A 230,686-nucleotide genomic window follows, 5' to 3' on the forward strand; every position below is an offset into this window, starting at 1 on the left:
AAATTCAGAAAAATGAAATTGAATAAAAAAGAGATTATAAAAACATCAACGAAACTGGTTTTTAAACCGAAGAAAGAATAAAGTTTTTTTTGTTTCAGGTTCTTGCCTGTGTGGTTTTTACCGCAAAGACACAAAGTTTTTTACACAAGTTCGTAACGAGCTCTTGCTTCAATGATCTTTGTCAAAGTTTTAAACTTTGACAAAGATGTAAAAACTCAGAAACTCAGAAACTCAGAAACTCAGAAACTCAGAAACTCAGAAACTCAGAAACTCAGAAACTCAGAAACTCAGAAACTCAGAACTTTACTTAGATATATACTTCCCACGAACAATATCATTTGCAAATATTTCCAGGTTGTAGGTAAGTGGATCATTGGCTGTCATTGCATTTTTTGTTTGATAAGCCGGATCGTTTTGATAGGTTTTTAATAACGCTTCCAATTCTATTTCGTTATAAAATGCAAACATATTGTAAACGGCATCTCTGAAGTTTTTGTAATTAATGCTTTCTGTAATTTCCAGTGTTTTTTGGTCGTTCCATTTTTCTGCAGTAGCGGCTTCATTTATTGTTGTTAAGCAAAAATCGATAACGAAATTCTTGTAATGAGCAGCTTCGACAATTTTGTCAACAATAATTTTATTTTGCTGTGTTGGCATCGCAACCTTTGGAGCAGCGGCTGTTTGAGAAATACAAAATGTTGGAATAAACACAAATAGGAGTAAAGCCAAAAAGGATTGCTTTTTTGAATTTTTCATAGGTTATAAGATTGTTTTTGGGCAGTGCTAAAATAGTATTTTTTATTGTAAATAGTCAAGCCAAAAACATTCTCTGGATAAAAAAAAATCCGATAATCCAGATTTTTAAAAACTGAATTACCGGAGATTATTTTTAAACGATATTTGTCGTTAATTTTTTACTTCCGAGTGATTATTTTTTGGAAATTTCTGCCAATACTTTCTTGCCATTTTCATTTGACGGATCAAGTTCTACAGCTTTTTTATAGTTTGCAATTGCCTGCGTTTTATCGCCATCTGCCAAATATGCTTCGCCTAAACTATCGTATGCATTTCCTGATTTGGGAAAACTCTCCACATTAATTTTGAAGACTTCGATGGCTTCTTTGTTTTTACCGGCTTTTAACAATTGATATCCGGCACTATTCATATCACTTTCTTTGATGCCATAAGTTGGATCATTCTTTAATTTGGCATATGTTTCAGTTCCGGTTTTAACACCATTTGCTGAGAATATGTCAAACAATTCATATGCCATCGATTTTTTGGGCTGGTTAAAGGACTGATTGTATAAAATGTTTCTAATATTTTCAGTCATTTCACCTAAAATAGCTTTACCTGTATTATTTAATAAAACGATAAGCATTTTGTCTGATGGAATACGTGATATATTGGTGTTAAAACCATTTATTCCACCGCCATGTTCAACGACTTTTACTTTTTTTGTTCCGATAGTTACTTCGCTAAGAAACCATCCATATCCATAACTTTCATCTCCAAAGGTTATATAAGGTTTAAACAAAGATTCCATTGATTTTTCTGAAAGTAATTTGTTCGCTAAAAGTGCCTGATCCCAGATATATAAATCTTCTGCAGTCGAATATAGAGACCCTGCTGCATACGGAATACTCATATCCAGGTACGGGGCATTTATGATTTTTTCACCTTGTTTTTCATAACCCGAAGCTCTGTTTTTTATTATTACATCGCTGTGATCATAACCGGAATTGACCATTTTTAATGGCGTAAAAATAGTTTCCTGTAAATATTGCTCATAAGTTTTACCCGTAATTTTCTCAATAATATAACCCAGTAAAAAATATCCCGAGTTGCTATAAGCGAATTTTTCACCAGGCTTAAATTCAAGTGGCAGATTCGAAAATGTTTTTACTAAATCTGCGGGAGAATATGGATTTCGGGCTTTTTCCTGCAGGAAGTTGGGTACGCTGGTATAATTTGGAATTCCCGAAGTATGTGTCAATAAATTATGAATTGTAATTTTATCTCCATTCTCTTTTGGATAATCCGGTAAATAAGTCGTGATAGGAACGTCTAGTTTTATTTTGCCTTCTTCGGCCAGTTTTACGATTAAAAATGCTGTGAATTGTTTGGAAATAGAACCTAATCTGAATTTTGTATCCGGCTGATTCGGAATATTCCATTCCATATTAGCAGAACCATATCCTTTTTTTAGAATAACTTTTCCGTTTTCAGCAATTAAGGCAGATCCGTTAAATTGTCCGTATTCATTGTATTTGGATAATAGTTCGTCAATTTGCTTTGCTTTGTCCTGGGCGGAAACAGTAAAAACAGATAGTTGCACAAAAAGACAAACCGCAATTAGTTTGATTGATTTTTTCATGGTGATGATGATTAGTAATTAGGTTATTAAAACGTTGTTTGATTTTGATTTGATGAAAGAAACTCTTCTTATTTGTTAGACGACTGTTTTTTCATTTGGTTTCAATATCAAACGATTATTTTCATAATAAGTTATAAATACGATAATTTTTTAAGATTATTTCTTAATAGGTCTGTGTTCGTAACTCACAATTCGTTTTAATTTCCATTCCTTATCTATTCGTTCCCAGATGTGAATAAATTTTCCGGTTCCTTCCGGTTTATCATCAACATAAAAAGTATGTTCGCCCGTTTGTACAGCGCCAAAATCGCCTAATTTGTCAATTGTACAGGAATTTAATTTCCGTGTAAGTTTGTCAGGACTAGCACATTTTTCGATTAAAGATTTTATTTCATTTCCTTTAGAAGTATTTAATCCAAAACGATCATCGTAAAACTCGATATCGTCGGCTATTATTTTTTTAAAAAGACTGGCATCACATTGATTAAATGCCACGTCAAAAAGTAAACTGTCCATTTTGATGATTTCAGTTTTTAGAAGATCCATTTTTAAAACTTCACTATTCGTTTGAGCCTTTGCTTCTCTGTTTAAAAACAATATAAAAAAGGCCAATGTGTTTATTATGCGCATAGTAGCTCTGGTTTATAAGGTTTTTATTTTGTTTTGATGGTTGGTTTTGTTCCGGTAGTATTCTTGTTTTGATGATCGTAACTAAAAGCTCTTTTCAGTTTCCAAACCCCATTTTCCAAAATCCAAACGTGAGTGAATTTTGCTGTGCTGCCAAAATTTTCTTTTGCATTAGCAAGAGTTTCATTTTTGCCGGCTGATTTTTCATAAAATTGATGAATACCCATTTGCATCGCGCCATACAAAACACCTTTTTTATATAACGGATAAATTTCCGTGCTGTTTGGTACCAAATATCTTCTGGATTGATATGTTCCGATTGAAGCGCACAAACCTTTTTTTAGATTTTTTAGAAACAAAGCTTTATCAGAAATACTGTCTTTATCGTGATAAAATTCAAAATTGTCGCTAATTAAATTTTCAAACTGTGAAATGTCGCAAGTATTAAAGCCAACATTAAACAGAAGGCTGTCTTTTGACATGATGGTTTTGTACAATTCAGATTTTTTTTCTTCCTGAGAATATCCAATATGGAATTGAAGAAGCAGTATTCCAATTAAAATTCCTTTTAACTGGAAAAATGATGTGATGATTTTCATTTTGTGATTGATTGATAATTTGCAAAATTAAACCAATCATAGCTCACAAAATTGTACAAATGCGAATATTATCTTTTTTCCGAAAGAAAATATAAACTCGAATTGAACATTTTTGGAGTTGTTTTCGTCACATCTTTAAATTTTCGTATAAAATGCGATTGGTCGAAGTATTTGTTATAAAGCGCAACATCGGTAAGTTTAAGTTTTTCTAAATCTGAATTTACCATTTGATCAACCGCTTTTCTAAATTTCAGAATCTGAATGTACTTTTTGATCGTAAGTCCGGTTGCAATTTTAAACTTAATTTGAAGTAATCGCTGCGAAGAATTTAAATTTTTTCCAATTTCCGAAACCGTAATTTCTTCGTGAAGTTTAATGAGTTCGCAGATTTTTTCGACAATATTTTTGTTTGGATGTGTACTATTTAAATCTTCAAAATAAAGATTAATCGTATGTAATACTACTGAAATTTCGCTGTTTAAACCAGAATCAATCTCAGTTTCAAAAGGCAAATCAGTTGAGTTAATTTTCAGGATAGAATCTGTAAAATTACTCAAATCATAATGGGGAAACATCGAAAGCGTCCAGGCATGAAATTGAATGATCGTAACTTTAGTTTTAGGCTGAATATTAACCAAAACTTTATTGGTCATTTGCGAACAAAAGTAAAATCCTTCGTTCATGACATATTTGTTTTTGCTTGTATGAACTTCAATTGAATTTCCGCTTACAATTGCCAGATTAAAACAGCCATTTGGCAAAACGAGTTTATTCTTGATTGGGCTTTCGCCGAAGCTGTTGTCGAGACACCAGATTTTATTCACGAACCGTTCGCAAATTTTGCTTACATAATGTTCTGAATATAGGTTCATTTGGAATTATTTTAGAAACTTTAGTTAGAAAAAAAAATCTAAGCTAAAATAACGCTTTACCTTATAATAACTCATTTAAACTTTAGATAAATTCCCCAAAATAATCTCGTTTAGTATGCTGCCATTCCTCTAAAATAATACTATAATATACATCATCTTTGCTGTTTCCTTCAGAATCGACATAATTATTTCGGAACAAACCTTCTTTTAAAGCGCCTAAATTTTCAATAGCCCTTTGCGATCTTATGTTCTCAAGATCGGCACTGAATTGAATTCTCTTGAATTGTATTTTTTCGAAACCAAAATTTAATAACTCATATTTACAGGCCTTGTTTAAACCCGTTCCCTGAAATTCCTTTCCGTACCAAGTCCAGCCAATTTCACATTTTTGGCTTGTATGATTTAAGTAACCGTAACGTGTGCTTCCGGCAACTTTATTAATGGCTTTGTCAATAATCAAAAACGGATAACAAATTCCGTCTGACTTTTGTTTTAAGGTGTTTTTGATATAGTTTTCGAAGTCATTCTCATTTCGGATGTACATTCCCATATATTTCCAGATTTCATCATCGAAAATGATTTCTTTGAGTTCGGTGTTTCTTTTGTCTTCGAAAGGAATTAAAAGTACTTTTTCATTTTCCAGAATGATATCAGATTGTAATAGTTCGCTGTTCATAATTAATTACTTTAGGTTTGGCCACAAAGCCACAAGGGCACAAAGTTTTTTTTCACGCAGATTTTGCAGATTGAGCAGATTTTTTTTCAATTGGTTACTTATAAAATTTTGCGTCTTTGCGACTCTGCGAGAAATTGACTTTAAAATTATTTATTATCAGACGAAAGTAGTCCTTTTCGGATTTCTAATAAATCTATAAAAACGCAAATTTTGTTATGAAAACGTAACTCGCATGAGGATAGAGGAGGTATCTCCCGATTAACAAAAACAAGGCTTTTTAGCCATAGTTTTTGTTAATCGGGAATAAAGCTAAAAGGCCGACCGCTCCTGAGGCTTCGGGATTAGCGGGTCATGCCCATATAAATAAAGGTATTGATGGTAAATATTTGGTTTATTTTAAAGCTTATGTATAATTATTACTTATTTTTACGATCTTATATTTAGATTTTTCTTGATGCAAACTTCACTAAAAATTGCTGTTGTTGGTTCTGGATTAGTAGGATCACTGTTGGCAATTTACCTCAAAAAAGCAGGTCACACCGTTCATGTTTATGATCGTAGCCCTGATATTCGCAAAATTAATTTTTCGGGTCGTTCTATAAATCTGGCGATGTCAAACCGTGGCTGGAAAGCACTTGATGGCGTTGGCGTTGGCGATTCGGTTCGTGAAATCGCGATTCCGATGGACAAACGTGCGATTCATCTGGTTGATAAACTCAATTTTCAGAATTACGGGCAGGAAGGCGAGTCGATTTATTCGATTTCAAGAGGAGCTTTAAACCGAAAAATGATTGATCTTGCTGAAAATGCCGGAGCTGAATTTTTGTTCGAACAAAAAATCTGGGATGTTACGCTAAGCGATGCCACTTTGCATATTGGCGAAACCGAAAGAGGCGAGTGGGAAGAGAAAAAATACGATATGGTTTTTGGTGCCGATGGGGCTTTTTCGAGAATCCGTCATAGAATGCAGCGCCAAAGCATGTTTAATTATTCGCAGGAATTTTTAAATATGGGTTATAAGGAATTGAATATTCCGGCTAATGCCGATGCTACTCATAAACTGGATAAAAACTCTTTTCATATCTGGCCACGCGGTAAATATATGTTGATTGCACTGCCTAATCTTGACGGAAGTTTTACTTGTACGCTGTTTATGCCGTTTGAGGGAGAAAATTCGTTTGCGACGTTAACAGATCGTAAAATGGTCGAAGATTTTTTTACGAAAAACTTCCCGGATTCGATAGAAGTAATTCCGAAGCTGGCAGAAGATTTCTTTAAAAATCCAACCAGTACTTTGGTGACGATGAAATGTTTTCCGTGGACTTATGAAGATAAAATTGCCTTGATTGGAGATGCTTGTCACGCCATTGTTCCGTTCTACGGACAAGGAATGAATGCGGGTTTTGAAGATATTACGGTTTTATATGAAATGATCGAAAAATACGGAGACGACTGGAAGAAGATTTTCTCTGAATATCAAATTTCACGTAAACCCAATGCGGATGCAATTGCAGAACTTTCGTATAGAAATTTCATGGAAATGAGCACGAAAACTGCCGATGAGAAGTTTTTATTGCAAAAGAAAATAGAAAAAGCATTCTCTGATAAACACCCTGATAAATGGATTCCGCTTTACAGCCGCGTAACTTTTAGTGACCGTCCGTATACGGAAGCTTTGGCAATTGGAGATTTCCAAAACGGAATTATGGAAGAAATCCTAAAACTCAACAATATCGAAACGATCTGGAATACACCCGAAATCGAAAATAAGATTCTCGAGTTGTTGCAAAAATAATTTCAATATCAAAAATCAATATCAATGTCAAAATCAATAATAGTTGCAATTTAAAATTGTAATTGATTTTTGACATTGATATTGTAATTTTTTACTTTTTGAAGATTTTAGTCAAAACTCCAAAAACACCTCTTATAAAGGTAGCACTCGTTACAACTTTCAAAACCGATTTTCCAACAACACTGGCTGTACTTGGTTCTGCTTTAGATGATTTTGTTGGTACTTGTTCTTCCTGCTCTGCGGCTGCTTGTATGGCATCTGCAATTTTTTTGTTTAATATTTCGTAAGCGCTTTCGCGGTCAATTTCTTCAATATATTTTTTAACCAGTTTCGATTTGCTGTTTATGGTTTCGATTTCATCTGCAGTCAAAATATCCATTCGGCTTTGCGGTGCACGCATCATTGTGGCTACAAGTGGCGTTGGAACCCCTTTTTCGTTCAGAGCTGTAACTAAGGCTTCACCAATTCCTAAGCTTGTCAATAATTCATCTGTTTTATAATAAGGAGAAGTGGGGTAATTGTCGGCAGTTTTTTTAATTGCCTGACGATCATTTGCCGTAAAAGCGCGTAGAGCATGCTGGATTTTTAAACCTAATTGCGCCAAAACGCCACTCGGAACATCCATTGGGTTTTGCGTTACAAAATAAATACCAACACCTTTCGAACGGATTAATTTTACAATCGTTTCAATTTGTTCCAATAAAGCTTTGCTGGCTTCGTTAAAAATCAAATGCGCTTCATCAATAAAAATGACTAATTCTGGTTGTTCAGCATCTCCTTTTTCAGGCATTTTCTGATAGATTTCAGCCAGTAAACTCAGCATAAAAGTCGAGAATAATTTTGGTTTATCCTGAATATCCGTCAAGCGGATGATGTTTACGTAACCTTTACCGTTTTCGTCGATACGCATCAAATCATCAGTTTCAAAAGAAGTTTCGCCAAAAAACAAATCTCCGCCTTGCTGTTCTAATTCGATTATTTTTCTAAGGATAGTTCCCGTTGTAGAAGTTGAGATCTTACCATAACTTGCTGCAATTTCGTCCTTTCCTTCTTCAGTAATATAATTAATGACTTTTTTAATGTCTTTTAAATCCAGCAAAGGCATTTGATTATCATCGCAATACTTGAAAATCACCGAAACAACTCCGGCCTGAGTATCATTTAGATCTAAAATCCTTGAAAATAATACAGGACCAAATTCAGAAACCGTGGCGCGCAGACGAACTCCGTTTTGTTTGGATAAAGACATTAATTCAACAGGAAATGAAGCTACATTATAAGGTATGTTTATTTTTGCATGTCGCTCAGTAATAAAACCTTCCTCTTTTCCTTCTTTTGCAATTCCGCTAAAGTCACCTTTAATATCCATCATTAAAACAGGTATTCCGGCATTCGATAATTGCTCCGAAAACACCTGAATTGTTTTTGTTTTTCCGGTACCCGTTGCGCCGGCAATAAGGCCGTGACGGTTTAAGGTTTTTAAAGGAATCTTAACGTGAGCCTCAGCAATAGGCTCTCCATCCAAAATGGCACCACCTAAAATAATACTGTCTCCTTTTGAGAGATATCCATTATTTATATCCTGAATGAAATTATCTTTTTTATCCATGTTTTTATTTGTAATTTAGATGATTATAAGAGTATTGCTTGGTTTTTTAACATTTTTACGTTGTTTTTTTTAGTAGGAAAAAGCTTTTTTTGTTTCAAAAATATACAAAAAATTAATTCGCAACTTTTTAAGAAGATATCAAAAGAATGTTTGAATATTTACTAAAACGTTGTAATTTTCCCATTAAACGTCCTTATTTTTGTTTTATCTAAAAAATGATGTGAGCAATTTAATGAGATATTTTTTAAATTGACGTTAAATTTCCTTCAATAAAATTAAAAAAAGTTTTTTTATTTAAACTAAACGTATAAATTTGCTCCTCTACAAGTTAAATATAACTAAAAATAAAAATTATTTAAAACTATTAAAATTAAAAAAAATGGCAAACGTTAAAGTTAAAAAAGAAAGCACTTCAAATGGAGGAGGAATGATTACTGGAATCATTATTGTAGCGTGTATTTTAGTTGGGGTGTTTATTTGGAAAGTAATTATGGGAGATGCTTCTAACTTCGAAGGAGGTAACCCAGAAACAGGTCACCCAATCAATACATTAGGTCAAGTATATAAAGGAGGTTTTATTGTACCAGTATTATTAGGTATGTTTTTAATGGTTGTTGTTTTTTCTATTGAAAGATTTATCGTTATTGGTAAAGCTGCTGGAAAATCTAACCTTGATGCATTTATGAAAAATGTTCAATCAAGTATTAAAGAAGGAAACATCGAGGCTGCTATCGCTTCATGTGACAAACAACAAGGTTCAGTTGCAAATGCAATTAAATCTGCTTTGGTAAAATACCAGGATGTTAAAAAAGAAGGATTCAACAGTGAAGAAGCTGCAGAAGTAATCCACAAAGAAATCGAAGAGGCAACTTCATTAGAAATGCCAATGTTAGAAAAAAATATGACTATTATCTCTACTTTAGTATCATTAGGAACTTTAGGAGGATTATTAGGAACTGTATCTGGTATGATTAAAGCGTTTGGTGCGTTAGCTTCTGCTGGAACTCCAGACCAGGCTGCTCTTGCAACAGGTATCTCTGAAGCACTTATCAACACTGCAACAGGTATCTCTACTTCTATTTTAGCTATCGTTTCTTACAACTTCTTTACAGCTAAAATTGATGATTTAACTTACTCTATCGATGAGGCTGGTACTACAATTGTAAATACTTACAGAAGATTCAGAGGAAGTTTGAAACAATAATTAATTTTTGATTATAATAATTACAATTAATTATATCAAAATAAAAATAAAAGAGAATGGCTAAAATAAAAATGAAAAAAAAGTCAACATCGACAGATATGACTGCCATGTGTGATGTTGCGTTCCTTTTGCTTACGTTCTTTATTTTGACCGCTACTGCTAAGGTGCCTGAAGCACTTCCTGTAGATATGCCTTCTTCTACTGTACAAAGTAAATTACCGGATTCTGATTTGGCAATTATTACTATTGGTAAAGGAGCAGACGGGAAAAGCAAAGTGTTTTTTGACATTAAAGGAAGAGAAATTCGTAAAAGAACTCTTGAAGGAATGGGTGCAAAATTTGGTGTGACTTTTTCAGAAGATGATAAAACTAAATTTGCTTTAATGGATGACTTCGGTGTTCCAGTATCAGAGTTGAAAGGCATTATTGCTTTGAAAGCAGCTGATAGACCTAAAGCAAATCAAGGTGGAATTCCAATCGACTCTACTGATAATCAATTAAAAGAATGGTTGTTAGTTGCAAGAAGAGCTTCTATTGACCTTGATGATAAAGAATTACAGATAGCAATAAAAGGTGATTCTAAAGAACAGTATCCACAAATCAAAAAGATTATGGATATTCTACAGGACCAAAAAATCAATTCCTTTAACTTAGTTACTGGTATGAGAGGAAAAGACTTTTAATTAAAAAAGATACACTAAAATGGCTGAATTAAATACCGGCGACGGTGGTGGCGGAAAAGGTGGTAAAGTAAGAAGTAAAAAGCAAAACTCAAAAGTCGATTTAACGGCGATGGTAGATTTGGCTTTCTTATTGATCACATTCTTTATGTTAACCACATCGTTGTCAAAACCTCAATCGATGGATTTGTCGTTGCCTAATAAAGACGATGATTCGACGAAGACAGTAGATACTAAAGTAGATGAAAATCGTACCATGACAGTAATGTTAGGCGCAAATAATAAAATAATTTATTATATGGGATTGCTTGCAACTCCTATTGCTGGGCCTAAAGATATTGCATACGGTAAAGATGGGATTCGTAGAGAAGTTCTTAAAAGAAAAAAATCAGTTTTGGAATATTCTACAGCTTTAGGGAAACCTAAGAATGGAATTATTGTCATTATTAAACCAACTAAAAAATCAACTTATCGTAATTTAGTTGATATTTTGGATGAGATGGCTATTTCCGGCGTTGAAACTTATGCTATTGTTCCTGAGTTCACACCTGAAGAAACTAAATTGATAGATCCAAAATAAGAGATATCTTGTTTTTAACATCCTAATAATCAAGAAAAATGAAGTTAGATATAATTAAAAATCAGTGGCTTGATATCGTATTCGAAGGACGTAATAAGATATATGGTGCATATGAGCTAAGAAAATCAAACAGTAAAACAACGATAAAAGCACTTATTATTGGTTCTCTTATTTTTGCTTTTGCTGTAGCTGCGCCTCTTATTGCAAGTTTTTTACCAGATTCTGGTGATGACGATGTGAATAAAGATATTAAGATTGCCACAGTAAAATTACCTCCTAAAAAAGAGGAAATTAAGCCTAATGAACCGCCGCCACCGCCGCCGCCGCCAAAAGTGGATCAGGTGAAGTTTGTGAAACCGGTCGTTGCTAAGGCAAATGAAGTTACAGAAGATCCACCAAAAATTGAGGATCTTAAAGACAAAAAAGTTGGTGCTGAAACTATTAAAGGAGATCCGGATGCAGTTTTAACTGTTGATGAGCCAGTAGGTACAGGAACTGCTGCAGTAGTAGAAGAAGATAACCAAGTATATAACACAGCTGGTATCGAAGTAAAACCAGACTTCCCTGGAGGAATTGAAAAATTCTACAAATTCGTAGGAAACAATTACAAGACTCCGGAAGAAGAAGGTTTAAAAGGTAAAGTTTACGTTACGTTTGTAGTTGAAAAAGACGGTTCATTAACCGACATTAAAGTTTTAAGGGATATCGGTTACGGTACAGGAGCAGAAGCAATTCGTGTTCTTAAAAAATGTCCAAAATGGACTCCTGGCGAGCAAAATGGTAAAAAAGTTAGAGTTCTTTACTCTCTGCCTATTACTATTCAATCTGCAGAATAATGTTAAAAGATATGCTTAATAATATTCAGAAGAAATCGCTCAAAGAGCGATTTCTTCTTGTTTTAGGAATACTGTTTTTTTTAATATATCTTGTGCTGGGTTTACTGATTATGTTTTGGGAAAAGCTTCCACTTGATTGGGAACCTAAATACAGATATGCTTTTGGCGGTTTGCTGATCGTTTATTCAGCTATTCGCTTCTTGAGATTAATTAATTCAAACCCAGAGTAATTATGTTAAAATATAGTAGAGTTTTCGCATTAGTGGCTTTTGTTTTTTTGTTTGCCATGTGCAACCAAAAAAGCAAAAACGATTCTAATAACGAAACAATTTTAAAAGGTGCTATTGATATTACAGTTGATGAAACTGTAAAGCCAATTGTAGACGACCAGGTTGCTGTTTTTGAAGGAACTTACTATGGAGCTAAAATTTCGGTAAAACCTAAATCAGAAGCAGAAGTAATAAATGATTTATTAAATCAAAAAGCAAAAGTTGCTGTAACAACAAGAGATTTAACCAAAGAAGAAAAAAGCAGATTTGAAAAAAGCAAGATAAATCCTAGAGTTACACCTTTTGCTGCAGATGCGATTGCATTTATTTCAAACAAAAGCAATAATGATACATTAATTGCGTTGAAAACGGTAATTGATTTTATGCAGGGCAAATCAGATCCAAGAATAAAAGGTCTTGTATTCGATAATCCGAATTCAAGTACTCTGCGCTACATGAAAGAGTTAGCGAAAGTAAAAGATATTCCTGCAACAGGTGTTTTTTCTTTTAAAACTAACGATGAAGTTATTAAATTTGTTTCTAAAAATGATGGTATGATTGGAGTAGTGGGAGTAAATTGGCTTTCGCAACCATCACCAAACATGGTAGATATTATAAAAGAAATAAATGTTTTGAGTGTAAAAGGCCTGAATGATGATAAATATTACAGCCCGACTCAAAATGATCTTGCCGAGGCAAAATATCCTTTGGCACGTGATTTGTATATTATCAATTGTCAGGGTTATTCAGGATTAGGAATGGGGTTTGCTTCATTCATCGCTGGAGATATCGGTCAACGAATTGTTTTAAAATCTGGATTACTGCCTGTTAGAACTCCGGGAAGAAAACTTAAGATTAGAAGTCAAATTATAAATGATAAAGAATAAATTAATTACAATAAAGATGAATAAATTTAAAATTTTTAGTCTTGCCTTAGTTGCTACAGCTTCTGTTGCAAAAGCGCAAGATATCAACCAGGCTAAAAAAGCAATTGACGCAGAGCAATTTGATAAAGCGAAGTCATTGCTGAAATCAATTATTAAAGCTAAACCATCAGACGGTGAAGCTAATTTTGTTTTAGGTAATGTATACTTAAATCAATCTATTGTTGATTCTGCTAAAATTTATTACTTAAATGGATTAGAAGCAGCAGATCATAAAAATTTAAATTACATTGGACTTGGTCAAATAGATCTGGACAATAAAAATGCAGCTGGTGCTAAAGCAAATTTTGATTTGGCGGCAAAAGATATGAAGCGTAAAGATGTAGATGAATTTATTTACATGGGTAGAGCATATATCAATTCAGTAAATCCTGATTATACAAATGCAATTGCAATCTTGAAACGTGCATTATTAATTGAGCCTCAAAATGCAACGGCACTTTTGACAATTGGAGACGCTTATCACGGAGCAAATAATCAAAACGACGCTTACAAAGCATACCGTGACGCGTTTACAGCAGATCCAAAACTTTTAAGAGCAAAAATGCAATTGGGAGTTTTGTTAAAAGGCGCTAAATCTTATGAAGAAGCTATTAAATCTTTTAATGAAGTTATCGCTTTAGATGCAAATTATGGTCCTGTTTACAGAGAATTAGCTGAAACATATTACAAATGGGCAAGAAATAAACCTTCTACTCAACAAGTAAACTACCAAAAAGCAATCTCTAACTACGAGAAATACTTAAGTCTTACAGATTATTCTATGGATTCAAGAATGCGTCATGCAGATTTCCTGATCTTAGTAAAAGACTATAAAGCTCTTGAAGTAGAAGCGAACAAAATGATCGAGTTGGATAAAGTTAATCCTAGAATCTTTAGATATTTAGGATATTCAGCTTACGAAAACGGAAATATTGATGTAGCTATTAAATCTTTAGAAGATTACGTTAAAGTTCCAACAAACAAAGCTATTGCAAAAGATTTCTTGTATTTGGGTTTTGCTAAAATCAAAAAAGGAACAAACGCTGAAGGTGTTGTAGATCCTGCAGCTTTTGAAGCTGGTTTAGCCGAAATTAAAAAAGCAGTTGCAATGGAGCCATTAGCAGTTGAAGATCTTGGAGATTTTGGAAAAGAATTGTTTACTAAAAAACAATACAGCCAGGCTGCTGCTATTTATGAGTTAAGCGCTACTAACACAGATTCTAAAAATTATTTGAATGACAATGTGTATTACGGTATCTCACTTTACTATGCAAATGCAAATAAAGAAAAAACAGCTATTGATGCCGCTGGTTTAGCTAAAGCTGATGCTGCTTTTGATAGAGTTTTAGTTGCTTCTCCAACTTATGATGAGGCTTACTTATACAAAGGAAGAATCAACAACTTGTTAGAAAAAGATGATTTGATTATTAAAAATTACGGAGAGTATGTTACGAGAACTTCTGCTAAAGGTGCAGAAGAATTGGCGAAACCTGCTACAGTTAAAAAAATAGTTGAGTCTTACAACAGTATTGGAGCTAGTTATGCTAATACAGATAAAGCTAAAGCAATTGAATATTTCAATAAAACTCTAGTTTTAGATCCGGCAAACGCTTATGCTACACAATCTGTGAAAGCTTTAAAATAATTTAAGAACTCTTATAAAATATTAAACCGATAGTTCAAAGCTATCGGTTTTTTTTGTTCCGTATTTAATTGACTATCTTTGCACTTTAAAATAAAATAATGTTATCAAAAGAAATACAATTAGAAGTAAATAAAGGAGCGATGTTGCCTTTGATGGAAGAGTTTTATACGATTCAGGGAGAAGGATTTCATACTGGGACGGCTGCTTACTTTATACGAATTGGAGGTTGCGACGTAGGTTGCCACTGGTGTGATGTGAAGGAAAGTTGGAATGCAGAATTGCATCCGCCAACAAGTGTTGATTTAATTGTAAATAATGCTTCAAGATATGCAGATACTGTTGTAATTACAGGAGGAGAACCCTTAACCTGGGATATGACTTTTTTAACGAAACAATTAAAAGACAGAAATTTAAAAGTGCATATCGAAACTTCAGGCGCATATCCGTTAACAGGGACCTGGGATTGGATTTGTCTTTCGCCCAAAAAAAATAAATTGCCAACTCAAACTGTGTATGATAATGCACATGAGTTAAAAGTGATTATCTATAATAAGCACGATTTTATTTTTGCAGAAGAACAAGCTGAATTGGTAAATGACAATGCAATTTTGTTTCTTCAGCCGGAATGGAGCAAAAAAGAAGAGATGACACCGCTTATTGTGGACTATGTTATGAATAATCCAAAATGGAGAGTTTCATTGCAAACACATAAATATTTAAACATTCCATAAAGAATAAAAAAGCTCTTCAATTGAAGAGCTTTTTTGTTTTTGCATAATTAATACACAACGTGTAAAAAGGAAACAAGTTCTTTATTTCCAGTTTTTATATTTTTTTAAACTTGTAATATGTGCTAAATGATGATTTCCGTGCCAGGCATAAGTTCCAATTAACTGTTTAATTCTATATTCAGAATTATTTTCCGGATGAATAAAGGATTTTTCTAAATCGGCTTCAGATAAATTTCTCATTAAATAAACCAACCGTGAGTGTAATCCTTCTAATAAAGTAAGTGTTGGCTGAATCGGCATCGTTAAATTATCTGGTAATTCAGACCATAAAACTTCATCATAAGGTTTTATTACAGGATTATTTTCTGTCAAAGCCCATTTAATTCTGATAAAACAGTGCAAATGACTTTCGGCACAATGATGAATTACTTGTCGGATAGTCCAGCCGCCCGGACGATATGGGGTATTCAATTGTTCATCTGTTAAACGAATCGTTTCTTTTTTCAATCTTTCTGGAAAAGATTCAATTTCGTTAATTTTGTTTAAAATATATTCTGGACTATATTCTGTTAGGGCTTTAAATTTTCCAATAGGATATTTTAATTTTTCTAAATCAATTTCTTCCATAAACTAAATATTAAATCGAAAGTCGGGCTAAATAATCATAATGTTCACCTTCTAAAATAAGTTCGCATTTCAGTCCATTGGCTATAGCCGCATTTTGAAGCGTATTATAATCCAGATATAGCCAGTCAAAAGTATCTTCTTTTTCTCCTTTGTATGAAATAGTAAAAGTAAGTTCACCGTAATAATCATTATTAGACGGAATCCATTTTCCGCCATCTTCATCTTCGTCAAACATATAAATGATGTCGGAACTATCTAAAAGAATTTGTCCTCCCGGATTTAAGAGCGATTTTAATTTAGATAAATAGGTATTGCAACCCTCCAGTTTCCCAAAAATCCCCACTCCATTCATTAATAAAATAATGGTATCGAATTTTTCTCCTTCAAAATCCAATATATTTTGTACCAGAGCATTTTTTACACCACGCAGTTTACAGGTTTCAATTGCTTTTTCTGAAATATCAATTGAAGTAACCTCTAAATTCCTGTCATTTTGCAAAGATAAACTATGGCTTCCGGCGCCACATCCAACATCTAATGTTTTTCCCGAAGCTAATTGTAATGCTTTTTGTTCAAGTTTTGGCATTTCGTTATAAGAACGAAACAAATACTCTATGCTCATTTCATCTTCTTCAGAAATTGAGGTCTCTGTAATGATATCTTCAGGCGAATTATTGGTTTGGAAATCGAACATCGCTTTCCCAAAAAGATCTTTCATCGTATTTTAGTTCAAAGTTTAAGGTTTCAAGTTCAAAGTTGTTTAATTTTGCAAGTCAACTTTAAATTTTAAACTTGAAACAAATTTTAAATAACTTAAATAAGTTAGCCAAAGATAAGCATATCGAAAACAAAAAGTATTTTGATAAGCTCAAAAAAAAACAACCTAAGAATTTAGATTACGTTATGCAGGATTTGCATGATGCCGAATTTAAAAAAACAGATTGTTTGCAATGCGCCAATTGTTGTAAAACAACCGGGCCTTTGTTTACTTTAGCTGATATCGAACGAATTTCAAAATCTTTCAGACAAAAACCACAGCAGTTTATTGAGCAATATCTCCGAATCGACGAAGACAAAGATTATGTTTTAAAAAGCGTTCCTTGTACTTTTTTGGACAGTGAAAATTATTGTATGATTTATGACGTACGCCCAAAAGCTTGCAGAGAATTTCCGCATACAGATCGCAAAAAGTTTAATCAAATCACAGATCTAACCTTAAAAAATGTTGCAATTTGTCCGGCCGCTTATAATATAGTCGAAGAAATGAAAAAGAAACTTCCCTTATAAGTCACTTAAATATTTTGTAATTGTTTTTCCGAACAATTTTTTTTCGCTTTTTTAAATGTATTTTTGACTTAGGTTAAATACCAAACAATAAAAGATATAAATTGAATTTAGAATACTTCATAGCTAAAAGACTTGTTACTGCCAGAGATTACAAAAGCAGTATTTCGGCACCTATTATAAAAATTGCCATATCGGCCATTGCGATTGGTATTATTATGATGTTGATTTCGGTAGCAACCGGAATTGGACTTCAACAAAAAATACGCGAAAAAGTTTCGGCTTTCAACGGTCAGATCATTATTTCGAATTATGATAATAACAATTCAGAGGTAACTTTAATTCCTATTTCTAAAAAACAAGATTTTTACCCCAATTTCAAGTCCATTCCAGAGGTACGTCACATTCAGGCTGTCGCAAGTAAAGCCGGAATTATCAGAACCGAAAATGCTTTTGAAGGAATCGTCTTCAAAGGAGTTGGCGCCGATTATGACTGGAATAATATTAAAGAGTATTTAGTAGAAGGTAAATTACCCGATTTTTCAAAAACATTAAATGAAGATGTTTTAATTTCGAAATTCCTGGCTGACCGACTAGGGTTAAAAGTTGGAGACAACTTCAATACTTTTTTTATTAAAGAAGAACAAGGTAAAATGCCAAATAGCCGCCGATTCAAAATCGCCGGAATTTTCAATTCAGGTTTTCAGGATTTTGATGCGACGTATATAATAGGAGATATTCGTCATATTCAGCGAATCAATAAATGGAAGCCGGATCAAATTGGCGCTTTTGAAGTTTTTGTAAAAGACTTTAATAATATCAAGACAACAGGCAATCAAATTTACGAACAAACAGCATCAGGTTTAGATACAAAAACCATAATCGAAAAATACAGTTATATTTTCGATTGGCTGCAGCTTTTCGATTTCAACATTATAGTTATACTTGCTGTCATGATATTGGTTGCGACCATAAACATGGTAGTAGCTTTATTAGTTCTTATTTTAGAACGCACACAAATGATCGGAATTCTAAAAGCAATGGGAGCAAATAACTGGACAGTACGCAAAATATTTTTATACAATGCCTTTTACCTTATTATAAGAGGTCTTTTTTGGGGTAACTTGATAGGGATTTCGTTATTGCTTATTCAGCAGCAATTCGGAGTCATTCCTTTAAATCCCGAAAACTATTATGTAAACCAGGCACCAGTGTATATAAATTGGGGTTATGTTATTTTGTTAAACTTACTAACCGTTACAGTTTGCTTTGTAGTGTTGCTGATCCCTTCCTATTTAATAACCAAAATTTCACCGGTAAAAGCCATTCGCTTCGATTAATATACAGAATTATTCATTCTCTCAACCCGACAGTTTTTCTAAAAGCTGTCGGGTTTATTTTTGCACCTATATATAATGAGAACTATTTTGTCCTGCTGAGCGAAGTCGAAGCATTCAAAGGTTGTAATTTGGACTCGAGCGCTAGCGAAGAGGCCAAGCAATTTTAAAAGATTGTAATTTGAATTAGGAGCTATTTCCCGCTATCCGTTCCAATCTTTTGCTTTTTAAAGAAAAAAGCAAAAGGATTTCCTCCCGAGGCTTCGGGACTATCGGGGCTAGGGCATAGGTTTCCAAAAGAAAATCCTGGGCAGGAGAATAAAACTTGGCGTCTTTGCGCCTTTGCGCGATTAAAAAAAAAAGGGCAAAGAAACTTTGAGCCTTGGTATTTCGTGGCAAAGCCCGAAAAATCCACCTCAAACAGTCCAAACCCCAAAAGGGATAAAAAAACTTTGCCCTGTAAAAAACGCCAAACCAGTGAGTTATAAAAAAGATGGAAATTATATTAAAAAAAGGCTTGGAAATGTAAATAAAGGTGGTACTTTTGCACCCGCAACAACGACAGACGTTCACTGAAATACTGACAGGCAAACGAATTTAGGATGAAAATTTTTTTTCAAAAAAGATTCAAAAAAGCTTGTGAGATTTAAAAACAGAAGTTACATTTGCACCCCGCAAAACAGGGAAAGTTCATTGAGAGATTGGTAAGGTTTAGGAGGAAAAAGGAAAGTAAAATTTCTTTAAAAAAACTTCAAAAAACATTTGCCGGATTAAAATAAGTTTTCTACTTTTGCACCCGCTTTGAAACACAAGCGAAACAAGATTGAAAGACACGTTCGTAGACATATTGAATTGACAGCCGCTTTAACAGAGATGTTAGAGCAAAAGAATAAGAGTAAAGGAATCGCGAGATTCGAGAAGAACCGATAGAGAAGCATCGATAATAATTAGCTTTAATTAATTAGAGCACACAATATACGATGAAGAGTTTGATCCTGGCTCAGGATGAACGCTAGCGGCAGGCTTAACACATGCAAGTCGAGGGGTATGTTTCTTCGGAAGCAGAGACCGGCGCACGGGTGCGTAACGCGTATGCAATCTACCTTTTACAGAGGGATAGCCCAGAGAAATTTGGATTAATACCTCATAGTATATAGACTCGGCATCGGGATTATATTAAAGTCACAACGGTAAAAGATGAGCATGCGTCCCATTAGCTAGTTGGTAAGGTAACGGCTTACCAAGGCTACGATGGGTAGGGGTCCTGAGAGGGAGATCCCCCACACTGGTACTGAGACACGGACCAGACTCCTACGGGAGGCAGCAGTGAGGAATATTGGACAATGGGCGCAAGCCTGATCCAGCCATGCCGCGTGCAGGATGACGGTCCTATGGATTGTAAACTGCTTTTATACGAGAAGAAACACTGCTTCGTGAAGCAGCTTGACGGTATCGTAAGAATAAGGATCGGCTAACTCCGTGCCAGCAGCCGCGGTAATACGGAGGATCCAAGCGTTATCCGGAATCATTGGGTTTAAAGGGTCCGTAGGCGGTTTAATAAGTCAGTGGTGAAAGCCCATCGCTCAACGGTGGAACGGCCATTGATACTGTTAAACTTGAATTATTAGGAAGTAACTAGAATATGTAGTGTAGCGGTGAAATGCTTAGAGATTACATGGAATACCAATTGCGAAGGCAGGTTACTACTAATGGATTGACGCTGATGGACGAAAGCGTGGGTAGCGAACAGGATTAGATACCCTGGTAGTCCACGCCGTAAACGATGGATACTAGCTGTTGGGTGCAAACTCAGTGGCTAAGCGAAAGTGATAAGTATCCCACCTGGGGAGTACGTTCGCAAGAATGAAACTCAAAGGAATTGACGGGGGCCCGCACAAGCGGTGGAGCATGTGGTTTAATTCGATGATACGCGAGGAACCTTACCAAGGCTTAAATGTAGATTGACCGTTTTGGAAACAGAACTTTCGCAAGACAATTTACAAGGTGCTGCATGGTTGTCGTCAGCTCGTGCCGTGAGGTGTCAGGTTAAGTCCTATAACGAGCGCAACCCCTGTTGTTAGTTGCCAGCGAGTCATGTCGGGAACTCTAACAAGACTGCCAGTGCAAACTGTGAGGAAGGTGGGGATGACGTCAAATCATCACGGCCCTTACGCCTTGGGCTACACACGTGCTACAATGGCCGGTACAGAGAGCAGCCACTGGGCGACCAGGAGCGAATCTATAAAACCGGTCACAGTTCGGATCGGAGTCTGCAACTCGACTCCGTGAAGCTGGAATCGCTAGTAATCGGATATCAGCCATGATCCGGTGAATACGTTCCCGGGCCTTGTACACACCGCCCGTCAAGCCATGGAAGCTGGGGGTGCCTGAAGTCGGTGACCGCAAGGAGCTGCCTAGGGTAAAACTGGTAACTAGGGCTAAGTCGTAACAAGGTAGCCGTACCGGAAGGTGCGGCTGGAACACCTCCTTTCTAGAGCCCCAATTGTTAGCAGTAATGCACGATGGGGAAAAAAGATGTTAATCTTGAAGGTTCTGAATCACAAAATTTCATTACTCTTGCTGTTAGTTCAAATACTAAATTTTAAGTAAAACAGAGTCTCGTAGCTCAGCTGGTTAGAGTACTACACTGATAATGTAGGGGTCGGCAGTTCGAGTCTGCCCGGGACTACTTTTTAAATTGTTGATTATAAATTATGAATTGTAAGTTATAAGAAAAAACAACAAACTAAAAAGACTGCAAACTTAAAAAAAAGGAAATTTTAGAAGTTGAAAGATTAAGAATCAAAAAGTTCATAATTTTTAATTCACGATTTTTAATTTTTAATTAAAAAGGGGGATTAGCTCAGCTGGCTAGAGCGCCTGCCTTGCACGCAGGAGGTCAACGGTTCGACTCCGTTATTCTCCACAAAAAGCTATAAGCCATAGGCTGTAAGCTTAAAGCCTAGTGCGTAAAGCGCGAAGCCCGTAAAGTTCATTGACATATTGAGATAAGAAAATAATAAAAAGTAGAAAGCGTTTTTTGTTATGAGTAGCGATACGAGTAATAAAAGACAAAAAAAAACGGTCATATTAATTTATGATTGGTACAATAAGCAAAATAAGGGCGTATGGGGGATGCCTTGGCTCTCAGAGGCGATGAAAGGCGTGATAAGCTGCGAAAAGCTACGGGGACGGGCACACACCGATTGATCCGTAGATACCTGAATGGGGCAACCCACTATGTTGAAGACATAGTACACCGATAGGTGGGCAAACCCGCTGAACTGAAACATCTAAGTAGGCGGAGGAGAAGAAAACAAAAGTGATTCCGTAAGTAGTGGCGAGCGAACGCGGATTAGCCCAAACCAGTGTTGTTACGGCAATTCTGGGGTTGTAGGACCACGATATTTTATGTACAAGGAACCGGAAGTTGCTGGAAAGCGACACCAAAGAGGGTGATAGTCCCGTATGGGTAACGAGTATAATAGATAGTGGTATCCTGAGTAGGGCGGGGCACGTGAAACCCTGTCTGAATTTGGCGGGACCATCCGCTAAGGCTAAATACTCCTGAGAGACCGATAGTGAACCAGTACCGTGAGGGAAAGGTGAAAAGAACCGTGAATAACGGAGTGAAATAGATCCTGAAACCATACGCTTACAAGCGGTCGGAGCCCTTTCGTGGGGTGACGGCGTGCCTTTTGCATAATGAGCCTACGAGTTAACGTTGCTGGCAAGGTTAAGTGGTTAAGCCACGGATCCGTAGCGAAAGCGAGTCTGAATAGGGCGCTTTAGTCAGTAGTGTTAGACGCGAAACCGTGTGATCTACCCATGGGCAGGATGAAGCGCTGGTAACACAGTGTGGAGGTCCGAACCGGTTGACGTTGAAAAGTCTTCGGATGACCTGTGGGTAGGGGTGAAAGGCCAATCAAACTCGGAAATAGCTCGTACTCCCCGAAATGCATTTAGGTGCAGCGTTATGCGTAAAGTTATATAGAGGTAGAGCTACTGATTGGATGCGGGGGCTTCACCGCCTACCAATTCCTGACAAACTCCGAATGCTATATAATGTTTCATAACAGTGAGGGCTTGGGTGCTAAGGTCCAAGTCCGAGAGGGAAAGAACCCAGACCATCAGCTAAGGTCCCCAAATATACGCTAAGTTGAAAGAACGAGGTTTGTCTGCCCAGACAGCTAGGATGTTGGCTTGGAAGCAGCCATTCATTTAAAGAGTGCGTAACAGCTCACTAGTCGAGCGGACGAGCATGGATAATAATCGGGCATAAGCGTATTACCGAAGCTATGGATTTAGAGTTTACTCTAAGTGGTAGGGGAGCATTCCAGCAGGGTTGAAGGTGTATCGTCAGGTATGCTGGACCGGCTGGAAAAGAAAATGTAGGCATAAGTAACGATAATGCGGGCGAGAAACCCGCACACCGAAAAACTAAGGTTTCCACAGCTATGCTAATCAGCTGTGGGTTAGTCTGGTCCTAAGGCGAACCCGAAAGGGACAGTCGATGGCCAACGGGTTAATATTCCCGTACTACTAATTACTGTGATGGGGTGACGGAGTGATGAAAGCGCCGCGAACTGACGGAATAGTTCGTTGAAGTACCTACCTATAAGATGCGCAGGCAAATCCACGCGTCTTGGGGAAATACGATAGTACTCGGCGTCTTCGGACAAAGAGATAGTGCGCCTAAGGGCTTCCAAGAAAAACCTCTAAACTTCAGGTAATTAGTACCAGTACCGTAAACCGACACAGGTAGTTGAGGAGAGAATCCTAAGGTGCTCGAGAGATTCATGGCTAAGGAATTAGGCAAAATAGACCCGTAACTTCGGGAGAAGGGTCGCCCTGTAGCAATACAGGGCCGCAGTGAAGAGGTCCAGGCGACTGTTTATCAAAAACACAGGGCTCTGCAAAATCGTAAGATGAAGTATAGGGCCTGACACCTGCCCGGTGCTGGAAGGTTAAGAGGAGATGTTATCTTCGGAGAAGCATTGAATTGAAGCCCCAGTAAACGGCGGCCGTAACTATAACGGTCCTAAGGTAGCGAAATTCCTTGTCGGGTAAGTTCCGACCTGCACGAATGGTGTAACGATCTGGACACTGTCTCAGCCATGAGCTCGGTGAAATTGTAGTAACGGTGAAGATGCCGTTTACCCGCAGTGGGACGAAAAGACCCTGTGCACCTTTACTATAGCTTAGTATTGACCTTGGATAAATGATGTGTAGGATAGGTTGGAGACTATGAAGCGGCGTCGCCAGGCGTTGTGGAGTCATTGTTGAAATACAACCCTTTGTTTATCTGAGGCCTAACCCCGTTTTGCGGGGGACATTGCTTGGTGGGTAGTTTGACTGGGGTGGTCGCCTCCAAAAGAGTAACGGAGGCTTCTAAAGGTTCCCTCAGTACGCTTGGTAACCGTGCGTAGAGTGCAATGGCATAAGGGAGCTTGACTGAGAGACATACAGGTCGATCAGGTACGAAAGTAGAGCATAGTGATCCGGTGGTTCCGCATGGAAGGGCCATCGCTCAAAGGATAAAAGGTACGCCGGGGATAACAGGCTGATCTCCCCCAAGAGCTCATATCGACGGGGGGGTTTGGCACCTCGATGTCGGCTCGTCACATCCTGGGGCTGGAGAAGGTCCCAAGGGTTGGGCTGTTCGCCCATTAAAGTGGCACGCGAGCTGGGTTCAGAACGTCGTGAGACAGTTCGGTCTCTATCTACTGTGGGCGTTAGAAATTTGAGTGGATCTGATTCTAGTACGAGAGGACCGAATTGGACAAACCTCTAGTGTATCTGTTGTCCCGCCAGGGGCACCGCAGAGTAGCTACGTTTGGAAGGGATAAGCGCTGAAAGCATATAAGCGCGAAACCCACCACAAGATGAGATTTCTTTTAAGGATCGTGGAAGATGACCACGTTGATAGGCTATAGATGTAAAGGCAGTAATGTCATAGTCGAGTAGTACTAATAATCCGTAAGCTTATGTACACCCTTTTCCTCCCGTCCAAAAGACGGGAGGAAGAAACTTTCTAAAAATAATAAATAAAAATACTTTTCTTTATCTCAGTATGTTAAGATATTTGCTCGACGCGAGCAGTCTTTAAGTCGAAAGATTAAAGTCATAAAGTCAAAAGACTTTTATACTTTAAGACTTGTGACTTTAGACTAACAACCTTAAGGTGGTTATTGCGGCGGGGCTCACCTCTTCCCATCCCGAACAGAGTAGTTAAGCCCGCCTGCGCAGATGGTACTGCAGTTATGTGGGAGAGTATGTCGTCGCCTTTATTTGAAAAACCCTATTCTAACGAATGGGGTTTTTTGTTTTATAAAATATTGCAATTATGCGGGAGCCCCGATAGCTATCGGGGGTCGTCGCCTTTCTTTTGGAAAATCCTCGTCATGTATTTGATGGGGATTTTTAGTTTACAATACTTTTTGAATTTATTCGGTTTTGAAATTTTTCTATTCTTTAATATTTATAGATTAGAATATTCTTTTTAAGCTTTTGTAAACTTCAAAATAATATTATGACACCAAAATTTTCTAAAAATATCTTAAATCTGCTATTTTAATTCAATTAGCAAGCAATACGTATTATTGTCAGGATAATTTTAGAGTTCATCTTAAATTGTATCAATAAATTTGTTTGAATAAGAATTTAGATAATGACTGAGTTAATTAACGTAATCAATAGTTTTCAAGAATTAGATTTTGAAACTGAACAAGCAATAAAGAATTATTTTGTTGAAGAAAAATTTCAAAAGAATGAAGTTATTATTCAGGAAGGTAAAATATGTAACAAAGTTTATTTATTAAATCGGGAATAATTCGTCGATTTAGTTTGCAAGATGGCATAGAAGTTACGAAATGGATTTATACAAATCATCAGTTTGCTACCTCGTTAAGTAGTTTTTTTGAGCAAAGTCCTTCGTTTGAAATCTTTCAGGCCTGCGAAGAAACAATTGTTTATTCTATATCTTATGATGAGGAACAGCTTTTGTTACTGTATCCGTTATTTTCTAATTTTTATATAAAACTACTCAGAGTCTATCTTTCTAAAATAAATGAGTTTCATTATTTATACAGTGCAATGAATGCTCAGGAGAAATATAACTATTTACTTAATTCCTTTCCGGAAATTATTATCAAATCAAAACTAAAATATGTTGCATCAATGATTGGTGTAAGTCAGGAAACTTTGAGCAGAATAAGGGCATCAATTAATTGACTTTAGATCAATAAAACACATTTTATTTTATACCACATTTGCTGCCAATTTAAAATTAATGGGATTTGAAAAATTCAATAATTGGCAAGAATGCTATAATTGGTAAAAATGTACATATTGGCAATTTTACAACAATTGAAAATAATGTGGTAATTGGTGATAATACCTGGATTGGCAATAATGTAAATATCTTAACGGGCTGTAGAATTGGTGATAGCTGCGAGATACATGCCGGAGCAGTTATAGCTGGTGTACCTCAGGATTTGAAATACAAGGGAGAGTATACTTTGCTTGAAATTGGGAACCATAATATTATTCGGGAATATGTTACAATTAATCGGGGAACAGCATCTAAGAAAAAAACAGTAATAGGAAATTATAATTTATTTATGTCTAATGCACATATTGGTCATGATTGTATAATTGGTAATAATTGTGTTATAGGATTTAATGTTGGCATGGCGGGAGAAGTAATAGTTGGCGATTGGGTTACTATAAGCGGTTTGTCAGCCATACATCAATTTTCGAATATTGGAGATCATAGTATGATTGCCGGAATGAGTCGGGTTGTGAAAGATGTTCCGCCTTATATTGTGGCTGCACATGAACCTTTGAGTTATGTTGGTTTAAATATTGTAGGTCTAAAAAGAAGAGGATTTGAAATAGATAAGCTAAAGGAACTTAAAGAATTTTATCGTATTATTTTTCAAGAAAAAAGAAATACAACTTTGGCTTTAGCATTAATTGAAACTCAATTTGAACGAAGTACAGAACGAGATTTGATTTTAGATTTTATTAAACAATCTAAAAGAGGAATTGTAAAAGGATTATTAGAATAAATGTTTTAGATAAATTTTATTTAAAAATTATTTGTAACTAAAAACTCCTTAAGAAATTAAGGAGTTTTTCGTGAAATAACGAGATTCTGTTATTCGTATTTTAAATGATTCAAAATATCGATTTTTGTTACAGCATAAGCTCTGGATAATGCAATGTCATAGAACTACAAAACCCGAAACGAATAGAAATGTAATTCTTTTTTTCATTCCTGTGATTCCTATTGATAATCCTAAAACATTTAAAGCCGAAAAGAACTTGTTGTTCTTGAGATAATAAATAAATATGTTAATCAATTTCTTAGTATTTTATTCGTATTTTAAATATTTCAAAACATCAATTTTGGTTACCTGATACGCTTTTGCCAAAACAATAGTTAAGGTAAAAACATTAATGCAATTTGAGCGACAAAAAAGGGAAGCACAGGAATGTCAATTCTAAAAGCAAAATCTTCAAGCCATTTTGGTAATAAAATATAAGCTGGAATGATTCCGATTGCGAAACCAATTAAACAGAAAATGACATATTGTTTTGATAATTCTTTGAGTAAAATATTGGTTTCTGCGCCTAATGTTTTTCTGATAGCGATTTCTCGCAATCTTCTTTCCATAGAAAAAGAGGCCAAGGCAAATAATCCGAAAACGGCGATTAGAATCACAATTCCGTTTAGGAGAGAAAATAATTGACTCTGGTTTTGGTATTGTTTATACGTTCGGGCGAAATTTCTGTCTACAAAATTGTATTCAAAAGGATATTTAGTATCCGCTTTTGTTTCCCAGAATTTATCCAAAGCAGCAATTGTTTTGCCACGGGTTTCATTTAGTAAAACGTTCGTAAGAGTATCTGAGGCAAATTTCTCTGATAAATTCTTCTTTTAACTAATGGTATTTCTAAAACATCCAGCATTCCAAAATCAATAGCCATTTGTTGGGTTATTATCTTTTGAAAATTTGATTTTAACCGAGATCGTGTTAATTGTTTAGTATTATTAATATTATTTTGGGGAATAAATTTATTCTATATTAGCCATTATAAAACTAAGTTAGCGTTGCAAAAACGAAATGATAACTATTAGTAACGAAAAAAACGACCTAAATCTTTTCAAACTTAAATATAAAATGAGCACATCAAATATTGAAAATAAAATTTCTAAAGACAGAAATATTCTTATTGTTCTACAAGAAAATATAGAACTAAATTCGGAACTTCATTATTTGACTGAAAATTTTTGTGGTTCTGTAGTAAAGAATCTATCAGAAATTCAGACTTCTTTAAGCGATAAAAGAATATATGTTTGTGGGGATATAGACCAGCTTAAGAATGAAAGCCAGATTTTTTTTGTAATAAAAGAACTTTCTATAAATTACGAAAATCATATTGGAGATAATATTCAATTAATTACACTTGGCAAAGTTCCAATTCTTGTTAGTAATGCCGGTATTTATTTTAGAGATATGTTCGATAACGGTGATTATTTTAATACGATCAAATCAGAACATACGTTTCAGCATTTAACGGAGTCGAACAAAGACTCGATGGCTTTAAGAACGGGAATTTATTTGACGGAAGTTTCAAAAGAAAAAGTCGAAGTTGAAGAAATATTGCATTATCGACTTTTAAGATGTTCGAGTAATTTTACCGGACCAACAGATAATTTTCGCGATACGGATCATGTTATAATCAACTCATTAAACGATGCTATTGAATTTACTTTTGAAGGAGAAACAAAATTAAATCATGTTTTGGTTCAGATTTATGAGAATAAAATGAAAACCGAAGTGAATGCAAAAGAGGTAAAATCAAAAATAAAAGCGCATTCTGATAAAACTAAGGATATGCCAAAAAACGGAATTATTGCCTTTTGTACCTTTTATGATAAATCGATTTTTGACAAATTATCGCCATCAAAAAATGACAGTTATGATTGGTGTTATAAACAAACCAGCGGATTAACAAGGCTTCAGTTTAAATTGAAAAATACGGTAAATAATCCCACTTTAGAAAAAGAATTCAGCGTTACATTATATCCAAATTCAGCATTTTTAATTCCGCTTTCTATCAACAGATTGTATACACATGAAATTAAACCCTCGGTATTAAATGTAGATCAAATCCCAATAAGAATGGGTTATGTTGCACGTTGTTCAAACTTGGAAGCTTTGCACAAAAACGGTCAGACTTATATTAAGGAAAATGGCGAATTAGTAAAATTGGAACAAATGACTACGGAAACAATGACCAATTTGCGAAACTCCTATTACGAAGAGAATATGAGCGAAAAAAATGTCGAATACGGAAAAATTCATTTCAGTATGAATTCAGGCGATTATGAAAAACCACTCTATTAATCTGAATTTATACAATGAACAACTCAGGCTTTTATAAAATTACGCTTCCTTTAGAGAAAGATTTATTTAATGAATTATTAGAATCTGCAGATTTTGAAAATGTAGCCAAAGGCAGAATCGGAAATCATTTGGTTAAAGTAGGAGAGAAAGGAATTCCCATAGTTCGAACTACGACAATGTATGATATACCGGCAAATAATTTTTCGGATATTCATAATCAAATCATAGAATCACTGAATATTGAAAATCAAAATATCAATAAGAATTTGCCGTTTCTGGATTTTGATAATGCCTTGATAGAAATATACGATTGTAATTATACGACAATGAAATACCATTCAGATCAATCTATGGATCTGGAAGCGGATTCTTATATTGGGCTTTTTACTTGTTATGAAAATCCAAATGAACTCACGGAAAAAAATATTCGAAAACTAAAACTTAAAGACCGAATAACGGATGAAGAATTTGAGATTTCGTTGACGCATAATTCGGTTGTTTTATTTTCTCTGGAAACCAATGCAAAGTTTCTTCATAAGATTATATTAGAATCGGTTCCAAGTCCAAAACGATCAGAAAAAGACAATAAATGGTTGGGAATTACCTTCAGGAAATCAAAGACATTTATCCAATTTAAAGATCATCTTCCTCATTTTTCAGATGGAGAATTATTGACGTTGGCTGTTGAAGACCAAAAAAAAGAATTTTTTAAATTAAGAGGACAAGAAAATAGTGTTCTGAATTTTACTTATCCCAAATTATCGTACACACTAAGTGTTGGCGATACTATTTTACCAAAAATATGATACTAGCATTCGATACTTATTACTTCGACGGAAAAGCAAAAACCGTTTGTCTTGAATTCACAGAATGGAACCAAAGTGTAGACTTTAAAGTTCACACTGAAATAATTGATAATGTTGAAGAATATATTCCCGGAGAGTTTTACAAAAGAGAGCTTCCGTGTATTCTTAGTCTGCTAAATAAAATAGACTTAAAAAATATTGAAGCCATTATTGTAGATGGATTTGTTTATCTGGATGATGAAAAAAAATACGGTTTAGGGGGTCATTTGTATGAAAAACTAAACAAAGAAATTCCAATAATTGGAGTTGCCAAAACAAATTTTGCTTCGATCGAAAAAGACAAAAAAAGTTTGGTCAGAGGGGAAAGTGCAAAACCATTATATGTTACCGCAATTGGTATTGATTTGGAAGTTGCTTTCAAAAAAGTAGAAAGTATGGCGGGAGAATATAGAATGCCAACTTTGCTGAAAGAAATGGATCGATTGACTAAAGAAGTTTAGGTACTTTTAAAATCTAATAAATACTCATTTCTCTTTCATATAGATTTTCTAATTTAGCCTAACGTATGAATTTTAATACATAACATCAACTTAAAATAGAAATACTATGAATCCCAAAGTCGATTTTTATTTTGATAAAGCCGAAAAGTGGCAAAAAGAATTGGAACAATTAAGAACAATTGCTCTTGATTGTCAGCTCACCGAAGAATTAAAATGGGGAACTCCTTGTTATACTTTAGGAGAAAAAAACATCGTTTTGATTCATAGCTTTAAAGAATATTGTGCATTTTTGTTTTTTAAAGGTGCTTTACTAAAAGATACTGACAATATTCTAATCCAGCAATCAGATAATGTACAGGCGGCACGCCAAATCAGATTTATCAATCTTAAGGAAATAACCGATCAGAGAGATATTCTGAAAACCTATATTTATCAGGCAATTGAAATAGAAAAAGCAGGCTTAAAAGTTGAACTTAAAAAGACAACTGAATTTGGAGTTTCAGACGAATTTCAAAAGAAATTAGACGAAATGCCTGATTTAAAAAAAGCATTTCATGCGTTAACTCCTGGAAGACAAAGAGCCTATTTACTTCATTTTTCTCAACCTAAACAATCAAAAACCCGAGAATCTAGAGTAGAGAAAAACATACCAAATATTCTGAACGGAAAAGGATTAAATGATTAATTAAAACCGATTTTTATGGAGGAATTCAACAATAATATAACAGATAGAGCACTTCAAAGCAAGACAATTATTCATGCGCCGGCTGATTTAGTCTGGGAAGTATGGACAAATCCCGAACATATTGCAAATTGGTGGGGACCAAATGGTTTCACGAATACCATTCACAAAATGGATTTTGAAAATGAAGGTGAATGGAACCTGACCATGCATGGACCAGACGGAACAAATTATCCGAACAGAAGTATTTTTAAAGAAATTATTCCACAGGAAAAAATCGTTTTTGAACATTTCAATCCGCATTTTATTACAACAGTTCTCTTTGAATCCAGAGGGAAAGAAACGCTGATCGATTGGACTATGTTATTTGATTCTGTAGAAATGCATGACATTATCGTAAAAACGCATAAAGCAGATGAAGGTCAGAAACAGAATCTAGAAAAGCTTGAAAAATATGTATTAGATATGCTTAATAAGTAATATGGGGATAAAAAACAAAACAACATGAACAATCATAAAAATAAATTGTCAGCAGAACAGCAAGATGAATTACTGAATGTATTAGAAGCTCGTTTTGAAAAAAATATGCAACGTCATAAAGGTCTTGAATGGTTAAAAGTACAGGCAAAACTCGAAGCTAATCCAGAAAAAATTTGGTCACTTGATGAAATGGAAAGAACCGAAGGAGAACCGGACGTTGTAGGTTTTGATGAAAAAACAGGCGAATATATTTTCTACGATTGTTCTGCCGAAAGCCCAAAAGGACGTAGAAGTATTTGTTACGATCATGAAGCTTTGGAAAAAAGAAAAGAACATAAACCCTTAAATAGTGCTATTAATATGGCCGAAGAAATGGGGATTAAAGTCCTGACAGAAGAAGAATATCGGGAGCTGCAAAAACTGGGTAAATTTGATACCAAAACATCAAGCTGGATTATTACGACTCCTGAAATCAGGAAACTTGGCGGCGCATTATTTGCCGATTTTCGATATAATACCGTTTTTGTGTATCATAACGGAGCAGATTCTTATTATGCTGCGAGAGGATTTCGCGGTTCATTAAGAGTTTAAATAATAAATAAAAACTTCATCAGCCACGGCTGATGAAGTTAGTTTTAATCTTTTTCACCTTTTATAAATTTTCCGTCTTTGGTAAACTCCAAATCAATTTTGTTAGTTAAGTCAACGTCGAGATCTTTATGACCGTAATCAATATGTGTGATTTTTTCGTTTGGATAATTCTTTGCCACATAATCTTTTATTGATGCAGGAATAAATCCTGTCGGAATTGGTTTGTCATCGCCATCAACTTCTCGGTACGAACCGTCTTTCCAGAATTCTACTTCGGTGCCATCTTTAAGTTTGACTTCGTATCCTTTTTCGCCATGTTCCGCATCTTTTTTAGCGATGTCTACAGTTGTATGACTGAAATATTTTTTAAGAAATTCCTGTGCTGGCTTTGGCAATTCAGTAGTTTCAATTTTCTTTTGTGCGTGTGCCGATATTACAAAACCTAGTAACAATGCGGCAAAAGTGATTTTCGTTTTCATAGTTTGCGTATATTAAGGTTGTCGTAAAGCTAATTTACGACAAGCAAAAATGCATTCAAATCTATTTAAGAAACTTTTAGTTTATTTACGAGTTGAATTTTGTAATTGCTTCTGCAGTAACCGGTGTAAAAAAGTTAATCAAATTACCATCAGGATCGCGAAAAAGTAAGGAACGATTTCCCCATGGCATTGTCGTAGGTTCCTGAACAATATCGTGTACAAAATTCTTGATTCTTTCAAATTCAAGATCAACATTTTCAACACGAAATTCTATAATCACACTTTTATTACTGGCGGGTTGTGCAATTCCTTCTCCAAAAAAGCTTAATGTTTTCGTGCTTCCTATTGCTAAAGTAGACGAACCTGTCGTTATTTCTGCAAAATCTTCTGTATACCAAATTGCCCGAAAATTAGTTGTGTCTTCTAAAAATTGAACCAAACGTTTAATGTCGGCCGTGATAATTCTTAATGATGTTAAATTCATAATTTTGTTTTTAATTGTTATTAATGCATCAAAAGTAAAATGGCGATGTGACAAGAGTATGTCAGCAGTGTTTAATTTTTTTTTGCCAAATGACAAATCCTTCCAAAATAACTTTGACTAACTTGCAGTTATGAAAGAATTTATAGAATACATATTACAATTTGGAGATTTAAATCAACAACAGCTTGATTTAATTTCGAAAAAAGCGGTTGAATTAGAACTTCCAAAAGATGAATATTTTTCAGAAGCAGGAAAAATTGCGCAACAAGTTGGTTTTATTTTAGACGGAATCATAAGAGTTTGCTATTACAACAATAAAGGCGAAGAAATAACCAAATATTTTATTGACGAAAATAATCTGGTGGTCGATTTAGAAAGTTTCGAAAATGAAATTGCTTCAAATGCTTATGTTCAGGCGATCACAGATTGCAAAATGCTGGTTTTTTCTAAAAAAGACTGGAGAGAGCTGTTAGATACCATTATTCCGTGGGAAGCCATTGTACATAAGATCATTTCAAAAGCATTGCGACAAAAAGTAGAAAGAAGAAGTCCGCTAGTTTCAGAAGATGCGACAACGCGTTATTTGAAATTCCTCGAAATTTATCCTAATGCAGTTAACCGAATTCCGCTTTCGTTCGTTGCTTCTTATTTAGGAATTACACAATCTTCTTTAAGCCGAATTAGAAAAAACATCCGTTAAATCATTTTTTGTCAATTGGCAAATGATTTTGTTTTTAAACGAATGACCTTTGCTTCAATAATTTAAAAAAAAATATAAAAGATGAAATCAGTATTAATTACAGGCGCAAATAGAAGCATAGGTTTAGAAATTACAAAACAGCTTTCTAAAAAAGGATTGTTTGTGTATCTAGGATCCCGCGATCTTGAAAAAGGAAATGCAGTAGTAAAAGAATTAAACGAAAATGGATTCGGGAATATCAAAGCCATTCAAATTGATGTTACAAATCCGGATTCGATTTTAGCAGCTAAAAATATTGTAGAAAACGAACAAGGCAAATTGGATATCCTGATTAATAACGCCGGAATAAGCGGAGAATTTCCTCAAAGTGCTTTAGATGCACCAATAAATGACATTCAAAATGTATTTGATACCAATTTTTTTGGCGTTATTAGTGTAACACAAGCATTTGTAGAATTGCTTAAAAAATCAGAAAGTCCAAGAATTAGTAATATCACTTCAGGTCTGGGATCTTTAACTTTACACAGTGATCCAAATTGGAAATATTATAATTTTAAAGCAACAAGTTATGTTACTTCAAAGGCAGCTTTAAATGCCTATAGTATTGTATTGGCTTACGAATTGAAAGATTTAGGATTTAAAGTAAATGTTATTGATCCGGGTTATACTGCCACAGATTTTAATCATCATTCTGGTCCCGGAACGGTAGAAAGCGCAGCAGCTTTTATCATCAAACATACCGATACGGATGAAAATGGACCAACGGGAAAATTTTTCAGTAATGATATAGAAGATGAAAGCGGAATTAGTCCTTGGTAAAATTTTAAATAAATAAATTATGAAACCTCCAAAATCTAATGATTTTTGGAGGTTTTGAATTATATACTTATTTGTAAAATAGCAGGCTTTACTAAAATTTGGCTACTTTAGCCTTTAGAGCAAATTGGTAAACGAAAGATTTTGTAGGCCAGAGCTGCATCATCCATCTAATTTTATCAAATGAAGTATTTATTTACAGTAATTTCCTTAATTGTTTTTAATGTTTGTTTTTCTCAAAATAAAACTGAAATTTATATTATAGGCAATATTCACGACAGCGTTCAAAATTTTCATCCCAAAATATTATATGATATTCTAGATAAAATTAAACCTGATTTGATTTTGCATGAAGTCGACAGCAAATCACTGCAAGAATATATTTCGGCAACTAATCTTAAAGGAAATGAAGTTATGGCGAGTAATCAATATGCTAAAAAATATTCGCAAACACTGAGATTTTCATTTGATTTTGAAGGAAGAAATCAATATAGAAAAGATAAAGGGATGGTTCCGACCGATAATCTAACGGTGAACTTAATTGATAGTTTGTATAAAACAAAAAAATTAAATCCATCTGAAATAAAAATTTATGAAAGCTTTGACGGCTTAACGAAACAATTGATGAAATTAGCCGAATTATCGCCTGGAAATTTCAACAATTCAAAAACGGATATAATTTGCCAAAACAGACAAAATTATCAATATCATGAACTATTAAAGATCGTAGAAAAACGACCTGAATTTGCCAATAGATTTGTAGTTAAACCAAATGGAGAAAAGATTAGTTATAAAGATGGTTTTAAATTAATGTCGGATTTTTGGGATTTAAGAAACCAGACTATGGCTTCAAATATTTATAAAATATCCGAAAAATATCCAAATAAAAAAATAGTCGTTTTAACAGGCTTTTTGCATCGTTATTATTTAATCAAAGAATTGAAGAAATTAAATAAGGGAGATTATATTATAAAAGAATTTTACGAATAAAGCGAAAAATTATGGCAGAATTCTGGGAAGATAATTTTGTAGATAAACAGGAAATGTGGGGTCTTGAACCATCAAAATCAGCAATATTAGTAAAAGATTTTTTTGTAGAAAATGGCGTAAAAAATATTTTGATTCCCGGAATTGGCTACGGAAGAAATGCGCAGATTTTTAGAGAAAACGGAATTACTGTAACCGGAATTGAAATCTCAAAAACTGCAATTGACCTGGCTATAAAACATTACGGAAGCGATTTTAAAATTCATCACGGTTCTGTAACGGATATGCCTTTTGATCATCATCAGTATGATGGAATATTCTGTTATGCCTTAATTCATTTATTAGATAATAACGAAAGAGAAAAGCTTATTCAGGATTGTTACAGTCAATTATCTGACAATGGTTATATGATTTTTACAGCAATTACAAAAGAAGCCCAAACTTATGGTAAAGGAAAGTTTATCAGCCAAGATCGCTATGAGATACACGATGGGGTTAACATGTTCTTTTATGGCAAAGAATCAGTTCACAATGAATTTGATCAATTTGGATTATTTGAAATCATAGAACTGGATGAAAGTTTTCCGTTCTTTTTGATTAAATGTAAAAAGATAAAATAGGTGTCAAACCTTATTTTCAGAATTGTTACGAATCTGGCCGTCGAACCCTGCTTAAGGTTTCTATATTAATGCCCAAAAAAGAAGCAATGTACTTTAACGGAATTCGGGTAGAAAGGTGTTTATAGGTTTTTAGGAAATATTCGTATTTAATTTCGGCTTTACTCAGTCGTCCCATTAAAGCCCTGATTTCTGCATCAGAATAATATTTTTCGTAAATGCGTCGCGCCGTTATATTAAAATCAGGTTCAATATTATATAAATGCTGGAGGTCAGCGTGCTTCATTCCCAACAGTTCCGAATCTTCGATGGCTTCCATATTTTCATAACTCGGAATTTGCAATATAAAACTATGAATCGAGGCCACCAACTCATTTTCAACCGTAATCCAGGTAGTAATTTCCTTTTTTGAATCTTCTACATAACCCCGAACAGCTCCTTTATTGACAAAATAAATCATATGGCAAATCTCTCCTGCTTTATGTAATTTTTTGCCTTTTTTAACCTTCATAGGATAGGTGTTTTCGATAAGGAATTTTTGAGCACCCTGACTAATCGGATATACATTATTAAATACATATAATAGTATAGCAGCTTCTTCAGGTGTGCTGTGCGGTAATTGAGGTTTTAATTGATTCATAAATTGGTTTAAAAATCTATTGGTTTATGGGTGTTTGGTGTAGCAAAAGTACAATTGTTATAGCTATCAAAAAGCGGATTCCTTTCCCAGAATGAGTTTTTAGCATCAAATGATAGTATAGGAAGATATTCTTAGAATAATTCTCACGAAAGTTATTCAAACAGTAATAATTTATCTAAAAAAAACTATAGTTTATGGGATGTTAAAAACAATTTATATTATAAGAAAACATCCTATTTAAAAAAATATATATAACAGAGGAAATTATAATTAAATAACGGACAAATACTTTCTTTTCTAATTTGAAAAGTTTCATTTATTATGGTATTGTATTTGTAATATTGGCTTGAAGCAAAACTAAAAACTAAATAATAATTTGAAATTAAATGGAAAATAAAATAAATATTCCTAAGCCTTGCAATCAAAATTGGAATTCAATGACACCAGATAACAATGGTAGATTTTGTGGTTCTTGTAATAAAACAGTAGTTGATTTTACAAAAATGGAGAACCTTGAAATTAAAAATTATTTGATCGAAAATTCAGGTAAAGAAAATATTTGTGGACATTTTAAATTTAATCAGATTGATCCCAAAAACAATATCAAATATGATAATTTGAGAAATAGAATTAGCCGAATCAGGATTAAACCAATTAAAACAGCGGCATTATTTTCATTGAGTCTTCTTTTTGCTTTATCAAGCTGTATGGGAAAAGCAACAATAGATGGAGAACCAGCCATTGATAATGATACAATTAATGATAATGAAATAATCAAGAAAGAACAAGATACTGTAAAACAGAATGATTCTATAAAAAGCTAAATTATTCAGGTAAAAAAATAAAATAGAAGATAAATAATTTATAAAGCAGACAGATTGGAAATATTGAATAATAAAAAACAAACGTATCGCAAATTAAAAGAGAAATTGCAAAAAACTTTTATAATATTGGCAGTATCAAGTTTTTTTTCACTCACTGTAAATAGTATGCCTAAATCGATATCGACAAATAATTTAGATTCTATTAAAAACAAATGTTCGGTAAGTGCTGTAATATTAAAAACTGAAAGAATTGAGAAGGACAGAAAATTTCTTTTTTGGAAATTATCTCATAAAAAGATAATAGTTATTGATCGGGTAATTAGTCCTAACGGGAATTTAATTTTAAAGAAAACTTCAATTTATATTTGTTCAAGAGATGCCTGTGATACTAGAAAATGTCGACGATTAAAAATTGTTGGTAACGAATTATGGATGTTTTGTTATAATAGAAACCCGGAAGGAGCAATAATAAAACGTTATGATTTTTGTAAAAAATATCTAGGCAAAAAGATTTGGGATCAAGAAATTATTAATGAATAGTAATGGATTGACACGATTTCCTCAAAAAATATAAAGCATAAAAAGCTCCTTAATTTTTTAAGGAGCTTTTGTCTTTTTAAAGGTTATTTCCTTTTATTATTTTTTCCAGATATTCGACTTTCTCTTTTTCAGCCTGAACTAAACGTTCGTAAAGTTCTACAACTTTATCAAGCGGGTTAAAAGTAGGTTGAATGTTTATTGCGTTAATTGTTGAGTTGTCATGACTATTAAATGTATTATTGATAACACTTAATATAGTTTCATCGCTATAATTTTTAATTGCTTCTACAGTCACACCCAATGCTTTTGCAATTTCTGCAAGTTTTTCATCATCTATGGTTTCACTATTTTCAATAGCAGAAACAGTTTGTTGACTTGTTCCTAAAGCTTGTGCCAAAGCTTCCTGCTTCATATCACGAAGTTCACGAATACGACTTATGTTTCTTCCGATATGTTTCGGTCTTGTTAATGTGCTCATAGTTCAAAGATATTTAAAATTTCTCAGAAATTTCCTGTTTGGTAAAAAACAAGCTTGAATTTGTATGATACAATTGTATAAAAAGACTATTTAATTTCTCAAGGAATTTTTAAGTGTAGTTTCATTCACTTTAATCAAACAATTTAATGAGTCTTAAATAAAATAAATAGACAATTATTCCAAATAAAAATTGTCTGGCTTATAAAAACGGTTCCGTTAGTCGATGTTTAAAAGAAAACAACACAAGCCCAACTTTTGATTTGATATTGTATTTTTCAAATAAAGCGGCTCTGTAAACTTCGATTGATTTTATTGACAGATTCATACTTTCGGCCATTTGTTCATAGGTTAATTCCCTCTCATCACAAACCAATTTTAGGAAATCGAATTCGCGCTGAGTTAAAATGATATTTTCTTTTTTCTCATCATTGTTTTCGTAATTACGTACGCGTTTGAGAATTTCAGAAACGTTATTATACCCAATTTTAATAATGTTATCAATAGCAAATTTCAAATCGTGAGCTGTACAATTTTTGTGTAAAAAACCTCTGGCACCATGATGATAAGCTGCATCGATTATTTGCTCGTCAAGATGCTGTGTCAACAATAATACCTTGAACTCTTCCTCCTTTTCTTCCAGTACCTGCAGTACTTCAATGCCGTTCATATTAGGCATGGAATAATCCAAAATATAGATCTGCGGAGATGGATTTACGGGTAATGCCTGTAGAAAATCCTCACCATTATCAAACTCGTGAATTACTTTGTAGTTGCCCATTTTATGCAGCAATTCTTTTAAACCTTGTCTTACAATAGAATGATCATCAATTATGCAAATAGTAGTTTGTTCCATAATTTAGGTAGTTTTATTTTCTGAAAGCGTAATTTCAGTACCCGATCCCACTTGGGTTTTTATATCCAAATGATAGGCAATACTATTGGCTCTGTTACTCATGTTTAGCAATCCTAAGGATAATTTATTTTTTTTATCGGTAGCATCAAATCCCTTACCGTTATCAGCAATTATCATTTTAAAATGAGGATCGGTTGTTATAGAAATGCTAATTTTAGTGGCTTTAGCATGTTTAAAAACATTACTGATACATTCTTGAAAAATGCGGTAAATGATTATTTTTTCATTAGCATCAAATTTCTTTATTGCGATTTCTTCAAAAGAGTATGCAATGTCAATTTTATTATTTTTTTTCAATCGTTTTATTTCTGTGGCGATAGCTTTTATAACATCTTGTTGCAATAACAATTGACCGTTCAGGGCATGACTAATACTTCTTATTGATTGTGATAAATTAGCTGCTGATTGTGATAATGGTTCTAATATTTTTTGCAGCTCAGGAGAATCCAGCTTCATATTTTCTATCTGAAAATTGATGTATGTTAATTGCTGTCCCGCATCATCATGAAGGTCTTGAGAAATGTTATTCAGTATCTGTTCCTGAGTTTCAATTACAGTCTGAGTAATTGCTTTTTGAAAATCAAGATCTTTCTGATGTAAAAGTTCGGTGTATTTTTTTATCTTATTAAAATAAAGACGAATCAGAATAACACAAAAAAATAGTATTAAACCAATAAAAATAAAGGCTATTATTATTCCTAGTACGACTTGATTCATTTGTAGTTATTTTTTTCTCTGTAGATGTAAATATTAATTAAAGTATAATAGGCGATACAAACTATATTAACAATGAAAACATATAGTGTAACTTGACCAAATAAAATTATTCCTGTAACCTGTAATGATTTAAACCCCAACATTAATCCCATTCCAAAAAAGAAATATACCGGTGCAAACAACAATAAATAATTATTGGATAAGAAATACATTAAGTTCTCTTCTCTTAACTGCCTGTAACTTTCGTAAATAAAAAGTATGACGTAAAGGAGTGCACCAAAAACGAAAGTGTAATAATTATTAGCATTAACTATTTCTATAATTAGAAAATTAGTAATAGAAAAGAGAAGAAAGAGACATAGAATAATATTGGACATTTTTTTATTGTTTATGCTTTCTTTAAATGCTAGCAGCCACAAAATATCGTGAAAAACAATACTGATATTAAATGGTATTCGAATTGATCTATTATTATATACCAAAATAGAATTTATCAATTCTGTTAAAAAAACAACAAAAAGAATATAAAAGAGATAACGGTGCATTTTAATTTTCCAGCGAAGATTCCATAAAGCAAAAAGCAGCGTTATTAAAACGCATGCTTTTATGGGATTTATAATATCTAGTATATTCAATTTTATCTCTTTACAATGGCATATTTTCAGTAGAAATAAATGGAGGTTCGGTAGAATAATCGTAGTAATACGGGGCTCCATTTACCTGAATAACAATAACAGTTTCCATTGATCTTTTTGATTTATTATTTACCATGGCCAAACTGAATTCAAATTTAGCATTATCATCTTTTTTTGCATATTTTTTTGCAAGACTTCTTATTAAAGCAGTTGAAAAGCAATATGTTTTCGTTGTGTATTCTTCCACCATATACAGCGAATCAATTTTTTGTTTTTTACTATCAACTGCCGCGCTAAGATAGGCATCATATCCATGATGTTTAATAGTACCTTTAAGTTCCTTCCAGCTAATAACGTACGTTCCTTTTTTATCACTGACTTGACCTTTTACTTCATGAACTATCAAGACAGTCGAATCTAATATCTTACGACAAACACTATCACCATGTTTTTTTAACCATTCGGTTTTTTTTGTAATATCAGATATTTTATTATAATCATCTAAAGTTAAAGAATCACATTTTGTAACTATTTTATTTTCATCGTTTTTAGTTGATGGATTGTCTGCTTTTTCTTTTTTACACGCTACAATGGTTAAAATAAACATTAAAATTAGAGTACATTTTTTCATGGTTAAAGTTATTTAAGGATTAATAATTTATTCTTCAAATTTTACAATTACCCAAGCTTGTCTAATAGGGTAAAACCCTATTTCATGGGATTTTTCCCCTATTTATCAATTTGTCAGCTAAAATAGCGATTTTCCTTCAAAAACAAACACACCCATCTAACATTCAAATAATTAGGCATAAAACTATACTTGCCTTACGTATTTACCCTAGTAATGAAGTTGCTGACTGAAGTAGTTTTGGAATACGTAAACAATGCAACTAATTAGCCGAAAATGGATTTACAGTGTAGGTATCAAATAAGAACATCAATTTTAAGTATTAACACTCCAGCATAATAAAAAACAACTTACTAAATACACTTTATCATTGCCTCTTTATTATATCATTTCTAATTGAATTTAGCTTTTAATCCTGTAACCAATTAAACCAACTACATTATGAAAAATTTTTTAATACTCACATCATTACTCTTTCTACAAACTGTTTGTTCTCAAAATTTCATGTATTTAAATGCTATCGATTTTGATTTTACAACAAATAAGGCTGGCTATACAGGTCATTTTAATATTTATTCTCCTCCAATAGATTCGTCAAAGTGGGGATATAATGCTGGTGTTATGAAGATAAATTATTCAACTTCGGACAGCATAATGTTATATAGAGAAGATTTTGTCAAATTGAAACCACTTGATCAACTTACAATTGGAACTAAATATGAATCTAAGTTTAACGAGTATAAAAATAAAAATAAAATATCATCTTATAGTATTTACATACAACCTATGTATGCCTTAAAAAATCCAGTTGGAAATTCTACTAAGATATTTGCGCATGCACACGGCGAATTACTAATTTCGAGTATCGAGACCAATACAGGAATTAATACAATACAACGAGATACTTTGACAATAACATCATTAGACTCAATACCTCAAAGGATGTTGCCCACTCAAGGTAATAAATATAACAGAAAAAGCAAAAGTATCAATGGGTATTTTGGCTTAGGTATAACCTTCGATCTTAAATGTACAGATAAATCTCGTTTATTCTTTCAGCCAACGATTGGGTATACTACAAATTTCCCGCAGGCCTCTTCCGTTAACACAGATGGAATTGTAAATAGCTACTATCAAATTAACGAAATAAAAGATTGGAATTCCTTTTATCTTATACGAAGTTATTTTCGATACATCTTCGCACAAAGCAAAACAGGAGCGGATAAGGAGAGTGCTAAAGTTGCCTCATCAGAGCTCATTCTTGGAACTGATATAAGAGGATTATTTCCTAGATTTGCACCTTTTTATTCGGTGTATATAGGCATAAATTTAGATTTAGCTAAATTAACTGATTTGTTTAGTAAGTGAAGAAATGTACAATTTTTCCTTTTTAGGCTAATAATGTTTATACTTAATTTTGTCTCTAAATAGGTTGTCGGATTGATTTGCTTTTGTTTTTCTTCAAGTTTTGAATTGATTCATTTTTAAAGATAAATATTAAAATAAAGCCATAAAAAAAAACTCCTTAATTTCTTAAGGAGTTTTTTCGTGGGCGATGAGGGGTTCGAACCCCCGACCCCCTCGGTGTAAACGAGGTGCTCTGAACCAGCTGAGCTAATCGCCCTATTTTACTAGGTTGCTATCGTTTCGTGATTGCGAGTGCAAATATACGCTAGTTTTCGAGTTCTGCAAAGAAAATGAATTAAAAATTTAAAGTTTTTTTAATATATTTTCTATGTCGTTGTATTTGAATTTATTATAAAGTCGGTTTTTTAAAACTTTTTAAAATAATTCGAATCAGGTTTAGTTTAAAGGCAATTCGGCTACTACAAAAGTGCTTCCGCCAACATAAATAAAATCATTTTGGGTCGCATTTTTCTTTGCTTCCGCGAAAGCATCTTCAACCGAATCATATTTTTCTCCAATCAAATCATATTTTTTAGCCGCTTCTTTCAGGATTTCGGTATCTAAACCTCTTGAAGAATCAGGTCGGCAGAAATAATATTGTGCTTTTTTAGGAAACAATGGTAAAATAGAATCCAGGTCTTTATCATTAACCACACCCAGAACAATGTGCAAATTCTCAAAATTTTCTTTTTGGATCTGATTCATCACCACCGCTAATCCGTGTTTATTGTGTGCCGTGTCACAAATAATTTTCGGATTTTCTCCAAGTTGCTGCCATCTTCCTTGAAGGCCGGTATTTTTTACAACTTTCAGTAATCCGTTTTTTAGATTTTCATCCGAAACTTTAAATTCATTTTGAGCATTCAGAACCGCAATAGTTTCCTGAACCGTTTTCTTATTCTGAAATTGATAATCTCCAATTAAATCCGACGGAAAAACTTCCGAAATTAAATCAGATGTAAAATAAATAGGCGAGTGGTTGGCTTCGGCTTTAGCCAAAAATACAGGCTGCGTTTCCGGAGTATATTCTCCAATCACAACAGGAACATTTGGTTTTATAATTCCGGCTTTTTCCCCGGCAATTAATGCAGGCGTATTTCCTAAAAACTGAGTATGATCTAAGTCGATGTTTGTAATTACCGAAACCAAAGGCGTAATGATATTTGTGGCATCCAATCTTCCGCCAAGACCAACTTCTATAATTGCAATATCTGTTTTTTCGGAAGCAAAATAATCAAAGGCCAAACCAACCGACATTTCGAAAAAACTCATATCATTTGCCTCAAAAAAATCTTTGTGTTTGGCGACAAATTCACAAACAAAATCCTCTGAAATTTCGGCTCCGTTTATTTTAATTCTTTCTCTGAAATCTTTTAAATGCGGCGAAGTATACAATCCCACTTTATATCCCGCTTCTTGCAGTATAGAAGCCAACATATGCGAAGTAGACCCTTTGCCGTTTGTTCCCGCAACATGAATGCATTTTAACTGTTTTTCAGGATGATCAAGATGTGCCGCCAGCAAGTTAATATTGGTCAAATCTTCTTTATAAGCCGAAGCGCCCTGAAGCTGATACATTGGCAGTTGATTAAACATCCAATTCGTGGTTTCCTGATAGTTCATAATTTGCATAAAATGGTTGGTAATTGAAATAATTTTCCTTTTTTTTAGTTTAGTATTACAATGAAAATTATCTTTATTGCAAATTTCAAATATTTTTTAGAATTAATTATTAAAAACCAGAATTAATATATGTTTACTTTCATTCAATTACAAACAGATACCATTACAAACGCCGCATCTAACGTAGTTATCGAAAAAATCGCTCCAAATACCGAAATTTCTGTTTTAGGATTTATCTTAAAAGGAGGTTTTTTCCTAATCCCGATTGCCATTCTGTTATTCTATACTTTTTACGTAATTATTGAACGTTATTTATACATCAGTAAAGCGTCAAAAATTGATAGCCGATTAATGCAGGATGTGGGTGATAAATTGAATTCAGGTAATATTGAACTGGCCAGAACAATTGTTGAAAGAAGCGAAACAGCTGCAGCAAATATTTTGAAAGAAGGTGTTTTGGTTATTGGACGACCAATTGCTGAAATCGAATCAAATATGGATCGTGCTGCTGATATTGAAATTGGAGAAATGGAAAGACGTTTAGGTCACCTGGGACTTATTGCCGGTATTGCACCAACATTAGGTTTTATTGGGACAATTTCCGGAGTTATCAAGATTTTCTATAGCATTTCGGTTACAGAGAATATTAGTATTGGTAATATCTCAGGAGGTTTATACGAAAAAATGATTAGTTCCGGTTCCGGATTAATTGTGGGTATTATTGCCTATAGTGCTTACCACTTATTGAACGGAAAAATTGATGATTTTGCTTTAAAAATTCAGAAACAAATATTAGAATTTGTAAACATAATTCAAAGAGCATAGGTATGTCTATTAAAAGAAAGAGAAGATTTCATGCCGAAGTGGCGACTTCATCATTGAGCGATATTATGTTTTTCCTGCTGTTGTTTTTCTTAATTATCTCAACACTTGCAAATCCTAATGTTATCAAAATGACTTTGCCAAAAGCGAAATCAAATGAAAAAACAAACAAGCAACTGATCAGTTTATCAGTTACCGAAGATAAAAAGTTCTACATTGACAAACAGCCAGTTGAATTTGAAAATCTTGAAACCAGTTTAATGTCAAAAATAGGAGCCGACAAAGATCAAACCGTTGTCGTTCGTATTCCGTTTAATTTGCAGGTTCAGGACTTAGTGGATGTCTTGCAAATAGGAGTGAAGAACAACTTGAAGTTTGTGATTGCTACAAGTCCTAAGTAGATTAAAAAATGAATAACTTAGATCGATTACAGTTTTTATTAGATAAGAAAAAGTTTGCTGATTCAGAATGGGAAAATAGAGGATTGAATCCTTCAGGTTCTGATTTATGTGAATATATGGAAACGAGGTTTAACTCATGCTTAAGTTCTTTAATTGTTTTGGTAGAGAATAATTCGTCTCTTAAAATATTAAAAAAAGAGTTGAATAAAGGTTTAAAAAGTTTTAAACGATTCAATTTTGATACTGAAGAAAGAGAATTTATTTGCGATATCTTTGATGAGATTTCAAAAGAAATTGAAGTTGATTTTAAGAATGAATTGAACAGTTGGCTTTACGGAAGTTTTCTGGCTTACATTTTTAGAATTTCAAGGTTCTTAAAAGGAAAAGAGAAAATTTTAGAAATGTTATCTCAAAATTGTACCAAATGTAATTCTAAGTTAAAAACTACTATTTTAGCAAAAGATGATACGATTTTAGAATCTGATTTTTTAATTGTGAGATGTAAGTCTTGTAGAGGGTTTAATTTAATTGACAACGAACCAAATGTTAGTCAGTTAAGATTTGGAAATTATGAATTAGTAGAACAATTGCCAAAAAGTAATTACGACTTAAACGGAGCAAAAATAAGATTAAAACAATTGCAGTTTTTTCGAAAATAATATATTAAAAAAGGCTTTCTGAAAATTTTCAGAAAGCCTTTTTTAATTCGTGTAAATCTGTGAAATTCGTGTTTTTTAATTCAAACTAAAATTATAAATAATCTTTCCGGTTTGTTTTGCGGGTGCGTCGCTGTCAGCATCCCACTTGGTATTCATGGCAGCAATTTTAGCCTGATCCAGCAAGCATCTTGCTGTATTTGTAGTTCCTTTTATTCCGGGAGTTGCACTTATAGTTTTTCCAGTCTGGTCAACCGTAACTTCAACTACAACTTTTCCTTCTTCGTTACAAGTGTATTTTGGGGCAGGTTTCGATAATGCTTTTCGGTTTCCTAAGGAATATCCTGATCCGCCGCCAGAACCGCCGCCGCTTCCGGCTCCGTAACCGCTTCCGGTACCAATACCATTTCCGGTGCCGTTACCTCCGCCTGTTCCGCCACCAGAACCTCCGGTACCGTAATATCCGTTAGAACCTAAACTTCCGTTTGCTTTTCCTTTATTTCCGGCTACTTTATCGTTTCCGTCACCACCTTTGTTCGATCCTTTTAAAATGCTTGACAAAGCATCGTTTGTCGAATTAGAAACTTTTGGTTTCTCAGGAACGGGTTTTGTTTCCGGTTTTACAACGGGTGTAGGTTTTTTAGGTTTTTCTTTTGCAGGAATAATTACGTCTTCTGCAGTAGTAGCCGTATTTTCTTGTGTTATAATCGCTTCGTCAGGAGTTGCTTTTGCAGGAGCTTGTTTCGTTTCGTTTTTAACTTCTAAAACTTCGCTTTTGTAATTTGCCCCAGATCCTAAATCGCTGTCTCCAAAATTCACGGTTACGCCACCACCGCCACCACCTTCAGCAAGTGCCGAATTGTTCTCCGGATTATAAGGAGGCCAAAAACGGATGAAAAATAAAAGTAATAATAGTGCAGCATATATAGCTGTAGATATTAATAGTGATTTCTTTTTATCTGAAGAATCGGTCGAAGTCATTGTAGATTCTGAATTTTGTAATAGTATTTAATAAAAACGTTTAAAAGTAGTAAAAATTGTTTAGAATCAAAGGGAGAATTTAACCGCAAGGTTCGCAAAGGTTTACGCAAAGTTCACAAAGCTTGTTGAGTTGTTTTTAGCACGCAGATTTGGCAGATTGAGCAGATCTATTTTTAAAATTAAACTATTTTATTAATTCTTCAAAAGAAAAAATCTGCTCAATCTGCCAAATCTGCGTGAAAATTTTATTGCAAAGTTTTTTTATCTGTTTAAATCCGTGTAAATCTGTGGGCAAAATTTCACCACAAAGATTTGGAAATCTTTTTAATCCTTTTAATCTGCGGTAAAAAAAAACGGACCAAATAAAAGTATTTGATCCGTTTAGATTAAAAGTATAAAAGAAATTATACTAATTGTTTCAATGCAATCTCGAAAGCAGTTGCACTAATATTTGTTTTTGATGGATTTAGAGCATGAGCTTTTACAATCGCATTTTTTATAATTTCAGAAGTATCATTAAAAATAGCCTCATCAGTCATTTGTACTTTTTTCTCCATAAAATAAGCAAAAACCCTTGCCATTCCGCAGTTCGAAATAAAATCAGGAATCAAACTTACTTTATGATCTACTTCTTCCATAATCGAACCAAAGAAAATTTCTTTGTCAGCAAAAGGAACATTCGCACCACAAGAAATAACTTCTAATCCGTTCGCAATCAAACTATCGATTTGAGATTGAGCAACCAATCTTGAAGCAGCACAAGGCGTGAAAATTTCAGCACCAATTGTCCATATTTTAGAATTGATTTCCTCAAACGGAATCATATTTTCGGCAACTAATTTATTTCCGTCTTTATTAAGGAATAAAGTTCTGATTTCTTCAAATGAAAAACCTTCTTCTTTAATTAATCCGCCATCGCGATCAATAATCCCAATCACTTTTGCACCCATTTCAGCAAGATAAAAAGCCGCTGCAGAACCTACGTTTCCGAATCCCTGAACAATTGCTTTTTTTCCTTTAATATCACCGCCATAAGTAGCATAAAAATGGCGAACAGCTTCAGCAACGCCGTAACCTGTAATCATATCGGCAACAGTATATTTGCGGGTAACATCAGGAGAAAATTTAGGATTTTCAATAACCTTAATTACACCTTGACGTAATTGACCGATTCTGTTGATTTTATCAGCTTCAGTTGGTTTAAAATGTCCGTTGAAAACACCTTCCTGCGGATGCCAAACGCCACATTCTTCTGTCATTGGGATAACTTCGTGAATTTCATCCACATTTAAATCTCCCCCAGTTCCGTAATAACTTTTTAATAAAGGCGAAACCGCTTTATACCAACGTTGCAAAACACCTTTTTTACGAGGATCATTCGGGTCAAAATTAATTCCGGATTTAGCGCCTCCAATTGCAGGGCCAGAAACTGAAAATTTTACTTCCATTGTTTTAGCCAAAGACAGAACTTCGTTCATGTCTAAGCCTTTTCTCATTCTTGTTCCTCCACCGGCAGCTCCACCGCGTAATGAATTAATGACTGTCCATCCTTCAGCTTCAGTTTCAGAATCTTTCCAGTTAAAAACAATTTCAGGTTCTTTATTTTCAAATTGCTGTAATAAATCTTTCATTTTGTTGAGATATGTTTAGTTTGCGTAAAAGTATAAAATAGAATAATGCGAATAATGTATTTTATGCCAATTTTAATAAACAAAAAAAAGAAAGCCGAAAACACATTGTTTTCGGCTCTTTTTCTATAGAAAATCTTAGGAGATTATATTCCTAATAAATGTTTTTTCAAAGTATCGTCTACCGGTTTATCAGAAAGCCAGATGCCAAATAATGCTTTTTTGAAATCAAATCCGGGAATTTTTCCTTTTAAAGCTTCATTTTTATAAACATTGATCGTTTGATCAAGCGGATTATAGGCTAGTACAAACACATCTTTTTCTGTAATAGGATCACTTAAAAGTGTTTTAAACTGCTCGATTCTTGGTCGTAATTCTTCAAGATTGCTTCCTGCAGATTTTTCGAAACCAGTATTCATGGCTTTTGTTAATTTATTTGAAGAAACCATAGATGAAGTGATTTCAATTCTTATAGCCATTTCAGTATCACTATCAATGATAAAGTTTGGATCCTGACTTAATTGAGATAAATAAAGAGCTTGTACATAAACTTCTAACCACATTTTTGATCTTCCGCCTGCACCATTAAGCTGTAAAGTTTTATTTTGAAATTCAATTTTTCTCGGAACAGTTACACCATTTACCTCTAATTGAGTTTGGGCAGAAACTGTCGAAAATTGTAAACTTAAAAGGAGGGTAAGTAATAGTAAAATCTTTTTCATGTTCTAACGATATTATAATTTTTGGGCAAAAATAATGTTAATTTCTTAATAATTGGTTGTTATTCAGGATGTTTTTTTTATTGATATTTTTATTTTTTTAATCGTATTAGATTAATAATCAAATTAGTAGTACTTACTTTACGTAGTTTTACGCGTTTTAAGTATTGTTTAATCTTTTTGAGTTGAAAATTGTCTAATATTTTTTAAATTTCACTGTTTTTATATGTTTTTATATTCTTAAATTTTAAAGAAAACGTTGCAATATTAATGCTCCAGACTCCAAAATTCAATATTATTACGAAAACGTTATCGTAATCATTGCTGATCTATTAAATTTATATGCACGCATTGTTAATTTCACATTTAAAAATTATCTTTGGATGCCATTCAAAAAAATGCAAGAACAATTAAAAAACTCAAAACCAATCTTTTTATATAAACGATTTTTTTTCGATTTTGGTTTTATAAAAACAATAAACTACAAAAACTATGGATTTTAATCTGACCGAAGAACATTTAATGATTCAGCAAGCTGCAAGAGATTTTGCTCAAAACGAATTATTGCCTGGTGTAATCGAACGTGACGAAAAGCAAATTTTTCCAACAGAACAAGTGAAAAAAATGGGTCAATTGGGATTCATGGGAATGATGGTTGATCCTAAATACGGCGGAAGCGGTTTAGATGCTATTTCATACGTAATTGCTATGGAAGAAATTTCTAAAGTAGATGCATCAGCATCTGTAGTAATGTCTGTAAATAATTCATTAGTTTGTTGGGGTTTACAAGAGTATGGAACCGAAGAACAAAAACAAAAATATTTACCGGGTTTAGCATCAGGAGAAATTCACGGCGCATTTTGCTTAAGTGAGCCGGAAGCGGGCAGTGATGCAACTTCGCAAAAAACTACTGCGATCGATATGGGAGATCATTATATCGTAAACGGAACAAAAAACTGGATTACAAACGGAAACACAGCTTCGGTTTATTTGGTAATTGCGCAAACGCATCCGGAGAAAAAACATAAAGGAATCAATGCTTTGATTATGACCAAAGATATGCCTGGTTTTTCGGTTGGACCAAAAGAACAAAAAATGGGAATTCGTGGTTCTGATACACATTCATTAATGTTTAATGATGTAAAAGTTCCAAAAGAAAATAGAATTGGAGAAGATGGTTTCGGGTTTAAATTTGCGATGAAAACCCTTGCGGGAGGAAGAATCGGAATTGCATCTCAGGCTTTAGGAATCGCTTCAGGAGCTTATGAATTAGCTTTAAAATATTCGAAAGAACGAAAAGCTTTTGGAACTGAAATCTGTAACCATCAGGCAATTGCTTTTAAATTGGCAGATATGGCGGTGAATATCGAAGCAGCCCGTCATTTATGTATGAAAGCAGCCTGGGATAAAGACCAGCATAAAAATTATGACGTAAGTGGTGCCATGGCAAAATTATTTGCGTCGCAAGTTGCAATGGACACTGCGGTCGAAGCCGTACAGATTCACGGTGGAAACGGTTATGTAAAAGAATATCATGTAGAGCGATTTATGCGTGATGCAAAAATTACTCAGATTTACGAAGGAACTTCAGAAATTCAGAAAATCGTAATTTCAAGATCGGTTATTGCCGGATAAATTTCCTTACAAAAATATATTTTTAGACCCTTTCAGGCATTTGGCTTCGAAAGGGTTTTTTGTTTGCTTCTTAAAATTGTTACATTTACACAAAGCAAATTTATATGTACGAGGATTTAAAATATTGGTATTTACGCGACCATAAGTTATTTAGAACTTTAAGTTTTTCGCAAATCAAGCAGTTGTGCATTATTACAGGTTTTAAAAAAGCCTCAAAAGGAGAGATAATTTATTTTTCTTCTTCAGATGTGCCACGTATATTTTTACTTAAAAAAGGAAATATCAAAATTGTTGCAATTGATGAAGATGGCAATGAAACCATAAAAGATATTATCCAGAAAGGCGATTTGTTTGGCGAACTAACTTTGGAAACTGATGACAAAGTCGAAGAATATGCTAAAGTACTTTCTGACGATGTTGCGATTTGCAGTTTTTTAATGTCTGATTTTGAAGATTTATTGCTTAAAAATCCAACATTGGCACTTTCATACACCAAATTTGTTGGTTTAAAAATGAAACGCATCAAAAATAGTTATGCCAATTTAATTTCTAAAGATGCAAAAACCAGATTGTATCAGTTTATAAAAGATTGGGCAGAACAAGAAGGCGTTAGAAATGGTAATATGGTGGCAATCGAAAACTATTTGACCCAAAACGACATTGCCCAGATTATTTGCACTTCAAGACAAACTGCCACTCAATTATTAAATGAAATGGAAAATAATCAGCTTTTGCATTACAGCAGAAGCGAGATTATCATTCAGGATATTACCAAATTATAATTATTTTAGGCTAAGTGTAAATTAGCCGACATTTTGCTTTTTCATAGTACAGTAGTTTTACATCATCAAAAATGATAAAATTTAAAACTATGAAAAAAATACTCTTTATGCTTTTGGCAACCATAAGCTTTGTCGCTAATGCCCAAAACGCAATCGCTAAATCTGCGACTGATATTTCTCCTTTATTAATAGGCGAAAAAATTCCGGATGTTACCTTAAAGTCATCTGCAAATGCTGATGTTAAACTTTCTGATTTATTTAAAAACAAAAAGACAGTTTTAGTTTTTTATCGTGGCGGCTGGTGTCCGTATTGTAATGCACACTTGCAGGCTTTGGCTGAAGCCGAAAAACAAATTCTGGATTTAGGATATCAAATTATCGCTGTAAGTCCGGATTCTCCTGAGAATTTAAAAAGCACCGGAGAAAAAGACAAAGTAAAATACACCTTGCTTTCTGACTCAAAAGGAGAACTTATCAAACAAATCGGAATTGCTTATGAAGCTCCGGAAAACTATAAAGCAGTAATTAACGTACATTCTAATGGAATCAATACGAGTTTATTACCTGTTCCGTCAGTTTTTGTTGTCAATCCTGAAAGCGATATTTTATTCGAATATATTTCACCGGATTTTAAACAGCGCATAACGACTGAATTACTTGTGTCAGTATTAAAAACTTTAAAATAAAACAAAATGAAAAAGGTAATAGTATTGTTATTGATTTTGGTTTCGGGTATTTCATTTGCCCAAAATGATGCCAAAAGAATTAGCCAGTATAATTTAGAAAACAAAGTTGCAATTCAGGGTTACGATCCCGTGGCCTATTTTAGCAAAGGAAAAGCAATTAAAGGAAAAAATGAATTATCGACATCGTATCAGGGTGTGACTTATAAATTTTCGTCAAGCGAAAACAAAGATGCTTTCGTAAAAAATCCTGTCAAGTATGAGCCGCAATATGGCGGATGGTGCGCATATGCAATGGGAAGTGCCGGTGAAAAAGTTGAAATAAATCCGGAAACTTTTAAAATCGTTGATGGCAAACTTTATTTATTTTACAATGCTTATTTTAATAATACACTAAAAAGCTGGAATAAAGACGAGAACAATTTAAAGTCGAAAGCAGATACAAACTGGAAGAAAATTTACAAATAGTCGCGTCATGAAAAAAGAAATTACAGTATGGATTTTACGAATAGTAGCTGCAGTTATTTTACTGCAGACACTATATTTTAAATTCAGTGGGGCAGAAGAAAGCATTTATATTTTTTCGACTTTAGGAATAGAACCTTATGGAAGAATTGGTTCCGGAATTGCTGAATTAATTACTGCAATTTTAATTTTAATTCCCAGAACAACCTGGATTGGTGCTTTTACCGGATCCGGAGTTATGATTGGTGCTATCTTATCGCATTTGTTTGTTTTAGGAATCGAAGTTAAAAACGACGGAGGAACTCTTTTTACCCTGGCAGTTATAACGTTGGTTTGTTGTTTAGGATTGCTTTATTTTGACAGAAAAAAAATCTCTAATCTTCTAAATATAAAATGACTATGTTACTAAAATCAATACGTTATAGTTTAGATGAATTAATCTATCTATTAGACCAGTTGTCTGATCATGATTATGCGCAACCTTGCGAAACATTAAGCGGATCCAGTATTGGCGAACATACGAGACATATTCTTGAAATGTTTCAATGCCTTGAAAATAGCTATAGTTTTGGAGTTTTGAATTATGATAACAGAGAAAGGAACAAACGAATTCAGACCGAAACCGAGTTTGCCAAACAATGTATTATGGCAATAAAAATGGGTTTGAAAAGTGAGAACAAAACAATCTACTTAGAACAGGAAATTGAAGGAATTGCTATAAGAATCCAAAGCAATTATTACAGAGAATTGCTGTATAATCTCGAACATTGTATTCATCATCAGGCTTTAATGAAAGTTGCTGTTATGCAATATAAAAATGTTATACTTAACGAGAGCTTTGGCGTAGCGCGCTCTACAATTGAATATAGAAAACAATGTGCACAGTAAGTTTTATAAATAATAATGGAGTTGTTGTTATTACGTCTAACCGCGATGAAAATGTAATTCGCCCAAGTGCAATTGCTCCAAGAAATTATTGTTTAAACGGAAAAAACATTCTTTATCCCAAAGATCCTAAAGCTGGAGGAACCTGGTTTGCAGTTGATGCAAAAGGAACCGTTTTGGTACTTTTGAACGGAGGATTGGTCAAACACGAAGTAAAACCATCTTATAGAAAAAGCCGCGGATTGATTGCTTTGGATGTTATTTATGCCAATTCGCCAAAGGATTTCTGGGTCGAAATTAATCTTGAAAATATCGAACCCTTTACGCTGGTTTTGTATCAGGAGAATAAATTATACGAACTGATCTGGAATGGTTCTGAGAAAAACATGACAGAATTAGATATCAATAAAAGCCATATCTGGTCATCGGTTACTTTGTATTCCGGCGAAATCAGGAAAGAGAGATCAGATTGGTTTACTCGTTTTTTAAAGTATAAAACCGAAATTTCTGCTCAGGATATGTTTGATTTTCATCAAAATACCGAGGAAGGCGATACTGAAAACGGTTTAGTAATTAACAGGCAAAATACTTTAAAAACATTAAGTATTACACAAGTTGCAATAGAACAAAATAAAGGCATTTTGAGACATTGTGATTTGCTTAACAAACAGGATTTTTCAACAACATTTATTAGTATTTAAGACTCAGGTATGAAACTATTTTTTCATAAAATCGCAAATTGGGAGTATTGGCCGTTTCAGGTTTTGTACATACCTATTTATTTTCTTTGGGCATATTATGCCATCAGGGCAAGATCTGTTTTTTTCTTTAATGCAGCCAATCCAAAAATTAAAAATGGAGGATTTATTATGGAAAGTAAAAAACAGATTTATGATTTGCTTCCCAAAAAATATTATCCCAAAACAATCCTGATTCAGGAAAATACCGATTTTAAAAAGATAGTAGATAAGATTGTCGAAAAAGAAATTTACTTTCCGTTAATCGCAAAACCCGATATTGGCTTGAGAGGTTCCGGCGTAAAGAAAATTAAAACCGTTTCTGAATTGAAAGAATATGCCGAAAAAGCAAATTTTGACTTTTTATTGCAGGATTTAATTCCGTTTAAAAATGAAGTTGGTATTTTTTATGTACGTCATCCGCTTCAGAAAAATGGAGAAATCACCGGAATTGTTTCAAAAGAATTTTTGATTGTAACAGGCGACGGAAGATTAACTATTGAAGAATTAATCAAACAAACACCTAGATTTGAACTACAGTTTGATGTTTTAAAAGAAGAATATGGAACTCAATTGCACCGAATTTTACATAAAGGTGAAACGGTGAATTTAGTTCCGTTTGGAAATCACGCCCGAGGCGCAAAATTTCTGGACGGCAGCGATTGGATTACGCCAAAATTAACCGCAATGATAAATGATGTTGCGACACAAATTCCCGAATTCTATTTTGGACGTTTTGATATCATGTATAATACTTTTGAAGAATTAGAATGCGGAGAAAATTTTCAAATTGTAGAACTTAACGGAGCTGCGAGTGAACCCACACACATTTATGATCCCAAACATTCTGTTTGGTTTGCCTGGAAAGAACTGGCGCGACACATTACATACATGTACGAAATAAGTGTTGAAAACCATAAAATGGGTGTTCCGTATTTAGATTATAAAGTAGGAATGCGCGAATACAGATTGCATCTTGCTCAGAATAATAAAATCATGAATTTTTAAAAATGAAAAAGATAAAAAATATTTCAATCGGTTTTCTGGTCAGTTTTATTGGCTCAATTCCGCTTGGATATTTAAATTTAGTTGGATTAGAAATTTATTCAAAATCAGGACTTCATAACTTAGTTTTCTTTTTGTTTGGAGTTGTTTTTGTAGAAACGTTTGTTATTTATTTTACATTACTTTTTGCAAAACAACTCGTAAACAATAAAAAATTGATGAGAATAATTGATTTTTTTGCTGTTGTATTTATGTTTGTTTTGGCTTATTTGTTTTATTCAAAAGCCAATCAAGCGATGACTTCAAATAACAATATGAATCAGTTTATGATGTATTCGCCATTTGTAATAGGCGTAATTTTAAATTGTTTCAACTTTTTGCAGCTGCCATTCTGGACCAGTTGGAATTTATATTTAATTAACGGAAAGTATATTACCACTGAAAAACAGTTAAAATATTATTATATTGCAGGAACTTTGATAGGTATTTTTTTAGGAATGCTGAGTTTGATTGTCATTTTGCAATCTGTATTTCAAAAAACGAATCAATTTTCAAAGTACATAATGCCTGTTTTTATTCCGTTGTTTTTTATTTTTTTAGGAAGTATTCAGGTGTTTAAAGTGTATAAAAAATATTTTAAATCATCTGCTTTAGAGATTTAGCTTCTAGGGCAAAAATCTCTTTTCTATATGAAAAAATTATACTTTCTTCTTCCTTTTATTTTTTTAGCCTGTAAATCAAATCCTTCAGCAGTTGGAGAAAAAACTTCGGCAACAGCCTCTAAATCTTTAGAAATTACTTATAAAGCAGAACAAAATGAAGTTTCAGATTTTATAAAATACCTTTCTTCAGATGAGTTAGAAGGCCGTGAAACCGGAACAAGAGGAATCGAAAAAGCGGCAGTATTTTTAGAAAATTTCTTTAAGAAAAATAACATCAAACCTTATTTTGAGACGTATCGTGATACGCTTACCAATTTTAAATCACCGGCTTATAATATTGTTGGTGTTTTGGAAGGAACAGATCCTGTGCTGAAAAAAGAATACGTGGTTTTGAGTGCGCATTACGATCATATTGGTTTGGAGAAAAATAAACCGGGAGACGTAATTAATAATGGTGCAAATGATGATGCGTCCGGAGTAACCGTTGTTGCGCAGCTGGCAAAATATTTTAGCCAAACAAAGGCAAATAAACGCAGTATACTTTTTGTGTTTTTTGCCGGAGAAGAAAAAGGTTTGTTAGGATCTAAAAGTTTGGTTCAGAAACTGAAAAAGCAAGATTTTAATTTATACACACAATTGAATATCGAAATGGTTGGTGTGCCCATGAAACGCGATTATCTTGCCTATATTACAGGTTTTGATAAATCGAATATGGCCGAAAAAATAAACGAATATACAGGCAAAAAGACAATTGGTTTTTTACCAAAAGAAGCCGAATATAAATTGTTTTACAGATCTGATAATTATTCGTTTTTTGAAGTTTTCGGCAAACCCTGCCAATCCATAAGTACATTCGATTTTGAGAATTTTGATTTTTACCATCATGTTTCCGATGAATTTAAAGTAATGGATATTCCGCATATGACAGCTTTCATTCAGGAATTATTACCCGCTGTAACTCAAATAAGTATTTCGCCAACTCAGGAAATTACAATGAATAAATAACAGCTCTTTTTGTTGATTTGCTTATTTTTGTCTCATGAAAAATATTATAGTTACCGGAACCAGTAGAGGAATTGGTTACGAATTGGCATTGCAATTTGCTAATGCAGGAAATCAGGTTTTGGCCATTTCCAGAAAAATACCTCAGGCACTTTTAGAGCATCAAAATGTTACGTGTCTTTCAGTTGATTTGTCAAAGGAAGATACTTTACAGGAAGTAGAAAACTTTCTTTCTTCGACCTGGAAAAAAGTAGATGCTGTTGTTCATAATGCCGGTGCTTTGTTATTGAAACCTTTTGCAGAAACAACTCAGGCCGATTTTGAAAACATTTATAAAGTGAATGTTTTTGCAGTTGCAAATCTTACCAGAATTTGTTTGCCTTATCTTCAAAAAGGAAGTCATGTGGTTACCATAAGTTCAATTGGCGGCGTAAGAGGAAGCTTGAAATTTGCCGGATTAGCCGCTTATAGTTCAAGTAAAGGAGCTGTGATTACCTTAAGTGAATTGTTGGCAGAAGAATATAAAGAACAAGGAATTTCGTTTAATGTTCTGGCTTTAGGATCAGTTCAGACCGAAATGCTAAACGAGGCTTTCCCAGGTTATCAGGCACCAATTTCTGCTGAAGGAATGGCAACGTATATTTATGATTTTACCCTTAACGGAAATAAATATTTTAACGGAAAAGTTTTGGAGGTTTCCTCTACGAATCCTTAATTTAATTATAAATTATTAATTGTCTGGCTGAGCGGAGTCGAAGCCTTTAACTCATACTTTATAACTTATAATTATTGTGAACGAAACTCTAGCAAGATACATACCGGAACACGCTGTAAAGCCTGTATTTGATTTGATTGTTGCCAATCAGGTTCATCTGAAAATCGTCAATGAGCGCCAAACGCGTCATGGCGATTACAGACGCGGACTTAGTGGCAAACATGAAATTACGGTAAATGCTAGCTTGAACAAATACAGGTTTTTGATTACCTTAATTCATGAGATTTCGCATTTGGTTGCATTTGAAAAGTTTGGACGAAATATAAAACCTCACGGAAATGAGTGGAAATATACCTTTCAAAGAATGATGGTTCCTTTTATACGTCCGGAGATTTTCCCGGGAAATTTATTGCCGTTGTTAGCAAGACATTTTAAAAATCCTTCTGCGAGTAGTGATACTGATACGACTTTGTCTTTGGCTTTAAAGCAATACGATGCCGGTAATGATAAAAATTATGTTTTTGAAATTCCGTACGGAAGTGTTTTCAGAATTAAAAACGGCAAAATATTCAAGAAAATAGCAGTAAGAACCAAACGTTTTGAATGCATAGAAATCAGCTCCGGAAAAACCTATCTTTTTAATCCAAATGCTGAGGTAGAGTTGATACATTAGAAGGATTTAAAATTCCAATAAAAAAATTCCAAATTCCAATTATAACAAAATTGGAATTTGGAATTTTTTTATTGGAACTTCTTCCTTATGATTGGAATTTGGGATTTTATATTTTGCGATTTAAAAAGGTTTTTATCCTTTCAAATACGCTTCTCTTACTTTTTTAAACAGATTTGAAGAGTAAACAAATTTCACAATGTCTTTATTATCCGTTCTAAAGATTTCTTCTTTAGTTCCCTGCCACGCTTTTAATCCTTTTTTTAGGAATACGATATTCTCGCCAATTTCCATAACCGAGTTCATATCGTGCGTATTGATTACAGTTGTAATATTGTATTCTTCGGTAATTTCCTTAATCAGATTATCAATCAACGTTGAAGTATTTGGATCTAAACCAGAGTTTGGTTCATCACAAAATAAATACTTAGGATTGTTCACAATCGCGCGCGCAATCGCCACACGTTTTTGCATTCCTCCTGAAATTTCAGAAGGTAATTTTTTATGAGCTTCGACAAGATTTACTCTTTCTAAAACAAAGTCAACGCGTTCTTTTATTTTAGCCTTATTATCATTGGTAAACATCTTTAAAGGGAAAGCTACATTTTCTTCAACAGTCATCGAATCAAATAAAGCACTTCCTTGAAAAACCATTCCAATTTCAGTTCTTAATTCCCTCTTTTCATCCGGATTTAAGTCCGAATAAATACGTCCGTCAAACTCGATCGTACCTGAATCCGGTGTATGAATTCCTAACAAAGTTTTTAGTAAAACAGTTTTTCCGGATCCACTTTGTCCAATAATTAAGTTGGTTTTTCCAGTTTCAAAAACAGTTGAAACGCCTTTTAAAACCCTACTGTCACCAAATGATTTCTCTATGTTTTTTACTTCTATCATTATCCTAATAATAATTGAGTTAATATATAATTAAAAAGAATAATACAAACAGATGTCCATACAAATGATACTGTACTTGCTTTACCAACTTCAAGTGCGCCGCCTTTCATGTAATATCCGTGAAAAGATGGGATTGTAGCCAATAACATTGCGAAAATTAAAGTTTTAATAAAAGCATATGTAATATGAAAAGGAATAAACTCCATTTGGGCACCCTGAATAAAATCCTGACTGGTCGAAAACCCACCATATGCACAAGCAAGCCATCCGCCAAAAATACCCAAAAACATACTAATCCCAATTACGAAAGGATACATTAATAAGGCTACTATTTTTGGAAAAACAAGATAGTTCAGGGAATTAACACCCATAACTTCTAAAGCATCAATTTGCTCCGTAACACGCATTGTACCAATACTTGACGTAATATAAGAACCCATTTTTCCGGCCATAATAACCGAAATAAAAGTTGGTGCAAACTCCAAAATCACAGATTGACGTGTAGCAAAACCAATTAAATATTTTGGAATTAAAGGATTAGTTAAATTTAGTGCGGTTTGAATGGCAACAACTCCTCCTATGAAAAAAGAGATAAAGCAAACGATGCCAAGAGAGTCGATAATTAAATCATCGATCTCTTTGAAAATCAATTTTTTCATAACAGGCCATTTGGTCTGTTTATTGAAAATTTCCTTCAGCATTAAAAAATATCTTCCTATTTGAGATAAATAACGAATTAGCATCATAGTTTTACAAATATTGGCTAAGGTAAAAAGAAGTTATGAGTTTTGGGTTATGAGTTAAGCATTTTCGGTACTTTTCCGAATCAAATTAACTTTTGTTTCATTTTTTGCAAACGATAATTTCTAATAAATTTAGCTTGTTCAGGTGTAACTAACAAAGGTGTTTTTGCTTTTTTTGCTTTCAAAAACCCTTTGATATAATCAAAAAATAAGAACGGTTTTTTCTTCATCATCGCCAATTTTGCCGATGCAATTGCCGTAATCAAGAAACCATATCCTAACGTATAAAAAGCCTCACCTTGTTTATAACGTGCTGTTTTGTTGTAGTTTGCACCTGTTGGTTTTAGGTGTTTTACATGTAAAGATTCGTCTGTAACTATTTTCCAGTTATAAAATTTACAAAGCAATTCGTCTACCGTATCCCAACCCATAGCAGGTTTTAAACCTCCAATTTGTTTAAAAGTTGCTGCACGATATGCTTTTAATGCGCCGCGAATATGATCTTTATCGGTAAGGTTTTCTAAAACCCAGTCTCCATTTTTTTCGATATAGCAAAATCCTCCAGCCATTCCAATTTTTGGATCAGATTGAAAGTGATTGATAATAGTTTCAAAATAGTTGGGAGGAAAAATTAAATCGCCGTCTATTTTTACGATAATATCGTAGTCAGAATCCAATGTTTCAAAACCTTTCTGAAAAGCCTGAATTACTTTACTCCCAGGCATATGAATCGCATCAGAAGTTTTATTTACAACAGAAATATACGGATTTTCCTTAGCAAAACCTAATACAACTTCCTCTGTTTTATCAGTCGAATTGTCATTTACAACAACAATTTTTGAAGGCAAAATAGTTTGAGAAACCAAAGATTGTAAGGTCAGGCCAATTAAATCCTGTTCGTTATGCGCGGGAATGACGATGTAATACTTCATTAAAAAAAGTTTAGATTTTAGATTTTAGATTTTAGATTTTTTCACTTTATCTATAATCAGAAATCTAAAATCGTTAATCTAAAATCTACAATCTGAAATCTAAATTTTCTCTGCCACAACAATATAATATCTGGGAGTGAAATATCTTAATAATGGCCTGAATCCAAACTTTTTTACCGGATGCGTAAATTTTTGGCGATCGGTTATTTTCCAGCCTGTTTTTTCTAAAAGCCAGTCCAGTTGCCAGTCTTCAAATTCGTGATAATGTCTGTCCCACATATCTGTTTTTGAGCGATATGCCGGTGAAAACCATAAACGTAACGGGATTGAAATTAATAATTTATCGCATTTTACGTTTTCTAAAATAGTGTACGGATTTAATAAATGTTCGAAAATTTCAAATGCCGTAAAAACAGTATATTCTTCTGTTTGTAGCGCCGTTTGATCATTGTCTAAATCTTCACCTTTTGTGTTTTTTACTGTATAACCATTCTCTTCCATTATTTTAGAGAATGGATTTGGTACACCAAAATCAAAAATGGTTTCTGATGTTTTAACGTGTTTTTGTAAAAACTCTAAGGTAAGTTTGAATCTTTTATTCGGAAACGTTTTTTCGTACATAGTCGTTGCGAGGAACGAAATAATCTCTCGTTCTTGATTTTATTATTAGGTCGCAAATATACAAAGTTATCTGCTTTTTTTATGTTTTTTAATTTAATGAAAATGAAAAGTCCACATGTTTAAATGTGGACTTAAATAATTTATATATGATTTATTATAACTCCATAGGAGTGTAATATTTATAGCTAATTTATGTGGCTAGTTTAAAAGCTCCATTGGAGCGATATCTTTTTAACTGTCATATGTGACCCCGATGGGTTTGATCTGACATGAATTTATATATTCTATACACATATAACGTCCTATGGGACTTACTGTGATAAAACTTTTCTAAAAAGAATTTAATATCTATATACAAATGCATTAACATTCATTCCTGCTCCAACCGAAGCAAAAATTACAACATCTCCTTTGTTGATTTCGTGATTTTCTAATTTACCCTGAATTAAAAGATCATATAAAGTAGGCACAGTTGCAACGCTTGAGTTTCCTAAATCATGAATGCTCATTGGCATAATGTTTTCAGGGGCAATTTTGTCGTATAGTTTATAGAAACGAGCAATAATTGCTTCGTCCATTTTTTCGTTTGCCTGATGAATCAGGATTTTTTTTACTTCATCAATTCCAATTCCGCTTTTGTCCAGGCAACTTTTCATTGCCAACGGGACCTGGCTTAATGCAAATTCGTAAATTTTACGACCGTACATTTTAATGTATTTAATATCCGGATCTAAATCAGGATTATATGATTTTCCGAAATATAAAAAGTTAGCTTCATCATTTGCAAAAGTGGCACTTTCGTAAGATAATAATCCAGTTTCATCATCAGAAGCTTCTAAAATTGAAGCACCGGCACCATCAGAATAAATCATAGAATCGCGATCGTGATCGTCAACAACTCTTGATAAAGTTTCGGCACCAATTACCAAAACGCGTTTTGCCATTCCGGATTTGATAAAGGCATTGGCTTGCAAAACACCTTCGATCCAGCCCGGACACCCAAAAAGAATATCGTAAGCCACACATTTTGGGTTTTTGATATCCAGTTTGTTCTTAACACGTGTTGCTAAACTTGGTAAAATATCAGTTTGATTTGTACCTTTTTTTACGTCGCCAAAATTATGGGCAAAAATGATATAATCTAAAGTTTCACGATCGATATTAGCATTTTCTAATGCTCTTTCGGCAGCAAAAAAAGCTAAATCAGATGAAGTGTGATGATCTTCGGCATAACGGCGGTTTTCGATTCCGGTGATACCTTTGAATTTTTTAATTACAACTTCGTTAGGGTAAGCAAAAGGAGTTCCGTCTTCATTCAGAAAAACATGATCACCAAAATCAGTATTGCTTACTTCTTTATTGGGAATATAACTTCCTATACCTATTATTTTTATTTTCATTATTCCTTTATTATCCGATAAATTTATTGCTAAATTATAAATAATTTTATGATAACTATCATAAAAAATACTATGCATGCATATAATTATGAAATAATAATTTTTTGTGGAATATATTGTTTATTTTTTAATGAAATTTGACTTTAACCGAGATTTCAAACGTTTGAAATAGGAGCTCACTGAAAAATTTTTTTTAACTTTTTGAGGATATGGTCAAAAATGCCTCGATTTTAATTTTAAAGAAAGTTTCAGGTTTCAGGTTTCAAGTTGTGTTTGAATTTGAATTTGAAATCTGAACAATCTGATTTATTGAGTGTCAGTTGCGTGAGGGATAGGAGGAAGCTACCGAAGTAGCGCGGATAGCCCGACAGCATCCCGATAAAAGGGCGAATAACCGCAATGTAAGTTTGCCCTTTTATTGGGATGGTGGCACGCCCAATTAATTTTAGAGTATAGATTTCTGATTTTAGATTTTTAAAAAGTTCAGGTTTCAAGTTGTGTTGGAACCTGAAACCTAAAACCTAAAACAAAAAGAACTAAAATAAAAAACCCGACAAGTTTAAGACCTGTCGGGTTTGAGAAATGTATTATTTAAAAGAAAACTTATTTCTTAGTTTTCCATATAAGCTTCAATAGGAGCACAGCTGCAGATTAAGTTTCTGTCACCGTATGCATCATCTACACGACGAACAGATGGCCAGAATTTGTTATCAGCAATATATTCTAATGGATAAGCTGCTTTTTCTCTGGTGTATGGGAAATCCCAATTATCAGTAGTTAACATTGCCAATGTGTGCGGTGCATTTTTCAATACATTGTTTTTATCATCGGCAGTTGCAGCTTCAATTTCTTTTCTAATAGAAATAAGAGCATCACAAAAACGATCTAATTCTGCTAAATCTTCAGATTCAGTTGGTTCGATCATTAAGGTTCCAGCAACCGGGAAAGAAACCGTAGGAGCGTGGAAACCGTAATCCATCAAACGTTTTGCGATATCACCCACTTCAATTCCGTTTTCTTTAAACGAACGACAATCTAAAATCATTTCGTGAGCCGCTCTTCCGCATTCTCCTGTATAAAGAATTGGGTAGTGCCCTTCGAAACGGGCTTTCATGTAATTGGCATTCAATATAGCGTGTTCTGTAGCACTTTTTAATCCTTCGGCACCCATCATTGTGATATAACCGTAAGATATTAAACATACTAAAGCTGATCCGTAAGGTGCAGATGAAATCGCTGTAATAGCTTGTTCACCGCCCACTTTTAGGATTGGGTTTGTTGGTAAAAATGGTACTAATTTTTCGTTTACACAAATTGGTCCAACTCCGGGTCCACCACCACCGTGAGGAATAGCGAATGTTTTGTGTAAGTTTAAGTGACAAACGTCAGCACCAATTGTAGCAGGATTTGTTAATCCAACTTGCGCGTTCATGTTTGCACCATCCATATATACTAATCCGCCATTGTCGTGGATTAATTTTGTGATTTCAATAATTGAAGATTCGAAAACTCCGTGAGTCGAAGGGTACGTTACCATTAAACAAGATAAATCATCTTTATGTTCAATCGCTTTTTCTCTTAAATCTTCTACATCAATATTTCCTTCCGGAGTCGTTTTCGTAACGATGATTTTCATTCCGGCCATCGCTGCAGAAGCAGGATTTGTTCCGTGCGCTGATGAAGGAATCAAACACACATTACGGTGTCCTTCATTTCTTGATAAATGATACGCGCGAATTGCCATTAAACCGGCATATTCTCCCTGAGCTCCTGAATTTGGCTGTAATGTTGTTCCGGCAAATCCGGTAATTACATTTAATTGCTCCTCAAGTTTTTTAAGCATTGTGATATAACCTTCGGCTTGCTCAACCGGTGCAAATGGGTGAATGCTGTTCCAGTTTGGCATTGATAAAGGCAGCATTTCTGAAGCTGCATTTAATTTCATTGTACAAGAACCTAAAGAAATCATCGAATGATTCAACGATAAATCTTTACGCTCTAACTTTTTGATGTAACGCATGATCTGACTTTCTGAATGATGATTGTTGAATACATCATGCGTTAAGAAAGAAGATGTTCTTTCTAATGAAGCCGGTAATTGACTTGCAGTTGCTAGTTCAGAAACCGTAAAAGTTTCTTTTCCTAAAGCTTCAGCAAAAATCGCTATAATTTGATTAATGTCGGCAATTGAAGTTGTCTCGTTGAATGAGATCGAAATCGTATCAGTATCAACATAGTAGAAGTTTACTTCATTTTTCTCTGCAATCGCTTTTACTTTTTGAGCATCTGCTTTTACCAAAATAGTATCAAAGTAAGCCGTATTAGTTTGAAAAACGCCTAATTTATTTAAAGCTTCAGCAGCAGTAACTGCCGATGCGTGAACTTTACCCGCAATATATTGTAAACCTTTTGGTCCGTGGTAAACCGCGTACATTCCGGCCATAACCGCTAATAAAACCTGAGCGGTACAAATATTTGAAGTTGCTTTTTCACGTTTAATGTGCTGCTCACGAGTTCCTAATGCCATACGTAAAGCGCGGTTTCCGTTTACGTCAATAGAAACTCCAATAATACGACCTGGCATAGATCGTTTGTATTCATCTTTAGTTGCAAAAAAAGCAGCGTGAGGACCACCATAACCCATTGGTACACCAAAACGTTGTGAAGTTCCAATAACTACTGCAGCTCCCATTTCTCCCGGAGAAGTTAAGGCAGCTAATGATAAAATATCGGCAGCAAAAGCTACTTTAATTTCGTTTTCTTTTGCTTTAGCAACAAAGGCACTGTAATCGTTTACCTGACCATATTTTCCCGGATATTGTAAAATGGCTCCGAAAAACTCATTTGAAAAATCAAAGTTTTCGTGGTTTCCAACAACTAATTCAATCCCGATAGGAGTTGAACGTGTTTGAAGTATGGATAAAGTTTGAGGTAAAATTTCTTCAGAAACGAAGAATTTGTTTGTATTGTTTTTCTTTTGGTCACGGGTACGAACGTCAAATAACAAAGCCATAGCTTCGGCAGCAGCAGTTCCTTCATCAAGTAAAGATGCATTTGCAATTTCCATTCCTGTTAACTCAATAACAGTAGTCTGGAAGTTTAAAATAGCTTCAAGACGACCTTGAGCAATTTCTGCCTGATAAGGTGTGTAAGCTGTATACCATCCCGGATTTTCGAAGATATTTCTTTGAATTGGAGCCGGAACAATGGTTGGATGATAACCCAAACCAATATAAGATTTGAATACTTTATTTTTCTTTCCTAATTCCTGAATATGATTTGCAAATTCGTACTCTGTCATTGCAGGATCTAAGTTTAAAGGTGCTTTTAAACGAATGTCATCCGGAAGGGTTTCGTAAACAAGTTGTTCGATCGATTCAACTCCAATAGTTTGTAACATGTGTTGAAGATCTGTTTCTCTTGGGCCAATGTGTCTTAAAGCAAAAGCATCTGTTCTCATTTGTAGCTATCTATTTTTTAAAAGCAATGTAATTCGCAAAGTGATTCCCTGATCTAATCAGGTCAAACACAACGTTTATTACATTTTATAGTAAATGTGTTGTTTTTTTGTGGCGCAAAATTAAGTATTATTAATAATTTAATAGGTATTTTTAACTTCAATTTTTATGAAATTTACAACTAAAGAGTTGATTTGTTAATAATTGATTAGATTTAAGAAATGAAACTATTAAAACAGATATTCGATTTTTACCTCAACAGCAGTATTCATGTGGCTTTATCCTGTTACGCTTTGGTTCGGGTTACGTTTCATGTGTTTCATATTCAATATGATGAACCCATGGCTTTGTTTGTTTTTTTTGGAACAATTGTGGGGTATAATTTTGTTAAATATGACGCGTTGGTTCGCGTCAAGAAAAAACCTATCGGAAATCAGCTTAAAATTATTGCTGTTTTGAGTTTTGTTTCTGTGATTTTGGTGGGCTATTATTTTTTTCAGTTAAACCGAATTACCCAAATTGTTTCTTTTGTAATTTTTGCTATAACCGCACTTTATACACTTCCGTTTTTTCCAAACCGAAAAAATGCCAGAAACTGGGCCGGAGTAAAAATTTATATTGTTTCGCTTTGTTGGGTTGGAGCTACTTTGGTTTTACCTTTAATAAATGCTGAAGTTCCGTTTACGGCCAATTTTTTCATCAAATGCATTCAGCGATTTGTCTTGGTTTTTGTGCTGATTTTGGTTTTCGAAATTTTAGATTTGGCAAATGATGACCCGCATCTCAAAACCGTTCCGCAAACAATAGGCGTCAAGCGTACTAAGATTTTGGGCTTTTCACTTTTAGTTCCATTTTGGATTGTTGGGATCCTGACATTCACATTTCACGATCTTATTATAAATCTTATTATGGTTGTTATGCTGATGTTATTTATTTTATTCGCAAACTCAAACCGATCTAAATATTATACTTCCTTTTGGGTCGAAAGCGTTCCAATATTTTGGTGGCTGATGATGGTTTTTCTTTAAAAATAAATTTAATTATTTGGGCGTGTTTCGCCGCGGCGAACCGGGCTGTCCGCTGCAAGTCCTCGCACTTCCTTCGTCAGGCTGTGGGCTTTTCACTTCTATCCCTCACGCAAACCGTAAAATAAGAAAATTCATTTTCATTCGATTTATTTCATTTTAGCTTTTCAAATAATATCTTTTATTCAGAAAAATAATTAAAAGTATATTTGGAGAACAAAATGATCACATGGAAAAACAAATTTCTTTTTTTGGATTCAAATTTACGAACCTGCAGTTCACTCTCTTCTTTTTTGGCTGGATAGCTTTTCTGGGTTTTGGTTGGCCTCTACTTATTGGTTCTTACCTTTTTATGTCCATTTTTGTGTGTGGTTTTTCCGTTATTTTCGTTGGTCTTTTCAATAGATTGATAGCATTGCTTATTCTGGCACTGTCTTTTATAAGTGAATCACTTATCCGGGTTTATCAGAACTTTATGTTGGTCATTACGGCTATTTTTGACACATTAATTTATAGTATTTGGATACCAATGAATTTCTGGATTTATATGGCACATCTTGCCATTAATATTTTTTCTATCTTTTTAATGTACACGATGTTTTATAAAAAAGATAGTCAGAATGTATTAGACGAAGTTATTATCTTAGATATTGATATTGATAATGATTGAGTATTTAAAACTAAAATAAATCTGTTTCTGAAATATCTTTTAAGATCGTCTTTTTTTCTCAAAACTTTTCACAACATGTTTTCTTTGGCTTATGACATGAAATTTGTTATTTGTATCATTTTTTTTAAGAACCTTTTATGTTTAATCTAGTTTTGAGATATAAAAATACATATATCATGAATGAAAATTTAAAATATAGTCCTGAAACTATCGATGTTCTTTTTGTAATAAATGCTGAATATATTAAGAAAAATTATCCTCGAAATACAGATCTTAATAAAGCTCAAAAAATAGATCACAATAGCAATCATTTGATTGTTTATAATCCAAGAGGAATTGTTTCGGTGCAGGGAACAGCAGATGTAAGTCTAAAAACAAAAATAGCAGATGATTTTTATTTTAGGGCTACCACAATTCAACAAAATTGTGAGGAATCCAAAGTGCTAATGTACAAAGTTGAGCATGGAGGTGGAAACATAATCTTTACACCATTTGGACAGTATTTTACCAAAATTAAAGCTGCACATCCTAATCCAGGTTCATATAATTATTTGCCTTCAGTTTTTAAAGAAGAGTATTCAGCTTGCTATAGTAATAAAATAAGGTACGAAGGAACAGAAGACGTTTTTGTGTATTTTGCACTTTATATTCTTAATGATAGATTCGATTCTCATGAGTTATATGGTTATTATTATTGGGATCCACAATTCACAGTTGAGTTTATTAAGTAGAGAACCCAAATCAGGAAATTGCGATAGTGATTGATACTTCTTTCAAAACTTTATTTCGTTCCAGAAGAAAGTTGGTAAGATGTGTTTCCAAAAATAAAACATCAAAAAGTTCTCCGAATATTCCAAAAGGCGTTTCATATTGCAATTTATCTTTCATAGTTGTAACGCCGTTTTCTTCTTCAAAAAAATGTTCGTGTTTGAACGATTTAAATTTGCCGCGTTCCATTTCATCCACAAAATAATCGTAGAAATTCATAGCGGTGATTCGGCTTTTGTGTGTGAGATAAAACCCGAAATGTTTACCGCGCCAAGTTACCGTTTCGTTCAAATTAATTAATCCTGAAGTAACGCCCGCAATTGCTTTTTCTTTTGAAGGACTTGCAGATTGCTGATGAATATCAATATTTCTTGAAGCATCAAAAACGATTTGTTTTGATGCTTTTATTTTTGTGGTGAGGTTTATTGTTGTCATTTGAGTTACATTATGTTTTGCGTAATCTTGTCATTTCGACGAAGGAGAAATCTTCACAAGAAGCTCGACAAAGATTGCTGGTTGCGGAGTTACTTGCGGAGATTTCTCCTTCGTCGAAATTGTAAAAGTCACTTATTTCGGTAACGCATATATCATTTCGATTGGTTTTTTTTAGCCACGAATTGCGCGAATTTGCACTAATTTTGCATGATTGTCAAATATTAATTCGTGAATATTCGTGAAATTCGTGGCAAATTTTTTAATGATAATTATGCTTTAAAAACCAATCTTTCTTCTCGTTGCGTTTCTTTGGCTTTTCTTTTTCCTCTAAAGAAGAAATACAAATTGAAGAATAACATTACGCCAAGATAAATAGAAAACCCTCCAATTTTATAACTTAAATTCTCAATTAATTCCTGATAACTGTCTCCGGCTTAATTGCAATTCCAGAATCATTAAGGCAAAGCCAATGTTTAAAAGATAAAATCCGGTTTCGAAAAGTTTATTGGTTGCTTCAGCAATATCTTCGCGACCTTTAAAAATATCAAGCATGAATATTTTACCGTTTTTAAAAAGTGTTTTAGAAACATAATAAGTTAGTAATAAAGCAACTGGTAAATAAATGCTGTAACCGATTAAGATTTTTGTAGTTTCCATGATATTTAGTTTTTATTGTTATTAATTAGTTTTTGAATGTATTTAGTTATAATTAAAATGTTGAGGTAATGCAGAATTGAAATAAGAAAAATTATGACAGCCGTTTTTATACAGATAGTTTCAATTAATTGTGTTGATGAAATAATTTTTTGCCAGGAAATTAATGTCATCGCACAATAACCAATGTTTAAAAGATAATAGGCTAAAAGCAAAACCTGATTGATTTTCTGGCATACATCAGCGTGATTGGGGATTAGTTCTGCGACATAAATATTTCCGTTTTTATAGCAGATTTTTCCAACTTTAAGGATGATGAAAATCGTAATGCCGAGGTAAATAAAATACCCAATGATGTTGAGATTCATGGTTATTCTGTTTTATATATAATTATAGAAAGATAAACTGCTAGTATTAACGGAACTGGTAATAGGGAATATGTTATGATATTATTGTAGCCTACAAAATGGTTAAATCCCCAAAGAGCAAAGAATAAAATAACACCAATTATATAACCAAAAAGACTTTTGCTTTTTGGATTATCCACTAACATTTTTACTCCGATGCAAAATTGTATAAACCCTGTAAGCATAGTTGATAATAGACTTAACATTATTGCACTTTCTTTGAAAGAAGGATACGTTATAAGTATTACAAAAGGAAGGCCAATAGCAAATGTGTTGATATTTTTTATAGTTTTCATAGTTATGGTTTGTTTTAAACTTTCAGAAAAAAATGAAAGTTTTGATTAAATTTTTTTATGTTGATGTTTATTTCATGATTTTTAGAACCAAACGGCCTAACCAGTTTTCGTTGAATTCAGTTATTTTATCTAACATATTATCGGCTTTTAAAACAAAATCATACAATTTAGAAGTTTGATCTACAAAGTGTTTTTCTTCTGTAGAATCTTTCGCTTCAATTGTCGAAACTTCTTTTAAAATTTTAAGAGCAGGTTTAATTTCTCTTTTACTTCTTTCCCTTGCAATTTTAGAGGCAAGTTCGTCAAGATCTTTTTCGGCAGTAAAAAATTCTCTTCTTTCTCCAGCTTTGTATTCTTTATAGACAATTCCCCAATCCATCAAGGCTCTTAGGTTCATGCTGGCATTTCCGCGCGAAATTTGCAATTCATCCATAATATCTTCCATTGAAACAGCGTTGTTCGAAACCATCAATAAAGCATGAATTTGCGCCATGGTTTTATTAATTCCCCATTGAGAACCTAATGCTCCCCAGGTTTGTACGAACTTATTTTTTGCTTCCTTGAATTCCATAGATCAAATGTAGACAAAAGTTTTTAAACTTTCAAAAATAAATGAAACTTTATTTGAAATAATTTATTGACTTCCCTGAAATAGCTAAAATCAGGTATTTATACGTGTCCTATTTTTCTGTGCCATCTTTTGTCTTATTCATGGCTTATAATTTCCATTTCGTAGCATTTTATTAAAAACACCTAAATCATTGATATAATTTTGGGATAGAAAACAATTAAAAATCAAATTATTATGAAAGATTCTTCCTCTTCTTCAGCATGTTTTGACCCTATCTCAGATTCACAATATCCAACTTTGACACCTTTTGCAGGTGCTCAGCCAGCGCTCCCACAATATTGGGAATGTACTTGTTTGCTTCACCCTTTTAGCCCCCTTCAAAGTAATAGCAGTGCCGCGGATAAAGCGAGCCCGTTTTTTGAAATTTGCATTGCTACGGTTTATTATGCCGAAGGAATTGGATTAAATGCTTTACTGGTAGGAAGTTCTGGCAGAAAATGGTGGTACAATGTTACTCCAACACAAACAACAGTATCTACGGACGGAGTTAATTATACACCCGTAAATTTGGGTTGGACAGTTCCCGGTACAAACTGGTTTGGAAACGAAAGCGGGAACGCTTCCTGTGCAGGAACAAGCTACTTAAACTGGATGGAAGCACAGCAGGTAAACTGGTGGAAAATTCCGGTTGGTTCAAGCAATCCGGCACCCGCTACATGGATGTGGTTTGATAGTGTATCTAATTTACCAGTACGTCTTATGTTTGGTCAGGGCCCTACAGCTCCTACAATGGGAGATGTCAATCAACTGGCTCTTTTTCAAATGTTTTCTTTTAGTTATTTTTCTTCTTTTCAGGCATTAACAAGCAATCCTTTAAGCTCGCCTTTAATACCTCCGTTTATAAATGGTTTTTCATTTGGAAATCCTAACAATTACGGACTATTTGAATGGAATACCAATTTTGGAATGACTGTTTTTATGACGCCAGTTAACGAACAATTTAACCCGTTGCCTACAAGGGTTTTATATAACTGGGCAGCAGATAGTCAATACAAAGTTTCTTCAGATAGAAGTCAAAGTACGCTGATGGAAAACACATATAATCCCGTAGGTCCAAATGATCCGTTTACTTCGCAAGTTGCACTTCTTACCGGACCAGCTCCTGTAGGTGTAACTCCTCCGGCTAATAGCCGCGCTGGTTTCTTAATAAATTACCAGGGAGATGAAATAACGGAATGTATTGGTTTTGCAAACTTTCCTTTTCCTCAGGAAGCACCAAATTGGGTTCAAATTCCGGCAGTAGGTGGTAGTATTCAGGCAACCGTTGAAAATAATTCGGTGCTTTGCCCAGGTAATACGGTTACTATTTTAGGCGTGCTTTTTCCGCCTTCAGGAAATAATTATCCGGATTCTACTTATTTATGGACTTGGTACAGCCCTCTTAATTCAAGCGGAAGCAGCAGCAGACCAGTAACCTTTATGCAGTCACAATCTGGTGTTGGTTTAGGAACAAGCCTTGCTTTGGCCGATTATTTTTATTATGAAGAATTTACATCTCCAATTCCGCCTTGCAATTTTGCAGTTCCTCCTGCTGATTTTACAGTTGATGCCAAGCCTGCGCCAAACACACCAACAGATCCTAATCCGTCTTATCCTTGGTTAGATACTGGAATTCGAATGAATGAAACTACTGTTGCAACTATTTCTTATGTAAGCGGTTTATGGACAGCAAACCCAAATGATAACGGTGGTCAGTTATACAATGCAAATGGAAATCCAGTATATATAAATGCCAAACCTGGTTATACAATGCCTGGTCAAAATGAAGGCGCTCTTATAGGCAGAATTGGACAAACTGTTTTTCTTGTAGGAATGGGCGTTACCACTCCTGCAGGACTTAGCGGAAAACTGGAATTATGCATTAATGACGATTTAACCGGAGAATATGGTGCTGGTTTAACAGATAATATAGGTTCTATTAATGTGCAAATATCCGTTGCATAATAAAATTCTATTTTTTGGAATACATTTTCTTGAAAATTCAAAATAAAGTGGAGCAGAAACCACTAGAAAAAACGAGGCGTCACCGAAAAGCCTTACGAGTAGGAAACCAAAATCAAGAAATTATGTCAGATTTATTAGCAGGTGCTTATTTAGCAAAAGGCACAATAGGCAATGTAGGAACACCAGGTGCTCCAATCGCTTCATTTAGTTTAGTAGTTGTACCATCACAACATACAGTGTCAGGTACAGTTGTAATTACTCAGGCTATACAAGGTCCAGATAGTCATATAGTTGTTCCGGTAACTGGAAGAATATATGCAACAGGAATAGGAAAAGTTACACAAGTAGTTAGTCTTCAAGGACAATATGTTCACTCTGTTCCTCCTCCGGCAATAGGTTCTTTTTTAGCGAATTTTGATGCTCACTTAGCTATCGATAACGCATGGAACGGAACTGGAGGTTTTTCATATTATCAACATAATATCGAAAATGTACCGGTAACAGCAGCAAAAAATTTACATCAGGAATTAGTTTAGAAATAAACGTCCCCAGACAAATTCAACAGGATAAAAAACTTCCTGACTCGATTCGAGTTTTGATTTAAAAAGATCGCTTGGTTTAGGCGGTCTTTTTTGCTCAGGAAATCCTGATTTGAATAATTATCAAATCTAGAAAAATGAAAAAAAAATACATTGTTATTAGTCTGCTGCTTATCGTTGTTATAGCAGTTGTTTTGTGGATATTTCTTTTTAATAGAAATAACGGATTATACAAAGATAGATTTGCACCTTCATACGCAAGTACATCATCCGAAGCCTGTAATTGCGAAGAGAGCTGGTTTCCTCATGATCAGACTCCACCACCGGCAGAAGGAGACGGAAGCCCGTTTGATACCAAAAGCACTACAAATTGTATCTTTCATCAATGGTCATGGCAAAAGTTTTTGTGGCTGACCAAACCTTTACCAAGTGGAAATCCGCTATTTTTAGATTCCTTGACTGTAGTGAGTCCTGAAATGGAACGTGTAAATCCGCAATTGGGTTTAAAACTGGTTTTAAGTGCCTTTAATCAAGCAGGTCCGGCAGGAGTTTTGGTATCTAACCCTAAAGTAAATCCAGGCCAGAGTGTTGGGGATACCGTGTTTTATTCCATCCATATTAATAATAAATTTATGGATAAAGCCATTGCGGCGGCTTCTTTGATTAATAGCGGAAAATTGCCTTATTCTAATTTGGACACATTTCCGGTTGGTGCATTTGAATTAAAGGTTTCATGGATCAATGTAAATTCAATTGCCAAAGACAAACGTGCCGATTATTTTATGACGAAAGCCGCTGTACAGAAAAAAAATGGACAATATGAAATTAAAACAATGGCATTATTAGGTATGCACGTTGTAGGAGTTGTGAAAAATCATCCTGAATTTATCTGGGCAACTTTTGAACATAAAGATATGGCTCCTGTTTATAACTGGAAAAATAATGCGGTAACTTCTGATACCGAAATGTTGTTTTATGAAAAAGGAAAAACTTCCGGACTACAGCCAATTACATGGAACAGTGCAACCGGTCAACCGGCAGTTTCTAATAAGGCATTTGTTCTTTATGAATATGGAGTTCCAAAGGTTTTGGGTTCTAATGCATTTATGGTTACCAGCCAATCAGAGCCTGTAAATTTTAACAACATCGATAATATTAATAAGTGTGTAGCAGGAAAATTAAAAGACGTTTTTAAAAATTATTTTTATAACGGTTCTATTTGGTTGGATACAGACGGATTATCTCCAGAACAACAGGCAAAAACAATAGTAAAAAGTAAAATTTCCAGTGTTTTAAAAGATTCATTAGCAAGAGGTTCTTCTAATTTGGCCAATATTACAATGGAAACTTACACGCAGACATTTCAGGATAGTGTACATAAAATCACTGTCGGCAATCTGGTGAATTGTTTTACATGTCATCAATCCAAAAATTTTGATACGGCCCGTGGTAATGGAAAATCACCTTTGTATTTAAGCCATGTTTTCGAATCTTATTTAGTAGTTACAAAACCTAAATTACTAACTAAAACTAACGTGGAAAATTCGAAAATAAATCGTATTGAAGAAACAAAAACACTAAAACTGAAACAGTTTGAAGAATTTGTTAGGGCTAACAAATAAAAAGTGAACGATCTTATTGACGATAAGTGTTTGCTGATAATAAACGAAGTATAATTTAAATAAAATAAAATCATGCATGATATATTAATTAAAAATGAAGCAGGAACTATACCTGTAGCAACAGGTAGAACCACAGATCCTATGAACAGTGTAAACTTAAGGGTAACAAACCTTAATCCGGCAGTCCTGATTGTATTAGGATATGATTATGTGGTAGGATTAGATGACAATACAGGAATGACAGGACGTACTTGTACTGCAGTAGCAGGAGCTACTGCAACATTTTCATTATAAGCAGACTAAGTTTTGCAGTATAATTGATTTAAAATTATTTGAATTGCTCTTTATTAAAGCTAATAAAGAGCAATTCTTTTTGTTTTACAGATAAAAAATAAGATTTAAAATTTTTTATCGTTTGTCATCTTTAGAATAATTGCAAGGTCCATTGATATCAATTGGATTTCCTAAAAAATGAGGTTCGCGATTTCTAAAAACATCAAAAAAGGATTTGAAAACAGAACCATATTCTCTAAAAGTGACATATTTATAACCTCGATATTCGCCTGAATTTGCAGAATACCCAACTGATTTTATCCCTAGTTTTTGTCCAATATAAATCGCCCGGTTTAAATGATATTCCTGAGATATTAAAGTCGCCCTTTTGATTTTAAAAATATGCTTGGCGCGGTACATAGTAGAATACGTATCGAATCCGGCATAATCAATAAATATTTTGGTAGTGTCAACTCCGTGACTGAAACAGTACTTTTTCATTACCGTTAATTCATCATATTCCTGACTGCCATTATCTCCCGAAAGTAAAATTTTATTAATTCGTTTTGACTTGTACAATAAAATTCCGGCATCAAGTCTGTCTTTTAAATATTTACTGGGTTTATCTCCATTAATTCCTGCGCCAAAAATAATTCCAACATCATTTTTTGGAAATTTCTTAAGTGAATTATAAATATGTGTTTTCGTCATAGATTTTACATATAAATTCACAGAAATAACAGCAATCAATCCAATAATAAAAAGATAAAAAGCGATTTTAAAATATTTTTTCATTTGTAAAATTTGGATTTAAAGTGGTGAAGATAAGTAAATTTGTCTTTAGTGATTAAATCAAAAAACCGAAGTAAGAATACTTCGGTTTAATCTAAATCTGATATCTAAAATCTAAAATTTTTACAAAAGCCCTGCTCTCTTCAACAAAGCTTCAGGTTTTGGTTCCTGGCCTCTAAAACGTTTGTACAAAATCATAGGATGTTCTGTTCCCCCTTTAGAAAGTACATTATCTTTGAATTTTGTAGCAATTTCGTGATTGAAAATGCCGTTTTCCTGAAAATATTCAAAAGCATCAGCATCCAGAACTTCTGCCCATTTATAACTATAATATCCAGACGAATATCCGCCGTGAAAAATATGCGAAAAAGCCGTACTCATCGCATTTTCTTTTACATCAGGATACAATTGCGTGTTGGCAAATTGTTCGGTTTCAAAAGCTTTTAAATCCGTAATATGCGTTGGATCTTGTCCGTGCCAGGCCATATCTAAAAGCCCAAAACTCAACTGACGCAAAGTGGCCAAACCTTCCTGAAAACTGGCACTTTCCTTAATTTTCTGCACATATTCAATCGGAATAATTTCTCCCGTTTCGTAATGATTCGCAAACAAAGCCAACGCTTCCGGTTCGTAACACCAGTTTTCCATAATCTGACTTGGTAATTCTACAAAATCCCAAAAAACAGAAGTTCCGGATAAACTCGGGTAAACCGTATTGGCCAACATTCCGTGTAATCCGTGACCAAATTCATGGAATAAAGTCGTTACTTCATTAAAAGTCAATAATGAAGGTTTTGTTTCCGTTGGTTTTGTAAAATTACAAACGTTCGAAATATGCGGTCTTTCGTTTACGCCGTCTTTTATAGATTGATGTTTAAATGAAGTCATCCATGCACCGTTTCTTTTTCCTTTTCTTGGGAAGAAATCAGCATAGAAAACCGAAACTAAATTCCCATCAGCATCCGTTACTTCATAAGTGGTAACTTCTTCATGGTATTTATCAATATCAAAAACTTCGGTAAACGTTAATCCGTATAGTTTTTTGGCAACCGTAAAAGCGCCGTTTAATACTTTTTCTAATTGAAAATAAGGTTTCAGTTTTTCATCATCTAAATTAAAAAGCTGTTGTTTTAATTTTTCAGAATAATAAGCACCGTCCCATTTTTCGAGTTGGTCAATTCCGTCAAGTTCTTTGGCGAAAGCCGTTAATTCTGCAAATTCTTTTTGGGCTGCAGGTTTTGCTTTAGCCAATAAATCATTCAGGAAAGAGAAAACTTTCTCCGGACTTTCTGCCATTCTTTCTTCCAGAACAAAATGTGCATGTGTTTTATAACCTAATAAATTCGCTCTTTCAAAACGTAATTTGGCAATTTTCAACACATTTTGCTGATTGTCAAATTCGTTATTCTGAAATGCTTTTGCTCCAAAAGCAATTGCCATTTTTTTACGCAATTCGCGATTATCCGCATAAGTCAAAAACGGAATATAACTTGGATGATCTAATGTGAAAATCCAGCCTTCTTTTTCCTGGCTTTTTGCCAAAAGTCTCGCTGCTTCAATTGTTCCTTCCGGTAAACCAGCCAAATCTTTTTCGTCAGTCAAATGCAATTCGAAAGCATTGGTTTCAGCCAAAACATTTTCGCCAAATTGCAAACCTAATTTCGATAATTCTTTATCGATTTCTCTAAGTTTATCTTTTTTGTCTTCCGGAAGATTTGCTCCGTTTCTGGAGAAACTTTTGTATTTTTTATCTAAAAGCGTAGTTTGCTCCGGATTTAAATTAAGGCTTTCTTTTTGATCGTAAACGGCTTTGATTCTAGCAAATAAAGCGGCGTTTAAAGTGATGTCATTTCCAAATTCAGACAATAAAGGCGAAACTTCCTGAGCGATTTTCTGCATTTCGTCATTGGTTTCAGCCGAATTCAAATTGAAGAAAACACTCGAAAGACGATCCAGAATATCACCTGAAAAATCCATAGCAACAACCGTATTTTCAAAAGTTGGAGCTTCGGGATTGTTTACGATTGCATCGATTTCGGCTTTAGCCAAAATAATTCCCTCTTGAAAAGCCGGAATATAATCTTCGATTTTAATTTGCGAAAAAGGAGCAGTATTATGTTTGGTAGTAAATTTTGAAAGTAAAACGTTCATTATGATGTAATTATTTTATTAATTGAAATCAGGATTTTTGAATTCCAAAGATAACAATTTATAAAATCTAACCATTTAAATAAGATTTATTATGGGAATAAAAACCTTACTAAATTGTGTTATAGATATGTTATTTATTCTTGTAGGCGGTTTAAAAATCTTAAATTGTAAAAAAAGTATTAGAATTATAAATGCTATCATAAATAATTATAAAATAAAAAATATAATGAACTACCAAATTGTAATAAAAAGAATTGATACTGTTAACGAAGTAGAAGGATATTGGTCAGATGAAGATTTTATTGAATTATTGCAAAAATTCAATTATCCGGACGGTGCAACTGCAGATAAAGCCAGTTTGCCTGAATTATTAGAGATGGCGATCTCTGATTATGAGCCAAATGAAGCCGCCGAAATAGTATTGACATATAAATTTCCTGACCGATTAACCGATGGACAAATCGAGCAAATAGCACACAATATGTTAATTGACAAGGTGTGTGAGGAATATCCTGAAATAGATATGCAAGGCACTTTGTTTCACATCAATCAATTACTTTTTAAAGCATACAACGGAAAATTTCCAAATGCAAAAGCTTCTGTTGTGCATTTTTCAATGTCACCAACGGACGGCGAAGCACAAAAATTGACACCCGAAAATGTGTTGAAATTATTGAATAACGGTTTATCTGATAGAAATCTTATTAAAAGATTATTTGAAAATCAAATATCTCAAAATATTCCGTTTCCTGAAGCCGAAAATATTGTTTGGGAATTGACGACACAAGATAATATCAATTATAATCTGGTTACGTCAGAAAACTGGATAAATAAAGAGGATATAAATGAATATGAATTTGAGTCTGTTCTGGAGGAAATTGAAGACGAAGCATAATTGAAAAGGCTCTAAAAAACAGAAAGGCTTCACGTAATGTGAAGCCTTTGGGTTAAAATGCTCATTTTGTACTTTTTTATCCTGCAAGGTTTTCAAAACCTTGTAGGTATTTTGAGGTATTAATTTAGCTTTATAATCTATACCTACAAGGTTTTGAAAACCTTGCAGGAATTGAGAAGTGCCTTATTTCTTTAATCCTTCAGCCGCTTTATTAACTGCAGCTTTCAATTCTTCTTTATAAGCAATAATTGTATCAAGTACTTTTTTATCGTGACTACCAATGATTTGTGCGGCTAAAATCCCAGCGTTTTTTGCTCCGTTCAAAGCTACAGTTGCCACAGGAACTCCGCCCGGCATTTGAAGAATCGATAAAACCGAATCCCAGCCATCAATAGAATTACTTGATTTTACAGGAACTCCAATCACAGGAAGCGGCGACATTGAAGCAACCATTCCAGGTAAATGCGCAGCGCCACCAGCTCCGGCAATAATTACCGAAATGCCGCGAGTGTGTGCGTTTTTACTGAAATCGAATAATTTTTCCGGCGTTCTGTGTGCCGAAACGATATCTACTTCGGTTTCAATATTAAATTGTTTTAGTATGTCGATGGCATCCTGCATGACTGGCATGTCTGAGATACTTCCCATTATTATGGCTACTTTGCTCATAGATTTTTTTTTTTGTTTTAGGTTTCAGGTTTTTGTTGAAATTGAAAACAGTTATTTATTTAGTTCTAATAACTAAGCACTAATTACCTTAATAGTATTCTTAACTTCCTCGGCAATTCGTCTTGCTTCCTGCATGTTTTCATTTACAATCGTAACGTGCCCCATTTTTCTAAAAGGTCTTGTTTCTTTTTTACCGTAAATATGTGGCGTAACACCGTCCCATCCTAAAATGGTTTCGATGTTTTCATAAACTACATCTCCGGAGAAACCTTCTGCACCGACTAAATTTACCATAACTCCGGCAACTTTACTATCTGTGTTTCCTAACGGAAGATCAAGAATAGCGCGTAAATGATTTTCGAATTGTGAGGTGTAACTTGCTTCAATAGAATAATGACCTGAATTGTGTGGGCGAGGAGCAACTTCGTTTACCAAGATTTCATCTTCGTTGGTTTGAAACATTTCAACTGCAAGAAGTCCAACGTGATTGAATTTTTCCGAAACATTCAAAGCAATGGCTCTCGCTTTTTCGGCTACTTTTTCGTCGATTCTGGCAGGACAAATTACATATTCTACCTGATTGGCTTCCGGATGAAATTCCATTTCGACAACTGGGTAGGTTTTTATTTCTCCAGATGGATTTCTTACTACAATAACGGCCAATTCATTTTTGAACGGAACCATAGTTTCTGCAATGCATTCTACGTTTGGCAAATCATCCATGTCTGAAATCTGGCGAATGACTTTTACGCCATTTCCGTCATAACCAAACTCGGTACATTTCCATACAAATGGAATTGTGATTTCGTTATTTCCAACTGATTTTTGCAAATGTTCCGGAGAATCAAATCGCAAATAAGCTGCAGTTGGAATATTACTTTCGGTATAAAAAGCTTTTTGAATGCCTTTATTCTGAATTCCTTTTAAGGTTTTTGGAGACGGATATACTTTGAGGCCTTCGTTTTCTAATTGCGTTAAAGCTTCAAGATTTACAAGTTCAATTTCGAAAGTCAAAACATCGACTTGTTTTCCAAAATTATAAACGGTTTCATAATCCATCAAATCGCCCTGAAAGAATTTATTGCAGGCAATTTTACTCGGAGCTTCGTCACTCGGATCTAAAACATAAGTTTGGATGTCAAATTTTCGAGTGTCAAACAATAGCATTTTGCCCAATTGTCCGCCACCTAATATTCCTAATTTAAAATCAGAAGAAAAATAATTCATTGTAGTTGTGTTTTTGCAAAGATACTTTTTAATCTTTTTTTTGACACGATTTTCATGATTTTCATGATTTTTTTCCAATTCTAATTTTAACCACGATAAGATTAGTGAAAATTTGTAGAATTCGTGGCTAATTTTTTTAATATAATAGCTAGAAATTTAACCGCAAAGTCCACAAAGATTTACGCAAAGTTCGCAAAGTTTTAATTATTAAAAGGATGCAAAGATCACAAAGCTATATGTTAAGGTTTTGCAGATAAAAATTCGTTCTAATTTGTGAAATTTGTGGTGACTAAAAAAAATTACTTCTCTATTTTCTTCAAAACTTCACGTGCAACGGCTTTATAAGCAGCAGAATGATCGCCATAATCTTTGTCCAGAATAATTTTCAGTTCAGGATGAATCCAATCGTAATGATTTCCTAAAAGATATAAAGTTCGTATCGAATAGGCTTTTGTGGCAACTTTTACATCATTAATTAACCAGTCAAACGAAATTTCGATGCAATCCTGAAGATTTTTTTCAGAAAGTAAAATGCTGTTTTCGTCTTTGCTATAGTGTGATTTTACTAAAAGCTGAATCACTTTTGCAATTGGCCGAATGGAACTTTCATCTTTTAAAACTTTCAAATTCGAACAAAAAAAGTCAAGATGAGGTTGCAGCCAAATCAATTCTTCATAAGATACAAATTCTAAAATCCAGCAAGCCCTGTGATTATTTTTGTCAGATGGAGAAAAGCAAATCTGTATTAAGTCATCAAACAAAGAAGGATTTTCTAGAATTTCCTGTGCAGTTTTCAACCTGCTTTCTCTGCAAGCGCTGACATAATCAAGTTTTATTTGAAGTTCAGAAAGCATTGTTTTTTGATTTACAATTCAACATCTAAAATAAATAATTTAACGATATAGTTCCGTAATAATTTACCGGAAGTCCCGGATAATAATATCTGGGAGACGAAGTTCCAACCGGCAGCGCGTTTGGTAAAATCAGGGAAGCATATTTTTCATTGGTTACATTATTTACTCCGGCAGCAATTTGAGAAGTTAAATTAGGAATTATTTCAAATCGATAACCTGTTTTAAAATTGATAATATTGTAAGCATCTGAGTATTCAGAATTAGCATCATTTAAAGGAATTTTGTCTACAAATTGAAAATCGGCAGAAAAATAAATTCCCAAAGCAGTGTTTAGGATCAATCCCGCATTTGCTTTATTGGCAGGAACTCCGGTTAATTTGTTTCCCGAAAAATCATTACCACTATCAACAAAATCTTTAAATTCATATTTCCCTAAAGAAGCGGCGATATAAGAGTTTAATAAAAAGAATCCATTGATTTGCCAATTGTGTTTCAAGGTAATTTCGATTCCTTCGTGGGAAGTTTTTCCAGCATTTACACCTTCATATTGATCGTCGCCAATTCTTTTTGCGACTAATAAATCTTTTATTTCCATTCGATATAAAGCGATTTCAGTATAAAGGTTTTTATTGAAGAAATAGAATTTTCCGCCAAGTTCAAAATTATAACCATTTTCGGGTTTTATATCCGTATTGATATTGCCCGTACTTGTAAGTGTTTCTTCTGTTGCTGGTAATGAAAATCCCCGACTTGCCGAAAAATATAGAGTTTGTTCCGTATTTGGTTTAAATAATAAAGAAAGCTGTGGAGAGAAAATGCCATCATAACTGTATTTTTCTGTAGCAGTTTTTGTTGGAAGAAAATTTGTCAGTTCAAAATGAGTTTCATTATAATTAAGTCCGGCCTGAATTTCAAATTGTTTAGAAATTGAAGTTCTCAATTGAGAAAATATATTGTAAAAATGTCTTTTCTGATCCGTTTCCGTAAGTTGATTTCCTTGTAAACTGCCTTGGCCGTTATTGTTTTTGTATAGGTTTTCAAACGTATTTCCGTTATAATTATCGGTAAAATATTCAATTCCGGCAATAAATTGATTTTCTATTTTTCCAGTTTTAAAGTTCCCTGAAAATTGCGTTCTGGCTCCGGTTGCAAAAGTATATTGGCGTAAAATATCAAAAGGCCTCGGTTCGTTGCTGTCTTTATAATTGATAAAAACCGAAGTTGAATTGCTCAGATTATCATTAATTTTAAAATCATAAGCTAATCCGGCCAAAGTCGATTTATATTCCTTATATCCTTTTGAAGCCACCCAGGTTGGAGCGCCCAATTCCGGATTTGAATCAAATACTTCTTTACTGATCGAACTCGGAATGTAAGCTTTCAAATAAGTATAATTCGAAAAATAAGTAAGTTTGCTGTTTTTCTTTTTAAATAATTCTCCGGCAAGCGTAACTCCTTCGCGATTGTAAGCACTGTTTTCTCTCCAGCCATCATTTTTTAGGTTGTGATAACTAATATTTAAGCTTGAGGTTTTTTCATTTAAGCTATAATTCAAACTGTTTTTCAGTAATCCAAACGAGCCAAAAACACTGCTAATGCTGGCGGTTTCTCCGTTTGTTTTTGAAAGTTGAGGTGTAACTAAAATAGCGCCGCCCAAACCCGCGCCATAAATACTAGAAAGCGGACCTTTTATGACTTCGAGCTGACCAATGTTTTCCAGATCGATATCATCGATTACCGTTTCGCTGTTTCCGGAAGTCAGCGGAATACTTCCGTAAAAAGCCCTGATTTTATTAGTTCCATAAGGCGTTCTTGCACCAATACCACGAATCGAAATTCGGGTTGTAGTAAAATTCGAAGACTGCATAAAAACACCAGAAAGCGTATTAATCACTGTACTAATATCTGTCGCATTATTTTGCGTAAGATCTTTTTTTGATAAAATACCAATCGAAGCCGGAGCATTTTGCAAACTGTCGTTAATGTGTAAGGAACTAATAACAACTTCCTCTAGTTTTTCTGTCTGGACAGAATCAATAGATTTGGTTTCTCTATTTTGTGCCTGTATGTTTTGGAAACAAAATAGTACAAGAAAAAGAAAACAATATTTTTTTAAAATCATAAAAGAATTTGTTGAAAACATGAAAAAATTAACTGCAGAGAATGCAAAGTTTTTTAGCTGCTATGTAGTTTGCTCGCAAAGTCGCGAAGCCGCAAAGTTTTATTTTCTTTGCGACTCTGCGACTTTGCGAGTTAAAAAATAAAGCTTTGCGAACTTTGTATTTTATAAAAAACTATAGAAGAAACTTAGTGTTTTCTGTGATAAAATTATTCTCGCAAGGTTTGAATTTGGAATTTAAAAAAAATTGGAGTTTACTTATTTGCAGTAACTTTCCAAATCGTATTTCCGCTATCGTCATTTACAAGAAGCGATCCGTCTTTCATAACAGTTACGGCAACTGGGCGTCCGTATACTTCAGCCGTATCTGGATTTGCAACAAAACCGGTTAAAAAATCTTCAGGTTTTCCAGAAGGTTTTCCGTTAGCAAACGAAACGAACAGCACTTTATAACCTGATATTATTGAACGATTCCACGAACCGTGTTGTCCTACGAAAGCACCGTTTTTATATTTTGCCGGAAAAGCATCTTTATCATAAAAAGCCAATCCTAAAGAGGCAGTATGCGAACCAACCGGAACATCAGGAACAATTGCTTTTGCGGCTAAATCTTTGCGTTCACCTTTCATTCTCGGGTCAAGATTATTCCCGAAATAAGAATATGGCCATCCGTAAAAACCATCTCTTTTTACGCTGGTAATATAATCAGGAACCAAATCGTCGCCGAGCTCATCACGCTCGTTAACCGCCGTCCATAATTCTTTATTTGCAGGATTCCAGTCCATTCCCATCGGATTTCTAAGTCCTGATGCATAGATTTTTTCGCCCGTTCCGTCAGGATTAATTTCTAATATATCAGCACGGCGGACTTCTTTATCCATTCCGTTTTCTCCAACATTACTTCCAGAACCAACAGCGATATAGATTTTTGTTTCTTCAGGATTCGAAATAATATTTCTCGTCCAGTGATTGTTGTAACCTCCGGCAGGAAGTTCAACAATTTTGACACCTTTTGTTTCTAATTTCAACGGTGCATTTTTATACGGGTATCGGTATAAACCATCTGTATTTGCAACATAAAAAAAGTCTTTTAGAATTAGCATTCCAAAAGGTTTGTTAAGGTCTTTCAGGAAAACTTCACGAGTTTCAAATTTCCCGTCTTTATCTTTGTCACGAAGAATTATAATTTGATTTTTACTGGTTCTTGTTCCGCTTTCTACAACAAAAACATCATTGTTTGGGCCAATATAAGTCGAACGCGGATTTTCGAAACCATCAGCAAATTTGGTCACCGTAAAACCTTCAGGTGCTTTTGGAGTTTTGCCTTCCGGCCAGCCCAGAACTTTGCTGTTTTTAGTTTTAGATTCTGTAGCATATGGAGGCGGCAAAGTCAGATCGCCAATAGCTGTTTTTACAACAACTGACGGTTTTTTGGATAAAGCTTCTTTTTCTTCTTTTTTCACCTGTCCGTTGCAGGCTGTCATTGTGACTAAAAATGATATATATAATATTTGTGAAACATTTTTCATAGCGGTTTGGGTTAAAAGTTTAAAAGACAACAATTTAATAAAATATGGACTATTTCAAAGAAAAAAAATGTAAATATTAAGTGATATTTAACATTCTTAAAAAAATATGTTCACACTATATTTTGATACTTACAGTTTGGTTGTAATTCTGTATCTTTGCGCATTATTTTAAACATAAAAATAATGATACAACTTCACGATAAACAATTTGTTCCGTTTATTTCGGCTAAAGAAATTGATTTTGCTTTGACCAAAATAGCAGCACAAGTACAAGATGATTTTGGAGATGATACGCCGGTTTTTATCGGAGTTTTGAATGGCGCATTTATGGTTGTTGCAGATTTTCTTAAAAAATATAAAAGCCCTTGCGAGGTTTCATTTATCAAAATGGCTTCTTATGAAGGAATTGAATCCACCAATACTATTAAAGAATTAATTGGTATAAATCAGGATTTAACAGGGCGAACCGTGATTATTATCGAAGATATAATCGATACAGGAAATACAATCGAAGAATTGAAACACATGTTTAAACAACGAAATGTAAAGCATTTAAAAATTGCAACTTTGTTTTTTAAACCTGAAGCCTATAAAAAAGACATTAAAATAGATTACATCGGAATCAGGATTCCAAATAAATTTATCGTTGGTTACGGTTTAGACTACGACGGATTAGGGCGAAATTTAACCGAAGTATATAAATTAGCAGAATAATTAAACACACACACAACTATATATTCATTTAAAACTTCTTATAAAAAACAGAAGTAACAACACTCACTCATATTATGATTAACATTGTTTTATTTGGAAAGCCGGGAGCAGGAAAAGGAACTCAGGCAGAATTTTTAAAAGAGAAATACAAATTAACACATCTTTCAACAGGAGATATTTTTCGTTTTAATTTAAAAAATGATACAGATTTAGGCAAAAAAGCAAGAGTTTTTATGGACAACGGAGAGCTTGTTCCTTGCGAAGTTACCACAGCAATGTTAATAGATGAAGTAAACAAACATCCAAATGCAAATGGTTTTTTGTTCGATGGTTACCCAAGAACTTTAGATCAGGCAAAGGCATTAGATACGTTTTTACCAACAATTGGATCAAGTGTTACAGCAACAATCGCACTAGAAGCTGATGATGAAATATTAGTGGCACGTTTGTTAGAAAGAGGAAAAACAAGTGGAAGAGTTGATGATCAGGACGAAGAAAAAATTCGTGTAAGATATCAGGAATACAACGAAAAAACAGCTCCATTAATTGGATATTATAAAGAACAAAATAAGTTTCATGCCGTAAACGGTATCGGAACCATTGAAGAAATTACAGAGCGATTAACGTCAGTTATTGATAATTTGTAATAAAATCTGTTTGGGGTTAAAGGTTAAATGTTTAGAAGGAAATTGAAATAAATTCTGAAAACATTTAACTTTTGACTTTTAACTTTAAACTAAAAAATGGAAATACTAATAATATTTTTTCTAATACTATTAAACGGAGTTTTCTCTATGTCTGAAATTGCGCTGATTTCGGCTCGAAAAACAGACTGGAAACAGCAGCAAAAAAAGGAAATAAAAGTGCCAAAATTGCGCTCGACTTGGCTAATTCTCCAAATAAGTTTTTATCAACCGTACAAATCGGAATTACCTTAATCGGAATTTTGACCGGTATTTATAGTGGAGATAAAATCACAATAGATGTAGAAGCATTCGTAAATGGATTTGCCGTTTTAAAACCTTACGCACACTCAGTCGCAGTTGGAATCGTAGTGGTAGTTTTGACATTTTTCTCTTTGGTTTTAGGAGAATTACTGCCAAAACGAATCGGTTTAAATTACCCGGAAGCTATTGCGAAAATGGTAGCATTACCAATGAAAATCGTTTCGATTATTACAGCGCCTTTTATTTGGTTGCTAACAACTTCAACAGATTTTTTATTGAAAGTTTTGCAAATAAAACCTTCAGCTGACGGAAAAGTTACCGAAGAAGAAATCAAAGCCATCATTAAAGAAGGAACGGAAGTTGGAGAAGTGCAGGAAATCGAACAAGATATCGTAGAACGTGTTTTTCATATTGGTGACAGAAAAGTAAATTCGTTAATGACGCATAGAAAATCGGTAGATATGCTGCCTTTAAATGCTGATAAAGCCAAAATAAAAGAATTGGTTTTAACGGATTTGCATACCGTTTATCCCGTGTATAGCGACAATTACGATGACATTGTTGGAATTGTAACCTTGAAAAATATATTTGCCAACATCGAAAGTGATCATTTCGATTTATCGGCAATCATGACAGATCCTCCATTTTTGATGGAGCAGACAACAGCTTATAAAGCATTAGAAAATTTCAAGATAACAGGCGTTCATTATGCTTTGGTTTCAGATGAATATGGTGTTTTTCAGGGAATCATTACCTTAAATGATATTCTGGAAGCATTAGTTGGTGATGCATCAGATTTTTATAAAGATGAATTCCAATTAATCGAAAGAGAAGATGGTTCATGGCTGGTTGACGGACATTATTCATTACACGATTTCCTGACTTATTTTGAGTTAGACGAATTGACGAACGATTACGAAGTAAATACTGTAAGCGGAATGATTATGACCGAGCTTTCTCATATTCCAAAAGAAGGAGAAAAATTAGTATGGCAAAAATTTGTCTTAGAAGTCATCGACATGGATGGTGTAAAGATTGATAAAGTGTTGGTAAAAGCACTTAAAGAGTAAAGAAAATTTGTTTCAGGTTTCAGGTTTCAAGTTGTTGACGTTTTGTTGCGCAACTTGAAGCCTGAAACTTTAAACTTTATATAAACAAGGAAAAATGACAGAAGGAAATTTTGTAGATTATGTTAAGATATATGTTTCTTCCGGAAAGGGAGGAAAAGGATCTACACATTTACATAGGGAGAAATTTATTGAAAAAGGAGGCCCGGACGGAGGTGATGGTGGTCGCGGTGGACACGTATATTTAGTTGGTAATAAAGGTTTATGGACATTATTTCACTTAAAATTTGCTCGTCACATTAAAGCCGGTCATGGTGGAGACGGAGGAGGAGATCGTAGTACTGGAGCTGATGGTGAAGATAAATATATTGAAGTGCCATTAGGAACTGTTGTAAAAGACAAAGAAACTGGCGAAACACTTTTTGAAATTACTGAAGACGGAGAAAAAAGAATCCTTTCTAAAGGAGGAAAAGGTGGTTTAGGAAACTGGCATTTTAGAAGTTCAACAAATCAAACTCCACGATATGCACAACCTGGTTTACCGGGAGTAGAAATGGATGTTATTCTGGAACTTAAAGTTTTGGCAGATGTTGGATTAGTAGGTTTTCCAAATGCTGGAAAATCGACTTTATTATCTGTTTTAACTTCTGCAAAACCAAAAATTGCCGATTACCCTTTTACAACCCTGAAACCAAACTTAGGAATTGTGGCTTACAGGGATTTTCAATCTTTTGTAATTGCTGATATTCCGGGTATTATCGAAGGTGCTGCCGAAGGAAAAGGTTTAGGACATTACTTTTTGCGTCACATCGAGCGTAATTCAACTTTATTATTTTTAGTTCCGGTTGATACGCCGGATATTAAAGGTGAATATGATATTCTGGTTAACGAATTGACAAAATACAATCCTGAAATGCTGGATAAAGAACGTTTATTGGTAATCTCAAAATGTGATATGCTGGATGACGAACTTAAAGCTGAATTGAAAACAGAATTAGATGTTGCTTTCAAAGATATTCCATATATGTTTATTTCATCTGTAGCACAACAAGGACTAACAGATTTAAAAGATAAACTTTGGAAAATGTTAAACGAATAATATAGTATATTAAAACCCAACAAGTAAAATTACCTGTTGGGTTTAGTACTAACCAAAATAAAATATTTTGTAAAGAAGAGACTTATTTATGAGTCTCTTTTTTTATAGTTTGAAGTTTTTAGAAATTCCAACGCTGAATGTTTTTGCAAAATCAAATCCAAAACGTTCTTGTCTCAAATCATTGTGACCGTCGATATTGTCGTAATTAATTCCTCCAATTGAGAAGTTTAATGCAATACCGTTTTTAACATTAATTGATAAATTAGGCGTAAAACTTGCATACATACCTTTTGCGTCATTAATAGAGTTTGTCTGGTAACCACCTGCTAAATCTGCATAAAATGAAAATGTTTCAGTAAGTGCAGTAGTGTAACGAAAGTAAGCACCTGCTTTATATCTTTCGCTTTTTTGCAATCCGTCAGTATCAATATTTTTAATTGAACCCTCAACTCCTGCTGCCCAGTTGTCTGCAAACTGATAACCTACTCTTGGAGCAAATTCGAAATTATTTGATTTAGATTCTCCAATTTTTTCCGAAGAAAAACCTACGTTTCCTCCTAATAAAATTGCCCCTTTTTGTGCATTTGAAACTGTTGCAATAAATAAAGCAACCAGTACTAATAATTTTTTCATTTTTCTATTGATTAAGTAATTTTTTACAAAACTATAGAATTTATATTTGTAAGAAATATTTTATAAGTTAATTTTATTTAAGAAAGTTAATTATTACAAAATAAACAATTATTTAAATCATTTGTTTCAATTTTGTTTTAAGTTTATACTATAAATTGATTATTCTTATTATAATCCAATCTAATTTTTCTTTTAATGATATTATGAAATTCGTAAAACAAGGGCAAAATGCATTTGATCTGTTTCGATTTTGATGATAGAGGTTATTTTTTGTTGCGAAAATGAGTTATATTCGCAGGACTTAAACAAAATAACATGAAAAAAATAGTTTTATTCTTAACCATGTGCTTAATGGCTTTTCCTGTAAGAGCTGATGAAGGAATGTGGTTTTTGATGTTTATCGAAAGATTGAACCATAGAGATATGGAGAAAATGGGGTTGCAATTAACAGCCGAAGAAATTTATAGTATTAACCACCATAGTTTAAAAGATGCGATTGTACAATTCAACGGAGGCTGTACGGCAGAAATTGTTTCTAAAGAAGGGTTAGTTTTGACAAACCATCACTGTGGATACAATGCAATTGCGGAACTTTCTACTGCAGAACAAAACTATTTGAAAGATGGTTTTTGGGCTAAAGAAAAAAGTGCCGAAATGAAACCAAAATCTTTATATGTTCGCTTCTTTGTTCGTATGGATGATGTTTCTAAAAGAATTTTATCAAAAGTAAATGATAAAATGACAGAAACTGAAAGAAACAAAGTAATTCAGCAAGAAATTGCTTTGATCGAAAAAGAAAACAATGAAGGCGGAAAATATACCGTTTCTGTTCGTCCTTTCTTTCAGGGAAATGAATATTACTATTTTGTTTATCAGGATTACACAGATGTTCGTTTAGTAGGAACACCACCTGAAAGTGTTGGTAAATTTGGAGGAGATACTGATAACTGGGAATGGCCGCGTCAAACCGGAGATTTCTCAATGTTTAGAGTTTATGCTGATAAAGACGGAAATCCTGCAGCGTATTCTAAAGACAATGTGCCTTTGCAGCCTAAACATTATTTACCTGTAAGTATTAAAGGTGTTAAAGAAAATGATTTTGCTATGATTTTGGGTTATCCAGGAAGAACAAATCGTTGGATGCCAGCTGGCGGAATCGAGCAAAATATAAAATATGCATATCCTGCATGGGTTGAAGGGGCTAAAACCTCAATGGACCAAATGAAAAAGTATATGGACAAAGATGCAACAGTTCGTTTGCAATATGCGTCTAAATATGCGCAAACAGCAAATTACTGGAAAAACCGTCAGGGAATGATCGATGCCTTAACAAAAGCCGGAACGGTAGATGTTAAAACTGCACAAGAAGATAAATTCTATGAATGGGCAACTAAACCTGCTAATAAGGAAAAGTATGAAAATGTAATTCCAACTATTAATGATTATTACAGAGAAACGAATTTAAAAGCGACTCACGATAATTATTTATCTCAGGTTTTACGTACTTCAGGTTATGCAGTTGGACCGGCAAATTTAGGGAATGCATTGATCGCTTACTATAATGAAAACGATGCTAAAAAAGCGGAGTTGCTGCCTAAAATCAACGCCATGATCGATAACATTTATGGTGAATTTTATGCGCCTCTTGAAAAAGATGTGTTAACTGCGCAATTAAACCTTTATGCTGCTAAAGCTGCTGAATATGGTTTAGCTCCGCAAATAGCTAAAATGAAATCAGAGAATAATGGTGATTTTACTGCAGACGTTGCAAAAGCGACTGAAATAAGTTATTTTTCGACTAAAGAAAAAGTATTGGCATTTATGGCTGATCCAAAACCATTGGCGATTGTACACGACCCGTTATATATTATCTCTAATGATTTGTTGACAAAATACCGTTCTAAAACAGATGATCAGGCAAAAGCTGATGATGGTTTTGCAATTGCTTACCGCGAATTGGTTGAAGGTTTAAGAGAATCTAAATTAAATGCGATTCAATATCCGGATGCAAACTCTACTTTGAGGCTAACTTACGGAAAGGTTCGTGCTTTGCCTGCAGATCCGCGTAACGATGCTAAAATCAATAACTATACTACTATGGAAAGTATGGTGAAAAAGTACAAAGCAGGAGATCAGGAATTTGATTTGCCAAAACGTTTGTTAGAATTAAACAAAGCAAAAGATTTCGGTCAATATGCTGATAAAGCGGGATATATGCCTGTAAACTTCTTAACAGATAATGATATTACAGGAGGGAACTCTGGTTCGCCGGTTCTTAACGGAAAAGGAGAATTAATTGGAATCGCTTTTGACGGAAATATCGAAGCTATGGCGGGAGATGTTATTTTTGATCCTAAATTACAAAGAACGATTAACGTAGATATTCGTTATGTACTTTGGATTATTGACAAATATGCCGGAGCTAAAAATATTATTGATGAATTGACGATTATAAAATAATCTCAATTTATTTATAAAAGTAAACCCGACAAGTTTTTGAAGCTTGTCGGGTTTTTTTGTGGCAATTTTTCAGCCACGAATTCACGAATTGATTAGAAAAATTCGTGAATTCGTGGCTGATCTATTAGGAATCATTAATTCACTTTTACACGAATTCCTTTTGTGTGGCTCGCAAATTCCGGAGCATACATACTTTCGATTGTAGTTATTCCGTTTGAGAATTCGCCACTGTTATTGACTCTTATATCGTATTCAATTACATACGTTCCTTTATTAATTTTATCAAAAAAGAAATGCGTTGCTGCATCTTTTGTACTCATATAATATCCTAAGCCATCTTTGTATTGATATTCTGAAAGTACATTTACAGGTTCAAAACACGAAGCTCTCATATCTTTTAGGTGAACAAATTCCATGTCTTCTTTTGATGTAATTACTAATCTTACGGTAACTAAATCTCCTGTTTTTAAAGGATTTTTATTGGTTATTTTTTTCAATTGATCTCCTTTTATTGAATTCTTCTTTAGATATAATTCTTTCGAAACTGATAAAACTGCTCCTGAATTGGTTTTTATTTTATCCAAATCTTCAAAATACTGCCAATACACGCCGCCAAAACCTGGCACTTTAGATTTGTTTTCGATTTTTATTGAAGCCATTTCTTTTTTAACTTCATCGGCTTTCCAGTTCAGTTTGATGTAACCGGTTTCAGCTTCTTTTTCGTTTTCGGATAGTTTTTTGGTTAGGATTTTTTCATCTCCAATTTTTATGGTGGTATTGTCTTTTACGCTTAGCCAATCGTTGCCTTGCATCAATAAGGCATAAATAGCTTCTGTTGTAGATTTTGTCGTTGGCCAGTTTTTAGTTTGCTTGTTTTTTAATAACCAAACTTTCATTGCATCTACAGATTTGGTGTCGTGGCCCACTTCGGCGAAAGCCTCAATCAATAAAGCCTGAGTTTCTATAGGTGCCTGATACCAATAGTAACCCGCTTTGTTGGCAATCCAATACATTCCCCAGTCTTCATTGTTTGATGAAGTTTCTTTTAAACTTTCTATAATTTTCTTGGCAAATTCACTTTCTCCAAAACGATTTAAAGTCAAAGCCACTAATCCTTTTTCGTAAATAGAATACGTTAACCAATCTTTTTTAGCCGTTTCCAAATACAATTTAGTTGCTTTTTTCAAAGTATCAGAAAGTGGATATTTGTCTAAATAAAAACTTCTGGAATACAAATAATGCAAATCAGAATACGGATTAATCCAAATTAGGTTTTCTGCTTTTTTTAAGTTTTTAGTCTTGTTTTTATAATATTCTAAGAATTTGTTGTCCAGAAACGAAATTCCTGTTTTGGCGATTTCATCGATTTTTTTATCAGTATCTGGAGTTTTATTTAGTTTAGATAAATGACCTAAACCTGCCAGAATATGACGTGTAATATATTCGCTTTCGTCACTTCCGTCAAACCATGAAAATCCTCCTGATGGTTTTTGTTTTTGCTTTAATTTATCGAAAGTAGCTTCTTGCGAAGTTTTCATTTTTTCTAAATCAAATAAAAGAGTCAGATTTTTTTTCTTTTCATCTTCGCTTTGAGCGTCATTTAGCCAAGGCGTTTCTGCCAGAATAATTGATTTTAATTCTTCGTTTTCTTCTAATTTCGAATTCAGTTTTCCGTTTTTTCTCCAATTCTCAAAAACAGTTGCAATCTTCGGATTACTGGAAATAATTTCAGAAGCTAAAGCATTGGCATAAAAACGGGCAAAAGTCTGTTCAGCACATTCGTGTTCATATTCCATTAAATAAGGCAAGGACTGAATCGCAATCCACGAAGGATTTGAAGTATATTCTAACGTAAGCTGATGATTTTTTAAAGTCGTTGAATTGTTATTTTTTAAATTCTCAAACGTATATTCTTTAGTCGAATTTTCACGAACCCAAATCGGAATGCTTTCTGTAACCAACATATTGTTTGTTAGAACTGGAAGTATGTTTTCTTCTCCATCAGAGAAATCTCCTGATTTCGCCAGAATTTTATATTGAACACCTTGCAATCCTTCCGGAATTGAAATCGTCCATGTTGCCGTTGTGTTTCCGAAAGCGCCAACCGTAAAGTTTCTCACGTTTTTTGCATTCAGCATTTTGGCATCAATGGGCTGCATGGTTACAGCATCAAAAAACTGTAAAATCGCGATTCCTGTTTTGGCTTTATCAGTAACATTCGAAATTTTAGCAGAAATTACAATCGTATCTTTTTCTCTAAAGAAACGCGGGAAATTCGGCAAAACCATTAACTCTTTCTGAGTGATAACGCTTTTCTCCAAATAACCGGAAACGGCATCTTTGTTATGTGCCAACAAACGAAGTTTCCAAGAAGTTAAAGCTTCGGGAGATGTAAAGTTGAAACTTACTTTTCCGTTTGCATCGGTTTTCAAATTTGGTAAAAAGAAAGCCGTTTCAGAAAGATTTTTTCTCGCTTTTACTTGTGTTAGTTCTTCTAAGGCTTTTTTTGTTGTGATTATTATTACTCCGTTTGCGCCTTTGCTTCCGTAAATTGCTTTTGCCTTTTGTTCATTTAAAAAGTCTATGGAAAGAAGATCATCAGGGTTTATTTTTTTGAAATTATTTTCTGAAGAAACTTCTCCATCAATCATGTATAAGGTAGATGCATCAACAACCATTGAAGTTAAACCGCTTATTATTTTTTTTCCAGGAATAAACTTAATTTTACTAGTTTGAAAATAATATTCGGGATCATTCGATGTATTTATTGTAAATCTAGCTTCTTTTAAAAAATATACTTGATCTTCTTCTTCAGCTTGTACGTTTTGTGAACTAACTCTTGTGACAGCATAACTAAGTGATTTTTTCTCTCTTTTAATACCATAAGCTGTAACAACAACTCCTTCTAGTTGACTAGATTCTGCATTTATAACAAGATCGACTTTTTTACTATTTTTTACAATAATAGATTGGGTTTTATAACCAATATAGCTAAATATAAGTTCTTCGTTTTCGGTTGCTTCAATTTCATAATAACCATCAAAATCACTTTGAGTGCGTCGTTTAGTACCTTTGATAAGTACAGAAATGCCAGGGATAGGAAGTCCTGAATTATCGGTAACAATTCCTGAAATCATTTTAGCATTTAAAGGTTTTTTTATTTTTTTATTGAGTTGTCTTTGATATTCTTTTTGCAAATGAAACGTATTTTCACTGCCGTTAAAATCGAAGCCAAACCAAATTAATTGAGTAGTTTCATTTTTTAAATCGATACGATTAGATGTTTTATTTAGGTTGAGAATTGAAGTATAAGTTTTATCAAAACCTAAGAGTGACTTCTTATTGGTTCCGGAACTATAATATTCATTAATGCCTAAAGTGTTCCACTCTTTTGTGGTAAACTGATCTAAAGAACTATCATACATGGATGCCAGGACTTCAGCTTCATTTTTAGTACCAATTCCGTTTAATTCAAAAGACCAGTTTTCATTACTTCCGGGCTGTATTTTGTTTCTGAATGTTTCTACATTAAATTTTAGTTGGGGATTCTCTGTTTTTAGAAATACATAAAGGTTATTGTTGAATTTTTCATTTTCAAATATGCTTTCAGAACTAATTGATACTGCGCCTTGAAACTCTTTTTTTAATGGAATTTTAATTACAGTTTCATTATTTTGAAGATGATAAATATCTTCTGAAAAAACGCGGTTGTCGTAATTTCCCGTTGCTGTAATATAAAGTTCTGGTATAACAGAAGTGATCTTTATCAAAGCAAATCCATCTTTTTTTGCATCCGGATTCATTTGTTGTACCGTGAATAATCTGCTTGTGTCAAATTTATCTTTGCTTTGTGTAAGTTGAAAATTTGAAATGGCTTCAATCAAATTATTAAAACTATCTTTTGCTGAAAAAACAATTTTATAATTTCCGGATTTATAATTTGAAATAAAGTCTAAAGCGAGTGTTTTGTCTTTTTGCGTATCAATGTTTTTAGAGAAAACCAGTATTTCAGCTGGTTTTTCTTTAGAATTTTGATTGTTTTCATAAGGAAACAATTTCTCAAAATCCTGCTCAGAAATGTTTATAATTTCGGGCTGAGGAAATACTCTTCCTTTAAATTTAGTTGAAAACGGACTTACATAATAAATTTTTAATTCGCCTTTTGCAGCTAAAAATTCATCATTTAGATTCGTACTTATCAGTTTTATTTCGTTTTTATTTTTAGTTTCAATTTCATTAGCAATTAAAACCTTAAGTTCTAAATCATGATAACCGACTTTTACGGTCGTTTCAGAATCATGTGTTTCCCCATTTATATCGGTTACTGAGGCTTTAATTAAATAGTTAAAAATAGGCAATTGTTCTTTTTTACTGTTTTTTGAAGGTAAAGCAACAAAATCAACTGTGAATTTTCCCGAAGCATCGGTTTTTGTTTCTCCCGTTGCTACGACTTCATTTTGTTCTTCGGAATAATAATCTCTATAATAACTTGTATATCTTGTTACGGTATATGTTACGTCTGCATCAGAAATGTTGCTTCCTGCAAAAGCTTTTGCATTTCCTTTTACTTTGATGCTTTGATTCACCTGAAAACTTTCTTTTTTGGGATCAAAAGTCATTTCAAATTTTGGGCGTTTGTATTCTTCAACCCTAAATTCAATTTCAGAATCTTCTAAATCAACATTGTCCCAAAATGGATGTTCAGCTTCTTCTTTATTATAAACGATATCATTTTCATAATCATCCGGTTCATCGGCTTTAATTCTGAAATCTCCTGTAAGTCCTGTTTTTGGCAATACAAATTCACCTGAAAAAGAGCCAAATTCGTTTGTAGTGACATCAAATTGTTTAATTTCAGTATCGTTAGGATCTTGAATAAGTATGTTAAACGTTGTTTTAGCAACAACAGAAGTTTTATTCTTCAATTTTTGAATGGCAATACCTTTGTAATATACCGTTTGTCCCGGACGATAAATCGCGCGGTCTAAATAAAATTCCACTTTTCCTTTAAAACTTTTTTCATCAGCATCCGAATACTGATTGTTATAATATAAGTAGTTTTTTTGAATAGAAAGTGTATCGTTTGCAGTAGCTACACTAACAGTTTCATAAGGAGTTTCTTTTATTCTGTTAAAAGTAGCAACTCCATTTTTATTTGTTATAATGGTAAAAGTTGGAGATTTTAAAGTAACGTTTTCTAATGGTTTTCCTGTTTTTCGGTCTAAAACCTGATAGTTTTCAGACTTATCATTCTGTGAAGCTAAAACGATAAAGTTTGAAATTGTAATCGTTTCAAAAGCAGAAGCTTTTTTGTCTTTTATGTCAGATTCACTTTCAAAATACACTAAATAAGAACCTGTTTTAAGTTGCGGAAGAAGTACTTCTGTCGAATATTCCAGATAATCTTTTTTAATGGTTACTGAATAAGATTTAGCAACAAGAGGTTGTGTTTTTTCGATAATAAAATCCTTTACACTGTCTTTTGTTGAGTTGTATTTTTCTAATTCCAAAAGTTGTTTTTGCGTTACTTTGAAAAAGGAAATTTTTAAATTTTCTACATTTTTGTATTGAATAAATGCTCTAATGTTTTCCTCATTATAATTATATTTTTGAAGTTGGATGTTTAAACTTTTAGACAGAATATTTTCTTTTTTCTTAATGGCCAGTTTATAAGCATTCGATCTATTGTTCACATTAAGGATACTGTCCAAAATGGCAACAGCTTTAATATTATAGTCTGGATGAGTTTGTTTTGATACATTGTTGTTTAAATAAGATGCTTTTTCTAGTTGAATTTTTTGGATTAAAAATGCATCATTTGTGTTTTTTTGAAGGGAAATTAATGCCTCGAAATAATCTTCATCAGAATCAATCATATACGTTTTGCAAAATTGAATTCTGTCCCATAGATTATCTGTAGTCGGGTTATTTTCTTCTTGTTTTTGGTATAATTTTAAAGTCAGTTTGAGATTTTCATTAGTTACAAAGTCAAAATTCAGTTTTAAAAAGACATTTGAGTTTTGCAGTAATTCTTTTTTATAGGGTAAAAAATCACTTTTTTGAATTTCCCATTGACGGATTTTTTTTGTGTAAAGCGCAATATTTTCTGAGATTACATACTCTAATAAATGCTGAGTTTTGAATTTTTCTACGGTCGGGTAATCAAAAATGGGTTCATATTTTAATAATGAAGTATTCTTTAAAATGGGTTCGTTTTCTAACGAATTTTTTAATGCCAGATTAATTTCAGTTGTAAAATTACTTTGAGTCCATGTCAGGAAATCTTCGTTTAAAACGGCAGTATTAGTTCGGTTTCGAATTTTATAATCGCTTTGGGTATAATAATCGCTCAAACACTTTGCATAAACCAAATTCAAAATTGCTTTTGATGGAATTGAAACCCGATTAATATCGCTTTTTAGATTATTTAAAATTTTGGTTTGTGCCTTTTCGTCGACAACTTGCAAATATTTAGACTGATAAAAAAAGCTTTTGATCATTTGTACTTCATCTTTGTCTGAAACAGCTTTTTTATATATTTTCTCGACTATTTCATTTGCTGATTTGATTTTGCCTTCGTTTTCGTAAGCAATAACTTTATCCCATTTTTTATCATTTTGCTGTGCAAATAAAGCCGTTGAAATCAATAAAAAAACAAATAGTAAATTTCTCATAAGTTAGTTTTAGAATATAGAGGGCAGTTTTTTGATAAAGGTTGGGAAGTGAATAAAATAATTTCGTACAAATTACTAATTTATCTCTAAAAGCAAATGATACATTTTATATTTCCTTATTTTTGAAACATGAAAAAGCTGCTATTCTTTTTTTTATTGACGCCCATTTTAATATGGTCACAATCTAATTTTGAAAAAGGAGAGAAACTATTTCAATCCAAAAAATATGATGAAGCACAAATTCTTTTTGAAGGGGTTTTAAAAAGTAAACCTTCTGATATAAAAACACTTGAATATTTAGGAGAAATTGCAGCCGTTCATAAATCGTGGGTTAAAGGAGCTGAATATTTCAAGAAATTGAAAGAATTAAAACCTTCAGAAGCTGATTATTATTATAAATATGGAGGTTGTATTGCCATGAGAGCAATGGAAGTAAATAGATTAAAAGCCTTAGGAATGGTTGATGATATGAAAGAGGCATTTGAAAAAGCAATTGTTTTAAATCCTAAACATGTTCCGGCGAGATGGGCTTTGATAGAAATCTATTTGCAATTGCCGGGTATTTTTGGCGGAAGCGAATCAAGAGCAATTTCATATTCGAATCAATTATTACAAATATCACAAGTAGACGGTTATTTGTCCAGAGGCAGAATCGACGAATATTTTAAAAGATATACATCGGCAGAAAAAAATTATATCAAAGCAAATGAAATTGGTAAATCAAAAGTCACATTTCAAAAATTATATAATTTATATTTGAATAAATTAAAAGACCCTAAAAAAGCACAAGAATTGAAAAGAAAATTTGAAACTTAATAATGGTTTCAAATCAGATTCCAACGTAAATTGGAATTTTGGAATTTAAAAAAATTGGAATTTAAATGAGAACACATTTCATCGCAATAGGCGGGAGCGCTATGCACAATTTAGCATTGGCATTGCATAACAAAGGATATCAGGTTACAGGTAGCGATGATGCTATTTTTGAACCATCAAAATCAAGATTAGAGAAAAAAGGAATTTTACCGGCTGAATTGGGTTGGTTTCCTGAAAAAATAAACACTGATATTGACGCCATAATTTTAGGAATGCATGCAAAAGCGGATAATCCCGAATTGCTAAAAGCGCAGGAATTAGGTTTGAAAATATATTCGTATCCTGAATTTTTATACGAACAATCTAAAAATAAAACGCGTGTTGTAATTGGAGGTTCTCATGGAAAAACGACTATTACTTCGATGATTTTGCACGTGATGCATTATCATAATATCGAAGTTGATTATATGGTTGGTGCACAATTAGAAGGTTTTGATACAATGGTACATCTTACCGAAGAAAATGACTTTATGGTTCTGGAAGGTGACGAATATTTATCATCTCCGATAGACAGACGTCCAAAATTTCATTTGTATCAGCCTAATATTGCTTTAATTTCCGGAATTGCGTGGGATCATATTAATGTTTTTCCAACGTATGAAAATTACGTAGAGCAATTCGAGATTTTCATTGGAAAAATTACAAATGGCGGGATTTTGGTTTATAATGAAAATGATCCAGAAGTAAAACGCGTTGCAGAAGCGGCTACAAACCCAATTCGTAAACTGGCTTATTCTACTCCAAAATATAGCGTAAATGATGGTGTAACTTTGTTAGAAACTCCCGAAGGCGATATGCCAATTGAAGTTTTTGGTGCACATAATTTGAATAATTTGGCCGGAGCCAAATGGATCTGTCAAAATATGGGCGTTGACGAAGCTGATTTTTACGAAGCAATTGCCAGTTTTAAAGGTGCCTCTAAACGTTTAGAAAAAATAGCCGAAGGAAAAGGAAAAGTGGCTTATAAAGATTTTGCACATTCGCCAAGTAAAGTTGCTGCAACTACAAAAGCGGTTAAGGAACAATACCCGAACAGAACTTTAATAGCCTGTTTAGAATTGCATACCTATAGTAGTTTAAATGCCGAATTCCTGAAAGAATACGAAGGCGCACTTGAATATGCTGATGTTGCTGTAGTTTTCTATTCGCCTGACGCAGTAAAAATTAAACAATTAGAAGAAGTAACTTATGAGCAAATTGCCACTTCTTTTAATAGAAAAGATTTAATTATTTATACCAATCCTGCTGAATTTAAAGAGTATCTTTTTAATTTAAATTTAGATAATTCAGCTTTATTATTAATGAGTTCCGGCAATTATGGCGGACTGAATTTTGATGAAGTAAAAGGATTGATAAATTAGTCAATGAGATAATTTGATAATGTGCCAATTGCAGTTTTGTAGTTGGCATTTTTATTTGAATAAGTAATTTATTATTTATGACAGATTTTTCTTATTTTTAAATATATTCGCATTTTAAGATTTTATAATAATGAATCCAAATATAGAGGTTGTAAAAACAACAAGCGAAAATCCCGATTTTATATCTTTAATCAAAACATTTGATACTTTTTTGTGGGATCGTTATCCTGAATTAAAAAAGGATTATTGGGGCAATAATTTAATTGAATTTAATGCGAATGTATTTCTTATCTACTTAGATTCAAAACCTGTTGCAAGTGGCTGTTTTAAAAAGTATAATGCTACAACAGTCGAATTAAAACGCATGTTTGTTTTGCCGGAAGCAAGAGGTTTAGGCCTGGCACAAATGATAATTAAAGAATTAGAAAATGAAGCAAAAAATCAGGGTTTTCAAACTATGATTTTAGAAACTTTATACAAACAAATTGAGGCGATTGGTTTATATCAAAAAGTTGGTTTTGAAATTGTTGAAAACTATGAGCCATATATAGGTTTGACAAATAGTGTTTGCATGAGCAAATTTATTAAAGTTTTTCAATAAATGGATATAACTTATTTGCCAATTTCGGATTGGTCGGAAGAAGATCGTCCACGTGAAAAATTAATGCTGAAAGGTAAAGAAGCTTTAAGCAATGCAGAATTACTTGCTATTTTAATTGGTTCTGGCAGTCGTAATGAATCTGCTGTCGATTTAAGCAGGCGTATTTTGGCTAGCGTAGGCAGTTTGAATTCTTTAGCAAAATTATCAATTGCTCAGTTAATGAAATTTAAAGGCATAGGAGAGGCAAAGGCAATTACTATTGTTGCTGCTTTAGAGTTATGTCGTCGCAGAAAGGAGGAAGTTGTATCGATATTAGAGAAAGTTACTTCGAGTAAAATGGTTTTCGATATTATGCAGCCAATTATAGGAGAACTTTCTCATGAAGAATTTTGGGTGCTTTTTCTTAATAATTCTAATAAGATAATTTCTAAAGTACAATTAAGCAAAGGAGGAATAACAGGAACTATTGTTGATACGCGTATGGTTTTTAGATATGCATTTGAAACTAAAGCTACGGGCTTGATTTTGTGTCATAATCATCCTTCGGGTACGTTAATTCCAAGTGAAGCTGACAAGCAAATTACGCAGAAATTAAAACTGGCAGGTGATAGTTTAGATGTTAAAGTTTTAGATCATTTGATTATTACTGAAACAAAATATTATAGTTTTGTAGATGAAGGAATTTTTTAAATTATGAATACCACTATTACAGACATTTTTTTCGATTTAGATCATACACTTTGGGATTTTGATAAAAACTCAGAAATGGCTTTTGATCGTATTTTTAAAAGCAGGTTTCCCGAAGTTAAAATCGAGGATTTTATTGCCAAATATGCTCCTATAAATCAGGCTTGCTGGAAACAATATCAGAACGACGAAATAACGCATGTAGAATTACGCTACAATAGATTAAAGTTTTCTTTTGATGCTTTGAATCATGAAATTTCTGATGAAGATATCAATGAAATTGCAAATGATTATATCGAATTCTTAACCGATAATAATCATCTTTTTGAAGGTGCAATTGAAGTCCTTGAATATTTAAAGCCAAAATATAAATTACACATTATTACCAATGGTTTTGCAAATGTTCAGGACAAAAAAATAAATAATGCTGCGCTTGCGGGTTACTTTAGCACCATAACAAATTCAGAACTTGCAGGTGTTAAAAAGCCGAATAGTATTATCTTTGACTACGCTGTCAATTTGGCCCGGGCTTCTAAAGAAAACAGTATTATGATTGGTGATTGTCTTGACGCAGACGTTAATGGTGCATTAAATGCCGGTCTTGATGCTATTTTTTTTAATGAGAAAAAAATTGAGGCACCTCAAAATATCAAGCAAATAAACCATTTATTAGAACTTAAAAAATATTTATAATTATGAAAATTAAATTTTTGTTGGTTGCACTTATATGTTCCGTTATCGGATTTTCGCAATCTGTAAATGACTACAAAGCGGTGATCGTACCGTTAAAATATGATTTTATTAAAACCGAAAATCAATATAGATTGTCTACAATGACGAAATCAAATTTGCTTAAAGCAGGTTTTCAGGCTTTTTATACTAACGAAGCACTTCCTGCCGGTTACGGTGAACGTTGCGAATTGTTGTATATAGATGTAAAAAAAGACAACGGATTTTTAGTTACAAAACTTTTTGTTGAGCTTAAAGATTGCTACGGAAAAATCATTTACACATCAGAAGTAGGTAGAAGCAAAGAAAAAGATTATGAGGTAGCGTATAGAGAAAGCCTTGATAATGCTTTTAAATCAATAAATGAATTGCATTATAAATACGATGGTAAAGCAGTTGTTTCAACAACAAAAGCTACTTCGGTTGCCGTTGCAACTCCCGTAGTTACTGCGGCTACATTAGTTGCTGTTGCTCCGTCACCAGATCTTAAAGATCCTAATTTATTATATGCACAGCCAACAGAGTCTGGTTATCAATTAATTGATAAAACGCCAAAAGTGGTTATGAAGCTGCTTAAAACTTCTCAGACTAATGTATTTATTGCCATAAAAGATAATGTACAAGGTTCTTTAATTTTAAAAGAAGATGGAAATTGGTATTTTGAATCGTATCAAAATGACAAACTGGTTTCAGAGAAAATTGTAGTTAAATTCTAAATATAAAATGTGGTGTTAATAACCATATTTATCTTTCCAACGGTTCTTTAAAAATTCGCGGTTGCTGTTCTCTCGAGAATTGCTTCCCGGATTGTAAAGAACCGTTTCTTTTATAGCATCAGGTAAAAATTCCTGCTCGGCAAAATTATTGGCATAATCGTGCGAATATTTATAATCATCGCCATAACCCAATTCTTTCATAAGTTTGGTTGGCGCGTTTCTTAAATGAATAGGAACTGGTAAATCGCTAGTTTGTTTTACCAATTGCTGCGCATTTCCAATTGCCAAATACGACGCATTACTTTTTGGAGAAGTCGCTAAATAAATTGCGCATTGGCTTAATATAATTCTGCTTTCAGGATAACCTATTGTTGTTACGGCCTGAAACGTATTATTTGCCATAATAAATGCAGTTGGGTTTGCATTTCCAATATCTTCGCTTGACAGAATTAGCATTCTTCGTGCAATAAACTTTACATCTTCGCCTCCTTCGATCATCCTGGCAAGCCAATAAACGGCTCCGTTAGGATCACTTCCCCGAATTGATTTTATAAATGCCGAAACGATATCATAATGCTGTTCACCACTTTTGTCATACAAAACAGTATTTTGCTGTACCAATTCAAAAACGCGATCGTTGGTAATAATTATTTCTTCTTCTGCAGAAGCGTTCACAACAAGTTCAAAAATATTCAGGAGTTTTCGTCCATCTCCGCCAGAAAGTCTTAGCAAAGCTTCTGTTTCCTTTAGGATTATATTTTTTGAAGCCATCAAAGGATCTGTTTTCATGGCACGATGTAATAAAGCTTCCAGATCAGATTTAGTGAAAGCATTTAAAATATAAACTTGACAACGTGACAGTAAAGCGGGAATAACTTCAAAGCTGGGATTCTCTGTCGTTGCACCAATTAATGTAATCCAGCCTTTTTCAACCGCTGCCAAAAGCGAATCCTGCTGCGATTTGCTGAATCGGTGAATCTCATCAATAAATAAAATAGGATTTTTAGCCGTAAATAATCCGCCGCTTTGTTTGGCTTTTTCGATTACATCGCGAATATCTTTTACACCTGAATTTATGGCGCTCAATATATAAAACGGACGCTTTGATTCCTGAGCTATAATTTGTGCCAGCGTTGTTTTTCCGGTTCCCGGAGGTCCCCAAAAAATCAATGACGGAATTATTCCTTTCGAAATTTGCTGCGTTAACGAGCCGTTTGGTCCAACCAAATGGCTTTGACTAATATAGTCTTCTAGTTTCTGTGGGCGAATGCGCTCGGCTAATGGTGCTTCCATTTTGTAAAATTACTATTTTCAATTTTAATTTTATAGTATCAAAGCGTTATAAATCATAACAAAGCATAAGGAGGTTTAGCTGACAAATTATCAGTAAATTGTATTTGGATAGTTTTTTGCTGGTTACTTATTCAATAGATTCAAAAATCATGAACGATAATCATTTTAAATTTACAACTGCTGTAATTGGTCTTCCGGTACTTTTTGTCCTTTTTTTGTGGATAGTCTATTGGGTTCAAATTCGATTTGATTTTGATTTTTATGATAACGGAATTTATCCTCGTGACTTTTCTGGTTTGCAAGGTGTTTTATTTAGTCCTTTTATTCATGAAAATTTAAGTCATTTATATAATAACTCTATTCCGCTTTTGGTTTTGCTTGCAGCATTGCAATTTTTTTATCCAAAACAATCTTTTGCCGTAATTGGGTATGGAATTTTATTTTCAGGACTCATAACCTGGATTATTGGTCGTTCAAATTATCATATTGGAGCAAGTGGTTTAATATATGTTTTAGTGAGTTTTATTTTTTTTAAAGGAATCCAGACGCGGTATTATCGATTAGTTGCGCTTTCGTTTGCGGTAACTTTGCTTTACGGAGGAATGATTTGGTACGTTTTCCCGGACGTTGATGTAACTATATCATGGGAAGGGCATTTGGCAGGTTTTATTACCGGATTTGCGCTAACATTATTCTATAAAACACCAGAATATGCAAGACCAATTGTTTATGATTGGCAAAAGCCCGATTTTAATCCTGAGGAAGATGCTTTCATGAAACATTTTGACGAGAGCGGAAACTTCGTTAATACTGAAATTCCCGAAGAGGAGGAAGAGTTTTTCTCCTCCTATTATAATTCGGATGTATCGATTAATTATACCATAACTAAAACAGAATCAGAAGATAAAATTTAAGATAAATATTTGTTTTGCTTTATATTGATTATTTTTGTTAGAAACATTCTCATTTTATCTGACATAGTTATGAAAAAAATAAGCTTTACAGTTTTGGTTTTCTTAGTATTAATCAGTTCAAAAATGATTGCGCAATGCGATATAAAAAATAGAATTCTGGCTGATGGTACAATGGTGTATTATTTTGATCCTGCAGTTTTTTATACAACAAAATCAAAATCATTAAAGATCAATATTGTAACAGATAAAGAACATTACTTTGTTTCTTTACAGCCAACACCATTTCCATCAAAAAAAGAAGGTAAAAAAATCAAAGATGATTTAGTAATACATCTTACAGATAATAAGGTGTATAAATTAGCGCACTACGACACACAATACAGACACAATGACTCTATTATGCAGGTTCTGTATTTAATCGATGATAAGGATATTGAGTCGTTTTCTAAATTTGAGGCAACTGTAGCAGAAATTAAAATGGAAGGAACAGATTTTATCCGCGATTATAATTTTAAACTGCACAAAGATGCTATTATGAAACAATTAAATTGCTTTTTAAAGAAAGAAGAGTAAAAGTATTAATCTTCGTTTAATTCTTCATTTTTATGTGATAATTTTTTGCTGAGATTTTTGAAAAGATTATTGAAACTAACGGTTAAAGATGCTGCATTAACAATTTGATTTTCTTTATCTCTCGGGAGATATTCGTTGGCATATGTTAATTCTACCTGTATGTCGTCTGTAAATAAATAACCTGCTCCGATGTTGAGCCTGTTTCGATCAAAAAAACTTAATCCTGTTACTTTTGTGCCCGATTTAAAAAATAATTCGTCTGATGCTATTGCGTAAACAACCCCTTCACGAAGAACTTTACTGTTGATTGGCTGTATGTATTTTATTTGTTGACGATATCGTAAAACATTTTCATAAGTTCCATCTTCGCTTCGCATATGTCTGAGTTCCATTCTCATTCTGGTACTTAAAGTATAACCAGTTTTATGAAAATAGTAAATGCCCTGGAGTGCGAATCGTACTTCAGGCGATTTAAATTGCCCTATTTCGGGTACATCTTTATTGTAATTATAGGCTATAAAAGAGGAGAATTTCCAGCGTGGCGAAAAATAGTAATGTCCCCATAGTCTGGCAGATCTTTGAATGTTTTGTTCAAAAATGTTTGGTGAAGATTCAGTGCTGCTGTAAGCGGCTCCGAGGTCTAGTTCAGTTGACCATTTTTCATTTATGGTTCGGTTGAATTGAATTTCATTCCAAAATTGATTGTAGGCAGTGGTTTGTCCATAGTTTATACTTGTAATTAATATTACAAGTATAATACTGATTTTTTTAAGTGATATGTTATGAGTAAATTTTGAAGACATTCATGATTATATTTAATTGACGTCTTTATTCTCAATACTTTTTAACTTCTTTGGCGGACAGCTTCGTATAGAAATGCTCCACAAGCTACAGAAACATTTAGTGATCCTATAGTTCCAAACATAGGTAGTTTTGCTTTTTCATCTACAATTTTAAGTACAGACGGGTTTATTCCTCTGTCTTCTGATCCCATTATAATGGCAACTGGTTCGTTCAGTTCTAAATCATAAATGTTCTGATCTGTTTTTTCAGTTGCAGCAACCGTTTTAATTCCGGATCCCTGAAGATAAAAAATGGCATCTTTAATATGTTCCACTTTACAAATCGGAACATTGAATACTGCTCCGGCTGATGTTTTAACAGTATCTCCGTTTACTGGCGCCGAACCTGCTTTTTGAACGATAATTCCATTTACACCCGTGCATTCTGCAGTTCTGATAATAGCGCCAAAATTTCTTGCATCAGAAATCTGATCTAATATTAAAAATAAAGGTTTCGAACCAGATTCAATTGTTGATTCAACTAAATGTTCTAAATCAATAAAACCAATAGGAGAAATTGTAGCAACAACTCCCTGATGATTATTTGGTGTAAGTCGGTTTAGTTTTTCGACAGGAACATAGGAGAAATTGATGTTAGCGCGTTTCATCACTTTCATTAAATCCTTCATCAATTCTCCAGAAATTTCTTTTTGGACGAATACTTTATCTACTTCTTTTCCTGCTTGAATTGCTTCTATAACGGCTCTAATTCCAAATATTTGATGTTCTTTTTCCATACGGCAAATATAGGTATAATGTTTATAAAAAAAACCATCCCAAATGAATGGGATGGTTTAGTTGTAATATATTTAGAATCTAAGTTCTAGTATTCATCTTCGTAGAAACCAGTTCTTCTGCTTCCTTCGTAAGAGTAGATTACTCCAGGCTCATCACTGAACTCAGCTTTAAAAGAGATTTTGTCAACTTTGTGACCTCCTTTAGAAGTTGCAGCATCTTTTTCAACTTTACCAGCTGTAATGCTTACAGTTCTTGCATTGTATGCATTAGCAGCAGAAGTTGCTGTAAATGAACCATCTTTGTTAGTAGTAACTTTAACTTTAAATTCTGCAACACTTTCGTGATCATCTAACCACAATGTACCGTCATTTGCAGCAGTATTGTAAGTAGAAAACAAATCATGTTCTGAGATTGCAGTTCCAGTTGCATCAGATACAGTTATGAACCAGTCACCTGCAAATGCTTCAACAGACGTTCCTCCTGGTTCAGTATCTCCAACTTCATCACAAGATGCAAATGAAGTAAGTACAAGTACTGCTACAAGAATACGTGTTATATTTAATTTTAATTTTTTCATCTTAATAATTTTAAAGTTGTAATTGAGTTAATGTTGAAACAAAATTATAACTAGTAACTGGTGGAACAGTTAACCAGTTAGTTGAAAGAACAACTGTTTTGGTAGCAGCATTAACAGATAATCCAGTTATGTTAGCAGTTCCTCCAAAATATGCATTCCCTAATGGGTTTCCTGGGAAAGTGAAAGTGTTAGTTGGAATGTTACCAGCAATTGTTCCGCCTTGAGTAGCAGAAGTAATACCGATATTTCTTCCTATACTATACCATCCACCAAAAGCATCAGATACTCCGTAAGTTCCGTCAGTATTTTTCCAGATATAGATATATTTCTGGTCTACTGAACTTCCTTGAGATGCAGCTAATAATGAACCGTTTCTTCTTGTTGTAGAAAGATAAACACCTTCGATACTGTTTACTAGATCACCAGTTTTGTAAACAATTACTTTTCTGGTTGCAGTTGCTTTAAAACCATCTCTGTTTGTTGCAGTGTAGGTTTGAGTATACTCGTCAGCTTGATTAAGATCAAGAGTTTTAGCTCCTCTGAAGTTTCCGTTAAAAGTTGAAACAGTTGGTATAACAGTTCCACCTTCTTCTGCGACAACTCCTGGATCATTATAAGTTCCACCCACTGGTACAAATACTGTACTAGCGCCATTCACTTCAATTGTAGGGTAAATTGTAACTTTAGACACCCCATCTGTTGAGTCAGTATCACAAGAGGTAAGAAGCAATCCGCTAATTACTACTGTCATCAGTTGTATAAATATTTTTTTCATCTTTTAGATTTAATTAGTTAACATCCCACCATACAACATCCGTGATTGCTTTTAAAGCCGGTGCATTAGGGTTTCTTGATTTTACTGTATTTGGTAAAATAATTCTTTTTGGGAATTTATCGCCTGTTACATTCTCTACAGATATAGACAATTGTCCAGGAACATATGCATCGCTTGTTTGAGCAACAGCAGACACTCTAGGGAATCCAGTTCTGTTTTGCTCTAAGAAAGATTCGTAACCATTTCCAGGGAAACTTGCAATCCATTTTTGAGTAATAATAGCTTCAATTTGAGCAGCAGTTCCAGTTGCAGGGAATTCGTATTTTCCACCAGCAGCTAAAAGAGCAGTTGCAGATCCAGCATATCTTGTGATATTAGCTGTTACACCTGCATCATATTTAGCTTTAGCTCCAGCTCCGCCATAATATCTTGTAAGCGCTTCTGCTTGTAAAAAGTAACTTTCTTCTTTACTCATGAAAAATACAGGAGTTGTAGGGCTTAAAGTAACTAATGAAAGATTAGTTGCAGTGTTTTCGAAATCACCTTGTGTATTTGGATTTCCAGCTCCATAATATTTACCTAAACGTGGGTCAGCATTTGTTTGTAAGTAAGAGTATAAAGTTTTACTAGCTCTTAAGTTCAAAGTAGTATTCAACTGTCTTCTGTCAGTTTCGTACAATGGGTTACTTCTGTCTGCAGCATCTTCAAATTGAGTCATTGCAGCATCAACATCTAAAAATTGAGCACCTGAATCGATTAATGCTTTAATTCCTGATTGAGCAAGAGCAGGATCTACTTCAGTTAATCTCATGTGTAATTTTAATAACAAAGTGTTACCAAATTTAGTCCAGTTTGCCATGTTTCCAGCAAAAATGAAATCATCAGCTTTAGGAGCAGCACCTACAGAAGTACTTAAGTCTTTTGATAAAGCTAATTTTAAATCAGCAATCATTAAGTCATAAGTTTCTTTTCCAGTGTTGAATTTCGGCTGTAAGATGTTTACATTATTTGCCTCAGCATAAGGAATAGCATCGTATAAATCTGTCATTATTTGAGAAGCTTCTACTTCAAGAGTAGTTGCGATTAAATAATAATTCCAGTTTTGTTCAGCCAATGCTTGTGCTTTTACAACTCTAATGTCATTTAAAGCATCGTACATAGCTGTCCATCCAACTTGGTAATCATTTGTTCCAATACTGTATGCATCAATATCTTTGTATTGATTTGAAGTATTGTTTTGTGTCCAGAATTGAGACCAAAACCCACCAATAAGTGCGTAGTATGATCCTTGAGCTCCTGCAAGTCCTGCTATACCAGCAGGAAGAATGGTGCTGTTTGCTTGCCCCGGAGACAATGAATCCGGATCTCTATTAATGTCAAATGTTTCATCACATGACACTAACAAGAAAAGTGCTGCTATTATTGTTGTTATTTTTTTCATTTTTCTATATTTATTTTTAGAATGATAATTTTAAAACTCCACCTACTGATCTTTGTGAAGGGTTAGCTCCAAATTCTCCAAAATCAGAAGATACACCAGTTCCGTAAGTTCCAGTTTCAGGATCTGTAAATGGGTTTTCTCCAGGAGTCCACATGAAAAGGTTTCTTGCGTAAACACCAAGCGTGATTTTGTTTAATCCCATGTTTTTACTAACGGCAGAAGGGAAATCATAGTTAAAATTAACCTCTCTTAATCTTACAAAAGTTTTATCGATAACGTGAGTAGACTCGATACCAGGATTGTTTGAAGTATTGTAGAAAGAAGTTACTTTATCCCAAGCAATTGGAGTTGTATTTTCTGTATAAGTTACTGCTTTTGTTACAGGATCTACGTGCTCATTAACAGAGTTAGGAACGATAAATGGATTTCTGTCGTTGTAAGTAGTTTCAATACCATTTCCTACGAAAGCAGAAAGTCTTTTTGTGTAAGAATAAAATTCTCCACCTTGTTTCCAGTCTAATGAGAATCCTAAGTTAAAGTTTTTGTATTTGAAAGTATTTTGTAATCCCATTACGAAATCACGTTGTGAGTTTCCAATACGTTGAATATCATCACTTACTTCATACATACCAGTACTAGCATTTACTACATATTGTCCTGCAGCGTTTACTTTAGGTGTTTGAGAGTAAAATGTACCAATTGGCTGTCCTTTAGTTGCAGAGAATGTTACTCCATAAGCACTAGCTAAGTCAATTCTGTCAAAACCATCAGCTAACTTAGTAACTTCATTCTCGTTTTTAGTGAATGTATAAGTAATGTTCCAAGAGAAATCTTTGTTTTTAATTGGGCTACCAGTAATAGATACCTCAATACCTCTATTTTGAATAGTAGCAGCATTAATAGATTTACTTGTAAAACCTGTTGATGGGTCTAATGGTAAAGAAACGATCAGGTCAGAAGTTGTTTTTTGATATAAAGCAATATCATAACTAAGTCTGTTTTTGAAGAATGATCCCTCAGCACCTACTTCATATTCAACAGTAGTTTCTGGTTTCAAACCTGCATTTCCAAGTGTAGAAGCAGCTTCGTAGTAGCTTATTCCTCCGATAGGAGATGCAATTATACCAAAGTTTGCAGCAGCTGATCCAGGTACATAAGAATTTTCTGTTTGGTAAGGCTGTGTATCATTTGCAATTTTAGAAGCAGCAGCTCTTAATTTAAGGAAAGTGTCTCCACTATCAATTACAATTGCACCAAGTGATGCAGATGGGTAGAAATATGCATTGTTACCAATTGGCAAAGTAGAGGTAACATCTTCTCTAGCTGTTAAGGTTGCAAAATATTTGTTTTTGAAAGCAAACTCAGCAGATCCGTAAACAGCTCCTGTTTTTCTAACAGAGTTAGCTTGTGAAATAACTGGTCTAACAGAAGAGTTAGAAAGCTCGTAATAACCAGGTATTCCTAAGTTTGTGATTGAGTTGAATAATTGATCAGCCTCTCTTTTGTTGTAAGTAACACCACCTAAAAGATTGAATGTCCAGTCTTCACTTAAGTTTGTATTGTAGTTTACGTTGAAGAATGTATCGAACTCGCTGAATTCTGATCTTCCTTCTGTAACTCCACCCACAACTTTGTTCGCTCCGGCAACTGCCTGAGGAGTTCCTGGTAAATAATCTACGATTGCACCGTAACTTTTGAATCTTTCTTCTCTTAAGTTACCACCAATTTGCCATGTAGCAGTTATTTTGTCTGTTAACTTGTAGCTCAAATTCACGTTTCCAAAAATATTGTTTCCAATAATTTTTGTACTGTTCTCGTTAATTGAGAAATATGGATTAGAAGCGTAAGGAGTGAAATAATAATCAGGTGTATTGAAGATATTGTTTTTGTAATCTCTTAAATCTACAACACTTACATCTCTAGGGATTTGTAATAAGTCTTGTTGTAAAGTTGAACCTTGACCAGCATCATCACCTTGTCCTGCATTAACAGCACTTTGATCTTTGTATACATAGTTCAAAGAAGTTCTTAATGTAAATCTATTTGATTTCAAACCACCATTGAATCCTAAAGATTGTTTTTTGTATAAATCAACATCAGTAGGTACAACTCCGTCACTGTTTACGTTTGAGAAAACCAAAGAGAAATCTGAAGTATCTCCACCACCACTAAGAGTTGCAGATTGAGTTGATAAAACACCAGTGTTATAGAAATCTCTAACGTTGTCTTTTAAACCTACATAAGGTTTAATTTGTTGAGTTCCGTTTGAAATTGTTCCCCAAGGTCTAACTTCTCCATTGAAAGCAGGTCCCCAAGAACCATTTTCATTACTGTATGTATTAGTTCCTGAATATCCAGCAGCATTCCATCCTTCACCAAATTGGTTTTGTAAGTGAGGAACTCTTGCAACTTCACTGAATTCTGTTGAAGCTAATAAGTCAACTTTAATTCCTGAGTTTGCTTTTCCTTTTTTAGTTGTAATGATGATTACGCCACCACCAGCTCTTGAACCGTATAAAGCAGATGCAGCAGCTCCTTTAAGAACCGTCATGCTCTCAATATTATTTGGGTCAATATCACTAATACCATTTCCAGCATCGTAAGATCTTGTAGTAGTAGTAGTTCCTGTTGCACTGTTGTTGATAGGTGTTCCATCAACTACATAAAGAGGACCATTGTTTCCGGTAATAGTGTTCAAACCACGGATAACTACTTTAGTAGAAGCTCCAGGTTGAGAAGGAGAAGTAATGTCTACCCCTGCAATTTTTCCAGAAAGTGTTTCAAATGGGTTTGTGTTTACTACAGCAGTAAGTTGGTCAGCTTTTAAAGTTGTTGTTGCATAACCAAGAGATTTTTTTTCTCTTTTAATACCGAAAGCAGTTACAACAACACCTTCTAGTTCTTGTGCACCAGCGTCAGCTAATTTTACATTAACAACTGAAGAAGCTGCTACTACTTCTTGAGATTTCATCCCAATGTAGCTAAATACCAAAACTTGGCTTGAAGATGCCTTGATAGAAAATTTACCATCAAAGTCTGTTTGCGTTCCCGTCTTAGTTCCTTTAACTAATACACTAACACCTGGTAAAGGCATTCCTGCATTGTCAGAAACTGTTCCAGTAACAGCTCTTTCTTGCGCAAAAGTAAGTTGCGCAACTAGTACTAACAATAGTACTAAGAATCCATTGAACTTTAGTTTCATTTTTAAATATTTTGAATTAGTTCGACAAAAATCTTAATAATTTGTTAATCTACCTAATATAAAAAGCTTTTTTTTTAGTTAAATTATGATTTTGGGGTAGTAATTTGCTCTTTTATCGATAAAAATGGGTGTAAAATTACAAATCCGTAATTTTTAGTGTTAAATTTGATAATAATTAAAAATTTTGACACAGCTATAAATGTTAAATTTATTGATGACCGCTATTTAATTGTTTTTTTTATAACTTTTATCCTAAAAAAATGTTCTCAACGAAGTCTTGTAATTTGTTAAAATGGTTATGATTATGCAATGGACTATTTATTCTATAAAAGACAATAGAGTGAAACAGCGTTTAGGTTTGAAGAAAAGGTAATATATCAAGTAGAAAAAGCAGTGTTAAAAACAGCCTTTTTTGTAACGTAATTTTATGATTTATTTGCCTGTTTTACTATTATAATAGAGTTGTATTTTGAATTTTAAAAAAATGCAATGTAAAGTTAAAATTAAGAATGTTTTAAAATAAAAAAACAGTTGCAATATAATTTTGCAACTGTTTTGTTTATTAGAAGTTATGTATTGAAATTTAAAATTTATCCCAGAATAATTTCGTTTCTACAGCATCTCCACCAATCGCTGAACTAGCTTCTGTGTAACTAGCTTTGTTTAATGATTGTTCAATGATAGGATATGTATAACGTAAAGGCACATCTGAAACAGCATCAGCAGGCGGGACTAAAACTGGGAAATCCAATCTTCTGTAAGATGACCAGCCTTCAAATGAATTGTTATAATAAGCAATCCAGCTTTGAGTTCCAATTTTTTGTTTCCAGGTTCCGGTTGCAGTTGTGTATGCTACAGCTGGATTAGCCAAATAAGTTGTAGCTTCTGCCGCAGTTCCTCCCCAATCTAATATAGAAGCTGTAATTGCAGCATTATAATGTGCTTCGGCATCTGCAGGAGTTCCAAATAAAGATCTTTCAGCAGCTTCTGCTAATAAAAATTCAGTCTCGGCATAATCTAAGATTGTTCCTGGATAGTCAGGAGCCTGAATTGTTGGTGTAATATGAGTTTTATTAGCAAATGAATTACTTGCTCCGTTTTCTCCGCCAATATATTCAATTTCAGGAGTAGTAGGATCATCCACATTATCGTCGAAATATTTTGCACGTCTTGGATCTTGTAAAGCATTCATCGCATCTACTAATGTATTAGCAGGTACAAAATCTGAACGACCGCTGGCAACAAGATCTACATATAGTGGATTTGTATTTGGCGTTGCTGTTAAATATTTTAAATCAGCATTATCAAGATTTGATGTAAATACAAATGGTGCAGCACTAGAAACAGTTGCTTGCGCTAATGCACTTTCGGCAGGAATATCAGAAATCGTAATACCCAATCTTAATTTTAAGGTATTTGCAAATTTGATCCATTTTGCTACATCTCCACCATAAATTCTATCATTACCTCCAAAACTTTTACCTCCGGTATTAAGTTTTCCGATAGCATTGTTTAACCTGGATATAAGATCTTTATAAATAGTTAAACCATCATCGTATTTAGGAGTTTTGTAATTTAGATTTAATGCTTGAGAATAAGGTACATTACCAAAAGTCTCTACTAAAATTGCATAAGTATAAACGTTTAAAACCTCTATGATAGCAAGTTTGTTTTGTTTGTCTAAAGGATTCTCTGTTAAGCCAAGTGGAGTAGCGGTGATGTTTTTGGCGCTTTGGTCTAGATCTTTTAGGACATCTTTATATAAAAACTGCCAATGCTGCTCTGGAATTGTTCGGGTAACTAAGTCGTAATTACTTTCATCAGTATATACAGTTTCTGTAAAATATTGATCAATTAATCGGATTACATTGTTGTTTACATTTGTATTCGTCATTTGATCTACTAAACTTTTTTGAGCACTTGTAAATAACGCTTCGCCAGGTACGTTTGAGGGATCCTTAACGTTTACGTTTAACTTTTCTATATCATCAGAGCAGGACGAGAATGTTGCTGCGGTGAGTAGAATTATAAATATTTTTTTCATGATTTCTTGATTTAAAATTGGATTTTAACGTTGAAGCTAATATCTCTTGTTGAAGGCAAAGATCCTGTTGAGTATCCTTGTAGATTTCCTGCTCCTAAACCTGATTCTGGATCTGCATCTGGTAAGTTTTTATGTATAATCCAAAGATTTGTTCCTACAACACTTAAAGTCATTCCGTTTATAAAAGTATTTCTCAATGTTTTTTCTGATAAAGAATAAGAAATTGAAGTTTGTCTTAATTTGATGTAACTCGCGTCATATACAAATGCTTCGTCCGGTAATCCTCTTCTATATCCTTGTGCTCCAAACTGGCTCGCGTTAATTCTGGTTGTATTAACAGCTCCATTTGGGTTAACTCCCGGATTGATAAATCCTCCGCTGTCAGCACCTGAAGTAATTGGATTTCTCACGGGGTTTCCAAGGTCATTTAAGAAAGCCGTGTCATCAGGTAAACCTGTTGCAAGCCCATAATAACGGTCTAATGAGAATATTTGTCCTCCTTTTTGCATGTCAATCAAGAACTCAAGAGAGAAGTTTTTATAAGTGAATTTGTTGTTTAAGCCTCCTGTGTAATCCGGATTTGCATTTCCAATTGCATTGTCTGAAGTTGAAGTTTTAATATATTGACCATTTGCAGGATCAACAACTCTTTGTCCGTTTAAGTAAGTATATTGAGTACCATAAATTACACCATATGGTTGCCCAACTGCTGCATTTATAGTTACACCACCTTGAAAAGATCCTAATTGTAAGTTGTCAATACCATCTAAAAGATCTACAACTTTGTTTCTGTTTCTGGCAAAGTTCAGGTTGATGTCCCATGAAAAACTGTCTGTTTTTATAGGAGTGCCATTTAAGGAAATTTCAATCCCTTTGTTTTCGATTTCACCGGCATTAATTAATTCATTCAAATATCCTGTAGAAGAAGTTAATCTTAATGGGATGATTTGGTCAATTGAATTTGATTTGTAATAAGAGAAGTCAAGTCCCAATCTCTTTTTGAAAAAAGAAAGCTCTAAACCAGCCTCGTAACTTTTTGTGCGTTCTGGTTTTAAATCAGGATTGTTTTTAGTGTCTTTTACGGATGCTGATGCTGCTCCAAATGCTGTGTTTACTGCATAAGTATCTAATATTCTATCAAAACCAGGACTATTTCCAACTTCGGCATAATTAAGTCTGACTTTTCCAAATGATAACCAGTCGGCTTTTACAAATTTAGAAAATACAAAACTTGATGAAACGGAAGGGTAGTAGTAAGAACTGTTTGCTTCTGGTAAAGTTGAAGAATGGTCTCTTCTTATTGTTCCTTCCAGATATAGAAAGTCATCATATCCAAAAGAAGCGCTTCCGTAAATACCATCAACCCCAATAGATTCATCTCTTTCTATCGGAGCTAAAAGTGGGCTTACTGTATTTTGTAAAGCATAAAGTTTAGGTATTGCAAGTCCACCGTTTGTTGCGGCAAATATAGAACTGTAATAACTTCTTCTGATGTTTGTACCAACAACTCCTTTAAGGTTTAATTTCTGCGTAATATTTGTGTTGTAATTTAACATGAAATCATAGTTGTACTCGCTGAAACCTATGTTTTTTCTTGAGTATCCAGATGATGCAGGGCTTCTGTTAAGAGAACCATCGCCTCCGCCAACTCCAATACCAAAATTAGCCGGTACACTACCAATTGCTCTTCTTTCTTCTTGTAGTTCGTCATAAGTATCAACAGAAACTCTTCCATAAGCATCTAGCCAGCTTGTAACTTTATAGTTTAAGGAGGCATTACCAATAAATCTGTTTCTGCTATCTGATTCGTAGTTTTCGTAACGTTGAAAATAAGGGTTGTCCCAGAATATTGGAGTAGGATTTGTATAAGAATTAGGGTTCCATGATACATTTCTTCCTGTAAGCTCGTAAGCTTGTTTTAAACCTTGCAAGTCTACGTTAGTTTGCCACCATTGTCTAAAGTTACCGGCAATGTTGTCATTGTATCCTGTGCTATTTCTTCCAATAGTACTAGTTCTTGTGAAATTTCCATATCCAGCTACAGTTAGCCTATCGTTGATAAGTGTTGAAGCGTTTAATGTTAAAGTGTTTCTTTTTAATGAGCTATTAGGTAAAAGTCCAGTTTGATCAAGGTTGTTAAAACCTAATCTTAAATAACCATTTTCTAAACCTTTATCGATAGATATCGAATTTGTAACAGCAACTGGTTTTTCGAAAAATGTTATCGGACCATTTTTAGCACTTTGCCACGGTGTAGCTTTCATGTAGTTTGGTGATTCCGGATAAAAAGCATCCCATTGATATACTAATAAATTAGGATTAAAAGCTTGTCCGTAAGAAGCATCTTCTGTTAATGGAGTTACATTGTCTAAAACTCCGTCGCCATTGATATCAATATGATCTAAATAAGAGTCTTCATCCGGACCATAATAAGGACCATAACCTCCACCGTATTGATTTTGATATTTTATAAAAGTACTTTTATCTACAGAACCAACAGTTACTCCTGAATTTACTGTAATAGAATATCCTTTTCCTTTTTTATTTCCTTTTTTTGTAGTAATTACTACAACTCCATTAGCGGCTCTGGATCCGTAAAGTGCACTTGCTGCAGATCCTTTAAGTACGTTTATAGATTCGATGTCTTCGGGGTTGATGTCTGATGCGGCACTACCGTAGTCGTAACCAGCTCCAGATTGTTCTTGATCTCTTGAGTTTGAATTGTTATTGCTTACAGGAACTCCGTCAATAACAAATAGGGCTTGATTGTTTCCGGTTAAAGATGAATTTCCTCTAATAACGATATTGGTAGAACCACCAAAATTTGTAGTTCTTTTAACTTGTACACCAGAAACCTTACCTGATATAGCATTGACAAAGTTGTCGCTTTTAACTGCCGATAAATTTTCTCCTTTAACTTCTTGGGTGGCATATCCCAGAGATTTTTTCTCTCTTGAAAGTCCTAATGCGGTAACAACAACTCCTTCTAGTTGTTGAGCGTCTCCTGATAATTTAGCGTTAACTTGTGATGAGCTTGCTGCAAATTCTTGCGATTTCATCCCAATGTAGCTAAATACTAAGACTTGGCTTGATGTTGCTTTGATGGAATATTTTCCATCAAAATCTGTTTGTGTTCCAGTTTTTGTTCCTTTTACTAACACACTTACGCCTGGTAAAGGCATTCCTGCGTCATCAGTAACAATACCTGAAACAGTTCTTTCTTGTGCAAAGGTTAGTTGCACGATTAGTGCTAATAATAGCACGAGAAATCTGTTTAACTTTGGTTTCATATTATCAAATATTTTGGAATTAGTGATGTAATATTCGTAATTACTTACTAAAATTCCTAATATTTTGTTAACATATTTTTACAAACTGTCAAAATTTAACATTATAACATAAATTAACGATACTGTTATAAAATTTTATTTCTGCCTTATTTGTGCTTCCATTAGCAATTATTAATTTTAATAGCCCGTTTTTTGTTAATAATCCAAATCCTACACCTATGGTTATTAAATTGTTAATTTTTTTACTATTTACTAAAGAAGTCTGATCTTGATAAATTCCATAATCAAGTATACTATGGATGTATAAATTTTGAGTTGTCAGATATCTATATTCGGTCATTATCAAATTAGCATTATTTCCTTGTAAGCTATTTTCTGAAAAACCCCTTATTGAATTTATTCCTCCAAATCTAAAAAGTTCGTTTGTAATGTAATTTTTGCTTTGCAGGTAGTAATTTTGTGAATTTATGTAAATGAAGTTTTTCTTGTTGAGTTCAAAATTGTAAGACATATTTAAATTGCCATAAAATTGTTTGCTGGATTCTGCTGTTTCCGGATCGTTATTAGTATCTCTTTTTCCATATCCAATTAAAAAATTTACATATGCCTTCCTGAAAAAAAGTAGGTTAGTGTGATCCATTTTTTTGTAATCAAAAGAAGAAGTAAGATAAGAGTTTTTGAAATCACTTATCGTTGCGCTGTTTGTGTTTTGAATATCACTTGATTCAGTGGACTGATATCCCAGATAAATTTTCGAATTGTAGTTTAAATAATATCCTAAATCAATTGCGGTTTTGGTATTTTGAAAAGTACTGTCTTGTTTGAATATATTTAATTGAGCTTTCAGTCCTAGTGAAGTTTGAAAAATATACGGAATTTCTACTTTGGTGTTAAAAGTTGTTTGTTGATTTCCGTCGCTTTTCCAATAAAGTGAAAATTGTTCGCCTGCGTGAAGTGTATTTATTAATGTAATGTCTAAATATCCGTTAAGTGTTATTTTTTTGGTTTCATTATTCGAAAATCCAATATAGCCATCAAATGTGTTTGCTTTTCTTTTTTCTAGATAAGTGTAAATTTTTGTCGAATCATTTGTAAATAATATTTGGGGATATTTTGTTTGAGTAATAAAATCAAAGCTATTTATATCATTATATAATTCTTTTACGATTTCCTGATTAAAAGTTTTGTTGAGATATTTTTTGTTTAGTTGTTTTAAATGTCCTTTCGGGAAATAGTTCTTACTATTATTGTTTGCCTGATTTATGATAATCGCATTAATGGCTCTTTTCTTTTCAGACTTAAAATTTAAATCGGCATAAATAATCTCATTCTTTCTATGGATATTTCCGAGTTTTATTTTGCTTAATGCAAAGCCAAGTTTTTCAGCATCAATTATTTTTTGATTCAAGTAATTTTCTACTTCTTCATAAGGTAAAATAATGGTGTCTTTTTTTGTTTCGAACGATTTAAAATATTGATTTTCTTTACCTATATATATATGTATACTTTTTGTTCTCTTTTTAAGATCGATTATTGCTGTATAAGTGCTGTCATTTGTTTTTTTTGTTTCCAGAATTTTATTGTCCAAAAAACCTTTTTTAGTTAGTTTTTCAGAAATGTTTTTTGTTTCGTCAAAAAGAGATTTTATGTTAGGATGTTTTGTTTGGTAATATAAGGAATCAATTATTTGGTTTTCAGAATTGTTAGACCCGTGTATTTTTAAATAAAAATTCTGGGCATAAGCAGAAAAGTTTATGCAAATAATGAATATGTATAAGAGTTGTTTCAAAAGGAATTATTTGGTTTGTTAAAAGTATTGAAAATATATGTCGTTTGTTTCTAAAAAGATAAGCTTAAATAATGTTATTGAAAATTAATGGATTAACGTTTGTATAGTGAAAAATATTTTATACATTTGCAACCCCGTAAAAAGCGGGAATTTAATATACATAATAAATTTTTAGTATTAATTATGCCAACAATTCAACAATTAGTAAGAACAGGAAGAACTCAGATCACTAAGAAGAGTAAATCGGTTGCTTTAGATTCTTGTCCTCAAAGAAGAGGGGTTTGTACGCGTGTTTACACTACTACACCAAAAAAACCAAACTCTGCAATGCGTAAAGTTGCGCGTGTACGTTTGACAAATGGTAATGAAGTGAATGCTTACATCCCTGGAGAAGGACACAATCTACAAGAGCACTCGATAGTATTAGTGCGAGGTGGAAGGGTAAAAGATTTACCAGGTGTTAGATATCATATCGTTCGTGGAGCGCTTGACACGTCAGGAGTTGCAGGAAGAACGCAAAGAAGATCTAAGTACGGTGCTAAACGCCCAAAAGAAGCAAAAAAGTAATTTAAAACGTTAAGAGTTGGAGGTTAGGAGTTGAGGGTTGGAGATTGAAAATGAAAGTTTTAAATTTTTGACACATAACATTTAACGGATAACCTATAACTTTTTATTAAAAAAAAGACATGAGAAAAAGAGCGGCAAAGAAAAGACCACTTTTACCAGATCCAAGGTTTAACGACCAATTGGTAACACGTTTTGTGAACAACTTAATGTGGGACGGTAAGAAATCTACAGCTTTCAAAGTATTTTATGATGCAATTGACATCATTGAGTCTAAAAAGCAAGATTCAGAAAAATCTTCATTAGAAATTTGGAAAGATGCTTTAACAAACGTTATGCCTCACGTAGAAGTGCGTAGTCGTAGAGTTGGTGGAGCTACATTTCAAATTCCAATGCAAATTAGACCAGACAGAAAAATTTCTATGGCAATGAAGTGGTTAATACTTTATTCTAGAAGAAGAAATGAAAAATCTATGGCACAACGTTTAGCATCAGAATGTTTAGCTGCTGCTAAAGAAGAAGGTGCTGCGGTTAAGAAAAGAATGGATACTCACAAGATGGCAGAGGCTAACAAAGCTTTCTCTCACTTTAGATTTTAATTCGTAAGAAATGGCTAGAGATTTAAAATATACAAGAAATATCGGAATTGCTGCTCACATTGATGCTGGTAAAACAACAACAACTGAGCGTATCCTTTTTTATACTGGAAAGTCACACAAAATTGGTGAAGTACACGATGGTGCTGCAACAATGGACTGGATGGCTCAAGAGCAAGAAAGAGGTATTACAATTACTTCAGCTGCAACAACTTGTGAGTGGAATTTTCCAACTGAGCAAGGTAAAATTTTGCCTGAATCTTTGCCATATCACTTTAATATTATTGATACTCCTGGACACGTTGACTTTACTGTAGAGGTAAACCGTTCTTTACGTGTACTTGATGGATTGGTTTTCTTGTTTAGTGCTGTTGATGGTGTTGAGCCACAATCAGAAACTAACTGGAGACTTGCTGATCAATATAGAGTTCCACGTATGGGATTCGTTAATAAAATGGACCGTCAAGGATCTAACTTTTTGGCAGTTTGTCAACAAGTTCGTGATATGTTAAAATCAAATGCTGTTGCGATCACTTTGCCAATCGGTGAAGAAAATGATTTCAAAGGTGTTGTAGATTTAGTAAAAAACCAAGCTATCATTTGGCATGATGCTACTCAAGGGGCGACTTTTGATATTGTGCCAATTCCTGAGGATATGATTGCAGAGGTTAAAGAATACAGATCTATTCTTATTGAAGCAGTTGCTGACTACGATGAAAATCTTTTAGAGAAATTCATGGAAGATGAAAACTCTATTACGGAGGAAGAAATCAACAACGCTTTAAGAGCTGCTACTATGGATATGGCTATCATCCCGATGATTGCTGGTTCTTCTTTCAAAAACAAAGGAGTTCAGTTCATGTTAGATGCAGTTTGTAAATATTTACCTTCTCCAATGGATAAGGAAGGTATCGAAGGAATTCACCCTGATGATGCTGAATTATTAGAAGAAGATCAAACTAAAATCTTGCGTAAGCCAGATGTAAAAGAGCCGTTCGCTGCTCTAGCATTTAAAATTGCTACTGACCCATTCGTAGGTCGTTTAGCTTTCTTCCGTGCTTACTCTGGTCGTTTAGATGCTGGTTCTTATGTTTTGAACACTCGTTCAGGAAATAAAGAAAGAATTTCTCGTATTTACCAAATGCACGCTAACAAACAAAATCCAATCGAATTTATTGAGGCTGGAGATATTGGAGCTGCTGTTGGATTTAAAGATATCAAAACTGGAGATACATTGTGTGATGAAAAACACCCAATCATTCTTGAGTCTATGAAATTCCCTGCGCCGGTAATTGGTATTGCAATTGAACCTAAAACTAAAGCTGACGTTGATAAAATGGGTATGGCTTTGGCTAAATTAGCTGAAGAAGATCCAACATTTACTGTTAGAACAGATGAGGCTTCAGGGCAAACTATTATCTCAGGTATGGGTGAGCTTCACTTAGATATCTTAGTAGATCGTATGAAACGTGAATTTAAAGTTGAAGTTAACCAAGGTGAGCCTCAAGTAGAATATAAAGAAGCGTTTACAAGAACTGCAACACACAGAGAAACTTACAAAAAACAATCAGGAGGTCGTGGTAAATTCGGTGATATCGTATTTACACTTGAGCCAGCTGACGAAGTTGATGGTAAAGTTCCTGTAGGATTACAGTTTATTAATGCAGTAAAAGGTGGTAACGTTCCTAAAGAATATATCCCTTCTGTAGAAAAAGGTTTCCGTGAAGCTATGAAAACTGGTCCATTGGCAGGTTATCAAGTGGATAGTTTAAAAGTAACTTTGACGGACGGATCTTTCCACCCTGTCGATTCTGATGCTCTTTCTTTTGAATTAGCTGCAAGAATGGGTTATAGAGAAGTAGCTAAAGCTGCTGGTGCGATTATTTTGGAGCCAATCATGAAAATGGAAGTTATTACTCCTGAAGAAAACATGGGGGATATCGTAGGTGATATCAATCGTCGTAGAGGTCAGGTTAATGACATGGGTGACAGAAACGGTGCTAAAACTATTAAAGCTGATGTGCCTTTATCAGAAATGTTTGGATATGTAACAACATTAAGAACATTGTCTTCTGGTAGAGCAACTTCAACAATGGAGTTTTCTCACTATGCAGAAACACCTTCTAATATTTCAGAAGCTGTAATTAAAAAAGCAAAAGGTAACGCTTAATTCTTAAGAAAATGAGTCAAAAAATCAGAATAAAACTAAAATCTTACGATCACATGTTGGTAGACAAGTCTGCTGAAAAGATCGTAAAAACAGTAAAAACTACTGGGGCAGTTGTAACAGGTCCAATTCCGTTACCAACTCACAAAAAACTTTTCACTGTGTTACGTTCTCCGCACGTTAACAAAAAAGCGAGAGAACAATTTGAAGTAATGTCATACAAGAGATTGATTGATATTTATTCATCTTCATCTAAAACTATTGATGCATTAATGAAACTTGAATTGCCAAGTGGAGTTGAAGTAGAAATAAAAGTATAATTTTTTATTATATTTTGCATATAAAAAGCGAGACAGAAATGTCTCGCTTTTTTTTGTGGACAAAAGTTTTCATGGGTATTTTTTTTTGAAATATTTACTTTATGAATTATTCTGTTTTTGTTGAAATGTCTTGAGTTTAGGGTGTTGCGGATGTTTTTTCTTTCCGTCATTAAGTAATTGTTAAGCTAAATGTTGTTGTGAGTTAAAAAGTCAAAATTTATTTTTTTAAAGAAATAAAATATGGATGACCGTCAGATTGATGCTTTGATTTTGATTATGAGCTATTTAATTTTTATAACCGTTTGGTATATTCAATTTTAATGTATACTTTTGCACTCCCTGTTTGGAAATTTCTGTTATTTTCAAATTGAAGGGAATTTTAGTAATTAATAATTAATATTTATGTCTGGGTTAATTGGTAAAAAAATCGGCATGACTAGTATTTTCGACGAAAACGGGAAAAACATTCCTTGTACAGTAATCGAGGCTGGGCCGTGTGTTGTTACCCAAGTCAGAACCAAAGGTGTTGACGGGTACGAAGCGTTGCAACTTGGTTTCGATGACAAAAACGAGAAACATTCCACTAAAGCGGCTTTAGGTCACTTTAAAAAGGCTGGAACTGTTGCTAAGAAAAAAGTCGTTGAATTTCAAGATTTTGCAACTGAACAAAAATTAGGAGATCTTATTGATGTTTCTATTTTTGCTGAAGGAGAATTTGTAGATGTACAAGGTGTATCTAAAGGTAAAGGTTTTCAAGGGGTTGTTAAACGTCACGGATTTGGTGGTGTTGGACAAGCAACTCACGGTCAACACAACCGTTTAAGAGCGCCAGGTTCTGTGGGGGCTTCTTCATATCCATCTAGAGTATTCAAAGGAATGCGTATGGCTGGAAGAATGGGAGGAGACAATGTAAAAGTTCAAAACCTTAGAGTTTTAAAAGTAGTTGCTGAAAAGAATCTGCTTGTTATTAAAGGATGTGTTCCTGGACATAAAAACTCTTATGTAATCATTCAGAAGTAATGGAAGTAAAAGTATTAGATTTCAACGGAAAAGATACTGGAAGAAAAGTTCAACTTTCTGATTCAGTATTCGCAATTGAACCAAATAATCACGCTGTATACCTTGATGTTAAGCAATATCTTGCTAATCAAAGACAAGGAACTCATAAGGCTAAAGAAAGAGCTGAAGTGACAGGAAGTACGCGTAAGATTAAAAAACAAAAAGGAACTGGTACAGCTCGTGCGGGAAGTATCAAAAATCCATTGTTTAAAGGTGGTGGAACAGTTTTCGGACCAAGACCAAGAAGTTATTCATTTAAATTGAATAAGAGCTTGAAAAGATTGGCAAGAAAATCAGCTTTCTCAATCAAAGCAAAAGAGTCAAATATTATCGTTCTTGAGGACTTTAATTTTGAAACTCCAAACACTAAAAATTTCATTAACGTTTTGAAAGCTTTAGGGTTAGATAATAAAAAATCTCTATTTGTGTTGGGAGAGTCAAATAAAAATGTATATTTGTCGTCACGCAATTTAAAGGCTTCAAATGTCGTAACTAGCTCAGAGTTAAGCACTTACGCTATTTTGAACACTAATAATTTAGTGCTTTTAGAAGGTTCTTTGGAGTTAATTGAAGAAAATTTAAGTAAATAATAGGAATATGAGCATCATAATTAGACCTATAGTAACGGAAAAAGTAACCAAAGAAAGTGAAGTTTTAAACCGCTTCGGATTTGTTGTTGACAAAAAAGCAAACAAAGTTCAAATTAAGAAAGCTATTGAAGCTGCTTATGGAGTAACTATCGTTTCAGTTAACACGATGAACGTAAGACCGGATAGAACTACAAAATACACTAAAAGTGGTTTGATCAGTGGAAAGACAAATGCAATTAAGAAAGCGATTGTTCAAGTACAAGAAGGAGAAACAATTGATTTTTACAACAATATCTAAGATAGAAAAATGTCAGTAAGAAAATTAAAACCTATTACCCCAGGTCAGCGATTTAGAGTTGTGAATGGTTATGACGCCATTACAACTGATAAGCCGGAACGCTCTTTGATAGCGCCGATAAAAAACTCTGGAGGTAGAAATAGTCAAGGAAAGATGACCATGCGTTATACGGGTGGTGGTCACAAGCAGAGATATCGTATTATTGATTTCAAAAGAACTAAAGACGGAATTCCGGCTACAGTGAAATCAATTGAATATGATCCAAATCGTACTGCATTTATCGCTTTATTAGCTTATGCTGATGGAGAGAAAACTTATGTAATTGCTCAAAACGGATTGAAAGTTGGTCAGAAATTAGTTTCTGGTCCAGAATCTCAACCTGAAATTGGTAATACATTGCCTTTAAGCAAAATTCCTTTAGGAACTGTTATCTCTTGTATTGAGTTACGTCCAGGTCAAGGAGCAGTAATCGCTCGTTCAGCTGGTACATTTGCTCAATTAATGGCAAGAGATGGAAAATATGCTACAATTAAAATGCCATCTGGTGAAACAAGATTGATCTTGTTAACTTGTTCGGCTACAATTGGAGCTGTTTCTAATTCAGACCACCAATTAGTTGTATCAGGAAAAGCTGGTAGAACAAGATGGTTAGGAAGAAGGCCTAGAACAAGACCTGTTGCAATGAACCCTGTTGATCACCCAATGGGTGGTGGAGAAGGACGTTCTTCTGGTGGACATCCACGTTCAAGAAATGGAATACCAGCAAAAGGTTATAGAACTCGTTCTAAGAAAAACCCGAGTAACAAGTATATCGTAGAACGTAGAAAGAAATAATAAGATATGGCACGTTCATTAAAAAAAGGACCTTTCGTTCATTATAAGTTAGACAAGAAAGTTCAGGAAAACGTAGAAAGTGGTAAAAATAGTGTAGTAAAGACTTGGTCTAGAGCTTCTATGATTACTCCAGATTTCGTTGGACAAACTATCGCAGTTCATAACGGTCGTCAATTTGTACCAGTTTACGTAACAGAAAACATGGTAGGTCACAAATTAGGAGAATTTTCACCAACTAGATCTTTTAGAGGTCATGCTGGAGCAAAAAATAAAGGTAAAAAATAAGAAGCAATGGGAGTTCGTAAAAGAGAAACAGCAGATGCGAGAAAAGAGGCTAATAAGTCTATTGCTTTCGCAAAATTGAATAACTGCCCTACTTCACCTAGAAAAATGCGCTTAGTAGCGGACTTGGTAAGAGGTCAGAAAGTAGAAAGAGCACTTAACATCTTAAGATTCAGTTCTAAAGAGGCTTCAAGAAAATTAGAAAAACTATTATTATCAGCAATCAACAACTGGGAGCAAAAAAATAGTGAAGGTAATTTAGAAGAAGCTGGATTATTTGTTAAAGAGATCAGAGTAGATGGTGGAATGATGTTGAAAAGACTTCGTCCAGCTCCACAAGGTCGTGCACACAGAATAAGAAAACGTTCTAATCACGTAACAATCGTGCTTGGAGCTATCAATAACACACAAAGCAATTCTTAAGCAGCATGGGACAAAAGACAAATCCAATTGGAAATAGACTTGGTATCATCAGAGGGTGGGACTCAAACTGGTATGGTGGAAATGATTACGGTGATAAACTTGCCGAAGATCACAAAATCAGAAAGTATATCCACGCTCGTTTATCAAAAGCTAGTGTATCAAAAGTAATCATCGAGAGAACTTTGAAACTTGTAACCGTTACTATCACTACTGCTAGACCTGGTATCATTATCGGAAAAGGCGGACAAGAGGTAGACAAGTTAAAAGAAGAACTTAAGAAAGTTACTGACAAAGAGGTTCAAATTAACATCTTTGAAATCAAAAGACCTGAATTAGATGCTTATCTTGTGGCGACAAGCATCGCTCGTCAAATCGAAAGCCGTATTTCTTACAGACGTGCAATCAAAATGGCTATTGCTGCTTCTATGCGTATGAACGCTGAAGGTATTAAAGTTTTGATTTCTGGTCGTTTGAATGGTGCTGAGATGGCACGTTCAGAAGGTTTCAAAGAAGGTAGAATTCCTCTATCAACTTTCAGAGCTGATATTGATTATGCTTTGGCTGAAGCTCACACTACTTATGGTAGAATGGGTATCAAAGTATGGATCATGAAAGGTGAAGTTTATGGAAAGAGAGATCTTTCTCCACTTGCAGGAATGGATAAAAAACAATCTGGAACTGGTGGTGGTAAAGGTGGAGATTCTCCGAGAGGAGACAGAAAACCTTTTAATAAAGGTGGTAAACCAGACGCTCGTAAAAGAAAGTAAATTTTTAAACTAAAGAAAAATGTTACAGCCTAAAAGAACAAAATACCGTAAGGTACAAAAGGGTAAAATGAAAGGTAACTCTCAAAGAGGGCATGAACTTTCTAATGGAATGTTTGGTATTAAATCTGTACATGAAGATGGAATGTTCTTAACTTCTCGTCAAATCGAAGCTGCACGTATTGCTGCAACTCGTTTCATGAAGAGAGAAGGACAATTATGGATTAAAATATTTCCAGACAAACCAATTACTAAGAAGCCTCTTGAGGTACGTATGGGTAAAGGTAAAGGTGCCGTTGAATATTGGGCTGCCGTTGTTAAACCCGGAAGAATTATGTTTGAAGTTGGAGGAGTTCCTTTATCAGTTGCAAAAGAGGCTTTACGTCTTGCAGCTCAAAAGCTTCCAGTAAAAACTAAATTCGTCGTTGCTAGAGATTTCGAAGCATAATTAAATTTATATTATGAAACAATCAGAAATAAAAGATCTTTCTGCAGCGGAGTTGCAAGAAAAACTTAGTCAAACTAAGAAAATATATGCTGACCTAAAAATGGCTCACGCTATTTCTCCAATTGAGAACCCGCTTCAAATTAGAAGCGTAAGAAGAACAGTTGCAAGATTAGCTACAGAGTTAACTAAAAGAGAGTTACAATAATTGTATTCTGCTGAAAGATGGAAGAAAAAAGAAATTTAAGAAAAGAAAGAATAGGTGTTGTTACTTCAAATAAAATGGATAAGTCTATTGTTATTGCTGAAGTAAGAAAAGTAAAACACCCATTATACGGTAAGTTCGTGTTGAAAACAAAGAAATACGTTGCACACGACGAAACAAACGACTGTAACATTGGAGATACTGTAAGAATTAGCGAAACGCGTCCTTTAAGTAAAACAAAATGTTGGAGATTAGTTGAAATCTTAGAAAGAGCTAAATAATTATGGTACAACAGGAATCAAGACTAAAAGTAGCAGATAACACGGGAGCAAAAGAAGTTTTAACTATCCGTGTTTTAGGAGGTACCAAAAGAAGGTATGCCTCTGTTGGTGACAAGATTGTAGTATCTATTAAAGATGCAACTCCTAACGGTAACGTTAAAAAAGGAGCTGTTTCAACTGCAGTTGTTGTACGTACCAAAAAAGAAGTGAGAAGAGCTGATGGTTCTTACATCCGTTTCGATGATAATGCATGTGTTCTTTTGAACGCAGCAGGGGAAATGAGAGGAACACGTGTTTTTGGTCCGGTAGCAAGAGAACTTCGTGAAAAACAATTCATGAAAATTGTATCATTAGCACCAGAAGTGCTTTAATTCGTTTTAAGATGATAAAGCTAAAAATAAAATCAGGAGATATCGTAAGAGTTATTGCTGGAGACCATAAAGGTGCTGAAGGTAAAGTTTTACGTGTTTACCGTGAGAAAAATAAAGCGATAGTTGAAGGTGTAAACATGGTTTCGAAACATACAAAACCAAGTGCTAAAAACCCTCAAGGTGGTATCGTTAAGAAAGAAGCTTCTATACAAATATCTAACATTTCACTAATTGATCCTAAAACTAAGGAAACAACTAGAGTTGGTATTAGAGTAGAAGGAGATAAGAAAGTAAGATTTTCAAAAAAATCTAATCAAGTACTATAGTAATGGCATATACACCTAGACTAAAAGAAGAATATAAGAGTAGAGTAATCTCTGCTCTTAAAGAGGAATTCGGATATACAAACGTAATGCAAGTTCCAAAACTTGAAAAAATCGTTTTGAGCCGTGGAGTTGGTGCAGCTGTATCTGATAAAAAACTTATTGACTATGCAGTTGATGAGTTAACAAAGATCACTGGACAAAAAGCAGTATCTACAATTTCAAAGAAAGACGTTGCGTCATTCAAATTGAGAAAAGGGATGCCTATTGGAGCAAAAGTTACTTTACGTGGTGAAAGAATGTATGAGTTTTTAGATAGACTTGTAACTTCTGCTTTACCACGCGTTAGAGATTTTAGTGGTATCAAAGCTACTGGTTTCGACGGAAGAGGTAACTACAATCTTGGAGTTTTAGAGCAAATCATTTTCCCGGAAATTGATATTGACAAAGTAAATAAAATTTCAGGAATGGATATTACATTTGTTACTACTGCAAAAACAGACAAGGAAGCAAAGTCATTATTGGCTGAATTAGGATTACCTTTTAAAAAGAATTAAGACATGGCTAAAGAATCAATGAAAGCCCGCGAGGTTAAGAGAGAAAAAACGGTAGCAAAGTATGCTGAGAAAAGAAAAGCTTTGAAAGAAGCTGGAGATTTTGAAGGTTTACAAAAATTACCTAAAAATGCTTCACCAGTTCGTTTGCACAATCGTTGCAAATTAACAGGTAGACCAAGAGGGTATATCCGTCAATTCGGTATTTCACGTGTAACTTTTCGTGAAATGGCTAACAATGGGTTAATTCCAGGTGTTAAAAAAGCATCTTGGTAATCTCGCAATAAGTTACTACTTTTGCAAACCAAAAAATAATTTTAATTGATTAAAGGTTCGGGAGGCGAGTGCCTCCCGAAAACCATAGTCGCAATCAAATACATATGTATACAGATCCTATTGCAGATTATTTGACTAGAGTTCGTAACGCTGTGGCTGCAAACCACAAAGTTGTTGAAATTCCAGCTTCTAATCTAAAAAAAGAAATAACTAAGATCTTATTTGATCAAGGTTATATCTTGAGTTACAAATTTGAAGACAACTCTGTACAGGGTTCAATCAAAATCGCTTTAAAGTATGATAAAGATACTAAAGAGCCTGTAATTAAAGATATCCAAAGAATTAGTAAACCTGGTTTACGTAAATATGCAGGTGCTGCCAAATTACCAAGAATCCTTAACGGATTAGGAATTGCAATTGTTTCAACTTCAAAGGGTCTTATGACTGGAAAACAAGCGAAACAATTAAATGTAGGTGGTGAAGTAATTTGTTACGTATACTAATTTTAAAGACTAAATAAGATGTCAAGAATAGGTAAAAGCCCAATTGTAATTGCTGCTGGAGTAACTGTAGAAGTTAAAGACGGTATCGTTACGGTAAAAGGAAAAAAAGGTCAACTAACTCAGGAGTTTTCGGACATTACTGTAAAAGTTGAAGGCGATCAGGTTCTATTAGAAAGATCGTCTGATCATAAAGACCAAAGAGCAAAACACGGATTATACAGATCATTAATCAATAATATGATAATTGGTGTATCTGAAGGTTTTACAAAAGAACTTGAATTAGTTGGAGTTGGTTATAGAGCTTCAAACCAAGGTCAAAAGTTAGATTTAGCTCTTGGATATTCTCACAATATTGTTTTAGAAATTGCTCCTGAAGTAGTTTTAGAAACAATATCTGAAAAAGGTAAAAACCCTATCGTAAAATTAACATCATTTGATAAACAACTTTTAGGCCAGGTTGCTGCGAAAATCAGAGGTTTCCGTAAGCCAGAGCCGTACAAAGGAAAAGGTGTTAAATTTGTGGGTGAAGTATTAAGAAGAAAAGCAGGTAAATCAGCTTAAAAAATAAGATTATGTCATTAACAAAATCTGATAGAAGACAGAGAATTAGATTCAGAATTAGAAAATCGATTAGTGGTACTGCTACTAACCCAAGACTATCTGTATTTAGAAGTAACAAAGAAATTTACGCTCAACTTATTGATGACGTAAATGGAGTTACTTTATTAGCTGCATCTTCAAGAGAAAAAGAAATAGGAAAAGGTACTAACGTTGAAATCGCTGCTGCTGTTGGAAAATTAGTTGCTGAGAAAGCGTTAAAAGCTGGGATTGATACAATCACTTTTGATAGAGGTGGTTATTTATATCACGGTCGTATTAAATCATTAGCAGAAGGCGCAAGAGCGGCTGGACTTAAATTCTAATATATTATGTCTAAATACAAAAATGTAGAATTGGTAAAACCAAGTGGTCTTGAACTTAAAGATCGTCTGGTAAGTGTTAATCGTGTTACTAAAGTTACAAAGGGTGGTAGAGCTTTTGGTTTTTCTGCTATTGTAGTTGTAGGTGATGAAAACGGAGTAGTTGGTCACGGATTAGGAAAATCTAAAGACGTTTCTGAAGCAATTGCGAAAGCAGTAGAAGATGCTAAGAAAAATTTAGTAAAAATTCCTTTGAACGGACAATCTGTTCCTCACGAACAAAAAGGTAAATTTGGTGGTGCACGTGTATTCTTAATTCCTGCTTCTCATGGTACAGGAGTTATTGCTGGTGGAGCTGTTCGTTCAGTTCTTGAATCAGTAGGTATTCACGATGTATTATCTAAATCTCAAGGATCATCAAATCCTCATAACGTAGTGAAAGCAACTTTTGATGCTTTATTACAAATGAGAAGCGCTCATACTGTTGCAAAACAAAGAGGTGTTTCTTTAGAAAAAGTTTTTAAAGGTTAATTCAAGGAAATTATGGCTAAATTATTAGTAAAACAAGTAAGAAGCAAAATCAACTGCCCTCTTTCTCAAAAAAGAGGTTTGGAAGCTTTAGGTCTACGTAAAATGGGACAAGTTGTAGAGCATGATTCAAATCCTGCAATCCTTGGGATGATAAACAAAGTTAAACACTTAGTTTCTGTCGAAGAAGCTAAATAACAAATACTGTTATGAATTTAAGTAACTTACAACCAGCTGAAGGGTCAACACACAATCAAAATAAAAGATTAGGTAGAGGAGAAGGTTCTGGAAAAGGTGGTACTTCTGCAAGAGGTCACAAAGGAGCAAAATCTCGTTCTGGTTATTCTAAAAAGATTGGTTTTGAAGGAGGGCAAATGCCACTTCAAAGACGTGTGCCTAAGTTTGGTTTCACAAACATCAATCGTAAAGAATACGAAGGTGTTAATTTAGATACGCTTCAATTATTAGTAGACAATGGTGTGATTACTGATTCTGTTTCAATGACAGATTTCGTAGCAAATCGTCTAGCTACCAAAAATGAAATCGTTAAGATTTTAGGTAGAGGAGAATTGAAAGCAAAATTAAAAGTAACTGCCCACAAATTTACTGCTACTGCAAAAGCTGCTATTGAAGCTGCTGGTGGAGAAGCTGTAACTATATAACTTATCTATTAAGATGAAGAAATTTATTGAATCAATAAGTAATGTTTGGAAAATCGAAGAACTGAAAAACAGAATCTTAATTACATTAGGATTGCTTTTAGTATATCGTTTTGGTGCACATGTAACGCTGCCTGGAATTGACGCAACTCAATTAACAGGTTTAGCGGGACAAACTAAAAATGGTTTAGGATCTATCCTAGACATGTTTACAGGAGGTGCTTTCTCTAAAGCTTCAGTTTTTGCTTTAGGTATTATGCCTTATATTTCTGCATCTATTGTTGTTCAGTTAATGGGAATTGCTATTCCTTATTTACAAAAACTTCAAAACGATGGAGAGAGTGGTAGAAAAAAGATTAATCAAATCACTCGTTGGTTGACTATAGCTATTACACTGGTTCAAGGTCCAACTTATATTTATAATTTATACAGAACGTTACCTGGAAGTGCATTCTTACTAGGCTTTAATTCACCTGAATTTTTGTTTTCGTCTGTTATCATCTTAGTTACTGGTACTATTTTTGCTATGTGGCTTGGAGAAAAAATTACAGATAAAGGTATTGGAAATGGAATTTCATTATTGATTATGGTTGGTATTTTGGCTAGATTACCTCAAGCATTCATGCAAGAGTTTTCTTCTAGAGTTACCAATAACAATGGTGGTCCAATGTTATTAGTTATTGAAATTATTGTGTGGTTATTAGTTATCATTTCTTGTGTATTGCTTACAATGGCAGTACGTAGAATCCCGGTTCAATACGCTCGTCGTACTACAACTGGAGATTACGAACAAGATTTGGCAGGTGGTAATAGACAATGGATTCCTCTTAAGCTTAATGCTTCAGGAGTAATGCCAATCATTTTTGCTCAGGCAATTATGTTTATTCCTGCTGCTGTTGCAGGGTTGTCTAAATCAGATACATCACAATCTATTGTTGGTGCGTTTAGTAATATGTTTGGATTTTGGTATAATTTTGTTTTTGCAACTTTAATTATTGTATTTACATTTTTCTATACTGCAATCACAGTACCTACTAACAAGATGGCCGATGATTTAAAAAGAAGCGGTGGTTTTATTCCTGGCGTTCGTCCAGGAGCTGAAACTTCAGACTTTCTTGATAAAGTGATGTCTTTAATAACTTTCCCAGGATCTTTATTCCTTGCTTTGATTGCTGTGTTCCCAGCCATTGTTGTAAGTATTATGGATGTACAACAATCTTGGGCAATGTTTTTTGGAGGTACCTCATTAATAATTATGGTTGGAGTTGCGATAGATACTATTCAGCAAATCAATTCATACTTGTTAAACAAACATTATGATGGTTTAATGAAGACTGGTAAAAATAGAAAAGCGGTAGCTTAATATATTTATGGCAAAACAATCAGCAATAGAACAAGACGGATCAATCATTGAAGCATTATCAAATGCGATGTTCCGTGTAGAGTTAGAAAATGGACATATTGTAATTGCTCATATTTCTGGTAAGATGCGTATGCATTACATCAAGTTATTACCTGGTGATAAAGTGAAACTAGAAATGAGTCCTTATGATTTGTCAAAAGCAAGAATTACTTATCGATATTAAAGGATATTCACTATGAAAGTTAGAGCATCAGTAAAAAAGAGAAGTCCCGAGTGCATCATTGTGCGTAGAAAAGGGAGATTGTACGTAATAAACAAAAAGAATCCTAGATTTAAACAAAGACAAGGATAATTATGGCAAGAATAGCAGGGGTAGATATCCCAAAAAATAAAAGAGGTGTTATAGCACTTACCTATATCTTTGGATTAGGAAGAAGTAGAGCTATTGAGATTTTAGAAAAAGCTCAAGTTAGCCAAGATAAAAAAGTTCAAGATTGGAATGATGATGAGATCGGAGCAATTCGTGATGCTGTTTCATTTTACAAAATTGAAGGAGAATTGCGTTCTGAAGTTTCTTTGAACATCAAACGTTTAATGGATATTGGTTGTTACAGAGGTATCCGTCATAGATCTGGTCTTCCGTTAAGAGGGCAAAGAACTAAAAACAACTCTAGAACAAGAAAAGGTAAAAGAAAAACTGTTGCTAACAAGAAAAAAGCAACTAAATAATAAGTAATATGGCTAAAGCAACTGCAAAAAAACGTAAAGTTATCGTTGAATCAACGGGTGAAGCTCATATTTCTGCCACTTTCAACAACATTATCATTTCTTTGACTAATAAGAAAGGTGAAGTTATTTCTTGGTCTTCAGCTGGTAAGATGGGTTTCAGAGGTTCTAAAAAGAATACTCCGTACGCAGCTCAAATGGCAGCAGAAGATTGTAGTAAAGTAGCTCTTGAGGCAGGACTTAAAAAAGTAAAAGTTTATGTAAAAGGACCAGGAAACGGACGTGAGTCTGCTATTCGTTCTATTCATAACGGTGGAATTGAAGTTACAGAGATTATCGATGTTACTCCAATGCCTCACAACGGATGTCGTCCTCCTAAAAGACGTAGAGTTTAATACTCAAAAATTATAGTATAACCTAGATTGAAAATAGATTATCGAAGGATAAGACCTGAATTCATAATCTCAATCTTAAACAATTTAAAATGGCAAGATATACTGGTCCAAAAACTAGAATTGCTCGTAAATTTGGCGAAGCAATCTTCGGAGATGATAAATCTTTCGAAAAAAGAAATTACCCACCTGGACAACACGGGATGGCTAAAAAAAGAGGTAAAAAATCTGAGTACGCTGTTCAGTTAATGGAAAAGCAAAAAGCTAAATATTCTTACGGAATTTTAGAAAAACAATTCAGAAATTTATTCAAAAAAGCATCAGCTACTAAAGGTGTTACTGGTGAAGTTCTTTTACAATTATGTGAAGCAAGATTAGATAACGTTGTTTTTAGAATGGGTATCGCTCCTTCTAGAAGAGGGGCTAGACAATTAGTTTCTCACAGACACGTTACTGTAAATGGTGAAGTTGTAAATATTGCTTCCTACCACCTTAAACCTGGTGATAAAGTTGCAGTTCGTGAAAAATCTAAATCTTTAGAAGCTATCGAACGTTCTTTATCAAATTCAAGTCATGTTTATGAATGGATTACCTGGAACAATGATCTTAAAGAAGGAACTTTCGTTTCTGTACCTGCAAGACTTCAAATTCCAGAAAACATTAAAGAACAATTAATCGTAGAGTTGTACAACAAATAATAATTGACTTAGTCGAAATTTATGGCAATATTTAATTTTCAAAAGCCCGATAAAGTTATCATGATCGATTCAACCGATTTTGAAGGTAAATTCGAATTTAGACCTTTAGAACCTGGTTATGGATTGACAGTTGGTAATGCACTTAGAAGAGTTTTGCTTTCAGCATTAGAAGGTTATGCAATTACATCTGTTCGTATCGAAGGTGTAGATCATGAGTTTTCTACTATTTCAGGTGTTGTTGAAGATGTTACCGAAATTATCCTTAATCTAAAACAAGTGCGTTTCAAACGTCAAATTGAAGATATAGATAATGAAGCAGTTACAATTTCTGTTTCTGGTAAAGATCAATTAACAGCAGGTGATTTTCAAAAATTTATCTCAGGTTTTCAAGTTCTGAACCCAGACCTTGTTATCTGTAATTTAGATTCTAAAATCAAATTGAACTTCGATTTAACAATCGAAAAAGGTAGAGGATATGTTCCTGCTGAGGAGAACAAAAAACAGAACGCTGCAATTGGTACCATTTTTACAGACTCTATTTTTACTCCGGTAAAAAATGTAAAATATGCAATTGAAAACTTCCGTGTTGAGCAAAAAACAGATTACGAAAAATTAGTTTTTGAAATTAAAACTGATGGATCTATTAATCCTAAAGATGCTCTTACTGAAGCTGCTAAAGTTTTAATTCACCACTTCATGTTATTTTCTGACGAAAGAATTACACTCGAGGCTGACGAAATTGCACAAACAGAATCGTATGATGAAGAGTCATTGCATATGAGACAATTGCTTAAAACTAAGCTTGTTGATATGGATTTATCTGTGAGAGCATTAAATTGCTTGAAAGCGGCTGAAGTTGATACACTTGGTGATTTAGTATCGTTCAATAAAAATGACCTAATGAAATTCCGTAATTTTGGTAAAAAATCTTTAACTGAGCTAGATGAACTTGTAGCTGTTAAAAATTTAACTTTCGGAATGGACTTAGCTAAATACAAATTAGATAAAGAATAATTCAATCCGCCATGGCGGATTAAATTTAAAATAGCAATGAGACACGGAAAAAAATTCAATCACTTAAGCAGACAGACTGGACATAGAAAAGCTATGTTAGCTAATATGGCTTGTTCTCTTATTGAGCACAAACGTATTAACACTACTGTTGCTAAGGCTAAAGCGCTTAAACAATTCGTTGAGCCTTTAATCACAAAATCAAAAGAAGATACGACTCACAACCGTCGTATTGTTTTTGCTTACTTACGTAGTAAATATGCCGTAACTGACTTGTTCAGAGACGTAGCTGCTAAAGTTGGTGACCGTCCAGGTGGATACACTCGTATCATTAAAGTTGGAAATCGTTTGGGAGATAATGCTGATATGGCAATGATCGAACTTGTAGATTTCAATGAACTTTACAATGGAGGTAAAAAAGAAGTTAAAAAAGCAAAAAGCCGTCGTGGTGGTAAAGCTAAAAAAGCTGAGGAGACTACTCCAGAAGCTCCTGCTGCTGAATCAGAAACGACTACTGAAGCTTCTGAATAATTATGAAAGTAATGATTCTATAGAAATCAAGGATAAACTAATTTTTAGTTTATCCTTTTTTTTTGATTTTTTTTAAAACAGAATAAAATTTAACTTATTTCAATCAACAGGTTTTATTTTTATGAATGAAATTTTTAAAAAATCTTGGAAGCACTCTTTTAAAGAAGTAAATTTGCAAAATATCTAATTACAAATGAAACACGCTTTGCTGGTTTTATAAGACGATTAAAAACAATACAAATTAAAGAATGAAATACACAACACGACAAAGCGCCATTTTATTACTAAGTGATGGAACTATTTTTCATGGAAAATCTATCGGAATTAGCGGTAAGACTTTTGGTGAAGTTTGTTTTAATACTGGAATGACTGGATATCAGGAGATTTTTACAGATCCTTCTTATTTTGGTCAAATATTAGTGGCTACTAATGCACATATTGGAAATTATGGTGTTAATGATCTGGAAATAGAATCTGACAGTGTTAAAATTGCCGGTTTGGTTTGTAAAAACTTCAGTTTTAATTATTCCCGTGAAGATGCTTCAGGAAGTTTAGAGGATTATTTTACGAAACAAAATTTAATCTGTATTTCTGATGTTGATACTCGTGCATTAGTGAGTTATATCCGTGACAACGGAGCTATGAACGCTGTTATCTGTACTGATGGAACTTCAGTTGAAGATTTGAAAAAAGAATTAGCAAATGTTCCGAACATGGAAGGCTTAGAGTTGGCTTCAAAAGTATCAACTACTGAACCTTATTTTTTTGGAGATGAAAATGCTACTTATAAAATCTCTGCATTAGATCTTGGAATCAAAAAGAATATCTTACGTAATCTTGCAAAAAGGGATTGTTATATTAAAGTTTTTCCATATAATTCAACTTATAAAGATTTGACTGAATTTAATCCTGATGGATATTTCTTGTCAAATGGTCCTGGAGATCCGGATCCGTTATTTGGTGCCATACAAGTTGCTAAGGAAATTATTGCAGATGATAAGCCATTATTCGGAATTTGTTTAGGGCATCAGATTATAGCTTTGGCTAATGGCGTTAAAACTTATAAAATGTTCGGAGGTCATCGCGGAATCAATCATCCTGTAAAAAATATCATTACTGGTAAAGGCGAAATTACTTCTCAAAATCATGGTTTTGCTGTAAAAAGAGAAGCTTTAGATGGCCATCCGGAATTGGAAATCACACACGTACATCTAAATGATGACACAGTTGCCGGTATGAGAATGAAAAATAAGAATTGTTTTTCAGTACAATACCACCCGGAAGCAAGTCCTGGACCACATGATTCATCTTATTTGTTCGATCAGTTTGTTGAGAATATAAAACTAGCTGCTGCTAAAACGATATAGTTAATAAATAAAGGTGTTTAATAGTAAGAATGCATTTTTTCTATTAAATATTTTTATAATTTCGAAAAAAAATATAATTTATTAATAAAAAACAAAAATAATGAGTATTATAATTAAAGTTCACGCAAGACAAATTTTTGATTCTAGAGGTAATCCTACTATTGAAGTTGATGTAGTAACTGAAAATGGAGTTTTAGGAAGAGCTGCTGTTCCATCTGGAGCTTCAACTGGAGAACACGAGGCTGTTGAATTACGTGACGGAGGAAAAGCGTTCTTAGGAAAAGGAGTTTTGAATGCAGTGAATAATGTAAATACTGTTATTGCTGAAGAATTAGTTGGAACTTCTGTTTTTGAACAAAATACAATTGATCAATTAATGATTGATTTAGACGGAACACCAAACAAATCTAAATTAGGAGCAAATGCTATTTTAGGAGTTTCTTTGGCTGCGGCAAAAGCTGCTGCAAACGAACTTGGATTGCCATTATACAGATATGTAGGTGGAGTTTCGGCTAATACATTGCCAGTTCCAATGATGAATATCATCAATGGTGGTTCTCACTCTGATGCGCCGATTGCATTTCAGGAATTTATGATTTTCCCTGTAAAGGCAACTTCATTTACACATGCTATGCAAATGGGAACTGAAATTTTTCACAGTTTGAAAAAAGTATTACATGACAGAGGTTTAAGTACTGCTGTAGGTGACGAAGGTGGTTTTGCACCAAACTTAGCTGGTGGTACTGAAGATGCTTTGGATACTATTAAACTTGCGGTTGAAAAAGCAGGATATACTTTTGGTGACGAAATTATGATAGCTCTTGACTGTGCAGCTTCTGAATTTTATGTAAACGGTAAATACGATTATACTAAATTTGAAGGTGAAACCGGTAAAATCAGAACTTCTGAAGAACAAGCTGATTATTTAGCTGAACTTGCTGCTAAATATCCAATTATTTCTATCGAAGATGGTATGTACGAAGATGACTGGGATGGATGGAAATACTTAACTGAAAAAATTGGACACAAAGTTCAATTAGTTGGTGATGATTTATTTGTTACTAATGTTGAGCGTTTGTCAACTGGAATCGAAAAAGGAATTGCAAATTCAATTTTAGTAAAAGTAAACCAAATTGGTACCTTAACTGAAACTATTGCAGCTGTAAATATGGCTAAAAATGCAGGTTATACTTCAGTAATGTCTCACCGTTCAGGAGAAACAGAAGATAATACTATTGCTGATTTAGCTGTTGCTTTAAACTGTGGTCAAATTAAAACAGGTTCTGCTTCTCGTTCTGACCGTATGACAAAATACAATCAATTATTAAGAATTGAAGAAGAGTTAGGAAGTACTGCATATTTTCCTGGATTAAACGCTTTCAAGATCAAATAACGGTAACGTTATATATAGATTTAAACCATCCATTTCTTAATGGATGGTTTTTTTTTGGAGTTTTAACAAATTCATAGCAGTATTCTTTTTTTAATTAGTCTTAAATTCCTTAGATTTGATAAATTATTATTTTAAAGATTTATTTCCGATATATTATGTCAAAAATAGCTACATTAGAAGTAGATGGTCAAAAAATTGAACTTCCGGTAATCACAGGAAGCGAAAATGAATCAGCTATCGATATTAACAAATTACGTGATTTAACTGGTATTATTACAATTGACCCGGGATATAAGAATTCTGGATCTTGTAAAAGTGAAATCACTTTCTTAGACGGAGAATTAGGAATTTTACGTTACAGAGGATACTCAATCGAAGATTTAGCTGAAAAAGCTAGTTTTCTTGAAGTATCTTATCTTTTGATTTTTGGAGAATTGCCTACCTCTCAACAGTTAGAGCAATTCGAAACTGATATTAAAAAACATACTTTGGTAAACGAAGAAATGAAAAATATCATCGACGGTTTTCCAAAAACAGCTCACCCAATGGGCGTTTTATCTGCTTTGACAAGTGCTTTAACGGCATTTAACCCTAAAGCAGTAAACGTTGAAAATGAAAAAGAAATGTATGAAGCTATTTGTAAAACAATGGCTAAATTTCTGGTTATTGCTACTTGGACATACAGAAAAACAATGGGTTATCCATTAAATTATTACGATAATACAAAAGGATATGTAGAGAACTTTATGCAATTAATGTTTCAATTGCCTACAGGACCTTACAAAGCAAATCCAATTGTTATCGATGCATTAGATAAATTATTTATTCTTCATGCAGATCACGAACAAAACTGTTCTACTTCGACAGTAAGAATGGTTGGTTCATCTCATGCTGGTTTATTTGCTTCAATCTCTGCAGGAGTTTCTGCACTTTGGGGACCTCTTCATGGTGGTGCAAATCAAGCAGTTCTTGAAATGCTGGAAGAAATTAATAAAGACGGTGGAGATACAGATAAATTTTTGGCAAAAGCTAAAGATAAAAATGATCCTTTCCGTTTAATGGGATTTGGTCACAGAGTTTATAAAAACTTTGATCCAAGAGCAAAAATTATTAAAAAAGCAGCTAAAGAAGTTTTAGACACTTTAGGAGTAGATGATCCGATTTTAGAAATTGCTAAAAAATTAGAATCAGCAGCTTTAGAAGATGATTATTTCAAATCAAGAAACTTATACCCAAATGTTGATTTCTACTCTGGAATTATTTACAGAGCATTAGGAATTCCAACAGATATGTTTACAGTAATGTTTGCTATTGGCAGATTACCAGGTTGGATTGCGCAATGGAAAGAAATGCGTGAAAACAAAGAACCAATTGGAAGACCAAGACAAATTTATACAGGGCATCCCTTGAGAGACTTTAAGTCTAACAAATAAATAACTTTAAAAGCTTCACTTAACTGTGAAGCTTTTTTTATATTTGCCCAAAATCTAATACTATTATGTTGCAATTAAATATAAAGAACGAAACGTCAAGATTACGTGCAGTAGTTTTGGGTTCTGCTGTTCATAATGGGCCAACTCCATCCTTAGAGGAAGCTTATGATCCTAAATCTTTGGAACATATTAAAGCAGGAACATATCCTCTCGAAAAAGATATGATTGTTGAAATGGATGCTTTTAATGCTGTTTTTCAAAAATATCATGTAAAGGTTTATCGTCCTGAAATGATCGAAAATTACAATCAGATTTTTGCCCGAGATATAGGTTTTATAATTGATGATACTTTTGTGAAATCTAATATTCTGCCGGACAGAGAACGTGAATTGGATGCCATTCAATACGTAATCGATCAGATCAATCCGCTTAAAGTAGTGCGTCCTCCGGAAGAAGTTCATATTGAAGGCGGAGATGTTATGCTTTGGAATGACCATATATTTATCGGAACATATAAAGGAAGTGATTATAAGGATTATATCACTGCGCGTACAAATATGCACGGTGTAAATTATATCAAAGAATTGTTTCCGAATAAAATTGTCAAAGAATTTGATTTGGTAAAATCGAAATTGGAAGCCCGTGATAATGCCTTGCATTTGGATTGCTGTTTTCAGCCTGTTGGAAAAGATAAGGGAATAATTTATAAAAGAGGTTTTCGTGAAGAAGCAGATTATTTGTATCTGGTAAATCTTTTTGGGAAAGAAAATCTATTTCATATCGAAAGAAATGAAATGTATAACATGTTTTCAAATGTATTTTCAATAGATGAAAATGTAGTAGTTTCAGAAAAAAACTTTACCCGACTTAATAATTGGCTTCGTGCAAATGGTTTTACAGTAGAAGAAATTCCGTATGCTGAAATTGCGAAACAAGAAGGTTTGTTGAGATGTTCAACTTTACCATTAATTAGAGACTAAAAATAAGTTTCAGGTTTTAGGTTTCAGTTCATGCAACTTTAAACCTGAAAAAAAAACATAGATTATGAAACAAACGACAAATGCAATCGTAATGATTCGGCCAGTTGCTTTCAGAATGAATGAGCAGACTGCTGTAAATAATTATTATCAAAAAGTTTTAGACGGACTTTTGCCAAGTACTGTTAATGCTAAAGCACAGCAAGAATTTGATACTTTCGTTGAAAAGTTAAGAGCAGTTGGAGTTGATGTTACAGTTATTGATGATACTTTAGAGACAGATACTCCGGATAGTATTTTCCCGAACAACTGGGTATCTTTTCATGAAAATGGAGATGTAGCTCTTTATCCAATGTTTGCAGAGAACCGTCGTCAGGAACGTCGCGAAGATATTTTGGATACTCTTGAGGAAAAAGGTTTTGAGATTGCCAATATAATGGATTATACATCTGCTGAAGAAGATGGCTTTTTTCTGGAAGGAACAGGAAGTCTGCTTTTAGACCGGGCAAATGCCAAAGCGTATTGTGCTTTATCGCCTCGTGCAGATGAAGAATTGTTTATCGAATTCTGTGAGGATTTTGATTATGCTCCGGTTATTTTTGAAGCTTTCCAAACTGTTGATAGAGAACGTAAACTGATTTATCACACCAATGTAATGATGTGTCTGGGTGAAACTTTCGCCGTTATTTGTGCGGATTGTATCGATGATAAGAAAGAACGCAAAATGGTTTTGGACAATTTAAAAGCCGATAAAAAAGAAATTATTCTAATAACAGAAGCTCAGGTTAATAATTTTGCGGGTAATATGTTAGAAGTTCGAGGTGCAAATGATAAGAAATATATCGTTATGAGTGCATCTGCACATCAGAGTTTAACTCCGAAACAAATTGCACAATTAGAAAATCATGCAGAAATTTTAAGTTCAAGCCTTGATACAATTGAAGCTTGTGGCGGCGGAAGTGCAAGATGCATGATGGCTGAAGTATTTTTGCCAAGAAACTAAAAAACATTTTTAAACATAAAAAAGGGATAAAGCATTTAAGTTTTATCCCTTTTTATTTCAAGAAAAATAATTTACATCAAATTTCCTTTTACAATATTGATGATTGAACTTACAATATATTGTATTCCAATAGAGATAACAATAAAGCCAACAATTCTGGAAATCGCTACAATTCCCGAAGCGCCTAATATTCGGGCTAAATAATGAGCACTTTTTAAAATTGCAAAAATTGCAACTGCAATAGCTAAAATGGCCAAAGAAGAAATTATAACCTCTTCCATTCTGTGATGTTCTTGATAAAAAGCAATTAGTAAGGAAATTGATCCAGGTCCTGCCAACATCGGAATCGCTAAAGGAGTCAGAGCAATATCATTTCTTTGCTGTGCTTCGTTTTCAATCTTTTTATTGATTCCGCGTTTTTTATTGAATTTCCCTGAAAGTAATGAAAATCCAGAATTTACGATTACAATTCCGCCCGCAATTCGGAGCGCATCAATACTAATTCCGAAAAAACTTAGTACATATTGTCCAATAAAGAAGGAAACAATCAAAATTATAAAAACATTTATGGCAGTCCATAAAGAAATTCTGGAACGTTCTTTTTGAGAGTCATCTTGTGTTAGTCCTACGAAAATAGGAACAGTCCCAATTGGGTTTAATACTGAAAAAAGAGCAGCAAATAAGTAAATGAATAAATCCATATTGTTTGGTTTGTAAAGTAAAAATAGTCAATTTTTAATATTACATGGCATATTCGTGTTAGGATATTGTTTTTTATTGCTGTTAATTCTAAATGAATAACCTAAACTAACTTCGTTCTTTTTTGATTACTTTTGTAGAATATTTTAAAATAATGAAAAATAAAAAAACATTAGTTCTTGGTGCTACTACAAAACCAGAACGTTACGCTTTTAGAGCCATTAATATGTTAGTTCAAAAAGGGCATACAGTTTTAGCAATAGGTCAAAATACGGGTGAAGTTGCAGGTGTAAAAATACAGACAAAAGCTATTCCTGTAAAAAATATAGATACAATTACTTTATACCTGAATCCTGCTCGTCAGCGCGATTATTATAATTATATTATTGAAGCGCAGCCCAAAAGAGTAGTTTTTAATCCCGGAACCGAAAATCCTGAGTTGTATCAGTTATTAGAACTTAATAATATTAAGGCAGAAGTTGCTTGTACATTAGTTTTATTAGCGACTAATCAATATTAATTTTTTTTAGAAGCTATTTCCAGCTGTCCGTTATATCTTTTGTGGCGAACCCCGCCACAAAAGGATATCACTCCAATCTGGGCTAGAAAATCACATATAATTATATTTCAAGTAAATATTGATTTTAGTTGGTTCAAAGCCTGCTAAATCATTAAAAATGTTACTTTTGTCGTCATGGAATTTTCATCAAAATTAATAGAGAAAGCCGTCAACGAAATGTCTCAATTACCAGGAATAGGTAAGCGTACGGCATTGCGATTGGTACTGCATCTATTAAAACAACCCAAAGAACAAACTGGTTTTTTATCAGATGCATTATTGAAAATGCGTGCAGATATAAAGTTTTGCGAGAGTTGCCATAATATTTCAGATACAAAAGTTTGCCAAATCTGTGCTAATTCGGTAAGAAACCATCAGGTAATATGTGTAGTAGAAGATATTCGGGATGTAATGGCTATTGAAAATACAGGTCAGTACAAAGGAATTTATCATGTTTTAGGTGGGAAAATTTCTCCAATTGAAGGTGTTGGCCCAAGCCAGTTAAATATTTCAAGTTTAGTAGAAAAAGTGAAATCAGGAAAAGTAATTGAAATTATTTTTGCCTTAAGTTCTACTATGGAAGGCGATACGACGAATTTTTATATCTACAAACAAATTGCCGAATCAGAAATTGTAATTTCTACAATAGCAAGAGGAATATCTGTTGGTGACGAATTGGAATATGCAGATGAAATTACACTTGGAAGAAGCATTTTGCATCGGGTTCCATTCGAAAAAACATTCAAAAATAATTAAATCAACCCCAAATAAAACATAGATTTCCTGAAGATTAAAGGAAAACCTATATTTGCGATAAAATTTTAATAATGACAAAAAGAAGCTTTTATATACTACTATTAATTAGTACGTTATTTACATCTTGTATTCCTGTAAAAGATTTATGGTATTTGCAGGATAAAAACACTTCGACAGAACAAAATACTGTTTCTGCAGTAGAATCTAAGCCTTACAGATTGCAATCAAAAGATGTTTTAAGTATTAGTATAAAAGCAATAGATCCTAAATTAGTTTCGATTTTTAATACAACTGAAAGCGGTGTAACGGGAAAATCTGAATCGGCTTTGTATTTTGATGGGTTTACGGTTGATGATCATGGAAATATCAGAATGCCAATTTTAGGCGAAATAAACGTTATAGGATACACTCTTGAAGAAGTCCGAATTAAAATTGAAAAAAAATTACTCGAAGAATATTTTAAAAGCGAAGCCAATATTTTTGTTACCGTAAAATTAGCCGGTTTTAGATATACTATAAATGGCGAAGTAGGAAGTACAGGAACAAAAACATTATTTCAAGAACATGTAAATGTAATGGAAGCAATTGCAAATTCTGGTGATATTACAACTGTTGGAGACAGAAAAACTGTTACAATAATTCGTCAGACTCCTACAGGAGTGCAAATGAACAATATTGATCTTACAGACATTAATGTAATGAAATCTCCGTATTACTATTTACAACCCAATGACTATATTTATGTAAAGCCATTGAGGCAAAAAACTTGGGGAACAGGTACAACAGGTATTCAGTCCATAGGTACTATTATTACGCTATTGTCATTGGCAACGACAGTTTATTTGATTATCAAAAATTAAAACTAAACTCAAAAGATGTTAGATATTAAAGATTTTTCCATTTTTGAAAATCATTCAAGTTTTGATTTTAAAGGATTTTTGTTGAAAATTGCCAGTTATTGGAAATGGTTTTTAGCTAGTTTGATAATTGCATTTACAATTGCATATCAGGTAAATATTCGTAAGGAGAAAATTTACGCAATGCAAACAATGATTTCTATTAAAGAAGAAAGCAATCCGTTTTTTACTTCTAATACGAGTCTTGTTTTTAATTGGGGAGGAATTTCTGATCAGGTAAATGGCATTTCTACTATATTACAATCCCGATCACATAATGAATTAGTTGTAGGTAAACTACAGTATTATATTGATTATCTTGAACAAGGCAAATACAATTTGGTTGATGCATATGGTGCAGTTCCTTTTTATGTGAATATTGACAAGACAAAAGGGCAACTTGCAAATACTTTAATCAGCATCAAATTTTTAAGTGAAAACGAATATCAAATCCAAATTCCATTTGAAAACAATTCTGTTTCATTAATCACTTATTATGATAATTCATATAGTAATACTTCAGTTAAGCCAGTAGAATTTGCACAGAAATACAAAGTTGGCGAGCAAGTGTCACTCCCTTTTTTAAACTGGAAATTACAAATAAATGACAATCCTGGTTTTTATAAAGGAAAAGAGTATTTTGTAAAATTCAATGATTTTGACGGAACAGTTTCTCGCTATAAAGGAATTAATGTAGACAGTGATAAAGGAGGGGGATCTTTATTAACATTAAGTATGCAGGGTACAAACAAAGCCAGAATGGTAGAGTATTTAAATGCGACGGTTAGAATGTTGATTAAAATTCAGCTTGACGGAAAAAATCAATTTGCAACAAATACGATAAGATTTATTGATAGTACTTTAGTTGCAATGGAAGGTCAATTGAAGCAAACCGGAAATGAATTAAAATCTTTTAGAAAAGATAAAAATATTTATGAAATAGAAGGAGGAGGAGCGAAAGTTTCAGATAAAATAATGGATTTTGATGTTCAGAAAGATCAGGTCACCAGAAAAATTACATATTATAATTCTCTAAAAGCATATTTAAATAATAGTGTTGATTATTCGAGATTGCCAGCGCCATCTGTTGCAGGAATTGATGATCCAAATATCGTTGCAAACGTATCAAAATTGATTGCACTTTCTACTCAAAGATCTGAAATGGCATATGCTGTCAAAAGCGATAAAATATTTAAGGATTTTGATAACCAAATGCGAGCGGTCAAAAATGTCTTACTTGAGAATATAGCATCTACAAAAGAATCGCTGCTTTATGACTTATCATTGGTTAATGCTAAAATTGGTCAGGCCGAAAGTACTGTTAAAAGATTACCGGAACAACAACAAGAGCTTTTAAAAATTCAAAGAAAATATGATTTAAACGATAATATTTATACTGAATTCCTTCAAAAAAGGAATGAAGCAGAGATTGTAAAAGCATCAAATTTATCAGATATTCATTTTATTGATCCTGCAAAAGATATTGGTGGAGGATTAATTGGACCTAAAACTTCGGTAAATTATGTGCTGGCATTGTTTCTGGGGATATTGATTCCGTTGTTATTTGTTTTTGGAATTTTCTTTATTAATAATTCCATTCAAAATGCAGATGATATTAATAAATTAACTCAAATACCTTTAATTGGTGTAATTGGAGTTAATAAAGATTCTTTAAATTTAGCAGTTTTTGATAAACCAAAATCAGCACTTTCAGAAGCTTTTAGGGGAATTCGTTCTTCGTTGCAGTTTTTATATAAGAAGCAACAAGTAAGTGGTTCAAAAACTTTAATGATTACTTCTTCTATAAGTGGGGAAGGAAAAACATTTTGTTCAATAAATATAGCAACTGTTTTTGCTTTAAGCGAAAAGAAAACAGTCATTGTTGGTTTAGATTTAAGAAAACCAAGATTAGCAGCCGAGTTTAATATACCAAATCAATTAGGTGTAGTGAATTATCTGATTAAACAAAATAGCTTATCTGAAATTATTAATGCAACACAGATTCCAAATCTTGATGTAATCCTTTCAGGACCAATACCTCCAAATCCGTCTGAGTTGATCTTAAGTGAAGCAATGAAGGAATTAATAGATGAATTGAAACAAAAATATGATTATGTTATTCTCGATACTCCACCAGTTGGGTTGGTTTCTGATGCACTAGAATTGGCTCAATATGCAGATGTTACTTTATATATCGTAAGACAGAATTATACTAAAAAAGATATGATAACGTTGTTGAATACGAGAATAAAAAGAGGTGAGCTAAATAATGCAAGTGTTGTTCTTAATGGTTTTGAAAATAAAGCTAAATATGGTTCGGCATATGGTTATGGTTACGGTTATGGAGCTTATTCGAATGGATATCATGATGAAGAGGAACAAGCAGGTTTTTGGAAGTCTTTTTTAGATAAATGGAGAAAAAAATAATTTAGCATAATGAATATATCAACTCAAAATACAATTTTAATTACAGGTGGAGCTGGCTTTATTGGCTCAAATTTGTCTGAATATTTTTTGAGTTCAGGCTATAAAGTGATTTGTTTGGATAATTTTTCTACAGGACATCGTCATAATTTGAAAGATTTTATAGATAATCCTAATTTCAGATTAATTGAAGGTGATATTAGAAATCTTGCTGATTGTATTTTAGCAGTTGAAGGAGTTGATTATGTTTTGCATCAGGCAGCTTTGGGTTCTGTTCCAAGATCTATAAATGACCCAATCACTACAAATGATGTAAATGTTTCCGGGTTTTTAAATATGTTAGTTGCTGCACGCGATGCAAAAGTTAAGCGTTTTATATATGCAGCAAGTTCTTCGACATACGGAGATTCTGAAGGATTGCCAAAAGTTGAAGATGTAATAGGAAAACCACTTTCACCATATGCAATAACAAAGTATGTAAATGAATTATATGCAGAAATTTTTAGTAAAACTTATGGGCTGGAAACCATCGGATTGCGATATTTTAATGTTTTTGGAAGGAAACAAGATCCTAATGGAGCTTATGCCGCTGTAATTCCAAAATTTGTTATGCAATTAATGAATTATGAAAGTCCGATAATTAATGGTGACGGTAATTATTCGAGAGATTTTACTTACATTTGCAATGTAGTCCAAATGAATGAACTTGCAATTAAAACTCAAAATCCAGACGCAATTAATACAGTATATAATACCGCATTCGGTGATCGCAATACATTAAATGATCTAGTGGGATATTTAAAACAATATTTATCTGAATTTGATCCAAAAATTGCAAATGTAAATGTTGTTTATGGTCAAAATCGAGCTGGAGATATTCCGCATTCACTTGCAAGCATTGATAAAGCAAAAACAAAATTAGGATATGATCCTAAATATTCACTACAAGAAGGATTAAAAGAAGCGGTAAGTTGGTATTGGAATAATTTGAAATAAAGAAAAGGATTAAGATAATAGTAAATTAAATGGAAATTACAAAAATTTGTTGTATCGGAGCAGGTTATGTTGGTGGACCAACAATGGCTGTTATAGCTCAAAAGTGCCCACATATTCAAGTAACTGTTGTTGATTTGAACGAACAAAGAATTAAGGACTGGAATGATCCAAATACAGATAATATTCCAATTTATGAACCAGGACTTTCAGAAATAGTTGCAGAGGCTAGAGGAAGAAATCTTTTCTTTTCAACAGAAGTGGATAAAGCCATTGATGAAGCTCAAATAATTTTTATATCAGTTAATACACCAACTAAAACTTACGGTAAAGGTAAAGGTATGGCAGCTGATTTAAAATATATTGAATTATGTGCCAGACAAATTGCGAAAGTTGCTAAACAAAATAAAATTGTAGTTGAAAAATCAACCTTACCAGTTCGAACTGCTGAAGCTATAAAAAGCATTTTAGATAATACAGGGAACGGAGTTCAATTTCAGATATTATCAAATCCAGAATTTCTGGCTGAAGGAACTGCTGTTACAGATTTATTAAATCCGGATAGAATTTTAATTGGTGGAGATACAACACCAGAAGGACAAGATGCTATAAATGCTCTAGTAGATGTTTATGCTAATTGGGTAAGTAAAGAGAAAATTTTGACTACAAATGTTTGGTCGTCAGAATTATCTAAACTTACTGCAAATGCATTCTTGGCACAAAGAATCTCATCTATTAATGCTATGTCTGAATTGTGTGAAAAAACCGGTGCAGATGTAAATGAAGTTGCAAAAGCAATAGGGATGGATAGTAGAATTGGGCCTAAATTTCTAAAAGCATCTGTTGGTTTTGGAGGTTCTTGCTTTCAAAAAGATATTTTAAATTTAGTATATATTGCTAAATCATACGGATTAAATGAAGTTGCCGATTATTGGGAACAGGTTATTATTATGAATGATCATCAGAAAAGAAGATTTTCTAATAAAATTGTTCAAACCTTATACAATACTGTAGCAGATAAAAAAATCACTTTTTTAGGTTGGGCTTTCAAAAAAGATACAAACGATACACGTGAGTCTGCAGCTATTTATGTGGCAGATGATTTGATTAATGAACAGGCAAAAATTTCTGTTTTTGATCCGAAAGTTTCAAGAAATAAAATGTTAAGTGATTTAGATTATTTAGAGACCAGAACGGTTGACGAAAATAGCAATGCATTAGGCATATTTGATAATCCTTACGAAGCATGTAAAGGAGCGCATGCAATTGCAATTCTTACTGAGTGGGATGAATTCACTACTTATGACTGGCAGAAAATTTATGATTCGATGCATAAACCTGCTTTTCTTTTCGATGGAAGAAATATATTGAAAGCAAAAGAATTAGAATCAATTGGATTTATTTATAAAGGAATAGGTTCTTAATAAAAAAATATATTGGATAGGATTTAATGTGAAATGAATGTTGGAGCGGTTGGTTTGGAAATTTTATTTCAATATAAAAGAAAATTATGAATTGGTATGTAGTATATACGAAACCCAAATGGGAGAAAAAAGTTGCAGAAAAACTTAATCAGACAGGTATTGAATGTTATTGTCCATTAATTACACAGGTCAAACAATGGTCAGACAGAAAGAAAAAGATTGAAGTTCCGCTTTTTAATTCTTATGTGTTTGTTCAATTACAAGATGGTGATAGAAGTTCGGTTTTTCAAGTAGCCGGAGTGGTTCGATATTTGTTTTGGTTAGGAAAGCCTGCTATTGTTCGTGATGAAGAAATTGATATTATAAAGAAAAGTTTAAAAGCCACAAATGTAAGCGAGATTTCAGTTTCATCAATTCAGGTTGGAGATCGAATAAAATTAGATTCAGGAGCTTTTAGCAATCAAAATGCAATTGTTCAGGAGGTATCAAAAACACATTATATTTTGGTTTTAGAATCTTTAGGATGTGTGTTGAAAATAAAATACAAATAATTACGTTTCCATGTAATTATATGAAATTTAAAAAGAGCAGAAGATAAATTTCTCAACTTTGGGAAGTTTTATTTTCTGTTTTTTTTATAAAGTAAATTTTTACATACTGACTAATAGGAGATTGATGTTTTTTAAGATTTTTAATTGGTTTGTTTTTAAAGTAATACGGAAAACCGTATTGAATAAATTGACTGAATGTGTTATATTTGCCGAGAATATACTTTTTATACCCGAGTAAATAATGGGACTTGGAATGGCGAAGCCATGTGTTGTTATGATTAAAGTTAATATTTATTAAATGACTGAAAAAATAAAAATAGCAATTATAGGTTTGGGTTATGTTGGTCTTCCTTTGGCCAGATTATTTGCTACAAAATACCCAGTTATAGGATTTGATATCAATGAATCCAGAGTTGAAAGTTTAAATGCAGGAACTGATACAACACTTGAGATCGATGAAGATACTTTGAAAAAAGTACTTGTTGATAATTTGAATATTGAAACAGGATTGTATTGTACCACTTCCTTAAACGATCTTGCAGATTGTAATTACTTCGTAATAACTGTTCCTACGCCGGTTGATAAAAACAATCGCCCTGATTTAACTCCCTTATATAAATCGAGTGAATCTGTTGGTAAAGTTTTAAAAAAAGGTGATGTTGTTATTTATGAATCAACGGTATATCCCGGAGTTACAGAAGAAGAATGTGTACCGGTTTTAGAAAAGATTTCAGGACTAAAGTTTAATGTTGACTTCTTTGCCGGATATTCTCCGGAAAGAATAAATCCTGGTGATAAAGAACATACTGTAGAAAAAATTTTAAAAGTAACTTCAGGATCAACTCCTGAAATTGGTTTAAAAGTCGACGCGCTATATAAATCGGTTATTACTGCAGGAACACATTTAGCTCCTTCAATAAAAGTTGCAGAAGCAGCTAAAGTTATTGAAAATTCACAGCGGGATATTAATATTGCTTTTGTAAATGAGCTGGCTAAAATATTTAATTTAATGAATATTGATACTCAGGAAGTATTAGCAGCAGCGGCAACAAAATGGAATTTTTTACCATTCAAACCAGGTCTTGTTGGTGGACATTGTATTGGTGTAGATCCTTATTATCTAGCGCAAAGGGCTCAGGAATTTGGATATCATCCCGAAATAATTTTAGCGGGACGTCGTTTAAATGATAGCATGGGTGAATATGTTGCCTCACAAATTGTGAAGTTGATGATTAAGAAAGGTATATCTGTTAATGGAGCTAATCTTTTAATGCTTGGAATTACTTTTAAAGAAAATTGTCCTGATGTCAGAAATACTAAAATTGTTGATGTCATAAGAGCCTTAAAAGAATACGGAATATCAGTAACAACATACGATCCCCTTGCAAATATTGAGGAAGTAAAAAAAGAATACAAATTATCAACGATAAATTCTGTTCCTAATGAAAAATTTGATGCGATTGTTTTAGGAGTCGCTCATGCTGAATTTTTGAAACTGAATTTTTCAGAATTGCAAAAAACAAATAGTTTATTATATGACGTAAAAGGAGTTTTAGGTACAATAGCTGATTACAGGTTATAGGGCTAAACTCTTTTTTTATTAAAGAAGAAACATGGATACAAATAAATCAATTACACATGTAATTTTAACAGGAGGAGTAGGTAGTAGATTATGGCCACTTTCTCGTAAGAGTCAACCAAAACAATATCTTGAAATATTTGAAGGCAAATCTTTATTTGAGATGACAGTCGATCGTAACAGTCATTTAGCGAATAAAGTTATGGTTGTTGGAAATGTTGACAATCATCATTTAAGTGGAAAGGTGATGGATAAGTCTAAAACAGCATATATTAATGTTGTCGAAGCTACGCCAAGAAATACTGCAGCGGCCATTGCTTTTGCGGCTTTTGCATCAGAACCTGATGATATATTAATAGTTACTCCTTCTGATCATATCATTGACTTAATGGACAACTATAACAATGCTATCAATGAAGCAGTTTCAAAAGCTAAAGACGGTTTTATTGTTACCTTCGGAATTATACCAACAAAACCGGAAACAGGTTATGGTTATATTGAATCAAAAGGTGATAAAGTGATTTCATTCCGTGAAAAACCTAATGAAACTACTGCTAAAGAGTTTATTGCAAAGGGTAATTTTTTATGGAATAGTGGAATGTTTTGTTTTAAAGCAAGTGTTCTTTTAGATGAATTAAAACAATTTCAACCAGATGTTTACGAGAAATCAAAAGCTGTTTGGGAATCAAGTAAAGATGGTTTTTTAGATCTGGCTTTATCGATGGAAATTCCTTCTATTAGTATTGATTATGCTGTAATGGAACGAAGCAAAAAAATAAAAGTAGTTCCAGCCTCGTTTTCATGGTCAGACTTAGGATCTTTTGAGTCTGTTTATGATTATTTAGTTTCAAAAGGACATCCTACCGATAAAAATGGAAATATGGTTATTGGTTCTGGAAAACATACAACTTTTCTAGGATTGAAAAATACTATTTTTGTATATACAGATTCAGCTAATTTGATTTTGCAAAAAGAAAACTCACAAGATGTAAAAGATATTTATAGTGAGTTGGAAAAGATAAATTCAGATTTATTAAATTAATTAAAATTTAAAATGAAAAAAATTCTTATAACTGGAGGTGCTGGTTTTATTGGATCTCATGTCGTGAGACGTTTTGTAAATAAATATCCTGAATATCAAATTTTTAATTTAGACGCATTGACTTATGCGGGAAATCTTGAGAATATTAAAGATATTGAAAATCAACCTAATTATACTTTTGTAAAGGGGGATATTGTTGATGAAACTTTTATAAATGAACTTTTTTCAATACATAATTTTGATGGAATTTTGCATTTAGCTGCTGAATCACATGTCGACCGTTCAATTGAAGATCCTTTAGCATTTGTCAAAACAAATGTTATAGGAACAATGAATTTGTTAAATGCGGCGAAAAATCAATGGAAAGGAAATTTTGAAGGTAAACGTTTTTATCACATTAGTACGGATGAAGTTTATGGTTCATTGGGAGCAGAAGGATTATTTACAGAAACAACTCCTTACGATCCTAATTCACCTTATTCCGCTTCAAAAGCAAGCTCAGATCATTTTGTAAGAGCGTATGGAGAAACCTATGGCTTGCCGTATGTTTTGACTAATTGCTCAAACAATTATGGTTCATACCATTTTCCTGAAAAATTAATTCCGCTTTTTATAAATAATATTATAAATAACAAAGCATTACCAGTTTATGGAGATGGAAATTATACTCGTGATTGGCTTTTTGTTGAAGACCATGCAATAGCAATTGATTTGGTTTTTCATGAAGGAAAAAATCATGAAACCTATAATATTGGTGGATTTAACGAATGGAAAAATATCGATTTGGTTAAATTATTATGCCAAATTATGGATCAAAAACTTGGCAGACCCGAAAGGACTTCTCAAGAATTGATTACTTACGTAAAAGACAGACCGGGACATGATTTGCGATATGCTATTGATGCTTCAAAAATTAATAAAGAGTTAGGATGGAAACCTACTGTAACTTTTGAGGAAGGTTTGGAAAGAACTATTAATTGGTATTTAAATAACGAACAATGGCTTCAAAACGTAACTTCAGGAGCTTATAAAGATTATTATCAAAAGCAATATTCGTAAATAAATCTTTGGGATTTAAAGTTTAATTTTAATTCGATATGAAAAAAATAACATACGTTCTTACCCTGTTTTTTATCCTATTAATGTCTATGGGGGTACATGCGCAGGATATTATGAAATCGAAGGATTTGAGTACAGTACAAGTAGACTATCTTTCAGATGATGACTTGGCAAAAATAAGTTCTCAATTAAAAAGTAATAATGCTACTATTGATCAGGTTGAATCAATGGCTTTATCAAAAGGGATGAGCCAAACCGAGTTTAATAAACTTAGAAGTAAGCTTAATGAGTATGAGAAGAAAGATTCAAAGAATTCTACGAATGATAAAACTATTAAGCCAAAAATAGAAGAGAAGGATTCCGAATTCGGGAGAAAGCAGGAAAAAATCAAAAATGAAAAAGTAAAAGATTCTGCAAATGCTTTAATTTTTGGTTCTGAATTATTTGACAATCCAACTTTAAATTTCGAACCCGATTTAAAGTTAGCTACTCCAATGAATTATGTTTTGGGGCCAGGCGATGAATTACAAGTAAGTGTTTATGGAGTTCAGGAATATAATGCAAATATTCCGGTAAGTGTAGAAGGTAAAATTACAATTGATTATGTTGGGCAAATTGCCGTTTCAGGAATGTCAATTGAAGCTGCTACTCAAAAAATTAAAGCTGCAATTGCAAGAGTATACAGTACAGTTCGGTCAGGGCAATCTCAAGTTAGTGTTAGTTTGGGGCAAATTCGTACTATAAAAGTCACTATCGTTGGAGGAAAACAACCAGGTAATTATTCCATTTCTTCTTTAGCCACAGTTTACAATGCTTTGCATCTTGCCGGCGGTCCGGGTAAAAACGGAAGTTATAGAAATATTGAATTAATTAGAAATAATAAGGTCTATAGAAACATTGATATTTATAGATTTTTGGTAAAGGGCGATCAATCAGACAATGTTAGTTTAAAAGATAATGATGTAATTAGAATTCCAGCTTATAGCCAACGAGTTACTGTCGAAGGAGAAGTAAAAAGACCTGGTATTTTTGAAATGAAAAAAGGTGAAACTTTCTCCGATTTATTAAATTTTGCTTCAGGATTTAATGAATTTGCTTATACTGCTTCTGTAAATGTTGTGCAAAAAACAGGAAAGGAATTTAAGGTTCATGACATAAATGAAAGTGATTTTAATAGTTATATTCCACAATCTGGAGATGTATTTAAAATTACGAAAATCCTAAACCGCTTTGCAAATCGAATTAAAATTGAAGGAGCTGTTTTCAGACCTGACTATTATTCTTATAATGAAGGAATGCGAATTTCAGATCTTGTAACCAGAGCAGAAGGGCTTAAAGAAGATGCTTATAGTAAACGCGCAAGAATTATTCGCTTAAAAACAGATTTAACTACTGAAATTGTAAACGTAGATTTGGCTGCAGCATTATCTGGAGATTTAAATGCAGATATAGAATTAAAAAGAGAAGATATTGTTACCGTTTATTCCATTTTGGATTTTAGAGAAGAATATAAAGTAACCATTGATGGTGAAGTGAAAAATCCAGGAGAATATGAATATTTTGAAAATTTAACTTTAAATGATCTAGTAGTTCAGGTTGGAGGTTTAACAGGTTCAGCATCAAAAAGAGTTGAAATTGCAAGAATGGTAAAATCAGATGTTATTGACGATGCAGACCCTAAACGTGTTGAATTAGTTGAGCTTGAGATTACTGCAGATAATAACGAGCAGATTAAGAATTTTGTTCTGAAACCTTTCGATGTTATTAATATTAGAAAAATGGCAGTTTATGAAAAACCTCAAATGGTTATTGTAAGTGGAGCTGTTGCATATCCAGGGAAATATGTTTTGGCTAATAAAAAAGAGACAGTCTATAATGTTGTAATGAGAGCTGGTGGATTAACATCAATTGCAAATTTGGATGGTATGAAAATTAAAAGACCTATTAAAGCAGAACAAATTGAAAAAATTGAGAGTATCGATCTGAATTTGTCTAAAAACGATACTTTAAAAGAAAAATTAACTAAGAAATTAAAGGAAGATTTAAAATTTGCTACCATACCAGTTAATTGGGAAAAAATTGTAAAGGACAAGAACCATTATTCTAATGTTACACTTTTTCCAGGTGACGAGATTGAAGTAGCTGTTTATAATGAAGGGGTAAAAGTTACAGGAAATGTATTGTTAACATCTGAAATTCCTTATAGAGAAGGAAAAGGATTTAAATACTATTTAAATGCTGTTGGTGGAGTAGATAATAAAGGTTGGAAGAAAAAGGCATATATAATTTATCCTAATGGCAAGGCATCAGTGACAGGTTCATTTTTGTTTTTCAGATCATACCCAAAAGTTGAACCGGACTCACAGATAGTTGTACCCGAAAAGCCTGAAAGTAAAAAAATGAGTACTGGAGAATGGGTTAGTATAGGTAGTGTGCTAACAAGTTTAGCATTATTAATAGTTACAGCTTTTAAATAATTTTTGATGGAGAATAATAAAGTTATTGTAAACGATGAAATTTCTTTAAAAGAATTAATAGTTAAAATAAAAGAGTGGTCTGATTATTTGTTTTCAAAATGGAAAATTATTGTTTTAGCCGGAGTTATTGGTGCAATAATAGGGGTAATATATTCTATTACTCAAAAACCAGTTTATAAAGCAACATTGTCATTTGCCTTAGAAGATGATAAATCTTCTGGTGGCGGATTAGGTGGAGCTTTGGGCTTAGCAAGTTCTTTTGGTTTGGATTTAGGAGGAACTGGTGGCGGAATATTTACAGGGTCTAATTTGACAGAATTATTCAAGTCAAGATCTATGGTAGAAAAAACGTTATTAACTCCTGTTAAGTTTAATGGGAAAATTATTTCCCTAGCTGAAATGTATATTCAGAATATAGAGTGGAGAGAAAAATGGAAATATAATCCAAAATTTGCTTCAATTCAATTTTTACCAAATGCAGATCGAAATAAATTTACTCGTGTACAAGATAGTATATTAGGAATAATGTACCAAAATTTATCACAGGGAGGACTAGTTGTTGGTCAAAAAGATAAAAAAATTGCAATTATCAATATAGATGTTTCTTCTTCAGATGAGTTATTTGCAAAATATTTTTGTGAGGCACTAGCAAAACAAGTTTCTGATTTTTATATTGATACAAAAAGTAAAAAAGCAAGAATGAATATGGCTGTTTTAGAACGCCAGGTCGATTCTATTAGGGGGCAACTGAATGGAGCAATTACTGGAGTTGCAGCTGCAAACGATAATACCTTTAATTTAAATCCTGCAATGAACATACGCCGGGCTCCATCAGCCCGAAGGCAAGTAGATGTGCAAGCCAATACTGCTATACTAACTGAGCTTGTAAAACAATCAGAGTTGGCAAAAGTAACCTTAAGACGGGAAACACCATTAATACAAGTAATTGATAAACCAATACTACCTTTAGCAAAAGAACGTTTTGGCAAAGCAAAAGGAATATTATATGGAGGATTTATAGCAGGGTTTTTAATGGTTGCATTTTTAATTTTGAAAATGTTAATTAAACAATATAAATTAAAATATTATTAGTTTTTAATCAGTATGAAACCTAAAATCATCAATTTCCCTAAAATACAAGATCCAAGGGGTAATCTTACTTTCTTGCAGCATCCCAATCAAATTCCGTTTAATATTCAAAGAACCTTTTGGACTTATGATGTACCGGGGGGAGAAATTAGGGGAGGGCATGCTTACTTTGAGCAAGAAGAGATTTTGATAGCCTTGAGTGGCAGTTTTGATGTAGTAATTACTAAAGAAGATGGTAGTAACGAAGTTTTTTCTTTAAATAGGAGCTATTATGGACTTTATTTACCAGCAAAAACATGGAGACATATTGAGAATTTTTCAACAAATGCACTTGCTCTGCATATTTCAAGTAGAATTTTTTCGAAAGAAGATTATATAAGGAATTTTGAAGATTTAAAAAAAGTGCTAAATGATTAATAATATTAGTGTTTTCGAGTGTAATCTTTTGCATTTGAATCAAATTGGGGATCGAAATGGGCATATTACTTCGATTAATAATAATATTGAAATCCCTTTTGCAGTAAAAAGAATATTTTATTTGTATGACATCCCTGGAGGTGAATCTAGAGGAGCACATGCGCATAAAGATTGTCATCAATTTTTAGTAGCTGCCAGTGGTAGCTTTGAAGTTCTTTTAGATGATGGAATTACAAAAAGGCAGGTTTTGTTAAACAGACCAGATTTGGGATTGCATATTCCACCTGGAATTTGGGCTTCGGAAATTAATTTCTCCAGTGGTTCAATCTGTCTTGTTTTAGCTTCTCATGAATTTAATGAAGATGATTATATAAGAGATTATGATGAATACTTAAAATATAAAGACTTTTGAAACCAATAATTAATTTTAATATAACGTTAAGATTGGTCGAAGAATCTGATGCTGATTTTATAATTGCTTTGCGAACGGATAGTTCTAAATCCAGATTTATCAGTTCAACTGTTCAAGATGTTGAAAAACAAAAAGCTTGGATTTTAGAATACAAGAAACGTGAACAAAATGGAGATGAATATTATTTTGTAGCGGTTGATGAAAATAATGTTGATTTTGCCACCTACAGAATATATAATAAAAAAAAGGATAGTATAGAAATTGGGAGTTTCGTTTCAAAGCCATTATATGATATTCCAATAAATATTATTAAAGTTGATGTGATATTAAAGGAATTTGTATTTACTACTCTTGGGTATGAAAAGCTAAATTTTGAAGTGCGTAAAGAAAACAAATCAGTTATTAATTATCATAAAAAATTTCAGCCTTCATTGATAGATGAAGATGATTTGAATTATTATTTTGTTTTGACTAAAGCGAATTTCTTAGCAAACAAAACCAAATTTGAAAAAATATTTTAACTTAAAAAAGTTACTTATGGAAGAATTTATTGAGAATTTTAGAAAACAATTAGAAGATGTAAACGTTGAATTGTCTCCTGATTTCGATTATGTTAATTCTGATTTTTGGGACTCACTTACAGCTATTACTATACAAATGATGGTTGAAGATGAATATGATTTAAAAGTTGATGTGAAAGTTATTTCAAATTTTAAATCAATTAAAGATTTCTATCAATTTATTCAAGAGAATAAATAATGGAAGCCTTTATAAAATATATTTCTTATTATTTACCTCTAAATAAATTATCCAATGATGAAATTGCGAATCAGTTTCCTGAATGGGATAGTGAAAAAATAATACAGAAAATAGGTGTAAAAAGCAGGAGTATTACAGGTAAGGATCAATTTACCTCAGACATAGCTGTTGAAGCTATAAATACTCTTTGTATTGAACATAATATTGATAAATCTATCATAGATTATTTAATTGTATGTACACAATCACCGGATTATTTTTTACCAACTACCGCATGTATAGTTCAGGATAAAGTAGGATTATCGACTAACTGTGCTGCAATTGATATTAATCAAGGCTGTTCAGGTTATATTTATGGTTTGTCATTAGCAAAAGGATTGGTCGTTGCCGGAATAGCAAAGAATGTTGTATTAGTGACTGCAGAAACTTATTCAAAACATATTCATAATTTAGACAAGGGAAATAGAAGTATATTTGGTGATGCTGCATCTGCGACTTTAATCTCGGGTGATGGAGCATATAGATTAGGTGAGTTTTCTTTAGGAAGTGATGGAAGTGGGTATCAAAATCTAATTGTAAGAAACGGTGCAATGAAAAATGCTAAAACATTAGAAAACAAGGAGCCAAATGAAAATACTTTATACATGAACGGTCCCGAAATATTTAATTTTACGGCTAAAGCAGTTCCGAATTTAATAAAAGAAAACTTAGATAAAAATAAAGAGAGTATTGATACTATAAGTCAATTTATATTTCATCAGGCTAATACTTTTATGCTTGATTATTTAAGAAAGAAAATTGATATCCCTAAGGAAAAATTTCTTATTGATATGGAAGATTTTGGAAATACAGTTTCTTCCACGATTCCTATAGCATTAAAAAATAGAATGGATATTTCAGCGAATGACGAGAAAATTTTATTAGCAGGTTTTGGTGTTGGTTATTCATGGGGAGCCTTAGTAATTTATAATAATAAAAAATGATTAAGTTTTTAGATTTACAAAAAATAAACAATCAATACGCAGAAGAACTAAAAAAGGTAGCTGCTGAAGTAATAGATAGTGGCTGGTATTTACTGGGAAAACAAGTAAATGAATTTGAAGAAAATTTAAAAAATTTTCAAGAAGGTGGAAATGTAATTGCTGTTGCGAATGGATTAGATGCCTTAAGACTTATTTTAAAAGGGTATATTGAATTGGGATTAATGCAGGAAGGAGACGAAATTATTGTTCCTGCAAATACTTATATAGCGTCTATACTTGCAATTACAGATAACAATTTAATTCCTGTTTTAGTAGAGCCTGATTTAATGACGTATAACTTAGATTTTAATTTAATTGAAGAAAAAATTACATCTAAGACAAAAGCTATTATGGTAGTTCATTTATATGGTAGAGTGTGTTGGGATGAACAACTTCAATTGTTGGCAAAAAAATACAATTTAAAAATAATTGAAGATAATGCACAGGCTATTGGAGCGAATTGGAACAATATAAAAACTGGTAATCTTGGAGATGCAGCAGGATTTAGTTTTTATCCTGGAAAAAATTTAGGAGCACTTGGTGATTCTGGCGCAGTAAGTACAAAAGATAACGAATTGGCAAAAGTAATTCGAGCTTTAGCGAATTACGGATCTGCTCAAAAATATATAAATAAATATCAAGGATTGAATAGCCGTATGGATGAAATACAAGCGGCTTTTTTAAGTGTAAAACTTCGTTATTTGGCTACTGAAACAAGTCGCCGTCAGGAGATTGCTTATTATTACCTTAATAATATAAAAAACAATAATATAATTTTGCCTAATATTAGCGAAATTGACGAAAATGTTTGGCACGTTTTTGTTATTCGCACGGATAATCGTGATAAACTTCAATCATATCTTGTTGATAATGAGATCCAGACTTTAGTACATTATCCAATCCCTCCTCATAAACAAGAGTGTTATTCTTTTATGAATTCCTTGTCACTTCCTGTAACAGAAAAAATTCATCGTGAAGTATTGAGTTTGCCGATAAGCCCCGTTATGGATTCTACGGAAGTTGAAAAAATTGTTGAAGTTTTGAATAACTATAATGCTTAGATTTATTTACAATTTTTATAAAAGGATTACTGGCTTTTTTTCCTTTACCTACAAAACAATCTTCTACTTTTTTTTACCTAATGCAATAAAATTTTTCACAAAAAAAATTAGCTACAAAAATATTCCATTGGTCCGACAACTACTAATTTGTGCCGGAGAAGGTATTGTTGAAATTGGAAAAGATTGTTCTTTTGGATACAAACTTGGAGGTTTTCACAAATCAGGAACTATTGAATTACAATCTCGCTATAAAAGTTCTAGAATTAAAATTGGAAATAATGTCTCAACAAACAATAATATAATGTTGTGTTCTGCAAATTATATTGAGATTGGAGATGATACATTAATTGGCCATTACGTTACAATCATGGATCACGAAGCACATTGTATTGAACCCGATAAAAGAAAAGAATTAGGAGAAATTGGAACGGTAATTATTGGACGTAATGCTTGGTTAGGAAATAATGTAATTATTTTAAAAAATACCGAAATTGGTGATAATAGTATTGTAGCGACTGGTGCGGTGGTCTCAGGCAAATTTCCTGCAAACGTCATTATTGGTGGTGTACCAGCTAAAATAATAAAGTCAATATAATGAGCGAAAAGCAATCGTCTTATCGTAACATTATGAAGGCAACTTCTATATTTGGTGGGGTACAGATTTTTACTATCTTGATTTCTATTTTAAGATCTAAATTTGTAGCCCTATTTATTGGATCGGCTGGCATGGGTGTTGTTGGTCTACTTACTTCGACTACTAATTTGATAGGCGGATTAACAAATTTTGGTCTGGGAACTAGTGCTGTAAGAGATGTGTCGGCAGCAAAAAGTACTGAAAATGAAACTCGAATCTCAATTGTTATTGGTGTTTTAAAAAGATGGGTTTGGGTTACGGGTTTACTAGGTACTATAATTGTTATTGTTCTTTCACCTTGGTTAAGCCAAATTACTTTTAAAAACAGTGATTACATCTGGCCTTTTATTCTAGTTTCAATTACTCTTCTTTTCAATCAGCTTAATATTGGACAACTTGTAGTTTTGCAGGGAATGCAGAAAATAAGTTTTCTGGCCAAAGCGAGCTTGTCAGGAAGCATTTTGGGCTTAATAGTTACCGTTCCTCTATATTACTGGCTTGGATTAGATGGAATTGTGCCCGCAATGGTAATTGCGTCATTTGTATCTTTTTTAATTTCCTGGTATTTTTCTAATAAAGTAAATATTAAATCGATAGCAATATCTAGAAATGACTTTGTTACTGAAGGAAGGCAAATGATTAAGATGGGCTTCATGATTAGTTTGAGTGGTTTATTAGTTAGTGCAAATGCTTATGTTATTCAAATTTTCATCAATAGTGACGGAGGTGTAGAACAAGTTGGGCTTTTTACGGCCGGATTTTCAATTATCAACACTTATGTTGGATTAATTTTCACCGCTATGGCAACTGATTACTTTCCACGTCTTTCAGGAGTAGCCCATTCTAATGAATTGTGTAAAGAGACAATTAACCAGCAGGGAGAAATTTCAATATTAATCCTGGGACCAATTATAATGATATTTCTTGTTTTTATTAAATTTATAATCATCATTCTTTATTCAAATAAATTTGTTGAAATTGAAAATATGGTTTTATGGCTGGCCCTGGCAATCTTTTTTAAAGCAGGAGCCTGGACAATTGGATTTATTTTGTTAGCAAAAGGATCTTCTAAAATTTTCTTTTGGAATGACTTGTTTGGGAATTTATATATGTTGCTTTTAGATATGCTTGGATATTATTTATGGGGGTTGACCGGACTTGGAATTTCCTTTTTTATTGGGTATTTAATTTATTTTGGACAAATTTTTTTATTGAGCAAAATTAAATATCAATTTTCTTTCGATTCGTCATTTATACAAATCTTTGTAATTCAGTTTTCTCTGGCATTAGGTTGTTTTATTACAGTCAGAACATTAGATAAGCCTTATACATATCTTATAGGGATTATTTTTATAGGAATTTCCATTTGGTATTCTTATAGCCAATTAGATAAACGTTTAGGTATTAAAAACACCATAAATAATTTTTTAGAAAATAGATTAAAAAAATAGGGCTTCAAATGAAAAATGATAATGTCAAAGAAAAACCATTAGTCTCAATTGTCGTGCCATGCTATAATCACGAAAAATATGTGACCCTTGCATTATCAAGTATTTTGGATGACACGTATGTAAACAAAGAGATTGTCATTATTGATGATGGATCAAAGGATAATAGTGTTCAGTTTATTCAAAGTTGGATAAAAGAAAATTCTGGAGACAATACCCCGATTATATTTAAGCATAGAAAAAATGTTGGATTTACGGCGACTCTCAATGAACTTATAAGTTTAGCGAACGGCAAATATATTATACCTCTTGCTAGTGATGATATGTTAATAAATAATACAATAGAAGAAAGGGTTAATATTTTAGAAACTAATAAGTCCAAAATGGTAATTATTAGTGATGCTACTGTTGTAGATTCTGATGGAAATATTATTTATGAAAGTATGATGACAGATTTTCATAACTCAAATAAAAACAATTATACTTCGGAAGAAGGGATAATTAATGAGGTGATTTTTAATTTTGCCATTTCAGGACCTGTAGTATTTATTAATAAAGAAATTTATAATACAATAGGAAAATATCCGGAAAATTTGAAAGCCGAAGATTTATATTTCTATATTAAATCTGCATGTTTAAATAAAATTATTTTTTTTGATAAAAAAGTCTGTAAATATAGAATACATTCTAATAACACTTCGGGGTTTAACCCAGAACTTACAAAAACTGTAATATTAACATACTTCAAAACATTTAAAAGTCTTCCAAGTTTCAAAATTAAATTAAAAGTAATAAAAAGGGTTTTAGGACTTTATTATTACAGCAAATTTCCTTATAAAACGGGTTCTAATTAAAAAATATAGAGTAGAAATTTTTCTATTGTTATAAAGATGAAATTAATATTGCAATTTCTAAAAATTATAAAGTATTTTTTTATAAAGTACCAACAGGAGTTTAACTTGATTAGATTTCAAGTTTCGTGGAGACAAAACAATACTCATAACTTCACTTCTGTTGGAAAAGTTTTTCCTTTAGAATGTGTTAGTGTCGGTAATAGAAGTTACGGAGAATTAAATGTGTATTCTTACTCTGGTGGGATTAATGAAAAACTTGTTATTGGAAATTATGTGTCTATAGCGAATAATGTGAATTTTATTTTAGGAGGAAACCATAACATAAATACATTTACTACCTATCCGTTAAAAAGCTTTATTTTAAACATTTCTTATCAAGACTCTTTCTCAAATGGTCCTATAAATATAAGTGATGAAGTTTGGATATGTTTTGGGGCAACTATTTTATCAGGTGTCACGATTGGGAGAGGAGCAATTATAGGAGCAAATTCAGTAGTAACAAAAAGCGTTCCCCCATATTCTATTGTTGCCGGTAATCCGGCAAAAATTGTAAGATACAGATTTGATAAAGAAATTATAGAAGAATTAGAAAAAAGTGAGCTTTCTGATTTTACAGATGATTTTATAATTGAAAATATAAATGATTTTTATTCGGTTATTAAAAGTAAAGAAGATATTAATATGCTGAATAAAAAAGGAAATAAGTTCGTATGACTGTATCAATAATAATAGTTAATTATAACACAAAAGATTTATTAGCTAATTGCATAAATTCAATTTACCAACATACAAAAAATATAGCGTTCGAAATTATCGTTGTTGATAATGCATCTGGTGATTTTTCGCAAGAATATATTAAATCTAATTTTCCAGACGTTGTACTCATAGAATCTGAAATTAATCTAGGATTTGGAAGAGCTAATAACTTAGGGGCTAAATATGCCAAAGGAGATTTTTTATTTTTTTTAAACTCAGACACTGTTTTGTTTGAAGACTCAATAAACATTTTAGTAAATTTTTTTGACAAACAAGACGAAAAATTAAACATTGGCGTTTTAGGCGCTATTTTGGTTGATGAAAAACATGTGTTAAATGGCTTTGGAGGTCATTTCCCAACATGCAAAGAAGAAAATAAGGTCAATTTGCGAAAACTTCCTGTTCTTAAATGGTTTATTTCCCCACCTCAAAAAATAGAATATAATTTATCGGATGAATTTTTTGCTATAGATTATGTAATTGGCGCTGATATGCTAGTTCGTAAACAATTATTTGATGAAATGAGTGGTTTCTCTAATGAATTTTTTATGTATTATGAAGAATCTGATTTACAAAAGAGAATTTATAACAGTGGGAAAAGAAATTATATTTTGACACAAACTAAAATCATTCATTTTGAGGATGGAAGTGGAAAAGTTATAGAAAAGTATTCTAATAGAAAAAGAATTATAGCGCACACCAGTAGAAATATTTATTTAAAAATGAATGATAAAAGAAATTTTAGAATCTATGCAATAATTGATTTTTTCGTTTTGTGTTTAAATCTTTTAAATAATAAATACTCTTTCGGAGAGAATAGAGAATATTTAAAAAAAATAAAAAAGACATATTAAAGAAATTTAAAATGAAAATAACTCTTTTTGGAAGCAAGGATTTTGATAGTTTAGAATATCATTTAAATGATTCTTTTAAATTCTTAGGTCATGATGTAACACATATTGATATAAGTGATGTTGTCTCAATCCCATATAAGTATAATTATTTTGCGACCAAATTCATAAAAAGATATGATGAGTATGTGTTTCGTAAAGTCGCAAAAAAAATTATTGAAACTGAGCCAGAATTAATAATTTGTACCTATCGATTTACACATCCTATTTGTATTAAGTTAATAAAGCAGGCATTGCCAAATATAAAAGTTGTTCATATTAATCCTGATCAATTAACAACTTTAGAATACCAGCAAATATTTGCCTCGCCTTATGATACTTATTTTACCAAGGATCACTATATGGTTGATTTTATGAAAAATAAAATGGGATTAAATACATTTTATTTACCTGAAGCTTTTAATAAGCGTATACATAAAATGCCAAATGCTGATAGAGTAGAACAAGAAAAAAAGATAGGGATCGACGTAGTGGCATTTGGTACAATGTATCCTTATAGGGCTAATATGATTGGGCAGCTAATAAAGGCTGGTGTAAATATCTCTTTATTCGGCACACCGGACAGACGTTTTGGTAAAATTGAAATCGAAGATAATTTCAGAAATGAATTTATTACAGGTGATAGAAAAGCAGAAATTTTATATGGCTCCAAAATTATTTTCAATAACTTCCATTATGGTGAAATAGAATCTGCTAATGTTAAATTTTTTGAAATTTCAGGAATTGGTGGATTTCAAATATGTGATTTTAAACCTGTTTTAAGAGAATATTCTGCAATCCCAATTGAAGAATTTACATATAAAAATATTGGAGAAGCAACAGATTTAATAAATTATTATTTAGATAAACCGGATCTTAGACACAAATTAGCTTTGCAGCAACATAATCATTTTTCTGAGAATCATACTTATGAACACAGGATAAACCAAATGTTAGAAGTTTTATAATGGAGAAAAACTGCGGTTTAATCTTTATGGGATACAATAACATGCTTTCCCACAAGCGTGGAGTAGAGAATGTGATTCATTTTCAATCTAAGGCAAGTCCTTTTGATGTGAATTATTATTTACACTGGGATATTAAAAGCTATACTTACAGATATGAAAATTTAATTTGTATAGGAGTCAAGAAAAATTTTTTTTGGTTTCTAGCATTGAATGCAATTCTTTTTAGGCTAAAAAGAAAGAAAAAGAAACTGTTTATTCATTCACACAATCCATTGATGAGTATCATGTCTATATATCAAAGTAATTTGTTTACAGTACATGATTCCTTATATTATTTGACAAAAGTTACGAAGCACAAATTGAATAATATATTCTGGCTTTTAGAAAAAATACTTTATACAAGAACAAACTTTGTACACTTTATTTCAAATTATACAAAGAAAATGAGTTTGTATAAAGGAAATAAAAATTATAAAATTATTCCTAATACTTCTCATTTTGAAGGTTTTGATCCTGTATTTGAAAATGAAAATCAAAAATTAAAAAAGTTTAATGATAGCTATTTAAAGATTTTTACCGTTAGAAGCATAGAAGAAAGGGCATTAATAAATTTGATTATTGATGTTGCTGGAAAATTGAAAGGTGAAAAAATTGAATTCTTTATTGCAGGAAAAGGTCCTTTGTTAAACTTTTACAAGGAACAAATAACGAATCTCGGGCTTGATAATATCAATCTTTTGGGATATGTTTCAGATGAGGATTTAATTTATTATTACAAAAATTGTGATTTAGTATTAGTTTCAGCTTCCTACGGAGAAGGATTTGGCTTACCCATAATTGAGGGTTATTTATTTAATAAACCTGTAATAGCTTCTAATGTTTGTGCAATCCCAGAAGTCATTATTTCGGGTGATTTTCTTTTTGAGAACAATATTGAAAGTATTATTTCGAGACTTTTTGATTTTAAGAAATTAAAAGAGTATCAATATGAAATGTACTATAATAATTTTTTTTCAAACCGAATAGTTTTGTCAAAAATGAATGAATTGTATAAGAATCTGCTTTAATGGAAGTTTATATAATAACAGTATTACTCATTTTTGTTTTTGGTTTTATTGACTTAAGATTGAAATTAACTGATCTAGAAAGGAATAGTTTAATCTTTTTTATTTATGTAATAATTTCAATTCAAATAGGATTAAGATGGGAAACTGGGACTGACTGGAAAGCATACTTAGAGAATTTCGAAACGACAGATAATTTTAATATTGTTTTATTAAATAGTTTGACCGGTTTTGAAATTGGTTATGGGACTTTTGTTTTTTTGATAAAAAAAATATTTGATAATTATGCAATGTTTTTGTTCATACACGCTATTGTATTTTATTTTATTGTTTTTAGAACTTCAAAAAAATATAGCCCATATTGTTTTATAACTATTATGTATTTCTATGCGACTAATCTTGGTATTGTCGGTTCTAATCGACAGTTATTGGCAATAGTCATCTGTTTATGTTCATTAGATTTTGTGCTTGAAAGAAAACCAATTAAGTTTTTTGGTACTGTTATAATAGCTTCACTTTTTCATACCACTGCATTTTTATTTGGAATTTATTATTTTCTAAATCGAAATTTTAAAATTTCTACGGTTATTTTAGCTTTAATTATTTCGTTTATTATTGGAAAAACAAGTTTACCATTTCTTTTGTTTTCAAAATTTGGTGGAATATTTGGTGAACTTGCAGCCTCAAAAACGGTTGCTTACACTGAGGGAGCCAGCGATTCAGCAGCTGACGCTGGGTTTACCATAATTGGTTTAATGAAACGGTTTATGTTTATTACCATTTTCTCTTATAATTATTCCTTTCTGACTAAAAAACTCTCTTATTATAAAGTTTTATATAACGGTTATGTTTTTGGACTAGCAATTTATTTTCTTTTTGCAGGCTCACTTTTAGTACTGATTAGTAGGGGAGCGTTATATTTTAATGTTATGGAATCTTTTTTAATTTCATGTCAGTTTTTAGTTTTAGCTAAAAGAGTAGATAAAGCTTATGTTCTTTTTGTTTTATTTTTAATATCAATTTTATTTTTGTTTCAGTCGATCTCAACATATCCAGACTTATTTAATCCTTATAAAGGATTATTTTATAATACAGATTATGTTAGGGAAATGCACTAATAAAAATTAAAATTTATTCTATAAAATGGTTTTAATAGACGCACTCTATATTAATAATGGCGGAGGAAAAATTTTATTAGATTATTTAATTTTGAAATTGAATGATTCTAAAACAGACATATATTTTCTGCTAGATGATCGAACTAAAGGGGATTATCCTCAAATAAATCCAAATAATGTAACCTATTTAAAAGGGGATTTTCTAAAAAGATATTTTTTTTACACTCACAATAAAAGCAAATTCTCCAAGGTTTTATGCTTTGGGAATTTACCTCCAAATATTAGATTAGAAGCTGTGGTTTTTACTTATTTTCATCAAATGATATATTTAAGTATACCTAAAGAGTTCACTTATGTGCAACAGATCAAATTTAGATTAAAAATTATCATTCTTAAAAGGATTGCAAAAAACACTGATTTTTGGCTGGTTCAGTCTGATTTAATTAAAGAAAAATTAAAATCAAAGTTTCACCTCGATTATGAATCAATTAATATTTTGCCTTTTTATCCTCAGTTCGAGCAACAGGATTTAAATATTCCAAGAGAAAAGAATACTTATATATATGTAAGCAATGCAGCTCCTCATAAAAATCATAAAAATTTAATCAGTGCTTTTTGTCTTTTTTATAATGAGTATGAAACAGGAAAATTAATTCTTACTGTAAATAAGGACTATCCAGAAGTATTAGATCTTATAAAAACTAAAACTGAACAAGGATATCCAATAGAAAATTTAGGTTATGTTGATAGATCAGCTTTACAAGAAAAATATTTATCTAGTGAATTTTTAATTTTCCCTTCACTATCAGAAAGCTTTGGTTTAGGACTAATTGAAGCAATTGATTGTAATTGTATGATAATAGGAGCTGATCTGTCTTATACTTATAAAGTTTGCGAACCAACAATTGTTTTTGACCCATATAGTGAGAATAGTATTTATAATGCTTTTGTGAATAGTTTAAATAAAATTAAGTTAAGGCCCAGTTTACCAAAGATATATAATAACATTGATCAAGTTATTGATCTATTAAAATAAAGAAAATGCAGTTAATAAAAAATAAAACTCTTCTGATAACTGGAGGTACTGGTTCTTTTGGCCATGCTGTTCTTAACCGTTTTTTGCAAACGGATCATTTTAGTGAAATTCGAATTTTTTCTCGCGATGAGAAAAAACAGGATGATATGCGTAATCAATTAAAAAATGACAAACTAAAATTTTATATTGGGGATGTTCGGGATTACAATAGTGTAGAACGTGCCATGAGAGGAGTTGATTATGTATTTCATGCAGCAGCATTAAAGCAAGTGCCTTCTTGCGAGTTTTTCCCGCTAGAAGCTACTAAAACAAATGTTTTTGGTACTCAGAATGTTATTGATGCTGCAGGAGTCAATAAAGTTAAAAAAGTAATTTGTTTAAGTACAGATAAAGCTGCCTATCCCATTAATGCTATGGGTATTTCTAAAGCCCTTATGGAAAAAGTTGCAGTAGCAGCATCAAGAAATTTAAGCGACACGACTGTATGTTTAACTCGTTATGGAAACGTAATGGCTTCACGAGGTTCAGTTATTCCTTTGTTTTTAAAACAAATTAAGGAAGGTAATCCAATTACGATTACTGATCCCAAAATGACACGTTTCTTAATGTCATTAGATGAGGCGGTTGAATTAGTATTATTTGCCTTTGAAAATGGAAATCCAGGTGATTTATTTGTAAACAAAGCTCCGGCAGGAACTATAGGTGATTTAGCTCAGGCTCTAAAAGAAATGTGTAATACCAACAGTGATATTAAGATTATTGGTACACGTCATGGAGAAAAATTATATGAAACTTTGTGTACTCGTGAAGAAATGGTAAAAGCGGAAGATATGGGTGATTTTTATCGTATTCCTGCTGATAATCGAGATTTGAATTATGCTCAATATTTTTCTGAAGGTGAAGAGAATATTGCAACAGCAGAAGATTATCATTCTCATAATACAGAACAGTTAGGAGTTGAAGGAATGAAGGTTCTACTTTCAAAATTACCTTTAATTCGTAAAGAAATTTTTGGAGAGGAAGTTTTTGTTTCAGCAAGTTAAAGAAAAGAAAAAATTATGAAAAAAATAAAATTAGCAACCATAATCGGAACTCGCCCTGAAATTATTAGATTGGCGGAATGTATCAAATTGTGTGATAAATATTTTGAACATATCGTAATCCATACCGGACAGAATTATGATTATGAATTAAATGAGATTTTTTTTGAAGATTTAAATCTTCGTAAACCTAATTTTTTCTTGAATGTTGCTGGAAGTCATTTGGGCGAAACAATTGGCAATGTGATTTCAAAATCTTATGAAATTCTTGCAAGTGAAAAACCAGATGCTTTGCTTGTTCTCGGTGATACAAATAGTGTTTTAAGTACGATTGCAGCTAAGAGATTAAAAATCCCAATTTTTCATATGGAAGCTGGTAACCGATGTTTTGATCAAAATGTTCCTGAAGAAATAAATAGAAAAATTTCTGATCATATCTCTGATATTAATCTTACATATACAGAACACAGCAGAAGATATTTGCTGAGTGAAGGATTTCGTAAAGATCATGTTTTTGTAACAGGTTCTCCTTTATATGAGGTTTTGAATAAGTACTCTGACAAAATTCAAAATTCGGATGTTGTTTCAAGATTGAATTTAAATAAAGACAAATATATTGTTGTAAGTGCCCATAGAGAAGAAAATATTGATCTGAAAGATAATTTTGAAATTTTAGTTGATTCTTTAAATACAGTGGCAGAAAAATACAAGATGCCAATTATTTTTTCAACACATCCAAGAACACGAAAAAAAATTGAAAATTCAAACATTGTTTTCAATCCACTAATCAAAAGTGTTCCTCCTTTAGGTTTTTTTGATTATGTTAAACTGCAACAAGATGCATATGTCGTTTTATCTGACAGTGGCACTATTAGTGAAGAGGCAGCTATGATGGGATTTCCGGCCGTAAGTATTAGAACTAGCACAGAAAGACCTGAGGCAGTAGATGCCGGAACAATTGTACTAGGAGGTATTAGCAAAGAAAGCATGATTAATTCAATTGAAATTACTAAAGGACTATCTATAGATAATAATTCACAATTACCTGTTGAATACCAGGTAAAAAATACTTCAGAGAGAATAGTAAGAATTATTCAAAGCTATACTCCAATAGTAAACAAGGTGATTTGGGATAAATAATTAATTATTTAAATGAAAAAAGTATTAATAATTGGGGTAAAAGGAATGGCAGGGCATGTTCTGTTTAAAGCATTGCCTGATTTAGGACCATACGATGTTTATGGTATTGCCAGAAATATAAAGGCAACAGATAAAATTTTTGATCTTGATGTCGCCAATACAGATGAGTTAGAAAAAATTATTAATAGAGATTTTGATATAATTATTAATTGCATTGGAATTCTAAATAAAGATGCAGAGGATAATCCACATAAAGCGATTTGGTTTAATAGTTATTTTCCTCATTTCTTAGAAGCTTTAACGAAAAACACAAAAACTAAAATTATTAGTGTTAGTACAGATTGTGTGTTTTCAGGAAAAAAAGGCGGATACACAGAAGCAGACTTCAAGGACGGAGAAGGTTTTTATGCTATGTCTAAATCATTAGGAGAAATCATTAATGAAAAAGATTTAACAATTCGAACTTCTATAATAGGACCAGAATTAAATAAGGAAGGAATTGGCTTGTTTCACTGGTTTATGCAGCAGCAAAATGATATTAGTGGATATTCACAGGCTTTTTGGTCAGGAATCACGACAATAGAGTTAGCAAAAGTTATTAATCAGGCAATTGTACAAGATATTAAAGGTTTGATTGTAGTTGCGGGAGAAAGCAAAATTGATAAATTTAGTTTGTTAAAAATTTTTAATCATATTTTTAAAAATGATTCTTTGGTCATAAAAGAAAATTCCAAATACAAGGTCGATAAAAGTATGTCTAGTTTAAGAACTGATTTTAAGTATGTCGTGCCAACTTATGAAGAAATGGTTTTAGAGATAAAGAATTGGATAGAAAATGGTAATTATGATTATAATTGATGAGAATATTAATTATAACACAATATTTTTGGCCAGAGGGTTTTAAAATCAATGATTTAGCTTTAGGATTGAAAGAGAGAGGGCATGAAGTAACAATTCTGACTGCTATTCCTAACTATCCCAAAGGTGTTTTTCATGAGAATTATTCATTTTGGAAAAATAATGATGAAGAATGGAATGGAATTAAAATATACAGATCTAAAATATTCTCCAGAGGTAACGGAAGTATTCGATTAATGTTAAATTATATTTCATTTGTTTTCTTTGGAAGTATAAAAATCTTTTCCATTAAAGAAAAATTTGATAAGATATTAGTATATGAACCATCTCCGGTTACTGTGGGTATCCCTGCAATAGTAGCTAGTCGAGTGATGAAAATACCTTACTATTTTTGGGTGCAGGATTTGTGGCCGGAAAGTCTTTCTGCTGCAGGAGGAATAAGAAACAAATATGTTCTTAATTTTTTTAATGGGATAACTAAAAAAATATATTATAAGGCCGAAAAAGTATTAGTACAATCAAAGGGTTTTGCTAATTATATTAACGGGCAGGGAAATTTTTCAGAAAAACTAATTTATTATCCAAATTCTGCTGAAAAATTATATAGACCATTAGATCCTGTTACTGAGTATCAATCCAAATTGCCTACAGGTTTTAAACTCTTGTTTGCTGGTAACTTAGGTGAAGCACAAGGAATTGATACTTTGATTAAAGCAGCGGACATTGTTAAAAAAAATGGAATTGAAGTTAATTGGATTTTCTTGGGAGATGGGCGTCAAAAAGAATATTATATTAATGAAGTGAAGAGAAATGATTTAGAATCTAATTTTTATTTTCTAGGATCTTTTCCTGCTGAAAACATGCCTTATTTCTTTTCATGCGTAGATGCCTTAATCGTCTCATTGAAAAAAGACAGAATATTCTCTTTAACGATTCCTTCAAAATTACAATCTTACTTAGCTTGTGGAAAGCCAATTTTAGCTTCGTTAGATGGGGAGGGAGCCAGAATAGTAGAAGAATCAAATGCTGGATTTGTGTCACCATCTGAAAATGCAGATTTATTTGCTGCTAACGTAATTAAGTTTTATAATTTGTCTCTAGAAAGTAAAAACGAAATGAAAAGAAATGCTTTGAAGTATTTTAGAAATGAATTTGAAAGAGAAATGCTAATTGACAGACTTCTCGAAATATTGAAAAATTAAAATGAAAATAATTATATCAGGAGCGTCAGGTTTTGTAGGTAAAAACCTATGCAGTTATTTGTCGGGTTTTTCGTTTTTAATTGAACCAATTTCACTTAGGAATTTCAATAAAAAAGAAAGTATAAATGGTGACGCAATCATTCACTTAGCAGGAAAAGCTCATGACACAAAAAACACAAGTGATGCATCAGACTATTTTAAAATAAATACCGAATTAACAAAAGAACTATTTGATGTCTTTTTAGAAAGTGAGATAAAGGATTTTATTTATTTTAGTAGTGTAAAGGCAATTGCTGATAAAGTCCAGGAAACTTTATTTGAAGATATAAACGGAAATCCTCAATCTCCTTACGGGCAATCTAAATTACAAGCCGAAAAATATATTTTGTCAAAAAATATTCCATCAGGAAAAAGAGTTTTTATTATTAGGCCATGTATGATTCATGGTCCTGGGAATAAAGGAAATTTAAATTTGTTATACAATGTAGTAAAAAAAGGTATTCCATATCCTTTGGCATCATTTCATAATGAAAGATCTTTTTTAAGTATTGATAATCTTAATTTCATGATTAAGGAAATTCTTGAAAATAAAATGATTTCTTCAGGTATTTATAATTTTGCAGATGATCAGTTTTTGTCTACGAATGAGGTTGTTCAAATTATCTCTTCAACTTTAAAAAAGAAAAATAGAGCAATCGCGATTCCAAAAAACATTATAAATAGTATTGCTAGAGTGGGTGATTTGCTAAAGTTTCCGTTAAACTCAGAAACTATTCAGAAATTAACTGAAAATTATCGCGTTTCGAATAAAAAGATAAAGTCGGCAATAGGAATAGAAAAGCTTCCAAATACTGCACAGGAAGGTCTGGAAAAAACAATTAAAAGTTTCATCAACAAATAATGGAATATACAGTACTAGCTTTTTTTTTAATGATCTTAATGTTGCTTTATTTTAAAATAGCAGATCGTTTTAATATTATAGATAAACCTAATTTAAGAAGTTCACATAGTGAAATAACCTTAAGAGGAGGAGGCATTATTTTTTGGTTTGCTTCTTTAATTTATTTTTTGCAGCATATTCAATATAATTATTTTTTCTTTACCGGAATTACACTTGTTAGTTTGGTAAGTTTTTGGGATGATATTCAGAGTTTATCAAATAAAATCCGAATTTCAATTCATTTTCTAGCCATCACGTTGATATTTTTCGATCTGGGAGTTTTTACTTTAGTACCAATTTGGGGAATTATAGCAGCATATGTTCTGGCAATAGGACTAATTAATGCCTATAATTTTATGGATGGTATCAATGGTATTACAGGTCTTTATACCTTGATCGTAATGGGGTCACTATTATTTGTAAATACAAAAGTGCAACTATTTACCGATGGTAGTTTTATCAAGTATGCAATGATTGCCAGCTTAGTTTTTTTATTTTTTAATTACAGAAAAAGAGCGAAATGTTTTGCAGGTGACGTTGGTAGTTTAGCAATTGCTTTCTGGATAATTTATTTGATCTTAAAACTCGTTTTAATAACAAATTCTTTAATTTGGCTCCTTTTTTTAGCGGTTTATGGAGTTGATGCAGTTTGCACTATCGTACATCGTTTGTACTTAAAACAAAATATTTTTGAAGCACATCGTTTACATTTTTATCAGATTTTAAGCAATGAGTATAAAATACAGCATCGGCTTGTTTCATTGTATTATGCAATTGTGCAAACTGTAATTTCAGTTGTAGTAATTTTTTTATATCATAAAATTGAAGATTTCTTATTGTTTGTAATTGTGATTACACCTTTAGTTTTGATATACAGCATAAAATTTTATTTAATAAATAAAAAGCAACTCAAAGTTTAATAAATGATTCCGAAAATAATTCAAGGAGGAAGTTTCTCAGATCATCGTGGAACAATTTCGTATGTAAATGATTTTAGCTTTAAAGATATTGAGAGGTTTTACATCGTTAGTAATTCTGCTGAAAATACAATCCGAGCTTGGCAAGGGCATAAATTAGATGCTAAGAATTTTTATTGTTTGACAGGAAGTTTTAAAATTCATTTCATAAAAATTGACAACTGGGAAAATCCTTCAAAAGACTTACCAATAGAAACGATAACTGTTTTTGCTTCAGATAGTAAAATAGTTCATATTCCTGCAGGTTATGCAAATGCAATTCAGTCATTAGAAAAAGATTCAAAATTGATTTCTTTTTCAACTTTACCCTTGTCAAAGGCTGGTGAAGATGATGTAAGATATGATGCTAATTATTGGGAAATAAATGATTAATAAAAGGATTTTTTTATCGTTACCACAGAAGAGTGGCTATGAAGAAAAATATATCCAGAAAGCTTTAGACACAAACTGGATAACTTCAGGCGGTCCGAATGTAGATGATTTTGAAAATGTTTTGCAAGACTATTTTGCTGACGGATCATTTGTGACAGCTTTAAATTCTGGGACTTCTGCAATTCATTTAGCATTAATTTTATTAGGTATTACCTCTGGTGATGAAGTAATTTGCCAAAGTATGACCTTTTCAGCTTCAGTTAATCCTGTTGTATACCAAGGAGCAAGTCCTGTTTTCGTAGATAGTGAAATTGAAACATGGAATATTTGCCCGGAGTTTCTTGAAATAGCTATTAAGGACAGGATAAAAAAAGGGAAAAAGCCTAAAGCAATTATTGCAGTGCATCTATATGGAAATCCATATAAAATAGATGAAATTCATGCAATTGCCGATCGTTATCAAATTCCAATAATTGAAGATAGTGCAGAAGCACTTGGAAGTATTTATAAAGGTAAAAAGTGCGGAACTTTTGGAGAATTTGGAATTATTTCATTCAATGGAAATAAAATAATTACAACATCAAGTGGAGGAATATTAATCAATAATTCCTTTGAATTAAAAGAACGAGCAATTTTTTATGCTACTCAGTCAAAAGATAAAGCGTTTCATTATCAGCATAGTGAAATTGGTTATAATTACAGGATGAGTAATATTTGTGCAGGAATAGGACTTGGACAAATGAAAATTCTCGATGATAATATTAAAATTAGACAAGAAATACATTTATTCTATAAGGAAATTTTTCAAAATAAAGACTGTGTTACTCTTTTTGAGACTTCAAATGAAGAATGCTTTTCGAATTACTGGTTAAATACTATAGTAATTGACTCAAAAAACAATAAAATAAATAGAGAAAGTTTAAGACTTGCTTTTGATGAGGCAAATATAGAAACCCGTCCTTTGTGGAAACCAATGCATTTGCAGCCCGTTTTTAAAAAATATTCTTATTATGGTGATAAGGTAGCCGAAAGATTATTCGAAAAAGGTTTGTGTTTGCCTTCAGGATCAAATATTACTCAAGATGATAAAACCAGAATTAGGGAGGTATTAGAATCATTTTTTAAATAAAAAGAAATAATAAAGCATTAATATTAATATGAAAATCGAAGAAACTTTTATAAAAGATTTAGTAATTGTTGAACCAATGGTTTTTGGTGATGAAAGAGGTTATTTTTTTGAATCATACAGTAAAACTAAATTTGAAGATTTAGGTATTAATATTGAATTTGTTCAGGATAATCAGTCTTTTTCTAAAAAAGGTACATTAAGAGGTTTGCATTATCAAAATCCTCCTTTTGCACAAACTAAGTTGATTCGTGTCTTAGAAGGAGAAATTATTGACGTAGCAGTAGATCTAAGAAAAGATTCTCCAACTTACGGAAAATCATTCAGTATCTTATTATCTGCAGAAAATAAAAAACAATTATTGGTTCCACAAGGATTCGCTCATGGTTTTTCGGTTATTAGTGAAGTGGCATCAGTAATGTATAAATGCGATCAATTTTACAATAAAGCTTCTGAAGGTGGAATTAAGTATGATGATCCATCATTAAATATTGATTGGGGAATGAATTCAGAAGATGTAATAGTTTCTGAGAAAGACCAAATTCTCCCTTTTATTGAAAATTGTAATAGTCTGTTTTAATGGATAAAATTTTAGTAACAGGAGCAAACGGACAATTAGGATCTGAATTTTTTGTTTTGTCTTCAAATTATCCTCAATACGAATGGGTTTTTGCAGATAGAACTAAAATCACCTTAGATAATTTAGAATTGCTTCAGATCCAATTGGAAGAAATTCAGCCAAATATAATTTTTAATTGCGGTGCATATACTGCAGTTGATAAAGCTGAAACAGAAAAAAAATTAGCTTTTGCGATTAATGATTTGGCAGTAAAATTAATTGCAAAATATACTTTTAAAAACAGTACAAAATTAATTCATGTATCAACTGATTATGTATTTGATGGATCTTCTTCAGTTGCTTTAGATGAAGAAGCAATTACAAATCCAATAAATGTATATGGGGAAAGTAAAAAAGCTGGCGAAATTTCATGTTTAAAAGAAAATCCAAATTCTATTATTATTCGGACTTCTTGGGTTTATAGTAAATTTGGTAATAATTTTGTTAAGACTATGCAGCGGTTAATGCAGGAACGTGAGGTTATTAATGTGGTCAATGACCAGATAGGATCTCCTACTTATGCAGCAGATTTGGCTCAAGCCATGATAGATATTATTGAATCACAAAAGTGGATTCCCGGAATTTATAATTATTCAAATGAAGGAGAAATAAGCTGGCATGAATTTGCATTAACTATAAAGGAATTTGGTGGATATGGTTGTCAAGTTGATGGGATTTCGTCAGCAGCATATCCAACTCCTGCAAAACGTCCTGAGTTTTCTTTATTGGATAAGAAAAAAATCAAAAATGTTTATGCTGTAAAAGTGCCATATTATAAAGAAAGTTTAAAAAAGATGTTTATTTAAATAAGTTTTTAGATTTTAACTTTTATATCCAATTAAGGAAATGAATTTAAAATCTAAATCAAAAAGTTAAAATATATGAAAGGAATTATATTAGCCGGAGGTTCTGGTACTCGTTTACATCCTTTAACACTTGCAATGAGTAAGCAAATGATGCCGGTTTATGATAAGCCAATGATTTATTATCCGTTATCAACTTTGATGATGTCTGGTATAAATGAAATATTGATTATTTCAACACCTCATGACTTACCAAACTTTAAAAAATTATTGGGTAATGGTTCAACTTTAGGCTGTAAATTCAGTTATGCTGAACAGGCAATCCCAAATGGTCTGGCACAAGCTTTTGTAATTGGAGAAGAATTTATAGGCAACGATAATGTGGCTTTGATACTTGGAGATAATATATTTTTTGGTTCTAATATGCAAGAGTTACTAAAATCCAATACAAACCCTAATGGGGGAGTTGTTTTTGCTTACCATGTGTCAGATCCGGAAAGATATGGGGTAGTTGAGTTTGATGAAAATTTCAAAGCCATTTCTATTGAAGAAAAGCCAGAAGAACCAAAGTCTAGTTATGCGGTTCCGGGACTATATTTTTATGACAATTCAGTGGTAGAAATTGCAAAAAATATTAAACCAAGTGCACGTGGTGAATATGAGATTACCGATGTTAATAAAGTATATCTTGAAAGAGAAGCTTTAAAAGTTGGTATATTGAGTAGAGGTACTGCATGGTTAGACACTGGTACTTTTAATAGCTTGATGCAGGCCGGTCAATTTGTTCAGGTTCTTGAAGAAAGACAAGGGCTAAAAGTAGGCTGCATTGAAGAAATTGCATGGAGACAGGGATTCATAAATGACAGTCAGCTAGAAGAATTAGCATTGCCATTAGTGAAGTCTGGTTATGGAGCTTATCTAATAGATTTTTTAAAACAAAAGAAAAAAGGAGTTAGATTTTAATTAAACCCAAGAATAAACTTTTTAAAACCATTAATTTGTACTTTTGTAAGGAATACGAAGTTTAAAAAATTAAACTCAATTAAATTGAATACTGACAAACAAACCAATATAGCCTCTTTATTATATAATACCTTTTCGCCAAGAAATCTTAGGGCTAACATCAATAACCTTAGTTATTTACCTAGGTGGATTATTGTCGCATTGGATGTAATAGTTTTAATCTTTTCATTTTCATTTACCTATATGCTGTTTGAAGGAACTGCATTGGGCTATATTATCACATCACATCATTTTTATTTTGTTGGCAGCTTAATAACTATTAATGTTTTTTTCTTTTGGTTATTTAGGACCTATTCTGGAATCATTAGGCATTCTTCGTATATAGATGCTATAAAACTGTTGTTTTCACAAATGTCAGTATTAGTGTTTTTTTTATTTTTCAATTTAGTTTTTGAACTATATACAGGACATAAAGCTTTTTTAAATACCGCACTTTTTATCAATTTGGTTTTGTCATTTTGTGGTTTGTTTTTATATCGTGTAATAGTAAAGCAAACTTTTGAACTATATTTTTCAGAGAAGGCAGGTACAAAGTTAATCAGAACCGTAATTTACGGAACCGATGCTAACGCAATTTCGGTTGCAAATGCATTAAAATTCGAAACACCATCGCGATTTAAAATAGTTGGATTTGTAGATAAAAACAATCAAAATGCATCTAAGAGAATGTTAGATTTGCCTATTTTGATTTTAAGAAAGAAACTACCTGCGTTGATGCGTTCTGTTGCCGCTGAGGGTGTGATCATTGCTGATAAAAGTTTAACTAAAGATGAACAATTGATTATTGTAGATCAATGTTTGGAATTTAATTATAGAGTTTATACCGTTCCTCTTATTTCTGATTGGGAAAATCAAAAGGAAATCTCGCAAAAGGTAAAGAATATCCAAATTGAAGATTTATTAGAAAGAAAACCAATTGTTTTAGATAGTAAATCAATTTCTAAACAATTAAAGGATAAAACAATTCTTATAACCGGTGCCGCAGGATCAATAGGAAGTGAAATTGTAAGACAAGTACTTGGTTTTAACCCTAAAATGATTATTGTTTTAGATCATGCCGAAACACCACTTCACAATTTATGTTTAGAGACATTCAACATGAATTCTGAAGCAAAAATAGTGGCGGTAGTTACTGATGTAAGAAGTAAAAAAGCTTTGGAAAAAGTATTTAAAACCTATAATCCACATGTTGTTTTTCATGCTGCTGCTTACAAACACGTTCCTTTAATGGAAGAAAACCCTGCACAGGCAATATTAACCAATATTAAAGGGACAAAAAACCTGGCAGATTTATCTTGTAAATACCGCGTTAAGAAATTTGTTATGGTTTCAACAGATAAAGCTGTTAACCCTAGCAATGTAATGGGGGCAAGTAAAAGAATAGCTGAAAAATATGTTCAATCGTTATTTTTAAAAAATAAAAATGAAAATGTTGAAGGTGCAACCAAGTTTATTACAACTCGTTTCGGAAATGTTTTAGGATCAAATGGATCAGTTGTACCTTTATTCACGAAACAAATAGCAGAAGGTGGTCCAGTAACGATAACCCATCAAGATATCATTCGCTATTTTATGACGATTCCAGAGGCTTGCCAATTGGTGTTAGAAGCTGGAGCAATGGGTAATGGAGGTGAAATTTATATTTTTGATATGGGTAAACCAGTCAAAATAATTGATTTGGCAAAAAAAATGATTAAGCTTGCAGGATTTATTCCGGATAAGGAGATAAAGATTAAAATTGTAGGTTTACGACCAGGAGAAAAATTATATGAAGAATTATTAAATGATACTTCTAAAACGTTGCCTACATATCATAATAAAATCATGATTGCGCAGGAAATACAGGACGAATATGAAAATTTGCATATCGAAATAGATGAACTTATTGGAATTGCTGACTTTTATGATAACGATGATATTGTTGCCAAGATGAAGAAAATTGTTCCTGAATTCAAAAGCATGAATTCTACTTATGAAGTTTTAGATAAATAATTTTTTAAGAAAATAATAAATTGAATGCGTATTAGGAGAGAAAAGGTGTTTTTAAAAAACGCCTTTTTGCTTTTTAGATAATTTATAAATCAGTAAAAATCCTGTTAATTTTAAGAAGAGGAATTTTTGCTATAATTTTAAACTAGTTAATAATTTCAACCTTAATTATAATATTACAATTTAATTGTAATTAAACCAAAATGAACAATACAAATAATTCGAATGATTGGCTGTTCGAGATAACACCAAAAAATAAATTTTTCTCATTAAATCTAAAAGAAGTTTGGCAATATAGGGATTTACTATTTCTTTTTGTAAAACGAGATGTGATTACAGTATATAAACAGACTGTATTGGGTCCACTCTGGTATTTAATCCAGCCATTATTTACTTCTGTAACCTTTACAATTATATTTAATAATGTGGCAGGAATCGATACTGGTTCAGTTCCCCCGTTTTTATTTAATTTAGCTGGAATAACGGTATGGAATTATTTTACTTCCTGTTTAAATGGAACTTCAGATACTTTTAAAGCTAATGCCGGAATATTTGGCAAAGTCTATTTTCCGCGTTTAATAACGCCGCTATCTGTTGTAATTTCTAACTTGATTAAATTCGGAATTCAGTTTATAATTTTTATAGCGTTTTATATTTATTATTATTATAAAGGTGCTGATTTAAGTGGAAACGGATTGCTTTTCTTTTTTCCTTTATTGATTGTAATTATGGGAATTTTAGGACTAGGATTAGGAATGCTTATTTCTTCAACGGTAACTAAATACCGGGATTTTAGTTATTTGGTTGGATTTGGAATACAATTACTTATGTATTTATCTGCTGTCATGTATCCAATCAATTTAATAAAAGCAAAATTGCCGGATTATGGTTGGATTGTCGAATATAATCCTCTGGCTTACATTATCGAAACATCCCGTTATATGCTTTTAAATGTTGGCGAGATTTCATTTTTAGGATTAGCATACACTTTAGCGTTTACAGTTGCTATATTTTTTGTGGGCCTTTTGGTATTTAATAAAACAGAAAAGAGTTTCATAGATACGGTTTAAATCAAGGCAAAAAATATAATTTACAATTCACAATTTACAATTCATCATTGGAAAAAGATATAATTTTAAAAGCCGAAAATATCTCTAAACAATATCGTTTAGGGCAAGTTGGCACGGGTACTTTAAGTCACGATTTAAACAGATGGTGGCATGAAATAAGAGGTAAAGAGAATCCCTATTTAAAAATTGGAGATACAAATGATCGTTCTACAAAAGGCACTTCAGAATATGTTTGGGCTTTACAGGATATTAATTTTGAAGTAGAGCGTGGAGAAGTTCTTGGAATTATTGGTAAAAACGGAGCGGGTAAATCGACCCTTTTAAAAATACTTTCAAAAGTAACGGCTCCAACAACCGGAAGTATCAAATCTCGAGGACGCATCGCATCACTTCTTGAAGTAGGAACTGGCTTTCATGGTGAAATGACAGGTCGTGAGAACATCTTTTTAAACGGAGCAATTCTGGGAATGACTAAAAAAGAGATCGCTTCTAAAATTGATGAAATTATTGATTTTTCAGGATGTGAGCGATATATAGATACACCCGTAAAAAGATATAGTTCAGGTATGACTGTTCGTTTGGCCTTTGCAGTTGCCGCTTTCCTGGAGCCAGAAATTTTGGTTATCGATGAGGTTTTAGCTGTTGGTGATGCTGAATTTCAAAAGAAAGCCATTGGGAAAATGCAGGATATCTCGAGAGGTGAGGGAAGAACTGTTTTATTTGTGAGCCATAATATGGCTGCAGTAATGAGTTTATGTACAAAGGGAATATTATTAGAGAATGGAAAAGTAACTTTTAGCGGTACAATAGAAGATACAATTGCAAAATATCTTATTGGTAAAAAAGAACTAGTATCAGATTTTTCTAGCTTTACTGATAGATCTGGAGAGGGAAATATTAGATTTACAAAAATTGTCTTAAGGAATTCTGATAAAGCAACTTATGTTTTTAAGTTAGGCGAAAGAATAGGTTTTGATCTTGATTTTATAGTTAATAAAAAAGTAGAGACAAATAATTTAAAAGTACTTATAGGGGTCTACAATGATAGAGAAGAAGGTATTTTAAGGTTTGACAGTACTGCAACTACTAATTTAATATTGAAGGAAGAATATAATGAAGGGCGTATATCTTGCATAATGGAAGATCATCTCACAATTATGCCCGGTAGATACTTAATAAATTTTGCCTTGTTTAACAATGATGTTATGCAGGACTACATTGTTGAGAAAGTTTCTTTTGATGTTGTAAACGAGAATTATTTAGGAGGAAGCAAAACTTTGGATAATAATAGTCTTGCAAAGGTTATTTATAGACATTCATGGAAAATAGAAGCCAATTAATAAAAGGAAATTTAATGATAAATAGTGATTTTAATATTGATGAAGCGCCTTATTTATTTGATCAATCAGGTAGAATCTTAATACAAGAAAATAATGTCTATCGAATTATTGAAAATAAGGAGAGCGTTAATAGTTTTAAAAATTTATTGAATTCTGATTATGTAGAGGAATTATTTTCTATTGGTCTTGTTCGTACCAAAATAGTTAAAGAATTAAAAGAAGAAGAAAGAATTATTTTAGAACATGAAAAAATACCTTTTATATTACATCCTTGCGAATATTCTAATAAAATGTTTTGGCAAGCTGCATGTATGTTCATTGAATTAAATTTAAAATTATCTGAAAAAGGATTTGGTACTCATGACTCTCATCCTTGGAATGTTTCTTTTGATGGAACTAGACCAGTTTTTTATGATTTTGGTTCTATTATAAAAAGAGATAGTATTACTCAGGCATGGTTTGATGAGTTTTTTAATTTTTACATTATCCCAGTTTGGTTAGCAAATTTTTCGCCAAAAACTTATAAATTTTCTAAAGAATATAGAAAGGAAAATGGTGGGGGTGGATTTGGCGTAACCCTACTTAAATCTGTAAGATTACGAAAAATACTATTTTGGAAATTTAGAGCAATAGCAAAGTTTAAAAATAATCCTAAAAAATTGCTTGAGGAAATATTAAAATGGCTCAAACAACATGAACCAATTTCTGTGAAACCACAATATTGGTCTAATTATTATACGGAGCAAAAATTTGATTTTGATAAACTAGAATCTTTAAAACAGAAATTTGTACATAAGATATTATCTGAAACAAAACCGGAAAAAGTTCTTGATTTGGCGTCCAATAAGGGCTATTATGCTTTTATGGCTTCTAGTTTAGGAGCATCGGTTATTGCATTTGATTATGAGGAAGAAATAGTTGATTTTTTGTTAGAATCTGATAATAAAAATATCACTCCCGCTCATTTAAATTTTAATACACCAACGCCGGCGTTTGGGCCAGCATTGTTTTGGGAAAATTCATTTACTAGATTTAAATCTGAAATTGTTTTTTCTTTAGGATTAATACATCATATATGCATTAGACAAAATATACCGGTTTATTTATTTTGTGAGACATGTAAAAAGTATGCGACTAATGGAATTATTTTAGAATTTGTAGATCCAACTGACAAACATGTAGCGAGTTGGAATGCAATTATACCTAAAGATTATTCTATTAATAAAATAAAGCAATATATGATGGATAAATTTCCAAATTGCGATATTAGTGAAAATGAATTATCTGACGGTATTAATCGTACTTATTTATACTTCTCTAAATAAACCATATTAAATTAATCTATTCGTTAAATTTAAATGTAACTATGCTTTGTCGTTCTTTTCAGTTATCAAGATATAAATGTTATTATAATATTTTATGGCGTTAATTAAAAAAATAAAGGGATTAATTAAAAAAAAATGCTCTAAAATTATATCGAGATTAATCGATACCAAACAACTTGCGAAAACTATAAATGAAATAAATAATAGAAATACTATTGACGAATGCAAGAATCAGGTAGTTTTGGGAGAAAATAGTAAATTTTATCCTGAAGCTAAAGTCTATAATTCGCAGCATGACAAAACAAAAATAATTATTGGAGAGCATACTCATATCCGGGGACAGTTATTGGTTTTGAGATATGGTGGATCTATAAAAATTGGTACTAATTGTTATGTAGGCGATGGCACCAGAATATGGTCCGGAGACTCTATAATAATTGGAAATGATGTTTTGATATCGCATAATGTTAGTATCATTGATACAAATTCGCATGAGATTAATTATCTGGAAAGGGCAGAAAGATATACTGACTTAATTGAAAATGGCTCATGGGAAAATAAAGGCAGTATAATAACAGATCCTATAATAATTAATGATTATGTATGGATTAGTTTTAGTGCAGTTATTTTAAAAGGTGTAGTTATTGGCAAAGGTGCAATTGTTGCTGCCGGTGCTGTCGTTACAAAAAATGTCGAAGCTTGGACAGTTGTAGCTGGAAATCCCGCAGTTGTTGTAAAATATCTACCAGAATACAATCAGGAAAAATGAAAATATTAATAATAGGCTCAAAAGGATTTATTGGAAGCCATAGTGTAGGTTATTTTACTGAAAAAGGACATGATGTATATCAAGTTGATATTCAGGATTCATCAGATAAAAATTATTTTAAGATAGAGCATCAAAATTCTGATTTTTCCAAATCTTTCAAAGGACATCAATTTGATGTATGCATTAATGCTTCCGGTTCAGCTCATGTTGGTTTTTCATTTGAAAATCCTTCAAAAGATTTTGAACTTAATGTAATTAACGTACAAAAGATACTTGTAGCTATTCGCGATCATTGCAGTAATTGTAAGTTTATCAATTTTTCAAGTGCCGCTGTTTACGGTAATCCTGAATCTCTGCCAATAGCTGAAAACAGTATTTGTAAGCCTTTATCTCCCTACGGATTTCATAAATTGCAAAGTGAACTTTTACTAACAGAATATCATAAGTTTTTTGGTTTAAGAACCGTCAGTTTACGCGTTTTTTCTGCATATGGACCCGGTTTAAAAAAACAACTATTTTGGGATTTGTATGAAAAAACGATGAAAGATGATGTTGTTGCACTTTTTGGTACCGGAAACGAGACGAGAGATTTTATCTACATAGATGATTTGATGACTATTTTGGATTTAGTCATTGAGAATTCCAAATTTGAAGGATCGATTTACAACGTTGCAAGTAATGTTGAAACCACTATTTCAGAAGCGGTACAAATTTTTATAGATGGATTTTCTTCAGATAAGAAAGTTGTCTTTAACGGGCAAGTAAAAATAGGAGACCCAAATAATTGGCTGGCTGATATACAATCGCTGAAAAGTTTTGGTTTTAAACCTCAATTTAATTTGTACTCAGGGCTTAAAAAATATATTGAATGGCTAAAGAAAGTCGAATAGGAATTGTCTATAATTTTGACGAAAACTGGATTGGAGGAACTTATTATGTTCAAAATTTAATCCGGTCATTAAATTATCTTCCGCGTAAGGAACAAATAAAATTATATATCTTAACTAAGGATGAATTGCAATTTAAGGAATTGCAAAATGCTACGAATTATCCGCGATTGAAATTTATTCCATCGAAACCACAATACAGTAAAATAGAACGTTTTGCTAATAAAATTTCTCAAAAACTTATTAAAAGAAAGATTTTTTTTAAAGGTATTAATTTAGATTGCGTTTTTCCTTTACATGGAGTTCCGGCCAATTTATCACACATTAATAAATTAATTTTTTGGATTCCCGATTTTCAGGAAAAATACCTGCCTCTTTTTTTTTCTCCGGAAGAAGTAGCGAGCCGTCAATTAAATTATGAAAATTTGGTAACTCTAGGACACCCGGTAGTGTTTAGCAGTAATAATGCCCTTAATGATTTTAATAGTTTTTATCCTGATTCAAAAAATGAAAAAAATGTTTTGCAATTTGCAGTAGTACATCCGGAACTCGACCTGAAAAATTTTAGTCAGGTTAAGGAAAAATATGGAATTGAAGGCAATTACTTTTTTTCTCCGAATCAATTTTGGCAACATAAAAACCAAATTGCCATAATAGAAGCCACTAAAATATTAAAGGGACAAGGGATTGAGGTAAAAGTTATTTTTACAGGAAAAGAGTATGATTATAGAAATCCTGATTATACGGATAATTTGAAGCAAAAAATAGTAGAATATAAACTGGAAAATGAAATTAGTTTTTTAGGTTTTATTGATAGAAAAGAGCAACTTTTATTGATGAAAAATGCAGATGCTGTTATACAACCTTCCCTGTTTGAAGGATGGAGTACGGTTGTTGAAGATGCGAAAGCATTAAATTGCAGCTTAATTGTTTCAAATATTGAAGTCCATAAAGAGCAATTAGAAAATAAAGCCTATTTTTTTGCTCCAAACGATTACAATGCATTGGCATTACAAATGATAGAGGTAATGAATAACCCGTTTAATAAACTAAAATATGATTTGGATTATTCTGAAAACATAAAAAAGTTTGCTGTAAATGTAAAACGAGTTATAAATACTAATTAAAATTGCTTTCGTAAATGAATAAAAAGCTCACTATAATTACCATCAACTATAACAATCTCGAGGGGCTAAAAAAAACCATTGAAAGTGTTGTTAGCCAAACCTGGCAGGAATTTGAATACATAGTAATTGATGGAGGATCAACTGATGGTAGTGCTGCATATATTGAAAGTCTAAGTGATAAAATTGATTACTGGGTAAGTGAGCCGGATAGTGGGATTTATAATGCTATGAACAAAGGTATTGCCAAAGCTTCGGGAGAATATTTGTTTTTTTTGAACAGTGGAGATCATTTTTTTTCTAATACCACCTTAAAAGAAAATCACAGTAAAATAGAAACCTACGACGTGATTTATTTTGATATAGTTCTAAAAGACGAAAAAAAATCACGAATATTATCCTATTCTGAAAAGTTAAATTTTGCCCATTTTTATACAGCAACATTATGTCATCAATCCACTTTAATAAAAAAAGAGCTTTTTAAAAAAATTGGGTTATATGATGAAACCTTAAAATTTGTATCAGATTGGAAATTCTTTATTATTGCACTTTTTCAATTTAACTGCAGCTATATAAAGATAAACCAAACCCTTTCTGTTTTTTATTTAGACGGCATTAGCTCTAATCTGGAAAATGATGAGTTATTGTACAAGGAAAGACAAAAGGTTTTAAAAGCTGATTTTAGCAACCTTGTTGATGATTTAAACGAACTTAATGAATTGAGAAGAATAGTTTCAAAGCTGCGAAAATCTAAGAAATTGCAGTTATTAGTTAAATGGGGATTGATAAACAAATTTTAAAATGACCAACCCGTTAGTTTCTATAATTGTTCCATCCTATAAGCAAGCGCATTTTTTAAATGATTCGTTGCAATCTGTTTTAAATCAAACTTACTCCAATTGGGAATGTATTATTGTGAACGATGGAAGTCCGGATAATACTTCTCAAATAGCAGCATACTGGTGCAGCACAGATTCTCGATTTATATATTTAGAAAAACAAAATGGCGGTATAAGTTCGGCAAGAAATGCAGGTTTAGATATTGCAAAAGGCTCTTATGTTCAATTTTTGGATGCCGATGATTATTTGCATCCTGAAAAATTAAGCAAATCACTTTTTCAAATAAAAGATCATTTGGATCAAAATATTGTCGTTTCTCATTTTAAAATGTTTAAAGATGATATTCATGATGAATTGACTTCTTTCTGCGAATTAAGCCAGGAGAATTTATGCTTTAATGAAATGTTGTACGGATGGGGATTTAGATTTAATATCCCAATTCATTGCGGTTTTTTTAGTGCTTCCTTATTTGATGATTTCCGTTTTGTTGATGGTTTGAAAGCAAATGAAGATTGGATTATGTGGCTAACTTTCTTTCAGAAAAAATTGACTGCAATTTTTATTGATGAAATACTGGCTTTTTACCGAAACCATAATACAAGTGCAACAAAAGACTTTGACGTTATGCTGGAGCATACCATTATTGCTTTGTCATTTTTGGATCAAGTAATTTCAAAAGAAGATTATAAATCTTATTTATTGTTCAATATTAAAAAAAGAACCTCAGATTGCGAGATTATGGCTTTAAAGATTGAGAGCTTAGGCGAACGGGTAATTACTTCAAATAAAAGTATCGGATATCGAATGGAGAAGAAAATCAGAAATTTTTTTAAGCGTAGATGAAAACAATTTCAGTAATTATTCCCAATTATAATCATGCTCCTTTTCTTGTACAGCGTATTGAAAGTGTACTGAGACAAAGCTATCATGATTTTGAGTTAATAATTCTTGACGATTGTTCAACAGACAATAGCAAAGAAATTATTAACAGCTATAACGAGAACGATAAGATAGCACATATTTTTTTTAATGAGTCCAATTCTGGAAGTCCATTTGGGTTATGGAAATATGGTATTCAAAAAGCAACCGGAAAATATATTTGGATAGCAGAAAGCGATGATTGGGCACATGAAGATTTTTTATTGGAGCTGGTCACTGTTTTAGAAAATAATAACGCCGTTATAGCACATTCAAATAGTTACTTTTACATCAATGATAAATTAAAGCTTAACGACTGGTGGGATTCATTTAAGAGCGATAAGTGGAATTCAAATTATGTAGAAAGCGGATTTACTCTTCTAAAAGAATATGGACGATTTAAATGCCCGGTAATAAATGTTAGTTCAGCTGTTTTTAGAAAAGATATTATAAAGGATGAATTTTATCCAATAAATTTTAGATATAGTGGTGACTGGTCATTTTGGGGAAATGCTTTTTTAGCAGGAAATGTAGCCTTTGTATCAAAACCACTCAATACAATTCGCGTTCATAATTTATCTGTTACGCAAAATAACAGAGCAGTTAATATCAATAAATTAAAAGAAGATAGTAGCGTTATTAACGAAATAAATAAACGATTGAATGTAGAAACACAGTACAATCAAAACTACGCTTGGTTAATAGACTTTTGGATAGCAGTTTTAAAAAATAAAGGAAATTATTTCAGCAAAGAACATCATAAGGTAGACTTGCCCCATTCTTTCAAATTAGCTTTTTATAAACGCTACATACCTTTTATTTTAAAAAAAGCACTTAAAAAACTTACGAGATAAATGATACCAAAAACAATTCATTATTGTTGGTTTGGAAAAAACAGAAAATCAAAACTCATTAAAGATTGTATCCGGTCCTGGAAAATGTATTGTCCGGATTTTGAAATAATCGAATGGAATGAGAAAAATACAAACTTAAGCCTGCCCTTTGTTGAACAAGCATATAGAGAAAAAAAATGGGCTTTTGTTGCTGATTATGTTAGGTTAAAAGTCTTGTATGAACATGGCGGTATTTATCTCGATACCGACATGATGCTCTTAAAACCGCTTACTGACTTTGTTGATAATGATTGTTTTTTTGGTGCTGAAGAGGCTGAAATTGTAAGTTGTGGTATTATTGGCTCGAAAAAACAAAATCAATTTATAAAAGATTGTCTTTCAGGATATGAAATTCATGATACCACTACAAAAATTGACTGGAAAAAAAATATTATAACCAAGATTATAACAGACGCTTTTAAACTGAAGTATGATTTTAAAGAATCAGTTGAGATAAAAAAATATGATGAAATAACAATTTATCCGCCTAACTTTTTTTATCCTTTGCCCTTTAATAACGATGATGTTATAAACTATAAAAAATATATAAAGCCGGAAAGTTATGCCGTTCATTTATGGGTTGGATCATGGGTCGTACACAATGAATTTAATTTTTTAAGAAATCGGGAATATTTAAAAGGAGGCAAAATTATTTTCGAAAAATTACTATCGGGAAATATTGATAGTAAGTATATCAGGAAAATTTTTTCATCCCTGAAACAATCAATATCCAAAAAATAGTAATGCCAGAAATTTCCGTTTTAATGCCTGTTTTTAATTGCGAATTGTATATCAAAGATGCAATTGAAAGTATATTGAATCAAACTTTTTCAGATTTTGAATTAATTGTAATCGACGACTGTTCTACAGATTCGACTTTATCAATCATAAAATCTTATGAGGATTCAAGAATTAATTTAGTAGAAAAAGAGCAAAATACGGGCCTTACTAATAGTTTGATTCAGGGAGTTTTAATCGCTAAAGGCAAATATATTGCACGAATGGATGGTGATGATATTAGTTTGCCTGAACGATTTGAAAAGCAATTGCGGTTTCTGGAAAATAACCCCGAAATAATTTTATGTGGATGCGGAGTGGAAATAATAGGACAAAACCTTATTTCAAAATATCCATCCAGTCATGATAGTATAAAAATACAGTTGTGTTTTAATGCATCATTTTATCATCCAACAATAATGGCTAGGCATCAAATTCTTCTTGAAAATAATTATAATGAAAATTTTGAGCCCGCTGAAGATTATGAATTATGGACGCGTTTAATAACTGTTGGTAAAGTAGCCAATTTAGACGAAGTTTTGCTTTATTACAGAATTCATGAAAGCCAGACATCAAGCGTTAGAAAGAAAGAACAAGAAAACGGAATTTTTAATTGTCAAATGGTAATGCTGGATAAATTAAAAATTACGGATCTTTTTAGCCGTGATCAGATAAAAACAGCATTATATTTTTCGAAGGATGTTACTTTTGAAGAAGTAAAAACCACTATAAAAATCTATGATAGTCTACTTGAAAGAAATAGTAGATTGCAGGTATTTAATGAAGAACTATTTATAGTTTCAATAAAAAACAAGAAAAAATTCTATCTACAAAATTATCTTTTTGGCTCAAATGAAAATTTAGGAATTAATCTTCTTAAAAGCTTGCAAGTATTTTCAATTATGGAAATCATAGCCGCAATAAGTCCGGTAAAAAGAATAAAAAAGGCAATTAAAAAATTAATATGAACAAGATTTTTTTTATAGCACCAGATCTAAATACTCCTTCGGGAGGAATAAAACAATTATATCGACAAGTAGATATTTTGAATGACAACGGATTTGAAGCTTTTATTTTGCATAAGAAAAAAGGATTTAGATGCAATTGGTTTAAAAATGATACCAAGGTTGCCTATCATTTTAAATCAATAAACGGGATTGAAAAATTTTTAACAAAAGAGAGTAAAAAAATCAACCTTATCAGCACGTTGGTTGTTTTAAAAAAAATACTTATTAAAGCTTCCGATCTTAAAAGTTTAAAAAATAATCTTGAGTTTAAGGAAGCTGTCTTTGATAAAGAAGATATAATTGTTTTTCCGGAAGTTTATGGTAAAGCAAGTGATAAATTTTTCCTGAAAAATAGGAAAGTAATTTACAATCAAAATTGTTATTATACCTTTTGGAATTGTGATTTTACCGAAAAAAGCAGCCCTTATTTAGATAAAAATTTAAAAGCAGTAATTGTAGCTTCTACAGACGCTATAAATTATATTAGTTATGGCTTTCCTGATGTACCGCTTTACCGTGTGAAATATGGAATAGACAGTAAAGTTTTTTCGTATTCCCCAACTAAGAAAAAACAAATAGCGTTTATGCCCAGAAAATTGAATGAAGATGTTGTTCAGGTTATTAATCTTTTAAATTCCAGAAATAAATTAAAGGACTGGACTTACAAAGTGATTGATAAAATGAATGAAAATGAAGTTGCCGATGTTTTAAAGGAATCGGCTTTGTTTTTAAGTTTCAATCATAAAGAAGGATTTGGCATGCCGCCTGCAGAGGCGATGGCCTGTGGTTGTGTGATTGTAGGATATCCGGGAAAAGGAGGAAAAGAATTTTTTAAAAATGAGTTTTGTTATCCAATCGAAGACAGGGATGTGGTTTCTTTTGCAAAAACACTCGAAAGTGTAATGCTTGAATATGATAATAACAATCAATTATTTGTTGAAAAGGGAAAAAAAGCATCTGATTTTATACTTTCTGAATACAGTATGGACATGGAAGTGAAAACTATTGTAGATTGCTGGAATTCAATACTTAAATAAATGTCTTTAGTTTCTATAATTTTGCCAGGTTACAATCATGCTCCTTTTTTGAAAGAAAGGCTAAACTCAATCCTAAATCAAACTTACAAAGATTGGGAGGCCATTATAATTGATGATAAATCTACCGATAATAGCGTTGCAATTATTGAAGAATTTCTGCGAAACAACAGCAATTTTAAGGTTAAACATTTTGTTATAAATGATAAAAATTCCGGAAGCGGATATTTTTCATGGCAAAAAGGAATTGAACTGGCGCAAACTAAATATGTATGGATCGCTGAAACAGATGATTATTCTGATCCCACTTTTTTAGAAGAACTAGTTAAAATTTTAGATCAAAATGAAGCTGTTGCACTAGCTTTTTGCGGCAGTAATTATGTTGAAGACGATAAATTAATTTACGATTCTACAAATAGACTTAAAGATTTGGAGGTTGATAAAGAAAACTACAAAGTATTCAAAAAGGAAGTTTTTTTTAACCGTATGCCGTTTAATCCTTACATAACAAATGGGAGTTCTGTTGTATTTAGAAAGCCTCAGGAAGAAATTCCAAGTCAAATATTTACTAATAGACAATGTTCAGATATTTTTCTTTGGTCTTATCTGCTCAAGAATAATTCTTTTGCTTATTTAAATAAATCTCTAAATTTTTTTAGAAGGCATCAAGGATCAACAACAACGATTTTGCAAAAAAATAATTTAGAGACAATCTATCACGAGAAAGCAAAATATTTAAATTATTTTGAAGTAACAGCTAAATATCCTGAATTTATAGATCATTATATTAAATACTACATATGGAATAATAAAAAAGATTTTTTGAATGTTTCAAGTATTAGAAAAATTCAAAAAAATAAAAATTTAGAAGTATTCTATTTTTCTAAGCTGCTTAAATTTTGCTTTTTTAAAATATTTAAACATATTGTAAAACAATAATATTAAAATGATTTTTGCTTTAGTTACAGTTGTTATTCCAACATATAACAGGACTTCTTATCTAAAATTGACTTTAGATAGCATTATGCAACAAACTTTTCAGGATTTTGAAATTATAGTTGTAGATGATGGAACTCCAAACGATGACAATTTTCTTTTATGTCAGCAATATAGCAAATTGCGTTACATAAAAATTGAAAATTCAGGTGGTCCTGCGAGGCCAAGAAATGTTGGTATTAAAGAATCAAGAGGCAAGTATATTGCTTTTACTGATGATGACGATTTATGGGTTGAAAATAAATTAGAAAAACAGGTAGCAATTTTAGAAACCCACCCGAATTTTGGACTTGTTCATAGTTATTGCGATGTCATTGACGAACATACGATTTTACAAAATAAAGTAGTAGGAAGACCGGGCACACCAGAAGTAAAGCATGGAAATGTGTCAATGAAAATGATGGGAAATTGGACGATAATGATGCCTACAACTTTTGTCAGAAAAAAAATTATCGATGAAGTTGGATTTTTTAATGAAAAAATGCCATCAGCAGCTGAAGATTCTGAGTATTGGATTAGAACATCTTTTTTTACTGATTTCTATTATATCGATGAACCATTGGCAAAATATAGAATTCATTTTAATAATATTTCTGCCAATTCAAAAGAATATGGAGACCTTTCCGGTTATCTAAAGGAAGTTTTGCTTGAATTTAAAAAGATTGGAAAAATAAATGACAACCAATATAAGATACTTATTAATAGTCTTTGCAGTTTACAAATCAAAGGTCTAAAAAAGCATACTTATAAAGCGATTTCAAATCTTTTTATGTTAAATCCTTTTTGGATGTTTAGATGGAAAAATCTAAAATTAATGATGTTTATTATTCTAAAGAGATAAAATTAAATAGACTGTATGATTTCCATAGTTATTCCGTATTACAAAATTGTTTTCTTTAGAGATACCTTACTTTCTTTATCAAACCAAATCAATAAAAATTTTCATGTTTTCATTTTTGATGATAATAGTAAAGACAATCCCACTGAATTATTAAAAGAATTTGAAGGGAAGTTTTCTCTTACCTATCATAAATTTAATGACAATTTAGGAAGTGTTTCTTTAGTAAAACATTGGAAAAGATGCCTTGATTTAGTACATGATGGCGATTGGATTATGATTTTAGGAGATGATGATGTTTTAAGTCAAAATGTTGTCCAGGATTTTTATGAAAAAGAGGTCGAAATTAATGCATTAAACATTGATGTAGTAAGGTTTGCGACAGAAATGATTGATGATGAGGACAATAGAACATCTTTGGTATTCAATCATCCTGAAGTCGAGCTTGCAGTAGATTCGTTGATTAATAAATTAAAAGGCCTGAGCAGGAGTTCTTTAAGTGAATATTTTTTTAGAAAAAATAAATTTTATAACTATTCTTTTAAGGAATATCCACATGCATTGTTTTCTGATGATATTTTAATTTTAGAACATTCCTCTTTTGAAGATATATTCACAATTAACAGTTCTGTAATACAAATAAGGAAGAGCAAAGTCAACTTGTCCGGAGGTCTAAAATTAGACAATCGCCATGAGGCCATTTTAGAATTTTACAAAAGCTTGTTGACAGAATTTAAAGCTAAGTTTAATAAAGAACAAATAGATTACATTGAATACAAATTAGAGAGAGAAATATTCAATCATAAAAAAAAGAGCATATTTGTCTTCTTGATTCAATATTATATCAAAAGCGGGCAGTTTCTTAAGTTTTTTAAATTGATAGGAATGATTTTTACTAAAATTCCAAAATTGGTATATCTACAATTAACTAATAAAAAAAAGCAATAGAATTATCGTAAACAACTTTTGTTCTATTTTTGCCCCAAAATAAGGAAAGAATATCATGCGAATAGGTTTTAATCCTAATAGAAATATAATGCAGGAAACCAATGAGTTCTTTCATCAGGTTATAATTCCTGTATATATACCTAATCAGGAAGGGTATTTTAAGGATAGCTTTAAGATCTTGCAATATTGTATGGAATCGTTATTCAAAACAAGCCATAATAACACATATTACACAGTAGTTAATAACGGAAGTTGCGATGAAGTAGAACAATATCTGGAAGATTTATATCATAAAGAAGTCCTGCATGAAATAATTAATACTTCTAATATTGGAAAAGTAAATGCAATTCTAAAAGGAATTGCCGGGCATGATTTTTTATTTATAACAGTCAGTGATTGCGACGTGCTATTTTTAAAAGATTGGCAGGAGGAGACCTACAAGGTTTTCAAAAAATTCCCAAAAACGGGCGCTGTTTGTCCAACTCCTTCTTCAAAGTCTTTAAAAAATTATACTTCTAATATTTGGTTTGAACGAATGTTCTCAAAATCGCTATATTTTACAAAAGTTAAAAATCCCATGGCCTTAAAGGCATTTGCGGCAAGTGTCGGAAATCCTGAAATGTACAATACGATTCAGTTAGAAAAGTATCTTACAGTCAGTAACGGAGATTTTAAAGCTGTAGTGGGTGCAGGACATTATGTAACAACATATAAGAAAGAAGTATTCCAAAAAAGGCATTCCACATATTCTAACTTTGTACTTGGAGGTGACAGCGAATCGAAATTATTAGATTTTCCTGTTGTACAAAAAGGAATGTGGAGACTTTCAACAGAAGATAATTTTGCTTACCATATGGGTAATGTAGAAGAGGAATGGATGAAAAGAACCTTAGAAAATATTAAACCGGATAACTTTATATTAAAAGAGTCCATTTTTTTACCTGAAATTAAATTTTCAAGACTTGGATTTTTCTTTAAATACATAATATTCTCAAAAATTATTGCGAGAAAAAAAATATGGTATTACTGTTTAAGATGGAAAGGGCTTTCTAAAGAAGAAGTAATAAGATATATGAGTATATGAGCAATTCTGTAAAAGTAATCCTAATTTCTCAGGCCCCACTTCCATTTTCCAAAATAGGAAGCTGGACTACACTTTATAAAAATTATTTACTACAGAATCATAAAATTGATTGTATAGTTTGCCATTTACCGGAAGAAACCTTTGATGGAGTTAAGTATAGTTTTGTCAAATCAACTTTAATTACCAAATTCAGTAAAAGGATTTTAAAGAAAAAAAACACTGAATACCTTCAAGCTCTGGATAAATTGATTCAATCCAATGAAAAGTATATATTTCAGATCGTTGATAATTATGGAATGGTCAAACCTCTTAAAAATTATTTAATTTCAAAAGGGATCGATAAACAGTCTTACATTCAATTTTTTTATCACGGTTATTTGCCTCATAATCAAAAAGATTCAGAGAAAGACTTTTATGGTATTGTAGATGAGATTGTTGTGCTGACTAAAAAAAGTTATGACGAACATAACAAACAAATCAATATATTGCCAAATTATTTTTCGATTCTTCCAAATGGTATTGATACAAAAAAATTTGCAAAAATTTCGGATGCTGAAAAAATCATTTTAAAAGACCGCCTTAATTTAAAAAACAAAAAAGTATTTGTTTGGTGTTCTAATGATCGCCCCAAAAAAGGATTGAATTTAATTTTAGATGTTTGGAAGACTGTTTATCCAAAGTATGATAATATTGTTTTACTTGTTATAGGTTGTGAGGCGAGAACAGAAATGGAGGGAGTTTCGTTTTTGGGTAAAATTCCTAATGATAAACTTCCACAATATTATCAGGTTTCAGATTGTTACCTTTTTCCAACTTTGTGCCAGGAAGGATTTGGTCTCAGTTTGATCGAAGCTTTACACTGTGGATCTTATTGCATTGCATCTGCAATGGGAGGTGTTCCTGAAGTTTTGCAAGAGGGCAAATTTGGAAAATTAGTAGAAAATCCGCATTTTGTTTCTGAATGGGAAGATGCTATTCATGACTTTTTAAGTAATGATTATAAATTTAATGATTTCTCAGCAGATTTATACACTATGGAAAATTGGAATAATGGCATGAATTTGATAATAGAAAAAGCAAAATTTAGATTACATAATAACTTAAAACTGATATGAGAATAGAACAATTAACTTTTACCAGATTTCTCGCGGCAATTTCAATAGTTATATTTCACTATGGGAAAAAGAGTTTTTTGTTTAATAACAGATATGTAGATTTTATATTTAGTAACGCAGATGTATGTGTAAGTTACTTTTTTATTTTGTCTGGATTTGTAATGATGATTGCTTACTCGCACAGATCTGTGATTTCAGCAAAAGAATATTTTTTAAATAGATTTGCCAGAATTTATCCGGTTTACTTTTTAGCGCTATTGGTTATGTTTTTGTTACAAGTTCGTAGTCATGACTTAGACCTTTCAGCTTTGTTTTTAAATGTCTTTATGATTCAATCATGGGTTCCTGGCAAAATCCTAACGGTTAACCCTCCCGGATGGTCATTGTCAGTAGAATTTATTTTTTATGCTATGTTTCCATTTTTATTTAAGTATTTTAAAAAAACAGAAACAAAAAAAATCTTCTTATATATTATTTTATTTTGGATTGTAAGTCAAATTGTTTTTCAATCGCTTTATCTTCTATATTGCGGAAAAGAGAAGTTCTCACTTCTGAAAGATTTTATAATGTATAATCCATTATTGCATATTAACGAATTTTTGATTGGCACTTTAGCAGGGTTCCTTTTTACTCAAAAAATTAAATTAAGACAAAGAAATTATGATTTTTTAATTTTAGTCTTACTTTTTCTTATAATTTTCAGTTTAAGATTTTCCGACTATTTAAGTTTTCATAATGGATTATTAGCTTTGTTTTTTATACCATTAATAATTTTTATTTCATTAAATAATGGTTTTATAACAAGGTTATTTCAAAAAAGAATATTTGTTTTTTTAGGAGAAATAAGCTTTGGAATTTATATACTTCAACATCCTGTCTATTCTTTAGTGAGTGCGTATAGTCTCAATAAATATTTTCATTTAACAGATATAACGGTAGTTTTTTTTATAAGATTTGTTCTTTTAATCATTGTAGCTTCGATCTCCTATATCTACATTGAGAAGCCTATTCAAAATCTCATAAAAAATAAAGAGGGCTATTTTTGGAATAAACTTAGTTTGATAAAATTAAAATCATGAAAACCATCGCCATAATTCCAGCCCGTGGCGGCTCAAAACGGCTTCCTGGTAAAAACATACAAATGTTAGGAGAGTTGCCTTTATTGGTCCACTCGATTTTGTATGCGCAACATAATGATACGATTATTGATGAGGTCTATGTTTCGACAGACAACGATGATATAAAAAAAACAGCCTTGCAGTTTGGTGCTAAAGTTATTGATCGACCAGCCTCCATTTCTGGAGATTTAGAACCTACAGTTTCGGCTCTAAAACACGTATTGGAATGTATTGGGCCTAATGTTGAAAATATTATTTTATTACAGGCAACAAATCCATTGCGTCCAGAGGGTTTATTAAAAGAAGCTTTTGATTTCTATGAAAAAGAAAATTATGACAGTCTGTTTACGGTTTCACGAAATCATCAAAAGCTTGGTAAAATAAAAGCTCATGAGTTTATTCCATTTAACTATTCCATAGGACAAAGAAGCCAGGATTTAGAGCCACTTTTTTTTGAAAATGGCTTGTTATATATAACAAAGGCATCTCTAATTCTGAATGATATAATTATTTCAGAAAATGCTTTCCCATTCGAAGTAAATCATATTTTTGCACATGTTGATATTGATACGTTAGACGATTTTGATTATGCCATGTATTTGTATCAAAAAAATAAAACCCGAATATAAAAAAAAATGAATCAATATATAGAAATTGCCGGCCGTAAAATAGGGTCAGATTTTCCACCGTTAGTTATTGCCGAAATTGGTATTAATCACGAAGGTTCTTTACAAGTAGCCAAAGAAATGGTTGATGCAGCATACAGAGCTGGAGTTGAGGTTGTAAAACATCAAACTCATATTGTAGAAGATGAAATGTCTGGAGCTGCAAAAAAAGTTATTCCTGGTAATGCTGATGTTTCGATTTATGAAATTATGGAGCGTTGTTCTTTAAATGAAGAAGAAGAACTTGAACTTAAAAACTATGTTGAAAGCAAAGGTATGATTTTTATTTCTACTCCTTTCTCACGTGCTGCTGCAGAACGTTTGAAAAAATTTGATATCCCGGCTTACAAAATTGGTTCAGGAGAATGTAATAATTATCCTTTATTAGAACATATTGCTTCTTTTGGCAAACCTGTAATTTTGAGTACGGGTATGAATACTATTGAAAGCATTCAAAAAGCTGTAGCAATTTTTGACAAATATAATATTCCGGTTGCATTATTACATACTACAAATTTATATCCAACACCTATACATTTAGTTCGTTTTGGTGCAATGGTTGAGTTACACAATGCTTTTCCAACTAAAGTATTTGGATTAAGTGATCATACGTTAAATAATAATGCTTGTTTAGGAGCTGTTGCTTTGGGGGCAAGTGTTTTAGAGAGACATTTTACAGATTACATGCAACGAACCGGCCCGGATATTATTTGCAGCATGGATGAAAAGGCTTGCAGTGAATTGATTGTTGCAAGTGCTGAAATTGCATTAATGCGCGGCGGAACAAAGAAGCCAGCTCTTGAAGAACAGGTTACTATTGATTTTGCTTTTGCGACAGTTTGCGCTATAAAATCAATTAAAAAAGGTGAGAAATTATCAAAAGAGAATATTTGGGTAAAAAGACCAGGTACAGGAAAAATTCTGGCAGAACATTTTAACGATTTAATTGGAAAAGAAGCGGTTAGAGATATTGAAAATGATGAGCAATTAGATTTTATTGATTTTGAGTAGCAATATAAAAAAAATCCTATTTCTTACAGGTACTCGTGCTGATTTTGGTAAAATAAAATCCTTAATTCAAACACTTGAGCAAGATCAAGACTTTGAAGTTTTTGTTTTTGTTACCGGAATGCATTTACAAGAGCTTTATGGCTATACGTTAATAGAAATAGAACGTTGTAATTTTAAGAATGTTTTTACATTTGAAAACCATACCCATGAAACTACAATGGATTTAACTTTAGCAAGAACTATTGTAGGGCTCTCAAATTATTGCAAAAATACAAACCCAGATATGATTGTTGTACATGGTGACCGTGTTGAAACACTTGCGGGAGCTATTGTAGGATCATTGAATAATATTTTAGTTGCACATATTGAAGGAGGTGAGGTTTCAGGAACCGTAGATGAGTTAATTCGACATAGTGTAACTAAACTAAGTCATATACATTTTGTATCGAATGAGCAAGCAGCAAAAAGACTACTTCAGATGGGCGAAATAAAAGAATCCGTTTTTACAATTGGTTCGCCTGATATTGACATTATGTTTTCTAACAATCTGCCCGATTTAGAAGATGCTAAGAAATATTATGGAATTTCCTTCGAAAATTATGCAATAGTGATGTTTCATCCAGTGACGACTGAATTTAATTCCATGAAGGAGTACGCAAGCACTTTTGTGAATTGCCTGTCAAAGGATAATAATAATTATGTAGTCATTTTTCCGAATAATGATTTAGGAAGTCAATTTATAATAGATGAATTTGATAAATTAAAAAATAATATAAGATTCAGAATTTTCCCATCTCTACGATTTGAATATTTTTTAACACTATTAAAAAATAGTCAATTTATAATTGGCAACAGCAGCGCTGGAATCCGTGAAGCGCCGTATTATGGAATTCCAATTATTAATATCGGGACTCGCCAGCAAAATAGAGCTGTTCATGCTGATATTATCAATGTTGACTATTCCGAAAAAGAAATAAAAGGAGCTCTTTCAATAATAAATTCACACAAGGTTAAGACTTTTACAAATGATTTTGGTAAAGGAAATAGTAACGAATTATTTTTGCAGTCGCTTAAGAAAAACGATATTTGGCAACTTAATCACCAAAAACAATTTCGAGATATATAATTTTCTTTTTTATCAATACCACTTTAACTACTTATGTTCTTTAATTCCATAGCTTTTGCCATTTTTTTACCAATCGTTTTTTTCTTGTATTGGTTTGTTTTTAATAAAACCAAAAACACGCAAAATGCATTACTTATAGTTGCCAGTTATTATTTCTATTCTTGTTGGGATTGGAGATTTCTGTTTCTGTTGGTTTTCTCAACTTTTTTAGATTATTATACAGGAATTCAAATTGAAAAAAGCAAATCAGAGCAAAGTCGTAAATTCTGGTTTTGGTTGAGTATTTTAGTCAATTTAGGTTTCTTAGGAGTTTTTAAATACTATAACTTTTTTGTTTCGTCTTTCTCTGATTTATTAAATTCAGTTGGAGTGCAGGCAAGTCCTATTTTATTAAATGTAATTCTTCCAGTTGGAATTTCGTTTTATACTTTTCACGGATTATCATATGTAATTGATATTTATTATAAACGAATAAAAGCGGAATATAATTTTGTAGATTATTCTCTCTTTGTGAGTTATTTTCCACTTTTGGTTGCTGGTCCAATAGAAAGAGCAACACATTTATTACCGGAAATAAAGATAAAACGAGAATTTGATTTAGAAAAAGCAAAAGAAGGAATCTGTCAAATAATTTGGGGACTTGTCAAAAAAATAGTCATTGCTGATACTTGTGCGGCGTATGCTAATGCTATTTTTGATCACTATAATTCGGCAAATTCATTATCCTTAATTCTTGGCGCCGTTTATTTTGCTTTCCAAATTTATGGTGATTTTTCAGGGTACTCAGATATTGCATTAGGAGTTTCAAAACTATTTGGTCTTGATTTATTACGAAACTTTAATTACCCTTATTTTTCAAGAGATATTGCTGAGTTTTGGCGTCGTTGGCATATTTCACTGTCTTCGTGGTTTCGTGATTATCTGTACATTCCGCTAGGAGGAAGCAAAGGTGGAATTTGGATAAAAATAAGAAACACTTTTATCATTTTTGTAGTCAGCGGATTTTGGCATGGCGCAAATTGGACATACATCCTTTGGGGATTTATAAATGCTGTTTATTTCTTGCCATTGCTTTTGTCAAATAGTAATCGAAATAATATGGATGCAATTAAGCTTAGGTTTGATTTTGATTCGACGAAAGTAATATTGAGTATCTTATATACCTTTTCGTTAACTTGTATAGCTTGGGTTTTCTTTAGGGCAAGGACAATTACTGATGCAGTTTTATACTTAAAACGTGCCGTTACAAATGGAGATTTTAGTTTTCAATATTTAGAAAACGAAAGATACAATTATGAATTAATTCCCATGATTGGTTTATTTGTTCTAGTCGAATGGTATAGTCGAAACAAAACAGAACCGCTTTCAGGAGGAAAAAGTATGTTGAAAATGGCTTTAGCAATAGTAGCAATTATGGCTTTTGGAACTTTTTCAGATTATAAAGAATTTATATACTTTCAGTTTTAATGAAACAGTTTTTAATTTATATAGGCAGAGTTATTCTTGTAGCATTTTTAGTAGCAATACTATTAGACGTGGTATTTACAGCAGGTTTTTTGAAAGCTAAAAATAGAGGGAAAATACAGGCTGTTTTTAATTCTAAAGGAGAAAAATATGATGTTGTTATTTTAGGGTCATCTCGTGCCAATAATCATTTTGTTGCAAAGATGTTTGAAGACAAAGGTCTTAAAGCATTTAATTACGGAATGAGTAGTGGCCACTTATTCGAAGCTTCATTAATGTTAAAATTAATGATAGAGAGAAAATATAGGATAAAAAATATCATTTTGGAGGCAGATTTAAATCTTGCAAGTGAGGAGCCCTCTGAGGGAATTTCAGCAAATTTTCTACCCTACATTCATAGTTCAGATCCTATAAAACAGCACTTTGAAGCACAAAAAGATTTTAATGAATTGTATTACATACCTTTCTACAGATATATTAGGTATGGAAATATGATTGGTTTTAGAGAAGCATTTTTTTCAGCTATTAATAAAAAGACAAACGCTTTAGATAATTTGGGATATTATCCACTGGAAAAACACAAAAATGGCAATATGAAAAACAATATTGTTAATTTAAATCCTTTGCCACATAATAAATATTACGAAGAAATTAAAAATATGTGCAAGGTCAATCATATTAATTTTATTGCTGTAATGACTCCAATGTGTGAGAATGTAGTAGGCATGAATTATTTTGAAAAGGTTCATAAAGCTTATCCGGAAATTCATAATTATGAAAATGTTGTGGTAGAAAATAAATATTTTTCTTCATGCGGTCATATGACCGATGCTGGTTCAAAAATATTTACAGCCAAAATTTTGAAAGATTTTTTCAAAGTCGAATAATATATTTCAAATTTAATTTATTGTTTAAATGCTTACAGCTATTAATTATCACTATATAAGAGAAAAATTTGATTCGAAATACCCCAGTATATTTGGAGTAACTCCTGACGCTTTTAAAAGACAACTTCTTTTATTGCTTAATGAAGGGGAGTTTTTGAATCCCGCAGATTTAATTAATAATACAGAAGCTATTTTGCATTCAAAGAATAACTACCTTTTAGTTACTTTTGATGATGGATTAAAAGAACAATTTAATTTAGGTCTTTCAATTTTGGAAGAAATTAATATACCGGCTATTTTTTTTGTTAATTCTCTGAATTTTGAGAAGAAAAAAATGAGTACTGTTCATAAAATACATCTTTTAAGATCAATAATTGACCCTAAAATATTACTTAAAAAAGTTAATGAAGGTTTTAAAATCGATTTTTCAGATCTCGACAAAAATAAAGCACAAATAGTATATCGATATGATGATAAACAGAGTGCAGAATTAAAGTATCTTTTAAATTTCAAACTTTCTTTTAAACAACAAGAGTTAATTGTAAAAGATCTGTTTGATAATTATTTTGATGAAGTCAAGGTTTTGGAAGAATTATATATGAGTGATCAAAATTTGATTGACTTAAGTAAAAAAAAATATTTAGGAAGTCATACACACAGTCATTTTCCACTTGGATTGACAAGTCCTGAAACTATCAAATTTGAATTAGAACATAGTAAGAATTGTTTAGAGAATTTAACTCATTCTGAAATTAATTTAGTTTCCTATCCATATGGAACAGACGAAACTTGTACGAATGAAGTTGCTAAGATTGCGAAAGACTGTGGGTACAAAGTAGGTTTTACAACAAAAAGAGGAAATAACACTGGTGATCAAAATAATCTTTTATTGAAAAGATTCGATTGTAATGATATGCCAGGAGGAAAAAATAATTAGTTTTTATGATTACAAGAGAAGCTACGATAAATGATTGGGAAAAATTACACCAGTTTTTTACTAAAATTTACAGAAAAAATCACCCACTACACGACAGAAAATTTTGGGAATGGCAATATGGAGACGCTACGTTTGGACGTTCTTTTATTTGTTTAAATGACGATGGAAACATTGTAGGGCATGTTGGAGCCAATTTTCAAGGAAAAATGGCGTGGATAATTAATGTCTACCTAAATGAGGAATGTCGAGGAAAGGGAATTTTAGGAAAATTATACGATCTGGCGAGACAGTATTATCCTTTAGCGGCAACAGCAGCAAATGAGGCTGGTTTAGGTTTATACAAAAATATGCGATGGATCAGATACTATGATTTAGTTCGCTATGTAAAGATTAATCCCAATTTTAAGGATAAAAACTTTGAGTTTCTTTGTAAAGAAATAAAAGTTTCAGCTGAAAATTTTATAATCAATGATACTCATTATTTTCAGCAGCCATCGATAAAAGGAATTAAATTAAAATGTGGTTCCAGAGCAGTAAGTCAGGAAAATGTGGGAGGTTTAAGACTTGTAGATATTGAGAACATTGAATTACTGGAACAAGAAGCCTGGCAATTAGGATATTATTGGCTAGACTATATTACATCTTGGAATGACTTAAAAACAAAAGATTTGGAGAAAAATGGATGGGTGTTGGATTATAAAAGTGTAATACCTTGGCGTTTAAATCCATTAGAGGAAAATTATTTTTGCGACATTACTTTTCTTTCTGAAGAGCCTTTGGATAAAGAATTTATAGTGCATAGATCATTTTCAGATCATGGAAGAGTAGGAAGTTTATAATTCTTTAAATGAAAATACTATTAATAGTGCCTGATGGCGTAGCTGTTCGAAATTACTTATATTCTAGCTTTGTTTCTGAATTAGAGCGCTTAGGCGGTGAGGTCATGCTTTATCATCAAATCTCAGAAAAAGCTGTTGACGAGATTAAATTAGTACAGCCAAATATTACGAATATAAAGAGAATAACCGTATTTGTAGAGTCACCAAAAGCAAGATTGTTAAGAGAAAGTTGTGTTTACGCGCGACTACTAAGGAATAAAAAAATTCTTGAAAACAATACAATTATGGCTTTTTGGAATAAACCAAAAGGATGGAAAAAAAAGATTCTTTACAGTCTTGCAGAAAAAATAGGTTTTATAATATCAAAATCATATAAAACTATAGTTCAGTTCGATCGCATTTATGAGCAGGAAATTGTCAAAAGTAAAATAATAAGCTGTATAGAAAAAGATTTGGATGTTTTTAAACCTGATTTAGTTTTAAATTTACATCAAAGAGCTCCAATAAGTGCACCAATTATTGAAGTGGCTAAAAATCGAAATATTAAAACTGCCACTGTTATCTTTTCCTGGGACAATGTGCCAAAAGCTAGATTAATTTCACGTTATAATTGCTATTTTGTTTGGTCAGATTTAATGAAATCAGAATTAAGTTTGTTGTATCCGGAAATTAGTAAAAATGCTATTCAGGTCGTCGGAACTCCGCAATTTGAGTTTTATTTTAAGAATGAATTAATAAAAAGTAAAGAAGTTTTTTTTGAAGAATATGGTTTGGATATTAACAAAAAAACAATCTGTTTTTCGGCAAACGATAGCACATCTCCGTACGAATGTAAATACCTGGAGGATTTAGCAGAAGAAGTAAGTATGATTGAAGAAGAAAACCGACCTCAAATATTGTTTAGGAGATGTCCTGTTGACAAAAGTGATAGATTTGATATGATACTGAAAAAATACAATTCACTTATTTTTACCATAGATCCTGATTGGAGATTAGATAATGAAAATAAAAATTCTTTCAGTACAATTTTCCCATCTTATAATGATTTGCAATTATTAGTCAATACTGTCAAGCATAGTGATCTTGTTGTTAATTTTGGCAGCACAATGGCACATGATTTTGCAGTTTTTAGTAAACCCTGTTTATATTTAAATTACGATCCTGTTTTTCGATCGATTTATAAAGTAAATAATGTTTATAAATTTCAGCATTTCAAAAGCTTATCTGGATTAGATGCTGTTGGATGGATCAACCAAAAATCGGAAATTAGAACCAAAATAAAACAAGGAATTGAAAATTCTGATTTATTAGGAAGAGATAGAAGGAAATGGATGGAAAGAATTGTTCAGTATCCTTTAGACCAATCCAGTAAAAATTTTGCTTTAAAAATACAAACGTTATGCACATCTGTTTCTTAATAAACGAATTTCCAAAAGAAGGATTTCCACATGGGGGAATAGGCAGTTTTGTGAGAACGTTAGCGGTTGCATTAGTTAAAAAGAATATAAAAGTATCAGTTGTAGGAATTAATTATACTTTAAATAATGAAACTGAGATTGTTGAGGGAGTGAATGTTTATCGTTTAAAAAGTAATACGGTTAGAGGCTTTGCATGGTATTTCAATTCAAAAGAAATCAATAAAAAAATAGAAGAAATAAATAAAATTAATCCTATAGATATAGTTGAGTCCTCAGAGCTTGGTTTTGCTTTTATTCGGAAAGTAAAAAATATTAAGTATGTTATCCGATTACATGGAGGACACCATTTTTTTTCTGAAAGTGAAAGAAGAAAAATTAATAAATGGAAAGGTTTTCAGGAAAAAAGATCTTTTAAGAAAAGCGATGGTTTTATAGCTGTTTCTTTATTCGTTAAAGAACATACTGAAAAATATTTAAGTTATAAAAATAAACCGATTATTTACATTAGCAATCCAATTGATACTGAGTTTTTTAAACCAATAGCGGTAAATGAATTTGACAACAGGATTGTTTTTGCAGGAACAGTTTGTGAAAAAAAAGGCATAAGACAATTGATACAAGCATTTCCTTTGGTGAAAAAAGAATTCCCAAATGTTACATTGGAAATCTATGGCAGAGATTGGTTTTTTCCTGATGGTAGTTCTTATATGCAGATGTTGAAAGAGAAAGAATTGCCACATTTAAAGGACGTTGTAAAAGATATCCATTTTCACGGAAGCATTCCTTATGCAAATATTCCTTTAGTATATGCTGGAGCTGAAGTTTGTGTTTTTCCTTCACATATGGAAACGCAAGGTCTTGTAGCGCCAGAAGCAATGGCAATGGAAAAAACAGTAATATTTACAAAATTGGGACCTGGACCAGAAACGATAGAGGAATATAAAACGGGATTATTATGTGATCCATATGATCCTAATGATATTGCAAAAAAAATTATTTGGGTGTTTTCTAATAAAGAAAAAGTTCGGGGAATGGGTAAAATAGCAAGACAATTTGTTCTTAAAAAATATGGATTAGACATTATTGTTGATCGTAATGTTGATTTTTTTCAATCTCTAATTTCATAAGTGTAATTTTAATATAATTAATCTCCCCTAATAACTGAAAATTTTAATGATTCAAAAAATATATGTATATGGTCTCTGCAATGTCTTTTACGACGGTTATTATATTCAAGGGATTAAAGAAATATACAAGGATTTTGAATTTAATGTTTCAAAGTTTCCAAAATTCAGTCAAGGTACTTTCGCCGTTATTATAGAAGAGAAAGGTAGTTTCAAGAAAATCGTTATCGATTCAAAAGATTCAAATGAAATTGATGTTGATGCATTAATGTGGTGCGATAGTTATGGAAAAGTAAATTATAATCTGGATGGTTTGTTATTTGCAAATAAAGATAAAGTTGTCGCAATTGGACCAAGTTTTGGTATTAAAATTTGGAATTTATTCGAGACAATGTTTTTTTTAATTTTTAATTTCCTAAGGTTTAGAAAATCAATTACGGACAAGAGAGAATTTGTTGCAAATTATTGGAGACAGTATAAGAGATTAGAATTAAAAAAATACACTAAAACGCAGTCATCAAAAAATGAAGTTTTTTTTATTAGCAGTATTTGGAAAAAGGAGAAAGAAACAAATAATAATAGAGCTTTATTTATAGAAAGTTGTAAAGCTAATGTAAGTGTTAATTTTGAAGGGGGATTTGCTTCACGAAAGAGTGGAGATAATTTGGGGTTTGATGTTTTAGTATATTCTCGAAAAGTCCCTTTAAGCGATTACATAAAAAAAAATAAAAATTCTGCTTTTGTATTCAACACGCCTGCTGTTCTTTCCTGTCACGGTTGGAAATTGGGGGAATTTCTGGCATTAGGAAAAGCTATAATTACAACTTCTCATTATAATAAATTACCAAAGGATCTACTAAACAACAAGCATGTAGTTTTTGTTGAAAATGGTAATCAGATAAAAAAAGCAATTGAACAATTGATAGGTGACATTGATTTTAGACGAAGATTAGAATTTGAAAGCAGAAACTATTTTGATCAATATTTAGCGCCAAAAATGGTACTGAAAAGACTACTTGAAAAAATATAAAATGAAATTTGTAATTATAACTCATGTTAAGCATATTAAAAATAATGACCAGTATTTTGGTTATGCACCATATGTCCGTGAAATAAATATTTGGTTAAAGCATGTTGGTATAATGGAAGTTGTTGCGCCGTTAATAAAAGGAAATCCGACAGCAATTGATTTAGCATATTGTCATGATAAAATTAATTTTAGAGTGGTTCCTGATTTTAATTTTACAAGTTTTAAAGATAATCTAGTTTCGTTTTTTATGCTTCCAATAATTTTTTGGAAAATATTTTGGGCAATGAAAGGTGCGGACCATATTCACTTAAGATGCCCTGGGAATATGGGGCTATTGGGATGTTTTGCGCAAATTTTATTCCCGGGTAAAATTAAAACAGCAAAATACGCTGGAAATTGGGACCCAAAAAGTAAACAGCCTTGGACCTATAATTTACAAAAATGGATTTTAAATAATACTTTCTTAACTCGAAACATGACAGTTTTAGTTTATGGTGAGTTTGAAAATCAATCAAAGAATATAAAGTCTTTTTTTACGGCAACATATTCAGAAATAGAAAAAGAGATTATTCAAAAAGATAGCTTTGATACAGTTATAGAATTTATTTTTGTTGGAAGTTTAGTACCAGGGAAAAAGCCGTTGTATGCGGTGAAATTAGTTCATAAATTAATTGAACAAGGAAAAAATGCAGTCCTAAATTTATACGGAGATGGTGTAGAAAGAAACATTTTAGAAAAATATATTAAAGAAAATCAATTGGAAAACAATGTTTTTTTGCATGGAAATCAAAATAGTGAAGTAATAAAAAGGGCATATAAAAAAAGCCATTTTGTACTTCTGCCTTCGAAAAGTGAAGGTTGGCCAAAGGCTATTGCTGAAGGAATGTTTTGGGGATGTGTACCTATTGCAACAAAAGTTTCATGTATTCCTTTTATGTTGGATTATGGTAATAGAGGTGTTTTATTAGACATGGATTTAAATATTGATTTCAGAAAAATAGAAAGCGTATTAGTAGATGAAAGTAATTTTTTAAATAAAAGTAATTCTGCTATTAGTTGGTCTCAGGAGTATACCACAAATGTTTTCGAATCTGAGATAGAAAAACTCTTAATAAGATGAGAGTAATTCAAATTATAGATTCTCTCGAAGAAGGTGGTGCTGAGCGCATGGCTGTTAATTATGCTAATGCCTTAGTGGGAAAAATACGTTTTTCAGGCTTAATAGTAACTAGAAAGGAAGGTCAGTTACTTAACCAATTAAATAAAGATGTTTCTTATTTCTTTATAAGGAAAAAGAAAAAGATTGATATTAATGCCGTTTTTAGATTAAGAAAATATTTAAAAGACAATAAAATTGATATTATTCATGCTCATGGTACTTCATTTTTTATCACTGTTTTGGTCAAACTGACTTTGCCAAAAATTAAAATTATCTGGCATGATCATTATGGTTCTCGTTCTAAAGAATCGAAGAAGCAAAATTTAATTTTAATTCTTTTGTCTGCTTTTTTTTATTCAATTATTGTTGTTAACCTTCAGTTAGAAGAATGGAATAAGAAAAATATGCTTTGTAAAAAAGTAATTTTTATTCCTAATTTTTCCAGCGATAATAGGAAAAGTGAAAAAATTACAATTTTAAAGGGAATGGAAGGCAAGCGAATCATTTTTTTGGCAAATTTAAAAGCTCCTAAAAATCATATTCTTATTCTAAAAGTTTTTATGGATTTAAAATTACACGAATCAGATTGGAGTCTACATTTAATAGGAAAGGATTATTATGATTCATATTCACAGCTTTTAAAAAACTTTATAGAATCTAATTCATTAGAAAAGAGTATACATTTGCATGGAGTAAAAAGTGATATTAAGTATATATTGTCACAAGCTTCAATTGGTGTTTTAGCTTCAACAGACGAAGGATTTCCTGTAACATTGTTAGAGTATGCTTTAGCTAAATTAGCCGTTGTTTCAACAAATGTGGGGTATTGTTCTGAAATTATTCAAAATGGATTTAATGGTTTACTTTTTGATCCTTTAAACTATTCAGATGTAAAAACTCAATTGAAAAAAATGGTAGAAAATGAGATGTTAAGAGAAATGTTAGGAAATAATTTTGAAAAATCAGTTGTTAGAAATTATTCAGAAGAAGTGGTCGTTAAAAAACTAATCTTAGCATATATAAAAAAATGATGCGGAAATCTTTATTCTCTTATGGAGGACTTGTTCTTATTCATGTAATAATCGCTTTGGCAATTTTTGCATTACCTTTTTTGTCTAAAATTTATGCAGTTTTAATTCCGGTAGTAGGTTTTATTATCGTTACTCGTAATAAGAATAAGAATAATGAAATACTGTTTGTAGCGGCTTATTTAGTAGGTGTCGAGGTTTTTTTACGTATGACAGGAGGTAATTTTAACAATGAATACATAAAGTTTTGTGTTATCTTTTTTATGTTGCTAGGAATGGTATATAGTAACTTTTCTATATATGCTTTTATTTATGGTGTAGTTTTATTGTTGTTAATTCCCGGTATTTTTGTAGCAATTGCAGTAGCTGATTTTGATATAGATATTAAAAAAGCATTAGTATTTAATTTATCAGGTCCAGTTTGTTTAGCCATTAGTGCAATTTATATGCTAAAAAAAAGAATATCATTTTTAGATTTGCAAAATGTTATTTTAACAATTGGGTTTCCTATAATTTCAACTACATTTTATTTGTTCTTCTATAATCCAAGTGTTAAAGATGTTATTACCGGAACCAGTTCTAATTTTGAAACTTCAGGAGGATTTGGTCCTAATCAGGTTTCAACGATTTTAGGATTAGGAATGTTTATCTTTTTTTCACAACTAGTTTTGTTTTCAAAATCAAAAAAAGAAATAATTCTAAATGGAGTTTTAGTAATTTTTATTAGTTATAGAGCGATTGTGACCTTTTCTAGAGGAGGAGTTATAACAGGAATTATAATGATTCTTTTTTTAATATTTCTATTATATATATATTCAAATTTAAAAGGCAAAAGAAAGCTTAGCTTAATTGTAATTTTAATGAGTTCTATTGCGTTAGGGATTTGGACTTATACGTCTTTACAAACTAGTGGACTTATAGAGAAAAGATATGCTAATCAAGACGCTAAGGGAAGAGTAAAGAAAGATCGTTTAGGTGGCAGAGAAGCGATTCTGGATGCAGATCTTAAATTGTTTCTTGATAATCCTATAATGGGAGTAGGAGCAGGAATTGGAAAGTCATTACGAAAAGAGTCTTTAGGTCAAGCAGCTGCTTCACATAACGAAATATCTCGTATGTTGAGTGAACATGGTCTATTCGGTATTTTTGGGCTTTTGATATTATTTATTACTCCATTTGTATTATATATAAACAACCGGCAACATTTATATTTTTTATCGTTTTACGTTTTTTGGTTCCTCACTATAAATCACGCAGCTATGCGTATTGCAGCACCGGCTTTTGTATATGCTTTGGCACTTCTTTCTGTTCAAGTCAAAATTCCTGAAAAAGTGGAGGATGCTGTAGGTTAATTCTTTTTTTTTATAATACATTTGCTGAAGTTTTAAGCCCCTAAATCTAAGTTAAATACATGTTGTCAAAGAATAAAATGCACTTCGAAATTTCAGAAAGAAAAGTATTGCTTCGTCTTTTTGATACTATTTTTGTATTAGGAATCATGTATTTGTTAAGTGTAATGTTTGATTATCATTATTTTACTTTAGAAGATAATTATATTAGACCACTTTTATTTATTGCTTATATATACGTTTTTGGAGCAATATTCGAAATGTACAATCTGCAAGTCGCCAGCAATCAGTTTCAAATTTTACGAAGCGTTGTTCTCACTGTGACGACAGCAACTTTGGTATATCTGTTTACACCAATTTTATCTCCGGAACTTCCTAAGCAAAGATTAGTAATATTGATTTTTTACTTTACAATATTAGGCGTATTGTTATTGTGGAGATTCTTCTATGTCTTTTTTTTGGCATCACATCGTTTTTCACAAAATGTGGTTTTAATATGTGATCAAAATCAAGTTGAAGGATTGGTATTAGGACTTGAGAGTGTTGATCCGCATTATAAAATTATTGGGTTTGTAAACTCCGATTCTATTTCTGAAGAAAATTTGAATTTTCATTATGTCAAAGAAATTAAAAAAGAAGATTTAGAGTCTTTTGTGGCGAAAAATAATGTTTCTGAAATTGTAATCGCTTCTCAAAAAACAGATGGAATTACAGCCGATCTATACCAACAATTACTTCATTTATTAGAATCCGGAAATGTAATTAGAGAATATACTCAGGTTTATGAAAGTAAAACACAGCGTATTCCGGTACATTATATTTCGAGAGATTTTTATCGTTTTTTTCCCTTTAGCCGAAGTAACAATAATAAGTTGTATTTGCTTTTAATACGTATTATTGAGTTCTTTATTTCTTTTGTTGGTTTGTTACTTTGTATTGTTTTTATTCCTTTTATTTTTATTGGAAATCTTCTTGCAAATAAAGGAAGTTTATTTTATACACAGGAGCGTGTTGGTAAAAATGGAGTTGTTTTTGAGATATACAAGTTCAGGACAATGGTTAAAAATTCTGAACCTGATGGTGTTGTTTTTGCAACTTCAAATGATAAACGAGTTACACCATTTGGGAAGTTTATGCGTAAATCGAGAATTGATGAATTACCACAGTTTATCAACGTTTTAAAAGGTGATATGGCTGTTATTGGTCCAAGGCCTGAAAGACCATTTTTTGTTGATGAAATTGCTCAAATAATGCCTTTTTATGAAACCAGACACGTTATAAAACCCGGACTTACCGGTTGGGCACAAGTCAATTATTCTTATGGAGAATCTATTGACGAAAGTTTAATAAAACTTCAATATGATTTATACTACATCAAACATCGAAGCGTTTTTCTGGATTTAAGTATTACTTTTAAAACAATTACTACCGTTTTATTTTATCGAGGGCAATAATTTAGATAATAATAGGAATTGGCTTTTTATTTCGAATAGCAACTCTTACCAAAACTACACCGCTTGTAATAATCATTGGCAAAACAATAAAAAAGTGTACTTTATTAATCATAAGAATAAAATAAAATGCCAATAATACCAAATGTATAATTGCAAACCTATAAGTCCATTTTTTGCTTTTTAAGATTGAAAAAAGAATAAGAATCAATAACAGCGGACTAAATAAAAGTACATTGTAATTCATTGCCAGTTCGTGGTGAAAAGAATAAAATCCAACAGAAACAAAAAAGATTCCCATTAAAGACAGAATAAACAAGTAAATTTTGTCTACTACTCGGTTTTGTAATAAAATAACAAAAAGGAGAATAACTACATATGAGAATATATTATTCCACCAGGAAATTGGCGTTTCTTTCTCAAAACTCAACAACGTTTTACTGTTACTTACTAAGGGATGATTTTGAAAAGTAGTTTTTTCTAAACTATTTTTTAATTCAAAAGGAAGAAATATCCTCGTTCCCAATTGATCTACTTTTGTCCCAAAAATGATACTTGTTCCAAGTTTTTCATAAAAATGTCCATCAAAATAAGGAAATAAAATAGATCGATAGGTGATATCGGTATCTCCTTTTTTTGTGATTACTTCACCATTTAGAGTTTTATTGATAATGTCAACGACCATCGAAGTACAGTTTTTATCAATAAACTTATAAGTATAATAGCGATCTTCAGAAAGCAAAGTCGTATTTAAGTTATCAAAAAGTTTTTGTTTTAAATCTTGAGGAATAAGAAGCTCTTGCTCAAATACACTTCTTTTTTCATAAGTATAATCATTTATAAAATCAGAATAAGAGTGCACAACCACAAAATATTGTAAATCCCCTTTTGCAAATTTCATCACAAAATTTGGTGTCGAAAAATCAAAAGCGCCATAATTGTAAACAACATCAATATTGTTCGCAGGATCTGCAACCCGAATGGCAGTATGACCAAAATAAGAATAAGTTTCATTGCCAAGACCGCAGGTTATAACACTTATTTTAGCATCTTTTGATAAGGGTAAACTTTGGCTATAACCAATAAAACTTATTAATAATAGTAAACTAAAAAGTGTTTTTTTTAAAATTACATTTTTCATAATTTAAAATTTTAAGAAGTTTTAATGGGTTTTTAAAAATTATCTAAAGATACCTAAATCTACCTTTATAGAAAAAATATTTGAGTACAAAGCTGTACTTTGATTCCCTAAATCGGTTAAGGCATAATCAACCTCAATTCCTTTATACTTAAAACCTAAACCAATATTAGGTTGAAAATTTAGTTTTTCAGTATTGTCTAACTGTGTTACATTTTGAAAATTTCCTGCTCCGGCTCTCAAAAAAACCAGATCAGTATAACCAAATTCAAAGCCAAGCGCAGGATCAATACTTACCACTTTTGATGAAATAATATCGTTAGTCTGCTCAAAACGCATGTTTAAATTAGTAGCAACTAATAAGCTGTAATCGTTATGAAAATCAAATCTTTTAGAAACGCCTAATTGAGCTTTTGGTAAAGTAATTTCAGTGCTTTCCGGTAATTCATTATTTTCTCCCGGAATTGCATTTGCAATTTTTGCATATTCTTCTTCATCAATATTCCAAACATTGTAAGTTGTCGTAATATCACGAAGCATCAATCCAAATTTCCAGTCGTTTCGCTCAAACTGAAGTCCAAAATCAAAACCAAAACCCCAGGAATTAGCAAATTTTCCAATAACTCTTCTAATTATTTTTGCATTTACACCATATTGAAACCCTTCTACAGGTAATTTTCTCGCATACGAAAATGTAAAACCATAATCTGCCGTAGAGAACAAACTGATTCTATTATAATCTATATTTCCTTGATTGTCTATTAGTTGAGTAGTGTCCAGAATATCATCAACACCAAAACGAATCATCGAAATTCCCCAGGCACTTCGATCGTCAATAGGACTTGCGTATCCTATATAATCGTATTGTGCAATATTGGCAAAATAATTAGCGTGCATTAATGAGATTTGATGATCTTCAAGATGCGTCAAACCTGCCGGATTCCAATAAACAGAATTTACATCTTGTGTAGAAGCAACAACTGCACTGGACATTCCTAATGCCGCTGCGTCAACACCAATATTCATAAATTCATTCGAATATTTTCGAACGGTTTGTGCATACTGTATGGTATAGCTCCAAAATAATAAAAGCAGAAAGATTTTCTTCAACGGATATTTTTTAGCAAACCGAAGTCTGTTTTAATTTTTACCAAAAATATAATATTTTACTCAGCAAATTTGTTCCTTTTCATAAATATTGCGAAAGTCAAAATTTCAAATAAAAAACGCTTATAAATTAAGTCTTTTTATAAGTAAATCTTTTGGACTGATAAAAGAATTTTCATCATGTCATTAGTTTGAACTTTTTACATTAATAGTGTGAATTGTTCATATAATTATGCGAAATTTGTCGCTCAACAAAAATCAGAAAAACATGAATATTAAAAAGCACATTCCGAATTTAATTACATTAATTAATCTTTTTTGTGGCTGCGTTGCTGTTGTTTTTATTTCAGAAGCAAATTACGAAATGGCTTTTTATATGGTTTGTTTGGGAATCTTTTTTGATTTTTTTGATGGTTTTTTTGCCAGATTATTTAAAGTTTCAAGTCCGCTTGGTCTTCAGTTAGATTCTTTGGCAGATATGGTAACCAGCGGAGTTGCGCCAGGTTATGTAATGTATAGTTTATTTACAAACAGTGCGCATGAATTAGGCACAAATCCGGCTATTCCGTTTTTAGGATTTATCATCACTTTAGGATCGTGCTATCGATTGGCTAATTTTAATATTGATACACGCCAAACCGATTCGTTTATTGGTTTACCAACTCCGGCAAATGCTCTTTTTATTCTGAGTTTGCCTTTGGTTCTTAAATTTTCAGATTCATTAATGATACTTGAAATATTGACCAATCAATGGGTTTTATTGGTAATTACTTTGTGTAGTGCTTATATTCTGAACGCCGAAATTCCGTTGTTTTCTTTGAAAATTAAGAAATTTAACTTAAAAGATAATGCACTTCAGGTAGTATTTTTATTGGTTTCAATACTAATGGTTTTATTGCTTCACTATATCGCAATCCCGTTAATAATCATTTTTTATGTGTTATTATCGGTTGTAAATAATACGTTTTTCAAAAAGTAGTTTTATTTGAATGGCAAGAAAAACAACACGACGAACTTCTTATTCTCGAAAACCTCAATCTGGTTTTTTTAGCAGAGTAATTCGTTTCATTATTTATTCTTTTTTAGCATTGCTTTTCTTGGGCACAATTTATCATTATCGTGATGGATTGGCTTATTATCTTGGTTTTAAATCAAGTAAAGTTTTAGATGAAGATGAGGTTGATAAACATTTATCTGATGTTAGAAATATTCAGGTTTTAGAAAATCACAAAGGAAAAGTAATTGGCATCGATGTATCTGAATTTCAAGGGAAAGTTGATTGGGACGAAGTTGAAATTTTAGAAGAAAAATATCCTGTGCAATTTGTTTTCGTTCGTGCAACAGCCGGAAATGACAGGGTTGACAAACAATTTGCAAAAAATTGGGCTGGAGCCAAAGAAAATAAAATTATGCGGGGCGCCTATCATTATTATCGTCCAAATGAAAACTCTATTGAGCAGGCCAATCTATTTATTAAAACCGTTAAATTGCAAAAAGGAGATTTGCCTCCAGTTTTAGATATTGAAAGACTTCCTAAGAATCAACCCTTGGATAGTTTAAAAAAAGGTTTAAAACGCTGGTTAAATAAAGTTGAAGCCCATTATCAGGTAAGGCCAATAATTTATACAGGCGAACGTTATTATGCTGATTTTTTGAAAGAAGAATTTGGAGAATATTTATTCTGGATTGCCAATTATAATTTCTACAGAGAAAAAATCGAAGACGACTGGCTTTTTTGGCAATTTACAGAAAAAGCATCTTTGCCGGGAATAAAACATCGTGTTGATGTGAATATCTATAATGGAGATTTAGAACAATTGCAGTTTATAACCGTTGAGTAGAATTTAAGTTTTCAATCGCAGTCGCAGTTTTGACTGAGACTGAATACTATTTTATTTGTGTCAGAGTGTAAATAAAAAACAGAAAAGCAATGGTAATTAAAATTGCTTTTGAATTTGCAAAGTTTACAGTAAAGCCAGCCCATTTCATTCTCTTCGGGACAAACATTCTTACATCTTTCTTGTTATAATAAAACATACCCAAATGCCAGTTATTAGGGTCGTTATGCCAATTGTTATAATCTTCCTGAGTAGGTTTTTGTGGAATCATTTGAGAAGTATGAAAAATATAATTTGTAAAAAAAATGGTAAAAAGTAATTTACATTTTACTTTTTACCATTCGCATATAACTTTTTAGAATTCAAGTTTCTTTTTACGAAGTTCAAAGTTTTGTCCAAGATAAACGCGGCGAACCATTTCATCTTCAACTAATTCTTCAGGAATTCCGGCTTTCAAAATTCCACCTTCAAACATTAAATATGTTTTGTCTGTAATAGCAAGAGTTTCCTGAACGTTGTGATCGGTGATTAAGATTCCGATATTTTTATTTTTCAATTGTGCTACAATTCTCTGAATATCCTCAACCGCAACAGGGTCAACTCCGGCGAAAGGTTCATCCAATAAAATAAATTTTGGATCAGTTGCCAAAGCGCGTGCAATTTCAGTTCGGCGGCGTTCTCCTCCCGAAAGTAAATCTCCACGATTCGTACGAATATGTTCTAAACTAAATTCTTCAATCAAACTTTCCATTTTTGCAATTTGCTCTTCTTTAGAAAGTTTAGTCAATTGCAAAACGCTAAGAATATTATCTTCAATACTTAATTTTCTAAAAACAGAAGCTTCTTGTGCTAAATAACCAATTCCTTGCTGTGCACGTTTGTACATCGGATAATCAGTAATATTCAAATCATCAAGATAAATATTTCCTTGATTTGGTTTTACCAATCCTACGATCATATAGAATGAAGTCGTTTTTCCGGCGCCATTTGGACCCAAAAGTCCAACAATTTCCCCTTGATTTACCTCAACAGAAATTCCTTTTACAACGCTGCGACCTTTATAGGTTTTGATTAAATTATCGGCTCTTAGCTTCATTATTTTAATTAGATAATTAGATAATCTGAAAATGAGATAATTAAAAAACTAACCCAATTCAATTTTTAAATTTATTAGAAAAGACAAATTAAAAGTAAAATAATCAATCAGATAAATGAATTAACAAATTATTGCATTTTCAAAATCAAATAATTACGATTTTTAAGTAATTATCTAATTATCTAATTGACACATTTTCTAATTAGAAGCTTCTTCTTCAAGAGCTTCCCAGAATTCGTAAGCCCTTCTTAAATGCGGAATTACAATTGTTCCTCCAACAAGCGTTGCGATTCCCATTGCTTCCATCATTTCTTCTTTTGTAACACCTTCTTTATGGCTCGTTTCTAAGTGATATTTTACGCAATCATCACAACGTAAAACTGCAGATGCTACTAATCCTAAAAGTTCTTTTGTTTTTACATCAAGAGCTCCGGGCGCGTAAGCATTAGTGTCAAGATTAAAAATTCGCTTTACAATTTTATTATTGTCAGCCAATAATTTTTCGTTCATTTTAGAACGATAGTCGTTAAATTCTTGTATAATATCAGACATTTTCTTTCATTTTATTTCTATAAACAATCCTTGAAATCAGGATACTCACTTCGTAAATAAGCAACATTGGTATTGCTACAATAGTTTGGCTTACTACATCCGGAGGTGTTACGATTGCTGCTATAATTAAAATAATTACAACGGCATATTTCCAATATTTTCTTAAGAAAGAAGGTGTTACCAAACCTAATTTAGTTAAGAAATAAATAACGATTGGTAATTCAAAAAATATGGCACTTCCAAGAATACTTGTTTTCACCATTCCCATATAGGATTCAAGCGTAAATTGATTTTTTACAACATCACTAACAGAGAAAGTCGCAACGAAATTTACCGACATCGGAATTACGATATAATAGCCAAACAATACTCCTAAAAAGAAAAGCAATGAAGAAGTAAAGATAAATACTTTAGCATTTTTACGTTCTTTCTCGTATAAAGCTGGGCTGATAAACTTCCAAATTTCCCATAAAATATAAGGGAAACTTAAAATAAATCCGGCCAAAAGACACATCCAGACAAAAATGTTTACCTGTCCTTCCATTTCTGTATTCTGAATAATGAAATTCAATTCGGTAATACAAATGCTTTCGGCAAAACCCAATTGATGAGATAAGTCACAAAACCAGACGTAAGTAAAAAATGTAGGTCTTATGGGGCCTAAAATAATTTGATCAAACAAATAATCACTTATAAAATAAGTAACAAATGCCATTATCATAATTGCAATTGTACTTCTAACCAGTAACCATCTTAATTCTTCAAGATGGTCTAAAAATGACATCTCGCCAAGGTTTTTTTTTGCCATTATACGATTCCTTCTTTTAAAATGTCATGTAAATGTAATACTCCTTTGTACTCGCCGTTGTCTGAGACAATCAGTTGTGTTATTGAAAAATCTTCTAAAATATTTAAGGCGTCAACCGCCATAGTTTCCGAAGATACTGTTTTAGGATTTTTTGACATAATATCTTTTGCAGTTAAGTCAGCAATAGTATCTACGTCATTTAGCATTCTTCGGATGTCTCCATCGGTAATAATTCCAATTATTTTATCATCTTCGATTACCGCTGTAACTCCCAATCGTTTTTCAGAGATCTCAAAAATAACCTTTTTGACTGAAGTATCAGGTGCAACCATTGGTTTTAATGAGTGTTCAATCATGTCTTTTACGCGAAGTAATAATTTTTTACCTAAAGCACCGCCTGGATGATATACGGCAAAATCTTCTGGTTTAAAATCACGCATTTCCATCAAACAAACTGCAAGAGCATCGCCCATAACAAGTTGTGCAGTTGTACTGTTTGTTGGAGCTAGATTTATAGGGCAGGCTTCCATGTCAACGGTAGTATTTAAAACATAATCAGAGCCTTTAGCTAAAGAAGAAGTTATGTTTCCGGTAATTGCAATTAAAATGTTTCCAAAACGTTTCAATAACGGAACTAATACTTTTATCTCAGGACTGTTCCCGCTTTTCGAAATACAAATGATGATGTCTTCCTTTTGAATCATTCCCAAATCACCGTGAATGGCTTCTGAAGCATGTAAGAACATCGACGGAGTTCCGGTTGAGTTAAAAGTGGCTACCATTTTTTGAGCAATAATGGCGCTTTTTCCAATTCCTGTAACGATTAATCGGCCTTTGGTTTCGTAAATGCGTTGTGTTGCTTCGTAAAAATTTTCGTCCAGAAAATCAATTAATTTTGTAATCGCTTCACTTTCAGAGAGTATTGTTTTTTTGGCGATCGCCAATATATTTTCTTTTGTGATCAAAACAGAATATTTAAAATTTGTATGTATAAAAGAAAGTTGTATCTTTATGTGTTGCAAATTTATACAAAATACCATTAATATAAAGAATGAATTCAAACGAAATTGAAATACACAAGGAATTAAAGAAGTATTTCGGCTTTAGCCAATTTAAGGGCTTGCAGGAGCAAGTCATTACGAGTATTTTAGATATGAAGAATACTTTCGTAATTATGCCAACAGGCGGTGGAAAGTCTCTTTGTTATCAATTACCCGCTTTAATTCAGGATGGGACAGCTATTGTTGTTTCTCCTTTGATTGCTTTGATGAAAAATCAGGTTGATGCCATTCGAAGCCTTTCTTCAGAAAACGGAATTGCACATGTCTTAAATTCCTCTCTTACCAAAACAGAAATTGCGCAAGTAAAAAAGGATATTTCATCTGGTTTGACCAAGCTTTTGTATGTTGCACCGGAATCTTTGACTAAAGAAGAATATGTGGCTTTTTTGCAAAGCGTTCCAATTTCGTTTGTCGCGATTGATGAAGCGCATTGTATTTCAGAATGGGGACATGATTTTAGGCCGGAATACCGAAACCTGAAAAATATAATTAAACAATTAGGCAAAGTTCCTATTATTGGGCTTACCGCAACTGCAACTCCAAAAGTTCAGGAAGATATCCTGAAAAACCTTGAAATGTCTGATGCAAATACTTTTAAAGCATCGTTCAACAGACCGAACTTGTACTACGAAGTTCGTACTAAAACAAAAAACATAGAATCGGATATTATTCGATTTATCAAACAACATAAAGGCAAATCAGGAATTATTTACTGTTTAAGCCGTAAAAAAGTAGAGTCTATTGCCGAAGTTTTACAAGTTAACGGAATTAGTGCCGTTCCGTATCACGCAGGTTTAGATGCTAAAACCCGAGCCAAACATCAGGATATGTTTTTGATGGAAGATGTAGATGTTGTTGTTGCAACAATCGCATTCGGAATGGGAATTGACAAACCAGACGTTCGTTTTGTAATTCATCACGATATTCCAAAATCACTCGAAAGTTATTACCAGGAAACCGGTCGTGCAGGACGTGATGGAGGCGAAGGACATTGTTTGGCTTATTACTCTTATAAAGATGTAGAAAAGCTAGAAAAATTCATGTCCGGAAAACCTGTTGCTGAGCAGGAAATTGGTTTTGCCTTATTGCAGGAAGTTGTGGCTTACGCCGAAACCTCAATGTCACGAAGAAAGTTCTTATTGCATTATTTTGGTGAAGAATTTGACAGCGAAACAGGAGAAGGAGCAGATATGGACGACAATGTTCGTAATCCTAAAAATAAAATTGAAGCTCAGGATCAAGTCGTTAAGTTGCTTGAAATCGTTCGCGATACAAAACATATTTACAAATCAAAAGAAATCGTGTTTACTTTAATTGGCCGTATAAATGCCGTAATTAAAGCGCACAAAACAGATACACAATCCTTTTTTGGGTCAGGATCAGATCATGACGAAAAATACTGGATGGCTTTATTAAGACAAGTTTTAGTTGCTGGTTATTTATCAAAAGATATTGAAACTTACGGGGTAGTAAAAATCACCAAAGAAGGTTTGAATTTTATTAAAAATCCGGAATCATTTTTAATGTCAGAAGATCATGAATATAATGAATCTGAAGATGAAGCAATCGTAACGGCATCAAAATCATCAGGAACTGCAGATGAAGTTTTAATGGGAATGCTGCGTGAACTGCGTAAAAAAGTTGCTAAAAAATTAAGCGTTCCTCCGTTCGTAGTTTTCCAGGATCCTTCTCTTGAGGATATGGCTTTAAAATACCCAATGACTTTAACCGAATTGTTTAATATTCATGGTGTAGGTGAAGGAAAAGCAAAAAAATACGGAGGAGAATTTGTAGCCCTAATCAGTCGTTATGTAGAAGATAATGATGTTATTCGGCCAGATGATTTAGTAGTGAAATCTACCGGAGTAAACTCTGTAAATAAACTTTATATCATTCAAAACATTGACAGAAAATTGCCATTAAGTGATATTGCTTCTGCAAAAGGACTTACAATGGATGCTCTGATCAAAGAAATGGAACAAATTGTTTATGCCGGAACCAAATTAAATATCAAATATTGGGTTGACGACATGCTTGACGACGATCAGCAAGAAGAAATTCACGATTACTTCATGGAATCAGAATCAGATAAAATCGAAGACGCTCTTAAAGAATTCGATGGTGATTATGATATTGATGAATTACGCTTAATGCGAATTAAGTTTATTAGTGAAGTAGCTAATTAAGAAAAGTTTACAGTCTCAGTTTTTAGTTTACAGTTTTTTTACTGAGACTAAAAACTGAGACTGCGACTAAATTACAGTTCACTATAGATCTCCCCCCGATGCGGCTTTAAAGCATCACGTACCTGAATCATATTTTCATCAGTGACAACCATAAAAGCAATGGCTTGCATTTCGTTTACGATTTTAAAACCCGTAATATTTAGCGGAAGTTTTTCTATTGCGATATATTCTTTCAAATGAATTTCGTGATGTTCAGCAGTTTTTGCCGAAGCCGGACCGCGAAAATCCCAAATCAGTTTTATTTTTCTAGACATTTTTTTTAAAAGGTGCAAAGGTTGAGAGAGGCAAAGGTACAAAGTCTGTTTAGTAAATACTATTTAATTAAATTGTATATATAGTATATATGGTATATTTTTGCTTAAAATTATTTCAAATGAGAAAATTAATAGATATCGACGAAAAAACTTTAACTAAGCTGAAGGTAATTTCAATATTTGAAAAAACAAGTGTTAAAGGATTGATTGAAAATGCGGTGCAAATGTACGTGAAAAGCATGCAGACAGATCAGTTTAAAAATTTGTCGAATGAAGAAAAGGAAGATCTGGGTTTGATGATGTTGATGCAGGAAGTTGACCGAAATGATAAAGTCAGCGAAGACGAGATATTCAAAATATTAGGTAAATGAAAGTTGAATATTTAAAACAATTTTCTAAAGAT

The 230,686-nt window shown here is 32.5% G+C and carries 235 protein-coding genes, 3 tRNA genes, 3 rRNA genes and 2 pseudogenes (2 of these 243 cut by a window edge); 182 read left to right on the plus strand and 61 right to left on the minus strand.

Annotated elements, in window-relative coordinates; all coding sequences use genetic code 11:
• Positions 1-81, plus strand: partial view of a penicillin acylase family protein gene (locus ACZ0AH_RS02855; protein ID WP_463474379.1) — the 3' portion only. The gene continues 2,310 nt to the left of window position 1, outside the view; the window shows 81 of its 2,391 coding nt (coding positions 2,311-2,391); the start codon falls outside the window, past its left edge; it ends in the stop codon at positions 79-81.
• A gap of 222 nt (positions 82-303) precedes the next feature.
• On the opposite strand, the gene ACZ0AH_RS02860 is transcribed toward ACZ0AH_RS02855, so the two are convergent.
• The 6 genes from ACZ0AH_RS02860 to ACZ0AH_RS02885 form a co-directional block, all read right to left on the minus strand.
• A complete protein-coding gene (locus ACZ0AH_RS02860) occupies positions 304-756 on the minus strand; it encodes a hypothetical protein (protein ID WP_463474380.1) in 453 nt (150 codons plus the stop codon).
• Between the two features lie 172 nt (positions 757-928).
• Positions 929-2,377: a serine hydrolase gene (locus ACZ0AH_RS02865; protein ID WP_463474381.1), complete on the minus strand. Its 1,449-nt coding sequence runs from the start codon at positions 2,375-2,377 to the stop codon at positions 929-931.
• A gap of 156 nt (positions 2,378-2,533) precedes the next feature.
• Positions 2,534-3,007, minus strand: a complete 474-nt coding sequence (locus tag ACZ0AH_RS02870; RefSeq protein WP_463474382.1) for a nuclear transport factor 2 family protein — start codon at positions 3,005-3,007, stop codon at positions 2,534-2,536.
• 23 nt (positions 3,008-3,030) lie between these two features.
• Positions 3,031-3,603: a nuclear transport factor 2 family protein gene (locus ACZ0AH_RS02875; RefSeq protein WP_463474383.1), complete on the minus strand. Its 573-nt coding sequence runs from the start codon at positions 3,601-3,603 to the stop codon at positions 3,031-3,033.
• A 68-nt stretch (positions 3,604-3,671) separates the two neighbouring features.
• On the minus strand, positions 3,672-4,475 hold the full coding sequence (locus ACZ0AH_RS02880) for a helix-turn-helix domain-containing protein (RefSeq protein WP_463474384.1): 804 nt from the start codon (positions 4,473-4,475) through the stop codon (positions 3,672-3,674).
• An 82-nt stretch (positions 4,476-4,557) separates the two neighbouring features.
• Entirely contained in the window at positions 4,558-5,151 is a 594-nt protein-coding gene (locus ACZ0AH_RS02885) for a GNAT family N-acetyltransferase (protein WP_463474385.1), read from the minus strand.
• Between the two features lie 454 nt (positions 5,152-5,605).
• On the opposite strand from ACZ0AH_RS02885, the gene ACZ0AH_RS02890 reads away from it, so the two are divergent.
• Positions 5,606-6,946: an FAD-dependent oxidoreductase gene (locus ACZ0AH_RS02890; RefSeq protein ID WP_463474386.1), complete on the plus strand. Its 1,341-nt coding sequence runs from the start codon at positions 5,606-5,608 to the stop codon at positions 6,944-6,946.
• A gap of 91 nt (positions 6,947-7,037) precedes the next feature.
• Here the strand turns inward: ACZ0AH_RS02890 and ACZ0AH_RS02895 are convergent, their stop codons facing one another.
• On the minus strand, positions 7,038-8,555 hold the full coding sequence (locus ACZ0AH_RS02895; protein ID WP_463474387.1) for a helicase HerA-like domain-containing protein: 1,518 nt from the start codon (positions 8,553-8,555) through the stop codon (positions 7,038-7,040).
• Positions 8,556-8,934: 379 nt separating this feature from the next.
• On the opposite strand from ACZ0AH_RS02895, the gene ACZ0AH_RS02900 reads away from it, so the two are divergent.
• From ACZ0AH_RS02900 to ACZ0AH_RS02935, 8 genes are all read left to right on the plus strand, one after another.
• On the plus strand, positions 8,935-9,759 hold the full coding sequence (locus tag ACZ0AH_RS02900) for a MotA/TolQ/ExbB proton channel family protein (RefSeq protein ID WP_463474388.1): 825 nt from the start codon (positions 8,935-8,937) through the stop codon (positions 9,757-9,759).
• A gap of 56 nt (positions 9,760-9,815) precedes the next feature.
• On the plus strand, positions 9,816-10,442 hold the full coding sequence (locus ACZ0AH_RS02905) for an ExbD/TolR family protein (RefSeq protein ID WP_463474389.1): 627 nt from the start codon (positions 9,816-9,818) through the stop codon (positions 10,440-10,442).
• Between the two features lie 19 nt (positions 10,443-10,461).
• Positions 10,462-11,019 (plus strand): ExbD/TolR family protein, encoded by a 558-nt coding sequence (locus ACZ0AH_RS02910; RefSeq protein WP_463474390.1) that lies wholly within the window; start codon positions 10,462-10,464, stop codon positions 11,017-11,019.
• Between the two features lie 38 nt (positions 11,020-11,057).
• The gene (locus ACZ0AH_RS02915; protein WP_463474391.1) at positions 11,058-11,855 is read left to right on the plus strand and encodes an energy transducer TonB; all 798 of its coding nucleotides are present in this window, start codon (positions 11,058-11,060) and stop codon (positions 11,853-11,855) included.
• Positions 11,855-12,085, plus strand: coding sequence for a hypothetical protein (locus ACZ0AH_RS02920; protein WP_463474392.1), 231 nt, complete (start codon positions 11,855-11,857; stop codon positions 12,083-12,085). The genes ACZ0AH_RS02915 and ACZ0AH_RS02920 overlap by 1 nt, the downstream gene beginning before the upstream one ends.
• 2 nt (positions 12,086-12,087) lie before the next feature.
• Entirely contained in the window at positions 12,088-13,011 is a 924-nt protein-coding gene (locus tag ACZ0AH_RS02925) for a PstS family phosphate ABC transporter substrate-binding protein (RefSeq protein WP_463474393.1), read from the plus strand.
• A 16-nt stretch (positions 13,012-13,027) separates the two neighbouring features.
• Positions 13,028-14,695, plus strand: coding sequence for a tetratricopeptide repeat protein (locus ACZ0AH_RS02930; RefSeq protein ID WP_463474394.1), 1,668 nt, complete (start codon positions 13,028-13,030; stop codon positions 14,693-14,695).
• Positions 14,696-14,793: 98 nt separating this feature from the next.
• A complete protein-coding gene (locus ACZ0AH_RS02935; protein ID WP_463474395.1) occupies positions 14,794-15,426 on the plus strand; it encodes a 7-carboxy-7-deazaguanine synthase QueE in 633 nt (210 codons plus the stop codon).
• Positions 15,427-15,507: 81 nt separating this feature from the next.
• On the opposite strand, the gene ACZ0AH_RS02940 is transcribed toward ACZ0AH_RS02935, so the two are convergent.
• The gene (locus tag ACZ0AH_RS02940; protein ID WP_463474396.1) at positions 15,508-16,053 is read right to left on the minus strand and encodes a YfiT family bacillithiol transferase; all 546 of its coding nucleotides are present in this window, start codon (positions 16,051-16,053) and stop codon (positions 15,508-15,510) included.
• A gap of 10 nt (positions 16,054-16,063) precedes the next feature.
• Positions 16,064-16,771 carry a class I SAM-dependent methyltransferase gene (locus tag ACZ0AH_RS02945; RefSeq protein ID WP_463474397.1) on the minus strand — a complete coding sequence of 236 codons (708 nt, stop codon included), beginning with the start codon at positions 16,769-16,771 and terminating at the stop codon, positions 16,064-16,066.
• Between the two features lie 74 nt (positions 16,772-16,845).
• On the opposite strand from ACZ0AH_RS02945, the gene ACZ0AH_RS02950 reads away from it, so the two are divergent.
• The 10 genes from ACZ0AH_RS02950 to lpxA all read left to right on the plus strand — a co-directional run bounded on the left by ACZ0AH_RS02950 (position 16,846) and on the right by lpxA (position 26,746).
• Positions 16,846-17,340, plus strand: a complete 495-nt coding sequence (locus tag ACZ0AH_RS02950; RefSeq protein WP_056248936.1) for a YkgJ family cysteine cluster protein — start codon at positions 16,846-16,848, stop codon at positions 17,338-17,340.
• A gap of 101 nt (positions 17,341-17,441) precedes the next feature.
• Positions 17,442-18,677, plus strand: a complete 1,236-nt coding sequence (locus tag ACZ0AH_RS02955) for an ABC transporter permease (protein WP_463474398.1) — start codon at positions 17,442-17,444, stop codon at positions 18,675-18,677.
• A 974-nt stretch (positions 18,678-19,651) separates the two neighbouring features.
• A 16S ribosomal RNA gene (locus ACZ0AH_RS02960) occupies positions 19,652-21,165 on the plus strand.
• 124 nt (positions 21,166-21,289) lie between these two features.
• Positions 21,290-21,363, plus strand: a tRNA-Ile gene (locus tag ACZ0AH_RS02965).
• Positions 21,364-21,526: 163 nt separating this feature from the next.
• A tRNA-Ala gene (locus ACZ0AH_RS02970) sits at positions 21,527-21,600 on the plus strand.
• A 181-nt stretch (positions 21,601-21,781) separates the two neighbouring features.
• Positions 21,782-24,667, plus strand: a 23S ribosomal RNA gene (locus ACZ0AH_RS02975).
• 187 nt (positions 24,668-24,854) lie between these two features.
• Positions 24,855-24,964: ribosomal RNA gene (gene rrf, locus ACZ0AH_RS02980) — 5S ribosomal RNA — on the plus strand.
• The 16S, 23S and 5S rRNA genes sit together here with 2 tRNA genes alongside, the layout of an rRNA operon.
• Before the next feature lie 380 nt (positions 24,965-25,344).
• Entirely contained in the window at positions 25,345-25,506 is a 162-nt protein-coding gene (locus ACZ0AH_RS02985) for a hypothetical protein (protein ID WP_463474399.1), read from the plus strand.
• Positions 25,507-25,520: 14 nt separating this feature from the next.
• Positions 25,521-25,907, plus strand: a complete 387-nt coding sequence (locus tag ACZ0AH_RS02990; protein ID WP_463474400.1) for a Crp/Fnr family transcriptional regulator — start codon at positions 25,521-25,523, stop codon at positions 25,905-25,907.
• A 65-nt stretch (positions 25,908-25,972) separates the two neighbouring features.
• Positions 25,973-26,746 carry an acyl-ACP--UDP-N-acetylglucosamine O-acyltransferase gene (gene lpxA, locus ACZ0AH_RS02995; protein ID WP_463474401.1) on the plus strand — a complete coding sequence of 258 codons (774 nt, stop codon included), beginning with the start codon at positions 25,973-25,975 and terminating at the stop codon, positions 26,744-26,746.
• A gap of 374 nt (positions 26,747-27,120) precedes the next feature.
• On the opposite strand, the gene ACZ0AH_RS03000 is transcribed toward lpxA, so the two are convergent.
• On the minus strand, positions 27,121-27,534 hold the full coding sequence (locus ACZ0AH_RS03000; protein WP_463474402.1) for an ABC transporter permease: 414 nt from the start codon (positions 27,532-27,534) through the stop codon (positions 27,121-27,123).
• Positions 27,535-27,862: 328 nt separating this feature from the next.
• Here ACZ0AH_RS03000 and ACZ0AH_RS03005 point away from each other — a divergent pair, with 328 nt between their 5' ends.
• The 6 genes from ACZ0AH_RS03005 (at position 27,863) to ACZ0AH_RS03030 (ending at position 32,151) form a co-directional block, all read left to right on the plus strand.
• Positions 27,863-29,092: a hypothetical protein gene (locus ACZ0AH_RS03005; RefSeq protein ID WP_463474403.1), complete on the plus strand. Its 1,230-nt coding sequence runs from the start codon at positions 27,863-27,865 to the stop codon at positions 29,090-29,092.
• Between the two features lie 14 nt (positions 29,093-29,106).
• On the plus strand, positions 29,107-29,898 hold the full coding sequence (locus tag ACZ0AH_RS03010; RefSeq protein ID WP_463474404.1) for a hypothetical protein: 792 nt from the start codon (positions 29,107-29,109) through the stop codon (positions 29,896-29,898).
• Complete coding sequence (locus tag ACZ0AH_RS03015) at positions 29,895-30,398, plus strand: endonuclease V (RefSeq protein WP_463474405.1); 504 nt, start codon at positions 29,895-29,897, stop codon at positions 30,396-30,398. The genes ACZ0AH_RS03010 and ACZ0AH_RS03015 overlap by 4 nt, the downstream gene beginning before the upstream one ends.
• A gap of 106 nt (positions 30,399-30,504) precedes the next feature.
• Positions 30,505-31,083 (plus strand): YdeI/OmpD-associated family protein, encoded by a 579-nt coding sequence (locus ACZ0AH_RS03020; protein ID WP_463474406.1) that lies wholly within the window; start codon positions 30,505-30,507, stop codon positions 31,081-31,083.
• A gap of 15 nt (positions 31,084-31,098) precedes the next feature.
• Positions 31,099-31,560: an SRPBCC family protein gene (locus ACZ0AH_RS03025; RefSeq protein ID WP_463474407.1), complete on the plus strand. Its 462-nt coding sequence runs from the start codon at positions 31,099-31,101 to the stop codon at positions 31,558-31,560.
• Between the two features lie 24 nt (positions 31,561-31,584).
• Complete coding sequence (locus ACZ0AH_RS03030) at positions 31,585-32,151, plus strand: DUF4256 domain-containing protein (protein ID WP_463474408.1); 567 nt, start codon at positions 31,585-31,587, stop codon at positions 32,149-32,151.
• A 44-nt stretch (positions 32,152-32,195) separates the two neighbouring features.
• On the opposite strand, the gene ACZ0AH_RS03035 is transcribed toward ACZ0AH_RS03030, so the two are convergent.
• Both ACZ0AH_RS03035 and ACZ0AH_RS03040 read right to left on the minus strand, forming a co-directional pair.
• A complete protein-coding gene (locus tag ACZ0AH_RS03035) occupies positions 32,196-32,630 on the minus strand; it encodes a PepSY-like domain-containing protein (protein WP_463474409.1) in 435 nt (144 codons plus the stop codon).
• A gap of 85 nt (positions 32,631-32,715) precedes the next feature.
• Positions 32,716-33,114, minus strand: a complete 399-nt coding sequence (locus tag ACZ0AH_RS03040; RefSeq protein ID WP_463474410.1) for a VOC family protein — start codon at positions 33,112-33,114, stop codon at positions 32,716-32,718.
• A gap of 130 nt (positions 33,115-33,244) precedes the next feature.
• Here ACZ0AH_RS03040 and ACZ0AH_RS03045 point away from each other — a divergent pair, with 130 nt between their 5' ends.
• The 4 genes from ACZ0AH_RS03045 (at position 33,245) to ACZ0AH_RS03060 (ending at position 36,237) form a co-directional block, all read left to right on the plus strand.
• Positions 33,245-33,814, plus strand: a complete 570-nt coding sequence (locus ACZ0AH_RS03045) for a Crp/Fnr family transcriptional regulator (RefSeq protein WP_463474411.1) — start codon at positions 33,245-33,247, stop codon at positions 33,812-33,814.
• An 81-nt stretch (positions 33,815-33,895) separates the two neighbouring features.
• Positions 33,896-34,633: an SDR family NAD(P)-dependent oxidoreductase gene (locus ACZ0AH_RS03050; RefSeq protein WP_463474412.1), complete on the plus strand. Its 738-nt coding sequence runs from the start codon at positions 33,896-33,898 to the stop codon at positions 34,631-34,633.
• Between the two features lie 180 nt (positions 34,634-34,813).
• Entirely contained in the window at positions 34,814-35,620 is an 807-nt protein-coding gene (locus ACZ0AH_RS03055; protein ID WP_463474413.1) for a hypothetical protein, read from the plus strand.
• An 11-nt stretch (positions 35,621-35,631) separates the two neighbouring features.
• The gene (locus tag ACZ0AH_RS03060; RefSeq protein ID WP_463474414.1) at positions 35,632-36,237 is read left to right on the plus strand and encodes a class I SAM-dependent methyltransferase; all 606 of its coding nucleotides are present in this window, start codon (positions 35,632-35,634) and stop codon (positions 36,235-36,237) included.
• 25 nt (positions 36,238-36,262) lie between these two features.
• Here the strand turns inward: ACZ0AH_RS03060 and ACZ0AH_RS03065 are convergent, their stop codons facing one another.
• Positions 36,263-36,874 (minus strand): Crp/Fnr family transcriptional regulator, encoded by a 612-nt coding sequence (locus ACZ0AH_RS03065; RefSeq protein ID WP_463474415.1) that lies wholly within the window; start codon positions 36,872-36,874, stop codon positions 36,263-36,265.
• Positions 36,875-37,260: 386 nt separating this feature from the next.
• On the opposite strand from ACZ0AH_RS03065, the gene ACZ0AH_RS03070 reads away from it, so the two are divergent.
• Together ACZ0AH_RS03070 and ACZ0AH_RS03075 are read left to right on the plus strand one after the other, a co-directional pair.
• Positions 37,261-37,698 (plus strand): hypothetical protein, encoded by a 438-nt coding sequence (locus ACZ0AH_RS03070; protein ID WP_463474416.1) that lies wholly within the window; start codon positions 37,261-37,263, stop codon positions 37,696-37,698.
• A gap of 54 nt (positions 37,699-37,752) precedes the next feature.
• Entirely contained in the window at positions 37,753-38,238 is a 486-nt protein-coding gene (locus ACZ0AH_RS03075) for a hypothetical protein (protein ID WP_463474417.1), read from the plus strand.
• 76 nt (positions 38,239-38,314) lie between these two features.
• Here the strand turns inward: ACZ0AH_RS03075 and ACZ0AH_RS03080 are convergent, their stop codons facing one another.
• From ACZ0AH_RS03080 to ACZ0AH_RS03095, 4 genes are all read right to left on the minus strand, one after another.
• Positions 38,315-38,716 (minus strand): helix-turn-helix domain-containing protein, encoded by a 402-nt coding sequence (locus tag ACZ0AH_RS03080; protein ID WP_463474418.1) that lies wholly within the window; start codon positions 38,714-38,716, stop codon positions 38,315-38,317.
• Between the two features lie 199 nt (positions 38,717-38,915).
• Positions 38,916-39,569, minus strand: coding sequence for a response regulator transcription factor (locus ACZ0AH_RS03085; RefSeq protein ID WP_463474419.1), 654 nt, complete (start codon positions 39,567-39,569; stop codon positions 38,916-38,918).
• Between the two features lie 3 nt (positions 39,570-39,572).
• On the minus strand, positions 39,573-40,346 hold the full coding sequence (locus ACZ0AH_RS03090; protein WP_463474420.1) for a sensor histidine kinase: 774 nt from the start codon (positions 40,344-40,346) through the stop codon (positions 39,573-39,575).
• Positions 40,347-40,991: 645 nt separating this feature from the next.
• Positions 40,992-41,612: a hypothetical protein gene (locus ACZ0AH_RS03095; protein WP_463474421.1), complete on the minus strand. Its 621-nt coding sequence runs from the start codon at positions 41,610-41,612 to the stop codon at positions 40,992-40,994.
• Between the two features lie 438 nt (positions 41,613-42,050).
• Here ACZ0AH_RS03095 and ACZ0AH_RS03100 point away from each other — a divergent pair, with 438 nt between their 5' ends.
• Positions 42,051-42,977 (plus strand): hypothetical protein, encoded by a 927-nt coding sequence (locus ACZ0AH_RS03100; RefSeq protein WP_463474422.1) that lies wholly within the window; start codon positions 42,051-42,053, stop codon positions 42,975-42,977.
• A gap of 181 nt (positions 42,978-43,158) precedes the next feature.
• Here ACZ0AH_RS03100 and ACZ0AH_RS03105 read toward each other — a convergent pair.
• Positions 43,159-43,233, minus strand: a tRNA-Val gene (locus ACZ0AH_RS03105).
• A 179-nt stretch (positions 43,234-43,412) separates the two neighbouring features.
• Complete coding sequence (locus tag ACZ0AH_RS03110; RefSeq protein WP_463478084.1) at positions 43,413-44,639, minus strand: bifunctional folylpolyglutamate synthase/dihydrofolate synthase; 1,227 nt, start codon at positions 44,637-44,639, stop codon at positions 43,413-43,415.
• Positions 44,640-44,768: 129 nt separating this feature from the next.
• Here ACZ0AH_RS03110 and ACZ0AH_RS03115 point away from each other — a divergent pair, with 129 nt between their 5' ends.
• The 3 genes from ACZ0AH_RS03115 to ACZ0AH_RS03125 are packed head-to-tail and all read left to right on the plus strand — an operon-like array spanning position 44,769 to position 46,521.
• A complete protein-coding gene (locus ACZ0AH_RS03115) occupies positions 44,769-45,464 on the plus strand; it encodes a MotA/TolQ/ExbB proton channel family protein (protein WP_463474423.1) in 696 nt (231 codons plus the stop codon).
• Between the two features lie 2 nt (positions 45,465-45,466).
• Positions 45,467-45,862: an ExbD/TolR family protein gene (locus ACZ0AH_RS03120; RefSeq protein WP_463474424.1), complete on the plus strand. Its 396-nt coding sequence runs from the start codon at positions 45,467-45,469 to the stop codon at positions 45,860-45,862.
• An 8-nt stretch (positions 45,863-45,870) separates the two neighbouring features.
• A complete protein-coding gene (locus ACZ0AH_RS03125) occupies positions 45,871-46,521 on the plus strand; it encodes a hypothetical protein (RefSeq protein ID WP_463474425.1) in 651 nt (216 codons plus the stop codon).
• Positions 46,522-46,596: 75 nt separating this feature from the next.
• On the opposite strand, the gene ACZ0AH_RS03130 is transcribed toward ACZ0AH_RS03125, so the two are convergent.
• The 3 genes from ACZ0AH_RS03130 to ACZ0AH_RS03140 all read right to left on the minus strand — a co-directional run bounded on the left by ACZ0AH_RS03130 (position 46,597) and on the right by ACZ0AH_RS03140 (position 49,849).
• Positions 46,597-47,499, minus strand: a complete 903-nt coding sequence (locus ACZ0AH_RS03130) for an energy transducer TonB (RefSeq protein ID WP_463474426.1) — start codon at positions 47,497-47,499, stop codon at positions 46,597-46,599.
• Positions 47,500-47,903: 404 nt separating this feature from the next.
• The gene (locus ACZ0AH_RS03135; RefSeq protein ID WP_463474427.1) at positions 47,904-49,130 is read right to left on the minus strand and encodes a Glu/Leu/Phe/Val dehydrogenase dimerization domain-containing protein; all 1,227 of its coding nucleotides are present in this window, start codon (positions 49,128-49,130) and stop codon (positions 47,904-47,906) included.
• 143 nt (positions 49,131-49,273) lie between these two features.
• On the minus strand, positions 49,274-49,849 hold the full coding sequence (locus ACZ0AH_RS03140) for a chalcone isomerase family protein (protein ID WP_463474428.1): 576 nt from the start codon (positions 49,847-49,849) through the stop codon (positions 49,274-49,276).
• 489 nt (positions 49,850-50,338) lie between these two features.
• Here ACZ0AH_RS03140 and ACZ0AH_RS03145 point away from each other — a divergent pair, with 489 nt between their 5' ends.
• The 12 genes from ACZ0AH_RS03145 to ACZ0AH_RS03200 all read left to right on the plus strand — a co-directional run bounded on the left by ACZ0AH_RS03145 (position 50,339) and on the right by ACZ0AH_RS03200 (position 59,090).
• Positions 50,339-51,481 carry an acyl-CoA dehydrogenase gene (locus tag ACZ0AH_RS03145; protein WP_463474429.1) on the plus strand — a complete coding sequence of 381 codons (1,143 nt, stop codon included), beginning with the start codon at positions 50,339-50,341 and terminating at the stop codon, positions 51,479-51,481.
• A gap of 104 nt (positions 51,482-51,585) precedes the next feature.
• Positions 51,586-52,263, plus strand: a complete 678-nt coding sequence (locus ACZ0AH_RS03150) for a Crp/Fnr family transcriptional regulator (RefSeq protein WP_463474430.1) — start codon at positions 51,586-51,588, stop codon at positions 52,261-52,263.
• 89 nt (positions 52,264-52,352) lie between these two features.
• Entirely contained in the window at positions 52,353-52,949 is a 597-nt protein-coding gene (locus ACZ0AH_RS03155; RefSeq protein WP_463474431.1) for a peroxiredoxin family protein, read from the plus strand.
• Between the two features lie 6 nt (positions 52,950-52,955).
• Positions 52,956-53,414: a YHS domain-containing (seleno)protein gene (locus tag ACZ0AH_RS03160; protein ID WP_463474432.1), complete on the plus strand. Its 459-nt coding sequence runs from the start codon at positions 52,956-52,958 to the stop codon at positions 53,412-53,414.
• A 7-nt stretch (positions 53,415-53,421) separates the two neighbouring features.
• Positions 53,422-53,808 (plus strand): DoxX family protein, encoded by a 387-nt coding sequence (locus ACZ0AH_RS03165; RefSeq protein WP_463474433.1) that lies wholly within the window; start codon positions 53,422-53,424, stop codon positions 53,806-53,808.
• Positions 53,809-53,810: 2 nt separating this feature from the next.
• Positions 53,811-54,299, plus strand: coding sequence for a DinB family protein (locus ACZ0AH_RS03170; protein ID WP_463474434.1), 489 nt, complete (start codon positions 53,811-53,813; stop codon positions 54,297-54,299).
• Positions 54,287-54,997, plus strand: a complete 711-nt coding sequence (locus tag ACZ0AH_RS03175; RefSeq protein WP_463474435.1) for an NRDE family protein — start codon at positions 54,287-54,289, stop codon at positions 54,995-54,997. The genes ACZ0AH_RS03170 and ACZ0AH_RS03175 overlap by 13 nt, the downstream gene beginning before the upstream one ends.
• A 9-nt stretch (positions 54,998-55,006) precedes the next feature.
• Positions 55,007-56,041 (plus strand): D-alanine--D-alanine ligase, encoded by a 1,035-nt coding sequence (locus ACZ0AH_RS03180; protein WP_463474436.1) that lies wholly within the window; start codon positions 55,007-55,009, stop codon positions 56,039-56,041.
• A gap of 2 nt (positions 56,042-56,043) precedes the next feature.
• Positions 56,044-56,700 carry a hypothetical protein gene (locus ACZ0AH_RS03185; RefSeq protein WP_463474437.1) on the plus strand — a complete coding sequence of 219 codons (657 nt, stop codon included), beginning with the start codon at positions 56,044-56,046 and terminating at the stop codon, positions 56,698-56,700.
• 27 nt (positions 56,701-56,727) lie between these two features.
• Positions 56,728-57,705 (plus strand): M20/M25/M40 family metallo-hydrolase, encoded by a 978-nt coding sequence (locus ACZ0AH_RS03190; protein WP_463474438.1) that lies wholly within the window; start codon positions 56,728-56,730, stop codon positions 57,703-57,705.
• 34 nt (positions 57,706-57,739) lie between these two features.
• Positions 57,740-58,417 carry an SDR family NAD(P)-dependent oxidoreductase gene (locus ACZ0AH_RS03195; protein ID WP_463474439.1) on the plus strand — a complete coding sequence of 226 codons (678 nt, stop codon included), beginning with the start codon at positions 57,740-57,742 and terminating at the stop codon, positions 58,415-58,417.
• 76 nt (positions 58,418-58,493) lie between these two features.
• Positions 58,494-59,090, plus strand: coding sequence for a SprT-like domain-containing protein (locus ACZ0AH_RS03200; RefSeq protein WP_463474440.1), 597 nt, complete (start codon positions 58,494-58,496; stop codon positions 59,088-59,090).
• A 132-nt stretch (positions 59,091-59,222) separates the two neighbouring features.
• Here the strand turns inward: ACZ0AH_RS03200 and ACZ0AH_RS03205 are convergent, their stop codons facing one another.
• The 6 genes from ACZ0AH_RS03205 to gcvP form a co-directional block, all read right to left on the minus strand.
• Positions 59,223-59,984: an ABC transporter ATP-binding protein gene (locus ACZ0AH_RS03205; RefSeq protein ID WP_463474441.1), complete on the minus strand. Its 762-nt coding sequence runs from the start codon at positions 59,982-59,984 to the stop codon at positions 59,223-59,225.
• Positions 59,984-60,730, minus strand: coding sequence for an MlaE family ABC transporter permease (locus ACZ0AH_RS03210; protein ID WP_089351987.1), 747 nt, complete (start codon positions 60,728-60,730; stop codon positions 59,984-59,986). Before ACZ0AH_RS03210 ends, ACZ0AH_RS03205 begins: the two co-directional genes overlap by 1 nt.
• An 80-nt stretch (positions 60,731-60,810) precedes the next feature.
• Entirely contained in the window at positions 60,811-61,659 is an 849-nt protein-coding gene (locus ACZ0AH_RS03215) for a glycosyltransferase family 2 protein (RefSeq protein ID WP_463474442.1), read from the minus strand.
• A gap of 99 nt (positions 61,660-61,758) precedes the next feature.
• Complete coding sequence (locus ACZ0AH_RS03220; RefSeq protein WP_463474443.1) at positions 61,759-62,280, minus strand: methyltransferase; 522 nt, start codon at positions 62,278-62,280, stop codon at positions 61,759-61,761.
• A gap of 341 nt (positions 62,281-62,621) precedes the next feature.
• Positions 62,622-63,680 (minus strand): 3-oxoacyl-ACP synthase III family protein, encoded by a 1,059-nt coding sequence (locus ACZ0AH_RS03225; protein ID WP_463474444.1) that lies wholly within the window; start codon positions 63,678-63,680, stop codon positions 62,622-62,624.
• 610 nt (positions 63,681-64,290) lie between these two features.
• Entirely contained in the window at positions 64,291-67,140 is a 2,850-nt protein-coding gene (gene gcvP / locus ACZ0AH_RS03230; protein ID WP_463474445.1) for an aminomethyl-transferring glycine dehydrogenase, read from the minus strand.
• 219 nt (positions 67,141-67,359) lie between these two features.
• On the opposite strand from gcvP, the gene ACZ0AH_RS03235 reads away from it, so the two are divergent.
• The 3 genes from ACZ0AH_RS03235 (at position 67,360) to ACZ0AH_RS03245 (ending at position 69,564) form a co-directional block, all read left to right on the plus strand.
• Positions 67,360-68,166, plus strand: coding sequence for a UbiA prenyltransferase family protein (locus ACZ0AH_RS03235; RefSeq protein WP_463474446.1), 807 nt, complete (start codon positions 67,360-67,362; stop codon positions 68,164-68,166).
• 226 nt (positions 68,167-68,392) lie between these two features.
• Complete coding sequence (locus ACZ0AH_RS03240) at positions 68,393-68,833, plus strand: hypothetical protein (protein WP_463474447.1); 441 nt, start codon at positions 68,393-68,395, stop codon at positions 68,831-68,833.
• Between the two features lie 176 nt (positions 68,834-69,009).
• The gene (locus ACZ0AH_RS03245) at positions 69,010-69,564 is read left to right on the plus strand and encodes an AidA/PixA family protein (RefSeq protein WP_463474448.1); all 555 of its coding nucleotides are present in this window, start codon (positions 69,010-69,012) and stop codon (positions 69,562-69,564) included.
• 10 nt (positions 69,565-69,574) lie between these two features.
• Here ACZ0AH_RS03245 and ACZ0AH_RS03250 read toward each other — a convergent pair whose 3' ends face one another.
• The 5 genes and pseudogenes from ACZ0AH_RS03250 to ACZ0AH_RS03270 form a co-directional block, all read right to left on the minus strand.
• Positions 69,575-70,036, minus strand: a complete 462-nt coding sequence (locus tag ACZ0AH_RS03250; RefSeq protein ID WP_463474449.1) for an SRPBCC family protein — start codon at positions 70,034-70,036, stop codon at positions 69,575-69,577.
• Positions 70,037-70,305: 269 nt separating this feature from the next.
• Positions 70,306-70,693: pseudogene (locus ACZ0AH_RS03255) on the minus strand (hypothetical protein).
• 5 nt (positions 70,694-70,698) lie between these two features.
• Entirely contained in the window at positions 70,699-71,058 is a 360-nt protein-coding gene (locus ACZ0AH_RS03260; RefSeq protein WP_463474450.1) for a hypothetical protein, read from the minus strand.
• Between the two features lie 2 nt (positions 71,059-71,060).
• Positions 71,061-71,393 carry a hypothetical protein gene (locus ACZ0AH_RS03265; protein ID WP_463474451.1) on the minus strand — a complete coding sequence of 111 codons (333 nt, stop codon included), beginning with the start codon at positions 71,391-71,393 and terminating at the stop codon, positions 71,061-71,063.
• A gap of 67 nt (positions 71,394-71,460) precedes the next feature.
• Positions 71,461-71,964, minus strand: coding sequence for a GbsR/MarR family transcriptional regulator (locus tag ACZ0AH_RS03270; protein WP_463474452.1), 504 nt, complete (start codon positions 71,962-71,964; stop codon positions 71,461-71,463).
• A gap of 234 nt (positions 71,965-72,198) precedes the next feature.
• Here ACZ0AH_RS03270 and ACZ0AH_RS03275 point away from each other — a divergent pair, with 234 nt between their 5' ends.
• From ACZ0AH_RS03275 to ACZ0AH_RS03290, 4 genes are all read left to right on the plus strand, one after another.
• Positions 72,199-73,968 carry a hypothetical protein gene (locus tag ACZ0AH_RS03275; RefSeq protein WP_463474453.1) on the plus strand — a complete coding sequence of 590 codons (1,770 nt, stop codon included), beginning with the start codon at positions 72,199-72,201 and terminating at the stop codon, positions 73,966-73,968.
• A gap of 122 nt (positions 73,969-74,090) precedes the next feature.
• On the plus strand, positions 74,091-74,504 hold the full coding sequence (locus ACZ0AH_RS03280) for a DUF1842 domain-containing protein (protein WP_463474454.1): 414 nt from the start codon (positions 74,091-74,093) through the stop codon (positions 74,502-74,504).
• Between the two features lie 140 nt (positions 74,505-74,644).
• Positions 74,645-76,129: a hypothetical protein gene (locus ACZ0AH_RS03285; RefSeq protein ID WP_463474455.1), complete on the plus strand. Its 1,485-nt coding sequence runs from the start codon at positions 74,645-74,647 to the stop codon at positions 76,127-76,129.
• A gap of 72 nt (positions 76,130-76,201) precedes the next feature.
• Positions 76,202-76,423 carry a hypothetical protein gene (locus ACZ0AH_RS03290; protein ID WP_463474456.1) on the plus strand — a complete coding sequence of 74 codons (222 nt, stop codon included), beginning with the start codon at positions 76,202-76,204 and terminating at the stop codon, positions 76,421-76,423.
• 114 nt (positions 76,424-76,537) lie between these two features.
• Here the strand turns inward: ACZ0AH_RS03290 and ACZ0AH_RS03295 are convergent, their stop codons facing one another.
• Both ACZ0AH_RS03295 and ACZ0AH_RS03300 read right to left on the minus strand, forming a co-directional pair.
• Positions 76,538-77,197: a SanA/YdcF family protein gene (locus tag ACZ0AH_RS03295; RefSeq protein WP_463474457.1), complete on the minus strand. Its 660-nt coding sequence runs from the start codon at positions 77,195-77,197 to the stop codon at positions 76,538-76,540.
• Positions 77,198-77,317: 120 nt separating this feature from the next.
• Entirely contained in the window at positions 77,318-79,345 is a 2,028-nt protein-coding gene (locus ACZ0AH_RS03300; protein WP_463474458.1) for a M3 family metallopeptidase, read from the minus strand.
• Between the two features lie 226 nt (positions 79,346-79,571).
• Between ACZ0AH_RS03300 and ACZ0AH_RS03305 the strand changes: the two genes are divergently transcribed.
• A complete protein-coding gene (locus tag ACZ0AH_RS03305; protein WP_463474459.1) occupies positions 79,572-80,240 on the plus strand; it encodes a hypothetical protein in 669 nt (222 codons plus the stop codon).
• 183 nt (positions 80,241-80,423) lie between these two features.
• On the opposite strand, the gene purE is transcribed toward ACZ0AH_RS03305, so the two are convergent.
• The 5 genes from purE to ACZ0AH_RS03330 all read right to left on the minus strand — a co-directional run bounded on the left by purE (position 80,424) and on the right by ACZ0AH_RS03330 (position 86,638).
• The gene (purE, locus tag ACZ0AH_RS03310; RefSeq protein ID WP_039111763.1) at positions 80,424-80,909 is read right to left on the minus strand and encodes a 5-(carboxyamino)imidazole ribonucleotide mutase; all 486 of its coding nucleotides are present in this window, start codon (positions 80,907-80,909) and stop codon (positions 80,424-80,426) included.
• A 72-nt stretch (positions 80,910-80,981) separates the two neighbouring features.
• The gene (locus tag ACZ0AH_RS03315; RefSeq protein WP_463474460.1) at positions 80,982-82,136 is read right to left on the minus strand and encodes a 5-(carboxyamino)imidazole ribonucleotide synthase; all 1,155 of its coding nucleotides are present in this window, start codon (positions 82,134-82,136) and stop codon (positions 80,982-80,984) included.
• 299 nt (positions 82,137-82,435) lie between these two features.
• Entirely contained in the window at positions 82,436-82,990 is a 555-nt protein-coding gene (locus tag ACZ0AH_RS03320) for a hypothetical protein (protein ID WP_463474461.1), read from the minus strand.
• A gap of 25 nt (positions 82,991-83,015) precedes the next feature.
• Positions 83,016-85,112 carry a TonB-dependent receptor gene (locus ACZ0AH_RS03325; protein WP_463474462.1) on the minus strand — a complete coding sequence of 699 codons (2,097 nt, stop codon included), beginning with the start codon at positions 85,110-85,112 and terminating at the stop codon, positions 83,016-83,018.
• A 251-nt stretch (positions 85,113-85,363) separates the two neighbouring features.
• Entirely contained in the window at positions 85,364-86,638 is a 1,275-nt protein-coding gene (locus ACZ0AH_RS03330; RefSeq protein ID WP_463474463.1) for a PQQ-dependent sugar dehydrogenase, read from the minus strand.
• A 183-nt stretch (positions 86,639-86,821) separates the two neighbouring features.
• Here ACZ0AH_RS03330 and hpt point away from each other — a divergent pair, with 183 nt between their 5' ends.
• The 4 genes and pseudogenes from hpt to obgE all read left to right on the plus strand — a co-directional run bounded on the left by hpt (position 86,822) and on the right by obgE (position 90,465).
• Positions 86,822-87,352: a hypoxanthine phosphoribosyltransferase gene (gene hpt / locus ACZ0AH_RS03335; protein WP_463474464.1), complete on the plus strand. Its 531-nt coding sequence runs from the start codon at positions 86,822-86,824 to the stop codon at positions 87,350-87,352.
• A gap of 74 nt (positions 87,353-87,426) precedes the next feature.
• The gene (locus tag ACZ0AH_RS03340) at positions 87,427-87,999 is read left to right on the plus strand and encodes an adenylate kinase (protein WP_463474465.1); all 573 of its coding nucleotides are present in this window, start codon (positions 87,427-87,429) and stop codon (positions 87,997-87,999) included.
• A gap of 147 nt (positions 88,000-88,146) precedes the next feature.
• A pseudogene (locus ACZ0AH_RS03345) lies at positions 88,147-89,369 on the plus strand (hemolysin family protein).
• 94 nt (positions 89,370-89,463) lie between these two features.
• Positions 89,464-90,465: a GTPase ObgE gene (gene obgE, locus ACZ0AH_RS03350; protein ID WP_463474466.1), complete on the plus strand. Its 1,002-nt coding sequence runs from the start codon at positions 89,464-89,466 to the stop codon at positions 90,463-90,465.
• A 102-nt stretch (positions 90,466-90,567) separates the two neighbouring features.
• Here obgE and ACZ0AH_RS03355 read toward each other — a convergent pair whose 3' ends face one another.
• Positions 90,568-91,098, minus strand: coding sequence for an outer membrane beta-barrel protein (locus tag ACZ0AH_RS03355; RefSeq protein WP_463474467.1), 531 nt, complete (start codon positions 91,096-91,098; stop codon positions 90,568-90,570).
• A 315-nt stretch (positions 91,099-91,413) separates the two neighbouring features.
• On the opposite strand from ACZ0AH_RS03355, the gene ACZ0AH_RS03360 reads away from it, so the two are divergent.
• Complete coding sequence (locus tag ACZ0AH_RS03360) at positions 91,414-93,558, plus strand: S46 family peptidase (protein WP_463474468.1); 2,145 nt, start codon at positions 91,414-91,416, stop codon at positions 93,556-93,558.
• Between the two features lie 134 nt (positions 93,559-93,692).
• On the opposite strand, the gene ACZ0AH_RS03365 is transcribed toward ACZ0AH_RS03360, so the two are convergent.
• Positions 93,693-100,232: an alpha-2-macroglobulin family protein gene (locus ACZ0AH_RS03365; RefSeq protein ID WP_463474469.1), complete on the minus strand. Its 6,540-nt coding sequence runs from the start codon at positions 100,230-100,232 to the stop codon at positions 93,693-93,695.
• Between the two features lie 129 nt (positions 100,233-100,361).
• Here ACZ0AH_RS03365 and ACZ0AH_RS03370 point away from each other — a divergent pair, with 129 nt between their 5' ends.
• The 6 genes from ACZ0AH_RS03370 (at position 100,362) to ACZ0AH_RS03395 (ending at position 105,202) form a co-directional block, all read left to right on the plus strand.
• The gene (locus ACZ0AH_RS03370; protein ID WP_463474470.1) at positions 100,362-101,048 is read left to right on the plus strand and encodes a tetratricopeptide repeat protein; all 687 of its coding nucleotides are present in this window, start codon (positions 100,362-100,364) and stop codon (positions 101,046-101,048) included.
• A gap of 65 nt (positions 101,049-101,113) precedes the next feature.
• Positions 101,114-102,469 (plus strand): UDP-N-acetylmuramate--L-alanine ligase, encoded by a 1,356-nt coding sequence (locus ACZ0AH_RS03375; RefSeq protein ID WP_463474471.1) that lies wholly within the window; start codon positions 101,114-101,116, stop codon positions 102,467-102,469.
• A gap of 130 nt (positions 102,470-102,599) precedes the next feature.
• Positions 102,600-103,070, plus strand: a complete 471-nt coding sequence (locus tag ACZ0AH_RS03380; protein WP_463474472.1) for a GNAT family N-acetyltransferase — start codon at positions 102,600-102,602, stop codon at positions 103,068-103,070.
• Positions 103,071-103,760 carry a RadC family protein gene (gene radC, locus ACZ0AH_RS03385; protein ID WP_463474473.1) on the plus strand — a complete coding sequence of 230 codons (690 nt, stop codon included), beginning with the start codon at positions 103,071-103,073 and terminating at the stop codon, positions 103,758-103,760.
• Between the two features lie 3 nt (positions 103,761-103,763).
• A complete protein-coding gene (locus ACZ0AH_RS03390) occupies positions 103,764-104,450 on the plus strand; it encodes a YjjG family noncanonical pyrimidine nucleotidase (RefSeq protein WP_463474474.1) in 687 nt (228 codons plus the stop codon).
• Positions 104,451-104,452: 2 nt separating this feature from the next.
• Positions 104,453-105,202 (plus strand): hypothetical protein, encoded by a 750-nt coding sequence (locus tag ACZ0AH_RS03395; protein ID WP_463474475.1) that lies wholly within the window; start codon positions 104,453-104,455, stop codon positions 105,200-105,202.
• 15 nt (positions 105,203-105,217) lie between these two features.
• On the opposite strand, the gene ACZ0AH_RS03400 is transcribed toward ACZ0AH_RS03395, so the two are convergent.
• The gene (locus ACZ0AH_RS03400) at positions 105,218-106,495 is read right to left on the minus strand and encodes a replication-associated recombination protein A (RefSeq protein WP_463474476.1); all 1,278 of its coding nucleotides are present in this window, start codon (positions 106,493-106,495) and stop codon (positions 105,218-105,220) included.
• Positions 106,496-106,644: 149 nt separating this feature from the next.
• Here ACZ0AH_RS03400 and ACZ0AH_RS03405 point away from each other — a divergent pair, with 149 nt between their 5' ends.
• A complete protein-coding gene (locus ACZ0AH_RS03405; protein ID WP_463474477.1) occupies positions 106,645-107,409 on the plus strand; it encodes a rhomboid family intramembrane serine protease in 765 nt (254 codons plus the stop codon).
• 69 nt (positions 107,410-107,478) lie between these two features.
• Positions 107,479-107,982 (plus strand): hypothetical protein, encoded by a 504-nt coding sequence (locus tag ACZ0AH_RS03410; RefSeq protein ID WP_463474478.1) that lies wholly within the window; start codon positions 107,479-107,481, stop codon positions 107,980-107,982.
• Positions 107,983-107,987: 5 nt separating this feature from the next.
• On the opposite strand, the gene ACZ0AH_RS03415 is transcribed toward ACZ0AH_RS03410, so the two are convergent.
• The 9 genes from ACZ0AH_RS03415 to ACZ0AH_RS03455 form a co-directional block, all read right to left on the minus strand.
• Positions 107,988-108,785: a DUF2490 domain-containing protein gene (locus tag ACZ0AH_RS03415; protein ID WP_463474479.1), complete on the minus strand. Its 798-nt coding sequence runs from the start codon at positions 108,783-108,785 to the stop codon at positions 107,988-107,990.
• A 41-nt stretch (positions 108,786-108,826) separates the two neighbouring features.
• Positions 108,827-109,561 (minus strand): 23S rRNA (guanosine(2251)-2'-O)-methyltransferase RlmB, encoded by a 735-nt coding sequence (gene rlmB, locus ACZ0AH_RS03420; RefSeq protein ID WP_463474480.1) that lies wholly within the window; start codon positions 109,559-109,561, stop codon positions 108,827-108,829.
• An 86-nt stretch (positions 109,562-109,647) separates the two neighbouring features.
• On the minus strand, positions 109,648-110,139 hold the full coding sequence (locus ACZ0AH_RS03425; RefSeq protein WP_463474481.1) for a lipid-binding protein: 492 nt from the start codon (positions 110,137-110,139) through the stop codon (positions 109,648-109,650).
• Positions 110,140-110,149: 10 nt separating this feature from the next.
• Complete coding sequence (locus tag ACZ0AH_RS03430; protein WP_463474482.1) at positions 110,150-110,914, minus strand: immunoglobulin-like domain-containing protein; 765 nt, start codon at positions 110,912-110,914, stop codon at positions 110,150-110,152.
• A gap of 13 nt (positions 110,915-110,927) precedes the next feature.
• Complete coding sequence (locus tag ACZ0AH_RS03435; RefSeq protein ID WP_463474483.1) at positions 110,928-112,355, minus strand: SusD/RagB family nutrient-binding outer membrane lipoprotein; 1,428 nt, start codon at positions 112,353-112,355, stop codon at positions 110,928-110,930.
• A gap of 16 nt (positions 112,356-112,371) precedes the next feature.
• Complete coding sequence (locus ACZ0AH_RS03440) at positions 112,372-115,557, minus strand: SusC/RagA family TonB-linked outer membrane protein (protein ID WP_463474484.1); 3,186 nt, start codon at positions 115,555-115,557, stop codon at positions 112,372-112,374.
• Between the two features lie 583 nt (positions 115,558-116,140).
• On the minus strand, positions 116,141-117,601 hold the full coding sequence (locus ACZ0AH_RS03445) for a SusD/RagB family nutrient-binding outer membrane lipoprotein (RefSeq protein ID WP_463474485.1): 1,461 nt from the start codon (positions 117,599-117,601) through the stop codon (positions 116,141-116,143).
• Positions 117,602-117,612: 11 nt separating this feature from the next.
• Positions 117,613-120,891: a SusC/RagA family TonB-linked outer membrane protein gene (locus ACZ0AH_RS03450; RefSeq protein ID WP_463474486.1), complete on the minus strand. Its 3,279-nt coding sequence runs from the start codon at positions 120,889-120,891 to the stop codon at positions 117,613-117,615.
• Positions 120,892-120,979: 88 nt separating this feature from the next.
• Positions 120,980-122,479: a BamA/TamA family outer membrane protein gene (locus ACZ0AH_RS03455; RefSeq protein WP_463474487.1), complete on the minus strand. Its 1,500-nt coding sequence runs from the start codon at positions 122,477-122,479 to the stop codon at positions 120,980-120,982.
• 384 nt (positions 122,480-122,863) lie between these two features.
• Between ACZ0AH_RS03455 and rpsL the strand changes: the two genes are divergently transcribed.
• The 37 genes from rpsL (at position 122,864) to ctlX (ending at position 146,536) form a co-directional block, all read left to right on the plus strand.
• The gene (rpsL, locus tag ACZ0AH_RS03460; protein WP_007136570.1) at positions 122,864-123,247 is read left to right on the plus strand and encodes a 30S ribosomal protein S12; all 384 of its coding nucleotides are present in this window, start codon (positions 122,864-122,866) and stop codon (positions 123,245-123,247) included.
• A gap of 119 nt (positions 123,248-123,366) precedes the next feature.
• Positions 123,367-123,843: a 30S ribosomal protein S7 gene (gene rpsG / locus ACZ0AH_RS03465; RefSeq protein WP_007803600.1), complete on the plus strand. Its 477-nt coding sequence runs from the start codon at positions 123,367-123,369 to the stop codon at positions 123,841-123,843.
• A gap of 10 nt (positions 123,844-123,853) precedes the next feature.
• On the plus strand, positions 123,854-126,010 hold the full coding sequence (fusA, locus tag ACZ0AH_RS03470; RefSeq protein ID WP_074659368.1) for an elongation factor G: 2,157 nt from the start codon (positions 123,854-123,856) through the stop codon (positions 126,008-126,010).
• An 11-nt stretch (positions 126,011-126,021) separates the two neighbouring features.
• Positions 126,022-126,327: a 30S ribosomal protein S10 gene (rpsJ, locus tag ACZ0AH_RS03475; RefSeq protein ID WP_007803605.1), complete on the plus strand. Its 306-nt coding sequence runs from the start codon at positions 126,022-126,024 to the stop codon at positions 126,325-126,327.
• A 402-nt stretch (positions 126,328-126,729) separates the two neighbouring features.
• Positions 126,730-127,347 carry a 50S ribosomal protein L3 gene (gene rplC / locus ACZ0AH_RS03480; RefSeq protein WP_007803612.1) on the plus strand — a complete coding sequence of 206 codons (618 nt, stop codon included), beginning with the start codon at positions 126,730-126,732 and terminating at the stop codon, positions 127,345-127,347.
• The gene (rplD, locus tag ACZ0AH_RS03485; protein WP_089351922.1) at positions 127,347-127,976 is read left to right on the plus strand and encodes a 50S ribosomal protein L4; all 630 of its coding nucleotides are present in this window, start codon (positions 127,347-127,349) and stop codon (positions 127,974-127,976) included. The genes rplC and rplD overlap by 1 nt, the downstream gene beginning before the upstream one ends.
• Positions 127,977-127,983: 7 nt before the next feature.
• Positions 127,984-128,274, plus strand: a complete 291-nt coding sequence (rplW, locus tag ACZ0AH_RS03490; protein ID WP_007803621.1) for a 50S ribosomal protein L23 — start codon at positions 127,984-127,986, stop codon at positions 128,272-128,274.
• A gap of 9 nt (positions 128,275-128,283) precedes the next feature.
• Positions 128,284-129,108 (plus strand): 50S ribosomal protein L2, encoded by an 825-nt coding sequence (gene rplB, locus ACZ0AH_RS03495; protein WP_463474488.1) that lies wholly within the window; start codon positions 128,284-128,286, stop codon positions 129,106-129,108.
• A 6-nt stretch (positions 129,109-129,114) separates the two neighbouring features.
• The gene (rpsS, locus tag ACZ0AH_RS03500; protein ID WP_012022488.1) at positions 129,115-129,393 is read left to right on the plus strand and encodes a 30S ribosomal protein S19; all 279 of its coding nucleotides are present in this window, start codon (positions 129,115-129,117) and stop codon (positions 129,391-129,393) included.
• 6 nt (positions 129,394-129,399) lie between these two features.
• On the plus strand, positions 129,400-129,813 hold the full coding sequence (gene rplV / locus ACZ0AH_RS03505; RefSeq protein WP_007803631.1) for a 50S ribosomal protein L22: 414 nt from the start codon (positions 129,400-129,402) through the stop codon (positions 129,811-129,813).
• A 5-nt stretch (positions 129,814-129,818) separates the two neighbouring features.
• A complete protein-coding gene (gene rpsC / locus ACZ0AH_RS03510; protein WP_007803635.1) occupies positions 129,819-130,580 on the plus strand; it encodes a 30S ribosomal protein S3 in 762 nt (253 codons plus the stop codon).
• 19 nt (positions 130,581-130,599) lie between these two features.
• Positions 130,600-131,025 (plus strand): 50S ribosomal protein L16, encoded by a 426-nt coding sequence (gene rplP, locus ACZ0AH_RS03515; protein WP_007803637.1) that lies wholly within the window; start codon positions 130,600-130,602, stop codon positions 131,023-131,025.
• Positions 131,026-131,038: 13 nt separating this feature from the next.
• Positions 131,039-131,230: a 50S ribosomal protein L29 gene (gene rpmC, locus ACZ0AH_RS03520; RefSeq protein ID WP_007803639.1), complete on the plus strand. Its 192-nt coding sequence runs from the start codon at positions 131,039-131,041 to the stop codon at positions 131,228-131,230.
• Between the two features lie 17 nt (positions 131,231-131,247).
• Positions 131,248-131,508, plus strand: a complete 261-nt coding sequence (gene rpsQ / locus ACZ0AH_RS03525) for a 30S ribosomal protein S17 (protein ID WP_007803646.1) — start codon at positions 131,248-131,250, stop codon at positions 131,506-131,508.
• A 2-nt stretch (positions 131,509-131,510) separates the two neighbouring features.
• Complete coding sequence (gene rplN / locus ACZ0AH_RS03530) at positions 131,511-131,879, plus strand: 50S ribosomal protein L14 (protein WP_007803649.1); 369 nt, start codon at positions 131,511-131,513, stop codon at positions 131,877-131,879.
• Between the two features lie 11 nt (positions 131,880-131,890).
• Positions 131,891-132,205 carry a 50S ribosomal protein L24 gene (gene rplX / locus ACZ0AH_RS03535; protein WP_007803650.1) on the plus strand — a complete coding sequence of 105 codons (315 nt, stop codon included), beginning with the start codon at positions 131,891-131,893 and terminating at the stop codon, positions 132,203-132,205.
• Between the two features lie 2 nt (positions 132,206-132,207).
• Positions 132,208-132,759, plus strand: coding sequence for a 50S ribosomal protein L5 (gene rplE / locus ACZ0AH_RS03540; protein WP_007803652.1), 552 nt, complete (start codon positions 132,208-132,210; stop codon positions 132,757-132,759).
• 3 nt (positions 132,760-132,762) lie between these two features.
• Complete coding sequence (gene rpsN, locus ACZ0AH_RS03545; protein ID WP_007803655.1) at positions 132,763-133,032, plus strand: 30S ribosomal protein S14; 270 nt, start codon at positions 132,763-132,765, stop codon at positions 133,030-133,032.
• A 104-nt stretch (positions 133,033-133,136) separates the two neighbouring features.
• Positions 133,137-133,535, plus strand: coding sequence for a 30S ribosomal protein S8 (rpsH, locus tag ACZ0AH_RS03550; RefSeq protein ID WP_017495014.1), 399 nt, complete (start codon positions 133,137-133,139; stop codon positions 133,533-133,535).
• Positions 133,536-133,553: 18 nt separating this feature from the next.
• Positions 133,554-134,096: a 50S ribosomal protein L6 gene (rplF, locus tag ACZ0AH_RS03555; protein WP_056245959.1), complete on the plus strand. Its 543-nt coding sequence runs from the start codon at positions 133,554-133,556 to the stop codon at positions 134,094-134,096.
• Positions 134,097-134,107: 11 nt separating this feature from the next.
• A complete protein-coding gene (rplR, locus tag ACZ0AH_RS03560; protein WP_042565878.1) occupies positions 134,108-134,458 on the plus strand; it encodes a 50S ribosomal protein L18 in 351 nt (116 codons plus the stop codon).
• Between the two features lie 3 nt (positions 134,459-134,461).
• A complete protein-coding gene (rpsE, locus tag ACZ0AH_RS03565; protein ID WP_085950926.1) occupies positions 134,462-134,986 on the plus strand; it encodes a 30S ribosomal protein S5 in 525 nt (174 codons plus the stop codon).
• Positions 134,987-134,998: 12 nt separating this feature from the next.
• Positions 134,999-135,181, plus strand: coding sequence for a 50S ribosomal protein L30 (rpmD, locus tag ACZ0AH_RS03570; RefSeq protein ID WP_017495010.1), 183 nt, complete (start codon positions 134,999-135,001; stop codon positions 135,179-135,181).
• An 11-nt stretch (positions 135,182-135,192) separates the two neighbouring features.
• Positions 135,193-135,645: a 50S ribosomal protein L15 gene (rplO, locus tag ACZ0AH_RS03575; protein ID WP_017495009.1), complete on the plus strand. Its 453-nt coding sequence runs from the start codon at positions 135,193-135,195 to the stop codon at positions 135,643-135,645.
• 13 nt (positions 135,646-135,658) lie between these two features.
• Positions 135,659-137,005 carry a preprotein translocase subunit SecY gene (gene secY / locus ACZ0AH_RS03580; protein WP_068843790.1) on the plus strand — a complete coding sequence of 449 codons (1,347 nt, stop codon included), beginning with the start codon at positions 135,659-135,661 and terminating at the stop codon, positions 137,003-137,005.
• A 7-nt stretch (positions 137,006-137,012) separates the two neighbouring features.
• Positions 137,013-137,228, plus strand: a complete 216-nt coding sequence (gene infA, locus ACZ0AH_RS03585; protein WP_007136545.1) for a translation initiation factor IF-1 — start codon at positions 137,013-137,015, stop codon at positions 137,226-137,228.
• 12 nt (positions 137,229-137,240) lie between these two features.
• Positions 137,241-137,357 (plus strand): type B 50S ribosomal protein L36, encoded by a 117-nt coding sequence (gene ykgO, locus ACZ0AH_RS03590; RefSeq protein WP_072945378.1) that lies wholly within the window; start codon positions 137,241-137,243, stop codon positions 137,355-137,357.
• Between the two features lie 2 nt (positions 137,358-137,359).
• Positions 137,360-137,734, plus strand: coding sequence for a 30S ribosomal protein S13 (rpsM, locus tag ACZ0AH_RS03595; RefSeq protein WP_007803675.1), 375 nt, complete (start codon positions 137,360-137,362; stop codon positions 137,732-137,734).
• A gap of 8 nt (positions 137,735-137,742) precedes the next feature.
• Positions 137,743-138,126, plus strand: a complete 384-nt coding sequence (rpsK, locus tag ACZ0AH_RS03600) for a 30S ribosomal protein S11 (RefSeq protein ID WP_007803677.1) — start codon at positions 137,743-137,745, stop codon at positions 138,124-138,126.
• Positions 138,127-138,215: 89 nt separating this feature from the next.
• Entirely contained in the window at positions 138,216-138,821 is a 606-nt protein-coding gene (gene rpsD / locus ACZ0AH_RS03605) for a 30S ribosomal protein S4 (RefSeq protein WP_026982953.1), read from the plus strand.
• Between the two features lie 21 nt (positions 138,822-138,842).
• Positions 138,843-139,835, plus strand: a complete 993-nt coding sequence (locus ACZ0AH_RS03610) for a DNA-directed RNA polymerase subunit alpha (protein ID WP_026109818.1) — start codon at positions 138,843-138,845, stop codon at positions 139,833-139,835.
• A 36-nt stretch (positions 139,836-139,871) separates the two neighbouring features.
• Entirely contained in the window at positions 139,872-140,363 is a 492-nt protein-coding gene (rplQ, locus tag ACZ0AH_RS03615) for a 50S ribosomal protein L17 (RefSeq protein WP_031456031.1), read from the plus strand.
• Positions 140,364-140,611: 248 nt separating this feature from the next.
• Positions 140,612-141,730 carry a glutamine-hydrolyzing carbamoyl-phosphate synthase small subunit gene (carA, locus tag ACZ0AH_RS03620; protein ID WP_463474489.1) on the plus strand — a complete coding sequence of 373 codons (1,119 nt, stop codon included), beginning with the start codon at positions 140,612-140,614 and terminating at the stop codon, positions 141,728-141,730.
• A 100-nt stretch (positions 141,731-141,830) separates the two neighbouring features.
• A complete protein-coding gene (gene eno / locus ACZ0AH_RS03625; protein WP_463474490.1) occupies positions 141,831-143,123 on the plus strand; it encodes a phosphopyruvate hydratase in 1,293 nt (430 codons plus the stop codon).
• 155 nt (positions 143,124-143,278) lie between these two features.
• Entirely contained in the window at positions 143,279-144,556 is a 1,278-nt protein-coding gene (locus ACZ0AH_RS03630) for a citrate synthase (RefSeq protein ID WP_463474491.1), read from the plus strand.
• 65 nt (positions 144,557-144,621) lie between these two features.
• Complete coding sequence (locus ACZ0AH_RS03635) at positions 144,622-145,536, plus strand: dimethylarginine dimethylaminohydrolase family protein (RefSeq protein WP_463474492.1); 915 nt, start codon at positions 144,622-144,624, stop codon at positions 145,534-145,536.
• Positions 145,537-145,600: 64 nt separating this feature from the next.
• Positions 145,601-146,536 (plus strand): citrulline utilization hydrolase CtlX, encoded by a 936-nt coding sequence (gene ctlX / locus ACZ0AH_RS03640; RefSeq protein WP_463474493.1) that lies wholly within the window; start codon positions 145,601-145,603, stop codon positions 146,534-146,536.
• Positions 146,537-146,607: 71 nt separating this feature from the next.
• Here ctlX and ACZ0AH_RS03645 read toward each other — a convergent pair whose 3' ends face one another.
• Positions 146,608-147,237 (minus strand): MarC family NAAT transporter, encoded by a 630-nt coding sequence (locus ACZ0AH_RS03645; RefSeq protein ID WP_463474494.1) that lies wholly within the window; start codon positions 147,235-147,237, stop codon positions 146,608-146,610.
• 152 nt (positions 147,238-147,389) lie between these two features.
• On the opposite strand from ACZ0AH_RS03645, the gene ACZ0AH_RS03650 reads away from it, so the two are divergent.
• The 71 genes from ACZ0AH_RS03650 (at position 147,390) to ACZ0AH_RS04000 (ending at position 220,186) form a co-directional block, all read left to right on the plus strand.
• Positions 147,390-147,755: a CoA-binding protein gene (locus ACZ0AH_RS03650; protein ID WP_463474495.1), complete on the plus strand. Its 366-nt coding sequence runs from the start codon at positions 147,390-147,392 to the stop codon at positions 147,753-147,755.
• Between the two features lie 174 nt (positions 147,756-147,929).
• Positions 147,930-148,550 (plus strand): recombination mediator RecR, encoded by a 621-nt coding sequence (gene recR, locus ACZ0AH_RS03655; protein ID WP_463474496.1) that lies wholly within the window; start codon positions 147,930-147,932, stop codon positions 148,548-148,550.
• A gap of 71 nt (positions 148,551-148,621) precedes the next feature.
• On the plus strand, positions 148,622-149,410 hold the full coding sequence (locus ACZ0AH_RS03660) for a polysaccharide biosynthesis/export family protein (protein ID WP_463474497.1): 789 nt from the start codon (positions 148,622-148,624) through the stop codon (positions 149,408-149,410).
• Positions 149,411-149,425: 15 nt separating this feature from the next.
• Positions 149,426-151,873: a polysaccharide biosynthesis tyrosine autokinase gene (locus ACZ0AH_RS03665; protein WP_463474498.1), complete on the plus strand. Its 2,448-nt coding sequence runs from the start codon at positions 149,426-149,428 to the stop codon at positions 151,871-151,873.
• Positions 151,874-151,882: 9 nt separating this feature from the next.
• Positions 151,883-152,866: an SDR family oxidoreductase gene (locus tag ACZ0AH_RS03670; RefSeq protein ID WP_463474499.1), complete on the plus strand. Its 984-nt coding sequence runs from the start codon at positions 151,883-151,885 to the stop codon at positions 152,864-152,866.
• A 29-nt stretch (positions 152,867-152,895) separates the two neighbouring features.
• Positions 152,896-154,287, plus strand: coding sequence for a UDP-glucose 6-dehydrogenase (locus tag ACZ0AH_RS03675; RefSeq protein ID WP_463474500.1), 1,392 nt, complete (start codon positions 152,896-152,898; stop codon positions 154,285-154,287).
• Positions 154,288-154,373: 86 nt separating this feature from the next.
• Positions 154,374-154,838, plus strand: a complete 465-nt coding sequence (locus ACZ0AH_RS03680) for a UpxY family transcription antiterminator (protein ID WP_463474501.1) — start codon at positions 154,374-154,376, stop codon at positions 154,836-154,838.
• Positions 154,839-155,136: 298 nt separating this feature from the next.
• Positions 155,137-156,420, plus strand: coding sequence for a nucleotide sugar dehydrogenase (locus tag ACZ0AH_RS03685; RefSeq protein ID WP_463474502.1), 1,284 nt, complete (start codon positions 155,137-155,139; stop codon positions 156,418-156,420).
• Positions 156,421-156,451: 31 nt separating this feature from the next.
• Positions 156,452-157,459 (plus strand): mannose-1-phosphate guanylyltransferase, encoded by a 1,008-nt coding sequence (locus ACZ0AH_RS03690; RefSeq protein ID WP_463474503.1) that lies wholly within the window; start codon positions 156,452-156,454, stop codon positions 157,457-157,459.
• Positions 157,460-157,471: 12 nt separating this feature from the next.
• Complete coding sequence (gene rfbB / locus ACZ0AH_RS03695) at positions 157,472-158,518, plus strand: dTDP-glucose 4,6-dehydratase (RefSeq protein ID WP_463474504.1); 1,047 nt, start codon at positions 157,472-157,474, stop codon at positions 158,516-158,518.
• A gap of 38 nt (positions 158,519-158,556) precedes the next feature.
• A complete protein-coding gene (locus tag ACZ0AH_RS03700; RefSeq protein WP_463474505.1) occupies positions 158,557-160,995 on the plus strand; it encodes an SLBB domain-containing protein in 2,439 nt (812 codons plus the stop codon).
• A 6-nt stretch (positions 160,996-161,001) separates the two neighbouring features.
• Complete coding sequence (locus ACZ0AH_RS03705) at positions 161,002-162,087, plus strand: Wzz/FepE/Etk N-terminal domain-containing protein (RefSeq protein ID WP_463474506.1); 1,086 nt, start codon at positions 161,002-161,004, stop codon at positions 162,085-162,087.
• A gap of 12 nt (positions 162,088-162,099) precedes the next feature.
• Positions 162,100-162,501: a sugar 3,4-ketoisomerase gene (locus ACZ0AH_RS03710; protein ID WP_463474507.1), complete on the plus strand. Its 402-nt coding sequence runs from the start codon at positions 162,100-162,102 to the stop codon at positions 162,499-162,501.
• Positions 162,494-162,913 (plus strand): sugar 3,4-ketoisomerase, encoded by a 420-nt coding sequence (locus ACZ0AH_RS03715; RefSeq protein ID WP_463474508.1) that lies wholly within the window; start codon positions 162,494-162,496, stop codon positions 162,911-162,913. The genes ACZ0AH_RS03710 and ACZ0AH_RS03715 overlap by 8 nt, the downstream gene beginning before the upstream one ends.
• On the plus strand, positions 162,910-163,434 hold the full coding sequence (locus ACZ0AH_RS03720; RefSeq protein ID WP_463474509.1) for a GNAT family N-acetyltransferase: 525 nt from the start codon (positions 162,910-162,912) through the stop codon (positions 163,432-163,434). Before ACZ0AH_RS03715 ends, ACZ0AH_RS03720 begins: the two co-directional genes overlap by 4 nt.
• A 16-nt stretch (positions 163,435-163,450) precedes the next feature.
• Positions 163,451-163,672 (plus strand): acyl carrier protein, encoded by a 222-nt coding sequence (locus ACZ0AH_RS03725; RefSeq protein ID WP_463474510.1) that lies wholly within the window; start codon positions 163,451-163,453, stop codon positions 163,670-163,672.
• Positions 163,672-164,655 (plus strand): ketoacyl-ACP synthase III, encoded by a 984-nt coding sequence (locus tag ACZ0AH_RS03730; protein ID WP_463474511.1) that lies wholly within the window; start codon positions 163,672-163,674, stop codon positions 164,653-164,655. The genes ACZ0AH_RS03725 and ACZ0AH_RS03730 overlap by 1 nt, the downstream gene beginning before the upstream one ends.
• The gene (locus tag ACZ0AH_RS03735) at positions 164,652-165,755 is read left to right on the plus strand and encodes a DegT/DnrJ/EryC1/StrS family aminotransferase (RefSeq protein ID WP_463474512.1); all 1,104 of its coding nucleotides are present in this window, start codon (positions 164,652-164,654) and stop codon (positions 165,753-165,755) included. Before ACZ0AH_RS03730 ends, ACZ0AH_RS03735 begins: the two co-directional genes overlap by 4 nt.
• 127 nt (positions 165,756-165,882) lie before the next feature.
• Complete coding sequence (locus ACZ0AH_RS03740; protein WP_463474513.1) at positions 165,883-166,350, plus strand: acyltransferase; 468 nt, start codon at positions 165,883-165,885, stop codon at positions 166,348-166,350.
• Positions 166,350-167,840 (plus strand): O-antigen translocase, encoded by a 1,491-nt coding sequence (locus tag ACZ0AH_RS03745; RefSeq protein WP_463474514.1) that lies wholly within the window; start codon positions 166,350-166,352, stop codon positions 167,838-167,840. The genes ACZ0AH_RS03740 and ACZ0AH_RS03745 overlap by 1 nt, the downstream gene beginning before the upstream one ends.
• Before the next feature lie 8 nt (positions 167,841-167,848).
• Entirely contained in the window at positions 167,849-168,691 is an 843-nt protein-coding gene (locus tag ACZ0AH_RS03750; protein ID WP_463474515.1) for a glycosyltransferase, read from the plus strand.
• Positions 168,692-168,796: 105 nt separating this feature from the next.
• A complete protein-coding gene (locus ACZ0AH_RS03755) occupies positions 168,797-169,405 on the plus strand; it encodes a CatB-related O-acetyltransferase (protein WP_463474516.1) in 609 nt (202 codons plus the stop codon).
• Complete coding sequence (locus ACZ0AH_RS03760) at positions 169,402-170,301, plus strand: glycosyltransferase family 2 protein (protein WP_463474517.1); 900 nt, start codon at positions 169,402-169,404, stop codon at positions 170,299-170,301. Before ACZ0AH_RS03755 ends, ACZ0AH_RS03760 begins: the two co-directional genes overlap by 4 nt.
• Positions 170,302-170,312: 11 nt before the next feature.
• Positions 170,313-171,305: a CgeB family protein gene (locus ACZ0AH_RS03765; RefSeq protein ID WP_463474518.1), complete on the plus strand. Its 993-nt coding sequence runs from the start codon at positions 170,313-170,315 to the stop codon at positions 171,303-171,305.
• The gene (locus tag ACZ0AH_RS03770) at positions 171,305-172,372 is read left to right on the plus strand and encodes a glycosyltransferase (RefSeq protein ID WP_463474519.1); all 1,068 of its coding nucleotides are present in this window, start codon (positions 171,305-171,307) and stop codon (positions 172,370-172,372) included. Before ACZ0AH_RS03765 ends, ACZ0AH_RS03770 begins: the two co-directional genes overlap by 1 nt.
• On the plus strand, positions 172,372-173,487 hold the full coding sequence (locus ACZ0AH_RS03775) for an EpsG family protein (RefSeq protein ID WP_463474520.1): 1,116 nt from the start codon (positions 172,372-172,374) through the stop codon (positions 173,485-173,487). The genes ACZ0AH_RS03770 and ACZ0AH_RS03775 overlap by 1 nt, the downstream gene beginning before the upstream one ends.
• 25 nt (positions 173,488-173,512) lie before the next feature.
• Positions 173,513-174,523: a glycosyltransferase gene (locus ACZ0AH_RS03780; protein ID WP_463474521.1), complete on the plus strand. Its 1,011-nt coding sequence runs from the start codon at positions 173,513-173,515 to the stop codon at positions 174,521-174,523.
• A 5-nt stretch (positions 174,524-174,528) separates the two neighbouring features.
• Complete coding sequence (locus ACZ0AH_RS03785; protein WP_463474522.1) at positions 174,529-175,566, plus strand: polysaccharide biosynthesis protein; 1,038 nt, start codon at positions 174,529-174,531, stop codon at positions 175,564-175,566.
• Between the two features lie 15 nt (positions 175,567-175,581).
• Positions 175,582-176,703, plus strand: coding sequence for a non-hydrolyzing UDP-N-acetylglucosamine 2-epimerase (wecB, locus tag ACZ0AH_RS03790; protein ID WP_463474523.1), 1,122 nt, complete (start codon positions 175,582-175,584; stop codon positions 176,701-176,703).
• A gap of 12 nt (positions 176,704-176,715) precedes the next feature.
• A complete protein-coding gene (locus ACZ0AH_RS03795; RefSeq protein ID WP_463474524.1) occupies positions 176,716-177,561 on the plus strand; it encodes a sugar nucleotide-binding protein in 846 nt (281 codons plus the stop codon).
• Positions 177,561-178,763, plus strand: coding sequence for a glycosyltransferase family 4 protein (locus tag ACZ0AH_RS03800; protein WP_463474525.1), 1,203 nt, complete (start codon positions 177,561-177,563; stop codon positions 178,761-178,763). Before ACZ0AH_RS03795 ends, ACZ0AH_RS03800 begins: the two co-directional genes overlap by 1 nt.
• A 1-nt stretch (position 178,764) precedes the next feature.
• Entirely contained in the window at positions 178,765-179,664 is a 900-nt protein-coding gene (locus ACZ0AH_RS03805; RefSeq protein ID WP_463474526.1) for an NAD-dependent epimerase/dehydratase family protein, read from the plus strand.
• The gene (locus ACZ0AH_RS03810) at positions 179,664-180,623 is read left to right on the plus strand and encodes an MraY family glycosyltransferase (RefSeq protein WP_463474527.1); all 960 of its coding nucleotides are present in this window, start codon (positions 179,664-179,666) and stop codon (positions 180,621-180,623) included. The genes ACZ0AH_RS03805 and ACZ0AH_RS03810 overlap by 1 nt, the downstream gene beginning before the upstream one ends.
• Positions 180,624-180,626: 3 nt before the next feature.
• A complete protein-coding gene (locus ACZ0AH_RS03815) occupies positions 180,627-181,052 on the plus strand; it encodes a cupin domain-containing protein (RefSeq protein WP_463474528.1) in 426 nt (141 codons plus the stop codon).
• Positions 181,045-182,181: a DegT/DnrJ/EryC1/StrS family aminotransferase gene (locus ACZ0AH_RS03820; RefSeq protein WP_463474529.1), complete on the plus strand. Its 1,137-nt coding sequence runs from the start codon at positions 181,045-181,047 to the stop codon at positions 182,179-182,181. Before ACZ0AH_RS03815 ends, ACZ0AH_RS03820 begins: the two co-directional genes overlap by 8 nt.
• Before the next feature lie 28 nt (positions 182,182-182,209).
• On the plus strand, positions 182,210-182,758 hold the full coding sequence (gene rfbC, locus ACZ0AH_RS03825; protein WP_463474530.1) for a dTDP-4-dehydrorhamnose 3,5-epimerase: 549 nt from the start codon (positions 182,210-182,212) through the stop codon (positions 182,756-182,758).
• A complete protein-coding gene (rfbD, locus tag ACZ0AH_RS03830; protein WP_463474531.1) occupies positions 182,758-183,603 on the plus strand; it encodes a dTDP-4-dehydrorhamnose reductase in 846 nt (281 codons plus the stop codon). Before rfbC ends, rfbD begins: the two co-directional genes overlap by 1 nt.
• Before the next feature lie 75 nt (positions 183,604-183,678).
• Positions 183,679-184,563, plus strand: a complete 885-nt coding sequence (gene rfbA / locus ACZ0AH_RS03835) for a glucose-1-phosphate thymidylyltransferase RfbA (RefSeq protein ID WP_463474532.1) — start codon at positions 183,679-183,681, stop codon at positions 184,561-184,563.
• A gap of 84 nt (positions 184,564-184,647) precedes the next feature.
• Complete coding sequence (locus ACZ0AH_RS03840) at positions 184,648-186,615, plus strand: polysaccharide biosynthesis protein (RefSeq protein ID WP_463474533.1); 1,968 nt, start codon at positions 184,648-184,650, stop codon at positions 186,613-186,615.
• A gap of 200 nt (positions 186,616-186,815) precedes the next feature.
• Positions 186,816-187,682: an ABC transporter permease gene (locus ACZ0AH_RS03845; protein WP_463474534.1), complete on the plus strand. Its 867-nt coding sequence runs from the start codon at positions 186,816-186,818 to the stop codon at positions 187,680-187,682.
• 47 nt (positions 187,683-187,729) lie between these two features.
• Positions 187,730-189,022, plus strand: coding sequence for an ABC transporter ATP-binding protein (locus ACZ0AH_RS03850; RefSeq protein WP_463474535.1), 1,293 nt, complete (start codon positions 187,730-187,732; stop codon positions 189,020-189,022).
• Positions 189,001-190,347 (plus strand): methyltransferase domain-containing protein, encoded by a 1,347-nt coding sequence (locus tag ACZ0AH_RS03855; RefSeq protein WP_463474536.1) that lies wholly within the window; start codon positions 189,001-189,003, stop codon positions 190,345-190,347. Before ACZ0AH_RS03850 ends, ACZ0AH_RS03855 begins: the two co-directional genes overlap by 22 nt.
• A 94-nt stretch (positions 190,348-190,441) precedes the next feature.
• The gene (locus tag ACZ0AH_RS03860; RefSeq protein WP_463474537.1) at positions 190,442-191,116 is read left to right on the plus strand and encodes an acyltransferase; all 675 of its coding nucleotides are present in this window, start codon (positions 190,442-190,444) and stop codon (positions 191,114-191,116) included.
• Complete coding sequence (locus tag ACZ0AH_RS03865; RefSeq protein ID WP_463474538.1) at positions 191,113-192,006, plus strand: NAD-dependent epimerase/dehydratase family protein; 894 nt, start codon at positions 191,113-191,115, stop codon at positions 192,004-192,006. Before ACZ0AH_RS03860 ends, ACZ0AH_RS03865 begins: the two co-directional genes overlap by 4 nt.
• A complete protein-coding gene (locus tag ACZ0AH_RS03870) occupies positions 191,985-193,130 on the plus strand; it encodes a glycosyltransferase family 4 protein (RefSeq protein WP_463474539.1) in 1,146 nt (381 codons plus the stop codon). The genes ACZ0AH_RS03865 and ACZ0AH_RS03870 overlap by 22 nt, the downstream gene beginning before the upstream one ends.
• 14 nt (positions 193,131-193,144) lie before the next feature.
• Positions 193,145-193,927 carry a glycosyltransferase family 2 protein gene (locus ACZ0AH_RS03875; protein WP_463474540.1) on the plus strand — a complete coding sequence of 261 codons (783 nt, stop codon included), beginning with the start codon at positions 193,145-193,147 and terminating at the stop codon, positions 193,925-193,927.
• A gap of 1 nt (position 193,928) precedes the next feature.
• Positions 193,929-194,810, plus strand: a complete 882-nt coding sequence (locus ACZ0AH_RS03880) for a glycosyltransferase family 2 protein (RefSeq protein ID WP_463474541.1) — start codon at positions 193,929-193,931, stop codon at positions 194,808-194,810.
• On the plus strand, positions 194,807-195,739 hold the full coding sequence (locus tag ACZ0AH_RS03885) for a glycosyltransferase family 2 protein (RefSeq protein ID WP_463474542.1): 933 nt from the start codon (positions 194,807-194,809) through the stop codon (positions 195,737-195,739). Before ACZ0AH_RS03880 ends, ACZ0AH_RS03885 begins: the two co-directional genes overlap by 4 nt.
• Positions 195,740-196,519 carry a glycosyltransferase family 32 protein gene (locus ACZ0AH_RS03890; protein WP_463474543.1) on the plus strand — a complete coding sequence of 260 codons (780 nt, stop codon included), beginning with the start codon at positions 195,740-195,742 and terminating at the stop codon, positions 196,517-196,519.
• Positions 196,520-196,521: 2 nt separating this feature from the next.
• Positions 196,522-197,523: a glycosyltransferase family 2 protein gene (locus ACZ0AH_RS03895; RefSeq protein WP_463474544.1), complete on the plus strand. Its 1,002-nt coding sequence runs from the start codon at positions 196,522-196,524 to the stop codon at positions 197,521-197,523.
• Positions 197,520-198,599: a glycosyltransferase gene (locus tag ACZ0AH_RS03900; RefSeq protein ID WP_463474545.1), complete on the plus strand. Its 1,080-nt coding sequence runs from the start codon at positions 197,520-197,522 to the stop codon at positions 198,597-198,599. Before ACZ0AH_RS03895 ends, ACZ0AH_RS03900 begins: the two co-directional genes overlap by 4 nt.
• Positions 198,600-199,535: a glycosyltransferase family 2 protein gene (locus tag ACZ0AH_RS03905; RefSeq protein ID WP_463474546.1), complete on the plus strand. Its 936-nt coding sequence runs from the start codon at positions 198,600-198,602 to the stop codon at positions 199,533-199,535. It begins immediately after the preceding gene.
• A gap of 7 nt (positions 199,536-199,542) precedes the next feature.
• Positions 199,543-200,433 (plus strand): glycosyltransferase family 2 protein, encoded by an 891-nt coding sequence (locus ACZ0AH_RS03910; protein WP_463474547.1) that lies wholly within the window; start codon positions 199,543-199,545, stop codon positions 200,431-200,433.
• Positions 200,434-200,448: 15 nt separating this feature from the next.
• Positions 200,449-201,378 carry a glycosyltransferase family 2 protein gene (locus ACZ0AH_RS03915; protein ID WP_463474548.1) on the plus strand — a complete coding sequence of 310 codons (930 nt, stop codon included), beginning with the start codon at positions 200,449-200,451 and terminating at the stop codon, positions 201,376-201,378.
• A gap of 55 nt (positions 201,379-201,433) precedes the next feature.
• The gene (locus ACZ0AH_RS03920; protein WP_463474549.1) at positions 201,434-202,462 is read left to right on the plus strand and encodes a glycosyltransferase family A protein; all 1,029 of its coding nucleotides are present in this window, start codon (positions 201,434-201,436) and stop codon (positions 202,460-202,462) included.
• A complete protein-coding gene (locus ACZ0AH_RS03925; protein ID WP_463474550.1) occupies positions 202,459-203,577 on the plus strand; it encodes a glycosyltransferase family 4 protein in 1,119 nt (372 codons plus the stop codon). The genes ACZ0AH_RS03920 and ACZ0AH_RS03925 overlap by 4 nt, the downstream gene beginning before the upstream one ends.
• A complete protein-coding gene (locus tag ACZ0AH_RS03930; protein WP_463474551.1) occupies positions 203,574-204,656 on the plus strand; it encodes an acyltransferase family protein in 1,083 nt (360 codons plus the stop codon). The genes ACZ0AH_RS03925 and ACZ0AH_RS03930 overlap by 4 nt, the downstream gene beginning before the upstream one ends.
• Positions 204,653-205,324, plus strand: coding sequence for an acylneuraminate cytidylyltransferase family protein (locus tag ACZ0AH_RS03935; protein ID WP_463474552.1), 672 nt, complete (start codon positions 204,653-204,655; stop codon positions 205,322-205,324). Before ACZ0AH_RS03930 ends, ACZ0AH_RS03935 begins: the two co-directional genes overlap by 4 nt.
• 6 nt (positions 205,325-205,330) lie before the next feature.
• Positions 205,331-206,371, plus strand: a complete 1,041-nt coding sequence (neuB, locus tag ACZ0AH_RS03940; RefSeq protein ID WP_463474553.1) for an N-acetylneuraminate synthase — start codon at positions 205,331-205,333, stop codon at positions 206,369-206,371.
• Positions 206,364-207,497: a UDP-N-acetylglucosamine 2-epimerase gene (gene neuC / locus ACZ0AH_RS03945; RefSeq protein WP_463474554.1), complete on the plus strand. Its 1,134-nt coding sequence runs from the start codon at positions 206,364-206,366 to the stop codon at positions 207,495-207,497. Before neuB ends, neuC begins: the two co-directional genes overlap by 8 nt.
• A 33-nt stretch (positions 207,498-207,530) precedes the next feature.
• Complete coding sequence (locus ACZ0AH_RS03950) at positions 207,531-208,964, plus strand: MBOAT family O-acyltransferase (RefSeq protein ID WP_463474555.1); 1,434 nt, start codon at positions 207,531-207,533, stop codon at positions 208,962-208,964.
• The gene (locus ACZ0AH_RS03955; RefSeq protein WP_463474556.1) at positions 208,964-209,848 is read left to right on the plus strand and encodes a hypothetical protein; all 885 of its coding nucleotides are present in this window, start codon (positions 208,964-208,966) and stop codon (positions 209,846-209,848) included. The genes ACZ0AH_RS03950 and ACZ0AH_RS03955 overlap by 1 nt, the downstream gene beginning before the upstream one ends.
• Before the next feature lie 28 nt (positions 209,849-209,876).
• Positions 209,877-210,785 (plus strand): polysaccharide deacetylase family protein, encoded by a 909-nt coding sequence (locus ACZ0AH_RS03960; RefSeq protein WP_463474557.1) that lies wholly within the window; start codon positions 209,877-209,879, stop codon positions 210,783-210,785.
• A 5-nt stretch (positions 210,786-210,790) separates the two neighbouring features.
• Positions 210,791-211,624 carry a GNAT family N-acetyltransferase gene (locus tag ACZ0AH_RS03965; protein ID WP_463474558.1) on the plus strand — a complete coding sequence of 278 codons (834 nt, stop codon included), beginning with the start codon at positions 210,791-210,793 and terminating at the stop codon, positions 211,622-211,624.
• An 8-nt stretch (positions 211,625-211,632) separates the two neighbouring features.
• On the plus strand, positions 211,633-213,042 hold the full coding sequence (locus tag ACZ0AH_RS03970) for a hypothetical protein (RefSeq protein WP_463474559.1): 1,410 nt from the start codon (positions 211,633-211,635) through the stop codon (positions 213,040-213,042).
• Entirely contained in the window at positions 213,024-214,169 is a 1,146-nt protein-coding gene (locus ACZ0AH_RS03975; protein WP_463474560.1) for a glycosyltransferase family 4 protein, read from the plus strand. Before ACZ0AH_RS03970 ends, ACZ0AH_RS03975 begins: the two co-directional genes overlap by 19 nt.
• Before the next feature lie 46 nt (positions 214,170-214,215).
• Positions 214,216-215,196 carry a hypothetical protein gene (locus tag ACZ0AH_RS03980; protein ID WP_463474561.1) on the plus strand — a complete coding sequence of 327 codons (981 nt, stop codon included), beginning with the start codon at positions 214,216-214,218 and terminating at the stop codon, positions 215,194-215,196.
• Position 215,197: 1 nt separating this feature from the next.
• A complete protein-coding gene (locus ACZ0AH_RS03985; protein ID WP_463474562.1) occupies positions 215,198-216,316 on the plus strand; it encodes a glycosyltransferase in 1,119 nt (372 codons plus the stop codon).
• Complete coding sequence (locus tag ACZ0AH_RS03990) at positions 216,313-217,386, plus strand: glycosyltransferase (RefSeq protein WP_463474563.1); 1,074 nt, start codon at positions 216,313-216,315, stop codon at positions 217,384-217,386. The genes ACZ0AH_RS03985 and ACZ0AH_RS03990 overlap by 4 nt, the downstream gene beginning before the upstream one ends.
• A complete protein-coding gene (locus ACZ0AH_RS03995; RefSeq protein ID WP_463474564.1) occupies positions 217,383-218,735 on the plus strand; it encodes an O-antigen ligase family protein in 1,353 nt (450 codons plus the stop codon). Before ACZ0AH_RS03990 ends, ACZ0AH_RS03995 begins: the two co-directional genes overlap by 4 nt.
• A gap of 59 nt (positions 218,736-218,794) precedes the next feature.
• A complete protein-coding gene (locus tag ACZ0AH_RS04000; RefSeq protein WP_463474565.1) occupies positions 218,795-220,186 on the plus strand; it encodes a sugar transferase in 1,392 nt (463 codons plus the stop codon).
• Between the two features lies 1 nt (position 220,187).
• Here ACZ0AH_RS04000 and ACZ0AH_RS04005 read toward each other — a convergent pair whose 3' ends face one another.
• Together ACZ0AH_RS04005 and ACZ0AH_RS04010 are read right to left on the minus strand one after the other, a co-directional pair.
• Entirely contained in the window at positions 220,188-221,324 is a 1,137-nt protein-coding gene (locus ACZ0AH_RS04005) for a lipoprotein N-acyltransferase Lnb domain-containing protein (protein ID WP_463474566.1), read from the minus strand.
• Positions 221,325-221,363: 39 nt separating this feature from the next.
• Positions 221,364-222,431, minus strand: a complete 1,068-nt coding sequence (locus ACZ0AH_RS04010; protein WP_463474567.1) for a putative type IX sorting system protein PorV2 — start codon at positions 222,429-222,431, stop codon at positions 221,364-221,366.
• A gap of 265 nt (positions 222,432-222,696) precedes the next feature.
• On the opposite strand from ACZ0AH_RS04010, the gene ACZ0AH_RS04015 reads away from it, so the two are divergent.
• Together ACZ0AH_RS04015 and ACZ0AH_RS04020 are read left to right on the plus strand one after the other, a co-directional pair.
• On the plus strand, positions 222,697-223,407 hold the full coding sequence (locus tag ACZ0AH_RS04015) for a CDP-alcohol phosphatidyltransferase family protein (protein WP_463474568.1): 711 nt from the start codon (positions 222,697-222,699) through the stop codon (positions 223,405-223,407).
• Positions 223,408-223,417: 10 nt separating this feature from the next.
• A complete protein-coding gene (locus ACZ0AH_RS04020) occupies positions 223,418-224,269 on the plus strand; it encodes a glycoside hydrolase family 25 protein (protein WP_463474569.1) in 852 nt (283 codons plus the stop codon).
• A 46-nt stretch (positions 224,270-224,315) separates the two neighbouring features.
• On the opposite strand, the gene ACZ0AH_RS04025 is transcribed toward ACZ0AH_RS04020, so the two are convergent.
• From ACZ0AH_RS04025 to ACZ0AH_RS04045, 5 genes are all read right to left on the minus strand, one after another.
• Positions 224,316-224,537 (minus strand): DUF5808 domain-containing protein, encoded by a 222-nt coding sequence (locus tag ACZ0AH_RS04025; protein WP_463474570.1) that lies wholly within the window; start codon positions 224,535-224,537, stop codon positions 224,316-224,318.
• 84 nt (positions 224,538-224,621) lie between these two features.
• The gene (lptB, locus tag ACZ0AH_RS04030) at positions 224,622-225,362 is read right to left on the minus strand and encodes an LPS export ABC transporter ATP-binding protein (protein ID WP_026982881.1); all 741 of its coding nucleotides are present in this window, start codon (positions 225,360-225,362) and stop codon (positions 224,622-224,624) included.
• Between the two features lie 198 nt (positions 225,363-225,560).
• A complete protein-coding gene (locus ACZ0AH_RS04035) occupies positions 225,561-225,914 on the minus strand; it encodes a carboxymuconolactone decarboxylase family protein (protein WP_463474571.1) in 354 nt (117 codons plus the stop codon).
• Complete coding sequence (tatC, locus tag ACZ0AH_RS04040) at positions 225,907-226,722, minus strand: twin-arginine translocase subunit TatC (protein ID WP_463474572.1); 816 nt, start codon at positions 226,720-226,722, stop codon at positions 225,907-225,909. The genes ACZ0AH_RS04035 and tatC overlap by 8 nt, the downstream gene beginning before the upstream one ends.
• Complete coding sequence (locus tag ACZ0AH_RS04045) at positions 226,722-227,687, minus strand: KpsF/GutQ family sugar-phosphate isomerase (protein WP_463474573.1); 966 nt, start codon at positions 227,685-227,687, stop codon at positions 226,722-226,724. The genes tatC and ACZ0AH_RS04045 overlap by 1 nt, the downstream gene beginning before the upstream one ends.
• An 86-nt stretch (positions 227,688-227,773) precedes the next feature.
• Between ACZ0AH_RS04045 and recQ the strand changes: the two genes are divergently transcribed.
• On the plus strand, positions 227,774-229,969 hold the full coding sequence (recQ, locus tag ACZ0AH_RS04050; RefSeq protein ID WP_463474574.1) for a DNA helicase RecQ: 2,196 nt from the start codon (positions 227,774-227,776) through the stop codon (positions 229,967-229,969).
• 71 nt (positions 229,970-230,040) lie between these two features.
• On the opposite strand, the gene ACZ0AH_RS04055 is transcribed toward recQ, so the two are convergent.
• The gene (locus tag ACZ0AH_RS04055; protein WP_463474575.1) at positions 230,041-230,283 is read right to left on the minus strand and encodes a hypothetical protein; all 243 of its coding nucleotides are present in this window, start codon (positions 230,281-230,283) and stop codon (positions 230,041-230,043) included.
• 119 nt (positions 230,284-230,402) lie between these two features.
• On the opposite strand from ACZ0AH_RS04055, the gene ACZ0AH_RS04060 reads away from it, so the two are divergent.
• Positions 230,403-230,654, plus strand: coding sequence for a hypothetical protein (locus ACZ0AH_RS04060; protein WP_463474576.1), 252 nt, complete (start codon positions 230,403-230,405; stop codon positions 230,652-230,654).
• Positions 230,651-230,686: the start of a type II toxin-antitoxin system RelE family toxin gene (locus ACZ0AH_RS04065; protein WP_463474577.1), read on the plus strand. 231 nt of this gene lie beyond the right edge of the window; only the first 36 of its 267 coding nucleotides appear in the window; the start codon lies at positions 230,651-230,653; its stop codon lies off the right edge, out of view. The genes ACZ0AH_RS04060 and ACZ0AH_RS04065 overlap by 4 nt, the downstream gene beginning before the upstream one ends.

The organism is Flavobacterium sp. AC105, from assembly GCF_979258495.1.

Bases quoted from the DNA above. Each gene is read 5' to 3' on its own strand.
- rplF (WP_056245959.1), top strand. From the start codon at position 133,554: ATGTCAAGAATAGGTAAAAGCCCAATTGTAATTGCTGCTGGAGTAACT.
- ACZ0AH_RS03145 (WP_463474429.1), top strand. From the start codon at position 50,339: ATGGATTTTAATCTGACCGAAGAACATTTAATGATTCAGCAAGCTGCA.
- wecB (WP_463474523.1), top strand. From the start codon at position 175,582: ATGAAAAAAATAAAATTAGCAACCATAATCGGAACTCGCCCTGAAATT.
- ACZ0AH_RS03635 (WP_463474492.1), top strand. From the start codon at position 144,622: ATGTTGCAATTAAATATAAAGAACGAAACGTCAAGATTACGTGCAGTA.
- ACZ0AH_RS04035 (WP_463474571.1), bottom strand. From the start codon at position 225,914: ATGTCTGATATTATACAAGAATTTAACGACTATCGTTCTAAAATGAAC.
- secY (WP_068843790.1), top strand. From the start codon at position 135,659: ATGAAGAAATTTATTGAATCAATAAGTAATGTTTGGAAAATCGAAGAA.
- ACZ0AH_RS03795 (WP_463474524.1), top strand. From the start codon at position 176,716: ATGAAAAAAGTATTAATAATTGGGGTAAAAGGAATGGCAGGGCATGTT.
- ACZ0AH_RS03085 (WP_463474419.1), bottom strand. From the start codon at position 39,569: ATGGAACAAACTACTATTTGCATAATTGATGATCATTCTATTGTAAGA.
- ACZ0AH_RS03775 (WP_463474520.1), top strand. From the start codon at position 172,372: ATGGAAGTTTATATAATAACAGTATTACTCATTTTTGTTTTTGGTTTT.
- ACZ0AH_RS03215 (WP_463474442.1), bottom strand. From the start codon at position 61,659: ATGAAGTATTACATCGTCATTCCCGCGCATAACGAACAGGATTTAATT.
- rpmD (WP_017495010.1), top strand. From the start codon at position 134,999: ATGGCTAAATTATTAGTAAAACAAGTAAGAAGCAAAATCAACTGCCCT.
- ACZ0AH_RS03015 (WP_463474405.1), top strand. From the start codon at position 29,895: ATGATACTAGCATTCGATACTTATTACTTCGACGGAAAAGCAAAAACC.
- ACZ0AH_RS03260 (WP_463474450.1), bottom strand. From the start codon at position 71,058: ATGAATCTCAACATCATTGGGTATTTTATTTACCTCGGCATTACGATT.
- ACZ0AH_RS03240 (WP_463474447.1), top strand. From the start codon at position 68,393: ATGGAAAAACAAATTTCTTTTTTTGGATTCAAATTTACGAACCTGCAG.
- ACZ0AH_RS03340 (WP_463474465.1), top strand. From the start codon at position 87,427: ATGATTAACATTGTTTTATTTGGAAAGCCGGGAGCAGGAAAAGGAACT.
- obgE (WP_463474466.1), top strand. From the start codon at position 89,464: ATGACAGAAGGAAATTTTGTAGATTATGTTAAGATATATGTTTCTTCC.
- ACZ0AH_RS03360 (WP_463474468.1), top strand. From the start codon at position 91,414: ATGAAAAAAATAGTTTTATTCTTAACCATGTGCTTAATGGCTTTTCCT.
- ACZ0AH_RS03245 (WP_463474448.1), top strand. From the start codon at position 69,010: ATGAATGAAAATTTAAAATATAGTCCTGAAACTATCGATGTTCTTTTT.
- carA (WP_463474489.1), top strand. From the start codon at position 140,612: ATGAAATACACAACACGACAAAGCGCCATTTTATTACTAAGTGATGGA.
- ACZ0AH_RS03970 (WP_463474559.1), top strand. From the start codon at position 211,633: ATGAAAATACTATTAATAGTGCCTGATGGCGTAGCTGTTCGAAATTAC.
- ACZ0AH_RS03010 (WP_463474404.1), top strand. From the start codon at position 29,107: ATGAACAACTCAGGCTTTTATAAAATTACGCTTCCTTTAGAGAAAGAT.
- ACZ0AH_RS03885 (WP_463474542.1), top strand. From the start codon at position 194,807: ATGAAAACAATTTCAGTAATTATTCCCAATTATAATCATGCTCCTTTT.
- ACZ0AH_RS02910 (WP_463474390.1), top strand. From the start codon at position 10,462: ATGGCTGAATTAAATACCGGCGACGGTGGTGGCGGAAAAGGTGGTAAA.
- ACZ0AH_RS03745 (WP_463474514.1), top strand. From the start codon at position 166,350: ATGAGCGAAAAGCAATCGTCTTATCGTAACATTATGAAGGCAACTTCT.
- ACZ0AH_RS03910 (WP_463474547.1), top strand. From the start codon at position 199,543: ATGATTTTTGCTTTAGTTACAGTTGTTATTCCAACATATAACAGGACT.
- ACZ0AH_RS03855 (WP_463474536.1), top strand. From the start codon at position 189,001: ATGGAAAATAGAAGCCAATTAATAAAAGGAAATTTAATGATAAATAGT.
- ACZ0AH_RS03070 (WP_463474416.1), top strand. From the start codon at position 37,261: ATGGAAAATAAAATAAATATTCCTAAGCCTTGCAATCAAAATTGGAAT.
- ACZ0AH_RS03225 (WP_463474444.1), bottom strand. From the start codon at position 63,680: ATGAAAATAAAAATAATAGGTATAGGAAGTTATATTCCCAATAAAGAA.
- ACZ0AH_RS03660 (WP_463474497.1), top strand. From the start codon at position 148,622: ATGACAAAAAGAAGCTTTTATATACTACTATTAATTAGTACGTTATTT.
- ACZ0AH_RS03270 (WP_463474452.1), bottom strand. From the start codon at position 71,964: ATGGAATTCAAGGAAGCAAAAAATAAGTTCGTACAAACCTGGGGAGCA.
- ACZ0AH_RS03690 (WP_463474503.1), top strand. From the start codon at position 156,452: ATGGATACAAATAAATCAATTACACATGTAATTTTAACAGGAGGAGTA.
- ACZ0AH_RS03205 (WP_463474441.1), bottom strand. From the start codon at position 59,984: ATGATAGAAGTAAAAAACATAGAGAAATCATTTGGTGACAGTAGGGTT.
- rfbC (WP_463474530.1), top strand. From the start codon at position 182,210: ATGAAAATCGAAGAAACTTTTATAAAAGATTTAGTAATTGTTGAACCA.
- rplW (WP_007803621.1), top strand. From the start codon at position 127,984: ATGAGCATCATAATTAGACCTATAGTAACGGAAAAAGTAACCAAAGAA.
- rpsK (WP_007803677.1), top strand. From the start codon at position 137,743: ATGGCTAAAGCAACTGCAAAAAAACGTAAAGTTATCGTTGAATCAACG.
- ACZ0AH_RS03050 (WP_463474412.1), top strand. From the start codon at position 33,896: ATGAAATCAGTATTAATTACAGGCGCAAATAGAAGCATAGGTTTAGAA.
- ACZ0AH_RS03950 (WP_463474555.1), top strand. From the start codon at position 207,531: ATGTTCTTTAATTCCATAGCTTTTGCCATTTTTTTACCAATCGTTTTT.
- ACZ0AH_RS03670 (WP_463474499.1), top strand. From the start codon at position 151,883: ATGAATATATCAACTCAAAATACAATTTTAATTACAGGTGGAGCTGGC.
- rplC (WP_007803612.1), top strand. From the start codon at position 126,730: ATGTCTGGGTTAATTGGTAAAAAAATCGGCATGACTAGTATTTTCGAC.
- ACZ0AH_RS04005 (WP_463474566.1), bottom strand. From the start codon at position 221,324: ATGAAAAATGTAATTTTAAAAAAAACACTTTTTAGTTTACTATTATTA.
- ACZ0AH_RS03375 (WP_463474471.1), top strand. From the start codon at position 101,114: ATGAGAACACATTTCATCGCAATAGGCGGGAGCGCTATGCACAATTTA.
- ACZ0AH_RS03300 (WP_463474458.1), bottom strand. From the start codon at position 79,345: ATGAACGTTTTACTTTCAAAATTTACTACCAAACATAATACTGCTCCT.
- ACZ0AH_RS03285 (WP_463474455.1), top strand. From the start codon at position 74,645: ATGAAAAAAAAATACATTGTTATTAGTCTGCTGCTTATCGTTGTTATA.
- rpsS (WP_012022488.1), top strand. From the start codon at position 129,115: ATGGCACGTTCATTAAAAAAAGGACCTTTCGTTCATTATAAGTTAGAC.
- ACZ0AH_RS03430 (WP_463474482.1), bottom strand. From the start codon at position 110,914: ATGAAAAAAATATTTATACAACTGATGACAGTAGTAATTAGCGGATTG.
- ACZ0AH_RS02925 (WP_463474393.1), top strand. From the start codon at position 12,088: ATGTTAAAATATAGTAGAGTTTTCGCATTAGTGGCTTTTGTTTTTTTG.
- ACZ0AH_RS03750 (WP_463474515.1), top strand. From the start codon at position 167,849: ATGAAAAATGATAATGTCAAAGAAAAACCATTAGTCTCAATTGTCGTG.
- ACZ0AH_RS03765 (WP_463474518.1), top strand. From the start codon at position 170,313: ATGAAAATAACTCTTTTTGGAAGCAAGGATTTTGATAGTTTAGAATAT.
- ACZ0AH_RS03220 (WP_463474443.1), bottom strand. From the start codon at position 62,280: ATGTACGAAAAAACGTTTCCGAATAAAAGATTCAAACTTACCTTAGAG.
- ykgO (WP_072945378.1), top strand. From the start codon at position 137,241: ATGAAAGTTAGAGCATCAGTAAAAAAGAGAAGTCCCGAGTGCATCATT.
- neuB (WP_463474553.1), top strand. From the start codon at position 205,331: ATGAATCAATATATAGAAATTGCCGGCCGTAAAATAGGGTCAGATTTT.
- ACZ0AH_RS03160 (WP_463474432.1), top strand. From the start codon at position 52,956: ATGAAAAAGGTAATAGTATTGTTATTGATTTTGGTTTCGGGTATTTCA.
- ACZ0AH_RS03810 (WP_463474527.1), top strand. From the start codon at position 179,664: ATGGAATATACAGTACTAGCTTTTTTTTTAATGATCTTAATGTTGCTT.
- ACZ0AH_RS03250 (WP_463474449.1), bottom strand. From the start codon at position 70,036: ATGACAACAATAAACCTCACCACAAAAATAAAAGCATCAAAACAAATC.
- ACZ0AH_RS03425 (WP_463474481.1), bottom strand. From the start codon at position 110,139: ATGAAAAAATTAAAATTAAATATAACACGTATTCTTGTAGCAGTACTT.
- ACZ0AH_RS02905 (WP_463474389.1), top strand. From the start codon at position 9,816: ATGGCTAAAATAAAAATGAAAAAAAAGTCAACATCGACAGATATGACT.
- fusA (WP_074659368.1), top strand. From the start codon at position 123,854: ATGGCTAGAGATTTAAAATATACAAGAAATATCGGAATTGCTGCTCAC.
- ACZ0AH_RS04000 (WP_463474565.1), top strand. From the start codon at position 218,795: ATGTTGTCAAAGAATAAAATGCACTTCGAAATTTCAGAAAGAAAAGTA.
- ACZ0AH_RS03040 (WP_463474410.1), bottom strand. From the start codon at position 33,114: ATGAATTTAACATCATTAAGAATTATCACGGCCGACATTAAACGTTTG.
- ACZ0AH_RS02900 (WP_463474388.1), top strand. From the start codon at position 8,935: ATGGCAAACGTTAAAGTTAAAAAAGAAAGCACTTCAAATGGAGGAGGA.
- ACZ0AH_RS03800 (WP_463474525.1), top strand. From the start codon at position 177,561: ATGAGAATATTAATTATAACACAATATTTTTGGCCAGAGGGTTTTAAA.
- ACZ0AH_RS03760 (WP_463474517.1), top strand. From the start codon at position 169,402: ATGACTGTATCAATAATAATAGTTAATTATAACACAAAAGATTTATTA.
- ACZ0AH_RS03365 (WP_463474469.1), bottom strand. From the start codon at position 100,232: ATGAGAAATTTACTATTTGTTTTTTTATTGATTTCAACGGCTTTATTT.
- ACZ0AH_RS02930 (WP_463474394.1), top strand. From the start codon at position 13,028: ATGAATAAATTTAAAATTTTTAGTCTTGCCTTAGTTGCTACAGCTTCT.
- ACZ0AH_RS03845 (WP_463474534.1), top strand. From the start codon at position 186,816: ATGAACAATACAAATAATTCGAATGATTGGCTGTTCGAGATAACACCA.
- ACZ0AH_RS03115 (WP_463474423.1), top strand. From the start codon at position 44,769: ATGTTTACTTTCATTCAATTACAAACAGATACCATTACAAACGCCGCA.
- ACZ0AH_RS03725 (WP_463474510.1), top strand. From the start codon at position 163,451: ATGGAAGAATTTATTGAGAATTTTAGAAAACAATTAGAAGATGTAAAC.
- rpsQ (WP_007803646.1), top strand. From the start codon at position 131,248: ATGGAAGAAAAAAGAAATTTAAGAAAAGAAAGAATAGGTGTTGTTACT.
- ACZ0AH_RS03140 (WP_463474428.1), bottom strand. From the start codon at position 49,849: ATGAAAAAGATTTTACTATTACTTACCCTCCTTTTAAGTTTACAATTT.
- ACZ0AH_RS03715 (WP_463474508.1), top strand. From the start codon at position 162,494: ATGATTAATAATATTAGTGTTTTCGAGTGTAATCTTTTGCATTTGAAT.
- ACZ0AH_RS03880 (WP_463474541.1), top strand. From the start codon at position 193,929: ATGACCAACCCGTTAGTTTCTATAATTGTTCCATCCTATAAGCAAGCG.
- ACZ0AH_RS03785 (WP_463474522.1), top strand. From the start codon at position 174,529: ATGCAGTTAATAAAAAATAAAACTCTTCTGATAACTGGAGGTACTGGT.
- rpsJ (WP_007803605.1), top strand. From the start codon at position 126,022: ATGAGTCAAAAAATCAGAATAAAACTAAAATCTTACGATCACATGTTG.
- ACZ0AH_RS02935 (WP_463474395.1), top strand. From the start codon at position 14,794: ATGTTATCAAAAGAAATACAATTAGAAGTAAATAAAGGAGCGATGTTG.
- infA (WP_007136545.1), top strand. From the start codon at position 137,013: ATGGCAAAACAATCAGCAATAGAACAAGACGGATCAATCATTGAAGCA.
- ACZ0AH_RS03120 (WP_463474424.1), top strand. From the start codon at position 45,467: ATGTCTATTAAAAGAAAGAGAAGATTTCATGCCGAAGTGGCGACTTCA.
- ctlX (WP_463474493.1), top strand. From the start codon at position 145,601: ATGAAACAAACGACAAATGCAATCGTAATGATTCGGCCAGTTGCTTTC.
- ACZ0AH_RS03405 (WP_463474477.1), top strand. From the start codon at position 106,645: ATGAACGATAATCATTTTAAATTTACAACTGCTGTAATTGGTCTTCCG.
- ACZ0AH_RS03730 (WP_463474511.1), top strand. From the start codon at position 163,672: ATGGAAGCCTTTATAAAATATATTTCTTATTATTTACCTCTAAATAAA.
- ACZ0AH_RS03735 (WP_463474512.1), top strand. From the start codon at position 164,652: ATGATTAAGTTTTTAGATTTACAAAAAATAAACAATCAATACGCAGAA.
- ACZ0AH_RS02880 (WP_463474384.1), bottom strand. From the start codon at position 4,475: ATGAACCTATATTCAGAACATTATGTAAGCAAAATTTGCGAACGGTTC.
- ACZ0AH_RS03045 (WP_463474411.1), top strand. From the start codon at position 33,245: ATGAAAGAATTTATAGAATACATATTACAATTTGGAGATTTAAATCAA.
- rpsC (WP_007803635.1), top strand. From the start codon at position 129,819: ATGGGACAAAAGACAAATCCAATTGGAAATAGACTTGGTATCATCAGA.
- ACZ0AH_RS04015 (WP_463474568.1), top strand. From the start codon at position 222,697: ATGAATATTAAAAAGCACATTCCGAATTTAATTACATTAATTAATCTT.
- recQ (WP_463474574.1), top strand. From the start codon at position 227,774: ATGAATTCAAACGAAATTGAAATACACAAGGAATTAAAGAAGTATTTC.
- ACZ0AH_RS03290 (WP_463474456.1), top strand. From the start codon at position 76,202: ATGCATGATATATTAATTAAAAATGAAGCAGGAACTATACCTGTAGCA.
- ACZ0AH_RS02895 (WP_463474387.1), bottom strand. From the start codon at position 8,555: ATGGATAAAAAAGATAATTTCATTCAGGATATAAATAATGGATATCTC.
- ACZ0AH_RS03190 (WP_463474438.1), top strand. From the start codon at position 56,728: ATGAAAAAATTATACTTTCTTCTTCCTTTTATTTTTTTAGCCTGTAAA.
- ACZ0AH_RS03780 (WP_463474521.1), top strand. From the start codon at position 173,513: ATGGTTTTAATAGACGCACTCTATATTAATAATGGCGGAGGAAAAATT.
- ACZ0AH_RS03935 (WP_463474552.1), top strand. From the start codon at position 204,653: ATGAAAACCATCGCCATAATTCCAGCCCGTGGCGGCTCAAAACGGCTT.
- ACZ0AH_RS03130 (WP_463474426.1), bottom strand. From the start codon at position 47,499: ATGACTTCGACCGATTCTTCAGATAAAAAGAAATCACTATTAATATCT.
- rplV (WP_007803631.1), top strand. From the start codon at position 129,400: ATGGGAGTTCGTAAAAGAGAAACAGCAGATGCGAGAAAAGAGGCTAAT.
- ACZ0AH_RS03700 (WP_463474505.1), top strand. From the start codon at position 158,557: ATGAAAAAAATAACATACGTTCTTACCCTGTTTTTTATCCTATTAATG.
- rplE (WP_007803652.1), top strand. From the start codon at position 132,208: ATGGCATATACACCTAGACTAAAAGAAGAATATAAGAGTAGAGTAATC.
- ACZ0AH_RS03235 (WP_463474446.1), top strand. From the start codon at position 67,360: ATGAAACTATTAAAACAGATATTCGATTTTTACCTCAACAGCAGTATT.
- ACZ0AH_RS03390 (WP_463474474.1), top strand. From the start codon at position 103,764: ATGAATACCACTATTACAGACATTTTTTTCGATTTAGATCATACACTT.
- ACZ0AH_RS03315 (WP_463474460.1), bottom strand. From the start codon at position 82,136: ATGAATTATTTTTCTTCTGATTTTAAATTAGGAATATTAGGTGGCGGA.
- ACZ0AH_RS03330 (WP_463474463.1), bottom strand. From the start codon at position 86,638: ATGAAAAATGTTTCACAAATATTATATATATCATTTTTAGTCACAATG.
- ACZ0AH_RS03685 (WP_463474502.1), top strand. From the start codon at position 155,137: ATGACTGAAAAAATAAAAATAGCAATTATAGGTTTGGGTTATGTTGGT.
- ACZ0AH_RS03180 (WP_463474436.1), top strand. From the start codon at position 55,007: ATGAAACTATTTTTTCATAAAATCGCAAATTGGGAGTATTGGCCGTTT.
- tatC (WP_463474572.1), bottom strand. From the start codon at position 226,722: ATGGCAAAAAAAAACCTTGGCGAGATGTCATTTTTAGACCATCTTGAA.
- ACZ0AH_RS03035 (WP_463474409.1), bottom strand. From the start codon at position 32,630: ATGAAAACGAAAATCACTTTTGCCGCATTGTTACTAGGTTTTGTAATA.
- ACZ0AH_RS03965 (WP_463474558.1), top strand. From the start codon at position 210,791: ATGATTACAAGAGAAGCTACGATAAATGATTGGGAAAAATTACACCAG.
- rplN (WP_007803649.1), top strand. From the start codon at position 131,511: ATGGTACAACAGGAATCAAGACTAAAAGTAGCAGATAACACGGGAGCA.
- ACZ0AH_RS03110 (WP_463478084.1), bottom strand. From the start codon at position 44,639: ATGAACTATCAGGAAACCACGAATTGGATGTTTAATCAACTGCCAATG.
- ACZ0AH_RS03155 (WP_463474431.1), top strand. From the start codon at position 52,353: ATGAAAAAAATACTCTTTATGCTTTTGGCAACCATAAGCTTTGTCGCT.
- ACZ0AH_RS04020 (WP_463474569.1), top strand. From the start codon at position 223,418: ATGGCAAGAAAAACAACACGACGAACTTCTTATTCTCGAAAACCTCAA.
- ACZ0AH_RS03025 (WP_463474407.1), top strand. From the start codon at position 31,099: ATGGAGGAATTCAACAATAATATAACAGATAGAGCACTTCAAAGCAAG.
- ACZ0AH_RS03895 (WP_463474544.1), top strand. From the start codon at position 196,522: ATGCCAGAAATTTCCGTTTTAATGCCTGTTTTTAATTGCGAATTGTAT.
- ACZ0AH_RS03955 (WP_463474556.1), top strand. From the start codon at position 208,964: ATGAAACAGTTTTTAATTTATATAGGCAGAGTTATTCTTGTAGCATTT.
- ACZ0AH_RS03150 (WP_463474430.1), top strand. From the start codon at position 51,586: ATGTACGAGGATTTAAAATATTGGTATTTACGCGACCATAAGTTATTT.
- rplB (WP_463474488.1), top strand. From the start codon at position 128,284: ATGTCAGTAAGAAAATTAAAACCTATTACCCCAGGTCAGCGATTTAGA.
- ACZ0AH_RS03065 (WP_463474415.1), bottom strand. From the start codon at position 36,874: ATGAATCAATTAAAACCTCAATTACCGCACAGCACACCTGAAGAAGCT.
- ACZ0AH_RS03265 (WP_463474451.1), bottom strand. From the start codon at position 71,393: ATGAAAACTATAAAAAATATCAACACATTTGCTATTGGCCTTCCTTTT.
- ACZ0AH_RS03995 (WP_463474564.1), top strand. From the start codon at position 217,383: ATGATGCGGAAATCTTTATTCTCTTATGGAGGACTTGTTCTTATTCAT.
- rplQ (WP_031456031.1), top strand. From the start codon at position 139,872: ATGAGACACGGAAAAAAATTCAATCACTTAAGCAGACAGACTGGACAT.
- ACZ0AH_RS03665 (WP_463474498.1), top strand. From the start codon at position 149,426: ATGTTAGATATTAAAGATTTTTCCATTTTTGAAAATCATTCAAGTTTT.
- ACZ0AH_RS02945 (WP_463474397.1), bottom strand. From the start codon at position 16,771: ATGAAAGATCTTTTTGGGAAAGCGATGTTCGATTTCCAAACCAATAAT.
- ACZ0AH_RS03610 (WP_026109818.1), top strand. From the start codon at position 138,843: ATGGCAATATTTAATTTTCAAAAGCCCGATAAAGTTATCATGATCGAT.
- ACZ0AH_RS02920 (WP_463474392.1), top strand. From the start codon at position 11,855: ATGTTAAAAGATATGCTTAATAATATTCAGAAGAAATCGCTCAAAGAG.
- ACZ0AH_RS03890 (WP_463474543.1), top strand. From the start codon at position 195,740: ATGATACCAAAAACAATTCATTATTGTTGGTTTGGAAAAAACAGAAAA.
- ACZ0AH_RS03135 (WP_463474427.1), bottom strand. From the start codon at position 49,130: ATGAAAGATTTATTACAGCAATTTGAAAATAAAGAACCTGAAATTGTT.
- ACZ0AH_RS02915 (WP_463474391.1), top strand. From the start codon at position 11,058: ATGAAGTTAGATATAATTAAAAATCAGTGGCTTGATATCGTATTCGAA.
- ACZ0AH_RS02885 (WP_463474385.1), bottom strand. From the start codon at position 5,151: ATGAACAGCGAACTATTACAATCTGATATCATTCTGGAAAATGAAAAA.
- ACZ0AH_RS03080 (WP_463474418.1), bottom strand. From the start codon at position 38,716: ATGAGCACATTAACAAGACCGAAACATATCGGAAGAAACATAAGTCGT.
- ACZ0AH_RS03450 (WP_463474486.1), bottom strand. From the start codon at position 120,891: ATGAAACCAAAGTTAAACAGATTTCTCGTGCTATTATTAGCACTAATC.
- ACZ0AH_RS03370 (WP_463474470.1), top strand. From the start codon at position 100,362: ATGAAAAAGCTGCTATTCTTTTTTTTATTGACGCCCATTTTAATATGG.
- ACZ0AH_RS03710 (WP_463474507.1), top strand. From the start codon at position 162,100: ATGAAACCTAAAATCATCAATTTCCCTAAAATACAAGATCCAAGGGGT.
- rpsH (WP_017495014.1), top strand. From the start codon at position 133,137: ATGTATACAGATCCTATTGCAGATTATTTGACTAGAGTTCGTAACGCT.
- purE (WP_039111763.1), bottom strand. From the start codon at position 80,909: ATGAGCAAAGTAGCCATAATAATGGGAAGTATCTCAGACATGCCAGTC.
- ACZ0AH_RS03925 (WP_463474550.1), top strand. From the start codon at position 202,459: ATGAGCAATTCTGTAAAAGTAATCCTAATTTCTCAGGCCCCACTTCCA.
- ACZ0AH_RS03990 (WP_463474563.1), top strand. From the start codon at position 216,313: ATGAGAGTAATTCAAATTATAGATTCTCTCGAAGAAGGTGGTGCTGAG.
- ACZ0AH_RS03100 (WP_463474422.1), top strand. From the start codon at position 42,051: ATGAAAAATTTTTTAATACTCACATCATTACTCTTTCTACAAACTGTT.
- ACZ0AH_RS03325 (WP_463474462.1), bottom strand. From the start codon at position 85,112: ATGATTTTAAAAAAATATTGTTTTCTTTTTCTTGTACTATTTTGTTTC.
- ACZ0AH_RS03645 (WP_463474494.1), bottom strand. From the start codon at position 147,237: ATGGATTTATTCATTTACTTATTTGCTGCTCTTTTTTCAGTATTAAAC.
- ACZ0AH_RS03980 (WP_463474561.1), top strand. From the start codon at position 214,216: ATGATTCAAAAAATATATGTATATGGTCTCTGCAATGTCTTTTACGAC.
- ACZ0AH_RS03020 (WP_463474406.1), top strand. From the start codon at position 30,505: ATGAATCCCAAAGTCGATTTTTATTTTGATAAAGCCGAAAAGTGGCAA.
- lptB (WP_026982881.1), bottom strand. From the start codon at position 225,362: ATGAAGCTAAGAGCCGATAATTTAATCAAAACCTATAAAGGTCGCAGC.
- ACZ0AH_RS03770 (WP_463474519.1), top strand. From the start codon at position 171,305: ATGGAGAAAAACTGCGGTTTAATCTTTATGGGATACAATAACATGCTT.
- ACZ0AH_RS03675 (WP_463474500.1), top strand. From the start codon at position 152,896: ATGGAAATTACAAAAATTTGTTGTATCGGAGCAGGTTATGTTGGTGGA.
- hpt (WP_463474464.1), top strand. From the start codon at position 86,822: ATGATACAACTTCACGATAAACAATTTGTTCCGTTTATTTCGGCTAAA.
- ACZ0AH_RS03295 (WP_463474457.1), bottom strand. From the start codon at position 77,197: ATGAAAAAATATTTTAAAATCGCTTTTTATCTTTTTATTATTGGATTG.
- ACZ0AH_RS03175 (WP_463474435.1), top strand. From the start codon at position 54,287: ATGTGCACAGTAAGTTTTATAAATAATAATGGAGTTGTTGTTATTACG.
- ACZ0AH_RS03820 (WP_463474529.1), top strand. From the start codon at position 181,045: ATGATTAATAAAAGGATTTTTTTATCGTTACCACAGAAGAGTGGCTAT.
- ACZ0AH_RS03985 (WP_463474562.1), top strand. From the start codon at position 215,198: ATGAAATTTGTAATTATAACTCATGTTAAGCATATTAAAAATAATGAC.
- rpsD (WP_026982953.1), top strand. From the start codon at position 138,216: ATGGCAAGATATACTGGTCCAAAAACTAGAATTGCTCGTAAATTTGGC.
- ACZ0AH_RS03275 (WP_463474453.1), top strand. From the start codon at position 72,199: ATGAAAGATTCTTCCTCTTCTTCAGCATGTTTTGACCCTATCTCAGAT.
- ACZ0AH_RS03435 (WP_463474483.1), bottom strand. From the start codon at position 112,355: ATGAAAAAAATAACAACAATAATAGCAGCACTTTTCTTGTTAGTGTCA.
- rplR (WP_042565878.1), top strand. From the start codon at position 134,108: ATGTCATTAACAAAATCTGATAGAAGACAGAGAATTAGATTCAGAATT.
- rplX (WP_007803650.1), top strand. From the start codon at position 131,891: ATGATAAAGCTAAAAATAAAATCAGGAGATATCGTAAGAGTTATTGCT.
- ACZ0AH_RS03865 (WP_463474538.1), top strand. From the start codon at position 191,113: ATGAAAATATTAATAATAGGCTCAAAAGGATTTATTGGAAGCCATAGT.
- ACZ0AH_RS03280 (WP_463474454.1), top strand. From the start codon at position 74,091: ATGTCAGATTTATTAGCAGGTGCTTATTTAGCAAAAGGCACAATAGGC.
- ACZ0AH_RS03030 (WP_463474408.1), top strand. From the start codon at position 31,585: ATGAACAATCATAAAAATAAATTGTCAGCAGAACAGCAAGATGAATTA.
- rplD (WP_089351922.1), top strand. From the start codon at position 127,347: ATGGAAGTAAAAGTATTAGATTTCAACGGAAAAGATACTGGAAGAAAA.
- ACZ0AH_RS03445 (WP_463474485.1), bottom strand. From the start codon at position 117,601: ATGAAAAAAATATTTATAATTCTACTCACCGCAGCAACATTCTCGTCC.
- recR (WP_463474496.1), top strand. From the start codon at position 147,930: ATGGAATTTTCATCAAAATTAATAGAGAAAGCCGTCAACGAAATGTCT.
- ACZ0AH_RS03875 (WP_463474540.1), top strand. From the start codon at position 193,145: ATGAATAAAAAGCTCACTATAATTACCATCAACTATAACAATCTCGAG.
- ACZ0AH_RS02940 (WP_463474396.1), bottom strand. From the start codon at position 16,053: ATGGAAGAAATTGATTTAGAAAAATTAAAATATCCTATTGGAAAATTT.
- ACZ0AH_RS03165 (WP_463474433.1), top strand. From the start codon at position 53,422: ATGAAAAAAGAAATTACAGTATGGATTTTACGAATAGTAGCTGCAGTT.
- ACZ0AH_RS03815 (WP_463474528.1), top strand. From the start codon at position 180,627: ATGATTCCGAAAATAATTCAAGGAGGAAGTTTCTCAGATCATCGTGGA.
- rplP (WP_007803637.1), top strand. From the start codon at position 130,600: ATGTTACAGCCTAAAAGAACAAAATACCGTAAGGTACAAAAGGGTAAA.
- rlmB (WP_463474480.1), bottom strand. From the start codon at position 109,561: ATGGAAAAAGAACATCAAATATTTGGAATTAGAGCCGTTATAGAAGCA.
- ACZ0AH_RS03195 (WP_463474439.1), top strand. From the start codon at position 57,740: ATGAAAAATATTATAGTTACCGGAACCAGTAGAGGAATTGGTTACGAA.
- radC (WP_463474473.1), top strand. From the start codon at position 103,071: ATGGATATAACTTATTTGCCAATTTCGGATTGGTCGGAAGAAGATCGT.
- ACZ0AH_RS03355 (WP_463474467.1), bottom strand. From the start codon at position 91,098: ATGAAAAAATTATTAGTACTGGTTGCTTTATTTATTGCAACAGTTTCA.
- ACZ0AH_RS02870 (WP_463474382.1), bottom strand. From the start codon at position 3,007: ATGCGCATAATAAACACATTGGCCTTTTTTATATTGTTTTTAAACAGA.
- ACZ0AH_RS03975 (WP_463474560.1), top strand. From the start codon at position 213,024: ATGCACATCTGTTTCTTAATAAACGAATTTCCAAAAGAAGGATTTCCA.
- ACZ0AH_RS03395 (WP_463474475.1), top strand. From the start codon at position 104,453: ATGAAAATTAAATTTTTGTTGGTTGCACTTATATGTTCCGTTATCGGA.
- ACZ0AH_RS04055 (WP_463474575.1), bottom strand. From the start codon at position 230,283: ATGTCTAGAAAAATAAAACTGATTTGGGATTTTCGCGGTCCGGCTTCG.
- ACZ0AH_RS03400 (WP_463474476.1), bottom strand. From the start codon at position 106,495: ATGGAAGCACCATTAGCCGAGCGCATTCGCCCACAGAAACTAGAAGAC.
- ACZ0AH_RS03915 (WP_463474548.1), top strand. From the start codon at position 200,449: ATGATTTCCATAGTTATTCCGTATTACAAAATTGTTTTCTTTAGAGAT.
- ACZ0AH_RS03650 (WP_463474495.1), top strand. From the start codon at position 147,390: ATGAAAAATAAAAAAACATTAGTTCTTGGTGCTACTACAAAACCAGAA.
- rpmC (WP_007803639.1), top strand. From the start codon at position 131,039: ATGAAACAATCAGAAATAAAAGATCTTTCTGCAGCGGAGTTGCAAGAA.
- ACZ0AH_RS02890 (WP_463474386.1), top strand. From the start codon at position 5,606: ATGCAAACTTCACTAAAAATTGCTGTTGTTGGTTCTGGATTAGTAGGA.
- eno (WP_463474490.1), top strand. From the start codon at position 141,831: ATGAGTATTATAATTAAAGTTCACGCAAGACAAATTTTTGATTCTAGA.
- ACZ0AH_RS03410 (WP_463474478.1), top strand. From the start codon at position 107,479: ATGAAAAAAATAAGCTTTACAGTTTTGGTTTTCTTAGTATTAATCAGT.
- rpsL (WP_007136570.1), top strand. From the start codon at position 122,864: ATGCCAACAATTCAACAATTAGTAAGAACAGGAAGAACTCAGATCACT.
- ACZ0AH_RS03870 (WP_463474539.1), top strand. From the start codon at position 191,985: ATGGCTAAAGAAAGTCGAATAGGAATTGTCTATAATTTTGACGAAAAC.
- rpsM (WP_007803675.1), top strand. From the start codon at position 137,360: ATGGCAAGAATAGCAGGGGTAGATATCCCAAAAAATAAAAGAGGTGTT.
- ACZ0AH_RS03125 (WP_463474425.1), top strand. From the start codon at position 45,871: ATGAATAACTTAGATCGATTACAGTTTTTATTAGATAAGAAAAAGTTT.
- ACZ0AH_RS03305 (WP_463474459.1), top strand. From the start codon at position 79,572: ATGAACTACCAAATTGTAATAAAAAGAATTGATACTGTTAACGAAGTA.
- ACZ0AH_RS03900 (WP_463474545.1), top strand. From the start codon at position 197,520: ATGAACAAGATTTTTTTTATAGCACCAGATCTAAATACTCCTTCGGGA.
- gcvP (WP_463474445.1), bottom strand. From the start codon at position 67,140: ATGAGAACAGATGCTTTTGCTTTAAGACACATTGGCCCAAGAGAAACA.
- ACZ0AH_RS03170 (WP_463474434.1), top strand. From the start codon at position 53,811: ATGTTACTAAAATCAATACGTTATAGTTTAGATGAATTAATCTATCTA.
- ACZ0AH_RS03005 (WP_463474403.1), top strand. From the start codon at position 27,863: ATGAGCACATCAAATATTGAAAATAAAATTTCTAAAGACAGAAATATT.
- ACZ0AH_RS02865 (WP_463474381.1), bottom strand. From the start codon at position 2,377: ATGAAAAAATCAATCAAACTAATTGCGGTTTGTCTTTTTGTGCAACTA.
- rfbA (WP_463474532.1), top strand. From the start codon at position 183,679: ATGAAAGGAATTATATTAGCCGGAGGTTCTGGTACTCGTTTACATCCT.
- ACZ0AH_RS03805 (WP_463474526.1), top strand. From the start codon at position 178,765: ATGAAAATAATTATATCAGGAGCGTCAGGTTTTGTAGGTAAAAACCTA.
- ACZ0AH_RS03415 (WP_463474479.1), bottom strand. From the start codon at position 108,785: ATGTCTTCAAAATTTACTCATAACATATCACTTAAAAAAATCAGTATT.
- rfbD (WP_463474531.1), top strand. From the start codon at position 182,758: ATGGATAAAATTTTAGTAACAGGAGCAAACGGACAATTAGGATCTGAA.
- ACZ0AH_RS03860 (WP_463474537.1), top strand. From the start codon at position 190,442: ATGGCGTTAATTAAAAAAATAAAGGGATTAATTAAAAAAAAATGCTCT.
- ACZ0AH_RS03320 (WP_463474461.1), bottom strand. From the start codon at position 82,990: ATGCTTTCTGAACTTCAAATAAAACTTGATTATGTCAGCGCTTGCAGA.
- ACZ0AH_RS03920 (WP_463474549.1), top strand. From the start codon at position 201,434: ATGCGAATAGGTTTTAATCCTAATAGAAATATAATGCAGGAAACCAAT.
- ACZ0AH_RS03210 (WP_089351987.1), bottom strand. From the start codon at position 60,730: ATGATGCTAATTCGTTATTTATCTCAAATAGGAAGATATTTTTTAATG.
- ACZ0AH_RS04060 (WP_463474576.1), top strand. From the start codon at position 230,403: ATGAGAAAATTAATAGATATCGACGAAAAAACTTTAACTAAGCTGAAG.
- ACZ0AH_RS03090 (WP_463474420.1), bottom strand. From the start codon at position 40,346: ATGAATCAAGTCGTACTAGGAATAATAATAGCCTTTATTTTTATTGGT.
- ACZ0AH_RS02860 (WP_463474380.1), bottom strand. From the start codon at position 756: ATGAAAAATTCAAAAAAGCAATCCTTTTTGGCTTTACTCCTATTTGTG.
- ACZ0AH_RS03380 (WP_463474472.1), top strand. From the start codon at position 102,600: ATGAATCCAAATATAGAGGTTGTAAAAACAACAAGCGAAAATCCCGAT.
- ACZ0AH_RS02875 (WP_463474383.1), bottom strand. From the start codon at position 3,603: ATGAAAATCATCACATCATTTTTCCAGTTAAAAGGAATTTTAATTGGA.
- rfbB (WP_463474504.1), top strand. From the start codon at position 157,472: ATGAAAAAAATTCTTATAACTGGAGGTGCTGGTTTTATTGGATCTCAT.
- ACZ0AH_RS02985 (WP_463474399.1), top strand. From the start codon at position 25,345: ATGACTGAGTTAATTAACGTAATCAATAGTTTTCAAGAATTAGATTTT.
- ACZ0AH_RS03440 (WP_463474484.1), bottom strand. From the start codon at position 115,557: ATGAAACTAAAGTTCAATGGATTCTTAGTACTATTGTTAGTACTAGTT.
- ACZ0AH_RS03185 (WP_463474437.1), top strand. From the start codon at position 56,044: ATGAAAAAGATAAAAAATATTTCAATCGGTTTTCTGGTCAGTTTTATT.
- ACZ0AH_RS03060 (WP_463474414.1), top strand. From the start codon at position 35,632: ATGGCAGAATTCTGGGAAGATAATTTTGTAGATAAACAGGAAATGTGG.
- ACZ0AH_RS03055 (WP_463474413.1), top strand. From the start codon at position 34,814: ATGAAGTATTTATTTACAGTAATTTCCTTAATTGTTTTTAATGTTTGT.
- rpsN (WP_007803655.1), top strand. From the start codon at position 132,763: ATGGCTAAAGAATCAATGAAAGCCCGCGAGGTTAAGAGAGAAAAAACG.
- ACZ0AH_RS03930 (WP_463474551.1), top strand. From the start codon at position 203,574: ATGAGAATAGAACAATTAACTTTTACCAGATTTCTCGCGGCAATTTCA.
- ACZ0AH_RS03960 (WP_463474557.1), top strand. From the start codon at position 209,877: ATGCTTACAGCTATTAATTATCACTATATAAGAGAAAAATTTGATTCG.
- ACZ0AH_RS03095 (WP_463474421.1), bottom strand. From the start codon at position 41,612: ATGAAAAAATGTACTCTAATTTTAATGTTTATTTTAACCATTGTAGCG.
- ACZ0AH_RS03680 (WP_463474501.1), top strand. From the start codon at position 154,374: ATGAATTGGTATGTAGTATATACGAAACCCAAATGGGAGAAAAAAGTT.
- ACZ0AH_RS03705 (WP_463474506.1), top strand. From the start codon at position 161,002: ATGGAGAATAATAAAGTTATTGTAAACGATGAAATTTCTTTAAAAGAA.
- ACZ0AH_RS03905 (WP_463474546.1), top strand. From the start codon at position 198,600: ATGTCTTTAGTTTCTATAATTTTGCCAGGTTACAATCATGCTCCTTTT.
- rpsG (WP_007803600.1), top strand. From the start codon at position 123,367: ATGAGAAAAAGAGCGGCAAAGAAAAGACCACTTTTACCAGATCCAAGG.
- ACZ0AH_RS04025 (WP_463474570.1), bottom strand. From the start codon at position 224,537: ATGATTCCACAAAAACCTACTCAGGAAGATTATAACAATTGGCATAAC.
- rplO (WP_017495009.1), top strand. From the start codon at position 135,193: ATGAATTTAAGTAACTTACAACCAGCTGAAGGGTCAACACACAATCAA.
- ACZ0AH_RS03630 (WP_463474491.1), top strand. From the start codon at position 143,279: ATGTCAAAAATAGCTACATTAGAAGTAGATGGTCAAAAAATTGAACTT.